This window comes from Planctobacterium sp. AWM4_229 (assembly GCF_056160305.1).
The window spans coordinates 403,701-634,386 of sequence record NZ_JBSWWX010000002.1 but is presented as its reverse complement, the minus strand read 5'-3'; the positions used below and the strand labels follow the sequence as shown (position 1 = coordinate 634,386).

At 46.1% G+C, this 230,686-nt stretch carries 191 protein-coding genes, 1 tRNA gene and 1 pseudogene (2 of these 193 only partly in view); 100 read left to right on the top strand and 93 right to left on the bottom strand.

The window, feature by feature from the left end:
- Positions 1-781, bottom strand: partial view of a phosphoribulokinase gene (locus ACXAGP_RS05775; RefSeq protein ID WP_475260120.1) — the 5' portion only. It extends 122 nt beyond the left edge of the window; 781 of the gene's 903 nt are visible here — the first part of the coding sequence; the start codon lies at positions 779-781; its stop codon lies beyond the left edge, outside the window.
- Between the two features lie 145 nt (positions 782-926).
- On the opposite strand from ACXAGP_RS05775, the gene ACXAGP_RS05770 reads away from it, so the two are divergent.
- A complete protein-coding gene (locus tag ACXAGP_RS05770; protein ID WP_475260118.1) occupies positions 927-1,520 on the top strand; it encodes a 3'-5' exonuclease in 594 nt (197 codons plus the stop codon).
- A gap of 14 nt (positions 1,521-1,534) precedes the next feature.
- On the top strand, positions 1,535-1,972 hold the full coding sequence (locus ACXAGP_RS05765; RefSeq protein ID WP_475260117.1) for a nucleoside deaminase: 438 nt from the start codon (positions 1,535-1,537) through the stop codon (positions 1,970-1,972).
- Positions 1,973-2,710: 738 nt separating this feature from the next.
- On the opposite strand, the gene purD is transcribed toward ACXAGP_RS05765, so the two are convergent.
- On the bottom strand, positions 2,711-3,994 hold the full coding sequence (gene purD, locus ACXAGP_RS05760; RefSeq protein ID WP_475260115.1) for a phosphoribosylamine--glycine ligase: 1,284 nt from the start codon (positions 3,992-3,994) through the stop codon (positions 2,711-2,713).
- A 225-nt stretch (positions 3,995-4,219) separates the two neighbouring features.
- Here purD and ACXAGP_RS05755 point away from each other — a divergent pair, with 225 nt between their 5' ends.
- The 6 genes from ACXAGP_RS05755 (at position 4,220) to ACXAGP_RS05730 (ending at position 11,042) form a co-directional block, all read left to right on the top strand.
- The gene (locus tag ACXAGP_RS05755; protein WP_475260114.1) at positions 4,220-4,711 is read left to right on the top strand and encodes an MOSC domain-containing protein; all 492 of its coding nucleotides are present in this window, start codon (positions 4,220-4,222) and stop codon (positions 4,709-4,711) included.
- Between the two features lie 244 nt (positions 4,712-4,955).
- Entirely contained in the window at positions 4,956-5,870 is a 915-nt protein-coding gene (gene hemC / locus ACXAGP_RS05750; RefSeq protein ID WP_475260113.1) for a hydroxymethylbilane synthase, read from the top strand.
- A gap of 6 nt (positions 5,871-5,876) precedes the next feature.
- On the top strand, positions 5,877-6,596 hold the full coding sequence (locus ACXAGP_RS05745; RefSeq protein ID WP_475260112.1) for a uroporphyrinogen-III synthase: 720 nt from the start codon (positions 5,877-5,879) through the stop codon (positions 6,594-6,596).
- Positions 6,593-7,774, top strand: a complete 1,182-nt coding sequence (locus ACXAGP_RS05740; RefSeq protein ID WP_475260110.1) for a uroporphyrinogen-III C-methyltransferase — start codon at positions 6,593-6,595, stop codon at positions 7,772-7,774. The genes ACXAGP_RS05745 and ACXAGP_RS05740 overlap by 4 nt, the downstream gene beginning before the upstream one ends.
- A complete protein-coding gene (locus tag ACXAGP_RS05735; RefSeq protein ID WP_475260108.1) occupies positions 7,771-8,937 on the top strand; it encodes a heme biosynthesis HemY N-terminal domain-containing protein in 1,167 nt (388 codons plus the stop codon). The genes ACXAGP_RS05740 and ACXAGP_RS05735 overlap by 4 nt, the downstream gene beginning before the upstream one ends.
- A gap of 125 nt (positions 8,938-9,062) precedes the next feature.
- Positions 9,063-11,042: a class I adenylate cyclase gene (locus ACXAGP_RS05730; protein ID WP_475260107.1), complete on the top strand. Its 1,980-nt coding sequence runs from the start codon at positions 9,063-9,065 to the stop codon at positions 11,040-11,042.
- Between the two features lie 29 nt (positions 11,043-11,071).
- Here ACXAGP_RS05730 and ACXAGP_RS05725 read toward each other — a convergent pair whose 3' ends face one another.
- Entirely contained in the window at positions 11,072-11,419 is a 348-nt protein-coding gene (locus ACXAGP_RS05725) for a MaoP family protein (RefSeq protein ID WP_475260106.1), read from the bottom strand.
- 412 nt (positions 11,420-11,831) lie between these two features.
- Here ACXAGP_RS05725 and ACXAGP_RS05720 point away from each other — a divergent pair, with 412 nt between their 5' ends.
- Positions 11,832-13,247 (top strand): hypothetical protein, encoded by a 1,416-nt coding sequence (locus ACXAGP_RS05720; protein ID WP_475260105.1) that lies wholly within the window; start codon positions 11,832-11,834, stop codon positions 13,245-13,247.
- A gap of 45 nt (positions 13,248-13,292) precedes the next feature.
- On the opposite strand, the gene ACXAGP_RS05715 is transcribed toward ACXAGP_RS05720, so the two are convergent.
- A tRNA-Arg gene (locus ACXAGP_RS05715) sits at positions 13,293-13,369 on the bottom strand.
- A 390-nt stretch (positions 13,370-13,759) separates the two neighbouring features.
- On the opposite strand from ACXAGP_RS05715, the gene ACXAGP_RS05710 reads away from it, so the two are divergent.
- A complete protein-coding gene (locus ACXAGP_RS05710; protein ID WP_475260104.1) occupies positions 13,760-14,155 on the top strand; it encodes a c-type cytochrome in 396 nt (131 codons plus the stop codon).
- A 171-nt stretch (positions 14,156-14,326) separates the two neighbouring features.
- Positions 14,327-16,981 (top strand): bifunctional diguanylate cyclase/phosphodiesterase, encoded by a 2,655-nt coding sequence (locus tag ACXAGP_RS05705; protein ID WP_475260103.1) that lies wholly within the window; start codon positions 14,327-14,329, stop codon positions 16,979-16,981.
- Between the two features lie 16 nt (positions 16,982-16,997).
- On the opposite strand, the gene rep is transcribed toward ACXAGP_RS05705, so the two are convergent.
- Positions 16,998-19,007, bottom strand: coding sequence for a DNA helicase Rep (gene rep / locus ACXAGP_RS05700; RefSeq protein WP_475260101.1), 2,010 nt, complete (start codon positions 19,005-19,007; stop codon positions 16,998-17,000).
- Between the two features lie 154 nt (positions 19,008-19,161).
- Here rep and ubiK point away from each other — a divergent pair, with 154 nt between their 5' ends.
- A complete protein-coding gene (gene ubiK, locus ACXAGP_RS05695; protein WP_475260100.1) occupies positions 19,162-19,461 on the top strand; it encodes a ubiquinone biosynthesis accessory factor UbiK in 300 nt (99 codons plus the stop codon).
- Position 19,462: 1 nt separating this feature from the next.
- On the opposite strand, the gene ACXAGP_RS05690 is transcribed toward ubiK, so the two are convergent.
- Positions 19,463-20,464: a GlxA family transcriptional regulator gene (locus ACXAGP_RS05690; RefSeq protein ID WP_475260099.1), complete on the bottom strand. Its 1,002-nt coding sequence runs from the start codon at positions 20,462-20,464 to the stop codon at positions 19,463-19,465.
- 119 nt (positions 20,465-20,583) lie between these two features.
- Here ACXAGP_RS05690 and ACXAGP_RS05685 point away from each other — a divergent pair, with 119 nt between their 5' ends.
- Positions 20,584-20,772, top strand: a complete 189-nt coding sequence (locus ACXAGP_RS05685; RefSeq protein WP_475260098.1) for a hypothetical protein — start codon at positions 20,584-20,586, stop codon at positions 20,770-20,772.
- 77 nt (positions 20,773-20,849) lie between these two features.
- On the opposite strand, the gene ilvA is transcribed toward ACXAGP_RS05685, so the two are convergent.
- The 5 genes from ilvA to ilvG are packed head-to-tail and all read right to left on the bottom strand — an operon-like array spanning position 20,850 to position 27,179.
- A complete protein-coding gene (gene ilvA, locus ACXAGP_RS05680; RefSeq protein WP_475260096.1) occupies positions 20,850-22,412 on the bottom strand; it encodes a threonine ammonia-lyase, biosynthetic in 1,563 nt (520 codons plus the stop codon).
- A gap of 4 nt (positions 22,413-22,416) precedes the next feature.
- Positions 22,417-24,267, bottom strand: coding sequence for a dihydroxy-acid dehydratase (gene ilvD, locus ACXAGP_RS05675; RefSeq protein WP_475260095.1), 1,851 nt, complete (start codon positions 24,265-24,267; stop codon positions 22,417-22,419).
- Between the two features lie 38 nt (positions 24,268-24,305).
- Entirely contained in the window at positions 24,306-25,235 is a 930-nt protein-coding gene (locus ACXAGP_RS05670) for a branched-chain amino acid transaminase (protein ID WP_475260093.1), read from the bottom strand.
- A 14-nt stretch (positions 25,236-25,249) separates the two neighbouring features.
- The gene (ilvM, locus tag ACXAGP_RS05665) at positions 25,250-25,501 is read right to left on the bottom strand and encodes an acetolactate synthase 2 small subunit (protein ID WP_475260092.1); all 252 of its coding nucleotides are present in this window, start codon (positions 25,499-25,501) and stop codon (positions 25,250-25,252) included.
- Positions 25,485-27,179 carry an acetolactate synthase 2 catalytic subunit gene (gene ilvG, locus ACXAGP_RS05660; RefSeq protein WP_475260090.1) on the bottom strand — a complete coding sequence of 565 codons (1,695 nt, stop codon included), beginning with the start codon at positions 27,177-27,179 and terminating at the stop codon, positions 25,485-25,487. Before ilvG ends, ilvM begins: the two co-directional genes overlap by 17 nt.
- Before the next feature lie 334 nt (positions 27,180-27,513).
- On the opposite strand from ilvG, the gene ACXAGP_RS05655 reads away from it, so the two are divergent.
- Together ACXAGP_RS05655 and ACXAGP_RS05650 are read left to right on the top strand one after the other, a co-directional pair.
- Positions 27,514-28,155, top strand: a complete 642-nt coding sequence (locus ACXAGP_RS05655) for a trimeric intracellular cation channel family protein (protein WP_475260088.1) — start codon at positions 27,514-27,516, stop codon at positions 28,153-28,155.
- A gap of 94 nt (positions 28,156-28,249) precedes the next feature.
- Complete coding sequence (locus tag ACXAGP_RS05650) at positions 28,250-29,761, top strand: YifB family Mg chelatase-like AAA ATPase (protein ID WP_475260086.1); 1,512 nt, start codon at positions 28,250-28,252, stop codon at positions 29,759-29,761.
- A 9-nt stretch (positions 29,762-29,770) separates the two neighbouring features.
- On the opposite strand, the gene ilvY is transcribed toward ACXAGP_RS05650, so the two are convergent.
- A complete protein-coding gene (gene ilvY, locus ACXAGP_RS05645; protein ID WP_475260085.1) occupies positions 29,771-30,628 on the bottom strand; it encodes an HTH-type transcriptional activator IlvY in 858 nt (285 codons plus the stop codon).
- A 112-nt stretch (positions 30,629-30,740) separates the two neighbouring features.
- On the opposite strand from ilvY, the gene ilvC reads away from it, so the two are divergent.
- The 3 genes from ilvC (at position 30,741) to ACXAGP_RS05630 (ending at position 33,657) form a co-directional block, all read left to right on the top strand.
- Positions 30,741-32,225: a ketol-acid reductoisomerase gene (gene ilvC, locus ACXAGP_RS05640; RefSeq protein WP_475260084.1), complete on the top strand. Its 1,485-nt coding sequence runs from the start codon at positions 30,741-30,743 to the stop codon at positions 32,223-32,225.
- A gap of 123 nt (positions 32,226-32,348) precedes the next feature.
- Positions 32,349-32,690, top strand: coding sequence for an antibiotic biosynthesis monooxygenase family protein (locus ACXAGP_RS05635; protein WP_475260083.1), 342 nt, complete (start codon positions 32,349-32,351; stop codon positions 32,688-32,690).
- Positions 32,691-32,802: 112 nt separating this feature from the next.
- A complete protein-coding gene (locus ACXAGP_RS05630; RefSeq protein ID WP_475260082.1) occupies positions 32,803-33,657 on the top strand; it encodes a hypothetical protein in 855 nt (284 codons plus the stop codon).
- 49 nt (positions 33,658-33,706) lie between these two features.
- On the opposite strand, the gene ACXAGP_RS05625 is transcribed toward ACXAGP_RS05630, so the two are convergent.
- A complete protein-coding gene (locus tag ACXAGP_RS05625) occupies positions 33,707-34,189 on the bottom strand; it encodes a GNAT family N-acetyltransferase (RefSeq protein WP_475260080.1) in 483 nt (160 codons plus the stop codon).
- Positions 34,190-34,372: 183 nt separating this feature from the next.
- Between ACXAGP_RS05625 and rho the strand changes: the two genes are divergently transcribed.
- Positions 34,373-35,638: a transcription termination factor Rho gene (rho, locus tag ACXAGP_RS05620; protein ID WP_475260079.1), complete on the top strand. Its 1,266-nt coding sequence runs from the start codon at positions 34,373-34,375 to the stop codon at positions 35,636-35,638.
- A gap of 62 nt (positions 35,639-35,700) precedes the next feature.
- Here the strand turns inward: rho and rsd are convergent, their stop codons facing one another.
- Positions 35,701-36,165, bottom strand: coding sequence for a sigma D regulator (gene rsd, locus ACXAGP_RS05615; RefSeq protein WP_475260077.1), 465 nt, complete (start codon positions 36,163-36,165; stop codon positions 35,701-35,703).
- 183 nt (positions 36,166-36,348) lie between these two features.
- On the opposite strand from rsd, the gene nudC reads away from it, so the two are divergent.
- The 3 genes from nudC (at position 36,349) to ACXAGP_RS05600 (ending at position 39,554) form a co-directional block, all read left to right on the top strand.
- Positions 36,349-37,161 (top strand): NAD(+) diphosphatase, encoded by an 813-nt coding sequence (gene nudC / locus ACXAGP_RS05610; RefSeq protein WP_475260075.1) that lies wholly within the window; start codon positions 36,349-36,351, stop codon positions 37,159-37,161.
- A 257-nt stretch (positions 37,162-37,418) separates the two neighbouring features.
- Positions 37,419-38,501: a uroporphyrinogen decarboxylase gene (gene hemE, locus ACXAGP_RS05605; protein WP_475260073.1), complete on the top strand. Its 1,083-nt coding sequence runs from the start codon at positions 37,419-37,421 to the stop codon at positions 38,499-38,501.
- Positions 38,502-38,873: 372 nt separating this feature from the next.
- The gene (locus ACXAGP_RS05600; RefSeq protein WP_475260072.1) at positions 38,874-39,554 is read left to right on the top strand and encodes a response regulator transcription factor; all 681 of its coding nucleotides are present in this window, start codon (positions 38,874-38,876) and stop codon (positions 39,552-39,554) included.
- A gap of 8 nt (positions 39,555-39,562) precedes the next feature.
- On the opposite strand, the gene queG is transcribed toward ACXAGP_RS05600, so the two are convergent.
- The gene (gene queG / locus ACXAGP_RS05595) at positions 39,563-40,711 is read right to left on the bottom strand and encodes a tRNA epoxyqueuosine(34) reductase QueG (protein ID WP_475260070.1); all 1,149 of its coding nucleotides are present in this window, start codon (positions 40,709-40,711) and stop codon (positions 39,563-39,565) included.
- Between queG and ACXAGP_RS05590 the strand changes: the two genes are divergently transcribed.
- The 15 genes from ACXAGP_RS05590 (at position 40,711) to ACXAGP_RS05520 (ending at position 56,448) form a co-directional block, all read left to right on the top strand.
- Positions 40,711-42,246: an NAD(P)H-hydrate dehydratase gene (locus ACXAGP_RS05590; protein ID WP_475260068.1), complete on the top strand. Its 1,536-nt coding sequence runs from the start codon at positions 40,711-40,713 to the stop codon at positions 42,244-42,246. The genes queG and ACXAGP_RS05590 overlap by 1 nt on opposite strands.
- The gene (gene tsaE, locus ACXAGP_RS05585; protein WP_475260066.1) at positions 42,236-42,715 is read left to right on the top strand and encodes a tRNA (adenosine(37)-N6)-threonylcarbamoyltransferase complex ATPase subunit type 1 TsaE; all 480 of its coding nucleotides are present in this window, start codon (positions 42,236-42,238) and stop codon (positions 42,713-42,715) included. The genes ACXAGP_RS05590 and tsaE overlap by 11 nt, the downstream gene beginning before the upstream one ends.
- A gap of 9 nt (positions 42,716-42,724) precedes the next feature.
- Complete coding sequence (locus ACXAGP_RS05580) at positions 42,725-44,065, top strand: N-acetylmuramoyl-L-alanine amidase (protein WP_475260064.1); 1,341 nt, start codon at positions 42,725-42,727, stop codon at positions 44,063-44,065.
- A 19-nt stretch (positions 44,066-44,084) separates the two neighbouring features.
- Complete coding sequence (gene mutL / locus ACXAGP_RS05575; RefSeq protein ID WP_475260062.1) at positions 44,085-45,851, top strand: DNA mismatch repair endonuclease MutL; 1,767 nt, start codon at positions 44,085-44,087, stop codon at positions 45,849-45,851.
- Positions 45,844-46,782 (top strand): tRNA (adenosine(37)-N6)-dimethylallyltransferase MiaA, encoded by a 939-nt coding sequence (miaA, locus tag ACXAGP_RS05570; RefSeq protein WP_475260060.1) that lies wholly within the window; start codon positions 45,844-45,846, stop codon positions 46,780-46,782. Before mutL ends, miaA begins: the two co-directional genes overlap by 8 nt.
- A 142-nt stretch (positions 46,783-46,924) precedes the next feature.
- On the top strand, positions 46,925-47,179 hold the full coding sequence (gene hfq, locus ACXAGP_RS05565; protein WP_338290468.1) for an RNA chaperone Hfq: 255 nt from the start codon (positions 46,925-46,927) through the stop codon (positions 47,177-47,179).
- 23 nt (positions 47,180-47,202) lie between these two features.
- Positions 47,203-48,489 carry a ribosome rescue GTPase HflX gene (gene hflX / locus ACXAGP_RS05560; protein WP_475260058.1) on the top strand — a complete coding sequence of 429 codons (1,287 nt, stop codon included), beginning with the start codon at positions 47,203-47,205 and terminating at the stop codon, positions 48,487-48,489.
- An 85-nt stretch (positions 48,490-48,574) separates the two neighbouring features.
- On the top strand, positions 48,575-49,738 hold the full coding sequence (gene hflK, locus ACXAGP_RS05555; RefSeq protein ID WP_475260056.1) for an FtsH protease activity modulator HflK: 1,164 nt from the start codon (positions 48,575-48,577) through the stop codon (positions 49,736-49,738).
- Between the two features lie 3 nt (positions 49,739-49,741).
- Positions 49,742-50,617 (top strand): protease modulator HflC, encoded by an 876-nt coding sequence (gene hflC, locus ACXAGP_RS05550; protein ID WP_475260054.1) that lies wholly within the window; start codon positions 49,742-49,744, stop codon positions 50,615-50,617.
- 116 nt (positions 50,618-50,733) lie between these two features.
- Positions 50,734-51,900 carry an aminotransferase class V-fold PLP-dependent enzyme gene (locus ACXAGP_RS05545; protein WP_475260052.1) on the top strand — a complete coding sequence of 389 codons (1,167 nt, stop codon included), beginning with the start codon at positions 50,734-50,736 and terminating at the stop codon, positions 51,898-51,900.
- Entirely contained in the window at positions 51,893-52,078 is a 186-nt protein-coding gene (locus tag ACXAGP_RS05540; RefSeq protein ID WP_338290477.1) for a DUF2065 domain-containing protein, read from the top strand. Before ACXAGP_RS05545 ends, ACXAGP_RS05540 begins: the two co-directional genes overlap by 8 nt.
- A 111-nt stretch (positions 52,079-52,189) precedes the next feature.
- Positions 52,190-53,488 carry an adenylosuccinate synthase gene (locus ACXAGP_RS05535; RefSeq protein WP_475260050.1) on the top strand — a complete coding sequence of 433 codons (1,299 nt, stop codon included), beginning with the start codon at positions 52,190-52,192 and terminating at the stop codon, positions 53,486-53,488.
- Between the two features lie 58 nt (positions 53,489-53,546).
- Positions 53,547-54,932: an aldehyde dehydrogenase family protein gene (locus ACXAGP_RS05530; RefSeq protein ID WP_475260049.1), complete on the top strand. Its 1,386-nt coding sequence runs from the start codon at positions 53,547-53,549 to the stop codon at positions 54,930-54,932.
- A 3-nt stretch (positions 54,933-54,935) separates the two neighbouring features.
- Positions 54,936-55,355 (top strand): VOC family protein, encoded by a 420-nt coding sequence (locus ACXAGP_RS05525; RefSeq protein WP_475260048.1) that lies wholly within the window; start codon positions 54,936-54,938, stop codon positions 55,353-55,355.
- A 109-nt stretch (positions 55,356-55,464) separates the two neighbouring features.
- The gene (locus tag ACXAGP_RS05520; protein ID WP_475260047.1) at positions 55,465-56,448 is read left to right on the top strand and encodes a GGDEF domain-containing protein; all 984 of its coding nucleotides are present in this window, start codon (positions 55,465-55,467) and stop codon (positions 56,446-56,448) included.
- Between the two features lie 19 nt (positions 56,449-56,467).
- On the opposite strand, the gene fos is transcribed toward ACXAGP_RS05520, so the two are convergent.
- The 9 genes from fos to fadB form a co-directional block, all read right to left on the bottom strand.
- Positions 56,468-56,884 (bottom strand): fosfomycin resistance glutathione transferase, encoded by a 417-nt coding sequence (fos, locus tag ACXAGP_RS05515; RefSeq protein ID WP_475260045.1) that lies wholly within the window; start codon positions 56,882-56,884, stop codon positions 56,468-56,470.
- Between the two features lie 6 nt (positions 56,885-56,890).
- Complete coding sequence (locus tag ACXAGP_RS05510; protein ID WP_475260043.1) at positions 56,891-57,025, bottom strand: hypothetical protein; 135 nt, start codon at positions 57,023-57,025, stop codon at positions 56,891-56,893.
- Positions 57,026-57,076: 51 nt separating this feature from the next.
- Positions 57,077-57,232, bottom strand: a complete 156-nt coding sequence (locus ACXAGP_RS05505) for a hypothetical protein (protein WP_475260041.1) — start codon at positions 57,230-57,232, stop codon at positions 57,077-57,079.
- A gap of 38 nt (positions 57,233-57,270) precedes the next feature.
- Positions 57,271-57,426, bottom strand: coding sequence for a hypothetical protein (locus ACXAGP_RS05500; RefSeq protein ID WP_475260040.1), 156 nt, complete (start codon positions 57,424-57,426; stop codon positions 57,271-57,273).
- Between the two features lie 258 nt (positions 57,427-57,684).
- Entirely contained in the window at positions 57,685-58,911 is a 1,227-nt protein-coding gene (locus ACXAGP_RS05495; RefSeq protein WP_475260039.1) for a M50 family metallopeptidase, read from the bottom strand.
- A gap of 34 nt (positions 58,912-58,945) precedes the next feature.
- The gene (locus ACXAGP_RS05490; protein WP_475260038.1) at positions 58,946-59,092 is read right to left on the bottom strand and encodes a hypothetical protein; all 147 of its coding nucleotides are present in this window, start codon (positions 59,090-59,092) and stop codon (positions 58,946-58,948) included.
- 17 nt (positions 59,093-59,109) lie between these two features.
- On the bottom strand, positions 59,110-60,186 hold the full coding sequence (locus tag ACXAGP_RS05485; RefSeq protein ID WP_475260037.1) for an LpxL/LpxP family acyltransferase: 1,077 nt from the start codon (positions 60,184-60,186) through the stop codon (positions 59,110-59,112).
- Between the two features lie 258 nt (positions 60,187-60,444).
- Positions 60,445-61,608 (bottom strand): acetyl-CoA C-acyltransferase FadA, encoded by a 1,164-nt coding sequence (gene fadA, locus ACXAGP_RS05480; protein ID WP_338290488.1) that lies wholly within the window; start codon positions 61,606-61,608, stop codon positions 60,445-60,447.
- Positions 61,609-61,620: 12 nt separating this feature from the next.
- Positions 61,621-63,771, bottom strand: coding sequence for a fatty acid oxidation complex subunit alpha FadB (fadB, locus tag ACXAGP_RS05475; RefSeq protein ID WP_475260036.1), 2,151 nt, complete (start codon positions 63,769-63,771; stop codon positions 61,621-61,623).
- A 243-nt stretch (positions 63,772-64,014) separates the two neighbouring features.
- Between fadB and ACXAGP_RS05470 the strand changes: the two genes are divergently transcribed.
- Both ACXAGP_RS05470 and pepQ read left to right on the top strand, forming a co-directional pair.
- The gene (locus tag ACXAGP_RS05470; protein ID WP_475260035.1) at positions 64,015-65,946 is read left to right on the top strand and encodes a transglycosylase SLT domain-containing protein; all 1,932 of its coding nucleotides are present in this window, start codon (positions 64,015-64,017) and stop codon (positions 65,944-65,946) included.
- Positions 65,947-66,059: 113 nt separating this feature from the next.
- Complete coding sequence (pepQ, locus tag ACXAGP_RS05465; protein WP_475260034.1) at positions 66,060-67,379, top strand: Xaa-Pro dipeptidase; 1,320 nt, start codon at positions 66,060-66,062, stop codon at positions 67,377-67,379.
- A gap of 42 nt (positions 67,380-67,421) precedes the next feature.
- Here the strand turns inward: pepQ and metJ are convergent, their stop codons facing one another.
- Positions 67,422-67,739, bottom strand: coding sequence for a met regulon transcriptional regulator MetJ (gene metJ, locus ACXAGP_RS05460; protein WP_475260033.1), 318 nt, complete (start codon positions 67,737-67,739; stop codon positions 67,422-67,424).
- 150 nt (positions 67,740-67,889) lie between these two features.
- Between metJ and metF the strand changes: the two genes are divergently transcribed.
- Complete coding sequence (gene metF / locus ACXAGP_RS05455) at positions 67,890-68,771, top strand: methylenetetrahydrofolate reductase (protein WP_475260032.1); 882 nt, start codon at positions 67,890-67,892, stop codon at positions 68,769-68,771.
- Positions 68,772-69,081: 310 nt separating this feature from the next.
- A complete protein-coding gene (locus ACXAGP_RS05450) occupies positions 69,082-69,975 on the top strand; it encodes a virulence factor BrkB family protein (protein ID WP_475260031.1) in 894 nt (297 codons plus the stop codon).
- Positions 69,976-70,016: 41 nt separating this feature from the next.
- On the opposite strand, the gene ACXAGP_RS05445 is transcribed toward ACXAGP_RS05450, so the two are convergent.
- Together ACXAGP_RS05445 and ACXAGP_RS05440 are read right to left on the bottom strand one after the other, a co-directional pair.
- Entirely contained in the window at positions 70,017-70,655 is a 639-nt protein-coding gene (locus tag ACXAGP_RS05445; RefSeq protein ID WP_475260029.1) for a DUF2959 domain-containing protein, read from the bottom strand.
- Positions 70,655-70,888: a hypothetical protein gene (locus ACXAGP_RS05440; RefSeq protein ID WP_338290500.1), complete on the bottom strand. Its 234-nt coding sequence runs from the start codon at positions 70,886-70,888 to the stop codon at positions 70,655-70,657. The genes ACXAGP_RS05445 and ACXAGP_RS05440 overlap by 1 nt, the downstream gene beginning before the upstream one ends.
- A 114-nt stretch (positions 70,889-71,002) precedes the next feature.
- Here ACXAGP_RS05440 and dtd point away from each other — a divergent pair, with 114 nt between their 5' ends.
- The gene (gene dtd, locus ACXAGP_RS05435; RefSeq protein ID WP_475260028.1) at positions 71,003-71,440 is read left to right on the top strand and encodes a D-aminoacyl-tRNA deacylase; all 438 of its coding nucleotides are present in this window, start codon (positions 71,003-71,005) and stop codon (positions 71,438-71,440) included.
- Between the two features lie 9 nt (positions 71,441-71,449).
- Here dtd and ACXAGP_RS05430 read toward each other — a convergent pair whose 3' ends face one another.
- Entirely contained in the window at positions 71,450-72,283 is an 834-nt protein-coding gene (locus tag ACXAGP_RS05430) for a fused MFS/spermidine synthase (RefSeq protein WP_475260027.1), read from the bottom strand.
- Here ACXAGP_RS05430 and ACXAGP_RS05425 point away from each other — a divergent pair.
- Both ACXAGP_RS05425 and ACXAGP_RS05420 read left to right on the top strand, forming a co-directional pair.
- Entirely contained in the window at positions 72,267-73,166 is a 900-nt protein-coding gene (locus tag ACXAGP_RS05425) for a bifunctional GNAT family N-acetyltransferase/hotdog fold thioesterase (protein WP_475260025.1), read from the top strand. The genes ACXAGP_RS05430 and ACXAGP_RS05425 overlap by 17 nt on opposite strands.
- A 157-nt stretch (positions 73,167-73,323) precedes the next feature.
- Complete coding sequence (locus ACXAGP_RS05420; protein ID WP_475260023.1) at positions 73,324-75,300, top strand: class I adenylate cyclase; 1,977 nt, start codon at positions 73,324-73,326, stop codon at positions 75,298-75,300.
- A gap of 62 nt (positions 75,301-75,362) precedes the next feature.
- Here ACXAGP_RS05420 and rpoH read toward each other — a convergent pair whose 3' ends face one another.
- A complete protein-coding gene (gene rpoH, locus ACXAGP_RS05415) occupies positions 75,363-76,214 on the bottom strand; it encodes an RNA polymerase sigma factor RpoH (RefSeq protein ID WP_475260022.1) in 852 nt (283 codons plus the stop codon).
- A gap of 307 nt (positions 76,215-76,521) precedes the next feature.
- On the opposite strand from rpoH, the gene ACXAGP_RS05410 reads away from it, so the two are divergent.
- Positions 76,522-77,739: an EAL and HDOD domain-containing protein gene (locus tag ACXAGP_RS05410; protein ID WP_475260021.1), complete on the top strand. Its 1,218-nt coding sequence runs from the start codon at positions 76,522-76,524 to the stop codon at positions 77,737-77,739.
- Positions 77,740-77,748: 9 nt separating this feature from the next.
- On the opposite strand, the gene ftsX is transcribed toward ACXAGP_RS05410, so the two are convergent.
- The 3 genes and pseudogenes from ftsX to ftsY form a co-directional block, all read right to left on the bottom strand.
- The gene (gene ftsX / locus ACXAGP_RS05405) at positions 77,749-78,729 is read right to left on the bottom strand and encodes a permease-like cell division protein FtsX (RefSeq protein ID WP_475260020.1); all 981 of its coding nucleotides are present in this window, start codon (positions 78,727-78,729) and stop codon (positions 77,749-77,751) included.
- Positions 78,726-79,409, bottom strand: coding sequence for a cell division ATP-binding protein FtsE (ftsE, locus tag ACXAGP_RS05400; RefSeq protein ID WP_338290509.1), 684 nt, complete (start codon positions 79,407-79,409; stop codon positions 78,726-78,728). The genes ftsX and ftsE overlap by 4 nt, the downstream gene beginning before the upstream one ends.
- A gap of 17 nt (positions 79,410-79,426) precedes the next feature.
- A pseudogene (gene ftsY, locus ACXAGP_RS05395) lies at positions 79,427-80,536 on the bottom strand (signal recognition particle-docking protein FtsY); the annotation flags it as partial.
- Between the two features lie 214 nt (positions 80,537-80,750).
- On the opposite strand from ftsY, the gene rsmD reads away from it, so the two are divergent.
- Both rsmD and ACXAGP_RS05385 read left to right on the top strand, forming a co-directional pair.
- On the top strand, positions 80,751-81,344 hold the full coding sequence (gene rsmD / locus ACXAGP_RS05390) for a 16S rRNA (guanine(966)-N(2))-methyltransferase RsmD (protein ID WP_475260019.1): 594 nt from the start codon (positions 80,751-80,753) through the stop codon (positions 81,342-81,344).
- Between the two features lie 12 nt (positions 81,345-81,356).
- Positions 81,357-81,734: a diacylglycerol kinase gene (locus ACXAGP_RS05385; protein WP_475260018.1), complete on the top strand. Its 378-nt coding sequence runs from the start codon at positions 81,357-81,359 to the stop codon at positions 81,732-81,734.
- Positions 81,735-81,758: 24 nt separating this feature from the next.
- On the opposite strand, the gene ACXAGP_RS05380 is transcribed toward ACXAGP_RS05385, so the two are convergent.
- Complete coding sequence (locus tag ACXAGP_RS05380; RefSeq protein ID WP_475260017.1) at positions 81,759-82,334, bottom strand: YjaG family protein; 576 nt, start codon at positions 82,332-82,334, stop codon at positions 81,759-81,761.
- Between the two features lie 234 nt (positions 82,335-82,568).
- Between ACXAGP_RS05380 and ACXAGP_RS05375 the strand changes: the two genes are divergently transcribed.
- Entirely contained in the window at positions 82,569-82,751 is a 183-nt protein-coding gene (locus tag ACXAGP_RS05375; protein WP_475260016.1) for a MerR family transcriptional regulator, read from the top strand.
- 85 nt (positions 82,752-82,836) lie between these two features.
- Here the strand turns inward: ACXAGP_RS05375 and pepB are convergent, their stop codons facing one another.
- Positions 82,837-84,126 carry an aminopeptidase PepB gene (pepB, locus tag ACXAGP_RS05370; RefSeq protein WP_475260015.1) on the bottom strand — a complete coding sequence of 430 codons (1,290 nt, stop codon included), beginning with the start codon at positions 84,124-84,126 and terminating at the stop codon, positions 82,837-82,839.
- 89 nt (positions 84,127-84,215) lie between these two features.
- Between pepB and sfsA the strand changes: the two genes are divergently transcribed.
- The 7 genes from sfsA to panC all read left to right on the top strand — a co-directional run bounded on the left by sfsA (position 84,216) and on the right by panC (position 90,448).
- Positions 84,216-84,926, top strand: coding sequence for a DNA/RNA nuclease SfsA (gene sfsA / locus ACXAGP_RS05365; RefSeq protein WP_475260014.1), 711 nt, complete (start codon positions 84,216-84,218; stop codon positions 84,924-84,926).
- A 252-nt stretch (positions 84,927-85,178) separates the two neighbouring features.
- Positions 85,179-85,628: an RNA polymerase-binding protein DksA gene (gene dksA / locus ACXAGP_RS05360; RefSeq protein WP_338290518.1), complete on the top strand. Its 450-nt coding sequence runs from the start codon at positions 85,179-85,181 to the stop codon at positions 85,626-85,628.
- A gap of 82 nt (positions 85,629-85,710) precedes the next feature.
- Complete coding sequence (gluQRS, locus tag ACXAGP_RS05355) at positions 85,711-86,622, top strand: tRNA glutamyl-Q(34) synthetase GluQRS (RefSeq protein WP_475260250.1); 912 nt, start codon at positions 85,711-85,713, stop codon at positions 86,620-86,622.
- A gap of 225 nt (positions 86,623-86,847) precedes the next feature.
- Positions 86,848-88,140 (top strand): polynucleotide adenylyltransferase PcnB, encoded by a 1,293-nt coding sequence (pcnB, locus tag ACXAGP_RS05350; protein ID WP_475260249.1) that lies wholly within the window; start codon positions 86,848-86,850, stop codon positions 88,138-88,140.
- Positions 88,130-88,642: a 2-amino-4-hydroxy-6-hydroxymethyldihydropteridine diphosphokinase gene (gene folK, locus ACXAGP_RS05345; RefSeq protein WP_475260013.1), complete on the top strand. Its 513-nt coding sequence runs from the start codon at positions 88,130-88,132 to the stop codon at positions 88,640-88,642. Before pcnB ends, folK begins: the two co-directional genes overlap by 11 nt.
- 95 nt (positions 88,643-88,737) lie before the next feature.
- Positions 88,738-89,535, top strand: coding sequence for a 3-methyl-2-oxobutanoate hydroxymethyltransferase (panB, locus tag ACXAGP_RS05340; protein WP_475260012.1), 798 nt, complete (start codon positions 88,738-88,740; stop codon positions 89,533-89,535).
- Positions 89,536-89,596: 61 nt separating this feature from the next.
- Positions 89,597-90,448 (top strand): pantoate--beta-alanine ligase, encoded by an 852-nt coding sequence (gene panC, locus ACXAGP_RS05335; protein WP_475260011.1) that lies wholly within the window; start codon positions 89,597-89,599, stop codon positions 90,446-90,448.
- 56 nt (positions 90,449-90,504) lie between these two features.
- Here the strand turns inward: panC and panP are convergent, their stop codons facing one another.
- The gene (gene panP, locus ACXAGP_RS05330) at positions 90,505-92,118 is read right to left on the bottom strand and encodes a pyridoxal-dependent aspartate 1-decarboxylase PanP (protein ID WP_475260248.1); all 1,614 of its coding nucleotides are present in this window, start codon (positions 92,116-92,118) and stop codon (positions 90,505-90,507) included.
- A gap of 308 nt (positions 92,119-92,426) precedes the next feature.
- On the opposite strand from panP, the gene ACXAGP_RS05325 reads away from it, so the two are divergent.
- Positions 92,427-93,134, top strand: a complete 708-nt coding sequence (locus ACXAGP_RS05325) for an EAL domain-containing protein (protein WP_475260010.1) — start codon at positions 92,427-92,429, stop codon at positions 93,132-93,134.
- 158 nt (positions 93,135-93,292) lie between these two features.
- On the opposite strand, the gene ACXAGP_RS05320 is transcribed toward ACXAGP_RS05325, so the two are convergent.
- Positions 93,293-93,625 carry a hypothetical protein gene (locus tag ACXAGP_RS05320; RefSeq protein WP_475260009.1) on the bottom strand — a complete coding sequence of 111 codons (333 nt, stop codon included), beginning with the start codon at positions 93,623-93,625 and terminating at the stop codon, positions 93,293-93,295.
- 137 nt (positions 93,626-93,762) lie between these two features.
- On the opposite strand from ACXAGP_RS05320, the gene ACXAGP_RS05315 reads away from it, so the two are divergent.
- The 4 genes from ACXAGP_RS05315 (at position 93,763) to ACXAGP_RS05300 (ending at position 96,512) form a co-directional block, all read left to right on the top strand.
- Positions 93,763-94,746, top strand: coding sequence for a transposase (locus tag ACXAGP_RS05315; RefSeq protein ID WP_475260008.1), 984 nt, complete (start codon positions 93,763-93,765; stop codon positions 94,744-94,746).
- Between the two features lie 229 nt (positions 94,747-94,975).
- Positions 94,976-95,185: an integrase core domain-containing protein gene (locus ACXAGP_RS05310; RefSeq protein ID WP_475260007.1), complete on the top strand. Its 210-nt coding sequence runs from the start codon at positions 94,976-94,978 to the stop codon at positions 95,183-95,185.
- Between the two features lie 730 nt (positions 95,186-95,915).
- Entirely contained in the window at positions 95,916-96,251 is a 336-nt protein-coding gene (locus ACXAGP_RS05305) for a 5-carboxymethyl-2-hydroxymuconate Delta-isomerase (protein WP_475260005.1), read from the top strand.
- A gap of 39 nt (positions 96,252-96,290) precedes the next feature.
- Positions 96,291-96,512 (top strand): hypothetical protein, encoded by a 222-nt coding sequence (locus ACXAGP_RS05300; RefSeq protein WP_475260003.1) that lies wholly within the window; start codon positions 96,291-96,293, stop codon positions 96,510-96,512.
- Between the two features lie 24 nt (positions 96,513-96,536).
- On the opposite strand, the gene trmB is transcribed toward ACXAGP_RS05300, so the two are convergent.
- The 3 genes from trmB to ACXAGP_RS05285 are packed head-to-tail and all read right to left on the bottom strand — an operon-like array spanning position 96,537 to position 98,948.
- Positions 96,537-97,235 carry a tRNA (guanine(46)-N(7))-methyltransferase TrmB gene (gene trmB / locus ACXAGP_RS05295; RefSeq protein WP_475260002.1) on the bottom strand — a complete coding sequence of 233 codons (699 nt, stop codon included), beginning with the start codon at positions 97,233-97,235 and terminating at the stop codon, positions 96,537-96,539.
- Between the two features lies 1 nt (position 97,236).
- Positions 97,237-98,007 (bottom strand): ABC transporter permease, encoded by a 771-nt coding sequence (locus ACXAGP_RS05290; protein ID WP_475260001.1) that lies wholly within the window; start codon positions 98,005-98,007, stop codon positions 97,237-97,239.
- Positions 98,007-98,948 carry an ABC transporter ATP-binding protein gene (locus ACXAGP_RS05285; protein ID WP_475260000.1) on the bottom strand — a complete coding sequence of 314 codons (942 nt, stop codon included), beginning with the start codon at positions 98,946-98,948 and terminating at the stop codon, positions 98,007-98,009. The genes ACXAGP_RS05290 and ACXAGP_RS05285 overlap by 1 nt, the downstream gene beginning before the upstream one ends.
- A gap of 202 nt (positions 98,949-99,150) precedes the next feature.
- Here ACXAGP_RS05285 and ACXAGP_RS05280 point away from each other — a divergent pair, with 202 nt between their 5' ends.
- The gene (locus ACXAGP_RS05280; protein WP_475259998.1) at positions 99,151-99,744 is read left to right on the top strand and encodes a carboxymuconolactone decarboxylase family protein; all 594 of its coding nucleotides are present in this window, start codon (positions 99,151-99,153) and stop codon (positions 99,742-99,744) included.
- Between the two features lie 40 nt (positions 99,745-99,784).
- On the opposite strand, the gene ACXAGP_RS05275 is transcribed toward ACXAGP_RS05280, so the two are convergent.
- Together ACXAGP_RS05275 and ACXAGP_RS05270 are read right to left on the bottom strand one after the other, a co-directional pair.
- Positions 99,785-101,911 (bottom strand): methyl-accepting chemotaxis protein, encoded by a 2,127-nt coding sequence (locus tag ACXAGP_RS05275; protein ID WP_475259997.1) that lies wholly within the window; start codon positions 101,909-101,911, stop codon positions 99,785-99,787.
- A 372-nt stretch (positions 101,912-102,283) separates the two neighbouring features.
- Entirely contained in the window at positions 102,284-102,688 is a 405-nt protein-coding gene (locus ACXAGP_RS05270) for a MerR family DNA-binding transcriptional regulator (protein ID WP_475259996.1), read from the bottom strand.
- A 115-nt stretch (positions 102,689-102,803) separates the two neighbouring features.
- On the opposite strand from ACXAGP_RS05270, the gene ACXAGP_RS05265 reads away from it, so the two are divergent.
- From ACXAGP_RS05265 to ACXAGP_RS05250, 4 genes are read left to right on the top strand one after another with little or no spacing between them, the layout of a single operon-like run.
- A complete protein-coding gene (locus ACXAGP_RS05265; protein WP_475259995.1) occupies positions 102,804-104,054 on the top strand; it encodes an NADH:flavin oxidoreductase/NADH oxidase family protein in 1,251 nt (416 codons plus the stop codon).
- Positions 104,055-104,104: 50 nt separating this feature from the next.
- Positions 104,105-104,710, top strand: coding sequence for an HAD family hydrolase (locus tag ACXAGP_RS05260; RefSeq protein WP_475259994.1), 606 nt, complete (start codon positions 104,105-104,107; stop codon positions 104,708-104,710).
- A 58-nt stretch (positions 104,711-104,768) separates the two neighbouring features.
- The gene (locus ACXAGP_RS05255; RefSeq protein ID WP_475259993.1) at positions 104,769-105,140 is read left to right on the top strand and encodes a BlaI/MecI/CopY family transcriptional regulator; all 372 of its coding nucleotides are present in this window, start codon (positions 104,769-104,771) and stop codon (positions 105,138-105,140) included.
- On the top strand, positions 105,133-106,368 hold the full coding sequence (locus ACXAGP_RS05250; protein ID WP_475259992.1) for a TonB family protein: 1,236 nt from the start codon (positions 105,133-105,135) through the stop codon (positions 106,366-106,368). Before ACXAGP_RS05255 ends, ACXAGP_RS05250 begins: the two co-directional genes overlap by 8 nt.
- A 12-nt stretch (positions 106,369-106,380) precedes the next feature.
- Here ACXAGP_RS05250 and ACXAGP_RS05245 read toward each other — a convergent pair whose 3' ends face one another.
- Positions 106,381-108,732, bottom strand: coding sequence for a DNA polymerase II (locus ACXAGP_RS05245; RefSeq protein ID WP_475259991.1), 2,352 nt, complete (start codon positions 108,730-108,732; stop codon positions 106,381-106,383).
- A 269-nt stretch (positions 108,733-109,001) separates the two neighbouring features.
- Between ACXAGP_RS05245 and ACXAGP_RS05240 the strand changes: the two genes are divergently transcribed.
- Positions 109,002-109,934: a hypothetical protein gene (locus tag ACXAGP_RS05240; protein WP_475259989.1), complete on the top strand. Its 933-nt coding sequence runs from the start codon at positions 109,002-109,004 to the stop codon at positions 109,932-109,934.
- On the opposite strand, the gene ACXAGP_RS05235 is transcribed toward ACXAGP_RS05240, so the two are convergent.
- On the bottom strand, positions 109,917-111,668 hold the full coding sequence (locus ACXAGP_RS05235; protein ID WP_475259988.1) for a S8 family serine peptidase: 1,752 nt from the start codon (positions 111,666-111,668) through the stop codon (positions 109,917-109,919). The two genes, ACXAGP_RS05240 and ACXAGP_RS05235, sit on opposite strands and share 18 nt — an antisense overlap.
- Before the next feature lie 184 nt (positions 111,669-111,852).
- Between ACXAGP_RS05235 and ACXAGP_RS05230 the strand changes: the two genes are divergently transcribed.
- From ACXAGP_RS05230 to ACXAGP_RS05215, 4 genes are all read left to right on the top strand, one after another.
- Positions 111,853-112,350, top strand: a complete 498-nt coding sequence (locus ACXAGP_RS05230) for an RNA polymerase sigma factor (protein ID WP_475259986.1) — start codon at positions 111,853-111,855, stop codon at positions 112,348-112,350.
- 9 nt (positions 112,351-112,359) lie between these two features.
- Complete coding sequence (locus ACXAGP_RS05225) at positions 112,360-113,040, top strand: anti-sigma factor family protein (RefSeq protein WP_475259985.1); 681 nt, start codon at positions 112,360-112,362, stop codon at positions 113,038-113,040.
- 188 nt (positions 113,041-113,228) lie between these two features.
- The gene (locus ACXAGP_RS05220) at positions 113,229-114,878 is read left to right on the top strand and encodes a response regulator (protein ID WP_475259983.1); all 1,650 of its coding nucleotides are present in this window, start codon (positions 113,229-113,231) and stop codon (positions 114,876-114,878) included.
- 41 nt (positions 114,879-114,919) lie between these two features.
- Positions 114,920-115,384, top strand: a complete 465-nt coding sequence (locus ACXAGP_RS05215; RefSeq protein ID WP_475259982.1) for a hypothetical protein — start codon at positions 114,920-114,922, stop codon at positions 115,382-115,384.
- 70 nt (positions 115,385-115,454) lie between these two features.
- On the opposite strand, the gene ACXAGP_RS05210 is transcribed toward ACXAGP_RS05215, so the two are convergent.
- Positions 115,455-115,874, bottom strand: a complete 420-nt coding sequence (locus ACXAGP_RS05210; RefSeq protein ID WP_475259981.1) for an SRPBCC family protein — start codon at positions 115,872-115,874, stop codon at positions 115,455-115,457.
- Positions 115,875-116,043: 169 nt separating this feature from the next.
- On the opposite strand from ACXAGP_RS05210, the gene ACXAGP_RS05205 reads away from it, so the two are divergent.
- The 3 genes from ACXAGP_RS05205 to ACXAGP_RS05195 all read left to right on the top strand — a co-directional run bounded on the left by ACXAGP_RS05205 (position 116,044) and on the right by ACXAGP_RS05195 (position 119,906).
- Complete coding sequence (locus ACXAGP_RS05205) at positions 116,044-116,988, top strand: 2-hydroxyacid dehydrogenase (protein ID WP_475259980.1); 945 nt, start codon at positions 116,044-116,046, stop codon at positions 116,986-116,988.
- Positions 116,989-117,011: 23 nt separating this feature from the next.
- Entirely contained in the window at positions 117,012-117,746 is a 735-nt protein-coding gene (locus ACXAGP_RS05200; RefSeq protein ID WP_475259979.1) for a type 1 glutamine amidotransferase, read from the top strand.
- Between the two features lie 198 nt (positions 117,747-117,944).
- A complete protein-coding gene (locus ACXAGP_RS05195) occupies positions 117,945-119,906 on the top strand; it encodes a TonB-dependent receptor plug domain-containing protein (protein WP_475259978.1) in 1,962 nt (653 codons plus the stop codon).
- 22 nt (positions 119,907-119,928) lie between these two features.
- On the opposite strand, the gene ACXAGP_RS05190 is transcribed toward ACXAGP_RS05195, so the two are convergent.
- Both ACXAGP_RS05190 and ACXAGP_RS05185 read right to left on the bottom strand, forming a co-directional pair.
- Complete coding sequence (locus tag ACXAGP_RS05190; protein ID WP_475259977.1) at positions 119,929-121,728, bottom strand: HD-GYP domain-containing protein; 1,800 nt, start codon at positions 121,726-121,728, stop codon at positions 119,929-119,931.
- 184 nt (positions 121,729-121,912) lie between these two features.
- Positions 121,913-122,680, bottom strand: coding sequence for a class I SAM-dependent methyltransferase (locus ACXAGP_RS05185; protein ID WP_475259976.1), 768 nt, complete (start codon positions 122,678-122,680; stop codon positions 121,913-121,915).
- Between the two features lie 178 nt (positions 122,681-122,858).
- Between ACXAGP_RS05185 and sbcD the strand changes: the two genes are divergently transcribed.
- The 3 genes from sbcD (at position 122,859) to ACXAGP_RS05170 (ending at position 128,875) form a co-directional block, all read left to right on the top strand.
- A complete protein-coding gene (sbcD, locus tag ACXAGP_RS05180; protein WP_475259975.1) occupies positions 122,859-124,124 on the top strand; it encodes an exonuclease subunit SbcD in 1,266 nt (421 codons plus the stop codon).
- On the top strand, positions 124,121-127,813 hold the full coding sequence (locus tag ACXAGP_RS05175; protein ID WP_475259974.1) for an AAA family ATPase: 3,693 nt from the start codon (positions 124,121-124,123) through the stop codon (positions 127,811-127,813). Before sbcD ends, ACXAGP_RS05175 begins: the two co-directional genes overlap by 4 nt.
- An 84-nt stretch (positions 127,814-127,897) precedes the next feature.
- Positions 127,898-128,875 carry a Kelch repeat-containing protein gene (locus ACXAGP_RS05170; protein ID WP_475259973.1) on the top strand — a complete coding sequence of 326 codons (978 nt, stop codon included), beginning with the start codon at positions 127,898-127,900 and terminating at the stop codon, positions 128,873-128,875.
- A gap of 68 nt (positions 128,876-128,943) precedes the next feature.
- Here the strand turns inward: ACXAGP_RS05170 and ACXAGP_RS05165 are convergent, their stop codons facing one another.
- From ACXAGP_RS05165 to modA, 11 genes are all read right to left on the bottom strand, one after another.
- The gene (locus ACXAGP_RS05165; protein ID WP_475259972.1) at positions 128,944-131,787 is read right to left on the bottom strand and encodes a metallophosphoesterase; all 2,844 of its coding nucleotides are present in this window, start codon (positions 131,785-131,787) and stop codon (positions 128,944-128,946) included.
- A gap of 186 nt (positions 131,788-131,973) precedes the next feature.
- The gene (locus ACXAGP_RS05160) at positions 131,974-134,967 is read right to left on the bottom strand and encodes a TonB-dependent receptor (protein WP_475259971.1); all 2,994 of its coding nucleotides are present in this window, start codon (positions 134,965-134,967) and stop codon (positions 131,974-131,976) included.
- Between the two features lie 149 nt (positions 134,968-135,116).
- A complete protein-coding gene (locus ACXAGP_RS05155; RefSeq protein ID WP_475259970.1) occupies positions 135,117-136,106 on the bottom strand; it encodes a FecR family protein in 990 nt (329 codons plus the stop codon).
- Positions 136,107-136,205: 99 nt separating this feature from the next.
- Complete coding sequence (locus ACXAGP_RS05150) at positions 136,206-136,700, bottom strand: RNA polymerase sigma factor (protein ID WP_475259969.1); 495 nt, start codon at positions 136,698-136,700, stop codon at positions 136,206-136,208.
- 49 nt (positions 136,701-136,749) lie between these two features.
- On the bottom strand, positions 136,750-138,792 hold the full coding sequence (locus ACXAGP_RS05145) for a TonB-dependent receptor (protein WP_475259968.1): 2,043 nt from the start codon (positions 138,790-138,792) through the stop codon (positions 136,750-136,752).
- A 289-nt stretch (positions 138,793-139,081) separates the two neighbouring features.
- Positions 139,082-140,491: an MATE family efflux transporter gene (locus ACXAGP_RS05140; protein ID WP_475259967.1), complete on the bottom strand. Its 1,410-nt coding sequence runs from the start codon at positions 140,489-140,491 to the stop codon at positions 139,082-139,084.
- A gap of 389 nt (positions 140,492-140,880) precedes the next feature.
- Positions 140,881-144,498 (bottom strand): M36 family metallopeptidase, encoded by a 3,618-nt coding sequence (locus tag ACXAGP_RS05135; protein ID WP_475259966.1) that lies wholly within the window; start codon positions 144,496-144,498, stop codon positions 140,881-140,883.
- 264 nt (positions 144,499-144,762) lie between these two features.
- Positions 144,763-145,512 carry a 4'-phosphopantetheinyl transferase family protein gene (locus tag ACXAGP_RS05130; RefSeq protein WP_475259965.1) on the bottom strand — a complete coding sequence of 250 codons (750 nt, stop codon included), beginning with the start codon at positions 145,510-145,512 and terminating at the stop codon, positions 144,763-144,765.
- Positions 145,476-146,576, bottom strand: a complete 1,101-nt coding sequence (gene modC, locus ACXAGP_RS05125) for a molybdenum ABC transporter ATP-binding protein (protein ID WP_475259964.1) — start codon at positions 146,574-146,576, stop codon at positions 145,476-145,478. Before modC ends, ACXAGP_RS05130 begins: the two co-directional genes overlap by 37 nt.
- Positions 146,569-147,261, bottom strand: coding sequence for a molybdate ABC transporter permease subunit (modB, locus tag ACXAGP_RS05120; RefSeq protein ID WP_475260247.1), 693 nt, complete (start codon positions 147,259-147,261; stop codon positions 146,569-146,571). The genes modC and modB overlap by 8 nt, the downstream gene beginning before the upstream one ends.
- The gene (modA, locus tag ACXAGP_RS05115; RefSeq protein ID WP_475259963.1) at positions 147,248-148,015 is read right to left on the bottom strand and encodes a molybdate ABC transporter substrate-binding protein; all 768 of its coding nucleotides are present in this window, start codon (positions 148,013-148,015) and stop codon (positions 147,248-147,250) included. The genes modB and modA overlap by 14 nt, the downstream gene beginning before the upstream one ends.
- Before the next feature lie 128 nt (positions 148,016-148,143).
- Here modA and ACXAGP_RS05110 point away from each other — a divergent pair, with 128 nt between their 5' ends.
- On the top strand, positions 148,144-149,034 hold the full coding sequence (locus tag ACXAGP_RS05110) for an aspartoacylase (RefSeq protein WP_475259962.1): 891 nt from the start codon (positions 148,144-148,146) through the stop codon (positions 149,032-149,034).
- A gap of 11 nt (positions 149,035-149,045) precedes the next feature.
- On the opposite strand, the gene ACXAGP_RS05105 is transcribed toward ACXAGP_RS05110, so the two are convergent.
- Positions 149,046-150,773, bottom strand: coding sequence for a cyanophycinase (locus ACXAGP_RS05105; RefSeq protein WP_475259961.1), 1,728 nt, complete (start codon positions 150,771-150,773; stop codon positions 149,046-149,048).
- Between the two features lie 331 nt (positions 150,774-151,104).
- On the opposite strand from ACXAGP_RS05105, the gene ACXAGP_RS05100 reads away from it, so the two are divergent.
- Both ACXAGP_RS05100 and ACXAGP_RS05095 read left to right on the top strand, forming a co-directional pair.
- Positions 151,105-153,345: a M3 family metallopeptidase gene (locus ACXAGP_RS05100; protein ID WP_475259960.1), complete on the top strand. Its 2,241-nt coding sequence runs from the start codon at positions 151,105-151,107 to the stop codon at positions 153,343-153,345.
- Between the two features lie 284 nt (positions 153,346-153,629).
- Positions 153,630-154,388, top strand: coding sequence for a HupE/UreJ family protein (locus tag ACXAGP_RS05095; RefSeq protein ID WP_475259959.1), 759 nt, complete (start codon positions 153,630-153,632; stop codon positions 154,386-154,388).
- 61 nt (positions 154,389-154,449) lie between these two features.
- Here ACXAGP_RS05095 and ACXAGP_RS05090 read toward each other — a convergent pair whose 3' ends face one another.
- Positions 154,450-155,130, bottom strand: coding sequence for a hypothetical protein (locus ACXAGP_RS05090; protein WP_475259958.1), 681 nt, complete (start codon positions 155,128-155,130; stop codon positions 154,450-154,452).
- A 24-nt stretch (positions 155,131-155,154) separates the two neighbouring features.
- Complete coding sequence (locus ACXAGP_RS05085; protein ID WP_475259957.1) at positions 155,155-155,334, bottom strand: hypothetical protein; 180 nt, start codon at positions 155,332-155,334, stop codon at positions 155,155-155,157.
- A gap of 121 nt (positions 155,335-155,455) precedes the next feature.
- Here ACXAGP_RS05085 and ACXAGP_RS05080 point away from each other — a divergent pair, with 121 nt between their 5' ends.
- The 4 genes from ACXAGP_RS05080 to ACXAGP_RS05065 all read left to right on the top strand — a co-directional run bounded on the left by ACXAGP_RS05080 (position 155,456) and on the right by ACXAGP_RS05065 (position 158,469).
- On the top strand, positions 155,456-156,352 hold the full coding sequence (locus ACXAGP_RS05080; protein ID WP_475259955.1) for a LysR family transcriptional regulator: 897 nt from the start codon (positions 155,456-155,458) through the stop codon (positions 156,350-156,352).
- A 99-nt stretch (positions 156,353-156,451) separates the two neighbouring features.
- Positions 156,452-156,985 carry an Mpo1 family 2-hydroxy fatty acid dioxygenase gene (locus tag ACXAGP_RS05075; RefSeq protein ID WP_475259953.1) on the top strand — a complete coding sequence of 178 codons (534 nt, stop codon included), beginning with the start codon at positions 156,452-156,454 and terminating at the stop codon, positions 156,983-156,985.
- 106 nt (positions 156,986-157,091) lie between these two features.
- Entirely contained in the window at positions 157,092-157,442 is a 351-nt protein-coding gene (locus tag ACXAGP_RS05070; RefSeq protein ID WP_475259952.1) for a carboxymuconolactone decarboxylase family protein, read from the top strand.
- Between the two features lie 13 nt (positions 157,443-157,455).
- Entirely contained in the window at positions 157,456-158,469 is a 1,014-nt protein-coding gene (locus ACXAGP_RS05065; protein ID WP_475259950.1) for an AraC family transcriptional regulator, read from the top strand.
- Here the strand turns inward: ACXAGP_RS05065 and ACXAGP_RS05060 are convergent.
- The 13 genes from ACXAGP_RS05060 to ACXAGP_RS05000 all read right to left on the bottom strand — a co-directional run bounded on the left by ACXAGP_RS05060 (position 158,399) and on the right by ACXAGP_RS05000 (position 177,333).
- A complete protein-coding gene (locus tag ACXAGP_RS05060) occupies positions 158,399-159,652 on the bottom strand; it encodes a sterol desaturase family protein (RefSeq protein WP_475259949.1) in 1,254 nt (417 codons plus the stop codon). The two genes, ACXAGP_RS05065 and ACXAGP_RS05060, sit on opposite strands and share 71 nt — an antisense overlap.
- Before the next feature lie 202 nt (positions 159,653-159,854).
- On the bottom strand, positions 159,855-161,243 hold the full coding sequence (locus ACXAGP_RS05055; protein ID WP_475259947.1) for a DUF1501 domain-containing protein: 1,389 nt from the start codon (positions 161,241-161,243) through the stop codon (positions 159,855-159,857).
- Positions 161,244-161,299: 56 nt separating this feature from the next.
- On the bottom strand, positions 161,300-163,771 hold the full coding sequence (locus ACXAGP_RS05050) for a DUF1800 domain-containing protein (protein ID WP_475259946.1): 2,472 nt from the start codon (positions 163,769-163,771) through the stop codon (positions 161,300-161,302).
- A 222-nt stretch (positions 163,772-163,993) separates the two neighbouring features.
- Positions 163,994-166,582 (bottom strand): TonB-dependent siderophore receptor, encoded by a 2,589-nt coding sequence (locus ACXAGP_RS05045; protein WP_475259944.1) that lies wholly within the window; start codon positions 166,580-166,582, stop codon positions 163,994-163,996.
- 5 nt (positions 166,583-166,587) lie between these two features.
- Positions 166,588-167,610, bottom strand: a complete 1,023-nt coding sequence (locus tag ACXAGP_RS05040; protein ID WP_475259942.1) for a FecR family protein — start codon at positions 167,608-167,610, stop codon at positions 166,588-166,590.
- Entirely contained in the window at positions 167,607-168,152 is a 546-nt protein-coding gene (locus ACXAGP_RS05035) for an RNA polymerase sigma factor (protein ID WP_475259941.1), read from the bottom strand. The genes ACXAGP_RS05040 and ACXAGP_RS05035 overlap by 4 nt, the downstream gene beginning before the upstream one ends.
- 145 nt (positions 168,153-168,297) lie before the next feature.
- A complete protein-coding gene (locus ACXAGP_RS05030; RefSeq protein ID WP_475259939.1) occupies positions 168,298-171,222 on the bottom strand; it encodes a bifunctional diguanylate cyclase/phosphodiesterase in 2,925 nt (974 codons plus the stop codon).
- A gap of 168 nt (positions 171,223-171,390) precedes the next feature.
- Entirely contained in the window at positions 171,391-171,654 is a 264-nt protein-coding gene (locus ACXAGP_RS05025) for an amphi-Trp domain-containing protein (protein WP_475259937.1), read from the bottom strand.
- A gap of 28 nt (positions 171,655-171,682) precedes the next feature.
- Positions 171,683-173,008, bottom strand: a complete 1,326-nt coding sequence (locus ACXAGP_RS05020) for a metallophosphoesterase (protein ID WP_475259936.1) — start codon at positions 173,006-173,008, stop codon at positions 171,683-171,685.
- A gap of 37 nt (positions 173,009-173,045) precedes the next feature.
- Positions 173,046-173,741: a histidine phosphatase family protein gene (locus tag ACXAGP_RS05015; RefSeq protein WP_475259935.1), complete on the bottom strand. Its 696-nt coding sequence runs from the start codon at positions 173,739-173,741 to the stop codon at positions 173,046-173,048.
- The gene (locus tag ACXAGP_RS05010) at positions 173,738-174,817 is read right to left on the bottom strand and encodes an HprK-related kinase B (protein ID WP_475259934.1); all 1,080 of its coding nucleotides are present in this window, start codon (positions 174,815-174,817) and stop codon (positions 173,738-173,740) included. Before ACXAGP_RS05010 ends, ACXAGP_RS05015 begins: the two co-directional genes overlap by 4 nt.
- Positions 174,810-175,703 carry a GAK system ATP-grasp enzyme gene (locus tag ACXAGP_RS05005; protein ID WP_475259933.1) on the bottom strand — a complete coding sequence of 298 codons (894 nt, stop codon included), beginning with the start codon at positions 175,701-175,703 and terminating at the stop codon, positions 174,810-174,812. Before ACXAGP_RS05005 ends, ACXAGP_RS05010 begins: the two co-directional genes overlap by 8 nt.
- A complete protein-coding gene (locus ACXAGP_RS05000; protein ID WP_475259932.1) occupies positions 175,696-177,333 on the bottom strand; it encodes a phosphotransferase in 1,638 nt (545 codons plus the stop codon). The genes ACXAGP_RS05005 and ACXAGP_RS05000 overlap by 8 nt, the downstream gene beginning before the upstream one ends.
- An 89-nt stretch (positions 177,334-177,422) precedes the next feature.
- On the opposite strand from ACXAGP_RS05000, the gene ACXAGP_RS04995 reads away from it, so the two are divergent.
- A complete protein-coding gene (locus ACXAGP_RS04995) occupies positions 177,423-178,643 on the top strand; it encodes a GAK system CofD-like protein (RefSeq protein WP_475259930.1) in 1,221 nt (406 codons plus the stop codon).
- Positions 178,644-178,684: 41 nt separating this feature from the next.
- Here ACXAGP_RS04995 and ACXAGP_RS04990 read toward each other — a convergent pair whose 3' ends face one another.
- The 9 genes from ACXAGP_RS04990 to ACXAGP_RS04950 all read right to left on the bottom strand — a co-directional run bounded on the left by ACXAGP_RS04990 (position 178,685) and on the right by ACXAGP_RS04950 (position 193,525).
- The gene (locus ACXAGP_RS04990) at positions 178,685-179,557 is read right to left on the bottom strand and encodes a class I SAM-dependent methyltransferase (protein WP_475259929.1); all 873 of its coding nucleotides are present in this window, start codon (positions 179,555-179,557) and stop codon (positions 178,685-178,687) included.
- 88 nt (positions 179,558-179,645) lie between these two features.
- On the bottom strand, positions 179,646-181,136 hold the full coding sequence (locus ACXAGP_RS04985) for a tryptophan halogenase family protein (RefSeq protein ID WP_475259928.1): 1,491 nt from the start codon (positions 181,134-181,136) through the stop codon (positions 179,646-179,648).
- A 2-nt stretch (positions 181,137-181,138) separates the two neighbouring features.
- Positions 181,139-182,689 carry a tryptophan halogenase family protein gene (locus ACXAGP_RS04980; RefSeq protein WP_475259926.1) on the bottom strand — a complete coding sequence of 517 codons (1,551 nt, stop codon included), beginning with the start codon at positions 182,687-182,689 and terminating at the stop codon, positions 181,139-181,141.
- A 92-nt stretch (positions 182,690-182,781) separates the two neighbouring features.
- Entirely contained in the window at positions 182,782-185,739 is a 2,958-nt protein-coding gene (locus ACXAGP_RS04975) for a TonB-dependent receptor (RefSeq protein ID WP_475260246.1), read from the bottom strand.
- Between the two features lie 245 nt (positions 185,740-185,984).
- A complete protein-coding gene (locus ACXAGP_RS04970; protein ID WP_475259925.1) occupies positions 185,985-186,770 on the bottom strand; it encodes a CBM9 family sugar-binding protein in 786 nt (261 codons plus the stop codon).
- Complete coding sequence (locus ACXAGP_RS04965; protein WP_475259924.1) at positions 186,757-187,266, bottom strand: gluconokinase; 510 nt, start codon at positions 187,264-187,266, stop codon at positions 186,757-186,759. The genes ACXAGP_RS04970 and ACXAGP_RS04965 overlap by 14 nt, the downstream gene beginning before the upstream one ends.
- A complete protein-coding gene (locus ACXAGP_RS04960; protein WP_475259922.1) occupies positions 187,263-189,650 on the bottom strand; it encodes a GH36-type glycosyl hydrolase domain-containing protein in 2,388 nt (795 codons plus the stop codon). The genes ACXAGP_RS04965 and ACXAGP_RS04960 overlap by 4 nt, the downstream gene beginning before the upstream one ends.
- A complete protein-coding gene (locus ACXAGP_RS04955) occupies positions 189,647-190,987 on the bottom strand; it encodes an MFS transporter (protein ID WP_475259921.1) in 1,341 nt (446 codons plus the stop codon). The genes ACXAGP_RS04960 and ACXAGP_RS04955 overlap by 4 nt, the downstream gene beginning before the upstream one ends.
- 24 nt (positions 190,988-191,011) lie before the next feature.
- Entirely contained in the window at positions 191,012-193,525 is a 2,514-nt protein-coding gene (locus tag ACXAGP_RS04950; protein ID WP_475259920.1) for a glycoside hydrolase family 3 protein, read from the bottom strand.
- Positions 193,526-193,744: 219 nt separating this feature from the next.
- Here ACXAGP_RS04950 and ACXAGP_RS04945 point away from each other — a divergent pair, with 219 nt between their 5' ends.
- The 6 genes from ACXAGP_RS04945 to ACXAGP_RS04920 all read left to right on the top strand — a co-directional run bounded on the left by ACXAGP_RS04945 (position 193,745) and on the right by ACXAGP_RS04920 (position 201,760).
- Positions 193,745-195,106: a GH1 family beta-glucosidase gene (locus ACXAGP_RS04945; RefSeq protein ID WP_475259918.1), complete on the top strand. Its 1,362-nt coding sequence runs from the start codon at positions 193,745-193,747 to the stop codon at positions 195,104-195,106.
- Positions 195,107-195,138: 32 nt separating this feature from the next.
- Positions 195,139-196,662, top strand: a complete 1,524-nt coding sequence (locus ACXAGP_RS04940; RefSeq protein ID WP_475259916.1) for an MFS transporter — start codon at positions 195,139-195,141, stop codon at positions 196,660-196,662.
- A 29-nt stretch (positions 196,663-196,691) separates the two neighbouring features.
- Entirely contained in the window at positions 196,692-197,684 is a 993-nt protein-coding gene (locus tag ACXAGP_RS04935; RefSeq protein ID WP_475259914.1) for a LacI family DNA-binding transcriptional regulator, read from the top strand.
- A 158-nt stretch (positions 197,685-197,842) separates the two neighbouring features.
- Positions 197,843-199,507: an alpha-amylase family glycosyl hydrolase gene (locus ACXAGP_RS04930; RefSeq protein WP_475259913.1), complete on the top strand. Its 1,665-nt coding sequence runs from the start codon at positions 197,843-197,845 to the stop codon at positions 199,505-199,507.
- A complete protein-coding gene (locus ACXAGP_RS04925; protein ID WP_475259912.1) occupies positions 199,508-200,269 on the top strand; it encodes a hypothetical protein in 762 nt (253 codons plus the stop codon). It begins immediately after the preceding gene.
- 69 nt (positions 200,270-200,338) lie between these two features.
- Positions 200,339-201,760: a winged helix-turn-helix domain-containing protein gene (locus ACXAGP_RS04920; RefSeq protein ID WP_475259910.1), complete on the top strand. Its 1,422-nt coding sequence runs from the start codon at positions 200,339-200,341 to the stop codon at positions 201,758-201,760.
- Here the strand turns inward: ACXAGP_RS04920 and ACXAGP_RS04915 are convergent.
- From ACXAGP_RS04915 to ACXAGP_RS04905, 3 genes are read right to left on the bottom strand one after another with little or no spacing between them, the layout of a single operon-like run.
- Positions 201,742-202,533: a DUF6671 family protein gene (locus ACXAGP_RS04915; protein ID WP_475259908.1), complete on the bottom strand. Its 792-nt coding sequence runs from the start codon at positions 202,531-202,533 to the stop codon at positions 201,742-201,744. The genes ACXAGP_RS04920 and ACXAGP_RS04915 overlap by 19 nt on opposite strands.
- Before the next feature lie 43 nt (positions 202,534-202,576).
- Positions 202,577-204,982, bottom strand: a complete 2,406-nt coding sequence (locus ACXAGP_RS04910; RefSeq protein WP_475259907.1) for a YbcC family protein — start codon at positions 204,980-204,982, stop codon at positions 202,577-202,579.
- A 14-nt stretch (positions 204,983-204,996) separates the two neighbouring features.
- Complete coding sequence (locus tag ACXAGP_RS04905; RefSeq protein ID WP_475259906.1) at positions 204,997-206,514, bottom strand: NADH-quinone oxidoreductase subunit L; 1,518 nt, start codon at positions 206,512-206,514, stop codon at positions 204,997-204,999.
- 102 nt (positions 206,515-206,616) lie between these two features.
- Here ACXAGP_RS04905 and ACXAGP_RS04900 point away from each other — a divergent pair, with 102 nt between their 5' ends.
- The gene (locus tag ACXAGP_RS04900; protein WP_475259905.1) at positions 206,617-207,495 is read left to right on the top strand and encodes a LysR family transcriptional regulator; all 879 of its coding nucleotides are present in this window, start codon (positions 206,617-206,619) and stop codon (positions 207,493-207,495) included.
- Between the two features lie 18 nt (positions 207,496-207,513).
- Here the strand turns inward: ACXAGP_RS04900 and ACXAGP_RS04895 are convergent, their stop codons facing one another.
- The 5 genes from ACXAGP_RS04895 to ACXAGP_RS04875 all read right to left on the bottom strand — a co-directional run bounded on the left by ACXAGP_RS04895 (position 207,514) and on the right by ACXAGP_RS04875 (position 212,028).
- Positions 207,514-207,963 (bottom strand): GNAT family N-acetyltransferase, encoded by a 450-nt coding sequence (locus ACXAGP_RS04895; RefSeq protein ID WP_475259903.1) that lies wholly within the window; start codon positions 207,961-207,963, stop codon positions 207,514-207,516.
- Between the two features lie 78 nt (positions 207,964-208,041).
- Complete coding sequence (locus tag ACXAGP_RS04890; protein WP_475259902.1) at positions 208,042-208,884, bottom strand: helix-turn-helix domain-containing protein; 843 nt, start codon at positions 208,882-208,884, stop codon at positions 208,042-208,044.
- Positions 208,885-208,952: 68 nt separating this feature from the next.
- Positions 208,953-210,431: a carotenoid oxygenase family protein gene (locus tag ACXAGP_RS04885; protein WP_475259901.1), complete on the bottom strand. Its 1,479-nt coding sequence runs from the start codon at positions 210,429-210,431 to the stop codon at positions 208,953-208,955.
- A gap of 8 nt (positions 210,432-210,439) precedes the next feature.
- Positions 210,440-210,859: a DUF2141 domain-containing protein gene (locus tag ACXAGP_RS04880; protein WP_475259900.1), complete on the bottom strand. Its 420-nt coding sequence runs from the start codon at positions 210,857-210,859 to the stop codon at positions 210,440-210,442.
- A 167-nt stretch (positions 210,860-211,026) separates the two neighbouring features.
- Positions 211,027-212,028 (bottom strand): GlxA family transcriptional regulator, encoded by a 1,002-nt coding sequence (locus ACXAGP_RS04875; protein ID WP_475259899.1) that lies wholly within the window; start codon positions 212,026-212,028, stop codon positions 211,027-211,029.
- Positions 212,029-212,185: 157 nt separating this feature from the next.
- Here ACXAGP_RS04875 and ACXAGP_RS04870 point away from each other — a divergent pair, with 157 nt between their 5' ends.
- From ACXAGP_RS04870 to ACXAGP_RS04855, 4 genes are all read left to right on the top strand, one after another.
- A complete protein-coding gene (locus tag ACXAGP_RS04870; protein ID WP_475259898.1) occupies positions 212,186-212,998 on the top strand; it encodes an enoyl-CoA hydratase/isomerase family protein in 813 nt (270 codons plus the stop codon).
- A gap of 24 nt (positions 212,999-213,022) precedes the next feature.
- Complete coding sequence (locus ACXAGP_RS04865; RefSeq protein ID WP_475259897.1) at positions 213,023-213,841, top strand: SDR family oxidoreductase; 819 nt, start codon at positions 213,023-213,025, stop codon at positions 213,839-213,841.
- 21 nt (positions 213,842-213,862) lie between these two features.
- The gene (locus ACXAGP_RS04860; RefSeq protein ID WP_475259895.1) at positions 213,863-214,174 is read left to right on the top strand and encodes a putative quinol monooxygenase; all 312 of its coding nucleotides are present in this window, start codon (positions 213,863-213,865) and stop codon (positions 214,172-214,174) included.
- A 208-nt stretch (positions 214,175-214,382) separates the two neighbouring features.
- Positions 214,383-214,820, top strand: a complete 438-nt coding sequence (locus ACXAGP_RS04855) for a hemerythrin domain-containing protein (RefSeq protein WP_475259894.1) — start codon at positions 214,383-214,385, stop codon at positions 214,818-214,820.
- Positions 214,821-214,910: 90 nt separating this feature from the next.
- On the opposite strand, the gene ACXAGP_RS04850 is transcribed toward ACXAGP_RS04855, so the two are convergent.
- Positions 214,911-215,342 carry a GNAT family N-acetyltransferase gene (locus tag ACXAGP_RS04850; protein ID WP_475259893.1) on the bottom strand — a complete coding sequence of 144 codons (432 nt, stop codon included), beginning with the start codon at positions 215,340-215,342 and terminating at the stop codon, positions 214,911-214,913.
- A 162-nt stretch (positions 215,343-215,504) separates the two neighbouring features.
- Here ACXAGP_RS04850 and ACXAGP_RS04845 point away from each other — a divergent pair, with 162 nt between their 5' ends.
- The 3 genes from ACXAGP_RS04845 (at position 215,505) to ACXAGP_RS04835 (ending at position 224,150) form a co-directional block, all read left to right on the top strand.
- Positions 215,505-216,005, top strand: coding sequence for an RNA methyltransferase (locus tag ACXAGP_RS04845; RefSeq protein WP_475259892.1), 501 nt, complete (start codon positions 215,505-215,507; stop codon positions 216,003-216,005).
- A gap of 161 nt (positions 216,006-216,166) precedes the next feature.
- Positions 216,167-223,549 (top strand): FG-GAP-like repeat-containing protein, encoded by a 7,383-nt coding sequence (locus ACXAGP_RS04840; RefSeq protein WP_475259891.1) that lies wholly within the window; start codon positions 216,167-216,169, stop codon positions 223,547-223,549.
- 94 nt (positions 223,550-223,643) lie between these two features.
- On the top strand, positions 223,644-224,150 hold the full coding sequence (locus tag ACXAGP_RS04835) for a hypothetical protein (RefSeq protein ID WP_475259890.1): 507 nt from the start codon (positions 223,644-223,646) through the stop codon (positions 224,148-224,150).
- A 60-nt stretch (positions 224,151-224,210) separates the two neighbouring features.
- On the opposite strand, the gene ACXAGP_RS04830 is transcribed toward ACXAGP_RS04835, so the two are convergent.
- Positions 224,211-224,630, bottom strand: coding sequence for a nuclear transport factor 2 family protein (locus ACXAGP_RS04830; RefSeq protein WP_475259889.1), 420 nt, complete (start codon positions 224,628-224,630; stop codon positions 224,211-224,213).
- A 175-nt stretch (positions 224,631-224,805) separates the two neighbouring features.
- On the opposite strand from ACXAGP_RS04830, the gene ACXAGP_RS04825 reads away from it, so the two are divergent.
- Positions 224,806-227,151 (top strand): amidohydrolase family protein, encoded by a 2,346-nt coding sequence (locus ACXAGP_RS04825; RefSeq protein ID WP_475259888.1) that lies wholly within the window; start codon positions 224,806-224,808, stop codon positions 227,149-227,151.
- 840 nt (positions 227,152-227,991) lie between these two features.
- Entirely contained in the window at positions 227,992-229,995 is a 2,004-nt protein-coding gene (locus ACXAGP_RS04820) for a vanadium-dependent haloperoxidase (protein WP_475259887.1), read from the top strand.
- A 106-nt stretch (positions 229,996-230,101) separates the two neighbouring features.
- On the opposite strand, the gene ACXAGP_RS04815 is transcribed toward ACXAGP_RS04820, so the two are convergent.
- Positions 230,102-230,686, bottom strand: partial view of a hypothetical protein gene (locus ACXAGP_RS04815; protein ID WP_475259886.1) — the 3' portion only. Its footprint extends 90 nt past the window's final position; only the last 585 of its 675 coding nucleotides appear in the window; its start codon lies off the right edge, out of view; its stop codon occupies positions 230,102-230,104.

Here is a 230,686-nt window from a genome sequence, read left to right as displayed (position 1 = left end):
GGGTATTTATTCGAGACATGAATGCTCCATCAATCATTTGTAACAAGAATGGAAAGTCTACATTCTTCATCTCTCTTCGGAATCGCACTACCACGAAGCTTTCATCAGAGGATGGAATGGTGCGGTGGCTGAAAGGGTTGGAGGTGTCTACGGTAGGTACTCGCTGAAAGTTAATATGGGTTTGGCTAAATTGTGGTGTAATAAACCGGAAGTAATCTTCCATGCTGCGCACAATACTTCCCATCACCGCCTCGCGACTATGACCCCGCTCAGAAGTGTCTCGTACTATCTTTTGTATCCACTCCAGATTGACAATTGGTACCATTCCCACCAGTAAATCCACATGTTTCGCCACATTGATTTCGTCTGTTACGACGCCTCCATGTAAACCTTCATAGAATAAACAGTCGGTATTCTCTGGTAGATCTTGCCAAGGGGTGAAGGTGCCAGGCATTTGATTAAATGGCACAGCATCATCGAAGGTGTGCAAATATTGCCGACTTTTGCCTTGGCCACTTTCACCGTATTGTTTAAAGGTTTCAGCCAGCATTTCGAAATCATTGGCTTTTGGCCCAAAATAGCTGATGTGTTTGCCTTGTTCCTGCGCTTTTCTGATCTCTACTTCCATTTCTGGACGAGTGAATCGGTGATAACTATCGCCGGATACCATCGCGGCGTTAATGCTCAGGTTGCGGAAGATGTGCCTTACGGCATTAGTGGTGGTGGTAGTGCCTGCACCGGAAGAACCCGTAATAGCAACAATAGGATGTTTGACTGACATAATAGTCTAGAGCGCACTCTAGTTAGTTATTGAGTCATTGTTATAGGCATTTGTGTAGTCCAGGTCAAGCGCTGGATAAATTTATTCATATCAATTTTGAGCACTTTTGCTATAACTTAAGAAACTTTTTCACCGCAAAATCGGCATGAGCAGTTTTGTAATTTTTGATACTGAATTTACTGCATGGCCCGGATCATGGGAAAACAACTGGTCACGGCAAGGAGAAGCTCGGGAAATTATTCAACTGGCTGCGCTGAAAATACAAGTAGAACAGGAACGGTTATCTGCTGTTGCATCTTTTAATGTACTTGTTAAGCCCACCATTAATCCAAACCTAAGTGAATACATACAAGAGTTAACCAGGATCAGGCAGCAAGTGGTTGATGATCACGGTGTCGATTACTCCTCCTGTGCTGAGCAGTTTCATGAGTTTATCGAGAACGGCTTATTACCGTGTTACTCGTGGGGACCTGATGTCAAAGTGCTAAAGGAGAACCACAAAATTAATGAGAGAAGATGGTCTTATCGAGAGGAATTATTTGTCGATTTGAAAACCTGTATCAATAACAAAAGACTACCCTTTACTCATTTAGTGAGTGGCGAACTAGCGGCAAAGGTTGATAGACCCCTTGTAGGTCACAAACACAATGCATTATACGATGTGAAAAGTATTTTAGTCTTTTTACAAACACTTATTGAGCAGAACAGGTTAAACTTAAGTGATTTGTATTTGGAATGATGAAGAGGTACACAATGGACAAATTTATGGATGCGGCGATACAAGAAGCTGAAAAGGGAGTGGCCAATGGCGGTATTCCGATAGGTTCAGTGATCGTGCACAATGGCGAAATTATAGGTCGTGGCCATAATCAGCGAGTGCAGAAAGGCAGCTGTACATTGCACGGCGAAATGGACGCGTTAGAAAACGCTGGCCGACAGCCTGCAAGTGTTTATCAAAATAGTGTTTTGTATACAACGCTATCGCCATGTTCTATGTGTTCCGGCGCAATTTTACTTTATGGCATTCCTAAAGTGGTCATTGGTGAAAACAAAACCTTCATGGGCGAAGAGGAACTATTAAAGAGTCGAGGCGTTGAAGTCGTTGTGGTTGACGATGCTCGTTGTAGTAAACTGATGGATGACTTTATTGCTGCCAAACCTGAGCTCTGGAACGAAGACATCGGTGTTTAAACCGTTTAATAACCTTAAAAAATCCCATTAACAGAAAGCTCCTGAAAAGGAGCTTTTTTGTTTTTTCGTGAAAATCCCCTAAGAATGATCGTAATGCCCTTATTTACAGTGTCTGAATTTGATAGTAAGCACTTGCTGGGAGGGTTGGGTGCTGTACCAGTGTTTCAAAAAATTTAGTAGATTATTTGTATTTTTGATGTTGTTTAACATTTTTTTTTAAAACTAATTTGTTGCTATAATTCATTAAATTGGTATCAAAATGACAGATATCGTTGCTAAGTTGTAAGGTTGTGTTTGCGGTATGGTGTTTTGTAAATGCAGAAGATGAACTTTTACCTCGTTGGCGCCTAAAATCATCGATTTCATTTGAAAGTAATGTTTTGTGTTTTTTAGTCTTCCATTTTCTGTATTTAGCAGAAGCGCTAAAAAATTGAATTTGATTGAAAAAACAACAATTTAACAGTCACTTAAAGGTGTGTAAGTATTCACATACAGTTTTGTCCTGAAGTCTCATTCAATTGACGTGGATAAAAATCAGGATAATTGTTAAAAAATGCTCTGGTTACGGAGAAAATGTTTAATATAAACATGGCTTTATGGTGTTTTTAGTGGGGATATAAAAAATCCAGGCTTTTGCCTGGATTTTTATTTGTTAGAGATTAACTTGCTTTGAAAAGAATTAAAAACTCATAATTTGGTCGTTAAAATTCAATAAATTAGTTGTAAAATGCTGTTCGGTTACGCTTCTCTTGCTATCGCACGCCATGCAATGTCTTTGCGATAGTAAATATCTTCCCAATTGATGCAATTAACAAGTTGATAGGCGGCTTTTTGAGCGTCTGTAACAGAATTGCCGAGTGCAGTTGCACACAAAACACGCCCTCCGTTAGTGAGTATGCACTCACCTGATGTTTTGGTGCCTGCGTGAAATATTTTTCCCGGCAATGTTTCAGCTTGTTCAAAACCCGTGATCTCAAGTCCTTTTTGATACGCCTCTGGATAGCCCCCGGCTGCCAATACAACACCTACAGCTGCTTGTTGAGTAAAGCTGATTTCTGTGTTGTGTAAGTTGGAATCAAGAGCAGCCGTCACTAACTCCACCAGATCTGATTCAAGACGCAGCATTATAGGTTGAGTCTCCGGGTCACCGAATCGACAATTAAACTCGATAACTTTCGGGGCCCCTTCTCTGGTGATCATCAAACCAGCATATAAGAAACCCGTGTAAGGCATGCCATCTTTGATCATGCCTTTCATCGTTGGATTAATCACCTCATCCATGATGCGTTTGTGAACTTCGTCGGTAACGACGGGAGCAGGTGAGTAAGCACCCATACCACCCGTGTTCAATCCGGTATCACTTTCACCTACGCGTTTGTGATCTTGGCTGGTGGCAAAAGGAAGTGCAGTAGTACCATCGGCCATGACGATGAAACTTGCTTCTTCACCTTCAAGGAACTCTTCAATTACAACTCGTGAGCCAGCATCACCGAATTTATTATCAGCCAGCATATCCTGTATGGCATTAACGGCATGTTCTTCAGTTTCCGCCACAATAACGCCTTTTCCGGCTGCAAGTCCGTCGGCTTTTACTACTATGGGGGCACCTTGCTCTTTGACATAAGCTATAGCAGGTTCAATTTCTTCAAAGACGGCATACGCCGCAGTTGGAATGGCATGACGAGCAAGGAAATCTTTACTGAAGGATTTTGAGCCTTCAAGTTGTGCTGCTGCTTTACGGGGGCCGAAAATCTTCAACCCCTGTTGCTCAAACAGGTCAGTGATACCTAACACTAAAGGGGCTTCAGGACCCACAATTGTCATATCAATCTGGTTTTCCTGAGCAAAAGCCAATAAGGCATGAATGTCTTCTGCTGCAATATCGACGTTTTGACATTTTGCTTCTTGCGCGGTGCCTGCATTGCCCGGGGCCACAAATACAGTTTCAACTTTCGAAGATTGCGCTACTTTATATGAGAGAGCGTGTTCTCTGCCGCCTGCACCCACAACCAGTATTTTCATGTTAGTAGTCCTGCTGTTCTATGATTAGAATGAATAACTTGTATCACATAATTTAAGAAGGGTATCTACACAGCAAACAGACTCGATGTCCGGCTTTTGTTTAGCGGGATTTTAGTAAGCAAAGTGTAAAATTTATTGATACTAATATCATCACCAGATACCCAGCTGAATTCACCTATGGCGAAGGCGGCGAAGTATAACAGATAGGTCAGAGTTAAGCGAAAAATGAAACAGACGATAGCGGAATTGCAGCAACAATTTCATTCTAATGGTCAGGTGGAATGGATTGGGATCAGACCTAAAAGAAAAGACCCTATGATGGCACTTGAGCAGGATCACCTGGAGCCGGGTAAAGGATTATGCCGCGACCGTTTTAAAGGTTCAGAAAAAAGCCGACGGCAAGTCAGTATTATTCAAGCTGAGCATATAAACGCTGTGGCTAATATGTTAGGCAAATCTCGGCTGGCCCCAGAGCTGTTTCGGCGTAATATTGTGGTTTCTGGAATCAACTTGTTGGCACTCAAGAACGCTCGTTTTTATTTGGGAACCGCGCTTTTGGAGATGTCTGGTCTGTGTCACCCCTGTTCTCGTATGGAGGAAACGCTGGGCAAAGGTGGCTATAACCTCATGCGTGGGCATGGTGGCATTTTAGCCCGAGTAATTTCCCCCGGAGAAGTGCATTTGGGAGATAGCTTGCGTTATGAAGAGTCTTTGTGATGATTTTCGGCTACCTTTCAAACAAGTGCAACACAGTAATGGAAGCGCTGTGAAGCTCCCGAAGGGCGGGGCCTAAAAGCATTTATGCAGCGTCAAATTGTATCGACGTGAGAACAACCATGCCATCTCCAATTTACCTTGCCTAAATCCTTTTATTCTCCCGCTGAAGTCGAGTATCTTGAGGTAGTTTGGTTATAAGAGTGATAAACTAATGGGGTGTTTGTAGTTTGTATCGGAATCGACATTGGAAAGAGTAATTAAGATCGCCACCCGAAAAAGCGCTTTAGCTCTGTGGCAAGCAGAAAACGTGAAAATGCTGCTGGAAACAGCGCACCCAGGCTTGCAGGTAGAATTGCTGCCTATGGTGACTAAAGGGGATCAAATATTAGATTCGCCGCTTTCTAAAGTGGGTGGCAAAGGCTTGTTCATTAAAGAGCTAGAAGTTGCCATGATGGAAGGCAGAGCCGATATTGCAGTGCATTCAATGAAAGACGTGCCAATGGCTTTTCCTGAAGGCTTTGATATCCACGCCATTTGTGAACGAGAAGATCCCAGCGATGCACTAGTGTCCCATAACTGTACAAGTCTGAATGCGTTACCGGAGGGGGCTGTGGTGGGCACTTCTAGCCTGAGAAGACAATGTCAGTTGCAACACTTCAGACCTGACCTTCGCATTAAAGATCTGCGTGGTAATGTGAATACGCGACTACAAAAGCTTGATGACGGCCTCTACGATGCCATCATTTTGGCGAGTGCTGGCTTGATTAGACTTGGTATGGCACCGCGAATTCAGCAATCTATTCCATTTGACCTGAGTTTACCCGCGGTGGGCCAAGGTGCTGTTGGTATTGAGTGCCGCAATGATGACAAAGAACTCATTGCTTTACTGGCACCGTTAAATCACGCTGCAACGGCTACCTTGGTTTGTGCCGAGCGCGCAATGAATACTCGTCTTGAAGGGGGATGTCAGGTACCGATTGCGGGACATGCACAATTTGTTGATGGAGAAATTCATTTAAAAGGCTTGGTGGGAAGTCCATCAGGTGAACAGATACTGTTTGCGGCTGCTTCTTGCACGGATCCAGAACAACTGGGCGTAGCCGTCGCAGAGCAATTGTTGTCTCAAGGGGCAGCTGAACTTTTGGCTGCACTGCATTAAGTTTGTATGTCTAACTGTGTTCTCGTAATAAAAGCTCAAGTTAATTCGGAGTTTGCTGAACAGTTTAACCGGGCGGGTTATTCGCTTATCGTTGCACCCGTAATGACAATCCGCCCTCTATCTTATCCCCCCGTGTATGTAAAACACTGTTTAGCTGATAGTGACATTATTATCTGCCTTAGTCAGAATGCGGTTAAGCAGTTGTATTATTATCAAGGGCAGCTTAACCATCAGGCTGAGGTCTGGGCGGTGGGTGAGCAAACCGCCAGAAAACTAACTCGTTATCTCGGTGAGGTTAATTCGCCGTCGATTGAGACCAGTGAAGGTTTGTGGCAGTGCCTGGAAGATAAAATCAACAGTGGAATGCGGGTTACTTTTATCAAAGGGCTTGGCGGCCGAGATAGTTTGATGAATAAGTTAACGGAGAAAGGTGCTCGCGTAACGCAATTAAATCTCTATCAAAGGCTGGAAAATATCAGCCAGCGAGCGCAAATACTAAAATCAATAGAGGTGAATCAGGCGAATACTGCTATCATCGGAAGTAAAGATTTATTGGAAATCGCAATAACATGGTGGCCTGAAAGCTTACCTCTAAAACGGATAATAGTGCCCAGTGAAAGAGTTGCTCTGCGTGCTCATCAGTTGGGACTGAACCGTGTAACCGTGGCCGATGGGGCCACTGCAGATCGTTATCTTGCGGTATTGCAGGACAGGAAAAGTGCATGACTGACGCAAAACAAAATAATGATACGTCTGAATCAGAGGACGATAATCCACAAGCCAATGCCACAGAGAAAGTTGAGGCTTCCGCTGCTATTGGAACTGAGCACAGCACCAGTTCTGTCGGAAGCAGTGTCCATCGCAAGTCTCAGCGAAAATTAAATCGCGCCCAGAAAATTGAACCCAACAAAACTAAACGTCGCACTAATCCCTTGATTGGTTTTTTAGTGGGGCTCAACACGGTTATTATGCTTGTTGCTATCGGTGCGGGATTTTGGGGATGGCAATATTGGCAAGGTTGGCAAGAGCAACAATTAGCCTGGCAAGCAGAGCAGCAGCAAGGGCTAAATCAGTCCTTAAATACGCAGTTAGATAACTTAGCGCGCAATCTACAAATTGAATTGAGTCAGAGGATCACCGCAGTCCAGGAGTCGGAGCAACAGCTAAGCAGTGAGTTTCGCCAATTACAAGATGAAGTGACGCAACAATTATCCGGTGCAGAGCAAGATCTGGATATGGCCGAGGTGGCTTACCTGGTGCGCATGGCGGCGCGCAAAGTGAATGTGGAAAAGCAGGTTAATAGTGCCATTCATCTGTTGCAAGAAGCCGATAAACAACTTGCGCAGCAAGAAGATTTAAACAACACCTCCCTCAGGGAACGTATTGCACTGGATATTCGCAATCTCAGGGAGTTTCGTCCGCAAGATAAGTTCGACAAGGCATTTTTGATTGGTGGTATGCTCAATACGGTGCCCGCTTTAAAATTTCCTGCGCCAGAGCAGTATTTTTCTTCGCAGCTCAATGAACCAACAAGTGATCCTGCTGATTGGTGGCAGAATCTGAAAACCCTTTGGCACAATCTTGTGGATGATTTTCTCACTGTTGAAAAGCTAGAAAACCCCATTACACCTTATCTCAATCAACAGCAGCAACTGTTGATTCGAAATGCGCTTAGTTATGATTTGCTCGCTATGAGACACGCCCTGTTGGAGGCTGACGAAACTCTATTCAAACAGCTGGTGGAACAGGCGAACGCCCGGACGGCGCAATTTGAGCAAAGTGATATCACCACACAGCTTATGCAGAAGGACCTTGAGCAATTAATGCAGATGACGTTCCCTAAAAATGTCGAATTGAAATTACTTTCTCTGGACTATCTTGTAAATAGTGGGGCTGGGCAATGACAAGGACCCTCACGCTTATCTTTGTATTGCTGTTGTTATTGGCTTTTGGTTTGATGTTTAGCCCTGTGCTGGCTGAAAACAAAGGTTATGTCTTGATCACGGTTGCTGGCTGGAAAGTGGAAATGACCCTGGTGTCGGCATTGATAATTGCCGGGCTGGTGGCATTTGGCTGGTGGTTGGTTTTTAAGGTCTTGCGCACCTTTACCGCGATGGGCAGTTGGTCCTGGCACTGGTTTGCTGATTTTGGCAAAAACAGACAGCAGCTCAACTTTGAAAAGGGTTTGATAGCTTTGCTTTCTATGGATTTTGATAATGCCGAGAAGCATCTGCAAAAAGTGAATCTGGACCATCAAAATGGCGTTGTACCACTGCTATTGTCTCATTGTGCTGCACAGCGCAACGATGAAGAAGCGCAAAAGCAAGCACTGCAACAAGCGCAAAAATTTGTGAAAACCAAAGAGGCCGCAAATTTGTTGTTGGCCAGATTCTTTCAAACCCATAATGATCCCAAAGCTGCCGTAGAGTTACTGCAAGATTCGGAGCATAAGATGGCACTGGAGTTGAAACTCAAAGCCATGGCCCGTGATGGTAGTTGGCAGCAAGTAAATGAACTATTAGACAGCAATAAGAAGAAACTGGATAAAGCGCAGTTTAATCAATGGAAGCGTGAAGCCAGTGTTGGACTGCTCAGTGAGAAAGCCAGCAAAGAGGGGGCGGAAGTCTTATTGCAATATTGGCAGTCTTTACCCGGCAAAACTAAAAAAGACGTATCTAATCAATATGCTTTTGTCCTTCAGTTGATTGATCAAAATTATCATCAAAAAGCCGAAGAGTTTTTGGTTCAATTTCAATCCCGTAACATGATCCCTGAGCTTTTACCGCTATTCCGCAAACTCAAATTGCGCCAGCCTCTGGCAAGCAAACAAAAACTCGAAGCTTGGTTAAAGCAAGATGAAAATGACGCTGAGTTACTTTCGACATTGGGGGAACTGTCCTACAATAGCGGAGATACTTTGTTAGCTGAGAAAGTATTGCAGAAAGCGATAAAACTGCGCAATAACCTACATGACGTGCAAATGTTAGCAAAGGTAAAAGAAGCGAAAAATGATAAGGACCAAGCGTTACAGCTCTACAAACAGGTAACGGAATCGCAAACCCATTAAGCGATGGATAATTATTAACACCTTAGTCTAATAGGCACAGCGGCAACCATTAAATAAAATGGCACGACTTATGTCGTGTTAACAAGCGAATGCGAGGGTCTTCAGATCTTCGTGATAAAGAGTGATTGAATCCCGGTCCCATGGTGAACGTACAACAAAATCTTAAAATAAGACTTAAGTCCGTGCTCAGGTACAACAAGTTACGTACTGAGCGGGCTATTGCCTTGTTACCTGAAAAAAAGCGTCCACTATTTCATGTTCTGCCGTTTTTATTGCATATCAATCATAAGGACTTCCCCGGATTTATTGATGATGAGCATATTCCGTTTGGTCTGATTAACTACAATTTTAAAGACCTGTTGAAGCAATCAATCATTGAGTTATTCCCCGACAACCAAACCCTCATCGAAGAGCAGATTAGGGACTTTTGGCCAAAGAAACGGGCGATAGACTCAGTACTATTGATGGGCAGTATAGGCTCCATCGGTCAGTCAACTAAATCCGATTTTGATTATTGGGTTTGCATTGACGGTAATCGCTTTAGTGCCCGCGAAAAAAAACTATTGCAACAAAAACTGATATTGGTAGAGCAATGGGCTGAAGAAGTGCACGATATGGAGGTGCACTTTTTTCTCTCAGAGATAGAAAAAGTTAAAAACAATGATTTTGGTGAAGCCAGTGGCGAGAGTGCCGGGTCGGCACAAGCGGTATTCCTGAAATCAGAATTTTATGCCACCAATATTATGATTGCAGGCAAAGTGCCCTTTTGGTGGTTAGTGCCAGAATCCACCACCGATGCACAGTACCAAAAGCTTTGGGAGATCATGCAAGCAGGTTCTGAGCCTGACCCCAAGTGGTTTATGGATCTGGGCAATGTTGAAAAACTGGTCAAAGCCGAGATCTTTGGTGCGGCAATATGGCAGATCAGCAAGGCCATGGATTCGCCTTTTAAATCCGTATTAAAAATGGCCAAACTTGAGGTATTTCTGGAGAACATCGGTACAGAACGGCCTTTGTGTAACATCCTCAAAAAGCGGGTTCATTTTTATGAGCGCTTTAATCAGGATCCTTGCTCAGTGGATCCCTATGCCATGATGTTTGATCAACTCCTTGAGCACTATACAAAGGTGGGCAATGAGGATGTTGTAGAGTTACTGAAAAAGTGCCTTTACATTAAAAGTGAGTGCCAACTATCAGGGGCGAATGCGATTCAGGAAAAAACCTTTAAAACAAATATTATTAAGGGTTATGTAGAGGCCTGGAACTGGAGCCCCGGCAAGTTACAGCACCTGGATAACATCAAAAATTGGGATTTCTCGGCGGTATCGTCTCTGGGTCAGCAAATACATAATTTCTTAATCGGTTGTTACAGGCGTCTTTCATCTAAAATTCAGCAGCAAGAACAGCTGGTTAAAATTGAAGATTCCACCGTTATCGGTCGAAAACTGGATTCTTTCTATACTAAAAAAGACGGCAAAATCGTTTACTTGAAACGTGCCTTTGACGAGGGATTGTTGCTTTCTGATATTACTATCAAGGCTGAATTAGATCTGAGTTCGCCGGGTAAGAAGCGTTGGTCTGTTTACCGAGGTGAAATACATCATTGGGATGACAAGGAAGTGGCTTCTTGCTTGCTCAAGGAGAGTAATGACCCAATGGATCTGGTATTGTGGTGCGTATTCAATCGCATTATTGATACTCGTACCAATATCCTAGTGACGCGTAATTGTGAGCCTATCAGGGAAGAATCCTTGATCAAGTTTGTTAAACAGCTCGAAGAAATGTTTCCACCTATTCGCATCTCGGATATTCCCCGCAATAAACTATTAGCGCCTTCGCGCATTACTCGCTGCTTAACGGTAATCAATTTTGAAAGTTGGCCTAATGTAGCGGATTTACAAACGGTGCGTACTGCCTATCAAACCAGTTGGGGAGAGTTATACAGTGTGGCAGGTTTTGAAGCGCTTGAAGATTTGCGACGGGATCTGTTTCACGCCCGCCGCAAACCAGAAATTTTTGTCAAGACTCATGACAGCCCCCACAAGAACCGCATCTTTGAGGAATTCAAAGAGCGCACTCAGATGGATTTTGAGAATCTGATATAAAAAAGCCGAGATATTATCTCGGCTTGTTTTTATACTTCCTCTGTCAGTTCTGTCGGCCCCGTATCTTTACTGTGCACTCGACTGCAACCGTGTAAGGTGTGGAAACGGCGAGTCGTGGTGAGTCTCAAGTATTTACGCCACAGACGCTCTGCAATCGTTGCAGGCTCTCGCATGGAAATACACATGTCTACAAAGGCCTCTTCCACCTGATTTTGCGGCTCCGCAATGCCCTGTTCAAGCTTTGACAGCCGTGCTCCCAATGTTGCCAGGAGTCGAGCCTCGTTAATGGAAAAGTCACCACTTTTGCCAAATCCATAAGGGAAATTGAGCTGGTCTCTGAAGGGTTCAGAGATCACAAAACCTTGTTCTAATTGCATGTTAGACCACCTTGAATCAAACCGACATTGGTTACTTCCAGAGTATGAATTCAGATGTTTTTTGAGTACAACAAATAGAATTTATCGTGACGATGAAAGGCGCTTATGGTTGTGGATTGCAGTGGCGTTTAATCAGCCAGGTATTATGTTGTACTAAGGCATCAATGGCTTAGTGCACCTCATCGTCCTTTAATAAACTGCAGGTACAGTTGTAGGGTGCCTAAAACATAAATGGAATTGAATGACCTGTCCGGGGGGGTAACCCTCAGATATTTCACGTAAAGTTGCACACCTGTGAAAAATGGGATTAACTGGTACATCAATGAGTTAGGGGAAGTTATTTGGACTGCCATTTGTCCTTTTCCACCACCGTGGTTTCAATCAGGCCGTATATTTTTGTAAGGAAAGTGTTTTGATTCGGATTCTTTTGTTAGTCAGTTTTTTTACCTGTATGGCGTCAGCCGTTGGTCAGACTCCTTCTGTGAAAGTGCTCGATTTTTATCCTGCCTGTGACTACAAGGTCATTGACACTGTCACGGTAAAGCAGCGCCTTGGTAGTAAGTTTGAATATCCAAAAATAAAAGAGTTGAACGAGGCTACAGAGGTTTTAATTGAAAAAGTTAAGGCGCAAGCTGTCGACGTCGGCGCAGATAGCATTGCAATTATCGATAAAACTATTTTTGATCACGAACAAGCAAATAAAGGTACTCTGCGGGGTTATGTGCAGCTTACTGCACAGCTATTCAACCATTGTGATGAGCAAAGTGATGTAAAACGGAAAAGAACGCCATACGATGCAAATGGGACTCGCCAAATGGCGCTTAAAACACAAACGCTATCAACAGAACTTAAGATTGAGACGGTTGTTAAATTTGGCGGTAGCAAAACTGCACGGCCAGCGCTTTCGCCGATGCAATTAACCACCGAAAATAGCTTTTACGATATGAATATTGGAGCCAGTTATGAAGACGTCATAACTAAATTAGGAACGCCGACTTCAGAGTTTCTTTTAGTGGGAGATAAGAAGGTAATCTCCTATGGTCGACGACTATGGTTGGTTTTTGAAGAGCAATCCCTCGTTTACGTTACCAACCAGAATCATTGGCTTTCCACTGAAATCGTCAATATGTTTGAATTTGATGAGCGAATAGCGGACCAGAATTGGTTGGTATATGACGAATTCAAAAAGGGTTTGGGATTGACTAGTGACGAATTGAACCGCCTTGGTGAAAAAACATCTTCTGACAGAGTTCTTCTCAGTTCTACTGCAGGAGATGAATCTGTCTACCTGTTGTTTGAAAGTCAGGAGCATAAAACAACTGACCTGCCAACTCATAAGATAACAGGTTTTGGTTTTGGAGCTGAAAATAAACGACCTTGGACTTATTCGATAAAACAGTCGCCGGATAATGCTGATATTTATCAAAATTTGGATGAGTTGATCAAAAAGAAAGCTGCCGCTTATGAACCTGTTCATCAACAAGACATTGAGGCGAGCCCGATTTTAGTCGCCCTGAATCAAAACCAGGAAAAACTCTTGGTGATAAATAATCAACTGGTATTAGAGTTTGATAACCAATCATTGTCCAATATCCACATGATTGAGAGTGTACTTAGTAAGGCGAGTAGAGATGAATCTGCTGGTTGGGAATTCGCCGGAATTCGTCAAGGCCAATCAAAAGAAGCCATTAGAAATCATTTTGGGGCCAAAGTCTTTGAAATGGGAAACACCTGGGAAGTCGCGCATGAAGGTTTTACCCAGGAAGTTTATTTTTATGAACTTGACGGTAAGAGTCGAGCACTTGCTAGTTTAGTTTCAATCTATTAATGCAAAAAATATAGCTATTGTCAGCGGGAGAAATGAACGGTCAATTGGCGCACCCGAGAGGATTCGAACCTCTGACCTCTGCCTCCGGAGGGCAGCGCTCTATCCAGCTGAGCTACGGGTGCATAAATTGTGCTTGTGAGTATGCTGTACGAGCATTTAATCACAGTTGTAGAGTGAAATACTGGGGATTTTGAGAATAGTTTGACGCATAAAAGTCATCATAAACACATCCCTGATGATCGTCACCCAGTCTCGACGTCCTGTCTCGCCGTTCATCACTCCTCGTCTTCTTCGAAGACCGTTCTTCACCCAGCTGAGCTACGGGCGCTGAACCGGGGCGTAATAATACGGATCTCCACTACTTCAGGCAACCGCTTTGTCGGTATTCCAACAAGAAAAGCGAATTAGCGAGGCATAATAACCAGATTCCGGTTGTCGCGGCGCGTTAACTGGCTATAATCGTTACAGTTTAATAAATATCGGTCTACGACAGTAACTGCGGAACAAGAGAAATGAAGAAACTGCTAACCCTGATTTTATCCACCTGTCTTTTTGTATCAGTGGCACACGGTGCTAAAAAGGATACTGATGAAGAGATTATTGAGCGCATCAAGCCGGTCGGCAGTGTTCATGTTGCAGGTGCTGCTGCTGAATCAGCGGCTGCTGCAGGGCCTCGCTCTGGTGCGGATATCTACAACGGTGCTTGTGTTGCCTGTCATGCCAGCGGCGTATTAGGTGCACCTAAAAAAGGTGATGCAGCTGCATGGCAAGCGCGTATTGATGAGAAAACTTTTGATACTGTATGGCAAAACGCCATCAATGGTATCGGTGGAATGCCGCCAATGGGAACCTGTGGCAATTGCTCCAACGATGACATCAAAGCTGCTATCGAATTTATGATGGAATAATTGTCGGGATGATTTTGATTGCTCCTTTCAAAAAGTAGCAACTAAGTATAAAACTTATTCCAAATATTCTAAGAAAAGACCACCTCAAAGGTGGTCTTTTTGTTAATGATACGTTATTTTTAGCAGCGACTTTCTGACAAATAATTATAAATACAATTTTAGCTGTGTGTGATGGAACAAGAAAATCAGGCTGGCGTACTGTCTGAGGATGAATTGCGGGAGTTAGTACCGCAGCTTCAAAAGGTGACTGAGAAGTACAAACGCGCCGAAGCCATTCAAAAAGCGTTATTCGATATTTCCGAGCTGTCTAGCTCGGTTAGCGAATTGTCGCGCCTGTATTCTGCCGTTCACGACATTATTGCCAGCTTTATGCATGCTCGAAATTTTTATGTCGCCTTTTATGACGATACTGAGAGCATGGTGGATTTTGTTTATTTCGTGGATGAGTTCGACGAGCTCACCATGAATGAAATGCCAGCCGAAAAACTCAAAGACGGCTTCACAGGTTATGTTTTACAAACCGGTAATCACCTGTTCCTCACCAAAGAAAACTACGACGATATAGTAAAAGAAATTGGTATCAGTAAACTGGGAACACGCCCGGTAGATTGGATTGGTGTGCCCCTTAAACGCGGTCAACGTATTATTGGTGTGATGGCGGTACAAAGCTACGATGATGCGGTGCGCTATACGGATGATGATCTGGATATTTTGTTGTTTGTGTCGCAACACATTGTCACCACAGTAGACAGAGTTAAAACTCGCGAATTAACCGAAAAAATCATTCGCCAGCGCACTAAGCAATTGCGAGATATAAACAACGAGCTGCAAGAAGAAATAAAAGAGCGGCAAAAGATTGAATCTTTGCAACAGGCACTGTTTGAAATATCCGAGTTATCCGCCACTATGGAAGGCGATATTCCCGATTTCTATGCCAATTTGCACGACATATTGGCGCGCCTGATTCACGCGCCTAACCTGTATATTGCTACGCTGGACAAAGAGCGCCAGATTTTGCGCTTCCCCTATTTTAGTGATCAAAAAAATAAAGCGGCGACACCCAGGCCATTAGGTATAGGTCTTACCGAATATGTATTGAATCACGGTCGGGCCGAACTTATCGATGCTGAGCGTGCCAAAACGTTAGCAGAAGCGGGGCACTTATGCTCTGAGGTTGCCGGTCGCATGCATGCCAGCAAAAACTCTTGGATAGGTGCACCACTGATCGTCGATGGTGAAGTTTCCGGTGTTATTGGTATTCAGGCTTACAATGACGATTACACCTACGGTTTTAAAGATCTGGAGTTATTGCGCTTTGTCTCTCACCACATAGCGGTGGCGCTGGAACGTAAAAAAGCAGCAGAAGCCATTCATGCCTATAACAACGAGCTAACGGTACGGGTTAAAGAGCGGACTCAAGAGCTGGATGAAACCAACGCCCACCTCAAAAAGCAAATTGAAGAGCGTAAACAAATTGAGTTGAAACTGATCCATGACGCACACCACGATGCGTTGACCGGTTTACCCAATCGCACTATGTTCATGAATCGCCTTGAACTGGCATTAGCCAATAAGCAGCGCTTTCCCGAAAACAAGTTTGCGTTATTGTTTATTGACTTAGACCGCTTCAAACTAATTAACGACACTCTTGGCCACCATGCTGGCGACAGCTTTTTGATTGAAGTGAGCCTGCGGGTTGATCAATGTATACGCGGTCACGATTTATTGGCCCGCTTAGGTGGAGATGAATTTGTGATCTTGCTGGACAACTTCGATGACGATGAAGACGTCGAAGAGGTGTCTCAGCGCATATTAGAAACCTTGAGCAAACCTTTTTGTCTTGATGGTTCTGAAATGTATTCTGGCGGCAGTATCGGTATTGCTTACATTGAAAGCTGGTATCAAAGTGCGGATGAAATTATCCGCGATGCTGACTCAGCCATGTACCAGGCCAAATCATTAGGCCGTGGCCGTTACGTTATGTTCGACCAAAGCATGCGGGAAAAACTGCTGGAAGAGTTAGAGCTGGAAAATGAATTCCGACGCACACTGAAGTTAAAAGCGTTTGACTGCCATTATCAGCCAGTTATCCATTTGGGCAGCAGTGAAACCATTTATCACGAATGTTATGTGCGCTGGGTGCATTCCACTATCGGTAGCGTAAAGAAGGACCAATTCCTGCGCATCATCGAGCACAGTGGCATGATTATGGAAATGGACCACTTTATGCTGGAGAAGGCCTGTCAAATTCTCAAGGGAGAAGAAGATGCGCCATTTGTTTCTCCCAAGGATAAAGTCGCTATTAATCTCTCCGTTAATCATTTGATGCAGGCATCATTGGTGAATCAACTCATCGAGACAGTCATGGCCAGTGGTATTTCACCGGAACGGTTAGTGATCGAAATCGACGAAAGTTTACTGAGTAGAAAGTCTCAACAAGTTTTGCAATCCATTAAAATGTTGAAAAATGCTGGGGTAACACTGGTGCTAGACAATTTTGGCAATGGCTTGGCTTCGCTCAACTATTTGTGTTCATATCCATTTGATTACGTGAAGTTTGATCGCAAGTTTGTGCGTTCACTACCTGCTTCCGAGCAAAACCTTAAGCTGATCCAATCAGTGCAGCAAATCTCACAACATTTTGGTTTTCAGTTGATTGCTGAAGGCATTGAAAATACCGCTCAATGTGAGGCCTTGGTGAGCATCGGTTGTGAGCTTGGGCAAGGTTCATTTTTAACTGAAAGCCAAAAGGAACTGGCCTCTTCAGGGGATTTATCCGAAAAAAAAATTGATGAAGACGAGAAAGTTATTCCTTTAACGGCATAACCGTAACATCCATTATCTAACGCAGCATATCTCTTAAATTCGCAATACCCACTTCGCCTTTTTTCTGCTTTTCTTCTTTACTGGCTGGTGGCTTTTTGTTTTCCCACACTACATCATCAACGGGCAGTTCAAACAGGAACCGGCTGGGCTCCGGGTTGCTGACTTCGCCGAACTGACGGCGCTCTTTGGCGAGTGAGAATATTAATTCTTGTTGCGCGCGGGTAATGCCAACGTACGCCAGTCGGCGTTCTTCCTCGACATTGTCTTCATCGATACTGCTTTGGTGAGGCAATAATCCTTCTTCCATCCCCACCATAAAGACATAAGGAAACTCCAGACCTTTAGAGGCGTGTAAGGTCATGAGTTGTACGGCGTCACTGGCGTCTTCCTCTTCACTCTTTTCCATCATGTCTCGTAAGATAAGTCGGTTGACGACTTCTACTAAGGTCATGGGGGGCTCGCTTTCATTGCCTTCCAACATACCTTGAACCCATCCGTACAGGGTGCTGATATTCGCTAGCGTCATTTCTGCGGCTTTAGGGGATGCGCTGGTTTCATAAACCCACTCTTCGTATTTGGCACCTTTGATCAGGTCTCGTAACGCAGCATTAGTGTCACCGCGTTCGGCGTTGTCTGCTAACTCCACTATCCAGCGGCCAAAGTTTTGTACTGCCATCAACGACTTGCCACTGAGAATGTGCTGCAGGTGCGGTGAGACAGTCGCTTCGAATAGAGATATATGTTCCTGATTAGCAAAGTTGCCCAGTTTTTCTAATGTGGCGCGGCCAATGCCTCTGGTGGGAGTGTTGATTACGCGTAACAAAGCGGTGTCGTCATCCTGGTTCACCAACAAGCGCAGGTAGGCCATGATGTCTTTGATTTCAGTACGTCCGAAAAATGACATACCACCGCTGATCTTGTAGGGAATGCGGTTGAGCATTAAAGACTTTTCGAAGGGGCGTGACTGGTGATTGCCGCGATACAAAATGGCGTAGTCTTTGTAACTGGTACGATTCATAAACTTGTGCGACATTAATTCTGCCACTACTCGTTCTACTTCGTGATCTTCGTTTTTACACTCAAGCACTTTCAGCTCTTCACCGTAACTGAGCTCTGAGAACAATCGTTTGTCAAAATCATGGGGATTGTTTTGAATGAGAATATTGGCGCAGTGCAGTATGCGTCCAGAAGAACGATAGTTCTGCTCTAGCATGATCACCCGTAAATTAGGGTAATGCTCTTTCAGTAACACCAGGTTTTGTGGCTTCGCACCACGCCAGGAGTAAATGGACTGATCGTCATCACCCACCACCGTGAATCGGGCGCGTTCTCCCACCAACAGTCGCACTAATTCGTATTGACTGGTATTGGTATCCTGATACTCATCCACCAACATGTAGCGAATTTTGTTTTGCCACTTTTGTCTCACTCGTTCGTTTTGCTGCAATAGCAAGGTAGGCAGCAATATCAAATCATCAAAATCCAGAGCGTTGTAGGCTTGTAAGTGTTGTTGATAACGCAAATAAACTTGCGCAAATTCTTTTTCACCACTGGAACTGACTTGTTTTAACAGTTGCTCTGGCGTGATGAGGTCGTTTTTCCAGTTAGAGATACAGCTTTGTAACAGTGACAGCTGCTCTTTGTCACCATCAATGGTGTCTTCCGTGAGATCTTTTAATAAAGCAATAGTGTCCTTATCATCAAACAAGGAAAAGCCCGGCTTGATATTCAGGGCTTTGGTTTCCGATTTGATAATACTCAAACCTAAGGTGTGAAAGGTGGATACTTTCAAGCCTCGCGCTTCGGTTTTCCCCAGCGTCTGGCCAACTCGCTCCTTCATTTCCCGTGCGGCTTTATTGGTAAAGGTTACGGCGGCTATATAACGTGCAGGCACATCACATTCCCTAACCAGATAGGCTATTTTGTTGGTGATTACACGTGTCTTACCACTGCCAGCGCCAGCCAATACCAGGCAGGGGCCAGAGATGTATTTTACAGCATCGTCTTGTTGTGGGTTGAGTTTCATAAGATTCGCTTTGTTAAAACACCGGGAAAATCAGGGCGGCTGATTTTACACGAGAAGATAAAAATAATCTGTGTAAAGCATCACAAAAAGTTGAGATGCGCTAGAATTGGCCCCACACTGAGGTTAAACCGCTATTATATCAGGATGCAATAACATGGTAATCGACCCCAAAAAGCTAGAAGAAATCGCCAATAAAGTGGTAGACAGTATCCCGCCGGGGGTCAAACAAATGGCTGAAGGTGTTGATGCCAAGGTAAAACAGGCCTTGCAATATCAGTTGAGCCGGCTGGACTTTGTTTCGCGCGAAGAATTTGATGTGCAAACCTCGGTATTGCAACGCACCAGAGAAAAGCTGATTGCGTTGGAAGCACGTCTTGATGAATTGGAGAAAGCCAACACTACGGACAGTGCAGAAAATAAAGGCGCTCAGACCATTGAGGCTAACGATAAGTAGCTTAAACTGCTCTTGGCAAGCTATAACCAAAGCGCTCCCGGTAGTTCTTTGGCGATAATTGGGTGTGGCTGGTAAATAGCTTGCGAAACGAAGCAACATCTTCATAACCTACCTTCAATACAATTTGCTCCACCGGCAAATTAGTGGACTCCAGGTAGTGCTTGGCTTTTTCTATCCGAATTTTCTGCAGGTAATTAAGTGGTGTTTCACCACAAGCATTTTTAAACCGGCGAATAAGGGTGCGTTTACTCACCGCAAACTGCTCACAGATAGCGTCCAGAGAAAAAGGTTCAGCGTAGTGAGCCATCATCCAGGCTTGCACTCGCTCAACTACGGCGTCGTGTTTGTTGATAATAAAGGCGGTATCAATGAAAGGTTGTTGTGACAAACGCTGTTTATCCAAGAGCAACAATTTTGACATTTGGGTGGCAAAGATATCATTTGTCATCTTTTCCAGCATGGCCATACAAACACTAAAATAAGAGGTTGTGGCACCACCAGTGATAAGGTTTTGGTGCTCAACCACTAATTCGTCCATTTTAAGATCCACTTCGGGAAAGTGTTCTGCGAACAGATTTTTCATCCACCATACCGTAGTGGCGGGTGCACCATTGAGAATTCCTGTTCTTGCTAAACCAAATGTGCCCGTGCAATAGCTTGCGATAACTTTGCCTTGCTGATGCTCTTGTTTAATTACTGCAGAGATACAGTCGCAACTATTGAGATAAGCTTCCATGTGGGCACGGTTGTGGGCAAAGATAGACACCAGAAAAACGGCATCACCAGGTTTATACTCACTGATATTTCGTGCCTGTATGCTGATCCCGGTATCACTTTTTATTTCATTGCCTTGCGTTGTGTATATCTGGCAGTGAAACAGCTTCTCTTCGCAATCGGGGTGCAGGTAGCGCCAGAAGATATTACAAAACTCCATAAAATCCACTATGCCCGTGAGGCTGGAGATAACGCAATTAGGTGTCGCGATAATATTGATGGTTTGCATAAATTCAGCTCTCTCAAGTATAAAGTGGCAATAAAGGCATCTATATTGTCATTATTGCCACTTATCTGACGGATTGCAACTGGATATTATATGTACAACTTCAAAGAGGAGAGCAAACCATGAAACGTTTATTAAAATTGCCTGTTATTATGCTGACGCTGGTTATTGGTTGGACACTGATGATCTGGATGCAATGGAACCTGAACCAGGAAGCTTCTGTTAATTTGGTTGCCATGCCGTTAATGATGTTGGTAATGGCATTTTTAGCCGCCCTTGCGGCTCAGGGCTCTGATGGTACAAACCATTGAGTTACATGATAACAATGAAAAGAAGTTAATCAGCTCAGTGGGTTCTGAGCTGATTATATAGCTTTCGGCAGTGGCTATTAAAACACGCCGTTGAGATCCGACAGGAAGAACTTATAGGCCGGATTTTCGCTTTGATCTTCAAAGTAATAACCCAGCTTTTCCAGGTGTTGATCAAAGGTTTTTCTTTGAGCTTCTGGTACGTCAAACCCCGCTAATACTAAACCTTCAGCCGCACCGTGATTGCGATAGTGAAACAGCGTGATATTCCATTGCTCACCCAAGGTGGTTAAAAAGTTAAGTAAAGCCCCCGGTTGCTCAGGAAACTCAAAAGAGTAAAGTCGCTCATTTAAAAGCGAAGGTGGCCTGCCTCCCACCATGTATCTGACATGTAATTTAGCAATCTCATTGTCAGACATATCAAACCACTTGTAGTCTTGCTGATCCAGCTTGTCGGTGATCTCTTTATATTCATCTTTACCGCGGCGCAGTTTGATGCCAACAAAGATATGTGCGGTTTTACCGGTAGAAAAGCGATAATTGAATTCCGTAATGGCCTGTTTTCCGAGAATATCGCAGAACTCTTTAAAGGCTCCTTTTCGCTCCGGAATTCTAACGGCAAACACGGCTTCTTTTTGCTCGCCCAGTTCACAGCGTTCTGAGACATAGCGCAAGGTGTGAAAGTTTATGTTCGCGCCACACAAAATCCCGGCTAACTTTTGATTCTTGACATCGTTTTCAAGAACATATTTTCTTATACCAGCAATCGACAGCGCACCAGCGGGCTCTGCGATAACCCGGGTATCTTCAAAGATTTCTTTGATAGCTGCGCAAATTTCATCGCTATTAACAGTGATCACTTCATCCACGAAACGCTCACACAAACGAAAGGTTTCTTGCCCCATGGTCTTTACCGCAACCCCGTCAGCAAATATCCCGACAGAGGGCAGTGTCACGGGTTTGCCAGCGTCAAGCGCTGCTTTAAAGCATGAAGAATCTTCAGCTTCAACTGCGACAATTTTAATGTTCGGTTTCAGCTGTTTGATGAATACTGCAATACCCGCCGCCAAACCACCACCACCAACAGCGATGAACAGAGTGTCCAGATGGGGATTTTGCTCTAGTAACTCCCGAGCGATAGTGCCTTGTCCGGCAATAACGTCTGGAGTATCAAAAGGTGGGATCATGGTATAGCCATACTCTGCAGCCAGCCGCTTCGCTTCATCGCTGGCAGCGTCAAAGCTGGTACCGTGCAAAATAATGTTGACCCAGTCGCCACCGAAGGAACGCACCGCCTCAACTTTGATATCTGGCGTGGTTTCCGGCATCACGATCGTGGCACGAATTTTTTTCTTGAATGCCGAATAGGCAACGCCCTGAGCGTGATTTCCGGCTGATGCGGCGATCACGCCTTTTTGCAGCGCCTCATCGCCTAACTGTGATATACAGTTGTAAGCGCCGCGCAGTTTAAAGGATTTAACCGGCTGCTGGTCTTCACGCTTTAACCAGACTTCATTGCCCATGGCCTGTGACAGGCGTTGCATATACTGTAAATCGGTATTCTTAGCTACGTCATAAACAGGAGACAGCAGTACTTTGCGCAAATACTCGCTGTCGGAAACCAAGTTGTTTTTATCTGTCATACGCCTAGCCTTTCAGCTTGGAGACATCGCGAACTGCGCCTTTGTCTGCACTGGTGGCCATGGCGGCAAATACTTTTAAGGCGTTTGAGACTGAGCGTTCTCTATTAACTGGTTGCCAGGGTTTTTCTGATGCTTCCATTTCGCTGCGACGTTTTGCCATCTCGGTTTCGCTGATATCGACATTAATGGTGCGATTAGGAATATCGATGATGATGGTATCGCCTTCCTGTACCAGGCCAATGCCGCCACCGCTGGCCGCTTCAGGTGAACAATGACCAATGGACAGACCTGACGTACCACCGGAAAAGCGACCGTCGGTGATCAAAGCACAAGCTTTGCCCAAGCCCTTGGACTTTAGGTATGACGTGGGATATAGCATTTCCTGCATACCCGGACCGCCTTTCGGGCCTTCATAACGGATGATGACGGTATCTCCGGCGACAACCTCATCATTTAATATGGCATCAACAGCAGCATCCTGGCTTTCATAGATTCGGGCACGACCGGTAAACTTCCAGATGGACTCATCAACCCCAGCCGTTTTTACGATACAACCATCTTCAGCAATATTGCCGAATAACACCGCTAATCCGCCTTCCTGGCTGTAGGCATGTTCGATACTTCGGATACAACCATTTTCCCTGTCGGTATCCGGCTCAGGGTAACGACAATCTTGACTGAATGCCTGCGTAGTACGGATGCCTGCCGGGCCGGCAGAATAGAAAGTAAGTGCTTGCTTGTTATCAGAATTAACGATATCCCAGTTAGCAATTACTTCGCCAACGGTGCTTCCTAAGACGTGATTACAATCGGAATGCAACAAGTTACCACGCTCCAGTTCAGCTAAAATTCCCAGCACGCCTCCGGCTCTGTGCACGTCTTCCATGTGATATTTGTTGGTGGCGGGTGCCACTTTGGATAAATGGGGAACCTTGCGTGACAGGCGATCAATATCATTCATGGTGAAGGGGATGTTGCCTTCAATCGCAGCAGCCAATAAATGCAAGATAGTATTGGTGGAGCCGCCCATGGCGATATCCAGGCTCATGGCGTTCTCAAAGGCATTGAAGTTGGCTATATTGCGCGGCAACATGTTTTCGTTGTCTTGTTCGTAATAGGCTTTGCACATGGCAACAATTTGATGCCCGGCCTGGATAAACAGTTTTTCCCGATCAGCGTGGGTGGCCAACAAAGAACCATTGCCGGGTAGTGACAAGCCCAATGCTTCTGTAAGACAGTTCATAGAATTAGCCGTGAACATACCCGAGCAAGAACCGCAGGTGGGGCAGGCCGAACGTTCGATTTGTGCGGTTTCTTCATCAGAAACTTTATCATCGGCGGCAGCCACCATGGCGTCTACCAAATCCAACTTGATGATTTGGTCCGAAAGCTTAGTTTTGCCGGCCTCCATAGGGCCACCGGAAACAAATATAGTCGGAATATTGAGGCGCATTGCGGCGTTTAACATTCCTGGCGTGATCTTGTCACAATTTGATATACAAACAATGGCATCGGCGCAATGGGCGTTGACCATGTACTCTACTGAGTCGGAGATCAGATCCCGCGAGGGCAAACTGTAAAGCATACCGTCATGGCCCATGGCAATACCATCATCTACCGCAATAGTATTGAATTCTTTAGCAACTCCCCCTGCGGCTTCGACTGCTCTGGCAACCAGTTGCCCCAAATCTTTGAGGTGCACATGGCCTGGAACAAATTGGGTGAACGAGTTGGCAATCGCAATAATGGGTTTACCAAAGTCATTGTCTTTCATTCCCGTGGCGCGCCAGAGGGCTCTGGCACCTGCCATATTTCTACCATGAGTGGTGGTTGCTGAACGCAGTCGTTTTGGCATTTTTACTACCTATATCAATAAATTAAAGTTAAGAATACTTATTCTACTGGTGTTAACCAGCCCCACTTATCTTCGGTTTTACCGTTAAACAAACCAAAGAATGCACTTTGTACTTTTTCCGTGATGGGGCCACGGCCACCGTTACCTACCGGAATGCCATCAACACTGCGCACCGGCGTAACTTCCGCTGCGGTACCGCACATTAATACTTCGTCTGCAAGGTATAGGGATTCGCGTGGAATATTTTCTTCGCGCACTTCATAGCCCATTTCACGTAATAGGGTCATAACGGTGTCGCGAGTGATACCAGGCAAGATAGCGGCAGTTTTTGGTGTGGTGGCTACAACACCATTGCGGATCACAAACAGGTTTTCACCTGCACCTTCACTCACGTAGCCATTTACATCTAAAGCGATACCTTCACCATAACCGTGACGGCGGGCTTCCATAGAAATCAGTTGTGAAGACATATAGTTACCACCGGCTTTCGCGCCAGTAGGCATGGTATTAGCGGCCAGACGGTTCCATGAAGATACGCCTGCATCAACACCGTTTTTCAGTGCTTCATCGCCCAGGTAAGCACCCCAAGGGAAAGCGGCAATAGCCAGGTCGGTTTCGGTGCCAAATGGTACTTGAAGACCCATGCCGATATCACCGTAGAAAGCGATAGGACGGATGTAAGCGGATTTCAGGTCGTTCTTTCTCAGAATGTCCAGTGTCGCCTGATTAATCTGTTCCTCGGTAAATGGGATAGTCATGCGGTAGACTTTGGCAGAATCAAATAAGCGACGTGTGTGCTCTTGCATGCGGAATACACAAGGACCTTTGTCCGGCGTATCATAAGCTCGCACACCTTCAAATACGGAAGAACCGTAGTGAATCGCGTGGGTAAGAACGTGAACAGTGGCTTTTTCCCAAGGGATGATTTCGCCATTGAACCAAATATGATCTGCAAGTTTTTTAGACATTGTTATTTCCTAGATTATGCCGTTGCCTGTAGTGGCAACTCATGTTGAATTGTTAATCGAGCCAGATCATACAACTTATTCAGTTGACTGGTTAGTATGTTAATGGATTGTTGGCCAGAAACTTTTAGCTGAACTGTCAACTTATCCTGTCCTTGCGGCTGCATTTGCAGCTCTTCCAGTTGAAATTGTCGATAACGCACCACCTGAAGGACACGCTCTAATGCAGCGGGCTGATTATTTAAATGCAGTTCAATTTGATATTGCATGGTGTTCCTCCATCATTTTGTGGTTAGCGGTGTTGGGTGGCACGATAGGCCACACATTTTCTTGTGAATTGAGCCGAACGTGCAACAGGCAAGGGGTCGGGTTGTTTAAAAACCAATCCAAAGATTTTTCTACTTCTGCAACTTTACTTAGCACTTGTGCCTGTAAGCCAAAGGCTTTGGCAACCAAGGAAAATTCTGGGTTATCAGATAAATCGGTTTCGCTGTAGCGTTCTTCATTGAACAGCTCTTGCCATTGCTTCACCATCCCTAGGCGCTGGTTGTCCATAATGAGTATTTTTACCGGGATTTGATAACGATTGAGGGTTGCCAGCTCCTGAATGTTCATCATAAAGGAACCATCACCGCATACGGCGACCACCTTGTGTTGTGGATTTTCCAGTTGCGCGCCGATTGCCGCCGGTAAGCCAAAGCCCATGGTACCCAGCCCGCCGCTAGTTAGATGACAAGCAGGGGAGGAGAACCGCATGTGTTGGGCTACCCACATTTGATGCTGGCCAACATCACAGCAAACAATATCCTTGTTGTTTAACTTATTACTCAGTTGGCGTAACAGCTTCGGTCCAGAAATATAGCTGTCTTGGGTACCAAATTCATAGCTTTTGGCGTGCTCCAGCATTTGCGAGCGACAGCGCTTTTGCCACTCGCCGATGTTTAAATCGCTATTCAGTTTCGCTACCACTTGTTTTAAGTCCGCTTGAATGGCGGCATCAGCCGTGCGGCGTTTTCCGATCTCTGCGGCATCGATATCAATGTGGATGAGTTTTGCATTGGGAGCAAATTCGTCTAATTTGCCTGTCGCTCTGTCGTCCAGTCTGGCCCCGGCAACAATTAACAGGTCGGCTTCTTGAACGGCGTAATTGGCAGGGGGCAAACCATGCATACCCAACATACCAAGATTTAAAAAGTAATCTTTATCGATGGTGCCCAAGCCCTTGAGGGTTGATACTACGGGTATACCAGAGCGCAGTGCAAATTCATTAAGCTCTTCTTCAGCCTTGGCCATCAACACACCACCGCCTACATATAACACTGGGTTCTTACTGCTTTTGAGTAGTTGATTGGCGACGGCAATTTCTTGAAAGTTATTGTTTTCTATAGTGTTAAAATGAGAACTTAAATTCTCATTTGGCCCGTCAGGGAAATGACAATGTTCGTCTGACAACTCAGCCGTTAAAACGTCTTTGGGAATATCCACTAATACAGGGCCAGGCCTGCCTTCACTTGTAAGTGCCCAAGCTTGCTGCAAAATATCCGGTAACTGAGTAATATTCTCAACGACAAAGCTGTGTTTAGTGATGCTCAGCGACAATCCCAATACATCCACTTCCTGAAAGGCATCACTGCCCATTGCGGTGGTAGGAACCTGACCGGTTAATACCAACAGTGGCACTGAATCCAGTTTGGCATCGGCAATGGCCGTTAACAGGTTGGTGGCGCCTGGACCTGAAGTGCCTAGACATACTGCCGTTTGATTGCTGCTACGGGCCTGACCAATAGCGGCGAATGCAGCACCCTGCTCATGCCGTGTTAGATAGTGCTCAATGCCAGATTCCAACATGGCATCATAAAGGGGCATGACTGCGCCACCGGGATAACCAAAGATCCGTTTGCAGTCTTGTTTTTCTAAAAACGCCAATGTGTATTGTGCACCATTCATAATGTTTTCTTTTTTCAGTGGCCTAAAACGAAAAAACCCCCGGACTTTCGTGCGGGGGTTTTGCTAAATTCGGTATTTTCAAAAACCTATAGCCGACCCCGCAGCGAGCTAATAATCACCACGACCACGACAATGAGGCTGTTAATAACAGTCTGCATTTTGCCTGGATTTAGGTTAAGAGTCGGGATCATTAGTCTTCTTTATTCGGGGATGCTTTGGCATCGGTTTTCGTCACTTTTTATACAACTACCACAGCTAAAGTTTTTATCGCAAGCTTTATTTTTAGATTTTTTACATTAGTCTGTGCACTAGCATTGTTAAAAGAGAGCGGAATGTGAGTACCTGGCTGTATTGGGTGGATCTTGCTGGGGTGGCAGTTTTTGCCATTTCTGGCACGTTAATGGCCTTTAGAAAAAGTATGGACGGCTTTGGGGTTGTGGTTCTGGCTGCCGTAACGGCGATAGGCGGTGGCACATTAAGGGATATGATCCTCAACGTGCCTGTTTATTGGCTTACCGATAAAAACTTTTTTATTGTGATCCTGGTGGCGGCATTGGGCACTATGGCTATGTTGCGCATCACTCACTGGTTTCCCATGCGTTATTTGTTGTTGGCAGACGCAATCGGTTTGGCGTTTTTTAACATGATGGGCTTACAAAAAGCCCTGGCTTATGGCACTACGCCTTTTGTGGCGGTCTTTTTGGGAGTTATGACAGGCGTGTTCGGGGGCCTGATCCGCGATGTGATCTGCCGTGAAATACCCCTGGTTCTGCGCGGCGAGCTGTATGCCATGACTTGTGTGGCTGGCGGCATCGTTTACATTTTGACCGAAACTTACCTGCATAACATGCACCTGGCGATGTTTCTCTGTGTCGCCACAACCCTGCTATTACGGGTCGCTGCTATTCACTGGCATTGGCATTTTTGGGTGTTTAAAGCCAGTGACCATCCCATGTTGCGCAATTCTGACGAGTAAACTTAAACAATCAAAAACTGTACTTTTTACAGCTTGTTTCAGTGGTTAGCTCACTTAAACTGGGTCATTGTTTCACCCGTAAAAGGAGTTACTTGTGGCATTGGCAATTGTAAAAACTCGTGCGGTGGTAGGCATTGAAGCCCCGTTAGTGACAGTGGAGGTGCATCTATCCAATGGTTTGCCAGGGTTTAATATCGTTGGATTACCTGAAGCTTCGGTGAGAGAAGCCAGAGACCGGGTGCGCAGTGCCTTGATCAACTCTCAATTTGAATTTCCTGCCAAAAAGATCACGGTTAATCTCGCTCCAGCCGATTTGCCTAAAGAGGGTGGCAGATTTGATTTGGCCATTGCCATTGGCATTGTTGCCGCTTCCGGGCTACAGCCGGAAATTCACTGTGATGATTATGAGTTTGTTGGAGAACTGGCGCTATCGGGAGAATTGCGGCCAGTGAGTGGCATCTTGCCGGTTTCGGTGGCGGCTCGCGATGCCCAGCGCAAGCTCATTATTCCGCAGGAAAATGGCAAAGAAGCCATGTTGGTTTCTGATGCGCAGGTGTATTCTGGTCGTAGTTTTTACGAGGTATACCAGCATTTAAGCGGGCAGGGCCCTTTATCGCAAATTGAGGCTTGTACAAATCAGCAGTATTCCGATGCACAGCTTGATATGTCTGAAGTAATAGGCCAGGAACAAGCTAAGCGAGCACTTACCATTGCTGCAGCAGGCCGACATAATATTGTGTTCTGCGGACCACCGGGAACCGGAAAAACCATGCTGGCTTCCAGGCTGGCGGGGTTATTGCCCGCCATGTCGGAGAGGGAGTCGTTGCAAACGGCCACGGTGAATTCCGTCGCCAACTTGCCGTTTAATCGGGATACCTGGCGGCAACGGCCTTTTCGGGCACCACATCACACCTCCTCGGCGGTGTCGTTGGTGGGGGGAGGTAGTAAACCTATGCCAGGTGAGATCAGCCTGGCCCATAATGGTGTATTGTTCCTGGATGAGTTAACGGAATTTCCCCGGAAAGTACTGGATGTACTGCGAGAACCTTTGGAAGCTGGTGAAATAACCATTTCCAGAGCGGCCCAAAAAGCGGTATTCCCGGCAAAATTTCAGCTGATTGCGGCGCTAAATCCCAGCCCGTCGGGAGATATTCATGATGGCAGGCACACTCCCGAGCAAATCATAAAATACCTTAACCGGGTATCGGGACCGTTTCTGGATCGCATTGATTTGCAGGTGGATGTGCCACGCATGTCCAGAGCTGAATTCAGTCGGGCAAGGACACATCAAAGCCAAACTACGGCTCAGCTGAAAGCCCAGGTAGAGCAGGCAAGGGCACGGCAACAAAATCGCGCGGGGAAGTTGAACGCCGAGCTATCCACTACTGAAGTGAAACAAACCTGTAGTTTACAGGAGGCGGATCAAAGCTTTTTAGATATGGCCATTGAAAAGCTGCAACTTTCCATCCGCACCTACCAACGTATTTTGAAAGTGGCGCGCACTATTGCCGACCTCTCTGAGTCAGAACAAATACAACGGCAACATCTGGCAGAGGCACTGGGTTATCGGGCTTTGGATCGCATTATTGCCAATTTATTACGTTAGAAAGCAGGCCTAAATTTGTTCAAAAAACGCCTTAATCACCGGCTCTGAGCGACGCTTTTCCAAACAACACAAGCCCAATCTATACGATTCTATATTATTGATTTCAATCATGTTTACTCTGTCTGCTATGGCAGAGTATTGCACTACTATTTCCGGCACAATCGCAATACCACAGCCCAGTGCTACCATACTCAAGATGGCCTCGTTACCTCCAACACTGGCATAGACTCTGGGCCGTATACCTTGCTCACTGAGCCAATGGTGCACTATGCGTTTTGAAGGGCCGGTATCAGGCAGAATCATCTGTTCTTCGCTCCAGACGATTTCGTTAACCTTGCGGGCCGAATGCTTTTTCGGCGTGATCATTACCAGTGATACCTGATCGAGGTGCTGGAAATACAAATCAACCGGGAAATTGGGTGTGTGGATGGCGATGGCTAAATCGGAGGTTTGTTCCATTACTCGCTGCACGGATTCGCCAGGGTTACCCGTGGCCAGCTTGATTTCAACTCTAGGGTGGCTGGAGCGAAAACCCTCCAGTAAAGGGGGCAAGTGACTAATACTGGCAGTTACCGTGCAAAACAAACTCAATTCACCTTGCAAGGCTTGCATTTGTTCGTTGATATCGCCCTGGAAAGCTTGCCATTGCTGGCTCATTTCCTCTGCAAATTGCAAAAAACGTTGTCCTGCAGGCGTCAGTCGAGCGGTTCGATTATCGCGCACTAATAAATTTGAACCCACCTCGTCTTCCAGTCTCTGAATAGTTCGCGAGAGTGTCGAGGGGCTGATATACATGGCTTCGGCGGTTTTCCCGAAGTGTAAGGATTGTGCCAGATGCTTGAAAATTTGCAGAGCGCGAAGGTCCATATTGAGAGTGTTGCAAAAAATGAAATGTGATGTTGCGAATATATCATTTTTCACAACGTGTAAAAAGTCGTATTGTTGCTCTCGGATTAATCGTCACAGATTATTAAGAGTTATGGGAAATTATTTTAATTCATTACCTTTGCGCAAACAGTTAGACCAGTTAGGTCGCTGTCGTTTCATGAGCCGTTCAGAATTTGCTGATGGTTGTGGATTTATGAAAGGTAAAAAAATCGTCATTGTAGGTTGTGGTGCTCAAGGTTTAAACCAAGGGCTAAACATGAGAGATTCTGGATTGGATGTGAGCTATGCGCTGCGCCAGTCCGCCATTGATGAAAAGCGTGCCTCGTTTGTACGCGCTTCTGAAAATGGTTTTACCGTTGGGACTTATCAAGACCTGATCCCGCATGCGGATTTGGTTTATAACCTGACGCCAGACAAACAACATGCCAGCGTGGTTGAAGCGGTAATGCCGCTGATGAAAGAAGGTGCTGCCCTGGGTTATTCCCACGGTTTTAACATCGTAGAGGAAGGCCAGCAGATTCGTCCTGATATCACGGTTGTCATGTGTGCACCTAAATGTCCGGGTACGGAAGTGCGCGAAGAATATAAGCGTGGCTTTGGTGTACCTACACTGATAGCAGTTCACCCGGAAAACGATCCCAAAGGTGAAGGCTGGGATATCGCTAAAGCGTTGGCTTCGGCTACAGGTGGTGATAGAGCGGGTGTGCTTGAGTCATCCTTTGTTGCGGAAGTGAAGTCTGACCTGATGGGTGAGCAAACTATTCTTTGTGGTATGCAACAAGCCGCAGCGATTCTTGGCTATGACAAGATGGTGGCTGAAGGTATTGACCCAGGATATGCAGGGGCGTTGGTACAATATGGTTTGGAAGCCATTACCGAAGCGTTAAAGATTGGCGGTGTGACTAACATGCTGGATCGCCTGTCCAATGCCGACAAGCTAAAAGCAATGGCATTGTCTGATGAGCTTAACACATTGCTGCGTCCATTATTTGAAAAGCACATGGACGACATCATGTGCGGCGAGTTTTCCAAAACCATGATGGAAGACTGGGCAAATGGCGATGCCAACTTGCTGAAGTGGCGCGAAGAAACCAATTCAACCGGCTTTGAACAGGCGCCTGAGTACGATGGCACCATCAATGAGCAAGAGTTTTTTGACAATGGCATCTTTATGGTGGCCATGATTAAAACCGGCGTTGAGTTAGCCTTCGATGTAATGGTAGAGGCGGGTATTTTGCCTGAGTCAGCTTACTATGAGTCTCTACACGAAACGCCATTGATTGCGAATACCATTGCCCGTAAACGTTTATACGAAATGAATGTGGTTATTTCGGATACTGCTGAGTATGGAAACTATCTGTTTGCGAATGTAGCTGTACCACTTCTGAGAGAGAAGTTGATGCCAGAAATTGGAACTGACCTGATAGGCAAAGGTTCTGGCGCATCTAACAGTGTTGATAACAAAGCGTTGGTTCAAGCTAACCACGCGTTGCGCAATCACCCTGTGGAAACCATTGGTACAGACTTACGCGGTTATATGACTGACATGAAAACCATTGTGGCAGCCAGTAACTAAGTTCCCAAACAGATTTGTCTCCCACGTTGACAATTTCTGTCGTTAGGTGCTTATTAAAAGCCCTTTTAGCCCGGTGATTTTCGCCGGGCTTTTTTTGTTGTAGGCTAGGCGCATTTCTCACAGATGCGATTTATTATGTTAGCCAATACACCACCCCCTCCTTATTACGCCGTTATCTTTTCCAACATTAAAAGTCCTGACACTGAAGGCTATTCAGAAATGGCCGACCGTATGGTGGAGCTGGCCGCTGAGCAGCCGGGATTTCTGGGTATTGAATCAGCATCATCTGAAATTGCTATCACGGTATCTTATTGGGAAAGTGAGCAAGCAATTGCTAACTGGAAACGCAACGCTGAGCATCAAACTGCAAGGAAGTTAGGAAAAGAAAAGTGGTATGCTGGATTTGAACTGCGAGTTGCCAAAGTAGAGCGTGCATACTCCTTTGGAACGACTGACACTAAATAGCGGCGATCTCCTACAAAACCTGTCCGCCTAAGGAGTTTGCTCAGCAAGTTTTTAATCGTAACCTTGATGCCCAATATAGTTTGCCCATTGGCACGGCATCAAGGACGCGATTATGCACATAACAAAGTTGACTTTATTTCTGGTGTTTTTTACTTGTTTGGCTAAAGCACAAGGTGAGAAGTCAGATTTGGTGGACGCCGTATTACATCAATCCAGTATTGAAATTTCTATCCTGAGTATGCCTTCTCAACTGGCCCAGCTTTCCGCTATGATGCCGCTCAATGGACAACATCAGCAGCAGCTAATGGAAGACCTGGTAGATGCCATCATGACCGACTTTAATGAAGTTGAGGTGCTGTCTTCCATAAAAGCGCATTTTATGATGAAGGGGGATAGCCAGAAATTGCAACAAACACTGCTGTGGCTGCAAAGTGGTTACGGCAAAGAGATAACCCAAATCGAAATCCTGGCGCAACAGCAAGATCCCGCGTTACTGCAACATTACGTAATGAACTTTTCTCAAGAGCAGATTAGTGCAGAAAGTCTGGCCACTTACAAAAAAATAGTGCGTGTTTCGCAGCTCAACGAAACCATGTTCAAAATGATGGAGTCATTTCTACCTGTCATGATGAAAGGTATGGCAGATATTGCCGAGGTTTCCGGTCATCCGCAGTCAAAGAGTTCAGATTATGTAGAGCAACAGATTGCCAGTCAGGTACAGATGATGCGAAATCAGTTTGGTCCCATGCTGGAAATGCAAATGGTTGCTACATTGAGTTATTTGTTTCGCGATGCGTCAGCACCGGCGCTGTTGGCTTACAATGACTTCTTAAGTTCGTCCGCTGGACAACATTATCTAAAGCTGAGCATGGAGTCGATGTTGCAATTTGGCCTGGATTGGCTGGAAAGCATTATGGCCAACCTGGTGCAGGTGATGGATTCACAAGCATTGGTCGTTCGCAATTAAGTACTTCCGATTGGCTGGCCAGAGCAATCCATTTTTACTAATAGCACCCTTATAGTTTAAGCTCCATAAACTGAGCGGTACCTGCCACTTCGTCTAATTGATAAAGTTTGAATCCAAAGTTTTCATAAGCAGCAATGGCCGCCGTATTATTGGATAGCACTTCCAATGTTACTTTACAGCAACCCAACTGCTCGGCTTTTTGTTTCGCCGCCTGCAGTAAAGCTTTACCAAAGCCCATACCACGATATTCAGGCAACACGGCTAAATCGTGAATATTCAACAGGGGCTTGCAGGCAAAGGTAGAAAAGCCTGTGAAACAGTTACACAAACCCACAGGTTTATTATCTGAGTAGAGAATAAAAGAATAAGCTCCAGCTGTTTTCGCCAGGGTTTCAGTCAGATTCTGCTGTACGTGGTTTGATAGCGGTTCGCCACCACCCATGGGATCCTTGGCGTAACTGTTTAGCAAGAATACCAGGTCTCGGCCTTGCTCTGGATTGTTGAAATCAACAGTGATTATTTTTTTGCTCATAGTAATTCGTAGTAATCGTTATTTTTTACTTGTTCAATTAAATGTTTGGTGCTAGTTTTATTGATGTTCACACCTGAACATCCTTGTTACTCACGTTATCTATCCGAGAATAAACGTAATAATTGACCCTTACAACAGCAACACGCCAGAGGCGTACTACATCAATTATAAAGATCCTTCCTTATGAACCTGACTGAACTTAAAAAGAAACCCATTAGTGAGCTAGTCTCTTTAGCCGAAGAGATGGGCATTGAGAATATGGCCCGAGCCCGCAAACAAGACATCATCTTTGCGATCCTTAAAACCCATGCCAAAAGTGGCGAGGATATCTTTGGCGACGGTGTTCTGGAAATTTTACAAGACGGTTTTGGCTTTCTCCGCTCTGCCGACTCTTCTTACCTTGCAGGGCCCGATGATATCTATGTATCCCCTAGCCAGATCCGCCGTTTTAACCTGCGTACAGGTGACACTATTTCTGGCAAGATCAGGCCACCAAAAGACAGCGAGCGCTATTTTGCTCTGTTGAAGATTAACCAGGTTAATTTTGATAAGCCAGAGAACTCTCGCAACAAGATTTTATTCGAAAACCTGACGCCATTGCACGCGTCTCAGCGTTTGCGCATGGAGCGCGGTAACGGTAGTACTGAAGATATCACAGCCCGCGTATTGGACCTGGCCTCGCCTATCGGTAATGGCCAACGTGGTTTGATTGTTGCTCCGCCCAAGGCTGGTAAAACCTTGTTGCTGCAAAATATCGCACAATCTATTGCCGCTAATCACCCCGACTGCCAGTTAATGGTATTGCTGATTGACGAACGTCCAGAAGAAGTGACAGAAATGCAGCGTTTGGTGCAAGGTGAAGTGGTAGCCTCTACCTTTGATGAGCCTGCCAGTCGTCACGTACAGGTAGCTGAAATGGTTATCGAGAAAGCTAAGCGTTTGGTTGAGCATAAAAAAGACGTGGTGATCTTGCTAGATTCCATCACGCGACTTGCACGTGCCTACAACACAGTTATCCCCAGTTCAGGTAAAGTACTTACTGGTGGTGTTGACGCCAATGCATTGCACAAGCCTAAGCGCTTCTTTGGTGCTGCGCGTAATGTTGAAGAGGGTGGTAGTTTAACTATCATCGCTACGGCGCTAATCGATACCGGCTCTAAAATGGATGAAGTTATCTACGAAGAGTTTAAAGGTACCGGTAATATGGAATTACACCTTAACCGTAAGATTGCGGAAAAACGCGTATTCCCGGCTATTGACTTTAATCGCTCAGGTACGCGTCGAGAGGAGTTATTAACTTCTCAAGACGAACTACAGAAAATGTGGATCCTGAGAAAGATCGTTCACGAAATGTCAGAAATCGATGCTATGGAATTCTTAATTGGCAAGTTGGCCATGACGAAAACCAACGATGAGTTCTTTGACGCCATGAAACGTCAAAAAAGCTAAATTGATTCGGTATTAAAAAGGGCGCTGATAAAGCGCCTTTTTTATAGGTATCCGATTTTTGTTTAATTCGCAGGTTGTTGAATCGACTCCAATAGCTTGTCTTCCAGTTCAAAACGCAATTCCAGGGTTTCGCCTAATTGCGTCAGGTTTTTTACAAAGCCAGACATATCTTGCTCTTCACCGGGTTCGGCATAGCTGTCATTGAAAGACAACGCCGTATCGGTAGTCGCTTTAATTTGTTCCGCAATTTCTTCAATCTGATTTTGGTCTTTGCCATTTTGGCTGCACTCGTCCAGAATTTTGTCGTACAACTCAAAATGACCCGTTGAAGCGTAATCCATCAGGGTTTCACAGAACTGTTCGATTTCCTGGTTGCTTGGTAACGCGTTATTACTGTTTTCGAAAGGGGGTAAACCCGCTAATTGGCAGTATTGCACCAATAGTGTTTTGCGCTCTTCTAACCAAGTATCGATCAACTTGTGAATGCCGCCCCATCTTTGTTCTGCTTGTTCAATTCGGGTTAACATGATTATCGCCTTATGCGTTATGATAAATGCAGCAAATCGGACCAACAGGCTGTCACTTGCTTTGCACCCACCAGGGTTGTCAGTTCAGTATAACAAAATCCTCTGTGTCCAAAAGGTTTGATTATTACCAAAGTCGTTGTCTGATCATTTTAAATGACGATTTAGATTAATAAGGAGTGAGATTTGATCCAGCAAAATCCCGAATTTGAACATGCAAATGATGCGTGGTGGATAGTGGTGAGTGGCGACAAAATTCTGCAGCACCGCGATTCGCCGGGTTTGTTCCGCGGTGGCTGGCAACAGATGACAGATTTCCATGCCTGGCGTGAAGACATTATTCAGGTGGGCGAAGTGGATTCCAGGCCTTGTTATGTATTAGATATGGATGCTCAGCATGTTGCCCAAGAAGCTTATGAAGGTATTAGTCTGCGCGCTATGCTCATGCAACTTCAGGCCGAATTGTTTTATGTGGTATCACGGGCCTGGCAGGTAGCGCTATTTTTGCGTACGCACCGCTTTTGTGGCCGCTGTGGTGATCGCATGGCGCGTGTGGAATGGGAGTTGGCAACCCAATGTCACACCTGCAAACATCGCTGCTATCCGCGAATCTCGCCTTGCATTATAGTTGCAATTCGCAAAGGTGCACAAATACTGCTGGCACAAGGCCGACACCACAAAAACAATATGTACTCGACCCTTGCTGGTTTTGTAGAAAGCGGTGAAACTCTGGAGCAAGCAGTGCATCGTGAGGTTTTTGAAGAAGTTGGGGTAAAAATTAAAAACCTGAGTTATTTCGCCAGCCAACCCTGGCCTTTTCCTCATTCTTTGATGTGTGGTTTTCTTGCTGAATACGACAGTGGCGAGATAACCGTCGACGATGACGAAATAATAGAAGCACAATTCTTTAACTTTGATGCTTTGCCTAACATCCCGCCCACATTCTCTATTGCAGGACAGTTAATTGAAGCAACTCGGGAGCTGGTAAGCGACAGATAATGCCGGGATCTGGAAATAAAAAAGCCCTTTCTGACGAAAGGGCTCTAATTTCTGTTAGCGTCTTGGTCCTGTTTATCAGGCTTCTTAATTGTTTGGAAGTCGTTAACTGATTCAAGTTATAGCAGATAATTAAAAAGAATGACAAGTTTTTTTGTACAAAAAATTTACAATTATTGAAAATTTCCCTCTCTGGCTCGGTTTTTGTGTAGAATAGCGCGGTTTTCATTTCTCGGTATTTTCCCACGGCGTAAGGTGTTATGACTCAACAAAGCAATCAAAAACCACTTAAGAATGATCGTTATCTCAAAGCATTACTTAGACAGCCTGTTGATGTCACTCCCGTTTGGATGATGCGTCAGGCGGGTCGTTATTTGCCTGAGTACAAAGCCACCAGAGCGCAAGCAGGCGATTTTATGGCGCTGTGTAAAAACACTGAGCTTGCTTGTGAAGTGACATTGCAGCCATTGCGACGCTATCCATTGGATGCCGCTATCTTGTTTTCTGACATTCTTACTATTCCTGACGCCATGGGATTGGGCTTGTACTTTGAAACTGGCGAAGGCCCTAAATTTGAGCGGCCACTCAGCTCTATGGCGGATGTCGAGAAGTTGGCCATTCCCGATCCTGAATTGGAATTAGGTTATGTGATGGATGCCGTAAGAGCCATTCGTCAGGCGTTGGCGGGAGAGGTACCTTTGATTGGTTTCTCCGGAAGCCCATGGACGTTAGCCACTTACATGGTTGAAGGCGGCAGCACTAAAACCTTTGGTAAAATTAAAAAAATGGCCTTTTCAGATCCAGCAGCGTTGCACTTGTTGTTAGATAAACTGGCCGACTCGGTGATTCTATATCTCAACGCTCAGGTAAAAGCGGGTGCCCAGTCTCTCATGGTATTTGATACCTGGGGCGGCGTACTTTCTCCATCGGCTTACAAAGAATTTTCTTTGCGTTACATGGAAAAAATCGTGGCTGGTTTAATTCGTGAAAACGAAGGACGCAAAGTGCCTGTAACCCTGTTTACCAAAAATGGTGGCCAGTGGTTAGAAGCGATCGCAGCTACGGGGTGTGATGCAGTTGGCCTGGATTGGACCACGGATATAGCCGATGCTAAGGCTCGCGTTGGAGACAAAGTGGCGATTCAAGGCAATATGGATCCTTGCATGTTACACGCCCCGGCAGAGCGCATCAGACACGAAGTTGCCACTATTCTGGCTGGCTTTGGCGAAGGGACTGGTCATGTGTTTAATCTGGGGCACGGTATTCACCCTGATATTGATCCGGAGAAAGCAGGAGTATTTATTAACTCAGTGCATGAACTGAGTGCGCAATACCACAAATAACTGAGGTGTCAGGCAGGAATGTCTGGCAAGAAAGCGCAAAAAATAAAAAGGGGCTACGGCCAGCCCCCGATCAAACGATGATCTATATTGTGGGTTTAGTCGCGCTGCAAATACAATTGGACTTGCGTCGCGTTAAATCCACATAGCCCAGCATAATCTACCTCGCAGTTAAGCTCTATTTCCTTATTGTTTCTGACATTTCACCAATTAATTCCAGTGATCGCTACAAGTTGGTGAAAAATAATCCTTACAATTCAATAGATAAAGAATCTTTGCTTGTTCATAGCAACCTATACTATGCTTTAGATTATTTCTAATTGGTTTCCATTAGTACCTTTTTTCCTGATGGGTATATGCAACGAGTGAGAGTTAATGTCCAGCATACTGTTAGTTGAGGACGACAAGGATATGAGCAGTCTGGTGGAAGAGTTTCTGACGGATAGCGGATTTAATGTCACCGCAGTCGAAACTGCCAAAGACTGTTTTACCCGGATCGCGAATGCTCATTTTGATATCGTTTTACTGGATCTGACTTTGCCTGATGAAGATGGCTTGGTGATCCTGCGCAAATTAGTCAAAAGAACGGTCACTCCCATCGTTATCATTTCAGGTCGTAAAACAGACGATGACAAAGTCGCAGGCTTGGAACTGGGGGCCAAAGATTATTTAGGTAAGCCTTTCTCATTAAAAGAGTTATTGATACGGGTTAAAAATGTACTTGGTTTGCCGCTTGCCAAAGATAAACAAGACTCGGAGTTTTTGTTTCACAATTTTGTTCTAAGCCAAAAAAGTCGGTCACTGTTTGATATCGCAGGCAACCGTATCGAGTTAACGCAGCACGAGTTCAAAGTACTATCCACCTTGGCCCAGCGTAAAGATGAGGTGGTTCCTCGGGAAGAAATCGTCGAATTGGTATCGGATTTAGATATCCCGGAGAATAATCGCGCTGTTGACATCAGCATCAGTCGATTGCGCAAAAAACTCAATGACAATCGCAAACCTTTCAAAATTATTCAGACCATACGCGGTGAGGGCTACTTGTTAAGTACTTGAGGGGCACATCAAGCGCTGTCGGGCATGCCTTTCTCAATGGTTCTGATCAGGCGCTGCGTCAAGCGTAAATTGGTTCTTTCTTTGGTTACTCTTTGCTTTTCTGCTTGTGCCTCAAGTGCCCATTCAATGTGGCGTTTTACCATATCTGAACAATGCTGAAGTTTGTGTTTTAGTGCATTGACTATATCGTCATGATAATCGGCGTTGCCCAATGCCACGCTGATATTGCGTTGCCAGGCTTCGAAGCCTATGCGACGAATGGCGGAGCCGGCCATCTTGTCTAAAAAGGTTGCTTCATCCCAGTCAAAGAGTTCCAGTAATGTCGCCTCAGAGAGTTTTTGCCGAACGGCAAAATCAGGTTCTGCTGTCAGTTTCGCATATCGATTCCAGGGACATATCAGTTGGCAATCATCACAGCCATAGATGCGGTTGCCGATGGCTGCGCGAAACTCAAGGGGAATGTCCCCCTTATTTTCGATAGTCAGGTAGCTGATACAGCGCCTGCCATCTACCACGTAAGGCGCAACAATAGCCTGCGTTGGACACACCGTGATACAGGCAACACAGCTGCCACATTTTTCCTTCACAGGTTGGTCGATGCTCAGGGGCAGGTTGATAAATAACTCCCCCAGGAAAAACAAGGATCCTGCTTTGCTGTTCAACGTAAGACTGTGTTTGCCCGTCCAGCCAACTCCAGCTTTTTCTGCTAGTGCGTGCTCCAGTACAGGCGCTGAATCTGAAAAAGGCCGCCATTGGGCTTCTGGATGTTGCTCGGAGATCTTTTCGCCCAGTTTTTTTAAACGACTGCGCAATACTTTGTGATAATCACGACCTGTGGCATAACGGCTAATATAAGCGCGGCGTTTATCTTTGAGGTTTTGAGCAAACTGAGCATTTTCCGGGAGGTAAGCCATGCATACGCTGATGACGCGCAGAGTGCCAGGAAGCAACTTTTCCGGAGCCAGCCGTTTGTCTTGATTTTCAGCTAACCATTGCATATCGCCATGAAAGCCATTGTCCAACCAAGATTGTAACGCTATTTTATGGTTATCCAGGTTAATATCGGTGATGCCCACGTGCTGAAACCCCAACTCGTGGCCCCATTGTTTGATATTGCTACTGAGTTCAAGCCATTTATTTTCCGGAGGGGCAGACATTGAAAACCTTTAAGAACCTGTTCCAGCGGGAGAGTTTAGCACACAATATTTACACAGCGGATCAAGTTCGCCTTGTTGAGCCCAGGGCTGCCGAATTGGCGGGTGTTTCCATGTATCAACTTATGGAGAATGCCGGACAGGCGGTTTTTTCTTTGCTATCTGCTACTTATCCTAAAGCGCAGCGCATTATTGTTCTGTCCGGACATGGCAATAATGGTGGCGATGCCTATGTTGTTGCGCGTCTTGCAATTGAAGCTGGTTTGGACTGTGCGCTTTGTGAATTGGGCAATCAGGATAAGTTATCAGCCGATGCCAGTCTTGCCCGCAGCAAGTGGCTCGCCGCACAAGGCGTGCAACTGGATATTGGTAAATTACAATTCAACGATTTTGATGTTTGCGTGGATGGTATGCTAGGTACGGGAATTTCAGGAACGGTAAGAGCCCCCTATGCAGATATCATTGCGCGCTTGAACGACCACGCTATTCCGGTGGTCAGTATTGATATTCCCTCTGGTATGCATGCCGATACCGGAGTTGCCAATGGTATTGCCGTAGAAGCCAATCACACCTGTACTTTTATCGGTACCAAAAGTGGCCTGAAAACCGGGCAGGGCAAACAACTTTGTGGGCAGCTGCATTTTAATGATTTAGGCGTTGGCACAGAGTTTCAGCGCTTGGCACAACAAATCGCTAAAGTTGTGGATTTCCGAAATATGCCGGCTTTTCCAGGACGCAAGATAAACAGTCATAAAGCCATGATGGGTAAGCTGCTATGTATTGGAGGCAACGAACAATATGGCGGTGCCATCAGATTAACTGCCGAGGCAGCATTGAGAACGGGAGCAGGACTGGTTAAGGTTTTTTGTCATGAAGCCTCAAGACAAACCGTGAACAATACGCGGCCTGAAATTATGGTTGAAACCCGGGCAGAACAGTTACAGCAGTCATTACAGTGGTGCGATGCTATCGCAATTGGTCCCGGCCTTGGGCAAGACAGTTGGTCAATTGCGGCGTTGGAAGCGGCACTTTCCCATTGTTTAAAGCAACACAAACACCTGGTGATTGACGCCGATGCCCTTAACCTGGTAGCTAAACAGCAACAGTTGGTCATTCCCCAGAACCTGGCCATTATTACACCTCATTCGGGTGAAGCCGCTCGCTTGTTAAGAGTTTCGGCCACAGACGTGGAGTGGGACCGATACAAAGCCGCTACTTTATTGACTCAAACCTTTAATGCTGTATCTGTACTGAAGGGACCGGGCACACTCATTACCTCACAAGGCAATACCTGGGTCTGTGAAAACGGCAATCCGGGTATGGCAACAGGTGGAATGGGAGACGTATTGACCGGCGTATTAGGCGCTTTATTGTCTCAAGGTATCAGCAACAGGCTTAGTGCGCTCTATGGCGTATGTTTGCATAGCTATGCTGCTGACAAAGCAGCACAGGAAAATGGTGAAATAGGCTTGTTGGCCAGCGATTTATTCCCATATATAAGAAAATTAGTAAATATTGAGAAAACAGATGCAAAGTGAATCTTCTACAGCCGCTGTTCGAAGCTCTTCGGAACAGGACACGGAAAAACTTGCTCAAGTTATCGCTGGCTTTTGTTCTTCCAGTGGTGACGCCTGGACTATTCACCTGCACGGTGATCTAGGGGCAGGAAAAACCTGTTTTAGCCGCGGTTTTATTCGGGGCTTGGGCCATACCGGCAGTGTTAAGAGTCCAACTTATACACTGGTAGAGCCCTACGAACTCGAGACAATGAAGGTGTTCCATTTTGATTTGTATCGTCTCTCTGATCCGGAAGAACTTGAGTTTATGGGGATCAGGGACTATCAGCAGGCCGATACTATCAACCTGATTGAATGGCCCGAAAAAGGGGAAGGGCTGCTGCCGTCGCCGGATTTAGAGATAGGTATTGAGTTTACTGACCAAGGGCGTAGTATAGAGTTACTAGGAAAGTCTCCCAAGGCAAGGGAACTGATACAACAATTAAAATAATATGTATCAATGAAGATATTGTTGCGCTATTGCCTGCTGGTTTTTTTGACCTATTCGGTATCCGAATGGGTTTTCCTGCCTGAAGCTCAAGCAAGCAACAATGCCATTAATAGTGTTCGAATCTGGCCTTCTCCATCCAATACCCGTGTGGTCCTGGATTTGAAAAAGCAACCGCAATACAGTTGGTTTACCTTAAGCAATCCCAATCGGCTAGTGATCGATCTAGCTGATACAGGGCGGGATTTAGACTTTTCAAAAATCGCAAACAATAGTGAATTAGTCTCTAAAATCCGCTACAGCACTCCGAAATCTAAAGATGCGGTGCGCATCGTTCTGGAACTGGAGCAAAAAGTAAAGCCGCAAATATTTTCTTTACAACCCACCGCCCCCTATGGGAATCGTCTGGTAATCGACTTGCCTGACAATCGTCCGGGCCAAACCAATATAATAGAACAGCCAGTAAATAGACGTCACCAGGATATTATTATTGCCATTGACGCTGGCCATGGTGGTGAAGATCCCGGTTCAATTGGTGCTGCGGGAACTTATGAAAAGAATGTAGTTTTGGGCATAGCTAAAAAGCTGGCAGCGCTGGTGAATGCAGAGTCAGGAATGACTGCCGTGCTTACCAGAACGGGAGATTATTATTTAACGCCCAATCGACGCCCGGAAATTGCCCGGGAGAAAAAAGCCGATTTGTTTGTATCCATTCACGCCGATGCCTTTACCCAGCCTCAACCGAATGGTGCATCGGTATGGGTATTATCCACGGGTCGTGCCAACAGTGAATTAGGTCGTTGGTTGGAGAACACTGAGCAGCATTCTGAGTTGTTAGGCGGTGCCGCAGAAGTCATCCAGGATACTAACAACGAACGATATTTGACTCAGGCACTATTGGATATGTCGATGGATCATTCCATTGCAACTAGCTATGACATAAGCCGTAATATTTTATCGGAGTTGAAAAGCATGATGAAGTTGCATAAAAAATCACCTCAGGCAGCCAGCTTTGCGGTACTGACTTCCCCCGACATTCCTTCCATATTGGTAGAAACTGGCTTTATTTCCAATCCCAGAGATGAGAAAAACCTCAATTGGAGTAAGCATCAGCACAACCTGGCTCGTTCAATATTTAGTGGCATTAAGGCCCATTTTCGCGCAACGCCGCCAGACGGTACCTTATGGGCAAAACGAAAGCCTAAATCACGCACCCACAAAGTTGAGCGCGGGGACTCCCTCAGTGAGTTAGCTTTGCGTTACAATGTCAGTGTTAATAACCTGAAAAGAGCCAATAATCTCAATAGTGATATAGTGAGAATTGGTCAGGTTTTAAATATTCCACAAAGCTAAACTACGAGTCGATAACCCCTTGTCAATTAAAGTATTGCCCGCCAGATTGGCCAATCAGATCGCCGCCGGCGAAGTGGTGGAACGTCCTGCCTCCGTTTTGAAAGAGTTACTGGAAAACAGTATTGACTCCGGGGCGACACAAATCCTGATTGAAGTTGAGAAAGGGGGCCACAAGAAGATAAAGGTGACCGATAACGGCTCCGGTGTGGTTAAGGATGAACTGGTGTTGGCCCTGAGTCGCCATGCCACCAGTAAGGTTTCTGAATTGGATGATCTGGAACACATTGCCACTTTGGGGTTTCGCGGCGAAGCCTTGGCTAGTATTAGTTCGGTGTCCAGGTTAACACTTACCTCCAGACCAGAAGGACAACCAGAAGCCTGGCAGGCTCGCTGTGAAGGTCGTGATATGCAGGTGATTGTCGAACCTGCTGCTCATCCTAAAGGCACCAGTGTGGAAGTACTGGACTTATTCTTTAATACGCCGGCGCGGCGCAAGTTTTTACGCACTGAAAAAACCGAATTTAATCATATTGAAGAGCTCTTTGTGCGTATTGCTTTGAGTCGTTTTGATATTGCTTTAAAACTCAAGCATAACGGCAAGCTTATTAAGTCATTGCCTGCGATGAACAGCCCTGAAGAGCACATCAAACGGATTCAGCAAATTTGTGGTGGCAACCTCTGTCAGGATTTATTGCAACTGAGCAGTCAATATCAACATTTTGAATTGCAGGGGTGGGTGTCTAAACCTGGGGCATTTCGCTCTATTAATGACACCCAATACGTGTTTGTTAACAACCGCATGATGCGGGACAAACTCATTTTGCATGCTATTCGACAGGCTTACGAAGGATTGTTGCCCCCAGATAAATATCCCTTTTTCGTGCTGTATATCACCTTGCCTCACGATGAAGTGGATGTGAATGTGCATCCTGCTAAGCATGAAGTGCGGTTTCATCAGGCTCGTCTGGTGCACGATTTTATCTACTCAGGTGTCTGTGATGCCCTCAATGCTGAGTTCGAGAATGATAACAATAGTGCTGGCTCGCCACCTCAACTAGATGAACCTCGGCACAATTACCAACAGGAAAGTGACTACATTAAGCCCCTACAACCGTTGCAGCAGCAGAGTTCAGGCTATGCAACCGGATATGCAAGATCATCAGGTGGGGAGAGTGCAGCAGTGCGCCGCAATGTTACCGAAGCGGCGAGTAATTATACCCAGTTGGTTAGCCATCATCACAGTGCTGAGAAACCGAGCCACGGGGCCATAGATACGGTCACCACCATGAGTGATTCTATATTGAGCCTACCAGGTAAAGGGTTTTTAATTAAACAAGCTTGCGAGTTTTATTACATGCCACAGCAGCAGCTGGTGGAGAGGTATTTAACGGCGCGTTACTTACCTGATACCCCTGTTTCACAACCGCTGTTATTACCGGTATCAGCAAAGCCTGCAAAGGACATGGATATTGCTTTATTTTGCGACAATGCGGCAAAACTTGGAATGGACGTTCAGTCTTTTGCAAATAAACTGATTTTAAAACAAGTGCCTATTGGTGCTCGTAAACAGCGCTGGCAGGATATTTTTGTTGCATTGCTGGAAAGTGAAGAAGTTTCAACAGAGGCGATAATCAACACAATGGCCCGGTTTTGGGAGCCAGAACCGGGTACTCTGACCACAACACTGTCAGAGATGCTCCTGGCGAGTGAAGATGAGCAAATTTTATTGGCATCGGGCGCAAAACCGGTGCCGCTGCAAGCATGGTTGGATAAGTTAGATGAATAGCGAGATATCGGCTCTACCCAAGGCCATTTTTCTTATGGGGCCTACGGCGTCTGGTAAAACGGATCTCGCTATTAGCCTGGTGCAGAGTGGTCTATGCGAGATTATCAGCGTGGATTCTGCGCTTATTTATCGGGATATGGATATCGGTACCGCCAAGCCTTCCGATGCAGAGCAGCTAGCTGCTCCGCATCGTCTGATAGATATTCTGGACCCTGCTGAGTCCTATTCGGTGGCCCAATTCAGAAAAGATGCATTGCGAGAAATGCAGGACATCACAGATAAGGGCAAGGTACCCTTGCTGGTGGGGGGCACCATGATGTATTACAAGGCATTGGTGGACGGAATTTCGCAGCTGCCGGAATCCGACGAACTTGTGCGCAAACAAATCAGCGAAGAAGTGGAAATCAAAGGATGGCAGGCTCTGCATGACGAGTTGCGCAGCATCGACCCTGTTTCAGCTGAACGAATTCATCCCAATGACCCCCAGCGCTTGATGCGTGCCATTGAAGTCTACCGCTTGTCCGGCAAAAGCATGACAGAATTGACGGCGAGCAAGTCCTCATCTATACCCTATAATATATTGCAATTGGCAATAGCACCGGATGATCGAAGTATTCTACATCAACGTATAGAAAAACGTTTCGATATTATGCTGGACACAGGCTTCGAACAGGAAGTTCAAAAGCTAATGCAAAGAGGTGATTTGCATTTGGACATGCCATCGATGCGCTGTGTTGGCTATCGTCAAATGTGGTTATATCTAGTAGGAAAGTATGATTTTGCCGAAATGCGATACCGTGGTATTGTCGCTACCAGGCAGTTGGCAAAGCGCCAGCTCACTTGGCTGCGGGGATGGCCGGAATTGCACTGGCTGGATACGTTTTCCAGTGACAATGTCAAGCGGGTTAAAGATTTATTCTTAAAGTTGTAACTTGAATATGCTGTTCTAAAGACCCAATTAGTATGAGTGTATACAGTAATGGTAAATCCTGTATACTGATATCAAGCTGCTTTAACGTGGCTTTACACTCAACCAGAACAACAAAAAAGATAAGAAGAACAAGAGGCTGAAAATGGCTAAGGGACAATCATTACAAGACCCGTTTTTAAACGCTTTGCGTAGAGAACGTGTTCCCGTGTCGATATATCTTGTAAATGGCATAAAGCTACAAGGGCAAATCGAATCCTTCGATCAATTCGTTATTTTGTTAAAAAATACGGTAAGCCAGATGGTTTACAAACACGCGATTTCCACAGTTGTACCTGCCCGGGCAATTCCAATGGTTGCCAATGACCATGGGGATGGAGATAATATTCAGTCTGAATAATTCTCAAGGTAAGGAAATGAAGCTTGTTTGACCGTTACGAAGCTGGCGAACAGGCTGTATTAGTACATATCTATTTCTCCGATGAACAGAGCAAAGAAGATCTGCAAGAGCTGCAGATGCTGGTTTCATCGGCAGGTGTCAATGCAGTTGATATAGTTACCGGGTCTCGTCAGAACCCGGCTCCCAAATATTTTGTTGGTAGTGGTAAGGCGGAAGAAATAGCCAATGCCGTGCGCGCCAACAATGCCGATGTGGTGATATTTAATCACAGTTTATCTCCATCGCAAGAGCGTAACCTCGAACAACTCTGTAAGTGTCGGGTATTGGATCGCACCAGCTTGATCCTGGATATTTTCGCTCAGAGGGCCAGAACTCATGAAGGTAAGCTCCAGGTAGAATTGGCGCAGTTAAAGCACATCTCCACGCGTTTGGTCAGAGGCTGGACCCACCTTGAACGTCAAAAAGGCGGGATTGGCTTACGTGGTCCAGGGGAAACTCAGTTGGAAACCGACCGCCGTTTATTGCGTGAACGCATCAAAAGTATATTGAAACGATTACAAAAAGTGCAGAAACAACGGGAGCAAGGTCGCCGTTCCAGAGACCGCGCCGAATTACCTACAGTTTCGCTTGTGGGTTATACCAACGCCGGTAAGTCTACGCTGTTTAATACCATTACGGCTTCCGAAGTGTATGCCGCTGATCAGTTGTTTGCTACCCTGGACCCGACACTGCGAAAGATTCAGTTACAAGATGTAGGTGCGGCAATACTCGCGGATACGGTAGGCTTTATCAGACACTTGCCACACGATTTAGTGGCGGCCTTTAAAGCCACGCTACAAGAAACACAGTCGGCGGATTTACTTTTACACGTCGTCGATTATTCCGATGAGCGTTTCAGGGAAAATACCGATCAAGTCAATGCGGTTTTGAACGAAATAGAAGCCAGTGACGTACCACAGCTATTGGTATGCAACAAAATTGACCGTCTGGAGGGAATGCAACCGAGAATTGATCGCGACGATGAAGGGCGCCCGATTCGGGTCTGGTTGTCAGCTCAGCAAGGAGTGGGCATTGATTTATTATTAAATGCCCTCACAGAGTGTTTATCGGAAAAGATGGTGCAACATCGGTTGCGCGTGCCGCCTGCTTTGTCGCGCATCAAAGGCGATTTATATTCATTGAACTGTATTGCGCAAGAAGCGTATGCAGACAATGGTGATTGGTTGGTAGACGTGCGAATGCCTGCCAAAGATTGGCATCGTCTGGTTAAGCACTTTGATGCAGATCTAAATAGCATCATCGAAGATTGAGTATTTTAGCTTAAGCACTGGTAGTTTTATTTGTCTTCCAGTAACTTAACTCGTTAATAATTTTAATTTAACTGTGGAGAACAGCATGGCCTGGAATGAGCCGGGTGGGAACGATAAAGATCCCTGGAAAAATCGTAATAACAACGATCAGGGCCCACCAGATTTAGATGATATCTTTAAAAATATCTTTAAAAAGTTCGGCGGTTCTAAAGGTGGTTCTGGTAACGGGCCTTCCTTTGGAAAAGGACTAAGTGGTTTAGGTGCCGGTGTGATCATCGGTGTACTGGTGGCCATTTGGGTCGTCAGCGGATTCTACACCGTTAAAGAAGCTGAACGTGGTGTTGTATTGCGCTTCGGCCAATTTCACTCTTTTGTTGAGCCGGGTCTGCAATGGCGTCCCACTTTTGTTGATCGGGTTTACCCGGTAGATGTGCAAACCATTCGAACACTACCCGCGTCTGGCTTCATTTTAACCGAAGACGAGAACGTAGTTAGTGTTGAAATGGAAGTGCAGTACCGCGTAGTAGAGCCTTACGAATACACCTTCGCCGTAACGCAACCTGATGAAAGTCTTCGTCAGGCATTGGATGCTGCGCTGCGCTATGTAGTCGGACATTCTGCAATGGATGATGTGCTAACCAGCGGTAGGGAAGTGGTGCGTCAACAGGTTCGAGAGGAACTTGAGAGTGTTATTGAGCCTTACAAAATGGGGATTGCCATCACGGATCTTAACTTCAAAGACGCTCGTCCTCCAGAAGAAGTCAAAGCCGCATTCGATGATGCTATCGCTGCCCAGGAAGATGAACAGCGCTTTATCCGCGAAGCTGAAGCCTACGCCAGAGAAATCGAGCCTCGTGCCCGTGGTCAGGTACGTCGTATGGAAGAAGAAGCACAAGCCTACAAAGAACGTGTGATTCTGGAATCACGAGGTGAAGTAGCGCGCTTTGAAGAACTGTTACCACAGTTTACTGCTGCTCCTGAGGTTACCAGACAGCGTCTTTATCTGGAAACTATGGAACAGGTATACAGCAATACCAGCAAAATCGTGGTGGATACCCAAGGCGGTGGCAACATGATGTATTTGCCGTTGGATAAAATTCTGGAAAGACAACAGAATTCCGCGAACGAGCCAGCAAGCCGCAACACTATTGAAGGGTTGAGGAACAATGCCACAAACCCGAGCAACAGTAATAATACCCCGGCAGCCAACGCTCGTGACAACAGATTTCGCTCTGGAAGAGGAAACTAAGCCATGAAGAATCTTATATTAATTGTCGCTGCTATTGTTGCTCTATTAGGCTACAACTCCTTATTTGTAGTAGAAGAGGGTACCCGCGGTATCGTTATTCAGTTTGGTAAAGTGCAGCGTGATGCCAACCAGGAAACTAAGGTATTCGAGCCGGGATTGCACCTGAAGGTTCCTTTCTTTGATCGAGTTAAAATTCTTGATGCTCGGGTACAAACCCTGGATGACGCGCCGGACCGCTTTGTGACTTCTGAGAAAAAGGACCTTATCGTCGATTCTTATGTGAAGTGGCGTATTAGTGACTTTGCGAAGTATTACCTGGCCACCCGCGGTGGAGTTAAAAGCCAGGCTGAAGCTTTGTTAAAGCAGAAAGTCAACAACGGTTTGCGCTCGGAATTCGGTACCCGTACTATCTCTGAAATTGTTTCAGGCGAGCGTTCTGAGTTGATGGATGAAGCGTTAAAACAATCATCACAGAGCTCAGATGAGTTGGGCATTGAGATTGTTGACGTGCGCGTCAAGCAAATCAACTTGCCGTTAGAAGTCAGTAACTCCATCTTTGACCGCATGCGTGCTGAGCGTACCGCAGTGGCGAAAGAACACCGCTCTGAAGGTCAAGAGCAGGCGGAAATCATTCGTGCAGACATCGATCGTCGAGTAACGGTTATGCTGGCTGATGCAGAACGTAACGCCCGTCAACTGCGCGGTGAAGGTGATGCAACAGCTGCCAAAATATACGCTGATGCATACAACAAGAGCCCTGAGTTTTACGCCTTCTTACGCAGTATGGATGCCTACAAAGCCAGCTTTAGCAGTAAGCAAGACGTACTGGTTGTTGAGCCTAACAATGACTTCTTCAGATACATGAAAAATCAGAACTAAGCGTCTGGATGTAAACTGAAAAACCCGCTTTTAAGCGGGTTTTTTGTTATTGGAACAGCAGTAATTTTTTTGTATTACTTGTATAGTTGGCAAATAAAAATTAGCCGGGATCCCTGATGTTAAAGCACCATTATCAACACTTCTTAAGCAACAATAAGAATGTGCAGCATTACGCTTGCCATAGCCATCACTACTGGCCGGATGTAACCCGTCAGGCGATGTTGGATTATTGGGATGATTCAGCGCGTTTAGTGGATGACAAATGGGGCTACTTCTTTGAAGAAAAAGTACCGGCTCTACAGACTCATATTGCTAATATTCTGGGCACCGGACAGCCAGAACAGGTGGTGTTTGCGCCCAATACCCACGAATTGTTGTTCAGAGTGATTTCTGGTCTGGATCTAAGTGCGGAGCTTACTATTGTGACAACCGATAGTGAGTTTCACAGCTTTAATCGCCAGATAAACCGCCTGGACGAGCTGAAAAATATTCATGTTATTAAAGTTCCGGTGCAACCGCTTCACAGTTTCGAATCTCGTTTTGCTGATGCGGTGCAATACAACGACCCCAATCTCGTATTTTGCAGTCAGGTATTTTTTAATTCCGGTTTTGCCGTACAAAGCATCGATAATATTATTGCCTCAGTAGAGAACCCCGACACGGTGATTATGATTGACGGCTATCATGCCTTTTGCGCCATGCCAGTAGATATTGCGGCTCATCGCAATCGCATATTCTACCTCGGAGGTGGCTACAAGTACGCCCAAGGTGGGGAAGGTGTGTGTTTCATGCACGTGCCCAAAGGTTTTTTGAATCGTCCTTTGTATACCGGTTGGTATGCTGAATTTGGCGAGCTACAAAAATTTAAATCCCGCAAAGTCGATTACGCCACCAATGGTTTTCATTTTGCGGGTTCTACTATGGATTACTCGGGTATTTATCGACAATTGGCGGTGTTCAATTTGTGGCAAACAGAAAACATCAGCATTGAGGCAATCCACGCACATGTACAAAAGCTTCAGCAGGTGTTTTTGTCACATCTTGAGTCGTTACAACAAACCGTTTTAACCAAAGCCAATTTACTTTTAGAAGCGCCTGAACAGCATGGTCACTTTCTGACCTTCGAGTTCGAAAAAACCGAGCAAGCCGCATCGTTACACCAGTTTTTAAAATCCCAGCATATTGAAACCGACTATCGCGGTACTCGCTTGCGCTTTGGTTTTGCTCCCTATCACGAGATTGCTGATATTAATTTGTCCTGTCTGGAAAATTTTCATGACTAGTCTTGCTGTGGCCTTTGCATTGTTGCTTATCCTGGAGGGTATTGGCCCCTTATTATTCCCCAACCGTTGGCGCAAATATTTGCAAAGCCTGGCGCAATTGCCGGGTAATCAATTGCAACAGATTGGCGGCGTTATGGTGATCGCTGGCGCGATTCTGTTGTGGTTTCTGCAAAGCTAACGCAGATCGCCTGGATTTGTGCTGAAAATCGGGATTTTCATGACAAAAAAGATGAATCAGGCCCCTCAACTTGATAGAATCCCCGCTTAACTTTCAACCAAAGCAATGTAAATGGCAAATAATGTAGTGGTCCTTGGCACTCAATGGGGTGACGAGGGTAAAGGTAAGGTTGTCGACCTGTTAACAGACAAAGCTTCGTATGTGGTGCGCTATCAAGGCGGTCACAATGCTGGACACACCCTGGTAATCGACGGTGAAAAGACCGTATTACACTTGATCCCTTCTGGTATTCTGCGCGACAACGTGAAATGCGTTATCGGTAATGGCGTAGTATTGAGCCCGGAAGCGTTGATGAAGGAAATTGCCATGCTCAAAGAGCGCGGTGTGCCGGTGGAAGAGCGTCTGGTGATCAGTGAAGCTTGTCCGCTTATTCTGCCTTATCACGTTGAGCTGGATAAAGCCCGCGAACAAGCCCGTGGTAATAAAGCCATTGGCACTACTGGTCGCGGAATCGGACCTGCCTATGAAGACAAAGTATCGCGCCGTGGTTTACGCGTAGGTGACTTGTTCTGTGTCGAGAGCTTTGCAGCAAAACTCAAAGAAGTGATGGAATATCACAATTTTGCCCTGCAGCATTATTACAAAGCTGAGCCGGTAAGTTACGATAAAGTATTACAAGAAGTGCTGGCCATTGCAGATATCTTGAAATCTATGGTTGTAGATGTCACTGACATGCTGGACAAAGCCCGTCTGGCAGGTGAAAAAATTATGTTCGAAGGGGCTCAAGGTACCTTGTTAGATATCGACCATGGTACTTATCCTTATGTAACTTCATCGAACACCACCGTTGGTGGCGTGGCGACAGGTGCCGGGTTCGGTCCGCTGAATCTTGATTATGTGTTGGGTATTGTAAAAGCTTATACAACACGTGTGGGTTCAGGTCCTTTCCCTACTGAATTAGATGACGCCGTTGGCGAACACCTTGGTGTTAAAGGCCACGAATTCGGTGCAACCACTGGTCGTAAACGTCGTACTGGTTGGTTTGACGCCGTGGCTATGAAGCGCGCCGTGCAAATTAATTCTATCTCTGGATTCTGTCTGACCAAATTGGACGTTCTGGATGGTTTGGAAGAGCTCAAAATTTGCGTCGGTTATAAAGATGCTGAAGGTAACGTCAAAGATGTACCGCCAATGGCCGCAGACGGCTACGATGCGGTAACACCTGTTTATGAGTCGATGCCGGGTTGGAGTGACAATACTTTTGGCGCTAAAACTATCGATGCCCTACCGCAAGCTGCGCGAGACTATATTAAGCGCATCGAAGAGGTAACTGGCGTACCGGTGCATATAGTGTCTACAGGACCTGATAGAAACGAAACTATCATCCTGACTCATCCTTATGATGCCTGATAAAAAGCCGCTTTAGAGCGGCTTTTTGCTGTTAACAAATTGATTTCAGGAGCTAACCATGGACGCGAAAAACGCAAATAGTATTCCCGATATAGTAACCCGCTTGCGCAACACTTATGCCACCGGGAAAACGCGATCCGCACAGTGGCGTATTCAGCAGCTTCAGCAAGTTAAAAAAATGACGCTGGATAATGAAGAAAAAATCAGAGCCGCGCTTGAGGCGGATCTCGGAAAGTGTCAACAAGAAGCCTGGACAGCTGAAATTTCTTATATCAGCACTGAAGTCGATCATACCATTAAGCATCTGAAAAAGTGGATGAAACCCCGTAAGGTGAAAACGCCTTTAGTCGCGCAACCGGGAAAAAGTTATTTGCAACCGGAACCATTGGGTGTGGCACTGATTATCGGTGCCTGGAATTACCCGTGGCAATTGGTGATTGCGCCTTATGTTGCAGCCCTGTCAGCGGGCAATTGTGCCATCTTAAAACCCTCCGAACTGGCGGAAAATACCTCGCGTTTGATGGCGGAACTGGTACCCAAATATCTGGATGGTGACGCCGTTGCCGTGGTTGAGGGCGGTGTAGAAGAGTCTACGGAGCTATTAAAACAGCGCTTTGATCATATCTTGTATACCGGTGGTGAGGCCGTTGGCAAGATTGTTATGCGCGCTGCGGCGGAGCATCTGACACCTGTCACATTAGAGTTAGGGGGCAAAAGCCCTTGCGTGGTAGACAAAAGTGCTAATTTGGATGTGACCGTATCCAGAATTGCTTGGTGTAAATGGATGAATGCCGGTCAAACCTGTGTCGCTCCTGACTATATTTTGGTAGATGAGAGCATTAAAGAGGCTTTTATAGAAAAGCTTCAGGCTAAAATTACCGATTTTTACGGCTCGCAACCTGCTGACAGCAAAGACTATGCACGTATTATTAACACTCGCCACTGGGCACGCATCATGGGCTTGTTGGAAGGGCAAAATGTGATTACGGGTGGAGAAGGTGATGAGCAAGGTCGTTACATTGCTCCAACTCTCGTGCTTGAACCCGATCCTGAGTCAGCTCTGATGCAACAGGAAATATTCGGCCCGGTCTTACCTATTTTGACCTACCGCAAAACTGAAGAGGCAGTTCATTTCATTAATCAGCGCTCTAAGCCACTGGCCATGTACGTGTTTAGCAAAGACAAATTGGTTACTCATGCGGTGCTGCATCAGACCAGTGCCGGTAATGTCTGTGTTAATGATGGCATGATGTTTATGACCAATCAGGATCTGCCTTTTGGCGGTGTCGGCACCAGCGGTATGGGAAGCTATTGTGGGCAAGCGGGTTTTGATACCTTTAGCCACTTAAAAGCGGTGATGGAGCGCAGCTTCGCCCTGGATGTGGACATTCGCTATCCCCCCTACACTGAGAAAAAGCTGAAAATGTTGAAAATGATGGTGTAGCCAATGCTGACACCATTTCACCTCGCTATCGCGGTGCATGACCTGGACATGGCTCGCACATTTTATGGTGACCTGTTGGGTTGTGAACAAGGTCGGAGCTCTGAATTCTGGATCGACTGGGACTTCTGGGGGCATCAACTGGTTACTCATCTGGATCAAAACCTGAAATTAAACGAAACCGTTAACCTTGTGGACGGCAAGGATATTGGGGTTCCGCACTTTGGGATTGTACTAGACTGGTCTGACTGGGAAGGATTAATCTCGCGTCTTCGGGAAAAACAGGTTAAGTTTATTCTAGAGCCTTATGTGAGGTTTGCGGGAAAACCCGGAGAACAAGGCACCTTTTTTATCAAGGATGGCTCTGGTAACCGCCTTGAATTTAAAGCTTTTAAGGATCGCGCGTTTCTTTTTGCAAAACAGTAAGGTTCGAAATGCTTAAATTATGAACACTGTTCAGTAAATTACCTGACTTCGGTTTTTTTAAAGTCGTATACCAGGTAATAGGGTAGAGCAGGTACAGGAATTCTGTGTAATGCGTTATCACGACTCTTATTTAGATGCTCAAACTATCGCTAGAGAAGCGTTGTCCTTTCTGGACAATCATGGACTGGCACACAACCCCTTGCATTACGCTATCGCCTATCAACATATTTCCGAAACCAATCCATCGCTTTCGGATGCCTTGTCAGAAATTGTTGCCAAACACAGCCCGGATCCTTACGAAATGGAGATATTATTTGACAAATATATTTCTGAAAATAAGCCAAAATCTGAAAAAAGCATCGAAAACCTCAATAAATGTATCGAAAATTTGGAGGATGTAAACGATGAAAGCGGTGCTGCTGTAGATGAATTGGAACTCTCAATTAAGAAAGGTACTGCCACTGATAGTGTATTAATTGCCGATATTATCAGCGCTGCGAAAACCGTCAGAGATGCGCAAGAAAAAGTTAACAAACAACTCTCTGAGACACGGCAACAGTCTGATATTTTAATGAAGGAGCTGGAAACAGCGCGTGCACTTGCGGTGACTGATAGTTTAACTAAATTAAAGAATCGCTCAGGCATGGACGAATACCTCGCAGCATTACCTGATAAAGCCTTCGAGCGATTTTGTGTTGCCATTGCAGATATTGACCACTTTAAGCAATTTAATGATGAGTTCGGCCACCTGGTGGGAGATTTAATCTTAAAACGATTAGGCAAATTATTTGTAGAAGAGTTACCCGTGCCCTGTCAGGCGTTTCGTTTTGGTGGAGAAGAGTTTGTCATCTTGATGCCAGAGTGCAATCTGGAGCAAGCTATTGAGGTTGCAGAGCGATTTCGTATTGTCGTTGCTCATTTGCGTTTTAAAAACGCCAGGACCAAGAAACGTTTACCGCCATTGACGATTTCATTGGGTGTCACCAGATGGATACCAGAAGATGATATTGAGCATGCTTTAATGCGTGCTGATCAAGCCTTGTACCAAGCCAAGGACAGTGGCCGCAATAAGGTTTGCAGCATAAAAGCCTGAGCCTGCTTACGCCATTTCTCTAGTTGCTATCAGCACCATTCAGCCATTTTAAACCTGCGTAGGGCTTTTGCTTCAGGCTTTCCAACCGCTGTATCAGACCCCCGCAATGAATTTCTAATTTGTGGCCATCGGGATCCAGGAAGTACACGGAATCTCCCTCGCTGGTATTCTCCTGCCATGTGCCAAATCCCGCCGCTACAATCTTCTCTTGCAGTATTGCAAAGTGCGTGGATTCCACAGAGAACGCAATGTGAGAGTAATCCTGTGAGGGCTTTGGTTGGCCTTTTGTGAGACACAACCAAACGCCTGGTCCAGAAAGATAGGCGCCGGTATTCCATTTAACCTCAGCAGTGAGTCCTAACAGTTTTGAATAGAAATCCAACGAAAGCTGCAGATCACTTACCGCAATGGTCAGGTGATTAATGCCTGATATCATCAAACATTAACCCAATGCATCGTTAAAACCATTGATAAAACCTGCCACAAAGCTACTTACATCACCAAATATAGCGACGGCAAATAAAAAGGCAATCAATGCCAGCAACGTGTTGCGATGTTTGTTTAATCTAGTTTCCATGTCTCTCTCCAGTGTAAAGGGCTGCGGAGGTATTTCCGCAGCCGAGCCAGGCTACTCGTTGATGAGTTTGTGCAGCCAGATACCCAGATCTGTTCCAGCGCCACCACCTAGCACATAGCCGATGCCATATCCGACGGAGTAACCCAAGCTACCCGTATCGCTACCGGCAGATACCTGCTCTAATTGTGTTTCAGTCAATTGTTCCATGTTCAAATCTCCTTTTGATAATGTTGATTAACAGCGACTTACTTGTGCATGCTATCGTAGAGGCCGGCCCCTAGACCTGCACCAAATTCAGTTAACGCGTTATAGGCGCCTATAAAGCCTAACGCCAGGCCAATTGCAACAGCCGCATCGCCACCGTTAACCATGTCTATTTCATTGATAGTTAGTTCCTTCATTTTCTTTCTCCATAATTAAAATAATGCCCTCACTATCGAGGACGCTAATAGCTTTACTCATTAGGGAGAAAATTTCACCTGTTGTGAAGTACAGTTTTTGTACTCTAATAATTGCAACAGGAATCGAATTGGAGCCGCCGATTAGCCAGGAATGGAAAAAGTGAGTGCAATGCATGAAAAGCTGTGCATTTCTCAAATCATTTGTGATGGAAGTTGGATTAACTTAGCACAAGAACCAGTATCCTTGACCCGGGTTATTTAGTTTGACTCTGACCCGGAAAGCCTTTTTATCTGAAACGAGCGCATTAAAAACAGATACCCATTACGACAAAATCTCAACGATAACATTCCAGAAAATACCAGTATCATGGAGCAAAAAAATACGCTGATCAGGTTGTAGCCTAGAGGATAGTTGCCAAAATCATTGTAGAGATTTGTCATCTCTGTATGCAGCGTTTCGATTGAGTAGGGAACTAGTGCTAAAAAGACATAGCTATAGAATGCAGGAAGAAATAACAGCAAGCCTAAGGTGTATAGGTTGAGATAATTAGAAGATCGAGATATGGCTTGAGGGGCTGTTGATGGATTAAATAATACTGTTTTCAGGTGCTCAGTAGCTTTACTTCTGAGATTTTTAATGTCTAACCAATCACTGACTATCCAATATCCATCAAGCCGGAAAAATGGATTTAGATTCAATATGTTATAGATACAAAGTGCGATTGCCGCGATCAGGCACGCTGGAGAATCATTGATGTGCCAAATGACTCCGAGCAGCAATATATATAATGACTGAAAATAGCCGCCGGCCAAATTTATTAAGAGTCTTTGACGGCGATTCAGGGCCCAAGACTCAGACAGATCTGCGAGCATAACAAAAAATATAACATACCAGCCAAAGCCAATCGTGACCTTCCTGCATCCAAATTTAAACGCACAAGCAGCGTGACCTAATTCATGGATAAACAATCCTAATAGGATCAAAGTGAATGCTGTTAGGGGGCGAGCATTTGCTTCGTTAATGGCTAATTCACCTAAGCCGAAATAATAGCTTAACAGCCATACCTGGAAGGCAATACTGAGCGTCGCAAAGATCATAACAAAAGGCTTTCGACAAAAAACGGTCAACAACCATGAAACGTGGTTTACCACGTTGGCATTTAATAGTTGCTGTCGAAATAGCAGAACACCATTGCTCTTGGTAGTGTCCTTGGTGGACTCTTCGCTCTCAAGAAGTAGTTTACTCTTAAGAAGTCGCTTTTCCAGAATTTCCAGTGCCTGTTGCTCGTCTAGCTTAAAGTACTGGCTTATGTGCTTAAGTAAGGTATCTCTGCTCTGTGATGAAGGCAAATTTTCCAGGAAATTGACTATCGCAGTATTGGCTTCAAAACTTCTGAAACCATTTTTGAAAGGTACAGTAATGGTGTACTTGTCCTTACCCGTACATTTAATATCAAGAGATTGATTTTTATATAACTCTTCCATAGCGTAAAAATGGCCCTTCGCAGGGCCAATTTAATTAATCACGCTCGCATTGGTCACCGATGCTGCCACAACCGCTACCGTCACCGCCATCACCGCCGCCGTCACCGCCGCCACCACATACGCCGAATTCAACTCTTTCTTCTAATTCTGTCAAAGTAAAAACGTTGTCTTGTTTTTGCATCTTATTTTCCTTTTTTGTTATTGATTTTCTATCTGAGGTTGCAGATAGAGTAGGTTTTCCTTGGTTAAGGAACTGATAAAGCGGTGACTTGCCGGGCTATTGTTTTTACGTAGCCTTTGAAGCAAATCAGGCCTGATTTGTTGTTGTGATGGCAGCAATATATCCGCCTTTAGAGCGTCATCAATAAGCAAGGCCCTTTGGGTCTGATAATTGACGATAAAGCTGTTATCGTTCTTGTGAAAGAGGCGTGCAATAGCGTGATTAAATGACAGGTGTTCGCGGTGCTGAACATCAATGAGCTCATCATTTTGTTTGCTGTGAACAACCCAACGATGTAAGCACTGTACATAAAACCACTTTTCCGGGTGCCGTTGTATGCGCTTCTGCAGTTCGCTATACAAGGTCTGCATCACGGTGTCACATTCAGTGGGGATCACTTCTCCCACAGACAAAAATGGCTGACCTTCTTCGTTAGCGTCTGCGAAAATGGGTAAGATTGGTAGTTTGTATTTTTGGGCTAATTTTTGTGTAGAGTTTTTCACCCTGATGGAAAAGCCGAAGAATTCTACTTTTTCTGCTGATCTCTCTACATTGACCCCATCTTGCCCCATATTCCCATCTATATAAATACACAGGTGTCGGTTGTTTTTCACTCCTCTAATCATTTGGGTTGCAGTTGCTTTGTTTTCCACCTGAAGTAATTCAAAGTTGTCTTTCAACTGCTGAGCATATTGTTGCTTGTATTTGTACAGCAACTGGAAAGGTTGTCCGGCAACGGGCAGCGTAATGGGCAAGCCGCAAAAGGCTAAGTCCAAAGGTAAGTGTATATGATAGTCCAGGTGAAACAGCGCGATTATGCACGGACCATTATGTTCAGAGATATCACCAATTAAGTCAGCAATCTCAGTGGTATTCGAAAAATATAAGTCGTAGCTAGACTTTTCATTATGCATCACTTTATTAACAAGTGAATGCTCCATCGTCTGCCGTAACGTTTGATTGGTTATGGCTAGATCCTTCGCCTCCTTTTCAGAAATATTTAGTATTTTCTGATAGTTAACTGAACTGAAAAAGATTTCTTCGTTATCAAGCACTGGTGCAATCCTTGCCTTGATGGGTGTTTTATTACTCTTTATTAGCAAGCTAACACGTTACTTTTTGTGTGTAAATAAATGGGCATTAATTTAATTAAAAAATGTAGTTAAGTATGCACAAGTCAATATTTGGTTTTTAAATATGTTTTCTTGAGGGAGATAAGACATTAACGCTATTAAGCGTTCAGATTATAAGAACTGATTAACAAAAAAGGGCAGCGAATGCTGCCCTTTGAGTTCGTTGTGCGTAAGAACAAGTTAGACGCGTTCAAAAATAGTCGCGATACCTTGGCCTAAACCGATACACATGGTGGCCAGACCAACGGATTTGTCGTTAGCTTCCATCAGGTTGATCAATGTCGTACTGATACGTGCGCCTGAACAGCCCAGTGGGTGCCCCAGAGCAATCGCGCCGCCATTGAGGTTAACCATTTCATCGTAGTTATCCATAAGGCCTAATGCTTTAACACAAGACAGTGCTTGGGCAGCAAAGGCTTCATTGAATTCTGCGATTTCGATATCTTTGATATCCATTCCGGCGCGCTTAAGCGCTTTTTGCGTGGCAGGAACCGGACCATAACCCATAATGGCTGCGTCACAACCGGCTACGCCCATTGAACGGATTTTTGCTCTTGGCTTTAAGCCCAGCGCTTTGGCTTTGTCGGCAGACATCACCAGCATGGCTGAGGCACCGTCTGAGATAGCTGAGGACGTACCTGCGGTAACCGTACCATTGGCTGGATCGAATACCGGACGCAAGCCACTTAAGGTTTCTACGGTGGTCTCAGGACGGATAACTTCATCATGCTTAACCTGAATCAAGGCACCATTAGCATCGTGACCTTCGGTGGCAACAATTTCGTTGTCCCAGCGACCTTCTAATGCTGCTGCGTGGGCTTTTTGATGGGAGCGTGCACCAAAGGCGTCTTGTTGCTCACGGCTGATACCGTTTTGCTTGCCCAACAATTCAGCAGTTAGACCCATGCTGCCAGAGGCTTTGGCTGTGTACTTAGCCAGGCCTGGATGGAAATCTACGTTGAAGGTCATGGGTACGTGACCCATGTGCTCAACGCCACCGATCAGGTACACATCGCCAGCGCCGGTCATAATACCGCGAGTAGCATCATGCAAAGCTTGCATAGATGAGCCACAAAGGCGGTTTACTGTTACCGCCGCCACATGGCGCGGAATGTCAGTTAACAATTGCGCATTTCTGGCAACGTTAAAACCTTGTTCTTTGGTTTGCTGTACACAGCCCCAGATGATGTCTTCGATGTCAGCAGGATCCAGTTCTGGATTTCTGGCTAACAGTGAGTTCATCAAATGAGCAGACAGGGTTTCAGCTCTCATGTTTCTGAAAACACCGCCTTTGGAACGCCCCATAGGGGTACGAATACAATCTACAATGACTACTTCTTTCATGATACTTCCCCCTTATCCGCAGTATTTCTGGTTGTTTTTGGCCATTTCTCTGGCACCGTCGGTCACCTGGTATACTTCGCCAAGGTGGGCAAACTTATCAGCCAGAGCAACAAAATTGGCAACGCCCATGGTGTCAATGTAACGGAAGATGCCGCCTCTGAATGGAGGGAAGCCCAGGCCGTACAATAACGCCATATCTGCTTCGGCTGCTGAATCTACAATACCTTCTTCCAGACAGCGAATCGCTTCATTAGCCATCGGTATCATCAGACGTGCAATGATCTCTTCAGCATCAAAATCTTTCTTATCGGCCACATGAGCAGACATTAACTCATAAGCTTCTTCGGCTGGCGTCTTTTGCGGTTTACCGCGTTTGTCCAAACCGTGATTGTAGAAGCCCTTCTGATTCTTCTGACCGTAGCGCTCTGCTTTATAAAGCAGGGTTACCGGATCATTATCCACTTTCTTCATGCGCTCAGGGAAGCCTTCAGCCATTACGTCCGCTGCGTGGTCTGCAGTATCAATACCCACTACATCCAGCAGGAAGGCCGGTCCCATTGGCCAGCCGAAGATTTTTTCCATTACTTTATCAACGGCAACAAAATCAGCACCGTCCAGTAGTAACTTGCTGAAGCCCGCGAAATAGGGGAATAAAACGCGATTAACCAGGAATCCAGGGCAGTCGTTTACGACGATAGGGGTTTTGCCCATTTTCAGAGTCATGGCTACTACGTTAGCGATGGTCTCTTCTGAGGTTTTTTCGCCGCGGATGATCTCCACTAAAGGCATTCTGTGCACTGGATTGAAGAAGTGCATACCACAGAAGCGCTCTGGTTTACTCAGGTTTTCAGCTAAGGCGTTGATGGAAATGGTGGACGTGTTCGAACAGATAATGGCGTCATCTGCCACGGTCTCTTCCGTTTCTTTTAGCACTATGCCCTTAACTTTTGGATTTTCCACCACCGCTTCAATAACGATATCGACATTTTCCAGTGCCTTGTAATCTAACGTGGGCACGATGTTATTGAGCGTGGCTGCCATTTTCTTGCTAGACACTTTGCCACGCTTCATGCCTTTATCAAGGATCTTGCTGGCTTCATCCAGACCCAATTGCAAAGCTGGCTCGGCAATGTCTTTCATGATGGTTTTGGTACCCTTAACCGCGGACTGGTATGCAATACCGCCGCCCATGATACCAGCGCCTAACACACCTGCTTGTTCAAATTTCTTGGTAGCGCTTTTCGCTTGTTTCTTGCCTTTGCCTTTTACCACCTGGTCTGCCAGGAAGATACCCACTTGCGCAGTTGCTGCCTCTGACTTGGCGAGTTTTACGAAACCGGCATTTTCTAGTTTCAAAGCGCCTTCACGGTCAAGGGTTGCGGCCTTTTCCAGTGTTTCTACTACCATGTGAGGCGCTGGATAATGTTTACCTGCTTGCGCGAACACCATGCCTTTTGCTGTAGCGAAACTCATCATCATTTCATTGCGATTCAGTTTCAGCGGAGCTTTTTTGGCGGCGCGACGCGCTTGCCAATCAATGTCACCCGCGGCAGCATCAGCAGCCATCTGGTTAGCAACGGCGACTAATTGCTCTGGCGCAGTCGCTGCATCGATTGCGCCTTCGTTAAGGGCTTTCTCTGCGTTGCGATCTTTACCTGTCGTCATCCATTCCATTGCGTTGTCGGCACCAATAACGCGCGGTAAACGCACGGTACCACCAAAACCAGGCATCAGGCCTAATTTCACTTCTGGCAGTCCGATAGCTGCAGTGGTATCGGCAACTCGTAGATCACAGGCTAATGTCATTTCACAACCACCGCCCAAAGCGAAGCCATTGATCGCGGCCACTGTCGGGAAAGGTAAATCTTCAAAACGGTCGAAAACTTGTGACGTATTGGCCACCCACTCGAGTAATTTCTCTTCGGGCTCAGCAAATAGTCCGGTGAACTCAGTAATATCCGCACCTACAATAAAGGTGGACTTAGCAGAACGAACTACTGCAGCCTTGATGTCACTATTTTTTTCAAGTGCAGCGCATAAATCATTGAGTTCTGATACAGTTTGTTGGTCGAATTTGTTGACGGAGCCTTGCGCATTGAAAACAATATCAGCGATACCGTTTTCATTCAGGCTGGCTTGTAGGCATTGGCCTTCAAATAACATTGGATTCTCCTGTGCTTTAACAGACCGAATTGCCAAATTGAAACAATTATTCACTGGTACGGCCTGATGTAGGGTGGCAACATTGTTGTTGAAGAAATGTTAAATTTCAACCCAAATTCAAACAATTGTTTGAATTTTTGATTTCATTTTGTTTCGTTTGGTATAAAAACCGCATTACAGAAGGGCTGGAAGCCTATCTCTGTATGCTTAAGATTAAATAGACTGGAGCAAAAAAGGTAGTCGATGCGGAAAATAAAATCTGCCATTTTCCTGGTTAAAATACTGCTAGTGTCTGCAATTCCATACACTGGCAGCGCTCTCGCCAGTGATTCAGAACAATTGCGTGAATGGTTTGAAAGAGCTGAGCAGATAGCTCACCGCCCTAATAGCAGCGAGTATCGCCTGTTAAAATCCCGGTTAAAAGATTACCCACTGTGGCCCTACGTAACTTACAAAACACTGTTGCGTTATCCCTATATTTCCAATGAATCAGCGATTACTGAATTTTTGCGAGACTATGCTGGTACCCCCATGGAGAAGCCTCTGCGCAAAAAATGGTTGACCCATCTTGCACGGCAAAAACGCGGAGATTTGTATCTAAAGCACTATCGCGATGTCGGCGATACTGGTTTGTTATGCCAGCGCATTGCCTTTGAAGTGGAAAATAAGGGGGTAACGAATTATCTGGATGAGATTCAAGCGCTGTGGCTGCATGGAAAATCCCAGCCTAATGAATGTGATCCCCTATTTAAATTGTGGCAAGAAGCGGGCAGGCGCACCTCGGATATCGTCTTGCAGCGCATTGAGTTGGCGGCTGATGGTGGCAGCACAACCTTAATACCCTATCTGAAGAGATTGTTACCCGAATCGCAGAAATATCTGGCTGATTTGTGGTTGTCGGTGCGACGTTCGCCAAGCACCATAACCCGCCAGTCGAAGTTTACTGGTGTCAGGCTCTCCATTGAAACGCGTATACTGACCTATGGCTTACGCCGCCTGATATGGCGCGATGAGGATAAAGCGCTCGATGCCTGGCGAGAATATTCCAGAAAGTTTTCGTTTTCTGCGGAACAAAAGCGCAGTATCACCCAGCGTTTCGCGATTGCTTTGGCTTCTAAAAATAACCCTCACGCAGAAACCTGGTTGGAGCGAGCCAGCGGTTTTATGGATGAAGACGTTTTGCGCTGGCATTTGACTCAAGTACTAAGAGAGCAAAACTGGCCTCATGCTTTAGAGATATTGCGGGATTTACCGGCTGACACAGAGGATGAATTAACCTACCAATATTGGGAAGCCAGAGCATTAGAGCTGTTGGGTAATGGCGAGGTGGCCAGTGAATTGTTTAATCAAATCGCACAAAACCGCCACTACTACGGTTTTATGGCCAGCGGTAAGTTGGGCCGTAAGGTTAATCTTCAGGATCGTCCTTTTACGCAAAATCAGCTACATTTAGCGCAACTAATGGCAATGCCAGCCATGCAGCGCATTGTTGAGTTTATCCAACTGGATCGGAAAACTTCTGCCCGACGAGAGTGGAATATGTTTTTCCCGGGATTGTCTGTAGAGCACAAACAATTGGCAGCAGCGCTGGCCAGCCAGTGGGATTGGCACGATCAAGCAATACATGCTTTTTCCAGTTCAGGTTACCTGGATGATGTTGCGAAACGCTTCCCTCTGGCCTACAAAAATGACTTGATTAGCAGTGCCCAGCGCCATGACATCGATCCCGCCTGGGCGTTTGCCATTGCTCGCAGAGAGAGTTCCTTTAAACCCGATGCCCGTTCTGGTGCCGGTGCTTATGGCTTGATGCAGGTATTACCCAGTACCGTGCAATATATGGAAAAGCGAAAAATTCGTGCCAGACAACTATTTGATGCGCAGTTTAACGTAGAGATGGGCACACAATATATGCACTACTTGATGCAGCGCATGGATGAAAATACCGTGCTAGCAACGGCATCTTATAATGCTGGTTGGCATCGGGTAAAAACCTGGATACCCGAAGGCGATGGCTTGGCTGCAGATATCTGGATTGAGACCATACCTTATCGCGAGACCCGAAACTATGTGAAGGCTGTGCTGGCTTACAAGCAGATTTACCATTTGTTATTGGGCAACGAGAAAAACTATTTTGAAGATTTCGCGAAAATGACCATTGGTGGTAAGGGAACCTGACAGCTAGTGGTCTCAGCAGTTAGCCTTGAGCATTTACACTCCCCAGGTAGCGCGATACCATCAGGCCAATTCGAACTTATTTCACCCATGCATTAGTCAATGGAGACGCCTTTATGTCAGAACTTAAAGCCCAATTTCAGCAACATATCCAGGTGATGCAAACTCGCACTCGAGAAGCATTACAACGGGAAGGGCTGGATGGCATAGTGATCCATTCCGGACAAGGCAAGATCAAGTTTCTGGATGACAATTACTACCCCTACGCGGTTAACCCTCTGTTTAAGGCCTGGCTGCCTGTTATCGAAAACCCCAATTGTTGGTTAGTCATCGATGGGGAATCAAAACCTAAGTTAATCTTTTATTTACCCGTGGATTTTTGGCATAAGGTGCCTGAAGCTCCCAATGATTTCTGGACGGATGAATTTGACATTCAGCTATTGGCAAAACCCAATGCAGTAGAAAAGCATTTGCCTTACGACAAGGCAAAATACGCCTATCTTGGTGAATATCTGGAAGTGGCCAGCGCGCTGGGTTTTGACAATGTGAATCCAGATCGCGTGCTGCACTATTTGCATTATCACCGCGCCTACAAAACGGATTACGAGAAATACTGTATGCGTCAGGCCAATAATATTGCTATCGCGGGGCATCGCGCTGCCGAGCAGGCTTTCAGGGCGGGCAAGAGTGAATTAGATATTCATCTGGCTTATCTTGCGGCAACTCGTCATACCGATGAGCAATTGCCCTATCCCAGCATAGTCGCACTGAACGAAAATGCCGCCATATTACATAACAGCGTGCGCGATGTTGATGCGCCAGCTGATAGTCGCTCTTTTTTAATTGATGCCGGGGCTAACTTTAATGGCTACGCCGCAGATATTACCCGCACTTATGCGCAACAACCGGGCGAGTTTGCTGATTTAATTCAGGCTATGGACAAAGTCAATTTGCAGTTGATTGATATGTTAAAACCCGGGGTGGATTACGCCGCGTTGCAATTTAAAGCCCATGAGTTGATTGCAGGTTTGCTGTCGGATTTTGGTGTTGTTAATTTGAGTGGCGAAGACATGCTGGAGCACAACATTGTGTCTACTTTCTTCCCTCATGGCATTGGGCACTTCCTGGGACTGCAGGTGCACGATGTGGGTGGCTTTATGGCCGATGATAGAGGCACCGCAAAAACCTCTCCTGAAGCCCACCCGTTTTTGCGTTGCACTCGCACTGTGGAAGCAGATCAGGTGTTTACTGTTGAGCCTGGCTTGTATTTTATTGATAGTCTTTTAGCAGATTTAAAAGGGACGTCGGCTTCTACCTATATTAACTGGGACAAGGTTGCAGAATTTAAGCCCTATGGTGGGATTCGAATTGAAGATAATGTCATTGTGCATGCAGATCGCAACGAGAACATGACCCGCGAAGGTGGCTTGTCTTAAACGCTATCGCATCAGGAGTCGCATCAGCGACTCCTGGTTTAACTATTCTTGCTCTTCCTCTATTTCAATTCCCTTTTCAGCCATGATTTTTCGGGCCTCTTCCGGAATTTTGTGAGTATTGTCTTTGGTTAAGTCATTGTCATTGGGCAACGGTTGCCCGGTGAAAGCATGCAAAAATGCTTCGCATAGCAATTCAGAATTGGTAGCGTGCTTTAAGTTATTCACTTGTCGACGTGTTCTCTCGTCAGTGAGCACCTGCAATACCTTGAGTGGTATTGATACCGTTATCTTTTTTACCTGCTCACTTTTTTTGCCGTGCTCAGCGTAGGGATCAATATAGTGACCATTCCATTCTGCCATGGTGGAAACCCTGTATTATAGTTTTAATCAGAAGCTTTAATTCTAATGACAATCTATAAGTTATCAATATTAGATGGCTAAACTGCTTGACGTCCAGACGTGGTTTCTTTAAATTTAGCCATCTAAACGTCTAAAAAGGTATGCTTTAACATGGTTTCTTACGCACAAGGCATTGATGCCCTTAATCAAACCCTGTCTGAAATTAAGAATATTCAGGTATCGTTTGAGTTTTTCCCGCCTAAAACTGAGGCCATGCAGCAGACTTTATGGAATTCGGTGGAACGTTTGGCGCCACTAAATCCTAAATTTATGTCCGTGACTTATGGTGCCAATAGTGGCGAACGAGATAGAACACACGAAGTGGTGAAGCGTATTCAAAATGAAAAGGGCATTAATGCCGCGCCTCACTTAACCTGTGTTGATGCCACCCGTGAAGAATTAGAGCAAATCGCTCGTGACTACTGGGAGTCGGGTATCCGGCGCATTGTGGCACTGCGCGGTGACCTACCCGAAGGCTCAACTGAACATCGCTCCTATGCGGTGGATTTGGTGAAAGTGTTAAAAGGCGTGGCAGACTTTGATATTTCCGTGGCCGCCTATCCTGAAACTCACCCGGAGGCCCCGAATTCCCAATTCGATCTGCTGAATCTAAAACGCAAAGCGGAAGCTGGTGCAAACCAGGCGATAACCCAGTTTTTCTTTGATGCAGAAGTGTTTTTGCGCTTTCGGGACAGAGCTGCAGCCGCTGGTATTGATATCGATATTGTACCGGGGATTTTGCCTGTTACTAACTACAAAACCTTGTTACGTTTTGCTGGATTCACCAATGTACACGTACCCAACTGGCTACATCACATGTTTGAAGGCCTGGACGATGACGACCAGACGACAAGAAATCTGCTTGGGGCCAGCATTGCCATGGACACAGTAAAAGTATTAGCCAAAGAAGGCGTTAAAGACTTTCACTTTTACACCCTTAATCGCAGTGAGCTAAGTTACGCCATTTGCCACATGCTGGGCGTGCGGGGATGATACCAATTCCAATAAATATTTACCCAGCTCAGTGGGAGATGAAAAGCATTTAGACAAGGCGGATGTTTGCAGGTCTAGTGGGCCTAAATCAAGAATATCCAACACAGTATAAATGCTTTTCAACCCCATCGAAGACGCGCCTCAGAAACATTATTTCTTTGTTGTGCGAAGTTCACAAGACCACCAGTATTCTTTCATTCGCACGCCTCGAACTAATGTCCCTGAGGCTGCGCTGAGTGAGCAAATGTTTATCGGAATTGGTATACTTAGGTTAAACTGTCTTAATAACACGAGTTTGTTTGAGACAGTTTTGCCGAACCTAAAAGAGTTATACCAGCGCTATCAACCGAGAGCCTTGCAGTTTACCCGTTCATTTCTGAGCCAATGCCGTGATGATCGGGTGGCGATTACGGCTGGGCATCTGGCTTATGTGACACTATTGTCACTGGTGCCTTTTATTATGGTGTTTTTTGCCATTCTTCAGGCGTTCCCCGCGTTTCAGACTATCCGCATCAAGTTGGAAGACTTTGTATTTAATAACTTCGTGCCCGCTGCAGGCGATACCATTCGGCAATACGTGATTGAGTTCGCCAGTAACGCCTCTGAAATGGGGGCCATCAGCATCGGCTTTTTGGTGATTGTGGCACTATTGCTTATCTCTAATGTAGATAAAACCCTCAATCATATCTGGCGCATTAATATTGAGCGTCGCAAGATATTTACTTTTGCAATATATTGGATGGTGCTTACTCTCGGACCATTGTTGGTGGGTAGCAGTCTTGCCATGACTTCTTATCTGATTTCGTTGACCGCCTATGCGGAAGAGTACACACCCGGATTATCCACCTTTTTACTGGGCATATTGCCTTACCTGATCTCTTTCGGTGGCTATTTTCTTCTTTATTCAGTAGTGCCCAATAAGGTGGTCAGGGCAAAGGATGCGGCGGTAGGGGCTATTTTTGCGGCGCTGCTGTTTGAGCTGTGTAAAAAGGTCTTCGCAATTTACGTTACCAGCTTCCCCTCGTATCAGGTGATTTATGGCGCTTTGGCTGCTGTGCCTATTTTGTTTGTCTGGGTTTATCTGTCCTGGATTATTGTACTTTTAGGGGCGGTATTTACCGTGCAAGTGGAGAAGTTTCGCATTTTGAACGTTCAACCCAAGTCGGTTGAGACAAGTGAAGAGGTAGATGAAAGAGCGGCCTGAATATCAGGCCGCTATTATTGAAGTCGATGTTATTGCCAACCTTAGTTAGCCTTAATGGTATCGATAAATTCAGAAGATTGCGCAATGGCACCGTTCATTTCTTTTATCAGTAGTTCAATGTCGCGTTTTATCTTGTCAAACTCGCCCTGTAACGCACCAATGGCGGAAGCATTGAGGTTGTGTTTGAGGTATAAAACGTTGTCATTGAGAGCGGTTAACACCGGCTGCATCTTGTCTGCCGAGCGATGCATCGCCTTGATCAGACTGCCATAGCGGCGTTGCGTATCTTTGAGTTTGCGCTCACTGTCGCGGCGCAGGCTTTCGTTACTATACTGACTCAGCTCTTCTTGCCATTCATCAAATAAGGCTTCAGCAACCGATTCCACCTTGTCAATGCGGCTGGTTAAGCGCTCAGCGCTATCTTTGCTGGCGTCGTACTGATCTTTTATTTTCTCATAGGCAGTTTGCAATTCACCGCCATCAAAATTGATCAATACCGTTAGCTCTTCCAAGGCCGAAGCAAACTGCTGTTGTGCTTCTTCCTGGGCCTCATTGACGGATTCCACGCGATCTACAAGGATATCGCGTTTTTCAACGCCCATAGATTCCCAGATAGAGTAGTAGGTGCTTTGACAAGCGCTAAGCAGCAGCAATAAAGCTGCTGTAATCAGGACTCTCATCAGTCGCTACTCTTAAACTTGGCGGCATCAATGATGGCCCACAAGTGGAAGATCGCACCAACCGGCCACATAAAGATGAAGATGACGGTAGCGGCCAGACCATAACTGACGGTGCATACCAGGAAAAACATCAGTGCCATCATAATACGGCCTTGAATAAGTTGCCCTAATCCCGGAATAAATATGTTGCACAATGCGGCGATAACGTTACCGCCAGAACCTTGACCTGCCATAAAGCTTTCCTTTTGTTTCTTTGTTAATTAGTGCGCTTATGGGGTTAAAATAGAACAAAGCTGATTAACTTACCAGCGGATATTTGTAAGTGAAACAACTATAAGGTAAGCAAATTGATTGCATTGTTACAAAGAGTAAGTTCAGCCTCAGTGCGTGTAGAGGAAAACATAGTCGGCGAAATAGAGCGGGGCTTGCTGGTGCTGTTAGGGGTGGAAAACCAGGATACGGTGGAAAAAACTGAGCGTATGGCCCAGCGGGTGAGCAACTATCGTATTTTTCCCGATGAGCAGGGCAAAATGAATTTAAACGTGCAGCAAGCGCGTGGTTCAATATTGGTGGTGTCTCAATTTACTTTGATGGCGGATACCCGAAAAGGCAACCGACCGGGTTTTTCCAATGCTGGCGATCCGGTATTGGGAGAGCGCTTGTATGACCATTTTTGCCAGCACCTGCAGACCCTTGGCGTTGAATGTGCTACCGGGCAATACGCCGCTGACATGCAAGTGTCTTTGGTAAACGAAGGGCCTACAACGTTTTGGCTACAGATTTAGCATCGTTTGTTAGCTTATGGCTACTACAGCATTAAGGTTCAGGCCATAGCGCTTTGCAAGGTGCTCCAGGTTGTCATCATATCGGATAGCAGGTAATGCACTGTGGGAAGCAAATACGATTTTATTTTGATAGCCCGGTACCGAGAAAACCCGAAAATTAAGTTTGAGGGCGCGCAAAATGTCGAATACCAGCTCAGATTGCAAATAGGAGCCGCTGATCAGATTAATGGCTAACAGCCCTTCAGGATTCAGCGCCCGTGCGCAATCCACGTAAAACTCTTCGGTGAAGATAAAATCGGGTGTGCCTTTTTTAGCAAATAAATCGATAAAGACTAGATCTTGTGATGACGCTTCTTTAATGGCGTAACGAGCATCCTGATGAAGTATTTGATAATCCTCATATCCCTGATTAAACCACTGTCTGAATAAAGCGATGATCTGACTGGAATATTCAACCGACAGCAGATTTGAATTTGGAAAATGATAACGGATAAAGCGTTGCAAACTACCACCACCTAAACCCAACTCTAGTATTTGTCTCGGGTTTGGTAGGTAATAAAAGCACAATAACAGGGCGCTTAAATGGGGCAAAACCGGTTGCCATGGCATACGCACATCCATCACCGATTGCACGGCATCGTCAATACTCAACCAACGAAATTCTGGATTTTCAGAAATTGATAGCGAAGTTGACCCAACTCGCTCAAAATGCAAAATACGTGAGTCGTATTGTAAATCGTTTAAATGAAACAGCGCACTGATTCCTGTAAAAGTGCAAAGCAACTGAACTGTAAGTTTAATGTAAATAACTAACAAGGTTAAATGAATGTATCGAATTAGCACGCCAGTGACACCCGAAGAAATGGAAGCCTATTTTTTGTTTCGCTGGCAAGTCTTGCGGGAGCCATTTAATTTTCCTCCGGGTTCTGAAAAAGACGAATACGAAGGGGTTGCTGAACACCGTATGTTGTTATCTCCAAACGGCGATATTGTGGCGGTGGGACGGGTGCACTTGAACGTGCAGGAAGAAGCGCAAATTAGACATATTGCGGTGTCGGCCAAGCATCGCAAAAAAGGCTTGGGTAGCTTGATATTAAGTGCCCTGGAAGAAGAGGCGAAAAAACAAGGGGCTTTGCGAGCCGTAACGAATAGCCTGGATACTTCCGTTGCCTTTTTTACCTCAGCTGGATATCACATCGAGGATACGCCTGAAGCACTGGGTAAGCAAAAACGACAGCACATGGTTAAGAAGTTGGATGTGCAGTCTACAGTTCGCTTGCACCCTAAATGGTGTGCTGAACTGCAATCCACCTGGCATGAGACTATTCCTATTTCAGAACAAATGGGCATTACCCTGCATCAATACACGGGTAAGACGTTGGAAGCACGGGCGTCGCTTAATAAGAACATTAATCTGCATGGCACTATGTTCGCTGGCAGTATCTTTTCCCTGGCAACCTTGACTGGCTGGGGCATGATATTTTTGCAGCTCAAAGAGCGGGGGTTACAGGGGGATATTGTGTTAGGGGATGGCAACGTGCACTATCACAAGCCTGTCACTGCCGAGCCGCGTGCCATTTGTAACATCGAAACCATGTCTGGTAAGTTCCATTACATCGAGCGCAAGAAAAAGTGTCGTTTGGAGCTGCAGGTGAATATCCAGGATGGCGACATAGCAGTGGCTGAGTTTTACGGCGTTTATTGGGTGTTGCCTGTTACCGAATAAGCTGCGCTATATGCAGCAATTGTGAACCTGTTTAGGTAATTGAGGTTCGCATCCTGAGAAATGTTAGCCTAATATTGTTCTTATTTACGTCAATTATTGATTTGCTTTGGAAAATCAGAACGTTGTCATCATCAGTGACATCAAATAAGCGGCTGATATGGGTACTAATCTGCAACAAAATTTGACCATCCGATTGCTGCGGGTGCTCAGATATAATAAAGCCAGAACCGAACGGGCGCTGGAATTGATGTCGCCTGAAAAGCGCGACGCCTTCCATATTATTCCATTTCTTTTACACGTTAATCATCAGAGTTTTCCGGGCTTCGTGGATGATCCTAAAACCCCGATAGGCCTGATTAATTATTCGCTGCGAGATGAACTCACTGAGGCATTGCACCGGGTTTTCCCCCAGCAGCAAGCGCTTATTGGTGATATGAAGCCCATCTGGCCCAAGCGACGTATGATGGAATCACTGGTGTTGATGGGCAGTATTGGCACTATCGCACAATCAGAACATTCTGATTTCGACTACTGGGTTTGTGTGGATGGTACTCGCTATAAACAGGCACATTTTCGCTTGTTACAAAAAAAGCTGCATCAGATTGAGCAATGGGCTGAGAAACAATTTGGCATGGAAGTGCACTTCTTCTTGTCGGATATCGAAAAGGTGCGTGCCAATGACTTTGGGGTCGCCGACGGTGAAAGTTCGGGCAGCGCTCAAGCTGTTTTCTTAAAAGCAGAATTTTATACCACCAATATTGTGGTTGCGGGTAAAGCGCCGTTTTGGTGGTTATTGCATGAGGGCGCAACTGATCAGCAATACCAGCAGTTGCAATCTTCTTTGAAAGCCGGCGTTTCTCCTGAACCCAAATGGTTTATGGATTTAGGCAATATCGAGCGCATGGATCCCGCTGAATTATTTGGCGCTGCCATCTGGCAAATCAGTAAGGCCATGGACTCGCCGTTTAAGTCAGTATTGAAAATGGCCAAGTTGGAAGTGTTTTTAGCCAATATCGACTCCCATCAACCCCTGTGCAGTTTATTGCGAACCGCAGTGCACAACGGTACTAAAGCGGAAGGGGGACAGGAGTTTATCGATCCCTATGGCATTATGTTTGATCACATTATTGAGCATTATCAAAAGGCGGGTGAGACAGACACGGTAGAGCTTTTACAGCTGTGTTTGTATCTCAAAAGCGATTGTGGCCTGAGCTTGCCAGCGGATGAATCTGCTTTTCACTTCAAGCGCAAAATCATCATGGCTTATGTGGAAAAGTGGGGTTGGTCGCGAGACAAGGTTAAAAAAATCGACCGAATTAAATATTGGGACTTCAAAGAGTTGTCCCAAATTGGTAAACGCATTCACGCTTTTTTGATTGGCTGTTATCGTCGTATTTCAGTACAAATTGCTGATCATAAACAAATGGTAAGTAAGGAAGATGTGACCGTTATCGGGCGCAAGATAGACTCCTTCTATTCCAAAAAAGAAAACAAAATCGATTATATGCGCAATGCGTTTGAAGAAGGTGCGTATTGCAAAATAGTTACCATAAAAGCCGAACCGCAAAGTAATAATCGCCGGCGTTGGTCTTTGTATCGGGGTAATCAAATCGACTGGAATGATTCTGCGTTGGGCAAGGTGCTGATGAAAAGCGCCTGGAATCCCATCGAAATTGTATTGTGGGCAGTATTTAACGGAGTGATGGATAGCGAGACTAAAATCATGCTCTCTTATCATGCGGAGCCCGTTACTGAAATAGACCTGCTGGATCTCACCAAAGTTTTTGAAAACCTTTTTCCACCGGTACGTATTTCAGACATTAAACGCAATGCCTTGCTTGTGCCTTTCAGGATCACCAACTGTCTGGCCGTGGTTAATTTTGAGAGCCGGCGTCATAAACCCGAAAGTGAAACATTGAAGCTGATTTATTACACCAGTTGGGGAGAATTGTATTGCGTCGATGGTTTTAAAGCGTTGGAAGCAATGCGCTTTGATTTATGCGATGTTGAGCCCGCACCTAACAAATACTTTTATGCCCCTGATGGTTCTTATCGGGATCGTTTGTTTGCCGATTTCAAAGAACGGGCTGATATGGATTTCTCCGCTGAGTTGGATGAAAAAGGAGATAGCTGATATCTCAGACACAAAAAAGCCGCTTTGCAGCGGCTTTTTTTAGAACTTCGAGTTAATGAAGACTAGCTCATGGCATTTTGTAGTTTCTTCATGGCATTTTTCTCAATCTGACGCACACGCTCGGCAGAAACATTGTATTTGTCTGCCAGGTCTTGCAATGTGGTTTTTTCATCAGATAACCAGCGAGTCTGCAAAATGTGTTGGCTACGCTCATCCAGCGTTTTAATCGCTGAATACAAACGCGCTGACGCGTTTTGGTCCCAATCGGCATTGATGACAGCAGATTCTACGTCTTCGCTTTTGTCTTCCAGGTATTGTACCGGGGCGAAACTACCACTTTCATCATCATCAGCAGAAAGGTCAAATGCCTGGTCCTGGCTGCTCATGCGTGCTTCCATCTGCAATACCTCTTTGGTACTCACACCAAGCTCGTTGGCAACGGTTTGCACTTCTTCGTGGGTAAACCAACCCAGACGTTTTTTGGCTTTGCGCAGATTAAAGAACAGTTTGCGCTGTGCTTTTGTGGTCGCCACTTTTACGATACGCCAGTTACGCAGCACAAATTCGTGAATTTCAGCTTTAATCCAGTGTACGGCAAATGACACAAGGCGCACGCCCATGGTGGGGTCGAAGCGTTTTACGGCTTTCATCAAACCGATGTTGCCTTCCTGGATCAGGTCGGCTTGAGGTAAGCCATAACCTGAGTAAGACTTAGCGATATGCACCACGAATCGCAGGTGCGACATGATCAGCTTTCGTGCTGATTCCAAGTCTTCATCTTCTCTTAAGCGAGTCGCTAACGCACGTTCCTCTTCAGCGGATAGCATGTTAATGCCACTCACATACTGAATGTACGAATCCAGACTTCCGCTTTGTGGAATGCTTAAAGCCATGGACTGTAATTTTGTGCTCATAATTACCTCTTCAATTTTTGCCGCTCGGATGCTAGCACAGCAAGGCGCTGATCGCCAGAGTTAACCAACTAGTTAACGTACGTATATAGTGAGAAATAGTTCAATTGCTGTTGTTTTAACCGAAACGGATAGATTTATATTTGTTGTTACCATGTCAGACCTGCTAAAGTTTATTTTTGTTTCGTGTCACGGGAATGAAAACTGCCTTTGAAATGTAACAGTTTTTTAAATCAGGACCGTATTCCCGACACAGAAACGATGGAGTCGACGTTGATTAGAGAGCGATTGCTAACTAAGAGGTAGATAGATGTTTGCGTATGTAGCTCGACAGGCCATATTAGACCGAGATAAAAACGTACTGGGTTATGAGCTGTTATTTCGCGATGGGAAACAGAACTGTTTCCCCAATGTTGCCCCTGACGAAGCCACTTCTAAAATCTTAGCTAGTAATCATTTAACCTTGGGATTAGATGAAATCACTGGCGGTAAGTTATCTTTCATTAATTTCTACGAAGATACCTTGTTATATCGTTTTCCCACTTCCCTTGATCCAATGGCTGTGGTTATCGAAATTGTTGAAACTGCCCCCATTAGCAAAGAATTATTAGCCGCTTGTAAACACATCAAACAGCTGGGCTATCGCCTGGCGTTAGACGATCACGACTTTGATCCAAAGTGGGATGTGTTCTTACCTTACATTGATATTATCAAAGTCGATATACGCGAAAGCGACTACGAAACTATCAAAAAGCACGTCCCTAAATTCCTCGATGCCAAGGTTAAGCTAATTGCAGAAAAAGTTGAAACCTACGAAGAATATGAGCTCTATAGAGATTTAGGTTGTCATTACTTTCAGGGTTACTTTTATGCCAGACCGGAAGTAATCAAACAGAAGAACATTCCTAACAACAAACTGTCTCTACTGGAACTCATCGGTGAAAGCGCCAAATCAGAAATGAATTTTGACCGCATCAACGACATTATTGAGCGAGATGTTGCCCTGTCATATATGTTATTGCGTTTTATTAACAATCCTACCATCAACAAACGCCATAAGATCTCCTCTTTGCGCCATGCGCTTAATTACATGGGAGAAGTGGAGCTTAAGAAATTTATTGCGTTATTAGCATTAGCAAACCTGGGAGATGCTAAGCCGATGGAATTGTTGCAAGTGTCGTTAGTCAGAGCAAAATTCTGTGAATTATTGGCAGCTCATCGCCATGATCCGGAAAATCCACCTAAGGGCTTTTTGGTGGGCTTGTTTTCTTTGATTGATGCCATGCTGGATCGCGAGATGACTAATCTTATGCAAAATCTACCGCTGTCCGACGATCTCAAAGCCGCCTTGTGTGGTGAGAGAAACAATTTATTGTTTTATCTGGAACTGGCAAAAACCTTTGAGTCTGCCAATTGGGGGCGCACCCGAAAATTGTCCCAATCATTAAAGGTGGAACAAAAGGTATTGCACGGCATTTATAATCAAGCGGTTGTGTGGAGTAATGCCATGCGCCAGAGTATCGGATAAGAGCTGATATTATTGCGGTTCAATTTGCCGAACGTAACGGGATACGGAAATGGCCGAGCCTGCCAGCCCCATAAATACGGAGATGCCCAGCATACTTATCAAGGTACTAAAGCCCATTCCCGCAAGGGCAAAATCCTGATTGTACAAAGACAAAATGTCTTCGATGTTAGATGACATCCACCATAGCAGCAGGGCAATAGTGATCCACGCCATGATCCCGCCCAAAAAACCGTACCAAAAACCCGTGTACAGAAATGGTCGCTGGATAAAGCTGTCGGTGGCTCCCACCAATTTCATGATCAAGATTTCACTGCGTTTATTAAAAATGTTTAAGCGGATGGTGTTACCCACAATCAGGATGACGGCAATGAATAACAGCACGGCGATCATAGATACCAACTCATTAGCGATGGCCAAAATGGCGTGCAACCGCTCCAACCACTCAATATCTAGCTTGCCGGATTCCACTTCGCGTTCTTGTAATAGCTTATCTAGTAAGGCCTTAGCGCTGCCGGGAGCACCGTGTTTGTCGGCAGGGTAAACCAGCAGCACATCAGGCAATGGATTGCTGTCCAGGTAATCTACAGCATCGCCAAACCCCGACAAATTGCGAAACTCTTCCAAGGCATCGTCGGCGGAAACAAAGGTTAAACTTTCGATTTCAGGCCAGGTTCGGACTCGCTTGATGAGTTGCTGAATGTCTGCATCGCTGGCTTGTTTTTTCAGAAATACGGAAATCTCTGCCGCCTGTTGTGTATCGGCGCTGATGTTATTGAGGTTTTTTACCAGCACATAGAGCGTGCCGGGCAGGGTAATACTCAAGCCAAGCACGGCAATGGTCATTACTGAGGCCAACGGCGTACGAATAATTTCACCAAAACTGGCAATGCATTGCCGAAAGTGACTGGTGAAAAACATTACCACCCTTTGGATAAAGGTGATCTGATGCTGTTGTGCTCCGCTTTGGCGGCTTTTAAATAACAAACTCATAGCTCAGCCCCGGATTCGGTTAGGCCGTCGTTAATCATTTGTCCGGATTTTAGGGTCAGGGTGCGATAATGCATGCGGGCAATCAAGCCTAGATCGTGAGTGGCGATAAACACCGAAGCCCCGGCTTTGTTGAAGGCTTCAAACAAGCGAATGATTTCCAGAGATAAGGCTGGATCCAGGTTACCAGTGGGTTCGTCCGCCAAAATAATAGGCGGGCGATTAACTACCGCACGAGCGATGCCAACACGTTGTTGTTCACCACCTGAAAGGGTTGCTGGTGGATTGTGCTGTTTGTGCAGTAGTCCAACGCGATCCAAAGCCGCATGTACCCGCGCATAAATTTGCTTGCGGGAGTATCCTTCAATCACCAAAGGCAGGGCAACATTGTCGAATACGGTTTTGTCCATCAACAGTTGATGGTTTTGGAAGATCATGCCGATATCACGTCGTACATAAGCGACGTCGCGGCGGGTGATGCGACTGAGATCATGGCCATTGATGTAGACCTTGCCAACGCTGGGGCGCTCCATGAGGCTGATGAGCTTTAGAAGGGTGCTTTTTCCGGCACCAGAGTGACCTGTCAGAAACACCATTTCGCCGGGGGCCACGTGGAAGTCCACCTTGCTCAAGGCAAGCTGACCACCCGGGTAGGTTTTACTGACTTCTTCAAATCTGATCATTCTGCTAGCGGATCTTATTATTTTTGTTGTTGGAATAATGCGTCAACAAAGGTATTGGCGTCAAATGTCTGTAAATCATCTATGCCTTCGCCGACGCCGATAAAACGCACCGGTGTCTGGAATTTATCCGCCAGCGCAAAGATAACGCCACCTTTGGCGGTGCCGTCTAATTTGGTGAGTGTGAGCCCTGTTATCCCCACTGCTTCACTGAACAGGTTCATCTGGCTAACAGCATTTTGGCCTGTACCGGCGTCAAGGGTTAACATCACTTCATGGGGGGCTTCAGGGTCCAGTTTTTTCATTACCCGAACTACTTTTTTAAGCTCTTCCATCAGGTTGTCTTTGTTTTGCAAGCGTCCGGCGGTATCCGCGATGAGGACGTCGGCATTACGCGCTTTGGCTGATTGCAATGCATCAAATAATACCGATGCACTGTCGGCACCGGTATGCTGGGCAATAACCGCAATGTCGTTGCGCTCACCCCATACCTGTAGTTGTTCTACGGCTGCAGCCCGAAAGGTATCTCCAGCGGCCAGCATTACAGATTTGCCTTGGCTTTTTAATTGTTTTGCTAGTTTGCCGATAGTGGTGGTTTTACCCACGCCATTAACACCAACCATTAAGATAACATAAGGTGATTTGCTACCGTCTATCTCAAGGGGGGCGCTCACCGAGGAGAGCATGTCACGCATGTGATTTTTCAGAACAGGATATAGCTCATCGGCATTTTTAAGCTGACTGCGGCTCGCTATATCGGTTAATTCGTCAATAATTTTTGTGGTGGTTTCCACTCCCAAGTCTGCTGTTAACAGCTGAGTTTCTAATTCCTCAAACAGATCATCATCAATGTTTTTACCGAGAAAAAGATTCGCCATGCCGGAACCGATGCTATCACCCGTTTTGGCCAGGCCCTTTTTAAGCCGAGTAAAGAAGTTTTCCTGAGGTTGCTCTTCCTCTATTTCCTCAGTATGACTGTTTGTTTCAGATATTGTTTCTTCTTGAGTCTCTGGCTGTACTTCTTGAACTGGTACAGGGGCTGATACAGCCTTGTTTTGTGTCTCTGGCTGTTGTTGTGGCTTTTCTGCCTGTTCTGTATTTTCTTGTGACGGGTCAGCCTGCTGGTTTTTATCTTTGTTAAACCAATCGAAAAATTTTGACATCGTTAATCTAATTCCTGATGTTTCAGATATTCTGAATCTATTGCGCTAAACATGAGTCAGTTACGGTTGTGCAGATCCTGATTAGGGATTTTGCTAAACTGGCGAAACGGGTCCGAAAAAGCCAATTTCAGACTATTTCTTATTCTAACGCGAGATGATATCACAGGGGAGCCAGCCTTCAATGCGCGCGAAAAAATCAGCCTCATCTAAATCCTCCGGGTTTATACGGATTATTTCCGGTAAATGGCGTGGTAGAAAGCTACCGGTGATCGATAGTGAGGGTTTACGGCCCACCACAGATCGAACCAAAGAAACCCTGTTTAATTGGTTGATGCAAGATGTGGTGGATGCTCAGTGCCTGGATGTGTTCGCAGGTTCTGGCTCACTTGGGCTGGAGGCATTATCCCGTTATGCCAAATCTGTCACCCTGATTGAAAAGCAAAAAGACATTGCAGCCGCTCTGAATAGGATCAAAGCCTTGTTACAAGCCAGCGATAGTGAGTTAACAGTAGTTAATCAAGATGCCGTGGCATGGTTAAAACAGTGCCGGGAATCCTATAACCTGGTGTTTATCGATCCGCCTTTTAAGAAGAATCTGTTACAACCCGTGATAGACACTTTACTTAGTCAAAATTTGTTGCAAGATGGCGCATTGCTTTACATCGAGCATGAAATTGAACTGGATTGGCCTTTGCCACCAAAGCTAGTGGAAATAAAACGTAAAAGTACTCGTCAGGTATGTTCACTACTGGTGCAATTTCAGGCCCAAAATTAAGAAACCAACAAAATGCACAACAAACCGAATGGTACCGGTATTTCCCGTCTTTTTAAGGCGACTAAGTGCTCAATGGATGGCATCACGCTAGCATGGCAGCACGAGTCAGCATTTCGTCAGGAATTGTCTCTGGCGCTGGTGATGTGTCCGCTGGCATTTTTTGTCAGTAACTCGGTAGAGCAACTACTGCTGCTGATTTTTCCGGTATTTCTACTGGTAATTGTGGAGCTGCTGAATAGTGCCATCGAGGCCACGGTGGACAGGATCAGTACTTCTTTACACCCTTTGTCTAAACAGGCAAAAGATATTGGCTCTGCTGCGGTGTTTTTTGTGCTGGTATTACTTACCCTGACATGGGGTATTATTCTGCTGAATAACTTTGTGCTTTAGATGGCGAAATTGGCCTTTTGCAGCCTAAGCTATCTCCAGACCGATATTGCTAATGCCTTCTGCTGTGGCCATGCTTTTTAGCTGTTTTACCAGCTCTTTGTCGCGTTTGATATTACCCTGTAGAAAGCTAATCAACTCTGACTGAAACTCGATCTCCCATGCCATCAACGGATGCTGTTTAATATCTTCCTGTTCGCCTTCCGATGCTTCGATGTAGGCCTCTACACAGCCTTGAGATACTTTACTTACTACTACGGCGCCCTGTGCATCTTCACCGGAAATCAAATTGAGAACCGAATCCAAAGAGACGGCGAAATCCAGGGCTGGATAGACACCATAATTGTCAAACTGACTGATATCAGGTGTGCCTTCGTCCAATTTAAGGCGTTGTGACTCGTAGTTGATTTTGGTTTTTGGCGTACCCACCCATTCCCACAAGGTGTTCAGAGTGTTGCGCATTAGTGCAGGGTCGTAAAATTCAGTGAGTTCACAAAACAGGTGATAGTTTGGATACATTCTTTCCAACAAGGTTAAGGCAAAGGCACTGGCTCGCCAGTCATTGAATTCGCGTACTTGCTGAAAAATTGTTAATTTGGCCAAAATGTATCTCTAAAATTTTTGCAGGCTAGTTTGCCTTGAATTAATTCCCCGCACAATCCCGAAACGGAACAAAAGTCCTTCTCGGGTTTACCTAATCGCGAAATCTGTGCTATCTATTAAATTTCATGTTAAATGAATTCTGAAATCTCAGGCCTTTATCGACATAGGTCTGAGTATATGTGTAACCTTTAAATTCCTGAAAAACAGCCAATAATAATCAGGAGGAGTAAATCAATGAGCTTAATGACAGTCGCAGAAGTCGCAGAATATCTGGGCATTCAAGATGTAAGAGTACAACGCCTGGAAAGAGAGCATTTGTTAAATGCGAAAGAGAAAGATGCGGCTGGCGCGCCATTGTTCGATCGCACCGACGTTGAAAAATACAAAGAATTAGCTGAGCGTTTAGGCGGCATTTAAGTTACCCAAAAGCAAATCTGATCGGTTTATCGTTAAAGGGCACCCAAAAGGTGCCCTGTTGATTTTTATCCCACTTAGAAACGAATTAGTCCAATAAACTGGCTAACATTCTAATACCTTGAGCAGTTGCTCCCGCAGGTTGTGTATCCGTTGCACTGCCGTTAAACGCAGCGGCCAAATCCACATGCAACCAACCTTTGCCCTCATCAGGTACAAAACGACTTAGAAATCCAGCGGCATTACTGGCACCACCGGCACCACCACCTTTTTGCGGACGGCTGTTGGCCGTATCGGCGTAAGGTGAAGGGCAATTGTGTTGGTGAAATGCTTCCAGTGGCAGAGGCCAGGCGGGCTCATTGACTTGCTCAGCGACATCCATGGTAAGTTCCCGCAGGGCTTTATCACGGCTGAAAATGGCATTGTAGTGATTACCCACGGCAACATGGGCAGCACCCGTTAATGTGGCGGCATCAATAATGCGTTTGGGCTGATATTCGCTGGCCTTTAACAAGCCATCTGCCAGCACCAGGCGGCCCTCAGCGTCAGTATTCACCACTTCTACCGTTAAGCCGTTTTTATAAGTAATAATGTCGCCAAGCTTGTAGGCATGGCCGCTGATCAGGTTTTCAGCACAACACAGAATTAAACGGGTGCGCTCAGTCAAACCATTCATGATGGCCAGACCCAAAGCTCCTGTCACCGTTGCGGCACCACCCATATCGCATTTCATTGCTAACATGCCTTCGCTGGGTTTAATGCTGTAACCACCACTGTCAAACGTAATACCTTTGCCCACGAGCACTGTATTAACAGGGGCATCGGGATTGCCGGTTGGATTGTAATCTAAATCTAATAATACTGGAGGACGGTCGCTGCCTCTGCCTACTTCGTATACCCCATTCCAGCCCGCTTCTTGCAATTCTTCACCAGTGATAGTGGTGAAGCTAACATGCTCTGGACAAAGCTCTGTTAACCAATTAGCTGCGCGCTTAGCCAGCGCTTCGGGTGAAACATTTTGTGGTGTGTCGTTAATCAATTCCACAGTAAACGCGTGGGCCGCCAAGGCATTTTTCAACTGCACATCCTGCTCTGCAACCTGGACACTATAAGTTTGTCGGGCATCATTGAAGGCCGTGCAAAAAGCAAAACTTTGTTCGGTATTCCAGTCGCCTTGCAAGCTGGCAGAACGGGTTAGAGAGGACAGCTTGCGCGCCGCTTGCTTGATTGCCCGGAGCTGTTCGCTGGCATCGTCCGGGAGGTGAATAGTGGCACCATCGGACCCGATGGAAAGGGGGCCATTGGCATTCCATGGTGCGGGTGCAGGTGAGTTACTGATAAAAATGGAGAGTGTTGTGTCGTTAGGGCGGTCAACCATTGAACATTCCTTAGAAAAATTTGGTGATACCAGAGAAGTTTGACACAATCAGCGCTTAGTTTAAATGTCCTCTCACACGTAGCTGGCCGATGCGATTTTCGAATAATTTAATTTGTGGCACCTTGGTAAAACGCTACAAGCGATTCCTTGCCGATGTGGCATTGGAAAATGGCTCCATAGTCACGGCCCACTGCCCCAATACCGGTGCTATGACAGGTTGTGCTGAACCGGGCTTTAAAGTTTGGCTCAGCAGCAATAACGATCCAAAACGCAAGCTTAAGTACACCTGGGAAATTGCGGTTGACCACGATCATAATCTCATCGGTATCAATACCCACAATGCTAACAAGCTGGTGTACGAAGCATTGTGTCAACGTCGCCTGGGGGAGTTTTCGGCGTTCCGGCAATATCGCCGGGAAGTCAAATTTGGCAACGAAAACAGCAAAGTAGATTTTCTGTTGTCTAACAGCGAGCACGCCCAAATGTATCTGGAAGTTAAATCTGTGACGCTGGCACAAAACGGATTGGGCATGTTTCCTGATACGGTGACGACTCGGGGGCAAAAACACCTGCGGGAGCTGACATCTATGGCGTTGCAAGGCAACAATGCAGGTATTTTATTTTGTGTACAACACACTGGCATCAAGCGTGTGGCCATCGCTAAAAAATTGGATCCGGAGTATTTTGAATTAATGCGCAGAGCAATAAAAGCCGGGGTTAAAGTATTCGCCTATGGCTGTGACATCACAGAAAAAGAGATATTGCTCAATCGTCAGTTACCCTTTACTTACGATGTATAACTCACAATTTTTTTACAAAAATAAAGATTTTGCTTGAAAAGTTTTAAATTATCGCCATATTTGCCGAGCGATAAAAATTGTGTCAATCTGCTTTGTTAGAGTAATAGTAATCGCTGACTTGTATTCCCGGCAACGGCCTGCTTTTGTGATTGTTGTGGGTAACGGACATCAAATATTGCTCTTGTTGTAGATTTTTGTATAAGATAGCGACCCTTTTTAGCAGGTCTCATAGTCGTTTAGGAGAATTGACCTATGCCGACAGGTAAAGATGGTAAAACGTTAGGGCTTTTGGCGCTGGCTGGCTTGGAGCCTTACCAAGAGAAAGACGGCGAAGAATATATGAACGACAGCCAACTGGAGCATTTCCGGTTGATTCTGTCTGCCTGGCGCGACCAGCTTCGCGAAGAAGTTGATCGTACCGTGCACCATATGCAGGACGAAGCTGCAAACTTTCCCGATCCGGTGGACCGTGCCGCTCAGGAAGAAGAGTTTAGCTTAGAGTTGCGCACCCGTGATCGTGAACGTAAGTTGATCAAAAAAATCGAAAAAACCCTCAAGCGTATTGAGGATGATGATTTCGGATTTTGTGATTCGTGTGGTATTGAGATTGGTGTTAAGCGTCTCGAAGCCAGACCAACTGCAGATATGTGTATTGATTGCAAAACCATGGCTGAAATCAAAGAGAAGCAATTATTAGGTTAGGAAAAAGCTGCATTTTGCAGCTTTTTTTATGCCCGGTAATCCACTGCAATCCAAACTGGCGGAATGACGCTACACGTTGACCATGGTAAACCGCACTCCCAAAGAAGCCGTATCCGGTTATCGAGGCCGGTTTGCACCTTCACCCAGTGGAAATTTGCATTTTGGCTCTCTGGTAACCGCGCTGGCCAGTTACTTGTTGGCCCGTCAAGCTCATGGGCAATGGCTGTTGCGTATTGATGATATAGATACGCCGCGTGTCCAGTCTGGTGCTGCCGATGCGATTTTAGCGACACTGGAAGCCCATGGTTTAAAGTGGGATGAAGCAGTCTATTATCAAAGCCAACAGAATGACCGCTATGAGCACTACTTAAAGCTGTTACAACAGCGGCAGCAGTGCTATTTTTGTGATTGCACTCGTCAGGCCATCAAGTCTCGTGCGTCTCAATACGATGGATTTTGTCGAAATCGACATTTATCTGGTGAGGAATGTGCTATTCGGCTGAGAAATCCGGGCCAATCCTTGGTGCTTCAGGATGTTTTACTCGGGGATATCCAGCCGCCTGAAGCTATCGTCAATGAAGATTTTGTATTGCGCCGTCGCGATGGGATCTGGGGTTATCATTTGGTAGCCGTGCTGGATGATTTAAATCAGGGAATAACACAGGTGGTGCGAGGTGCGGATCTGTTATTGCCCAGCGCTTGCCAGTTGGTATTGTATGAGCTGCTTGGTGAACACCCCCCGTCCTTTTTGCACGTACCACTGGCCGTCTCTGCGCCGGGTAAAAAACTCAGTAAGCAAAATCACAGTCCACAACTGAATAACAGTCGCGCTGCAGAGAATCTGCTGCAAGCATTGGATTATTTGGGCCTACAGGTGCCACCACTGTTACATGGAGCCTCTTGTTCCGAGTTGTTACAATGGGCGGTGGAACACTGGCAAGTTTACAATTTGGCTAAGGTATCAGAAAAAAAGGTGGCAGCGCACTGGTGTTGACGAAAAGTTATTCAAATTAGCGGCGGATTGGTTTAAAATCCGCGCCCGAAAAAGTGCGCGAAAAGCAGTTTTTTCGGCAATTTTTACCTACACTATCAATTATGGAATCATCGACAGTTCGGAGTCAGGCGTATCATTTCCAGGGTTTTTGACAAAGTAAGGAATGCGTTCACTGGAAAGGGTGAAACTGAAGCAGGCGAACAAGTGGCCTCTGAGGCTGTGCTGGTGCCGCGTGCAGAGCACAATGTTTCAAGAGAAGACATCAGTCCGAATGCCTTAAAAGTGCTTTACCGCTTGCACGGTGCTGGTCACCAGGCTTATCTGGTGGGAGGCTGTGTGCGTGATCTGCTGTTGGGTCAGCATCCCAAAGACTTCGATGTGGTAACCGACGCCACACCAGAACAAATTAAGGCCTTGTTCCGCAATTGTCGCTTGATTGGGCGGCGTTTTCGATTGGCGCATATTGTGTTTGGTCGCGAAGTCATTGAAGTGGCAACCTTCCGAGGTCATCATCAAATTGATGAATCCGGTAGTGCGCAAACCAGCAAGCAAAGCGAAGCAGGTCAGTTACTGCGTGATAACGTCTTTGGCACGATTGAAGAAGACGCAGAGCGCCGAGATTTCACCGTCAATGCCATGTATTACAACATTGCTGATTATAGCATTCGCGACTTTGCTAACGGACGAGGGGCGATTGCTAAACGCGAGCTGGAGTTGATTGGCGACCCAGAGACCCGCTATCGCGAAGATCCAGTGCGTATGTTGCGAGCCGTGCGTTTCGCGGCTAAGCTGGACTTCAACATTACGCAACGTGCAGCCCAGCCTATCCCGGAGTTGGCAGAACTATTAAACAATGTTGCGCCGGCTAGATTATTCGAAGAAGTCATTAAGTTGTTCATCAACGGCGCCGGGGTTAAAACCTTTGAGCTGATGCAGAAGTACCATTTGTTCGGTCAGTTATTCCCGCAAGTACAGCCTTTATTGGACAACACACAAGGCAAGGAATACCAGTTCTTACAAAAAGTATTAACCAATACCGACAATCGTATCAACTCGGGCTTACGCGTTACACCAGCCTTCTTTTATGCCGCTGTGATGTGGTATGCCGTAGAAGAACGTCAGCAGCAACATGTGAATGAGGGCGGTTTTAATCGCCACGATGCCTTTATTATGGCCATGAATGATGTGTTACACAGACAAATGCAGCGCATCATGATCCCCAAGCGCTTTACCACCGTGATCCGCGATATCTGGTTATTGCAACACCGCTTGCCAAAACGCTTCGGCAAACGCGCATGGGTAACCCTTGAACATGCCCGATTCCGCGCAGCCTACGATTTTATGGTGTTACGCGGTGAAGTGGAAGGTGGTGAGATAGCAGAAGTTGCTCAGTGGTGGACAGAATTCCAGGAAGCGGGCCCCGCGCAGCGCAAAAAAATGCTGGCAAATCTGCGCGGCAAAGACGGCAAACCCACCCGCAGAAAACGCCATTACCACAACAAGAACCGTGATAACTGAGTCGGTTTATATCGGGCTCGGCGCTAACCTCAATGATCCCGTAACACAGCTCAAAAGCGCCTTGAAATCACTGCAGACATTACCTGAAACGCAACTTGTCAGCCACTCCAGTTTATTCAGCAGTAAGCCACTCGGGCCGCAAGCGCAACCGGAATACGTTAATGCGGTCGCTGAACTGCGCACTGAACTTGCCCCTCTATCATTATTAGATGCCCTTCAGGCCATAGAGCAACAACAAGGGCGGGTGCGCAAAGAAGAGCGCTGGGGACCGCGCACGCTAGATCTGGATATCATTTTATTTGGTAGCCAACTTATCAACTCGGAGCGATTAACTGTCCCTCATTACCATTTTCACGCCAGAGAGTTCGTGCTGTATCCCATGTATCAAATTGCCCCGACGCTTTGTTTGCCGGATGGGACCCCGTTAGCTACCCTGATATCTCAGGTGCCGGATAATGGTTTAACCGAGTTGATCCCGGCTCGTGATCTGAGGATTGCTTGAAATCATGAAATTTCTTCGTATAGTGCAGCTTGAAACAGGCGTTTGAATTTAGCAATATTCAACGCCCCAGAACAATTGAAAAGGGCAGTATAGTAATGAAAAAAGTGACCACTTCAGTATTACTGAAAATGAAGCAGGAACGTCAAAAGATAACCGTACTCACTGCCTATGATGCCAGTTTTGCCAAACTTTTTGACGAGGCGGGTATTGATGTGATGCTTATCGGGGATTCCTTGGGGATGGTATTGCAGGGCGAGGATTCTACGCTTCCTGTGAGTGTTGATGATATCGCTTATCACACCCGTTCGGTACGTAACGGTACAACACGGACATTGGTGGTGGCAGATATGCCATTTATGTCCTATGCGACACCAGAACAAACCTACCAAAACGCAGCAAAATTGATGGCTGCCGGGGCCAATATGGTAAAACTGGAAGGCGGGGAATGGCTTCTGGAAACTATCGAAGGCTTGGTACAAAGGGGCATTCCTGTTTGCGGACACCTGGGGTTAACACCACAATCGGTGAATGTCATTGGCGGTTTTAAAGTACAAGGCCGGGACCAGGACAAAGCTCAAAAAATGATAAACGAGGCACAACAACTGGAGCGAGCTGGTATTCAGATGTTGGTGCTTGAGTGTGTACCCACTAACTTGGCTGCAGCTATAACTGAAGCGGTTTCCATTCCGGTTATCGGTATTGGTGCCGGTAACAAAACTGATGGCCAGGTGTTAGTAATGCACGATATGTTTGGTATCAGTGCCAACTATATGCCGAAGTTTTCTAAAAATTACCTGGCCCAAACCGGCGATATCCGAAAAGCAGTTAGCGCCTTTATTGATGAAGTTCACAGCGGCGCCTTTCCGGATGAGTCACACAGTTTTGCGGACTAACGCCTATGGCTCATCAATCTGACAATTTTTTCACAAGCGACTTTTTCACAAGGGCGGGCAAATGCTAAAAATAGCCGACATTGTAAAATTAAGAGAGCAGCGTCGTAGCTGGCAACTAGAAGGCAAGGTTATTGGCTTTGTACCCACCATGGGCAATTTGCACGATGGCCACTTGCAGCTAGTGCGAGAAGCAAAAAAAAGCTGCGATATCGTGGTGGTGTCTATTTTCGTTAACCCGATGCAATTTGGCCCCAATGAAGACCTGGATGCTTACCCCAGAACCATGGAAGAAGACTGCGCTAAGCTTGAAGCCTTGGGAGTCGATTGTTTATTTACGCCTGACGCCGAAGCGATTTACGCCAGAGGCCTGGAGCAGCAAACCTTTGTGGAAGTGCCGGGTATTTCTTACATGATCTGTGGTGCCAGTCGCCCAGGCCATTTTCGCGGCGTAGCCACCATCGTATGTAAATTGTTTAATATGGTGCAGCCTAACCACGCTTTTTTTGGTGAGAAGGATTTTCAGCAATTGCAGGTCATCAAAGCCATGGTGCAGGACCTTTCTATGAACCTCACCATTCACGGTGTAGCAACCGTCAGAGAAAGTGATGGCCTGGCCATGAGCAGTCGCAATGGTTATCTCAACGACAAAGAACGCAGTATAGCCCCGAAACTCTATTCAGCGCTCTTAACCTTATCGGAACAGATTATTTCCGGCAGACGTGATTTTCGCCAGTTGGTAAAAGAGCATACATTGTTTTTAAATAATGCTGGTTTTAAAACCGACTACATTGAAATCCGGTGCGCTGAGACCCTGATGCACCCCAGTCACGAAGACACTGAATTGGTGATCCTGGCGGCTGGCTTTTTAGGCAAGACGCGTCTTATCGATAATTTGCCAGTAAGTCTGGATTGAGATAGCAACTTAACTGTGCGCTGCAGAGGATCTGCAGCGCCTAAGTGATTTCTGCTTCAGGCGGCGGGTGAGATAAGTTTCTGAAAGGTTTGTGTCTTTTCTGAAATGGCCTTTTGCTCCGCTAGAATATCCAGCAAATCCTGTTTTGTGGTGAGTGGGTTGGCCAGAATCACGCGAAATACGGTAATGGTTAGTCCCGGGTATTTAGCCACTTCAAGACGAGTACGAGACACGAAGGACTTGCCTGACTCCCGTTGCTGCTTCTGTACTCTCACTGTTAATTCGTCAAGACGTTGATTGATTCTCTCTTTTTCTGCGCTGCTGGCTTGCTGCAGTTGCGCTTGCACGATGCGCGGACATGCGCGATAAGTGAGGATACATAATGTCGGGTCGGTAACCAGTTCAAAATCCGGATCATCGTTAATCAGTTGGGCAAACAACTGCGCTTTTTCGATGCTTTGATCTACCAGTAGTTCATAGCCACTTCTGCCAAAGATATGCAGTGCAGAATACACCAGCATCGCCATACCGTTACGGGAACCTTCCAGTGTAGTGGCACCTAAATCTTTTGAGCCAGCGCGTAAAATGTAGTTAGCATGGTGGCGAACGGCATTGGAGTCTTCTGGGTTCTTGAACAGCACCATGCCTGCTCCCATGGGCACGTACATTTGCTTGTGGGCATCAATGGTAACGGAATCAGCGCGCTCGATACCCGCAAGTAGTTTGGCGTGGGTATTGGAAAACAGCGTTGGGCCGCCCCAGGCAGCGTCTACATGGAAATGGCAACCCAATTGTTGTGCTACATCGGCGAGTTCATTAAGCGGATCGATGTGGCCGGTTTCCGTAGTCCCCGCAACGCCAACAATGGCGAGTACTTTATTGCCTTTTGCTTCAAACTCTCTGGCTGCTTGCAACGCTTTTTCCGGTGAAAGAGTTTGCCCCGGACAATCGATGGTAAGCAACTGCTCTCTTCCTAAGCCAAGTAAATCAACGGCTTTAGAAAGTGAATAATGACCTCGTTTAGAGCAGATAACAGCCAGCTTTTTGTAGCCGTAATGGCTCATTGCGGCCGCGACACCTTCTTTGGCCACCCCTTTAAAATCGCCGTCAGGTTTTAGCAAGTTATTGCGGGCCACCCATAGTGCAGTAATGTTGGCGATAGTGCCACCAGAGCAAAATGCCCCCAGGGAGCGACGGGCGCTGTGGAGGTGTGCCTGGTAGAAGTCATCGCTGTCGTCGTATATTAGCTTGTGCAGCATGCCCAGCACCTGACGCTCTAGCGGTGTAAAGGCTTTAGAGGTCTCGATTTTTACCGGGTTTTGATTTAATCCCACCAGTAATTTGGACAAGGGCAAATGGAAATAGGGCAGAGCCGAGGTCATGTGCCCAATAAACGTAGGAGAGTAGGTGTTAACCGAGTTGGCAACCAGTTTGTCTAACAAATGTTCGGCATGAGCAGAGACAAATTCCGGCTCTTCCGGGACACGAAAATCGGCAAAGTCTTGCTCAAGGTCTTCTAGCGAGCGGGCCTGTGTTACCACGTGTTGACTCAGAAAGTCCGACAGGTTTGCCGACAAATGCTGCTCGATTTCTGCCAGTTTAGAGTCACCTTGCTCGGGCACGGTAAATACCCGATATAAATGCTCCAGGCTTGCTTTCGCTTTTTTCAACACGATCTCTCACTCAAGGGTTGCGTACCGACTATCAAAAGAAAGGCACCAACTATCAACAACAGTATAGTCAATTTGCCAAAAACCCCGAAAATCGAAATAACCTGGAGTCAAAGACAGCTAACACGCTAGTTTACTTTTTTATGTCATTGGCTGCAATCTACCTTGATATTGCCGCGTAAGTTAGACAAGACGGCGTTTGCTGCTATATTCAGGAAAAGCAGACGTGGAAAACTGCGCACGTTATAAAAACGCCGTTATTTCAGTGTTCACATGGCTTCTCGTCGGCTGTTTTTAAGGTTCATACTATGCAAGTGCAAGAGATCAGTCAGGATTTTAATCTGGAGAATGTCGTACCATTTTTCCAGCCCATCATGGACTTAAATCAAGAAGGGGTTTGGGGTTACGAATGCTTAGCCCGGCTCATCTATCCCGGTGAACACATATTCATGCCCAGTGATTTTCTCTATCTGGTGGAAAAAAATGCCTGTCATGGTGAACTTACGCAAAAGATTTTTCACGAAAGTGCTCAGTATTTCCGCAACCGCCAGGTTAACTGGAGCATCAACATTACGGAACAGGACGTACTTGATCCACAAACGACGGTTTTTCTGGAGCGCAGCTTGCGGGACTATCCCAATGCTCACCGTATTACCCTGGAGATATGTACTCATACCTTGTTCTGCTACCCCGAGCAGTTCAAAACTTTTTTACTGTTAGGAAAAACCCTTGGTATTCAAATACTCATTGACCGCTTTAGCAACCCTGCAGAGCAGCTGCTCAAAGTACTCGATTACCCTATTGATGGGGTTAAAGTGGAAAGTGGTGCTATTCAAGCACTAGTGCAATCTCAGTCTGAAGTGATGCAAGAGGTTTTGCTCAAGGCTAAAGGCAACGATGCGCTATTGATTGCTGAACATGTAGAAGATGATTTTACCCTCAAAACGCTACGCAATATCGGTATCGAATACGGGCAGGGCTTTTATTTTAGTCAGCCAGCGCCTGTGGTTGGTTAACTATTTACTAAAACCTTGTTCTGTGTATCTATGTTCACTCATTAGTAGAGCCTAACGCTTTATTAATGGACACATAAATGCTTGGCTAAAGTGAGCGGTAAAGGAGCACAAGCCAAGCGTTTTGCATCCTGTGAAGTCATTTAAGTAACTTGATAGAGCTACTTTATATAATCTTGAATTTTTTTATGCACTGCCTTGGCGGAGAAACATCTAAAACCGAACTGTCCGTGCTTATGCTTTACGACAACAATGCCTGTAAACCAGCCAAATTTCCAATTGGTACTAACAATGTCAGCAAGCTTAACATTTATGTCAGGAACTACATCGGCGTCACCGTAATTGGCGATATTATTGACCAGTCTGTTCACATTATTTGGCGAAAAGCATAAATAGTCTTCACTAAGCGTTATTTTTCCAGCAACCCAGTTTTTAATACCGAAACGGTTCAACTTATCAGGATCATAGATAGCATTAGCTAATTTGGTAAACACTGACTCTCCTTGTAGCTCTAACAGTTAATTTAAAGAAACTTATTAAGACACCCATCATAACTGTACTTCAGTACAGTTTCTATTTTGTCTCATTTGTGCAAAATGGGATTTGAATTGAGTGCTCAGGAGGAGTCGTTATGCCAAAAGCCAGGAAGGCCCAAATTAGTCTAGAAGATACGCCCTATTACCATTGTGTTTCTCGCTGTGTGCGCAGAGCGTTTTTATGTGGAGAAGACAAGTTTACTGGCACAAGTTATGAGCACCGCCGGCAGTGGGTACAGGACCGCATTCACTTATTATCACAAGTATTTGCCATCGATGTGTGTGCCTACGCGGTGATGAGTAACCACACCCATCTGATATTGCACATACATAAAGAGCTATCTGAAAGCTGGAACACGGAAGAAGTGATTCGCCGCTGGCATCAGCTTCATAAAGGGACATTACTTAGCCAACAATACCTGAACCCACAGCAGCGGTTACAAATGGTTGAATCTCAGCTTATGGCCGTTGAGGAAACAGCGAATATCTGGCGACAACGATTAACGGATATCAGCTGGTTCATGCGTTGCCTCAATGAACACATCGCTAGGGAAGCAAATAAGGAAGATGAGTGTACTGGACGTTTCTGGGAAGGCCGATTCAAATCTCAAGCATTGTTGGATGAAGCGGCATTAACAGCCTGTATGGCTTATGTCGATTTGAACCCTATCAGAGCCAAGATGGCGAAAACACCCGAAGAGTCTGACCATACCAGTATTCAGTATCGCATTAATGCAGCCAAAGCAGGGAAATCGCCAAAATTCCTGATACCTTTTGCCGGGAGTATCAGGGAAGGTATGCCCCATGGTTTACCTTTTCACTTTACAGACTATCTGGAGCTGGTGGATTTTACAGGCAGAGCCATCCTGCCAGACAAACGAGGAGCAATTGAGAGTTCAACTCCGACTATTCTGGAAAGACTCAATCTGAAGGTAGAGCAATGGCAGGAACTGACTACTCAATTTGAAGAATGTTTTCATCATGCTGCAGGTGGAGAATCTTATCTTGAGGCATATCGGCAACGACACAAACTAAAGCGGCTGAGAGATAAGCGCGCCTCAATTCGATTGTTTGGTTGATTTAATTCCACGCTAGCCTACACATAACATAATCGCTGCAAGGTAAGGAAGCCGCATGGCTGAACTTTACACATTTAACCATCTTAAACTTTAATCTCATCTCACAGGCTCAAATTCAGACCCGAAAAACACATTTAGAGTGCATCTCGCTTTTTTAGTGGCGTGTCATGAAAAGAGACGTGTCGTAAAGAGCCGGCGGATTTTAAGATGGGTGTCCTTTATATTTAGCATGAGTAGACGGGGAAATCCATTAGATAATGCGACGATGGAATCCTGGTTTCATACGCTAAAAGCTGAAGTGATCCACAAGAAAAAATACAAACAACGATCCGATGTGATTTGGGATATAAAACGTTACATTGAGTTTTACAATACGGAAAGACTACACTCTAGTCTGGGTTACAAAAGCCCAACAAATTTTGAAAAACAGTGTCTATGAAAATGGTGCAAGATCAGAACGAGGAGCAGCCAATGGATTTTTGTTCGGGTTGATTGCATTGTTAGCGGCGTCACAAAATGTCCATTGAATGGACTAAGGGATACTGGTCATTGGGATTTGACGAACTTGAACATCCGCTGACAAATACAGTTATTTTGTCTCCAGTAGCTTTAGATGAAAGTAATAAAGATAACATAAGATCTTTGCCTGCATGACTTTCTGAAATGTAAAAACCTAGATTATTTCCACAATCGTCGGGGTTTTCATGCTCGCTTACAAAGAATGCAATGATGTTTCCTTTAGCCCCTATTTTAATTGAACTCAGTTCGCTTCCGCTTAACCTTCCAGCGGAAACAGTTGAGAATGAGACTAATAAAGACAATAAGATAATGTATTTCATAGGTATGAGACTATTTAGCAGCTAACATTTTTATAGACGACAAATGTCCAACAAAAACAGGACAATTGTCGTTTTTTCACATCCAACCACTTTATGCCTAATTAATATCCCTGTAAATACAACGGCTTAAAACTTCAGGAAATACCTGGTTTGCAGAAAAACGACAAATGTCGTCTATCAAGAGAAAAACAACATCAATAAGCAAACCCATTCTGAATCCACTATTTCTCATCTTATATTCCCTGTCTCATCCGAAATTCCTATAATACCTCTCACTCACAAATGACTTCCTTCGGGAAGGTCATATAAATCAATCTAAGGAAGGAAACTATGCCCCACTGTATTGTTGAATACTCTGCCGATCTCAAAGCGCAACCACTCATGACTGCGGTGTTTGATGGCACCTTGAAATCAGGATTGTTTAGTCATGATGGTGTTGATATTAAAGTGCGAGCGTTGCCCTTCGAGCATCATATAACCGGGGACACACAGGCTTCATTTATACATGTTGTTCTTAAGATTCTGGCGGGTCGAACCAGCGAACAAAAACAACGGCTGTCAGATTCGGTGTTACAGCAACTCCTCAGTAATAACTACTCAGATTGCTCTGTTACCGTTGAGGTATTAGATATCGATACACCCAGTTATGCCAAGGCGTTGGTTTAGTGCCGCAAGCATTCGGCAAAAAAAGAATGGAGTTAAGTCATGAATAAAAATCTGATGGATTGGGTACTGTTGCTCATCGCTATTTTTGCGATAATGGGCGCCGTATTCGTAGCAGGGGTAGTAGCAGGGCAGACCATTGCTACCGGTGACGTTGAGCTATCACCTCTACATTACGGTATTTTAGGCGGTGGGATCTGTGGGGTGTCTGTGTTAATACGCAGTGTGAAGAAGCTGCAAATCCGCTTTAATCAACAGCCTTAACAGGGCGTAAAAAGAGACGCATTGTTACAGTGAGCTTACTAACTGCCAGCTTTGCTGGCCGCTGTTCCAGTATTTGCGCTCAAACGGGGTAAACGGCGTTCCTTGCTCCACCTGGTTAATGGCGGCACTGCGACCACATAGTTCCAGTGCTTTGGCAAATTCCTGTACATAGATTTGCCAATTACTGCGCACGGTTAGGGTACCGCCAATAGCCAGAATATCCTGCAGAGATGCTGTGGCATGCCAGCGTTTTTGCACCTGTGCCGATTTAGGGTAGGGGTTGGGATACAATAGGTAGTGTCGAACTACCGACCAGTTCGCTGCCTTCACTAAACGCCAGAAGTCTATGACATCCGCTCTAACCACGCAGTAATTACTTACTTCGCTTTCGGAAGCTGTATTACCTTGTACAAACTTTTGATACTCTTCCTGCTTGCCGTGCTTCTCTACTCGCACTGCGGATTTATCAACACCAATTACCAAGGAATCGGGATACTGTTTAGCCAGTCGCCAGGTGCTTTCGCCAATACCGCAGCAGGAATCGAGAATAATGTCTTTTTCTGGAAACTGCTTTAGCCAGGCGGATACCCGCTCGAAGGCTTCTTGCGTATGTGCCTGGATTGGTTTTTGGTTAACACTGCTTTGATGGCGTAAAACAATCTCAGGCAGCTTATCGTGGATGTCCGTTTGATTAGTACTAATGGAGCGAGAGTTACCTTGCATATCAGGAACGGATCCCCGTACCGGTAGACAATAAACGCCAAGCAATGCCGGCGAATATCAGATTAAATACCACTAAAACAGAAAGCGAGGTCAGTACGGTAAAATCTGACTGGCCCAAAAAGCCAAAGCGGAAGCCACTGACCATGTATACAATCGGATTGACTTTACTCACCCATTGCCAGAATTCCGGTAACAAGGATAAGGAGTAAAACACACCACCTAAATAGGTTAAGGGGGTGAGCACAAACGTGGGAATAATACTGATGTCGTCAAAGGTCTTAGCGTAAACCGCGTTGATAAGCCCTGCTAAAGAGAATAGCGTAGAAGTAAGTACTAACGTAATGATAATAACTGGCAGGCTGTATAAGCTTATATCCACAAACAACAGCGAGATACAGGTAACAATAATCCCGGTGAGCACGGCCCGGCTCAATCCGCCGCCCACATAACCGGCGATAATCACCCAGGTGTGCACTGGCGAAACAATGAGCTCTTCAATATTACGTTGAAACTTGGAGCTGAAAAACGACGAGGAGACGTTGGCGTAAGAGTTAGTGATCACCGACATCATGATAAGGCCGGGCACAATAAACTCCATATAAGAAAAACCGCCCATTTCGCCAATGCGACTGCCAATCAGGCTACCAAAAATCACGAAGTACAAGGTCATGGTAATGGCGGGAGGTACTAAGGTTTGCACCCAAATACGGGTAAAACGCGTGATCTCTTTACGCCAGATGGTGCGCAGTGCTACCCAATTATAAGCATCCATTAGTTGGCCTCCTGTGTTTGTTCATTGGCTTTTCTGCCATTTTCCACCAATGTCACAAACAGCTCCTCTAATCGATTAGCTTTATTGCGCATACTCATGATTTCAATGCCCTTGTCGGTGAGTTGCTGAAACAAGCGGTTTAAGCTGTTTTCTTTGGGAATGTCCACTTCCAGGGTATGGATGTCGGGCATGCGATAGGTAAAGCCTTCCAGTTTCGGATCTGCGCTGCAGCCGGGTAAGTCCAAAATGAAGGTTTCCATGTTCAGTTTACCCAGAAGGCCTTTAATACTGGTGTTCTCCACAATAATACCCTTATCAATGATGGCAATATTGCGGCACAACATCTCTGCTTCTTCCAGGTAGTGGGTGGTGAGAATAATGGTAATACCTTGCTCGTTGATTTCTTTTAAGAAGCTCCACATGGAGCGCCGGATTTCGATGTCTACCCCAGCTGTCGGTTCGTCAAGAATCAACATTTTTGGTTCGTGCATCAGCGCCCTGGCAATCATCAGGCGTCGTTTCATACCGCCAGATAAAGTGCGGGCGGGTTGATTGCGTTTTTCCCACAAGTCCAATTGCTTGAGGTACTTCTCTGCTCGCTGTAGAGCGATATTTCGGGGAACACCATAAAAACCCGCCTGATTACAGACGATTTGCAGCAAGGTTTCGAACTGATTGAAGTTGAATTCCTGAGGTACCAAGCCGATGCAGGCTTTTGCTGCGGCCAGTTCGGTATCAATAGAATGGCCAAATACAGACACCTCGCCTTCGGATTTGTTCACCAAAGAGCTGATAACGCCAATCGTTGTCGATTTACCCGCACCATTGGGGCCAAGTAACGCAAAAAAGTCGCCGGAATCCACGGTTAAATCAATGCCTATTAAGGCTTGAGTGCCACCCTTATAGGTTTTTTTCAGGCCTTTTATTGCCAATGCGTGCATGTTGTTTCCCATCGTTCTGTGTGCCAAGGATATTGCGGTGATTTTAATTTATTCAACCCGTATAAAACTAATTCCCGGCGGCAGTATTGTGCCAGCGAGTCAGGAATTGCTTACAGGCTTGATAATGACGGTTTTGTTGCAATGGTTTTAATTGCCAACCTGTCTGATATCTTCATCATACAAACAACAATAAGGAAACACCATGGCACATCTCGAACCGCTTCCGGCGGAAACCACACCAGAACTGGCTGAACACTTTGATATCTTCGTTAATATTTTGGGTTTTGTCCCTAATTCTCTGTTAACCATGCAGCGCCGTCCTGAAATCGTCAAAGGGTTTGGTGTATTAACCAAAGCTGTCATGGCTGAGGATGGCGCGGTTGATTTGGGCTTCAAGCGCCTATTGGCTCACTTCGCCAGTCGAGCTGCAGGTTGCCAATACTGTGAAGCTCATAGTTTGATTGCGGCTGAAATCCACGGCATTGCGCATGAAAAAGTGGCTGCGGTTTGGGAATACCAAACCAGCCCGTTATACACAGATGCAGAGCGCGTGGCACTGGACTATGCATTAGCGGCAGGTAGTGTACCTAACGCTGTTGATGAGCCGCTAATGGCCCGCATGAAACAACATTGGTCAGAGGATGAAATCGTAGAGATCCTTGGCGCTATTTGCCTGTATGGCTTTTTGAATCGCTGGAATGACTCTATGGCAACGGATCTTGAAGCAGCTCCCAAAGCACTAGGCGACGAAGTGCTGCAAAAGGGCGGTTGGACTGGCGGCAAACACGTTAAATAACGTTCTGCCAAGGATGTGAGGCAATGCCTCACATCTCATCTCACACTTTGAATTTGTGCACGATGTCTATTAAAGAGTGACTGCTTTTCGCCAGGTCCTTAGAGCGATCAGCTAAATCAATAACCCGCTGCGCCACACCACTCACATCACTGCCGATATTGTTAATATCTTTCGACATATTGTGGGCTAACTGATTTTGCTCTTCCGCTGCGGCGGCGATAACAGAGGTCATACCGGTGATCTGCTCCATCGATTCCCGGATACCGTTAAGGTGGGTGCCGGTTTCTTCCACCAGGGTGGTGGCAGCATTAGTGATTTGATTACCGTGGGCCATGGCATCCACAGCCTGTGTGGAGCCGGTTTGAATGCTCTGGATAATATCCTGTGTTTCCTCAACTGCGCTTTGTGTGCTGCTGGCCAGGGTGCGTACTTCGTCCGCTACCACGGCAAAGCCTCGCCCTTGTTCGCCTGCTCGGGCGGCCTCAATGGCGGCATTCAGCGCTAACAGGTTGGTTTGGTTGGCGATATTCTGGATGGTGGTGAGGATATTGGTGATTTGTTCAATATCATCATTTAATTGCCCGATCACTGCTGTGGCTTTGTTTACCTCAGTATTCACATCACCCATGGTATTCACCAGATCATCCATAGCGGCGCTACTTTCCAGCACTTGCTGATTGGTGTTGTCGGTAACTTCCGCCACGTGTTGAATATTTTTGGTGACTTCAAGCGAGGCTTGAGACATTTGCTCCGCTTCTGAAACAATACGGTCTACCGAATCGCGGCTGGTGGCCAGGTCCTGACCACACACATTGGCTACTTGCTCGCTATCTTCACAACCAGCATTCACCGAGCTGGCGTTTTTATCGATAGTACGCACCATATTGGCCAGATTATCGATAAACTTATTTATCCAGGTGGCCAGTTCACTGGTTTCGTCCTGAGTATAAATGCGGATGTGTTTGGTTAAATCCCCCTCACCTTCGGCAATATCCTTCATCAGGTCGCGCATTTTAACGATGGGCTTAACAATCTGATTGGAAATAATGTTGATCACCACAAAGCCCACACCTGCGAGGATCACGGCGGCGATAATCAATTGAGATAGAGCGGCGTCACTGCGACTGGAGATTTCATCTCTCAGTCGATTTGAGGTGGCGAGCATCACTTCTTCAGGTACGCTTACCAGCAAATACCACTGTTTGTCGACACCACCGATTTCGGTACGGGTGATCACATTAACTTTACCGCTGGTGCTACTGGAATAAACGTTATTGCTGCTGGAAACGGCTGCGCTCAGCTCTCTGGCGAAGGAACCACCCAGCTCCGATACCGCTTTACCAGAGGCGCCGGGGTCTTCACTGTATCCGATAATGTTTCCGGTTTCGCTTAACAGCATCACTTCGCCTTTACCATCAAACAAGGCGTCGTCACTTTTAGTCATCAGGGCCTTTACAAAGTTGGCGTCAAAATCGACACCAACCACACCAATAAACTCACCGCGAGAAATAATGGGTACTGAAATGGTGGTTAGCAGGTAGTTAACGCCGCTTAGGTCAAACACATCCGGGTCAATCAGGCAGCGATCACGGCGGCTGCGGGGGCAACTAAAATAGCCATTTTTACTTTCATCTACAACTGAACTCACCCAATCCAGGCTGATGCTGCCACCTTCCCTATACCAATAAGGGGAAACACGACCATTGTCCAACATACCCATGGGTTTATTGCGTTCATTACTGTTAAGAAAATCAGCATCGTTGCCAAATACATCGGGATTCAGGGGGGACATAATGCCCATGTAGCTGGGGTGTGCTTCTAACAGGTTACGCAGTTTATTCAATACCAAAGCACGTGCTTGCGCAGCATCAAAGCCATTCTCTTGCCAGGTGCGATGCAATAAGCTCAGATCTGCGGCAAAGGTTTCTGCCACCAAGGCGGCGTTTTCTACATTTTTAGCTATTTGGGCTGCCTGTACCTGCGATTCTGCCTCAATCAGTGCCATACCGTCGCGACGCAGGGCTTCCCTTGCAACCTTTTCTACTTCGGTTTTCACACTAGAGCTGTTGTAAGTGGTGATACTGGCTAGCACCACCGTTAGCAGGATGATGATAAACATCACCGAGTAGGTAATTTTGTTTCTGATGCTTCGGGTAATAAAGTTCATCGTATGGTTGCTTTGCGTCCGGTATGGTTGTTTTTTATTACAATTAAGGTGCCCTTGTCCACTCTAAATTAGTACGCAATCCCTTGATTTATCAGGCCTGGAAAGATAACTATGCAATAATACGCATAGCTATTCATTGACTTAATTTTCCTGTTTATCATTAAGTTTATCTGCAAATCTCAGAATTTCTTGTGTTTTCCTGTAATTGTTTGAAATTTATTGGATTTTGGGCGACATAATTGACCTGCCGATATTTTAAAGTCGAAACGGTACAGATGGCTCCGCACCTGTGAGGGCGGCTAAAAAAGGAGGTGTTACATAACTACCCATTACCCGATTTATTACCAAAATTTGACCAAAAGTCATTTATTATTACAAATCCGCTTGTTGCAACAGTGTATTGATTTGCTCGGCGGACATACATTGCCCTTGTTGCCAGGTGGAATTGAGCTGCTGTTTTAGCTGCTCAATCTGAGCCTGTTGATGATTGAGTTTTGCAATCAATTGCGCAAGTTCCTCTTGTTTCATGGCCAGTCGTTCCAGCACCAGCTCGTGATCAAGATCCTCTTCCTGACTCAATAGTTTTGGCAGCTCTTCCAGACTAAAGCCCAGCTTTTGACCTAAGCGAATGCAATCGAGACGCGCTTTTACCTTATCGTCATATTGTCGGTAGCCACTGTTTGTACGGGGCACTTTAGGTAACAGGCCCTGCTTTTCATAAAATCGGATTGTGGAGGCGGCTACTCCTGTGGCTTGCGCTAATTCACCGATTTTCACAATATTACGTCTCCACTTGACCTTAAACTTAACTTTAAGGTTAGAGTGTTTAACCATTGAAATCAAATAGTGCTACGCGCGACATATTCTATTGTCGTTATTGGAGGAAAATCCCATGCAATCATCTGAAAAGCAGCAATTATTCAGTGAACTGACCCTGCCTTGTGGGTTGAAACTGAAAAACCGTATTGCCAAAGCGGCGATGGAAGAGAACATGGCTGTGTCCAGACAACTGCCGGGTGAAGAGTTGTTTCGTTTGTACCAGGCCTGGGCAAAAGGTGGAACTGGCATGATCATTACCGGCAATGTCATGGTGGATCATTTGGCGATGACGGGGCCGGGCGGCGTAGCGCTGGAAGTGGACACACCGCTGCAACCTTTTGAGCAGTGGGCGAAGCTGAGCAAACAAAACGGATGTAAAATTATCATGCAGATTAATCATCCAGGTCGGCAGGTATTTAAAAAAATGGGAGGCAAGGTACTTTCGCCCTCCGATGTAGCTTTGGATATGGGCGCTCATTCGGGGTTGTTTACACAGCCCAAAGCGATGTCTGAAGATGAAATTGAGGATGTGATTGAACGTTTTGTGACTACAGCAAAACGCGCCGAAGATGCGGGGTTTGATGGGGTGGAAGTGCACGCAGCTCATGGCTACCTGTTAGCTCAGTTTTTATCTCCGCTAACCAACAAGCGTCAGGATCAATGGGGTGGCAGTATCGATAACCGCTCCCGATTACTGCTGGAGATAATCAGACGTATTCGACAAGTTGTTTCACCGGAGTTCGCGCTGTCGGTTAAACTGAATTCCGCCGACTTCCAACGGGGTGGTTTTGATGTTGACGATGCCAAAAAGGTGGTTGAAAAATTGTCTGAAGAGGCTGTGGATTTTATAGAATTGTCTGGTGGTAGTTACGAAGCCCCAGCCATGCAAGGCCGAACAGCTGATGGGCGCACTCTAGAGAGAGAGGCCTACTTTTTGTCTTTCGCTGAAAAGATTGCGTCTGTGTGCAAAGTGCCGGTGATGACTACGGGGGGCATTCGCCGTTTGCCCGTGGCAGAAAAAGTGATCGCTAAGAATGTTGATTTAGTGGGTATTGCCAGTGCTTTGGCTTATAACCCTGATTTACCCAATCAGTGGCAACGAGATGCCCGTTTCGAAGGGGTTATTCCCCTGGTTAGCTGGAAAGATAAAACCCTCGCGGGGCTTGCTACTATGGCGATGGTAAAGCGTCAGTTACACAGAATTGGTGCTGGTAAAGCCAGCAAGCACAATATTTCTCCGTTGTTGTCTCTAATAGTTGATCAGTTACGGGCTGCTAAACTCACCAAGCGCTATCGCAAACAATATGTAAATGAAGTGAGCTAATCTTTGATTTGTGCGTACCATATAGCTCATTTCCAGAATGAGATCGAATAATGGTGCAGCAAGCTATCAAGGGCGTAATTTTTGATATGGACGGTACGCTGGTGACTTCTCAGCTTGATTTCAAATCCATGCGTGAAGCCATTGGTTGTCCAGCGGAGCAGGATATTCTTGATTTTATTGCGGCTTTGGCTTGCGACGAGGCGAGGCAGCAGGCTGAGCAAACCATTATTGATATTGAGGTTGCCGAAGCACAACATTGCCAGTTAATTGACGGGGTACCAGAGATGTTAAAAACGTTAGAGCAATGGCAAGTGCCCGTGGCCTTGGTCACGCGAAACTGTCGCGCCGCCACGGCCATTAAACTGGTCAAAGCGGGTTTGCAGTTCGATCCCGTACTCACTCGAGAATGTGCGCCCGCTAAACCGGATCCAAGTGCTTTATTGCAGGTAGCCAATAGTTGGCAGATCGCGCCTGAACATTTGCTTTACGTGGGGGATTATCTGCACGATATTCACGCGGCTGAAAATGCTTGTATGCGCAGTATGCTGGTGGCTTTGAAGGGGACCCCTGACTGGACACACAACGCCACCTGGCAATGTAAAGATTACACTCATTTTCTGGATATCCTTTCGCCCTTTGTGACAAAAAATCATTGACACTCTTGATTACAAGTGTAATTCTGAATCAATTGATTACATCTGTAATAGTGTTGCTGTGGATATATCTAAAACCGAACTGGAAATTATGCAGATACTTTGGAAATCGCATCCTTTATGTGCCCAAGATGTGATATCTGAACTCAACAAGCAAAAAACCTGGCATGAGAAAACTGCAAAAACCCTATTAAATCGACTGGTGAAAAAGCAGGCCATCTCTTTCACCAAAGAGGGTAAGCGCTATTTTTACAGCCCTCTAATCGCTGAAAAAGACTATCAGCAAAAAGAGAGCGCGAGCTTTATTAGTCGCCTCTTTAAAGGGCGGGTATCGCCGCTGGTGGCTGGATTCGCCAAACAGGAAACTCTATCTGAGCAAGATGTTGAAGAGTTAAAAGCCATTATTGCCGATTGGGAGAAAAATCGTGATTGATTGGCTGCTAATGCAGCTGCCGGGCTTTTCTCTGGTATTACTGCTGTTATTGGCTTGTTATCCCTTGGCAATTCGATTTTTGGGTGCGGGCTATTATTACGCTTTGTGGCTCTTTGTGCCGTTGCAGTTGTGGTTCACACATAGTCAGCCAGTTAGCGAGATATTTGCTGGTCTCGGCGTTACTCGTTTTACTGTTTATAGCCAACAATCCTTCTCCACCTTGCAAAATAGCACCAGCCCCTATGTCAGTGAATTACTAGCGATTTGGTTGTCGGGGTTGGTTAGTTTGTTGTTATTGGGCCTTTGGCAACATCGCAGTTTTATGCAAAAACTGAATTCGCAACCCGGTGAACTGCCAGCTGCATCGATTCATATCCCGGCTAGAGTAAAGGTGTTAAGCAGCGCAAACTTGAAAACACCAATGGTGTCGGGGCTACTGTTACCGAAGCTTATTTTGCCCGCTGATTTCGCGTCGCAGCCGGAAGAAATGCAAACACTGATGTTGCGTCATGAACTAGTGCACCTGACTCGGGGAGATTTGTTCTGGAACGCGCTTGCCGTCACCCTGCTCACCATCTTTTGGTTCAACCCGCTCTCCTGGATTGCCTATCGTTATTTTCGACAAAGTCAGGAGCTGGCATGCGATGCCAGGGTTTTGCATAAACAGGATCCCGATACCCGCCTGTTGTACGCCAAATCGTTTGTCAGCCTGGCGCAGCAACAGCAAACCTCCACCTTTAGTTCTCTGTATTTTGGCGGTAAGCAGAATATGAAAGATCGCATTCTCAACATGCGCTCCGGCAAGAAGAGTCTGTTAAAGCTGTTACCATTGGCAGTTATATTTACTTTTGCTCTACCGTTGTCACAGGCTATCAGTGGCCAGAGCAGTGAGAAAAAGGTGCATGAGTTTAAAGTACATCCAGTGATGCGCATTGAACCTGTCTATCCCAAAATTGCTGCAGTGCAGGGACTTGAGGGCAGTGTGGTTTTAAAGTTTAGTGTGAAAACAGATGGTTCAGTTACTAACGTTAAGGTTATTCGCTCTACCCCCGGAGCCGTGTTTGACGACAGCGCTACACAAGCTCTAGCGCAGTGGCGCTACCAGGCAGTGGATACGCAAGTGGATAATTTGCTGGTGCAATTGGATTACGTCTTAGGAGATAGCCGCAAAGACAGTTTGCTAACTGATCTGGAGCAGATAAACCTCTCGCCCGGCAAGTTGAAATGACGGGGTTTAAATTTAAAACAAGCCCATTTGTTTTGAGCTGATACTCTCAAAGTTTTGCCCTACAAAAGGCAAAATACCTTCGGCGATGGGTTTGAGCTGCTTCTCTACGTAATGATGGTAATCAATAGGGCTGCGCAAAAATTCCAGTGGCTCTGGACCGTTGATGGTTTGTACGTATTTTATCCAGCCCTTTTTGTGGTATTTCCGGGTTTTTCCTTGTGCCTGAAGGTGGTCGTCAGCGATGCGTGCTGCTTTAACATGCGGTGGTACGGTTTTTACATATTTATCAGCACCTTGCCGTAAACGTTTGCGGTACACCAATTTGTCATCAAATTGTCCTAGTTCAGTTTTGTTGACTATCTCATTGATATAGTCGCTGACATCTTCATCGGCGAACACCATCTGGTAAAGCTGTATCTGGAAGTCTTTGGCCAGCTGTGTCCAGTCGGAGCGCACTGTTTCCAATCCTTTGAATACTAACTCCTCTCCTTTAAGCGTTTTTTTAAGACCCGCGTAGCGCTTTTTACTACCTTGCTCTGAGCCGCGAATGGTGGGCATTAAAAACTGGCTAAAGTGGGTTTCGAACTCCAATTCAAGATAACATTCAAGGCCGTATTCTGTTTGCAGTTTCTCCTGCCAACGTTGGTTTATCATGTTGGCTAATTGTTCACCTGTGTCTCGCGCTTGCGCATCGTCAGCACAGTCTTGCAACCACACAAAGGTTGAATCGGTATCACCATAAATCACCGCGTGGCCTTGCGCTTCAATCCATTTGGCGGTGGTTTGCATAATGTCATGGCCACGCAGTGTTATGGAGCTGGCGAGCCGGGTATCGTAAAAGCGACAACCACCGGAGCCCAGTACGCCATAAAATGAATTCATCAATATTTTGATGGCTTGCGACCGGGCGCTGTCTTGCTGTTGTTTGGCGACATCACGCTGTTGCCAAAGTTGGGTGATAATGTCGGGTAAAAAATGTTTTTCTCGAGAAAACTTCGCTCCTTTAAAGCCCGGAATGGCGTCATCAGGTGACTGTAAACCCTCTATTAATCCCAGTGGATCAATTTTAAAGGTGCGAATGATGGAGGGGTACAGGCTTTTGAAATCCAGTACTAACACATGTCGGTAGAGTCCAGGGCGCGAGTTCATCACATAACCACCGGGACTTGCCAGACCGCCATCTTTGGGTAGATTTGGGGCAATATAACCAGCGCGGTGCAATTTGGGTAAGTAGAGATTGGTGAATGCGGCCACTGAACCGCCGGCTCTGTCCAGCTCCAGACCGGTAAGTTGGCTGCGCAGTACGAGAAACTGCATCAGTTTGGTTTTTTCAAAAATCTCCAATACTAAGAGGCAATCTTGTAAGTTGTATTCGGCGAGTTTGATTTTGTTGTGCTTAAAATCATGGTTGATGTGTGCCATGCGATTGCTGACATCTTCTACTTTTTTGCCTTTACCTAATAACTCTTGGGCGACAAACTCCAGACTGAAGCTATCAAACTGATAGGTTGCAGATTTGAGGGAATCTATACCGTCTAATACTACGCGTCCTGCCAGATTTAGAAAGCCAGCCTGGCTACCGGTTTTGGCATCGCGCCAGGACATGGCGGAACCATCCCGACCAATGGTGAGGGACAGATTATGTCGCTGCGCGCGCTTAAGTAACAATCTGAAATCAAAACTAATGACACTCCAACCGATAATGATATCCGGATCCCAGGCATTAAAGTGGGTAACAAAGCGTTGTAGTAGTTCGGCTTCATCCTTAATCCACACTAGCCATTGTGGAGTATCTTGCTGAGGTTCGCCTATCATTAACACCAGTTTTTTTTCAGCGCTTGCCATCCCTATAGAATAGAGTTCGCCTTTTTCACTGCATTCAATATCCAGTGACATAGGTGAAAATATTGGCGTGTAATCACTGGATTTTAATCGACAGTGATAGAGTCCTTGTGGTGTTGGCTCACCAGAAACCACCGTGGCACTGCCATAAATAAAGCGCTCCATTAAAAAGCGGTCACTTAGTCTGATGTCATCCTCGTAGCTGACAATTTTACGACTTTTGAGCCAGTCTTTTAACGCGAAATGGTCCGCTTGGGTATGACTATAGATAGCGCTACACAGCTCTTGATTGAATAGTTTAAGTGGCAGTTCCCGCACCTCGGAACCGGGGTATTGGCGCTGTAAATTGTGCTTTTCTGCTTGAAGGGAATCGCTGCTGACAAACAGTACAAACTTTTCTGCTGGAGAGCAGATTCTCACTGCACCATCAGCAGTACTGAGCCAATATTCAAGAAAGGTTTGATTCTGTTTTTCCCATTGTTTTCTGGAAAGAATAAAACCTTCGGTAATCGCTTCGGTCATAAGCAGCGAAAATTCACTATTTTGAGTGTCCGGGGAAGATTTATTGTAACATCAGGGGAAGATGGGGTGTTGGATTTTGCGCAGGGCTCTCGGGAATAAATACGCGTGGCTTAACGTTGCATAATTAGTCGCTGAATAGCCCGACTTGATCCGTGTCAGGCGATTCAGAACCCTTAGGTAAGTTTCCCAGGAGATTTCTCTGCCTGGTTATTGTGATAACGACTGACGATTGGAGTTTATTCCAATCCGATAAAGATTTGGTAGTTTAAATGTTCAATTTCCCTCGTTTCCCCGAAATTGTCAGGTGCGTCACGGCTTTACTGCTGGCCCTGTTATCAACAGTCGTAACCGCCACGGAGTCGCCTCATCAATGGCAAGGCAGCGTTAGTCTCGGGCTGGAAAATGATTCTACAGTAATTATTGATGAACTGGATACTGTGGTAGATGAGGATAGCGGCAGCAACACAGTACGCCTGGGAGTTGATTACCAATACAATCCAGACGATAAAAACGAATGGCAATTTTCGGGTGATTATATCGTAAAGAATTTCAGCGATAGTGATGACTTTGATTCTGTATTACAAATCTATTCAACCGCATACAGTCATGAATTTGAGCGGGTAACTTTAGGAGTTAGAATTCAAGCAATTGATTCTGAACTCAATCATACTCCCTTTTTGAAGCTCCATAAGTTCGCTCCTAATGTTTCATTTTTTATTGGAAAACAATGGTTTGTTAATTTTGCAGTGGCCGCTAATGAGAAACAGATCCTTACTAATTCAGAGCGTTCGGCAAAGGGAGTGGAAATAAGTGTAGATAGTTACCGCTTTATTCAGGGCATTAATCACTATTTGTTGTTCACATACAAAAGAGGCAATGAGAGTGCCGAGGATCCCTTGTTTAATCAGCTATTTAACCAGGTGCGTATTGGTTGGGTTAAAAAAATAAGGCTATTTGACCGAGTCAACAAACTACGCGTTAACTGGCGCTATTTGCAGCGCAATTACAATGACGCGATACACCCGGATATTGATACATTTCGCGTGGATAAGCGTCGACAGTGGGAACTTGAATGGGAGCTGGAATGGAACTCAAGTTTATTAGTCGGTGCCAATTATCGCCTCAACGAACAAGATTCCAGTCTTGATGTTGCCCGTTATGATCAACATATAAGCAGTGTATCGTTAGAGTATCGCTTTTGAAGAAGAAAGTGGCCTCGCATGAGCAAGTTTGCTTTGTTCGAAAGGTAGTAGCCCTTTTCCGTATAAGGGATCAAAACCCTTTTCGCCAAGGTCAAGGCAACTATCAAGTGCTAACTCCACCCATTTAATCCCCTCTTTCTGCGAAGGTAATTGGCTGGCAATCCAGGCGGTGACAAATGGAGCGGCCATTGAAGTGCCAGATTGTGGGATGGTGCCATCAGCCTGACTGGCTGCCAGAATATTCACCCCATAAGCAGCTACATCGATGTGATTTCCACGTACGGCTTTTTTATAGAGTTTGTTATTCAGGTCGACTGCCGTTACGGCCACCGCGCAACTATATCCCGCCGGATACATGGGTTTTGAGAAGGGACCTTCGTTACCTGCAGCGGCTACAATAATCACACCTTTTTGACATAGTTGCTCAATGCCTTTTTCCAGTAGGCGGTTCGGTGGACCCGCTAAACTCATATTGATGACTTTAATATCTTGCTGTACCAGCCAGTTTAATCCTCGTAACAGACTCAGAGCGGTAGTAATGGATTGGCTGCCTTTTGCTTCCACAAAAACCGACGCATTGTAAAGTTCAACCTGTTTGAGAATACCTTGATATTCCGGTCCCTTACCGGAAAGCACGGAAGCAACAGCTGTGCCATGGGTAAACACCGGGGATTGATTATCTTGAGTAAAGTGCTGTTGCGTAATCATTACGTCTTTTAACAAGCTGTGCTCAAGGTTGATCGCAGTATCTACCATGCCGATCCTGGCGCCATGCCCGGGCAAAGACAGTAATTGGCTTGGAGAAATACCATCTTTTAAGGTACCACTGGCCTCACTGGCGTTGGTGTATATATTGCTGTAGATGTGATTCAGATCCAGCACGGCATCATGCTTGTCTAGTTTTTTCATCACTAGTTGGTAATCGTTATGCAAGTCATATGATGCAGGCGCTTTGACACTGGCAACAATACTGCCGAAAGACTCAAGGTGTTCCTCGTTGCTAAATTCATAGCCCTCTTTTTCAAGTGCAGATTTGGCATCAGCATCGGCCATGATGACCCATTCGTTGGTCCAGACGCGCTGTTCATCAATACCTTTGAGCACTGTCGAGTCGTTCTCAATAGCGTGAAGCGTCTGCTCAAACTGCAAGTCGGAAAAGACGATATCTAAATCTTGTTCAGCGAGGCGGTCTTCTAGTTGCTCTTCCAGAGCATCTTCTGACTGCTCAACGCCTTCTTCCACTTCGTCGTTACTTTTTTCCTCTGTGTCTGTCTGGTCATTTGGGTCAAAACTGCCAAGTCCGTCGCCCAGAGATTCGTCTGTCTCAGTTTCAGGTTCGGGTTCTTCAGGGGTAGGACGGGTGGGAATGTCTGTATCGCGGTTGAGTTCAGCATTTCTGCCTACAACTCTGACTTCAAGCATTTTTTCTAACTGGCGCTCTGTTGATAATAGTGCATCTCTTTCAACTGAGGCGCTACTATTTCTCTGTGCTTGTTCTTCAGCCAGGCGTCCAGCCATGGAGGCCGCACGCAGTAATTGTCTGTCCAGCATTCGCTCGGTTACTAATTCAGCACGACGTTCGGCACTGCGCTCATTGGCCTGTGCATAGGAGAAGCTAAACAGGGTCACGCAAAATACGGCGAAAGCAAACAGACACTGATAAACCCGCAGTACCAGTAATGCTTGTTTGTGTTTAATGATATTTTGCACGGCCACACCTTTAAACAAATTCATGACTTACCTGTCATTTTACACTAACTTAATACTTTATGACGGTTGAGAATTGTGATTTATTTCACGATTACGCCATTATGGTGAACTATTTTGACATAAGGCGTTTGTTTCTTTATACCGCAAAGCTCAAAAATATTTTGGAATAAATTGTAATCGTGTCACGTTTTACTCACAGAAGGTCAGGATGAATTATTCGGCTGATGAACTTAAAAGGATTTTGGTAGAAGAGCTACCGAGGGTACGGCGTTTTGCTTACTCCTTAACCGGGAATAAGGCCGATGCCGATGATCTAGTGCAAAACCTTGTGCTCAAATTGCTGCAGAAAGGCTTGTCAAAAGAGGTTTCTGTAGTTCCTTGGATATTAAGGGTTTGCAAAAATATTTGGTTGGACGAAATTCGTTCCCGTGATGTCAGGGTTAAAGCCGTAATTGAAAATAAGATCCCTGGTATGGAACGTGATTCAACTGAGGGTGAACAGGAAAATAGATACACGCTTGAACAGGTACTGGCTGTACTTGATGAAATGAGCGATGAACAACGGATGATCATAAGTTTAGTGATCATTGAAGGATTTAGTTACGCCGAGGCGGCTGATGTGTTGGAAGTTCCCCAGGGAACGGTTATGAGTCGCCTTTCCAGAGCAAGGAAGAAAATGCTGGAGTTAATAGAGAGCAAGGTGTGAGCAAGTAAAATGAAGCAAGACGATTACGATTTATTATCACAATTCATTGATGGTGAATTGGATACAGTGCAAGTCACTGAAGTCAAACGCAGATTATTAGCAGAGCCCGAACTGAATGGGCTATATCAGCAGTTAAAGCAGCTTAATAACAGCGTAAAGACCGTGATGCCTGATTTTCTCAATGAACCATTGAGCGATGAACTCAAGCAATTACTGGAACCGACTAGCCCAGCACAGAATAGTGAGTCAGATGCTATGTGGCGCCGCTTTTTGCCTATGGCTGCGTCAATTGCATTGGTATTTGTCATGGGGTATGTGTTCATTAGCCAACCATTTCAGGGCAATGGTATGGCCATCAAAGGAAGTATGCTCAGCAAAGTTGCAGATGATGAAAATTGGCTATCTGAAAATGGCACCGAAGTGGTAGTTGTACAAAGTTATCAAAATGACGCACAGAATCTGTGCCGTGAGTATTACGCCAGAGAAAATAGCAAAGTAGAGCATGGGGTAAGTTGTTACGAGCAAGGGCAATGGCAAAAACAAGTCTTTGCCATAAAAGACAACGACAGTGAGCAATATTACGTGACAGCATCCAGTAGCTATGACGGCGTAGAGCAATTTATTGCCAATAAACAACTTTTACCGCTTACTGAAAACAAGGCTCATGAGTTGCTTGATAAACTAGAGTAGGAATTGCTTTTTCATTGGGAAATTTAATTCCACAAAATCAATTGAAACTTTGAGGTATACCGAAAATAGCTGTATTCCCGCCTTTTCGTATGCGTTTTTTGCTATATACTTGATTCTAAAAGTACAAATCATCGCAGGCTATATAAACGCATAGTTGCCAGTAGCGCATTTAGGTAAGGATAACGGAATTGATAGATATTCCAGCCCCTCGACGAGTCAGTGAGCTGACCGCTCTGATAATTGATGAAGATCCACTCGTACATGAACTCATCAAGAGTGCCATGTTGGAAATTGGTATCTCTAAGATTGCCACGGCACAAAATGCCTATTATGCCGTCAGGCGCTGTGAACAAACGCGCTTTGATATCGTTCTTATTTCCTTCAATGTGCAAAGTGACAAAGACGGCTTCCACTTGTTGGAAGAGTTAAAGTTTAAAGGTCATGTCACAAAAGCCACTACCGTTATATTTTTAAGCGCAGAGACTGCCCCAGAATTAGTGCATTGCGTAGTGGAAATGCAACCCAATGATTTTTGGGTTAAACCACTGGATAGAAGTCGAGTTGAAAACCGCCTGCGTCATATCTTTGAGGTGCGTAAACGCCTGCATCGCTTGTATTATTGTGTTGATACCGAAAACTACAGTTCGGCGATTTATCTCGCTGATGAGCTGCTTAAGCGCAATGAGTTAGCTCATTACTTTCCCAATATCAAACGGGTGAAAGGTGAGTGCTTGTTTAAGCTGTTCGAATATGAAGAAGCGCAGAAGTATTACGAGCAGTTGCAGCACGAATACAAATACGGTTGGGTGTCTATCGGTTTGCTGCGAGCTATGTTAGCTCAAGACAAACTGGAAGAGGCGGAACCCAAAATTAATGAGCTAAAAGAGCGCGAGGATACTCGCTTTTTGGTGTACGACGTACTGGCGCATTATTTTATTGAGCATGAAGATTACAAAAATGCTTATGAAGAGATAAAAACCGCTACGCAACTGGCACCCAGGAACATAGAGCGAAACCGCAAATCTTGTGATCTGGCGAGGCTTAACCATGATCGCATGGGGCAATATCTGTCGGCGCAAAATGTGGCTAAATATGCCAGAAACTCTATCCATGACAGCCCTGACTTACGCTTAAATGTGGTGCGAACCGGGATTGATTTAGCCACTACACTTACTGCTGGTGAGGCGCGAACTCTTTACGTCAAGATAGAGCGTATGATGCGAGAACTTGAGGCAGAATTTGGTAAACAATTAGAAGAACCTTTGGCGGTGGTCAAAGTCAGGCTTTTGTGTGTCAGGCAGGATAAGAAAGAAGCTGAGAAGCTATTGAAAGACAAGGTTTCACAGGAAGCCAATGGCTCCATTGATGAAAATCTGGAAAAAGTGAAAGCTTTTCACGAGTTGGGAATGCGCGAAGAAAGCCTGAAAATACTGGAAGAGGTGAAAAAGCAAATTGGTGCCGATTCCTGGTCAGGACGCGTTGTCAGTGAGTATATTGAACAGGAAAAAATCGAACGCAAGGAAATTCACTTTACGGCTAAAGAGTTAGGTGAAATGGCGAAAACCCACTTCAAGGAAAAGCGTTTTAAACCCGCTTATGCAAACTTAACCCAAGCTTTTAAGTTGTCGCCAAATAATCCTCAATTAGCAATGAGCTTATTGCGTTTGCTCACTGCCATGGTGGAACAAGAAAAAGAAACTTTGGATGAGCATCAACAATCGTTGGCCTGCGAGTGCGCTGCTATTCTGGCAGCGAGTGACATGGAAAACGACACCAAACAAAAATTAGAGATGTTTGCCAAGATATTAAAAATTGATTTGGCCAATTTGAGCCTTTAAACACAAAGGCTGTAATCAAAAATAAGTACATCGAGGATCAAATGACCCGCTTTGCTAAACTAACCACAGCAACAATGCTGACTATCTCCGCTTTTGGCGCTTATGCCGCAGGTGACGCTAAACACTATCCAGGAGTTTTTCTGGGAGCAACTCATGTTGACGGGGAAACCGATACCACCGTTGGTATTGAATATGAATACAAGTTGTCTTCCCAATTTGGGGTGGGCGGTGTATGGGAACGCACTAAAGACGGCCATCATGGTGATGGCGTGAATATTTGGGTTGGCTCCTTTTACTACCATCCCAGTGACAACTGGCGTTTTGGCGTTGGTTTCGGCGAAGAGCGTATTGGGGGATATAAAACAAAGTACAAAGATTTAATGCGTCTCAGCGCAGCCTATGAATACTCTCTCGACAAGTTCATTGTCGCACCGACATTGGCGATAGATTTTATCGATGGTGAGGAAGCTACGCTAGCGGGTGTTGCTATTCTTTATCCGTTCTAATCGATAAAGATGTAATGTGCACTGCCGGAGATAAGGCGGTGCACCTCAAAGCTCTTCCTGTTTCTACCAATTAGCGGCTTGCTAATACCAATCTGTCCAGGCAACCCAACCAAGCTTGGTGATGCAAGACCTTATCTTCTTCGTCGTCAAAGCCCGAGTGAGTAAGTTGAATATTGGTGGTTTGTTCATCTACGTCGTCAAACAACACTTCTACTTCACTCAAGTGTGGCTCGCCAACCCACTGCCATGAAAATTGCAGCCGGGTATTTGGCTGAATATCCATGTATTCACCCATCAGAATGTGGGATGCACCCGCGACATCGTACAAATGAAAGCGAAACTTCCCGCCTACGCGAAAATCTGACATGATTTGACCGATCACCAGATCGTTGAGATTAAACCAATTGATTAATTTTTTCGGTTCGTGCCAGGCGGAGAACAAATTGTCGACGTTGTCGTTAAACGTTCCTTCCAGGGCAAAGTGCATCATGTTGTATCGCTCTTTTTTAATTCGCGCAAATTATCAATGAGATGATGTCAATAAACAAGCAGGGTTTATGGACAATTGTGAAGCACTCTACAAGTTTTAACCATTAATTGCAGGCTTAGCTTAACTTCACCTCCATGAGTTTGAGGCGAAACAAGGAAAATCACGAAATATGTTGATAGCGTATGTTCCCAATAAAAACACCCGATCGGCACAGTCATGGCTAAAAGCGTTCAGTTCAGCAATGCCCGAACATCAGTTTAAAGTGTTGTCTGAGTTGAGTGATACCGAAAAGTCGCAAATAGAAATCGCCATCGTGGCTAATGCTGAAGGTGTCGACTTTACTCAACTGCCTCAACTCAAATGGGTGCAAAGCACGTGGGCTGGAGTGGAGAATTTACTGGATTGTGCATCATTGGCGGACGTGCCCATTGTCAGACTGCAAGACCCGACACTGGCAAACACCATGGCGGATAGCGTTTTATGTTGGGTGATGAATTGCCAGCGCCACAATCCGTTGTATACTCGGCAACAAAAAACAAGTCAATGGCAATCCAACCCGGTAAAGCCAAATCATGAACTAGAGGTGCTGTTGTTGGGGGCTGGCAATATGGGAATGGCGTCAGCCAGGCGACTCAAGGAACAAGGTTACAAACCCTCTGTTTGGGCGAGAACAATACGCGATAGCGAAACTGACGATCTGATTTATTACAGTGGTAAAGAAGGGCTACGCATTGCATTGCAGCGAGCTGACATTATTGTCTCGCTTTTACCCCACACCCCTGAAACGACGTATTTACTTGATGAAGAAACGCTTTCCTGGTGCAACCCCGATGCTTATTTGATTAACTTCGGGCGAGGTTCTGCCATAAAAACACCGGCGTTACTCGCTCATCTTGACCGCAGTGAATTGGCCCATGCGGTATTGGATGTTTTTGACACAGAGCCATTGCCGCAGGACCATCCCTTCTGGCATCATCCTAAAGTAACGGTGCTACCTCATGTCGCGGCACCTACAAACCCTGAATCCGCAACCTTGATAATTAAAAAGAATCTGTCGAATTATATTTCCCTCGGCCAAATACCAAAGGCCGTTGACGTTAATCGGGGTTATTAGCCTTGGCGAGGAGAACAAAGGCCATGAACACAAGACAACATTTAAAATTACTTTTAGTGCAGATAAGAGATAAGCCTCAAGTGCGCGAGGAGGAGTTTAATAGTTTTGTCGGTTTTGCAGGTATAAATGCTGGGCAACTTGAGGTGTTGAATGTGTTTGACAAGCCAAGGTTTTCTCCAGAGTTGGTTGAGCAATACGATGCGGTGTTTGTCGGCGGTGCTAGTGAAGCCAGCGTACTGGAGCCTGAGGCTTATCCTTTTGTACCCGACTGTGTGCGTTTGCTGCAATATTGTCGCAATATTGGAAAACCCGTATTTGCGTCCTGTTTTGGTTTTCAGTTAGCGGTGTTAGCAATGGGAGGCGAAATTGTTAGGGATGAACGCGATTTCGAAATCGGGGCATTGCCCATCGCTCTCACTGAGGCGGCCAAATCGGATGCGCTATTTTTCGACATACCTGATCCATTTTATGCCGTTAGTGTGCATCGTGAACGTGCCCCGGAACTGCCTGCAGAATGTGAGCTATTAGCTTTTACTGAAGCCTGTCCCCATGCTTTCAAAGTCAATGGCTTGCCCTTTTGGGCATTTCAGTTTCATCCGGAAGTGGATAGAGATATTCTGATTGAGCGTTTGTCCGTGTTTCGCACGCAATACACACAAGATGCAGAACATTTTAATCAGGTAATAGCGCAAGCTCGGGAAACGCCATGGTCCAATGCTCTGGTGGGTAAATTCATCGACTATTTGTGTTCCGGTTGAAAAGATTGGAAACAGAAGGCTGTTACCAACAAGCCCTAATATTCTGGTAAATTTCAAAAATTCATCCACACTGTAAGTAGAGAAATCAAATGCCATTGGATGTGCTCACAGCATGAAGGCTGTTTGATTAAAAACAAGAACCCAAACCAGGTGGGCGGAGAAGCGGAAAAAGGCGACACCCGTTCTGACAGGTAAGAAATGAACACGCAACTTGCTGGTATGATAATAGGGTCGGCACTGCTACTGAGTGTGTCGGCTTATGCTGAACCACAGCCTGATGAAGCTGAAGATCTGGCTTCGATGTCCTTCGAGCAACTTTTGGAGCTGGAAGTGAGTGTTGCTTCCACACAGTCTGAAAATATCGTCAAAACTCCCGCCGTCGTTTCTCGCATTGATGTGGGCCAGCTACAAAAAATGGGCATCCATAGCTTGGCCGAGATTATCGCCATGTTACCCGGTGCTGATGTGCAGCATACCGGAATTGGCACACAGTCAGTGATGTTACGTGGATTGTTTGAAGCCTTTAATCAGAAAGTATTATTTCAATTGGATGGCGTACCCTATTGGCAAGCTTCCCACAGTGACATTCCCATCGCAGGCATCCCTCTGGAGGCAATAAGTCACATTGAAGTCATCCGTGGTCCCGGTACCGTTTTTCACGGCTCTAACGCGTCAGCCGGCGTTATCAATGTGATCACTAAAAAATCTGCTGGTGGCAGTTTGCATACAGCAGTTACTACGGGAGGAGGTAAAGAGGCAGCGGTGAATCATGGCATGCCACTGCTGGGTGGAACATTAAACTTATCTGCCCATTGGCGTGAGAGCCAGGAATACGATGCTTTTATGGATTTCAGGCCCACCCCCGGCTTTTTCCCGCCAGACACACCAAACAGTGGCAGTATTGTTAAACAACCTGATGATAAATCCATTATGTTAGGCTGGGCGGATGATAGTCTTGAGCTGCAATATCACGAATTCCGTTCCAATGTTCAGGGCCTTGCCGCCGCAGCCACGATTTTGAATCACAGTGAGATGCAACAAGAAGGCCGCCTGTTTAAGGTAGATAAAAGCTGGCAAACGGATACGCAACAGTACCGATTGTATGCTGACTACAGCAACTTTTTCCTGCGCATTCCCACAGAACGCTTATTTAACGGCAGTGAGTTTGGCGTGCAAAACTTTGGTGATGGTGATGATAACAACCGGTTGCGGGTCGGTGGGCAGTACATCCATCAGACCAGTGAGCAAACAGAGTGGGTGTTAGGTGTCGAAGCGGAAGAGCGAGAAACGGGTGACTACCTGAACACCGATGCAAATGGGGTAACCCGTGTTACCACAATGGAGCAAAATGATGTCTCCGAGTGGGCTGTATATGGCCAATGGTTGCATGATTTTGATGATTTGCGGGTGTCTCTGGGGGTGCGCTATGTGGATAATCAAGCATCGGGTGCCAATGTCCTACCTCGGATTAGTGTGATCCATAGTTTTGACGCTTACAGTTCCGTTAAGGTGCTCTATTCTTCCGGTTTTAATTCCCCTAACTTTTTCCAGAAGCACATTAATATCCCGCCCGGGGTGATCGTGGGTAACCCGGATATCGAGCCGGAAACAGTAGATAGTCTGGATATAGCTTATACCTATACCAAAGATAACGAACTGTTTATCGCAAACCTGTATTGGACCCATGCCGATGAATTTATCCAGCGCTTGAGTAATGAGTTTGAGGTACGTTTTGAGAATACTGAACATTTTAATCGCTATGGTCTGGAGCTGGACTATCAATTTGTAACAGACAGCACACAGTGGTATTCCAATTTGAGCTATCAGCACAAGGGGAGCGACGTCTCTGAAAAAGATGTCGGTCGTCAATTCGTCCCAAGATGGTTAGCGAGATTGGGCATGGTGTGGGACTTCAAACCGCAACACAGTGTCGGCCTGAGTTTGCGCTATGCAAGCGAACGCGCTGCGGTGGATGAAACTTTGCTACTCAACATGCAATATCTATATGAGCGGGACTATTGGCAGGCTTATGTAACGCTGGAAAACCTGCTTTCGGATGATTATGCGGCCCCTGATTTACAAGATCTGAACCCGCTACGCACCATTACCGCAGGCGACGAAGATACGGCTCTGAGAGTAGGGGCCAGGGTGTTTTTCTGATAGTTCAATCTGCAGCTGCGCTTTATGCGACGTGAGTGGTTTCATCTTCCTCATTAATCTGCAGCGTATCTGATTCATAAGGCACTTTTATCTGTTCATCCTGGTAACGGTCTCTAATGTCAAAGAAGAGTTCAAGATTATCAAAAAATAGTTTCACCAGATTTGGGTCAAACATTTTGCCACTTTGCTCTCTTAAGTAACGAAAGATATCTTCATCCGACCAGGGTTCTTTGTAGCAGCGGCGACTACCCAAAGCATCAAATACGTCGGCTAGCATCGTAATGCGCCCGTAGATATGAATATCCTGGCCAGCAAGACCTTTGGGATAACCGGTGCCATCCCATTTTTCGTGATGCTGTCCGGCAACAATTGCGGCAGTTTTTAATATCGGACGCTCAGAATGACAAAGCATTTCGTAACCGATTTGGGCGTGGCGTTTCATCACTTCCATTTCCTTTTCAGTCAAAGCTCCGGGTTTGTTTAAGATCGCATCAGGAATAGCAACTTTACCAATGTCGTGCATGGGAGAGGCTTGCTTTAGCAACTCTGCCTCTGCTTCGGGCAAGCCGACTTTCAGTGCTAAGAGTTTTGAATACTCAGCTACCCGGCGTACATGATTTCCTGTCTCTTGAGAGCGCGTTTCGCCAATGGCGCCCATGGTAAAGACGACTTCCTTTTGAGTGCTTTCAATTTCTTCATTCAAAGATCGAATTTCAGTTATTCCATCCTCTACGCGTTTCTCCAGCGAGTTATTGACGGATGCCAATTGGTCCTTGGTATCATGCAGCTTGCGTTCTGCGGCATCACGAGCCTGAACCATTTCGTTGGCCAGGTTAGCCATATTTTTAAATTCGGAAAAACTAATAGAGTTGGGATCGAGTTGAGCCAATTGATCTTTGGAATGTTGGAAAAAGTGTAAAAATGCGCGCAAAGTGCGCTGGAACGTGGTGAAGCTACGAATTATCAAAAATACCAGAATGGCGGAAGTCAAAGCCATTATGATCAACCCATTACTACGGACTCGTTGTTCTTCCAGCCTTATTGCCGGGCTTAACCGAGAGTCAATCTGAAAAAGGCTATCTTCAACACTGTGAGTTTGGGTCCGAAATTTTCCTTGTAGACCATCTTCATGAGTCAGACCTATGGTCTGAAAGGATTGGTTTAAGGTAGTCAAGCCCGCCATATATTCATCGAGAAAAGCAAGAAGCTCAATTTTGGTTGCACTATTTGAGTTATCGATTTCAGAGCGTAGTTCGTCATAGACACGTTGAGCTTTTTGCACGTACTCGTTGCGTTTGCGCAACATAAAGTCTTTTTCGTGGCGGCGCAATTGCAGCAGGGCAACTTGCCATTGCGCTTTGCCAAGTGTGTCAAATTGTTCTTCCAATTGATGAGCCGCTCTGCGAAATTTCCCTTTTTCACCGCTGTCTTCGTCCAACCCTAGTTTTATTTGTAAGTCTGCTAATTGGAAAAACATTTGCTCATATTTGTTGAATCTGTTGGAGATATCAGTTGCCATAGCACCGGGTAAATGGTGATTTTCAAGGACGGGTAGCAAGGCTTCAAGATCATTGACAAACAATTTGGCGCGATCTCGAAATTTTTCCAGATAGATATCATGTTGACGCAACATAAAATCTTTTTCGTGGCGGCGTAGTTGCAAGAGGTCATTAGACAGACGCAACAGCAACTGATTGTGTTGGTTTAACTCAATCAGACGGGAGGTGTGGTACATCTGATTGGCAACGAGTAATAACATGCCAAACAAACAGATGCTTAAAATCAGTAGAAAGCGGTGCTTAACAGAATCGAATCGTCTCAATGCAAATACCTCTTCGCATTAAAGCCAACGTTTTGCAGAAGGCCGTCTTCAGACGTGAGCAATTACCACCAGGTAAAATCCAGTCTGTCAGTAACAGATGAATATTTGATGAAAGCGAAGTGAAAATTTTTAGAAAGTGCAAAAAAGCCGCAGTATTTGCGGCTTTTACAATTGTTAGTTGCGCTTAAGGCTTGCGAAACTTGAAGGTCCAACGGTCTGTATTACCTGTCACTGACTTGCGCCCTACCTCGTAGATGAGCTCGTCGTCTTTGCGATAGTGCAGATCGCTGTAGTCTACAAATTCAAAACCGGCTTGCTGAATTTCTTTGATGGCTAATACCGGATCAACGCGACGGCGGTTTTCTCTATTCGGCTCTTCCATGTGACGTGCAGTGTGGTCAACAACCGCATAGATGCCACCAGATTTTAACGCGTCGAACGCGGCTTTATTCATGGCGCGACGACCCTCTTCGGAAAAGTTGTGATAGTTGCGGAAGGTCATTACCATATCGACATCTGTTATACCTAAACCAGCATCAGACAGCTCCAATGAGTAAAACTTTGCACCTTCAGCGCGGTAAATATTGGCATCTTCAGCGATAATCTGCATATTTTCAAAGCCTGGTTTGTCGCTCAACCTTTCTTTGATGCGGCTGGTTCCGATAGCCCCATAATATTGTCCATTTTCCGCTAATACCGGGGCCAATAATTTAGTATACCAACCACCGCCTGGTACCAGTTCAACTACGGTCATATCTTCCTGGAAACCAAAAAACTCCAGGGTTTGCATGGGCAAACGATTATCGTCGCGAGCCACTTCTTTTTCGCTGCGGACATCAGCCAGCATGGCGTCTTCCAACTTTTGTTGGGTTTTACTGAGCTCTTCAGCATTGGCTGTAAGGCTGCTTAACGCCAGGGATACAGCGGCGATTTTTAATACGGTTTTGATCATAATATTCCTCAATTTATAGTTGTTTTCCTGTAGCAGACAACAAGATAGACCCATCATCGTGATTTGTCATTGCATTCAATACGCAGTTGCCACAAAAGGGATTAATTAGATACTTGGTTTAGGGTATATTCTGTCTCAGGCAAGACCGTCTGACTTTCAATCCATATTTTCGGTATTTATGTTCAAAATTATTCACACCTCTGATTGGCACTTGGGGCAATATTTCTATACGAGACACAGAAAACACGAGCACCAGCAGTTTCTACAATGGTTGCTGCAGCTTGTTGAGAAGGAAAGTGTCAATGCCATCATTGTGGCGGGGGATATTTTTGATACCAGTGCGCCGCCCAGTTATGCCCGAGAACTCTACAACGAATTTATTATCGGCATACAGAAGCTGGAATGTCAGCTAGTGTTTGTTGCCGGTAATCACGATTCTGTGGCGGTATTGAATGAATCAAAGAGATTGCTAAAACAATTACATACTCATGTCATTGCACAAGTATCTGAACAACCCGACGAGCAATTGATTGTGCTGCAAAACCAGCAGCAAAGCATGTTGGTATGTGCAATTCCTTTTGTGCGGCCTCGCGATGTGGTGTTAAGCGAGGCACAGCAAAGTGGTTTACAAAAGCGTCAACAACTGGGAGAGGCAATCAAGACCCATTACCAATCTTTGTATGCGCGTGCTTGTGAATTGCAGGATGAAGCAACCACTGCGATGCCCATTTTGATGACGGGTCACCTTTCGGCACTGGGGGTGAGTCAGTCTGATTCGGTACGGGATATTTACATCGGTTCCCTCGATGGCTTCCCCTCGTCCGATTTCCCACCTGCGGATTACATTGCCTTGGGCCACATTCACAAAGCACAAAAAGTTGCCGGCAAAGAGCACATCCGTTATTGCGGCTCCCCCATTCCTTTAAGTTTTGATGAGCTTTCACAGCCAAAGAGCGTTGAACTTGTGTGTTTTGAGCAACAGGCATTGCAGTCGGTAACTAGTATGACTATTCCGCGTTTTCAGGCAATGCAAAAGCTCAAGGGCAATCTTAAAGAGCTGGAACAACAGCTGGCGCAGTTGCCTCGTGATGAATCCATCTGGTTAAGTGTCGAAGTGACAGAGCAAGATTTTCTATCTGACCTGCAACAGCGCTTACAACTGATGACAGAGGGCACCAGATTGGAGATTTTGCAGGTGACTCGGGCCAAAGGCCAGCGTCGCCAGGTATTATCTACGCAGCACATTGAATCCTTAAGCGAACTGACTCCGATGGAAGTGTTTGAACGCAGACTGGCTCAGGAAGATTTCTCTGATGAAGAACAACAAGCGCGAATAACGCGTTTAAAAACACTGTTCAATGAAATTGAATCAAGCCTGGACGAGGGAGTTGAAACACCAGCAAAGGCTGCGAAGCTAGCAGCAGAGCAAGGAAAGCTATTGTGAAGATATTGAGTCTCGCGTTTCAAAATCTCAACTCATTGCAGGGCAGTTGGAAAATAGATTTCACTGAAGAGCAGTTTGATGCCAATGGTTTGTTCGCCATTACCGGCCCTACGGGAGCGGGCAAGACTACACTGTTAGACGCTATTTGTGTGGCGCTCTACCATCAAACCCCCAGGTTGGGTGCGCTGAGTCAATCCAGTAATGAAATTATGACCCGCGGACAAGCGCAATGTGGCTCTGAAGTTGCCTTTGAGGTTAAAGGGAAGGTGTACAGAGCTAGCTGGTTCATGCGTCGTGCCCGAGGAAAAGCGGATGGTAATCTGCAACCAGCAGATGTGGAACTTGCAGAGGTGGAAAGTGGCAAAATACTGGCGTCGCAGATAAAGCAAAAAGCCGAATTGGTAGAGCAAATAACCGGATTAGATTTCGCCAGATTTACCCGCTCTATGATGCTTTCGCAAGGACAGTTCGCGGCGTTTCTCAATGCTCGAGAAGAAGAACGGGCGGCGTTGCTGGAGGAACTCACCGGTACTGATGTTTATGGTCGAATTTCAGAAACAGTGGCACAAAAAAGGTCTGAAGCTAAAAGACATTTGGAGCAGTTGGAAGCGCGTTTGGCGGGAGCCTGGTTGTTAAGTGATGAACAACGAGAGGCTTTACAGAATGATATAAAACAGCAAAGCTTTGAGGCGGAAAAAAACAAAGCTGAACTTCAAAATACTGAAATGCATCTGTATTGGTGGCAGCAACTAGCAAAGCTGGAAGAGGAGCTATCCAAGGCGCAATCTCAGCTGACAAGCGCACAGCAAGCACGGCAGGCTGCAGAGCCTCAAATGGAACGTCTCAGACAGGGCGAGGCTGCAGAGAAGCTGCGCTACGATTGGCAGAATCAACAGCAAAATGCAGCCGCGCAACAACAATTGCAAGCGCGGATCACAGCACAGGAACAGGCTTACACTTCGGCTACCGAACAACAACAGCAAGCAGAGCAACAGTTTTCGACTTTGAAAGAGCAGCTTAAGCAGCAACAAGTAAAATTCGGCGAGCATGAGACTATGATCCGCCAGACCCTGATCCCGTTAGAGCGAGAGTTGCTCAGTACTGAAAATCAGAAATTCGACGCTCAGCAGCAGCTGGGGCAGCTGCAGCAAAGTAACAATGAGCTGCAAAGCCGATGGCAGCAGATTAAACAGTCCCTTAGCCAAACAGAAAATGAAATGCAGCGTTTGCAAGCCTGGTTGCGTGAGCATCAATGGCTGAAGGGGCTGGAGCACAAGCTATCTGGTTGGCAGGTGAGTGCAAGGCATATAGCTGAACTGCAACAGGGAATTCAGGAAAAGCAGCAGACTTTGCAAGAGAGTGAACAGCAGCATCAAAGATTACTTGAACAAGCTCAGTCAATGGACAAGGCTGAATCAGAAGCTAGTAAGAAGTGGATGGAGCAGCAACAGGAAGTAACGCAATTAGAGCAAGTGTCAGACGCGATTGTCAGTAATGAGAATCGAGAACAGTTTCAGCGGCAACAGGTTGAACTCAGTCAGCGTATTCCGGTATTGCTGAGGCTGCAGGAAATTCAGCGTCAGTGGTTGTTTTATCATGCAGAAATTAACACTCAAACTACTGCATTGACTGAAACAGAGCAAATTAAAGCGACGGCACAAGAGAAAATAGTGCAGTTGCGAAATGATTATGCCAGGCAGGAAAAGTTACTTAAAAGTTTGCAAAAGCAATTGGCCCTGACTGAGGAAATATCACGCTTCAGAGAAGTGCTGGACAAAGATTTTCCCTGTCCATTGTGTGGCTCCATGGAACATCCAGAATCTCTGCCTGAGCTTGTCGGAAGTGAAGTGACTGAGGAACTTAAGCAGGCAGAACAGGAGTTGGAACAGCTAAAGCAACAGGGTACAAAAGCCCGAGAGCAGCTTGAATCTCTCGTGGAAAAGTGCCGCTTATTGGACTCGGCCATTGAGCAAGCCAAAATACAGTCTGACCAGGCAGAATCTGGCTGGTTTGAGCAATTAGCAAAGTCTCAGATTGCCGACGCTCCGGTGATATCTGACAGGGAACAGCTTAGCCAGTTGTATAAAAAGTCAGAAACCGAATTGGCAGAGCTGCAACTGCTATTAGCCGAGGATGCGGCTCAGCAGGAAAAGCTGAAGACGGCACAGCAAAAGAGCAGCCAGTTGGAAGCCTTATGTAAAAGTGCGGCTAATGATGTGACTTTGCTGCAAGCTAACCTCGATGCCCATCAAAAGCAAAAGCAGCAATTGCAAAACGAGCTGCAAAAACACAATCAGTCTTACCAAGCCCAATCTCGTGCTCTTTTGGAAGAATTGCAACAGGTGGCATTCCCCGAGCCGGTACAGAGCCTTCCAGATGAGCGATGGTTTGCTTCGTTGCAGCAACAACTGTCGCAATGGCAGGCTAATTTTGATGCGATGCAGCCGTTAACTTCGACTTCAGACAAGCTGCAAACCGAGTTGGCGGCAATCATACCGCAGCTGGAAAGGAGCGAGCAGCAACTGAAGGGCGAAAAGACCAGGCTGCAGCTTATAGAGGATAACCTGCAGGCCATGCAGCAACAAAAGCAAACACTGGCTGGTGAGCAATCCAGTGAGCAATTACTCGATGAGGGGCGTCAACAATTAGCCACATTGACACAGAGCGTGGAAGCCAATAGAAGTTCACTGCAGCAGTTGCGCGACGAGATGTTAACCAGTCAAAATAAACTGCAAGGCTTGAAGCATCAATATCAGGAAATGCAGCAACAAGGTGTTGAACTGCGTGGAATTTTCTCTACCCGGCTGGAGGAAAGCCCGTTTGAGGATGAGGAAGCGTTTCAATCAGCGTTATTACAAGAGTTGGAGTTACAGCAGTTGCGGGAGCAAAATAAAACTCTGGAGCAACAAGCTCAGGAAGCGCAAACATTGCTGCAAAATACTCAGAACCGGCTTACTCAGCACAATGGCGATGCCCCTGAAAATGAGAGTGGGGAACCTTTTGATGGAAGTGAGGCGATAGCCAGGTACACCCACCAAAAGCAGCAATTGAATGAGCAATTACAAAAGTTAGCAGAAAGGCTGGGGGAGCTACGGGGGCAGTTGCAGCAGGATGAGGACAACCGTCAACAGCAAAGTGAACTGGCGCAGACTATTTCAGCTTTCAGAGACGAGTTCGATGATATCCAGTATTTGTATGATCTGATTGGTCATGCCAAAGGAGAGAAGTTTCGCAAATTCGCCCAAGGGCTAACCCTGGACAATTTGATTCATCTTGCTAACCGCAGATTGCAGCAATTGCACGGCCGTTACCTACTAAGCCGAGAAAACGTCGAGGGTTTGGGCATAAAGGTAACCGATACCTGGCAGGCAGACAATCAGCGAGACACCAAGACCTTGTCCGGCGGTGAGAGCTTTTTAGTAAGTCTGGCCTTAGCTTTGGGTTTATCTGATTTAGTGAGTCACAAAACCAGAATCGATTCACTGTTCCTGGATGAGGGGTTTGGCACCCTGGATGCCGAAACCCTGGACCTTGCACTGGATACCCTGGATAACCTTAATGCCTCAGGAAAAACCATCGGTATTATCAGCCATATTGAAACCCTGAAAGAGCGCATTCCGGTGCAGATTAAAGTGAACAAGAAAAACGGTCTGGGAGTGAGTGAGTTAGAAGCACAATATGGAGCTTAGATAATTCGCTACCGCTTCTCGTACTTTGGTTCAAACAATCACACAACTCAGGTCAAAATCCAACTCATTAAAAGGGAGTGCTTTATGAATCAGTCTCCTATTAACTCTTCCACCATAACGGTGAATCCAATCAGGTTTTTGTCGCTTTTTCTGGTTATTTTGCTGCTTGGCGGTTGTTCGTTCAATTCACATCAGGCCAAACAAACAGAGACCTTTACCTTAAGTAAGAGCCGTTATGGACACGCGTCGGTGTCGGACGGACGCTATGTTTATTTGTTTGGTGGCTCTGGAGAAAAAGGAATGCACCGGGATATTGAAATTATCGATAGCCAAACAGGGGAAGTGCAAATACTGGAAAGTGAATTGATACCGCGTCGCTATCACGCTGCTGTATGGGATGGTCAGGACAAAGTTTACCTGGTGGGCGGTGTGAGTTATCGCCGAAACCGGTTTGCTATTGTTCCGATTGTTGAAGTGTTTGATATCAAGACTCAGCAGGTTACTCGTGAGGCCAACCATCCATTTCCCACTCGCTTAAACACGGCGGCTTATCTGGATGGCAAGGTATATGTATTTGGCGGTTCTCGCAGTCAACGGGGGCAGGGTTTGCGGTCGGTCGCGCAAAGTTGGGTATACAATGTGCTGGAAGATGTGTGGCGCCCGGTTGCCGATATGCCCGTTGCCAAAGATAGCAAAGCCGTTGTGTATGATAACAAGATCTATCTTTTCGGTGGTTACGATTATAAACACTCACTTGCAGGTGTTGAGCAATTTGATCCCAAAACCGGCGTGTGGCAGTCCTTGCCTGAACAGTCGGTAGCGATTAGCGCGCACTCCGCTACTGTCGCTGGCGATGGTGTCTATCTGTTTGGTAACTATGATGACTTAGGTGCGACCTATCGTTATGACTTTGCATCACAGCAGCTCTCACCTATTGAATTGGGTTATATACCCAGACGCCACACCGCTATCGCCAGTACATCTCGGGGTGTCTATGTGACCGGGGGAACTATCCGAACAGAAAATGGCGCTGTAGCAGTGGCGCAAAGATTTAGCCTTTAAAGCTAACTATTGATAGGAACAAAAACGGCGCCTTGAGGCGCCGTTTGTTTTATAGCTTGAAGCAGGTTTTATTTCTCAATGACTGCGAACTTGCCATCAGTATGAACAAAGCCCCAGATACTGTTACTGTTTTTCACGTAGCCCCAGTAGCGCTGCTGGCAACCGGCAATACCTTTGCCGCCTTCAGGCTCTTGCTCAGAGATGCGATAGTGCACCGAGAAGTGGTCTGAATAACCTGTTTCTACATAGCACTCAGTTGGGAACGCAGGAACCCAAGTTTCCGATGACTCGTCATAGCGACCCACGGTTAAATCTGTGAGGTTTGTGCTGTCTGGTGCTTTAAAGCTGATGGCCATTGCATCGGCAAAGTCCAGGTCATTGGCATCATAGCGTTGCTCCCAGTTTGCACAATTGCTTGAACCGGTAGTATTGGTATTGCCTGTCAAAGACGCTTCGATATCTGTGCCTTTGTTGAACTTACCGTCAGGTGAAACGTGCGTTGGGTTTACAACTTCACAGCCACGGTTGTTGATATAGTGGGCTGAAGGCGAGGTACTTTCAGAAACTTCACCTAGATAATCATAATAGGTTCCATCTTGTGTCTGGTTACCACTTATCAGTAGCACATCACTGAGTGTCAGTGCGCTTTCGTCGGTAAACCAGCTTAGCGATAGCATTTCACTGAGTCGTTCAACACGACCCACTGATTGTGCGTAAGAGCTATCGTAGGTCAGGTTGTAACCGTCAATGATGGTGGCTTCTGAACCAATGTAACCTTGATCTTCTGGAGTACTGGTAAACGCGTAGTAACTCTCTTGTGGGTTGACCACTCGATTAGTGGCATCAATGGTGCGTGTTACTTCGTCTAGCACTTCCCACTGCACAGCTTCACAGTTCATGGTGGTTTCGGAACCCGCTACCATGTAGTCGCCAGAGAAGGTGCACCAGCTGTTGCTGTCATAGTCGTAGTGGGCGCCTAGGTTCATGTCGACCTCGGTTAAACTGTGATCAGCAAAGTAAGACTTGGTGGTTATCTGACGGCCATTGACTTCAACGACTACAAATGAAATCCCTTTGCCCAGCGAAGAAGTAACGTTGGCGTAGGTCAGACCTTCACTGTTTACCAAGTCGCCACCGGATACACCGTCATAGAAATTGTTGATGTATAGACCCGTTTCGTGTTCATCATGAATACCGAAAAGGTTTTCGTAGGCTTTCCATGAGGCGTTACCGCCAATCATTTGCACAAAACCAAGACCTTGGTCTTTCGTGCCAGCATCGCTATGAATTAAGCTACGAGCATATTGATGGTCGTGACCCGCGATATAGTTAACCTGATATTGGGTAAACAAGTTCAATACTTTTTCAGCAAGGCCCGGCTGTGCCGCGTCTTGCTGGAGTAAGTAACCCAGCTGACCAATATCATTACCTGTTAAACCCGGTTCATACACTTCTGCCAAGGCACTTTGTGCTTCCTCGAGGTTATTGGCCAATACAGCAAGTACTTCAGCAGACTCGCCATTGGCAACGCCGTTGTCATAGGCAGTTTGCGCAACGTCAACGGCATCAGACAGCTCACGCTGTTCTTTCAGGTAGTCATCGTACTGCTCTGCATCAAAAGTTTGTGGGCGCTTTTTAGTGGAGAGTGGCTCATGACCATAAGCCACAATATGGTCGACATTGGGACCTTCAGTGGTGATCACCTCTTCCAACCAGTCTGCCAAGGTTACCCAAGTGCCTTTGAAAGAAGAGTTTGTTAACTCTGAAAAGTAAAAATCCAGAGCAATAAACAGGGTGTTTTCATGCTTGAAATAATATACCAAGTCTTCTGCACCTTCGTAGCCTACGACAGTACCATTGTCCAGATGCTCTTGTACTAACGCACCCGCATAGGCTTGATACAAGCGATAGCCTTGGTCGTAATCGTCCTGACCAAAGCCTTCATAAGGGTTGATGTCGTTGTAAACGTTGTTGACAGACTGGCGTTCCCATTCTTGCTCGTTTGAGAACCATGCCGGCCAGTTGCGACCATTAACGATTTCATGGTTGCCACGCGCAGGAAAAATGGAAATGCCTGCTTCCTGAAGCGGCGCAGCGATGGTTTCCATCCATTGCACGTAGTCGCTCTCTGCGCGATATTCAGTGATGTCGCCCGTGGCTAATACCAGGTCGACATCTAACTCAATCATTTTGTCGGTAACCGCCTTGACCAGTGGCAAAGGAATGACTTTCCAGTCTGGGCCAAAGTCTTGACGATCTTCTGGAGCAACGACAATAGGATCGCCGTTTTCATCGGTTTCAATGAACGGATGAAAGGGGTCCTGAACATTAACAAGATAGCTGATACCGTCTTCGTCCCAGTCACCTGGCTTGACAGAATCGGCCTGACTTTCGGTACCGGCGTCGTAATAGCCATCTTTGTTATAGTCCACACCAATCCACTCAGAGACATCCAGTGTGTTGCCATCACGATCAACGTTAACATAGGTTTTCATGTTGTCGTCATCGCGCCCTTGAGTGTCGGGAAAGACGGCAAAGCGCCACACACGGTCTGATTCTTCGGTGAGTATGTTTGCACCGCTGGTGGCATTTTCGCCCAGTGCTGCTGGCTTTGCTGTCATGGCATCCAGCAGAGTCTGCATTTCGTCTAAGTCAGCTTGCAATGCCGCAATCTCTGCTTCACTTGCATTACTATCTGCCGTCATATCATCCAATGCGGTTTGCAAAATCAAGATTTGATTTTCCAGCTCTGTCACTTCAGCACTATTGTTGGTATTCATTTCGTCTAGTTGCGTCTGCAGGGCCTGGACTTGTGATTGTAGCTCCCTGACTTCTGCATCGTTATCGTCATCACTGCAGGCGCTGATCACACTCGCGGCGAGTAGCGTTATGGCAAATTGTTTGAGTTTCATGGTTTTACTCCAGCTTTTTTGGGTTTTGGGGCGCTAGCAGTTTCCCGGGCTAACCGCTGGCTTTGTCTGGAGTGACGGACCAAAAAGTGAAAAGGGGACAGAAAAAAATATATATTTTTTTAAACCGGATTTGTCATGTTTTTGACATATTAGTAGGTGATTGTATTGCGTTTTTTTTGTGTCGGATTAGTGGTTCGATACCGGACGCCAGGTAAAGCCAAGAAAAAAATTTCGACCGCTTAGGGTGGTGTTATAGGCTCTGTTTGATGCGTCACTGTATTGCTCTTCGCGCTCATTGCTGAGGTTTGTGGCATCGAAATCAATGGATAATTGCTCTGAAATTCGCCAGCTTGCGGAGAAATCAAGATAACGAGAGCCGTGAAACCCGGTCTCATCTTCGTCTTCAAGCGTGTCACTATCGACTCGCACGATAAACGGACTACGCCAGGTGCTCGACAAGCGCAAACTTAGGTCGTTTGTTTCCCAGAATAAGGTCCAATTACCGCTGTGACGAGACAGAAATGGCAGGTCTTTACGAAATAAGTACGCGCCGGTGCTGTCGTTGTAATAATTTTGTTTACCAACGCTATAGGTGTAATTGATGTGATACCCCAATTGACTCAGCAGGCCCGGTAACTGCGTTAATTTCTGCCGAATGGTGAGTTCCAGCCCTTGCACCTTGGTCTGTTCTGCATTTTGCGGTTGAATAAAGGTGAGTGTATCAAAGGCGGTTAATTCTGCGACTTGCTGCTCTGGCATACTGGCAATGATGAGCCCTGAATCAGCTAAATTGCCAGTATTTCTTTGGTACACGACATAGTCTTTTAGCTGTCGGTAGTACCATGCCAGTGACAGCATGCCTGTGTCGTTTTGATAAAATTCCAACGACAAATCAACATTCAGGCTTTGATAGGGGGACAGGTTGGGGTTAGGGCCAGATATGATGCCATTTTGCCAATCTATACTGGGTTGCCCGGCAATGTCTTGTATTAGCGGACTACTGAAATTCTCATTGATTCCGAATCGTAACAGCAGATTATCTTGCCATTCCCAAGTGGTATTGATATGACTTAGCCATTGCCGGTGGATATTGTCCTCAAATTGAGGTCCTGTTGCATATTGGGTGTCATAACTAATCCGTGTGTATCGACTGCCAATGTGCCAGTTCAGGGGCTTATTCAAGAGACTATTTTGTCCTTGCAACTGTGCAAACAAGCCATGTTGTTGCTCTTGAAAGACGCTGTCAGGTAGAGCTTCAGCGTTAAAAGGGGCGGGATCAATGCCGTACCAAGCGAGTGTCGCAGGTACATCAAAGACTAACCAGTTTTGTTTTTTGTGGCTTTGCAAATAGTGGGTTACAGGCAATGGGACTTGATTGTTTAAAGCTAATATTCCTGCCTCGGACAACTCGCCATCCGGCACACCTTCAGTAAATGCTTGCCAGTTCGCTAATAGCTGATCCCCGTTTCGGTGCAACAATTCGCTATTTTTAAGGCTTGCATAGCTGAATCCAAAAGTGAACAGCACTCCATTGGCCATCAGGCGCGTCAGATCAGCCTGAAACAACTGGTTTTGCGTGTTTGCACGGTATTCTTCCACATCAATTTCGTGCATTTTCCAATTCTCGCTTAGCAGCAAATTACTTGCGTATTGAGCATCGAGATAAAACGGATCGCTGCGGTAGTCCAGGCTTAGATCGGTAACCCCCTCGGCATAAACTTTGTCACTTTGAGGCATATCGAAATCACTATTAGCGGAGCCTATCCTACTATGTAATTGCCAGTGGGGAGATAACGTCCAATTGACATGCAGTGTATGCTGTAAAAAATCACTGCTGGTTTTTTGTTGCCGGCTCTCAGACGCCATGCGAGCATCACTGAATTCGGCGTATTGTAAATGTTGTTGCGTATCGGTTTGCAAAGATAACCAGCGAGTTTGTCCTTCGATGATAGGAGTAGATTGGGAGCCTCGCGGGTACAGGTGATATTCTTTTCTCGCACTAGCTAAATCCGCGTATATCATGTCATAGCGAAGCGCCAGGCTGTTTTTTTGATACTCTAAGCTGAGTCCCGTACCTGCGCGGGTCTGTTGTGATTGCCACACTGAATAACGATTTCCCCTTGGGATTTTGATGGCACCGGATAATAGTTGAGTTCTTTGTGTCTCGGGCAGGGCGCTCAGGTCTGCACCTTGTGGAATAATGTTACGCCAACGAAAGGTGTTAGCTCCTTGCTCTTCGGTAAATCGCACATCTTGGGCCAAGTACAACAAGGCTCCCCAGTGACCCCAATTGTTGGCGAGTAGTGCGCTAAAGCGTCCGCCTGACTTTTCTGATAGGTCGTTAAATCCCACTTGCGCACTGTAGGTTTGATGCAAGCCTTGATACGCCATGGGGGAGGTTGTTTGCAGTGCAACCGTGCCCGCAATACCGCCGGGTAATTGCTCTGCGGACCAGCCTTTGAGTATTTCTGCGCGATTGAACAAGCTGGACGAAAAAATGTTGAGATCAAATGAGCGGTCTCTTTGCTTTTGAGTGCGACTATCAATCGGTGAATCGTTATTGACCAAAACAGGCATGCCATTGAGGGTTAATAATGAAAAGTCAGGAAGTGCACCGCGCAGCGAGAGTTGTCGTCCTTCGCCAGCTTCTCTGGTGATATTGACGCCCGGTAATCGTTGTAAGGATTCAGCGACATTCAAGTCCGGGTATTGGGCGATATCGGCGGCAGCAATTGCGTCACTGATAACACTTTGATTGCGCTTTAACGTCTGTGCTCTTGCTAAGGAGCGACTAAAAGCCGTGACCGATACTTCTTCAATTGTGTCATTTGTTGCATCGTTATTAGCCTGTTTGTGCACAAGGTAGCCATTGTCAGTGATGGTGACACCTAGCTGGTGCGGGTGTAGCAGTTTTTTAATGCACTCTTCTAACGTGTAATAACCTTCAAATTGCTTGTTTTCAAGACCTGAAACTAAATGAGCGGGAGCAATAATGGCGAGATTAAACTTTTCGGCAAGCTGTAATACCGTGGCTTCTAAACGCTGTGCAGGGAAGGAGACAAACTGGCGCTCTGTCGAAGCAGATGCAAAGCTGGCGGCACTAACGACTAACAACAGCCATGCACAAAGGGCTCGAGACTTAATCAGAGCGGTAAAAATCGAAGCAAAACAACAGCGCATTTGGTAGCTAATGAAAATCCGATCCTGCCTAGTAAAAAGGCGCTAATGGTGTCACAGCAGGTTGAAACTTTTGTGACTAAAGACTTTTGTGACGAAAAAACTAATGTCAGCCGCAACCTCGGCTTTTAATGGATTGGTATTATAAATAATTATTGAGTGAGTAAGATGCGTTCTGATTGGTTAATAATTTTCCACCCTTGACTTTCTGCTACCAGGCGAGCGCTTGAGTCAATATCATTCAGTTTAAAGCGCCCAGTAATTCGAGTTTCGGGATTTAACTCACCAGCCAGTTCAATCTGTTGCTCACTCCAAGGTTGCAGTCTGGTGATAACTTCAGCAATACTCATATCCTCTGCTATTAGCCAACCTGAACGCCAATGTGGCAGTTGTTGGTCGGTAAAGCGACTTACTGGACTCAGTTTGCCGTGCGCCAAGGATATACTCATGCCAGCGGTAAGCACGATGCTTTGCTCAGCATTGACGGAGACCCTTCCCTCGTATACATCAATTCGGGTTTTATTTTCACTTTGGAATATATCAAATGCGGTGCCTAGAACAACAACCTGTGCATTGGGTAAGTCCACAGTGAATGGGCGTTGTTTATCACTACTGATATCGAAAAATACCTGTCCATGAGCCAGTTCAACTCTGCGACTTGTTGGCGCCATAGAGACAGCCAGTTTTGATGCGGCACTCATATAGAGTGCACTGCCATCCTTTAGTATCTGGGAGCGCGTCTCTGCCACTTGAGTACTGAAGGTTTGCGTTTGCTGACTATTGCTGGCAATAGCATTGCTGTTTTCATTGCCAGCTTGTTTCATTGGGTCATTGGGCCACGTAAAATAGAGTACGGCCAACACCGCAATGGATGCTGCTAACGCGCCCCAAGCTGAGCTAAGGCGGTTGCTCTTGGTTATTGAAGTGTTGTCAACGTGACGGCGATTAATTTGACTATCCTGTGCCACTTGTAAAGCCGCTGATAGCGCGTTAGATTGCCAAGTATCATTCAGTTTCTCGAACGCAGCCTGATGTTCTGGCGAGGCATTAAGCCAAGCCTCTAATTCCTGCTGCTCTTGTTCCGTCAAGTGTTCCAGCGAATCTACCCAATTCGCGGCCTGTTCAAGTATTGAATTGTTCAAAGACTTTTCCTGTATTAATAGTTACCACCAAATGGACAAATAGACAATGCGCTAACTTATTGACTGGATACTGAGTGAAAAGGGGACATCGCGCTATCATTATTTTTCCTTTGCGATATCCGATTCTGCTAAGTCTATCATTGCTCGGGTAATGTGTTTTTTTACCGCCTCAACACTCAGTCCCAATTGCTCGGCAATTTCTTCTCTGCTCAGCCCTTCAACTTTGCGTTTCAGTAGCACCTTTTTACGCAGTTCAGGCATTGCATTGATTTGCACCAGTAACTGATTAACCTGCTGACGCTGCGTTAAATGTTCTTCAAGACTGAGAACATTCTCCTGCGTATCCGTGTCGATATCAGAGTGGTTGTCTTTCGTTGTCTGTTCCTTCTTCCAATAATCGATAAGCACTGTCTTTGCTGTACTGTATAAATAAGCGATAGGATTTTGGAGTGCCGTTTTTTGTGAAGAGTGCAGGGTCTTTAGCATGGTATCCTGCACTAAATCGTCAATATCCTGGGGATTGCGCACCCGATTGGCAATGTAGCGTCTTACCTGTGGTAAGTTTCCTTCTAAATTGTGCTTACTGTCGCTCAATGCTCATTCTCGGTTTTTGATTAACTAAAAAAGTTGCGATTTATCCGCTTCAATCTAATGTTAACCTGATTGCCAAGTGGAGGGAACGCGGTTCACCAACAAAATAACGATAGTTGCCAAAGGCAAAATCAGCGCGCTCTGCATAGTCCTCATCCAACAGGTTGAGCAGCCTGAATGACAGAGAAAAATGCTCTGATAGCGGCATGGCAGCGCGCAGATTAAGCAGCTGATGGCCGTCGTATTCTGCCGTGTTGGCCGGGTCTAAGTAGTAACTGTCTAAAGCGTGCCATTCCAGCTCTACATGATAGTCATCTTGAGACCATTTTAAACTGCTATTGGCATTGAATCGCGGTGCGGTATCGATATCGTTACCGCGAATATCTGCGCCACTGGTAATGGCGGGATTGTTGTCGTAAGTGTGGCGGGCGTAATCCAGTGCAACGTTCCACTGCCAATTTAGTGCGAATTGCCAGTTGAATGAGAGCTCCATACCACGGTGATTGGTTTCACCTTCACTGACATTTTGCCGTTGTGTATCCTGGAATATATGATCGGACTTTTCCATGCTATACAAACTCACGTCATAAAAAATGGATTGCTCCTGAAGCTGCCATTGACCGCGCAGGCCAAGCTCCAGAGAGACCATGTTTTCGGAGTCCAGGTTGGCACTCACCTGGCCATTTTGCAATCTGAATAATTCCGTGGCCTGCGGCGCTCGATAGCCATGGCTCAATTGAGAATAAATAAATTGTGATGCGGATAGCGAATAATTCAGTCCTAGCTTTGCCGACCAATTGGAAAAAGTGCGCTCCTGATCTTCTGGCCGATAAAAGCGGCAATTGTTCACGTCAGCGGCACAGGCTGAGCCATCCGATAGCGAATTGTCATAATCGTATCGAGTGTGTTCGTAGCGCAAACCTGCTAACAGAGCCACTGTTTCATTGAGTTGGTATTGCAGATCAACATAAGGAGATAGCGAAGTGGCTCGCACTTCGTAGTTGTAGTGATCACCTGGCGGTATAGCTGCGTTAAAGGGTTCTTCCTGATATTCCTTCAACCATCCTTCAGTGGAATCAAAATCAACGCCGGTAGTAACGCGAATATCATTGAGTCGGTAAGCCATACTGCTCAACACCCCCAAGCTGCGCTGTCCGTTTTCTTCGGTGGCTTGCCAAGGTAGGAAGTGCTGTAAGAAGGTCATGTCATGATAGCGCAGGTAGGGTTTTATTAAAAATTGCGCGCGGCTGTATGCAAATTCAATTTGCGACCAAGCACGAAATGAACGGCTATCGCGATAGGCCTCAGGGTTTGGATTTACTTGCTTAAGCGTCGGATCTTTATATGCTTCAAAACCTTGAATAAAGCCAGCGGTTTCCTGATTAAGATTACTGTAACTAATGCGGTTTTTGATGCTGTAATCCAAATGATTATATTGGTGTAGTAGGTCGAGTTTTTGCTGCTCAAAACCGCTGTCGTTTTTATAGCCACCATCATGGGTATTGACGCCGTACACAGCGAATTTGTGTTCATTTTGACTGCTCTTTGCTACGAACCGTTGGCGGTTGTATTGATTTGGACCGCCCTCCAGGGTCACAGAGAGTTCGGGCAGTCGTTGCCAGTCGGGTGACAACAGGTTAATTACCCCATGTACTGCGTTACTGCCATAAACAACACCTGCAGGCCCCCGCAGTACCTCTACTCCACCAGATTGCAGGGTGTTGATATCAAATAATTGATTCGCATTACAAAAACCCGGTGCTCTGAGGCCAATGCCATCTTCAGCCATATAAAACGCACCACAGGCGCCAGCGCCTGTGAGTACCGGAGAGCGTAAAGAGGTCAAATGCTCCTGACCATTACCGCGGCTTATCCAGATGCCAGGGATACGATTCATCACCTCTGTGATATGCGTCGGAGTAATTGTGGCAATCTCTTGTTGGCTCACCCGAGCGAGATTGCTATTGAGCTCTGCAAGGGCAAGGTTGCTACGAGTACCGGTAACCACGATAGTATCCAGGTCATTATCAGAGGCAAAGCTGTTTGCACTAACAATGTCCAATATACAAATTAAGATAAGACGCTTGTGTAACATGTTGTTCTTTTTGTTTGGTTTAGCGAAAGCTGTTTTTACTGAGTGAACTATGAAAAGGAACAAAACAAAGTCAGAATCAAACTAAATTCTTCAATATGACGGCAACTTCGCCGAAAAGTGCGAAATCAGGTTTTTAATCATTGTCCACATAATTCATTTTTCACATTGTAAAGGGCTTTTTACTATTATAAAACACAGTTCATTTATTTTATTGAACGCCGTTCTTTTAATCTGATGCGAGACCCGCTGATTGATTTGTAAAACCTCAATCAGCCGGTAAGTGTTTTGTTTAAATGGCCGTTTGTTTCCAGCGACCGGTTCTAAAGAGCAAATAACCAATGATTGCAATCAGCGACTCAGCTGCGAGCACTGCCATATAAACACCTTGAGCTTGCCACTCAAAATAGACTGCCAGGCAGTATGCCAATGGTATTTGCATCAACCAATAACAGAAAAAGTTGATGCGGGTGGGGGTCATGGTATCGCCAGCACCGTTAAATGCTTGCACCAAAACCATTCCCAGCGCAAAGAAACCATAACCGTAAGCCACTATACGCAAGCAGTTGATACCACTTTGCAGTACGCCAGGATGATCATTGAAAAGCGCAATGATCTCAGCGGCAAATACAATAAACAGAACTGCCACAGTTAGCATAAACATCAGGTTATAACGCGCAATAACCCACACGGAACGTTCAGCTCTGTCAGGCTTGCCTGCTCCCAGGTTTTGACCTACGAGTGTGGCTACCGCATTACTCAAACCCCATGCCGGTAGAATACTGAACATCACCACCCGAATAGCAATAGTATAACCTGCAACGGCTTCGCTGCCGTATTGAGACACAATGCGTACTAAGGCGACCCAGCTTGCTGTGGCAATCAGGAATTGCAACATGCCTCCCATTGAAACCCGGATAAGTTGCTGAATGACGGGTAACTGAATGCGTAGCTGGGCCATTCTCACTTGTATTCTTCCAGTAACACCAAATAGATGCCAAAGCTGATACAGCACACCAATTCCACGCCCAATACTGGTTGCAATGGCTGCGCCTGTTACCCCCATCTCCGGTACCGGGCCCAAACCAAAAATAAAAATGGGATCTAGTATTATATTGATGCCGTTAGCAATCCAAAGGGAGCGCATGGCAATTGAGGCATCACCGGCACCACGAAAAATGGCGTTGATAATGAACAAATACAAGATGGTGATGGCACTACACAGCATAATAGTGGTGTAACTCTCACCCATCGCCAGTACGGCTTCATCAGCCCCCATCAGGCGTAAGATATCCGCTGCGTAAAAGCTGCCGATCAGAGCTATGACCAGTGCCACCGAAAAGCCCAACCAAAGGGCTTGCCCGGCAATAGTATTGGCTTGCTCGGGCTGTTTTTCACCAATACGCCTGGCCACGAGAGCCGTTACTCCCATACTCAGGCCGATAGCAATGGCATAAATAAGAGTTAGTACGGCTTCTGTAAGACCGACAACGGCCACTGCGGCATATCCCAATGCAGAGACAAAAAAGATATCTACAATGGCGAATATGGATTCCATTGCCATTTCCAACACCATGGGTACGGCGAGCAAAAATGCCGCGATACCAATCGAGCCTTGGGTAAAATCTTGCTGGTTATTACTGTTTAACGATAATTTGAATAGTTGCCATAACGATGGCTTATTTTTTTGAGAATTCTTCACGCTTTATCCACTAAGCAAAGCACTCGTATTTATTAAAACTGAGCGCAGGAAACTACAGAAAGCAATTGCTTTCCGCCCGAAGAGCCTTCAAAGGGCTGAAGTGGTTATGAGGTGGTACGTTTTGCTTGTCGAGAAGACGTGGCTCTTAAGAGCGCGTAATACCATTAACCGGATGTGATAACACAATATCAGCGCAAATGAAGTGGATTACATTGTTCATTGGCCTGCTCCGGCAATAGTTGATAAGAAGTGCAAGGATGAATGGCCCTGACCAGGTTGTCAACGAGTTTGTCTGGGAAGTTACAAATTGCAACAGTTAAGATGTGTGATTTACAGGCAATAAAAAAGGCGCTCAAGAGCGCCTTTTATTACATCAAACTAATCCAGGATTAGTCACAAGCGACAGAGTCACCAGCAACAACTTCTGAGAAGATTGAGGTTTCAATGTTGGTGAAGGTTACATCATCAATGAACCAGCCAAACGAGCTTACCGTCACATCAGAAGAGATGCGGAAGCGGAACTGTACGGTTTGACCGTTCAGTGCGTCACCGAAGCTGATGGTTTCCGTGTTACCCATGAAGGTAGCGAAGTCACCATTGATACCACTGTATACAGGACGGTTTTGCAGCGCCTGAGTGGAGTTTTCGAACAATGATGCGTAGTTATAACCAGTAGAGAAAGTACCACCGGCCGCAGTCACATCCATCCAGTCACCACCGTTGATGCTGATCTCAACAACTGCACCATCCCAAGCTTCTTCTAACCAGTAGAAGTGCCAGAAGTTGATGGAGAAGTCTTGACCATAAGCCACTTCTACCATGTCAGTCTCTACAGCTACGTCAGACTGGAATGAGTTGTTAAGTAACAACATGGTCTGGCTACCCAGATCCACACCAGGATTGAACGCCTGGAAGTAACCAGTGTTAACTGTGTCGAAGGTTTGCGTGCCAACGGCATCTGCACCGCCGTACATCACGTTCTCTTTAAAGTTATCCAGACTTGCCAGTGTTTCCATGTTGTCATTTGCAGTAGCACCGACAACTGGAAGTTTAGCGAAGTCGTAGTTAACCAACGCACCAGCGTAAATAGTTTCAGGCTCAACGATGTCATCGCCCTCTACGGCTTCAGGGAAGCTCACACCGAATACAACTTGATCACCAGTGCCAGCTGAATTCAGGGTAAAGGCAATATCACCACTGCTTGCTGATTCAAACAGCCCAACTTCGCCGAAGGTTACCATACCATCGTTAGCCAGTGTTACATCGTGACCACTCAGTACTTCAACCTGTGCCGTTACGCCAGAAAGTACTTCGCTACCGTTGTTCTTGATGCTGAACGACATGTTGGCACTTTCACCAGCATCGATAACACCGTCTGCAGTACAAACGTCAATGCCTTCTTGTGAAATGCTCACACTGCCAGCGCCGTATGAAGCAAGCTGTGTCGCGTAGGACTCAGTTACACCTGAGTTGTCATCGCTGAAGCGAGCAGGAGAAATAGCGCCGAAGCCCATACCACGATTGGCGAACGCTTCTACCGCGGCATTAAAGTCGTCAGCATCATTTGCCAACATGACCGACAACAAGGCGTCACGTGCTTCGGTGTAAGTTGGTGCAATTGGCGTCGCTTTGTAGCTGGCAACCAGATAGTTAGCCATGCGTGCTTCCGCTACGTCAAACTCGTACATGTTCAACAAACGAACATAAACGTCCCAAAGTACTGCGGCCCACATTTCACCCGCGCCGTGCGGAGATGCACCATTTGTTGGAGGCAATCCTGGGACTTCAGCACCGGCTGTAATGTGTTGGAAAGTCAGCGGGTTGATTTCCTGGTTAGGCGTGTAAGGTGCACGACGGATACCTGTGTAGAAGTCTTCTACGTAAGTACCTGTAGCAAATGGCATTTGCCATTCTTCGTTACCAGGGAGCTCTGCGTCAGACTCTTTGATGATAAACATCATAGAGTGGAAGTCACTCCAGCCTTCGCCCATTGAGCGGCCCTGGAAGTTAATCAAACCAGCAGCGTTACCCACCAAACGGTTTTGAATGTAGTGGCCCCATTCGTGAGCAATGATGCCGTTATCAAATGAAGAGTCTTTTAATGGGAACTTGCTGAACAGTTCAGCTGTTACCTGGCTGTTTTCCATACGAGTATAAATCGCTTGGCCTTCTTCGTAGTTCAAACCCACGTTTGGAATTGTTACTGAAGGATCATCACCACCCATTGGTGCAGGTGTGCCATCGTCAACATTGTTTACGACAATGGCGGCAATTGCGCCAGCTGCTTGAGCATTCAAGACTTTCTGAGTGAAGGCACAACTACCGCGGTCAATAATTGCGATACGACCTTCAAGAGCATAGCCATTGGTTGCAGGCTCACAACCGTCGTAGACAGAACCACTGTCAACATCATTGCCGTCGTTCAGGCGTCTCAAGTTAGCACTAATATCAGTGTATTGCTGAGGACCGAAGGAAGACAGCTGCGTGGAGTTAAGCACACCTAGTGTTCCGTGAGAAACGATGTCAACGCCCTGATCAACACCGTTAACGGCGTCTTTCGAGGTGTAAAGATACTGCTGCATACGCGGGCTACCACCATCAGCAGGTGTTGCCATGTTAGCGTTATTCAGACCCGAGTAGTCTTGCGCTTGTACTTCTAGTGGGTCACCGCCAACACCGCCACGGCCATAGTTGTCTAGCTGGGCATTACCTGCCGCTTCATCAAAGCCGTGATCGTACCACCAATCGTGCATGAAATTGTTCATAACGAACATGTTCACTACGGCAGACTGACGGTTTACAAAGCTGTTAGCGCGCTTTGTATCGTCGAACGGGTAGTCAAATGTCATAGGAGACGTAGTCGATACGATGATATCCCCTTCGTTGTAACCTTGCGGTGCCACAACGTCGGCATAGGCTAGTACGTTGTTTCCGTAAGTGTACATAGCATATTCAGGTAACCAAGGATCATCGGTGCTGATTTTGCTGTAGTTGTCTACGGTAACCAGTGGTTGGTCGACGTAAGCTGTAGGATCTACTTCACCGGCTGCCTGAGGGATAACCTTGCCGTGAGGACCTTGATATGGGAAGCCGTCTTCTTCAGCCCAGACACGGTAAGTAAACTCTGCATTGGCGTGAGAAACTAAGTTTTTGCTGAATAAAACTTTACCAGCGTTATTGATAACGAAGCTGAAGTCATGGCTGTCTAGTGGATTTTCCAGCTGTGCCAATTTAACTTCAACATAGTAAGAAGCGGTCAATTTACCGTTTAGATCGTAAAATACTTGCTTGGCGCGCGGCTGGCCAACGACTTCTAGGCCTTCTGTGGTTTCAGCGTCGAATAAGATGTAGTCACCTTTTTTCTCAGCAATTGTCAAATTAGCTTTAGTTTTGCCACCACTGATTTCGGAGATAGCTTTGGTTACAGCTGCTTCAGGTGTGCCGAAGCTAGCGAAAAGTTGCAAAACTTGTGGGGCGGAAACTTTTGCACCCAGGTAACCAGAACCTGCTACCAGGTTGTGCTCACGGTCCATAACGATGTTGTATTCTTTGTTGAATACCTCAACACCTTGCACTTCTTGACGATACTTAGCTACTAATGGGCCTTGGTTAGTATCGTGAACATAAGCCAAGCTGGCGCGGTTAAGCGCAGTTTCTTCAGAAGAGAAACCTGTCAGGCTGTTCAGGTAGTATGAAGCTGCATAAGCGTTTTTGTGCTCAGGAGCAATCAGGCTCAGGTCAGGTCTACTTTGATTCTCAGGAGCCCACAAAAAGGTCGCTTTACCCATTTGTGCATCAAAGTGGCTCTTAAGGCCAGAGGCAGTGGTGCGCTCAGCCAATGCTTTTTCACGCGCTGCAGTAGCAAGGCCAACGCCTTTAAGCTGGGTTGCACCAGCGTGATCATAATTTTTCAGAGAGTGTGGAGCATGGACACTGGCTGTAGCGGCAGTCGAGGAGAGTGCTGCAGATACCAGCAACGCCACGGTTGAGGGACGAAGCTTGTTCATTGTTATTCCTTCATGTTTGGATATGTTTTTGGGTTCGCATCGATGCAAGCTCGGGCCCCTAATTAGCATCAGAGCCTTATTTTTTTTCTGTCGTAAACGCTAAAACACCGATAAGCGGATAGCACTTTACCCCGCAGTTATATACAAATGCAATAGCTCACAATGGCAAATTTAAACGAATGTTCACAAAAATTTACGAAAGATTTTCCTTTATCGATTAAGTTGGCGCTATAGAAAAAACTGGTCTATTGTCTCTGTTGACCTTTATCCGCTGGCGCCCTTTGCTGTCAGGGTCAAGATATGTCCCTCGGTTTCTATGGTGTGTATTTTGAATAGGGCTTCGCCGGGCAATTCTTTTGCCAAACCCTCTCTCAGTTGCAACTTTAAAAAACTTTCCGATATGGCCACCACTTCACTGGTATTGAATCCAAGATATCTTCGAACAAAAGGGTAAATGGCTTTATACAAGGTTTCTTTAGCAGAAAAGACCTGCGTAAACGCTATGGGGTAGGGGAGTGGTGACGCTAATATAACTTGTTGCTCTTTGGCGGTGATTATCTTGCGACTAATTCGTTGGATGGTTGCATCTGTAAAAGTGGTTTCCAGGTCTAATCCAAGCATGTCAAATTGCCGTGATGCCGCAGCAGTGGCAAGATTAACCTTGTGAGAAATAGCACCTGCAATGTTTTCTGGCCATTGAGGGGAACGATCCGGATTACTTGGGACTATTTGGTTGTCCAACCCCAGTGCTTCCAGCGCTTTACCACAGGCTAGTCGACCAGCGATAAACTCAGCCTGCCTTTTAGGGGTTGCCGATGCCAGATGCGGGCTTAGGAAATTACTGTTGGCTTGAATAAATTCATCCTGCTGACTTGTATCATTGGGAATATCGCAGAAATAGAGCGTTAACTGATGGTTATCCAGAGCTACTTGCTGACTTCTGACAGGGGCTTTAATTTGCGTCATGGCTTCTTGCTTTACCTCAGTATCGCTGCCGATTTTATTTGCGCCCAAACAGACATGCCGGCTGTTAACTTTAAGCACTGCACAGATTTATTGGTGACTTGCGCCAGCAGTGACTGACCATCAACACTGAGTTGTATCACACTAAGTCCGGGCGTTGAACTCGGTTGTATTGTTTGTATTTCCACCGGTAAGCGATTCAAAATACTGGTTTGACTGTGTTTATCCAGGCTAATGCTGATATCGCTGGCGGCAATACACAAACGCACTTTACTGCCTGTAGGTAGGTTGCCTTGGGGCAACCACAGTGAATGTTGCGCAAGGGTAATTTGCGTTAAATGGTATTGTTCATCGTAATTTGTGACGCGCCCCTCTAAAAACGTCAGTGCAGCCTGTTCATCAACCCTATTCAAGCGATTGAACACTTCAGTTACTTCACCTTGTTGTTGCAATTCTCCAGACTCTAAAATAAGCACCTGTTGCGCCAGTCTGGCAACTTCAGTTTGTGAATGACTGACGTACAATACCGGGATCGCTAATATTGACTGCAATGCTTCGAGGTAACTCATCAACTCTCTCTTGCGAGCTCCATCCAGAGCGGCGAGTGGCTCATCCATGAGTAATATCGATGGATTACTGGCAATCGCTCTGACAATAGCAATGCGCTGCTGCTCGCCACCGGAGAGACTGGCCGGGTAGCTATTGAGCAGATGCTCGACACCCGACACCTCAATGATTTCAGTCACGCGTGACTGTGAAAGAGGCTCTATAGCGCGTTTGGCAGCAAATTCGATATTTTGCTTTGCCGTTAAATGGGGAAAGAGTAAAGGTTGCTGAAATACAAAGCCCACGTTTCTTTGTTGCGGTGTGAGAAAGATATTGTCGTTCTGGTAAGTACGCTGATTAACCACAATGCTACCTTTTGAATCCGGTTCAAGTCCGGCAATACAGCGTAATAAAGTGGTTTTCCCCGATCCTGAAGCGCCAAAAATCCCGCTAAAACCTGAGCCTGGCAACTGGGTTTTGAGGTGTAAATTAAAGCCATTGCGCTGCTCATGAGCTTTTTGCAGGCTAATATCTAGTTGGATTATTTCACTTTCCCGACGACTAGCCATATTTCAATCCATTGGCAGTGTGCTTTTTTTGGAAGCTATAAAGGGCGACTAATACGGCAAACGAAAATATTAGCATTAGCAGAGACAGCTGATGGGCACTGGCGTAATCGAGTGCTTCTACATGATCATAAATTTGCACCGATACCACTTTGGTTTCTCCGGGAATATTGCCGCCAATCATTAAGATCACGCCAAATTCTCCTACAGTATGGGCAAATCCTAAGATGGTAGCGCTAATAAAGCCCGGTCGCGCCAGGGGCAAAATAATGTGATAAAAGGTGTCGAGCGTGGAGGCTTTTAAGGTCGCCGCTGCTTCAAGATAGCTTTCGTTTATTGCATCAAAGGCGTTTTGGATAGGTTGAACCACAAAGGGTAACGAATAAAACAAAGAGCCTACCACCAAGCCCCAAAAGGTAAAGGGCAAGGTGCCCAAACCCAGTGCACTGGTGAGCTCACCGAATGGGCCTTCTGGTCCCATAAATAACAGTAAGTAAAAACCTAATACCGTTGGAGGTAAAACCAATGGCAATGCGACAACTGCGCCAACTACACCTTTTAAAGGGGATTTTGTGCGTGACAACCACCAGGCTAGCGGTGTCCCCAGTAGTAGCAGCAAAATAGTGACAATGCTGGCGAGTTTTAACGTCAACCAGATAGTCGTGATATCAGCCTCACTGAGCACCATCAATACTCCTGACAGATTGGTATCCATAAGATTGGATAATGCTGGCCACATCGGCTGATTGCAAGTAAGTGTAAAAGTCCATTGCAGCTTGATTATGTAGCCCGCGATTCAGCAAAAGACTGTCTTGCTGAATGGCAAGATGTAAGTGGTTGGGGATAGGCCAATGTGAACCTCGTTGATCATTGGCAAGCTGCATATACTGAGACTGGGCGATAAAACCCAGTTGGGCATTGCCACTTTTAATAAAAGCAAAGGTTTGGGCGATGTTTTCGCCGGTCACGATTTTCCCTGAAAGCAACGGTTCAAGCTGTTTACTCTTGATATATTGCTGTGCGGCTTGTCCATAAGGGGCAGTGCGAGGGTTGGCCATTGCCAATCTGGAAAAAGTCAGGTTTTTCCAGTCGGGTTCCGTAGCACTTAACAAAGTGGCATCAGCTGACCAGAGTATCAGTTGCCCCATACCGTAAGTAAATAGTTTGTCAGCTTTGGCGTATCCTTCAGCCACCAGGCGAGCAGGTTTGTCACTGTCTGCAGACAGGAAAATATCAAAAGGCGCCCCGTTTTTAATTTGTGCGAAAAACTTGCCAGATGCACCAAATGATAGTCGAACGTCTACATCCTGGCTTGCAGGCCATTGCGCCACAATATCTTTCATGGGCTGAATAAAATTAGAGGCAACAGCAATATGCACAACCGGTTTCGCGAAGAGGTTTGCAGAAACCATAGTGAGAAAAAACAACAGTGCCCATTTCATTACAGCATCGAAGCCTGTAGCAATAAAAAAGAGCATATTGTGGTGGAGCAAATAATTGATAGCAAGTATTGCGGCGCAAATCTAACATTCTGTATGCTGTGAGCCCGCTTTTTAAGTAGAGACAAAAGATGAGCAAAGTGAATAGTGTTGCCATAGTCGGAGGCACCCATGGTAATGAATATTCTGGTATTTATTTGTTGCGTCAGTGGCAAAAAAGTCCGGAATGCGTAAGCCGAGAGAGTTTCGCCAGTGCTATGGTATTTGCTAACCCTGAAGCCCATGAGCAAAACAAGCGCTACGTGGATTGTGATCTTAACCGACAATTTTTGCCCAATTTACTTGCAGATAGCGAGCTTAACAATATTGAGCAAAGTCGGGCTAAACAAATCAACGCTGAAATTGGACCCCGTGGCAATGCTCAAACGGACTTTATCATCGACCTTCACAATACGACGTCCAATATGGGCCCCTCGTTGATTTTGTTGCAATCGGATGCTTTCAACTTGCGTATGGCCGCATATCTAAAAATGAAAATGCCAGAAGCGATTATCGTTCTGGAAGACGAAGTGCCTCTGGAGCAGCAACCCTATTTGTGTGCTATTGCTCAACAGGGGGTCATTGTTGAAATTGGACCGCAACCGCAATCGGTATTGCGCCATGATGTTCTGGAGTGGATGCAAACGATGACCATGCATTTGTTGGATTATGTGCATCTGCACAATATTGAACAATTACCGGTTTTGCCCGACGAATTGCAAGTTTATAGCTATGTTGAAACCCTGAAATTACCCGAGGATGAACAGGGTAATCGCATGGGGATGGTGCACCGACATGTGCAAGACAGGGATTTTCATCCGGTTAAACCGGGAGAGCCCATCATTGCTTTGTTTGATGGCGGTGAACTAGTTTGGGAAGGGGATTATGAGGCTTATCCCCACTTTATCAATGAAGCGGCTTATTACGATAATAACCTGGCTATGTCGATGGCGAAGAAGCTCACCATCGACATTCCGAAATAAAGCCTAAGCTGTTAAAGCTCTGCCACCTTGGCATTGACCCGGGCATGGATATAGCCGCGCATATTGCCCATGGATTGTGTTTTAGAGATGGCACTTTGCTCATTGAACTGCAACGATAGCGTGAACAGCTTATCGTTATTTGTAAATACCGCCAGGCTGCGCTTGGCGGCCACCGCGATTTGTGACTCCACCAGGTCGCGGTATTCGGTCTTTTGAGTGAGATCTTTGTCTGAGGCGATTTCATCCAGTTCCGCTACAAATGGTACAAAATCCGCTTCGGGAAAGACCAACTTGCCATCCTTTAACTCAAAACGCTGCCCGGATACCAGATAGTGACTGGTATAGCGGATAGTTGCTGACTCGTTTAGACTCTTTTGAGTTTGTTCCACAATATACACGCCATTTTGCCCTACCACCTCAAACTTAGCGTTGTTTGCATCTATTGGAGTGGTCACCAGCGCAGTGGTTTCATCAACGCCAAATCCAAATCGGGCGTTGGAGCTCAATACCAGTTTGGCCAGGCGCAGCTGTCTGCCGCGTTCAGAAAAGTGGGTGTCCAACACACCGTAAGGGAAGAACTTCAGTCCACCTTCTGCATGGTAGGTTACCGGGCGAATATTGCTATGTGGGTCGACGCGCTCAATCCATGGGGCCTTCGCTTCTGCTCCCACTATCATGGCGCCATCACTGGTGCCCCCCGTGATCATGCCTGCCTCACCCGTACTGGGTTTACCGCTTTGCACTGCCGTGCCCGCCGAGGTGCCAGATATGACCAGCTCACCTTTATTAAACTTATTGCGCAATGCCGCAAGCCAAGGGCGATCTTCCCCTTGTGGGGTAACGAAAGACTGCCAGGTTAGGCTTTGATCGCCACCGTTGAAGAAAATACCGTTCGCGTTTTGTGCCAGCTGCGCCAGTTGCGCAGGTTTTTGGCAAAATTGTTGTTGATATTCGGCCAGGTAAGGGTAAACCGTCTCTCGGTTGTAAACGCCCACATAGTCTGCCCGGGCTGTTGCCAGATTTTGACAGTGTCCTTCGTCCAGCAATTTTGCCATGGTGGCTTCTATTGGCAGCCATTGCGCATCAACACCTAAGCTGGCAAAAATATCCAGATAATAATCAGCTGCGGCAAATACGTCGTAACCGGATGCAGTGGATACTAAAACAACCGGCTTTTGCCCTTTGGGAGTGACCTTTTTAACTGCTTCGATAAATGCTTGATAAATCTGTTGGCTACTTTGGTATTTGGTGCCGGCAACCGATGCCTGTTCCCGAATGAAGCTGCCATCAGCCGCTTTTGAAGGCGCTTCTAATACATCGTGAATCGGATAATAAAGTCGGTCTGACAAACCACTCAAAAGCTTTCTGGCGGTAATCGTTTCGCCAGACATGTTTATGCTCAGATCAGCTAATTTGTCCTGAAACTCCGACTTGGTAAAGGTTTTGGAATTGTGCAAAGCCAAGAAGTTTTGCAGGACATTGAGCACAGCGCCTTTCAGTTGTTTGTCTTGCTCTTGCCACGCTGAGAGTGATTTCAGTTGTGCAATGTTGTCTTTGCTGATGCGATAACTATTCTGGGTTTTTGCTGACTCAGGAAAACTGACATCGTCTTTACAGGCGCTGGTGCCATAAGAACCACAGGTTTTCCAGCTACCTCCCACCAAAAACAGCTGGCTTTGCGCCCCGACAAAAGTGGATATCATCAATAAAACAACGGCGCTGGTGATTCTGACAAACATTCTTACAACCTTTTGAAGCCCTGATTTTTCTTCAAGGATAGCCACTAAAATTGCCTCGGTCGACTGTTTTTTGAACCAATGGATGTACATAAATTTGAATAAATTCAGAAGCTTGAATAATTATCCAGAGAACCGGGACAGGTTTTAATTTTTCTGCGCTTTAGCTGCAAGGCTATGCAAAATTAAAAAAACAATTTTTTTTGTTCAGCTTGTTTTCAGAATGCCTGGAAAAAACCAAATGACCATGCTTGAATGTTTGTGACTAAAAAGCGCACGTGAGTGCCACTCAAAATAAGCATTACAATAAAAACACGACAAGAGAGACAAGGAAATGAATACCAAGGCTTCACACTTGCGCAAGTCTGCGATTGCGCTGGGGTTGACCATTGCCCTAAGCGCCTGCTCACAAAAGCCAGGCGAAGAACAATCAAATAGTGCAGCAACGTCTGCCGAAAGTACCACGCAAGCAACGACTCAGGAGGCGAAGCTGGACCAAAATAATCCGTTTTTTAAAACCTATCAAACCCCTTTTCAGATCCCGCCATTTAACGAAATTGAGAATGAACATTATATGCCAGCTTTTGAAAAAGGCATGGCAGAGAATCTGGCGGAGATTGATGCGATTGTTGCTAACCCCGAACCCGCAACGTTTGAAAATACCATCGAGGAACTGGAACGTTCTGGCAAATTGCTGACCAAGGTACAGCGGGTTTTTTATAATCTGGCTAGCTCAAATACCAATCCAGAACTGCAAAAATTACAACGTGAGTTGAGCCCCATCATTTCTGCTCATCTCGATAAAATTAGTTTGAACGAAGGCTTATTTGAGCGCATCGATGCTGTGTGGCAAGTGCGCGATACTCTGGAGTTAACGGCGGAAAAACGAAAATTCCTGGAAGACACCCACCGTGGCTTTGTACGTAGCGGAGCGTTGCTGGATGAGCAGCAAAAAGCGCAGCTCACGGAAATTAATGGCAAGCTTTCACAGTTAACCACGGAATACGGTCAAAACCTATTGGCGGAGACCAATGGCTTTGAACTGATCCTGGATAAATCGGATCTTGATGGTCTTTCCGCTGGTGTTATCCAGGCGGCATCAGAAACAGCCAAGCAAAAAATGGCAGCCGCTGAGACAGAAGAAGACAAAGCAAAATACAAAAACAAATACGTTTTCACTCCGCATCGCAGCAGTATGTACCCGTTCTTAACCGAATCCACGCGTCGCGACTTGCGAGAACAGTTGTACAACTCTTACATCTATCGCGGTGACAATGACAACGCCACCGACAATAAAGCGATTGCAGCAAAAATTGCTTCGTTGCGCGCCAAGCGGGCAAAAATCATGGGTTATGACACTCATGCTCATTTCGAACTGGAAGAGCGCATGGTGAATACCCCAGAAGGGGTTTACGATTTGCTGATGCAGTTATGGCGTCCGGCATTGGCCAGAGCCAAGCGTGAAGTTGCTGATATGCAGGCGATGATTGAGGCCGAAGGTCACGATTTTAAATTTGCCGCTTGGGATTGGTGGCAGTATGCCGAGAAAGTTCGCAAGGCTAAGTACGACCTCGATGAGGCCAGCCTTAAACCCTATTTAACCTTAGATAATGTCCTTAAAGGGGCATTTGATACTGCCAATAAGTTGTGGGGGCTGACTTTTACTGAGCTATACGATATTGAGGTTTATCACCCAGATGTGCGGGTTTGGGAAGTCAAAGATAAAGATGGTAGCCATTTGGGTATCTTTATGGGGGATTACTTCACCCGTTCCAATAAACGTGGCGGTGCCTGGATGAGCAGCTTCAAGGGACAATCCAATCTGGACTTGAGAGAACGTCCGGTAGTAGTCAATGTCTGTAATTTCTCGCCACCAGTAGGTGATACACCTTCACTGCTGAGCTTCGATAATGTTACCACTCTGTTCCACGAGTTTGGTCACGCATTACACGGATTAGTGACAAATACCACTTACAACAGTATGTCTGGTACCGCTGGACCGCGAGATTTTACTGAGTTTCCGGCGCAGATCATGGAGCACTGGGCCAGTGAACCTCAGGTGTTAAAAACTTATGCCACTCACTATGAAACTGGTGAGGTCATGCCTGATGAGCTGATCGATAAGCTGTTAAAGGCGGCTAAATTTAATCAAGGCTTTGCCAATACCGAATATCTGGCGGCATCCTTGTTGGATATGGATTGGCATACTTTGAAAGCTGATGACGAGCTACAAGACGCCGATGCGTTTGAAGAAACGTCTATGGAACGTATTGGTTTGATCGAAGAGATTGCACCGCGTTATCGTTCCACCTATTTCTCTCACATCTTTGCTGGTGGTTATGCTGCAGGTTACTACAGCTACGTGCATTCAGCCGTGTTGGACTCGGATGGTTTTGCAGCCTTTAAAGAAACTGGAGATATCTTCAACCAGGATCTGGCGCAAAAGTTCCGTACTCATGTACTGGAGAAAGGCTCCACGGAAGATGCCATGACCCTGTATAAGAAGTTCCGCGGACGTGAACCGGAGATTGATGCCTTGTTGAAGGTGCGAGGTCTGGACGGTTCGGCTGACTAATCCGCTCGTAAATTGCTAGCCCGGTTTATGCCGGGCTTTTTTGAATCTGGCACTCAATCAATTGGCCTCAGTAAGTGGTTATCATCAATGAGTGGGCTGTGCTCGAGATGTACTAAAATTTCAACAGTTGATGTTGTTTTACCTGAATACTTAGCTTACTGCGTGTAAAGGGAACCCCGAATAGTACTTCGAACTAAACATTGGTTGGGCTTTACCGGGCTCTTTTTATTGAGTCAATTCAAACCAACTTCTTTGGAAGATGGACAATTTATTAATGACAAACCATGAAACTCGTTGTTTTTTACTTTCTGCTTTTTATTGGCAGTAATCTGTTTTTAAGTGCTCCCGCCTCGGCCCATCCTCAGGATGAAGACATTATTTTAGATATCGAACAGGGACAATTAAACCTGGATGTGTCCACCTTGGATGAGGAGTATATCGCTGCGTTGAAGCGCCAGCGTATGCGCAAGTTGCAAGCCATGTCGTGGTCAGAAAAGTTTTGGTTGTATACGCAAGCCGGATTTGAGCACATTATCCCGAAGGGACTGGATCACATCCTGTTTGTGCTGGGACTGTATTTTTCCAGTTTGTTATTCATCAAGCTGCTTTGGCAGGTAACCGCTTTTACTTTGGCCCATTCAATTACCTTGGGATTGGCGGCGCAGGGATTTGTCACCGTACCTGGTGCCATCGTGGAGCCGCTTATTGCTTTGTCTATTGTGTGGATCGCGCTGGAGAACTGTCTGTTTAAACAAACCGCTCGCTGGCGGCCTGTTTTGGTATTTAGTTTTGGTCTGCTGCATGGTTTAGGCTTTGCCTCAGTATTGCAAGACTACGGTCTACCCAAGGGCGATCTGGTACCCTCACTTCTGGCCTTTAATTTGGGCGTGGAGTTTGGCCAGTTGGCAGTGTTGTTTGCCGCATTTTGTTTAACCTTTTGGTTCAGGCAAAAACCTTGGTATCGTGCTGCTTTGCAAATACCCGTTTCGATTATTATCGGACTTGTCGGCTTGTGGTGGTTTATCGAGCGTACTCTTTTATAAAATGATGGGGTGTAAGAGCGCCAGGCTCTTTTACCCCATCACCTCATCCGCAGCCATTAAATCAAACATAATAACCCGTCGCTGCACTGAACATCACTGCCAGACTGGTGATGAGTAACAGCTCAAAGCCTCTGTTAGCTTGTTCGTCAGGTTGGTTTCTAACCAGGGTAAATGCCAGAAATTGCAAACTGCCGATAAGTAAGAATGTAACACCCGTATGCCGCTCATCGAGCTGCAGGAATATAATAGCGGCATAGGTGGCAATAACAGCGTTTACAAACGACCAGATAGCCAGTGCTGCGGGATATTTTACCCGACAATAAAAGCGCAGTCCCAATTGTAAAAGGGTCGCCGAGGTACTGAATACCGCTAACCACTGAAATGGCGTGGTATTGGGATTGTTGTAAAAAATGCTCCACCAGAAAAGTACACTGGCTAAATACAAGCTGATTTCCCGTGTGTTTCTAAACGCTTTTTTTAAAGCAGTTTCCGATTCACTGAAATACAAAAAACTGGATACTGTAAACAACACCAAGCTAAATCCCCATAAGCTGTTCACCAGATAAGTTAACGATGTTAACACCGGGCGACCTTCTCTTAATATCAGTGTATAGGCGCTTAATGCCAGCAATAGCAGTACAAAGTATCCTGTGGAAAGTTGCTTGTCCATCGACATGGTTTCCTGCTGACTCGACCGCGGTGCAAGCGGCTGATAATCACAACAGTTGGCTTGATTGTTCATAAAGTTCTCCTCAGTGATGATTGCTTACAACAACCGGGCAAATAACCCTTCGTGTGCTGTTGTTTGACTTTTACTCAATTCCACAAGTTGTTTTTGCCATAGGCCATTTGCTATGGGGAAGGTTTGACTCACAACTGCGTCAGTAGCAGAGCCTGTCTGTTTTCGCTGTTGTCCTTTGGCAAGGTTTATTTGGTCTGTTTGCATTGTGATTACCTCGATAACTGTTACAGTTTCAATGTTAATAGACAAAATTCACTTTGATTAGTGGCTAAAAAGAAATCATTTGTTGCTATGTGGTAACAATGGTGTGAGTTGGAGATTGATTGTGTTAGTTGAGACAGAACAGTTGTTGTGTTTTGCCGCCGTTGCCAAAACCGGTGCCATTACCCGTGCGGCAGAAATGCTGAATTGTTCCAAAGCCCATGTGAGTCGCAAAGTCGCGGCGCTGGAAAAACGCCTGGCGACTCGCTTGCTGCATCGAACTACGCGCCACATTGACTTGACGGATGCTGGACAAACCCTGGCGCTGGAGACGGCTCGTTTATTGGAGTCAGTACAAAACCTGCGTAGCTTGTCTCGCAATTTAAACAAGGAGATCTCGGGCCGCTTTGTGATCACGGCTCCTGTGTCTTTTTCTACCTTTGTGCTGGCCCCTGAACTCAGCGCATTGCAGCAAGCGTTTCCGGCGGTGCAATTCGAATTGCGAACCACTAATACGGTGCTGGATTTGGTGGAATCTCAAGTGGATCTAGCGATTCGCACTGGGGACGTGGTCAACTCCAACATGGTGGCACGGCAGATAGGTAAAATGCGAGAGATATTTCTCGCTTCTGAGCAATTCTACCCTGTTCCAGAGGACATCACATTCGATGACATACGGCGACAGAAATTGTTGGTGAGTCCGGCTTATTTACGAGAGGGTAAATTGAAGTTTTGCTGTGGTGCACAAACCAGTGAGATGGAGGCCCAAGATGCCACTCTGATCAGAGACAATCCCATCACCGTTGAGATGTTATTTCAGCAAGATTACGTGGCCTGGTTACCCGACTATTGTCGTCATGTGAATCGACACCAAGGGCGTTTGGTGCAACTACTACCTGAATATTGCGGCATCGAATGGCCCGTTTATCTGGTCTTTCCTTTTCAGGTTCCACTGCCGCCAAAATTGCAACAGATCACGGAGTTTTTGCAACAACGATTGAGTCAAAGGTTGCTGCAATAAAACACCGTAGTAAGAAAACTATGCGATTGTCACGTCGGCGACATTTGTCCAAAAACTAAGCTGTTATGCTCACTCTGGTATAAATTTCAGGAACAAATCATGAAAACATTTATTGAGCATCTTGCAACCTATGCGGAATACCATCGAGATTCTCGCAATATTTTGACTCACCTTTTTGGGGTACCCGTTATCGTTTTTGCAGTGATTGTATTGCTATCTCGACCCGTGTTTGAAGTGGCGGGGGTTAACCTTAATCCAGCCATGTTGGGTTATGTGGCTGCTGTGTTATTTTATCTTCGTTTAAATTTGGTGTTCGCGGCAATCATGGCGTTTCTCATGGGCATGGGTATCTACGCTGCCATGAGCATCGCTGCTGCAAGCACAACTGTTTGGTTAGTGACTGGAGTGGGGTTATTTGTAGGTGGTTGGATCGTGCAATTTATCGGACACTATTACGAAGGTAAAAAGCCCGCCTTTGTAGACGATTTGGTTGGCTTGCTCATTGGGCCACTGTTTGTCCTGGCGGAAGTTTTGTTCTTTCTGGGCTTATTTCACGGATTAAAGCGTGAAATAGAAGCTCGTGTTGGCGCTGTTCGTACCGGTTCAATAGACACTAATACCACTTCAGCATGATTGTTAAATAACAACTCAAAGCCAGTGATATTGAGTCTGAAATCTACACTGGCTTTCTTTTTCATCCCAGCACAAAATAGTGTTTTATTTCCTAGGGTAAAACACTATGAAAAAGTCCTATCTAGATATTACCGATGATCTTAACGAATACCTGCCTCAAGTGCGCAAAGGTGTGCCTGATGTTATGCAGGGCTTTTCTGCCATGGCAAAAGCGGCCTTAGCTGATGGCGCATTGGATAAAAAAACTAAAGAGCTAATTGCACTGGCGATTGGTGTGGCGGTGCGATGTGACGGCTGTATTGGTTTTCATGCTAAAGCCTTGGTGAATTTGGGAGCTACGCGAGAGGAAATTGAAGAGGTATGTGGTATGTCAGTATACATGGGAGGCGGTCCTTCACTAATGTATGCCGCTGATGCGCTGAAAGCCTTCGACGAATTTACTGAAGCGCAAAAATAAGGCATTCGGCACTATGCTCTCAGCTTCGCTACCCTCCTATACCGTACGTTCTCTGGTGAACTACCTGAACGGCTGTGGTTTAGCGCGGGAAAAGCTGTGTTCGTTGATAAAGGTCAGCGAAGCACAGCTCAATGATCCCGAATACGCAATAGCTGCCGAACATTACGAAGCGTTATTGGCCTATGGGGCAAAAGAAGCCGGTATCGACAATATCGGATTTCAATTTGGCAAGGCGTTTGAGTTAAGTGTTTGGGGAATACTGGGTTTTATCGTGGCTGCGGCGCCGGATGTTAAACAGGCGTTGGCACTGCAAAAGCGCTATCAGTGTTTATTGGGCAATTCGGGGCTAGCATATCACGAGTCGGATCAACAAACGGTTACTATGCGCTGGTTGTCGGAGTGTTGTTCCAGTGCTCACAGTGTAGAGCAGGTGATCACTGCCTGGTTGGCGTTTGCTTTTCAGCACACTAATTCCAGTGAGGCACCGATAAGTGTGCATTTTGCCCATAGGGCGCCGGACTCTGTGGCGCAATACGAAGACTTTTTTCGTTGCCCGGTGATATTTGACGGTGAATTTAACGGGGTCAAACTCAAAGCCGACCTGCTGAACTTACCCTTGCGTACTTCGAATACTGAAGTGTTAAATGTGCTCTGTTGTCATGCGGAGCAGCGCCTTGCCCAAAAGCGCAACGATGCCTCTTTGGATATTATCCGTCAGTATATTATCGAGGTGTTGCCGGATCACGTACCTGATTTAGCTGAAATTGCGTTGCATTTGGGGATTAGCTCCCGGCAATTACAACGGCAATTTCAACGCTTCGATACCAGCTTAACCCAATATCTGGACAGCGTTCGCTTGAGTCTCGCGGTATCCTATTTAACGCAAACCGAGCACAAGCTCATCTATATTGCGCAAGCGCTGGGTTATTCTGAGCAAAGTGCTTTTCAACGTGCCTTCAAGCGTCGCTTTGGAGTGACTCCGGGGGAGTATCGTTTGGCTCCTGTGCCTTTGCGTTTAGTTGATTAAACCAGATTATCAAGCCCAGGCTAATCATTACAATCGTTGCTCCGAGCAGCAGATTGCTTTCCGATTGCAGGACAACAATAAGTGTCGCCGTTGCTAAAATGCGCAGCGGTTCGGTCCACTTGGTCCAGGGCTTGTTTTCCTGTAATCCACTGATTAACCAGCAGTGCACTATTCCGGTAATACTCATGGCCACATTCCACCACAGTGGTTGGTTGTTAATTTGCAATAAGAATACGAATACCCCAGCCACCAGTAAGGCAAATTGCGCCAATATATAAACTGCCATGGCATTGGATAGTGTGGTTTGATACTTACGCATGGTTTTGGTGGTGACATACTTTCCGGGAAAGTGCACTTTCATATCCTCTGCACGCCAACCCGGAGGCATAAGCAAAGTTTTAATTTTGTCTAAGGGACTTTTGGTGTGCCACGCGTCCCGCAGAATATTGCGATACACTTGCAAATTGGCCCAGATAGGGTTGTAGCTGTTGAGTTGCTGACTGACGCCATAAACAATGTCAACATCGGCTTTTTCCGCTTGAAAAGATCCGAATATTTTGTCCCAAATAATAAAAACTCCCGCGTAGTTTTTATCAATGTATTCGCGATTAAGCGCATGGTGCACTCTGTGGTGGCTGGGGGTAACGAATATGGCTTCGAACCAGTTTGGTAGCTTGTCGATATGACGGGTGTGCACCCAAAACTGATATACTAAGTTCAACGCTGCACAGGCAAGGAATACCTCAGGCGGGATACCTGCAAGCGCGAGAGGCAAAAACACCAGCCAGGCGAAAACGGCAGTGCTGCCTGTTTGTCTCAGTGCGGTCGTTAGGTTGTACTCTTCGCTGGAGTGGTGCACAACATGCGAGCCCCACATCAGGTGCATTCGATGACTTATACGATGCACCCAATAGTAACCCAAATCATAAAGTACAAATGCAACCAGCCACAAATTGATATCCGATTGCCACTGCCAGATGGCATGGTTTTGATATAGCCAGACATAAGCAGAAAAAGGCAGCAGTAATTTAAAAATGCCAGTTAAACGGCTCATTACCCCCAGGTTCAAGGAAGTGATGGCATCGTTGAACTGGTAATAATGCGTGCCTTTTTTCTGATCCACCCAAATTTCGATGGCGATCAGTAAAAAGAAAAATGGGATAGCAAAGAGTATAATTTCCACAATACTGGCCTTTAAAAAATTAGCTAACAACATTGTGTGAGATTTGAATCGCTAAGTATTGACCTGTTGTGCCAGCCATTGACAGCAGAGCGCGCCTATTCAGAACGAATTTCCAATCGCAAATTAGCATTGAACATTGAAAATGACCTGATTCAGTTTCGAACGGAGTAAGGGAGCGCTATTAGCGACTCCCTATAGAATGCTAAGCCATAAAACCCAGAGGTTTATCGGTACCGGATGGATTGTAAAAGCGGCTTATATTAGGCAGTACTTCAGCTAAAACGCTGGGTGTAACACCAAACCACAAAGCCAGTTCTGCAAAGTATTCGTCAAGTGACGTTGTGGGCATTAAAACACCACGTCCGGTATCTAGCGGATTATTCAGTGCCAGGCTGGGATAGGTGCCGTAAATGGTTCCACCGTTAACAGCTCCACCCATAATCAAGGCATTGCCTCCCCAGCCGTGATCTGAACCTCGACCATTGGAGGATAAGGTGCGGGCAAAATCAGAGGTGGTAAAGGTGGTGACTTGTTGTCCCAGCCCCATTTCATCAATGGCTGATTGAAATGAACTCAGGCCAGCATCAAGCATGGTGAGCAGCACTTGCAAAGAGCTGGTGAGTTCGTCGTGATGATCCCAGCCCCCCAACGTGACAAAAAAGGTCTGCCGTTGCATACCCAGCGTTTCTCTTGCGGCGATGGTTTTGGCCACCATTTGCATTTGCGATGAAAACTCATCTTGTGCAAATTGGGTGGTGAAACTATTTGTGGCCCCCAGGGCTGATGAGAATTCGGCATTTGCCGACAATGAGTTGCTGAACAAATTGCGGTAAGCGCGGCGAAAGACATTGTCGTAGCTGTTGGCAAAAATCTCATCAATGGCCTGGGTTCGCAGTGGATCAACCTCTGCTGATTGCTCGCCATAGCCCACCAGTTGGGCCGTGGGCATATCTGCATTGCCAACGCTGTAATAATCCGTTACCCGACCTGCCTGAAATTCGTTGGCACCGGACGTGGAGATACTCATTGATATGCGCTGGTTGCTGTTTTGACTGCCCAGAATATCTGCGATACGACCACCCCAGCCGGTGGCGCTGCGCGCGTCCGGAATAGCGGTTTGCCATTGGCTGATTTGATCCGAGTGAGAGTATAACCCCAGTGGCAGCTTCGCGGTGCCATTGCTCAGTGCTGTTGTGCTGGTGGGTTCCACCAAGGTGCCAACATTGCTCAAAAAGGCTAGCTTGCCTGAATTGTAGAGGTTCTGCAGGCCACTTAATGCTGGATGCAAGCCCAAGGTACGGCCATTGTTATCACTGTTATTTAGCGCTAACAGTTGGTTTTGCGGTAGGGCCAGGTCAGTGCGTGTGGTTTGGTATTGTTGATAGTAAGTGTTGTCAGTGGGTACCAACATATTAAAGGAGTCGGCTCCGCCGGCCAATAAGACACACACCATAGCCTTGTAATCATTGCTCTGTGCACTGGCTTTGGTAATGGCTCCCAATTGCGCCGCACCCACTAAGGTGGCAGCACTTATTCCTGCTCGGCCAGATTGGTGTAAGAATTGACGTCTGGATAGTTTGAACTTTTTCATGGTTATTAATCCTTAGCTATGCAGCACCACCGAAAATGATGGCACTGCTTCATTAATTAAATCGCGATGGCGAAATCCGGTGAAATGGCGATCAGGTATACCGCCATGGCAACGCGTTCTCGACTGTCTGACAGGGCATCCACCGCGGTTTTAACTGCTGCGCGGGTTTCAGCGGTTAAGGTGCCATAAGTCATCAAGGTATCCAGATGGTCCAGCAGGGCATCGCTATCATCGGCGAGTTGCAATTCAGCGCTAAAATCCAGTTTTTCAGTGGGTAGTTGACCGGACTGTGCTAATACCTGTCCTGTTTGCAATGAGTAATAAATCAGATTTTTAATTTCCATAATGGTGGAAGCATTAGTGATCTGAAATTCTGGTGCCACAAGACCGGCGTCTTTGATTTCACCATTGGGTGCGTAGCCAGGTTGGAAGAAATTAAATACGCTTGGCGCGGATAAAACGTACTGTCGGATCTGCGCTGTCATTTCATAGCCATCATCACTAAAGGTGTTGTCGCTACTGGTGGCATTGAAAGCTCGCATTAAATTCACCACCCGCACGAAAGGCTCTCTCAGTCGACCATCAGTGGCGCTGGTTTGTTGCTGAGTATTGCGTGCTTCGGGATCCAACAGAATCGCTCTTATTAAGGCTTTCATGTCTCCTCGAGCCGCTCCGGTCTCGCCATTGAAAGCGGCACTCACTCTGGCGATGTATTCCGGACCAGGATTGGATTTCACTAAGCGCTGAATCAGCTGTTTAGCGATAAAGGGGCCGACATTGGGATGATTGAATAGGTTGTCGATGGCCGCTTCGATATCCTGCATGCCCGTTTGGCCTGCAGGGACAACCTGACCATTTAACAGGGTTTTGCTGCCCGGTTCATGATGACTTTCATACATCTTCATGGGGGATAAGAAGGGGGCCGATTCAGACTCCAGTTCATAGATATCCATCACGCCGAAGCCACTCTCTCCGGGGATATTCCAGCTCAACCCCGTAAATATTTTGGCAAATTCCCGAATATCCTCTTGATCGTAGGTGGGAATGGGATTGCCTTGGGCATCCAGTTTTCGGCTGCCATCGGCATTAAGTTCAAACAAGCCTATGCTGAATAGTTGCATTACTTCCCGTGCATAGTTTTCGTCGGGGAAGGTGCCGCGCTGAGTATCCGTTTTAGCATTGTGAATATGGCTTAAATAGATACCCATGGCTGGACTCAGAGAAACTGCCCGCAACAGCTCCCGGAAGTTGCCAAAGCTGTTGTCCAACAGAGTGTCGTAATATCCTGCCATGGCGAAATTGTTGGTGCCTAATTCATCCACATTGGCTGAGATTACGAAGATTTCAGACAGAGCCAGGGCTACCCGTTGTCTGACCAAATCCGGTGAGGTCATCACTGATGTCCACCACCCATCAACCCAATAGCGCTCTGGATCGCCAAGTTGCTCATAAATGATCTCGAACTCTTCATCGGAAAGTCCTTCGTTCTCTTCATAAAACTGTTCCACGCGATTCATCAGAAACTCGGCAAAAGGTCGGGTATGACCCACAGGTTGGGTAAACTGCTCTTCCAACCATACCTCTGGTCCCATTGCTGCCACTTGTGTGATGGTGGCATAGTTCGCTCCCAAACTCGCTTGAGCTAAAAAGCGTGAAGCGTCTCTTGCTGCTTCGGTAGTCACGGTCATTACCGTGAGATCCGGGGCCGGATTGGGGTTGTTATAGCCCGATGGCTGCTCTACGACATTGTCTTCACACTCTTCTTCGTTTTCATCGCACTCAGGAAGTTCTTCACATTCTTCCTCGTTTTCATTGCACTCAGGAAGTTCTTCACATTCTTCCTCGTTTTCCGTGCACTCGGGAAGTTCTTCACATTCTTCCTGATTTTCGTCGCACTCAGGAAAGTTGTCGCACTCTTCTTCGTTCTCGTCGCACTCGGGAAACTCATCGCACTCTTCTTCGTTCTCGTTGCACTCGGGAAACTCATCGCACTCTTCTTCGTTCTCGTCGCACTCGGGAAACTCATCGCAGTCTTCTTCGTTCTCGTCGCACTCGGGAAACTCATCGCACTCTTCTTCGCTCCCATCGCACTCAGGAAAATCGTCGCACTCTTCTTCGTTTTCGTTGCACTCGGGAAACTCTTCGCACTCTTCTTCGTTCTCATCGCACTCCGGAACGTCGTCGCACTCTTCTTCGTTCTCGTCGCACTCAGGAAACTCTTCACATTCTTCCTCATCACATTCTGGCTCGAAGATTATCTCCTCACACAAATCAGGATGTTGAGTACAAATTTGCAGTAATATTCGGCATAGTTGGCGATCTTCACAAAGCGCCATAATGGCCTCGCAGAGCTCATCCCCATCGCACTCAAATTCATTGTTCTCTGCCGCTTCTGAGGAAATTCGGGAGAGATAAAAAGTCGCTTTTTGGCTTAATTCGGTAGCGGGTTTGTCGCCGGTTTTTTGCATATCCTCGGCCATTGAATTGGCGGCCATCAGGGTTAAAAACGTATAGAAAAAAGACAGCATTAAGCTTCGCCATCTCAATTTGCATAAGTGGATTATTGCTGGTTTGCGTTTCACGTTGTACCTCGTACTGCAATTGGTTGAGTGATTGTGATGCCTTGGCTTTGGTATTGTTCTTGAGCCAACTGCAACAACGATTAAGGTGCTACTGCAGCGCTTTTCAGCAGCCCTTTAATTTCTATGACGCAGAACGGGCTAATTTGAGGAGTGAAAAGTTGAACTTTTTTAGAAAAGCCAGGCGAGTCGCATTTCCATGGTGCGCTGCTGGCCCTGTGAGGTCCAGGCTGGGGAGGCATTAAACGCACCTTCGATGTAACGCTTATCGAAGGCATTTCTCAATAAAAGGGAGAGTTTTAAACGGTTTTGATAACTGGCAAACCAACCGAAATCCGCCGTGGTGTAGGCATCTAACCGCTCTTCGTTGCTAGAGTCAATAAAGCGTTCACCAACGTGAATCAGGCCGAATCCCAAGCGACTGTCGAGTGCTCGCCATTGGGGAAGGTTTTTTGTAACCCAGATGCGAAAGTTCCTTTCAGGCGTCATACGTGGCTGTTTGTTGAGTAACTCATCAGATTCAGCAGAGGTGATCTCTGCATCCAACAGACTCGCCGCCAGGGTTATATGCCAGGTGCGATTGAGGCTTCCGCTCAGATCACATTCCAGGCCACGGCTGCGCTGTGCATAAATGTCGGAAATGATATGGCGTTTTTCAATGTTGAACAGGGCACAACTACTTTGCAGGCGACCAGAAGCAAACTGTTTTTTAAAGCCAATTTCATACTGTCGCGATTGAGCAGGCTTGTTAAACGCGATAACTTCAGTATATAAGTCTTCAAATTCCTCCGATTCTTCTTCCTCGTCATCCAGCTCCTCTGGTATTTCTGGTAGGCCATCTATTGGGATCTCGGCCAGTGAAAACTGAGGTGTAAAGGATTCACTGTAGTTAACAAAAATACTGCTGTTTTGGGACAGTTGATAAACCCCGCCAAGGCGATGTGAAGATTCAAAAAAATCCTCCTCAGACTGATAACCCTCGCGATTCGCAGAAAAGCGTAAATAATCTAGCCGAGATCCAGCAAATAATGTGAAGTCTTGCCAGTTTATCGCCCATTGCGCAAATAGTCCGGTGTTAAGATCTTGCACATCATTACTGGCCGCTTCACTATTGAATAGGGCTTCAGCCTGTTCCACTGGCACGAAATTAGATCGAATGTCGTGGGTTTGCCATATCAGCGTTTCGGGTTCTGAATAGTTAATGTTTAGCCCATAGAGTTGTTCGAATTGTGTTCCTGTGGGCAATAGAGACTGGTGGAGTTGTCGGCTATTATATAGCGTTAATTCAGAGCTCAGAAAGCGTGTATCAAAGCGAAAATCATCTGACTCAAAACCAAAATTGGACTCTTCTAAGGTGACTAATTCCAATCCTTCTAATACTTCTTCAAGGAATTCATCATCATCCAACAAGGCTGAGGTGAGTTCATCATCTGAAAATAACTCACCGTCTATCTCTAGTTCGAAGTCTTCAATAACCGGATAATTCAGAGTGCTGTCTGCTGAATATTGATCGTATTGTAGATACAAATCTGCTGACCAGTCTCCCAGTAACCAATCGTTGATACTGAAATACAGGCTATGGCGCTGTTCTTTTAAGCCGGAGCGCAGATCGGTTTCTCGGGTGGGGACGAATTCAATATCGTCTTCTTCGTTGATAAACACTTCCACTGCGTTGTTGAAGCCATCAATCGGGCTGCCAAAGCGTTGCAGGGCGTCGCTGCTTTCGAAGCGATAATGCAAGTTCAGCTCACTGTCATTTGGTAAATGGTGTGCAAGGGCGAGCATGACACCTTCACCATCATCCTGGTCCAGTTCAGATTCGCTACCGTGCTGCTGTTTATAAGCGATGCCGCGAACTGAGGTGGCGTTGTCATCGCTCCAGGACAGATCCAGTTCAAGGCGCTGATAATCATCAGAAGCCCCCTGAAGTTGAATACTATTGCGGCTGTTTTGCGGGGATTTGAGCATCATATTGATAATACCGCCCGGTTCCATGCGCCCAAATAATACCGAACCCGGACCTTTGGCAATTTCGATATCCCGAATAAAGGCGATATCAACAGGTGAGATATAAGCATGTGCGCCCACACCGTTGATTTTTAGAGACGGGTAGGCAAACCCCCTTAGTCTGAGTTCTTCCACCACACCGGTACTGCGCTCCAGAAAATTAACTGAAGAAGCCAGTAAGCTACTTTCGGTGTAACTACGGGCGCCCACGTCTTGACTTAACGACTCAGTAACGGCGTTAACTATCTGTGGTGTGGTTAAAAAATCCCGCTGGGTTTTGGTACTGGAAACGGTCGCCTCCAGGTTGTAAGGTGAAATGATTTTAGCTACCACCTGGATGGCTTCGATTTCTACTTCTTGAGTTGTTTGTTCTGCTGCTTGCTGCACCTTCTTGACAGCTGGTTTAGCCTGGTATTTGCGGATCTTGAAGTCCTGAATGGGTGGCTGGGTTCGACTGATTTTTATCATTCGGCTATTACTTACGGTGGCACTCAGCCCGGTATTTTTTAATAAGGTACGCAATGCTTGTTTAATGTTCATTTCACCTCGGACGGCGTTGGCCTGAATATCATTGGTGAGTTGTGCGACGTATACCAGAGTAAGATTTTCTTGCACTGCCAGCTCCAGCAGAGCTTTGCTTAATGGTTGGGCGGGAATATTAAAATGACTAAGCCGGGCACTGTGAGCAGAAGCGAAGAGGCTGCCCAGTAACAGTACAAACGCGGGTAACAAATATCGGGATATGACAGGCAAATTAATTAACCTTTATCAATCAAAATCACATAGGGTGTAGCCGTATTGAAGCTCAGGTTTAGCTGCTCTGTAAGTGCTCGCAGTGCAGCAACGGGATCATCTAATTGTACAACTCCGGTGACCCGTAATTGCTCGATATTGCTATTGCGAATAATTATCTGTTTTTTAGTATAGCGCCTTAATTCCTTAACAACGTTGCCAAATAGTTCGTTTTCGAAGACGAGTTTTTTTTGTAACCAACCCTGTGTTTGTTGGATATCGATATTCTGGACGTTACTGAAGCGGTTGTATTGGGTTTCCAGTTTAACTTGCTGGCCTTCTTGCAATACAAGTTCTGCCGCGTCCGTTTGAGTGTTTTCAACTTTAACTTTGTGCTCAGTCACCAACACCGTCGGTGTGCTACCGCCATTCTTTTTAACGTTAAACTCTGTGCCTAATGCTGTGACTCGCATGACTCCGGCTTCCACCACGAATGGTCGTGTTTTATCGGTATAGACATCAACATAAATTTCACCGGACAGTAGTTCCACAAGGCGTTCATTCTCTGAGAAATGCAACACAATGGCAGAGTGGGTGTTGAGGGTAATAACTGAGCCATCAGGAAGTGTGTGTTGCCGCGTTTGCCCCGTTGCTGTGAAGTGATCCGCGGTGAACGTCCACCAGGCTTCTTGTCCCCAAAATAATGCCAGGAAACTCAGCACCCAGGTAGCAGCTAACGACATCACCAGGCGAGAAAACCCTTTGCCGGACTGATCCCTTGTGCCTTGCTCTTGCGCTGTTGCTCGTCCCCGTACCGTTTCCAGGGAGACGATCTCTCCTCCTTGTGTCTCAGTGGTGACAGACTTTTTTGCTTCGTGCATCAATTGCCAGGTTTGCTCAGCCTGCTGAAAGGCAATGCCATGGGCTTCACTTTCTCCTAGCCAGGCAATAAACAAGTCCTCTTGTTCGGCACTAAGCTCAGAAGATTCCAGTTTCACCAGCCAGTCACGGGCTTGTTGTTCAATATCTTGTTGCTGGAGCGAGTTCATTTTGGCGCTTGTTTTCGGCTTATATTGTACTTAGACGTACTTTGCTCTGGTTTGAGTAATGCATCTTCATATTTTTTGAGTTTTGACTGGCAAAAATTCAACGCTTTACGCAAGTGTTTTTCCACCATATTAACACTGATGTCCAGTTGGCTGGCCACCTGATTTTTATCAATATCGCCGAGTTTTTGCAGGTAGAAAACATCTTGAGTCTTCTCTGGCAGCTCCTGCAGCGCGTCTTTTATCACCTCAAGCTTTTGACGATGTTGCATGATTTGCTCAGGCCCTTGCTGCGAATCTGGCTGTGGCGCTTCTTCTTCCGGTACATAGCGATTTTGTTTGCGTTGCTCATCGATGATCAGGTTGTTGGCCATGCGAAATAGGTAGGCCTTAGGGTACTTAATAGTGGCGCTGTCGATTGTTTGCAGTTTGATATACAGGTCCTGCATGATATCGTCGGTACTGGCTGGCGAACCGATCCGCTTGGCAATAAAGCTGGCTAAGCTTTCTCTGTGCGCTTCAAATATTGTCTCAATGGAAGACATTATTTTGATATGGGTTCCTGGCTTCACAACACTTACTGTTCATTATGCAACGATTGTGGGTGATAACAGATGTATTTGCCATTTTAGGGCTTAATATTGTGTACCAGTTATCACGATATAGTGAGAAGACGTCTTAACTGCGGAATTATGCCAAACTATTTTTTACTAATAGTTTTTCGAACTCATTTAAAGGCACGGGTTTACTATACAAATAGCCCTGCGCTATGTCGCATTCCAGTTCCAGTAATAAGTCGTGCTGGGGAAGGGTTTCAACGCCCTCAGCAACAACTTTGAGGTTGAAGTTGCGGGCCATATCAATAATGGTTTCAGTGATCATTTTATCGGCGGGATCAACGTCAATATCTTTCACAAAACTGCGGTCAATTTTTAATTTGTCCACCGGAAAGTGCTTGAGATAGGCGATTGAGGAGTGACCAGTACCGAAGTCGTCCACCGCCAAAGAAATACCAAGGGATTTAAGTTGTTGCAGCAGCTCTCTGATATTGCCAGAGGTTTCCATTAAGCCATTTTCGGTTAATTCCAGCTCCAGTCCACTGGCTTTGATGCCACTGCTTTGTATGTTTTTAGCCACTTGATCGTAAAAATCATCGTAGCGGAAGTCTCGCGGAGAAATATTAATGGACAAGGTTAGCAGGTGGCCGGCCTCTTGCCATGTTTTCAGTTGCTGACAGCCTTGTTTAATTACCCACTTGGATATTTCGTGAATAATGCCGGTTTCTTCTGCAATACCAATAAACGCCCAAGGTGTGAGCAAGCCATCGTCTGGATGGTTCCAGCGGATCAATGCCTCAGCACCAATAATGCGTTTGCTGGTCATGTCTACCTGCGGTTGGTAAAACAGCTCCAATTCATCACGTTCAATAGCTTTAGAGAGTTGGTTACTCAGTCGGAAGCGTTGGTCGGCCTGCTGTGTTATGGATTCCGTGTAGAAGGCATAGGTATTGCGCCCATTCTGTTTCGCTTTATACATGGCTGAATCGGCATAGGTAAATAGTTTCTCTATGTCGCTACTATCGTCTGGATAGACGGCGATACCTATACTGGTGCCTACAGATGTTTCGTGGCAATCATTCAACAAATACGGTGTTTTTACTTCTTCGATTATGTTTTGCGCTATTGCATTGAGGTCTCGTAATTCCGTTATGCCTTCCAGTAAAATAACGAATTCATCTCCCCCTAAGCGCGCGATCGTATCTTCTTCTCGCAGCGATGCTCTCAGGCGTGTCGCTACCTGGCGCAAGAGCTCATCACCCACCATGTGACCCAAACTGTCATTTACCACTTTAAAATGATCCAAATCTAAAAATAAGACGGCCACTTTTTCGTCTGAGTTTCTCTTGGCGCGCTCAATGGCGTGTTCAATACGTGATTTTAACAGCAGGCGGTTCGGCAAGCCCGTCAAGGCATCGTAATGCGCCAGCTGTTCCATGCGCTCTTCAGACTGCTTCAATCGGGTGATGTCTGAAAACACGGCCACATAATGGGTGAGCTGATTGGCATCATTTTCCACCTTGCTGATGGAGAGGAGTTGTGGATATATGGTGCCATCTTTTTTGCGATTCCAGATTTCGCCTTTCCAATAACCCTGGCGCACAATATCCTTATACATATCCTCGTAAAACTGTGAGTCATGCCGGCCAGATTGCAAGATGGCGGGATTGTCACCAGCGACGTCTTCCTGATGATAGCCAGTGATTTCAGTAAAGGCTCGATTGACGGTAATAATGCGATTTTGAGCGTCTGTCACCAATACGCCTTCTTGGGAATGCTCAAATACTTTGGCATCCAGTTTGAGTTTTTGCTCGTTTTCAACTCGCGCAGTAATGTCGTGGATAATGGAAAAGAGCATTCGCTTTTCATCCGATATGATGGGGGTAGAATGCACTTCTACATAGCGAATTTCGCCATTGGCCAGACGATGTTGAAAGGTGAAATAGTTTTGATTTAACAGGCCCGCTTTTTCCATCTCCGCGGCAACTTCCTGCTCCGACATGGTATTAATTTCCTGAATCCGTTTACTCACCAGTTCGCTATGGCTGTATCCGTAAAAATCCAGGGCGGCGGCATTGGCGTCCACGATCTTACCGCTGTCCTTGTCTATTAGCAGCATAACCGCGTTGTGGTTATGGAAAATATTGCGAAATTTTTTCTCCGATTCTACCAGGTTATTGACTGAGCTAAGGTACAGCATTTCGCTTTTATAGCGATGCCTTAACACTAACAACCATAAGCCAAATAACAGGAGAGAAGTGAGCCATACAGGAAAATGGATATGCAGCTCATCCCAGCCTCTGGCTGGCGTGGCCAAAAGTTGCCAGTTGCCATATGGAAACTGAATCAATTGGGTAACAGGATCCTGGTGTGCTATTTCACTCTTACCGAAGAAGAACTCGCCAGCAGAGCCTTTGCTGTCTTTACCTCGAATAGCCAAATTTAAGGCACTTTGCTGAGCTACGCCGCTGGCATCCAGGATAGCTTGATAATCAAGCACCACAGATAACAGCCCCCAACTTTTTCCGTTTTGGGCGTTTTGGATAGGGGTTCGAGCAATCAAGCCAATATCTCCTTGCACCAGCTTGAGTGGACCAGCCATTATGGTTTTGTTCAGTTGCATGGCTTTATTGGCCGCCTCGATTTGTTCAGGTATTTCTCGGTAATCCAGTCCGATGATTTTTTCATTTTCTATCAGCGGGTACATGTGGGTGACAACGAGATTTTTTGCGGCACCGATGTTTCTAACCTGATTTTCACTGGCTAATAATGGGGCCGCGAAGCGAGAAAATTCTTCTTGTTGCAGGTCAGGGTTGATGGATATATAGGTGGCTAAGCCTCGAGTGAGATTGATGTTGCGGTTTATAGTGTATTCGAGACTGGCACGTAATTCGGTTAATTCGGAGGTTACTGCGGCCACTTGGTTTTGATGGTGACGTTCGTTGCTAATAGCTTCAAAGAGTATCAAGGCCAAAATCAATACGACGGCAGAGAGTACCGTTAACAGGGTAAACTTTACATTGATGTCTTGTTTTGAAAGTGGTGTTGTCGCGGGCATCTAATGACCATAGCAAAGTTACACTACCTTGCTAGTATTTCCTTGTTTGATATTGTTGGGAATCATTTTTCGCATAGTCTACATACTAGCAACGTATCGGTATTATCCCAAATCAAATTGCGGCGCGTTAAGTTTTACAACCAGTAAAATACTTCTGATTTCCAGTGACTATTTAACTTTCAGGATACGCTCAGAAAGGTTTTGATTTTGCTTATTCCAACTTACGCGGATGTCGAGCTTGTGCCGGGTTTCGTCTTCTTTAACGGTCACTTTGAGGTCCAGCAAGCCCTTTGGGGTGAGCTCCAGTTTTCCTTCTTCGTCACTAAATTCAAGTTTGCCTTTGCCCAAACCTTTGGAAATCGCTTCCAACAGTTTTTGTATGGATTTTCCATCTTGCAGAGATTCGTGTCTGAATTCGCTTTTGTGTTCCATAAGACTTCCTGTTTAGTGAATTTGTGGCTTAGGACTCAGACCAGAGGTTATGCCATTTCGGAGAAAGTACTTTGGCTACCGGATGGTCGGAACTGATACCGATAATCATTTGTTTGGGGTGTATTAATGTGGCACCAAAACCAATACCTGTTAGCCCTTCTTTACGACGAGAATTGCGATCCAGCGTAATATCTCCTTCTACATGTAACAAGCCTTTTTGCAATGAAATCTGCTGACCATCAGCATGGTTAACATGACCGTGCACAATACAGTGAATACCTTTGTGTTGCACTGCATCTACCCCTTTACTGGTGAAAACCGGGTCGGAATCGCGGTATTTGGTGCGAAATGGCGTGGCTAATGAGCTGAAATAGAAGGCAAACAAATCTTTCCTTAGGGTTTGCTTGAAACGCTTGTTCAATTCGCCGATACCGTGTTTTTTGATTTGCTCACTCACATCGTCATCCAGTCCGGCATGCACAAACAGAAAACTGCCTTTCTTATATGCCAACTGCATCTTAGAAAAGAACCAATTAAATTTCCCTTTTTTGCTGAAAAATAGCTTTTGACATTGCTGCGCAGCAGCATAAACCATGCGAATATCGAGGCCATGTTCGGCACAGTCTTGTTCAAAGTGGCTGGCTTTTTTCTGCAGGCGTTTAATTTCTTTGGCTATGGCCTTTTCGCTGAGGTGGGGGCGGGCAAAAACCGGAAACTCACTAAACCAGCTGTCTCGAGGAAACAAGAATTGTCTGCAGGTCTCACTATCAGGTGTTTTTGCTTGCCAATTGGAATTTGCCAGATAGCGGTCAAACACTTCTTTAAACAAGGGAATGACCTTTTTTCCCATGCGCACAAACATGTGCTCATGGCTAACGTGCTTGTTGCGGCTAATAGAAGATAACCCTGTTAGCAAACGTAAATCGTGATTGCCTGCTAACAGTTTTACACTAGCACCGGTGGCGATAAAAGCCTTTAAAGCCTCCAGGAGTTCGAGGTTACTTGGGCCTTTATCCAGACAATCGCCGCCTATGACAAAGGTGGCCTTTTTGCCCAATTGGGTGAGCTTCAATTTTCCTTTTCTGGTGCGTGTTACACCACCTGATGCTATTAGAGACGCTATAAAGGCTTCCGCATCAGCATGGGGATCGGAGATAAAAACAATGGTTTTGTCAGGCCAGCGCCAGTGGGATGTGGTAAGAGAGCGGGGCGATTGCTCTGGTATATCGGCAATTGGCTGTTCATCATTGGCCACTCGACGGAAGGTCTGCCATTGCTGACCTATGGTGGTATAGCCTGCCAAATCGATGGGGAATGTTTCGGTCGCTGTTGTTTGGGCATTGGCTAACATCATAGAGTGTCTCTTTTTTGGGAATAACCCTGAATTAGTTTTAGTCTTTGGCTTCACTCCCCACTGGACGTATTTTCCATTCGCCTGCAATGTGTCGCCACATTGTATTTTCCTTACTGATGATCACCGGGTGGGCATGATGCATACTCAACCGCTTAATATCGCAAAACTGCATGACATTTAAATGACATGCAGCATGACGAATGGCGGCACCGTGACCCACAAGCAACTGTACCCTTGGTTTATGAAATGGTTGCGCATATTGCTCGATATGCGCGGCTACGCGTTTTCCGGCATCCATCAGAGATTCGGCACCCATAAACGGCAGACAGTAGTGACTGTCAGACTTCCAGCCCATTGGCGCAGGCTCAAAGCGCGGATCCAACGTCAGCAGGTTTTCTATTTCCGATGTGCTGAGATTGGCGACGTTGCCCACGGAGCGCTCCACCAGTTCCGGGAACTGTAGGTGTATTGGCTCGGATATAAAAAAGTCCGCTAACTCTTCAATGTACAGTTGCGCTGTTTGCCAGGCGCGCAACAGCGGAGATGAGTGTACCTCGGCTGCCAATTGCCAGTTGTTCTTTACCAGTAGCTCGGCAAATAACCGGGCTTGTTGTCGTACCCCAGCTTCACCGTCTTGGGTGAGCGGAAATGGCTGTAATGCACTGGGGGTATTTGGCTTTTGCTGATAGGCGCCATGACGAATCAGTGCCACCAGAGTATGAGAGGTATTCATAACAAGCCTAGCTTCTCTTGCAGTAACAGGCTGAGTTGCTCAAAGTCTGCACCGCCAGTGACTTCCCAAACCTTGACCTTTCTCAGTGCATCCTGATATTGGTTGTCATCGGGTATCAGCGCTGATGCTAAAAACTTGCCATTGACGTCTTGATAAAAGGAGCCGGGCGACTTAGCTATCGCTTTTATCAGCGACGGCTTTTGGTCCAGTGATACCGAGTTAACCGAAACGGGGTCTTTGTTACCCGGTTGCCAATTCAGGAGTACTACATGATTTAGTGGTGCACTGTGTCCCAGTGCCTCTGAACCGTAAATCTGTTCTACCATCACATCGTACTTTTCTTCTAGTTGCCAAAGCTCAGCTTTCGACAAAGCGCGAAGCTCTTGTTGTCGTCCGGCACTGAGTATGTTGATGAGCTTGGGATTGTTGAGCAGGGTGCCGGGATTCACTCTGGGCTGTTTTGCTACGCCTTTTGCTGTTACACCCGCATCATCAGCAAATAAAAATAAGCGATCATTGGAAATGAATTGGCTCTTCGGTAAATCCAACAGCTTCAACATGGTAGTGGACTTTCCGCCTCCAGACATTGCCGCAATCGCAACGCCTTGTTTGGCGACCTGCAGGCAGGCGGCATGGCATATCAACCCGCCGTTTTGCTGCAGGGCATTGATGTGCTGATTGATGATGAAGTTCACTGTCTGACTGAGATAACTCTCGCACGGACCGATGGCCAGTGGCGCTGACAAGTGTTGAAACAGCAACATGCCGGTTTTAATTTTGTGCACCCAACGACCATCTTCAGCGTCGTAGTATTGTTCTTTTTGTCGGGTTTTGCCCGCTTCTCTGGGCCAATCTTGCCAATGGATATTATTATTCTGAGTGTCACCTTGATAAAGGTAGATAGTGCAATCAGCGGCTTTCTGTTGACTCTCGTAACCATTGAAGTACGTGGCTAAAGCCTTGAGTAATGGTTGGGAATTGCTTTGCAGGCGATAAACTGCATCGTCAAAAGACAACGAAAGCGTGTGGTTAAAATCTTTTGGGGTGAGAGCAAAAGTGTCAAATCCACTATGCATGATTATCCCTCTGTAACGTCTTTAAAATGTGCTGGCAATAGGCTTCTGCGGCATCAATCTGACAGCCGTCCAACGCGCCTTTGAAACCGCCAAAGGCAGAAACTTCAAAAATAATCGGGCCGTCGTCGGTAAGGGCAATATCCACGGTGGTAAAATCCAGTGCAAACGGTGCTTGTGCTTTTTGTCCCAATTCAATCAACGCTTCATCAGGCTGGTAAGCCTGATATTTTCCGCCACTATTAATGGTGGTATTCCAGGAGTCATTTTGTGCCACGCGGGCATAGGTACAAAGATATACTCCACCAACAAAAACCATGCCCAAATCCCAACCTTGTAAGCTGGCTTTTTTCTGAATATAGAGCATGGGATTGTTTTGCTTAAATGTCCGTAATTGCTGTGCTAAGTCTTCATCTCTCGCGTTTACCAATGTCATGCCACGAGCTTTAGTGGAGAACATGGGTTTAAGTACGGCTGCACCAAATCGCTGTACCGCTTGTTCCGCCTCTTCAATGTTCTCGGTGATGCAAGTTTCGGGTAAGGGTAACTGTTTACTGGCAAGAGTCACACTGCATCCCAACCTATTCACCAGCTGCAATATCGCCTGGCAGGAACTGAAAACCCTGACTCCTGCCATCTCTGCATAGCGCAACAGTTCGATGCGATCCCACATGTGTCGGTCGTAGTCCTGGGTGATTTTTTTTACAACTATGGCGTCTAACTGACACAAATTGATATCTCGATAACACAAAGCATTGCTGGCGCTATCCAGATAAACGTCTTGCATGGGGATGACCAGTCTGAAACCAGTTTTTGCTTCGATGCGGTCTGCCAGCACTTCGGTAGACCATTTACCGGGGATACCGACTACAGCAATGCGTTTATTCATAAAACAGCTCCTCGAGCGGTAAACGATAACGGCTGAGTTTATCAGATTTCAAATTAGTAATGTGATTGAGCATATACTGGGCTCTTAAAAACATGCGTCTCGAGAGGGTGGGATCCAGAATAAATCGGGTGGAAGTAATAAAAGAGCGAATCAAACCCAGCGTTAAGCGAATTTCGAAGCTGTCGTCTTGTTCTTTTTTGGCGAAACGCCTTACAGACATGAGGAATTGTTTAGCAATAGCCAGCATGGCACTGCGTTGTTGGGTTTCTAAAATTCGCAAGCGATAGATAGACACCATAAAAACTGCCACATCTTGCACATAGTCCATGTACCGGGAGCGATGTAAATCTATAAAATTGATACGTTTTTCCACCGGATCGAAGATGATATTGTCGAGGTTGAAGTCACCGTGGATGTACACCGAAAAAGGCGCTGATACCTGCTTTTCCAACTCTGCCGCTTTACTCATTAAGTGTGCCAGGGAGTGATTTTGCTCACCACATAAGTTTTGTTTTTGAATGTCAAATTCTGGATGTACCTGAAATACCGCGGGTAGTCGACTTTCCAATTGTGCCATGTGTTTGGCAAAGGCAGGCTGCTCTGAACGCGTCTCACGCCAGATGTTTTGCAGAGTTTTTAATAGACTTTTTAGTGCTGTTTGTGCCAGTCCAATCTGCTCGGTGAGGATACGCTCAAAGGTGACGCCAGGTAGATGCTCAATCAAGATAGAGGCAGTATCGCCGCGCTTGTGGTAGGACAGAATTTTCGGTGCGAGACCCGGATAAATGTCATGCCAACTGTTCACGCTTTGTTTTTCTTCTTTGACCTTACTCTTATCGCCTTCTTTGAATATTGCAAGCGTATTCGCGGTTCCTTCACTTTTGCGGGAAACAGCAGCAATAGCACTACCTGAGCGGGTTTCAGCAATGGTATTAAGTTCAAGATGTTCCGGTTCCGTGGCGACGTCGACAGCTATGTCTGAGAGGGATTGGTAACGACTCAGGTTCATGCGCTGGCCCAGATTGGCGGATAAGACAGACTCAGCGATACCACCCAGTAAATCAATCATCTGACGCAAGGCATAAATGGGGAATAGGGTGTCAGCAGCATCTCGCAGGCGCTGATGAGCACCCAGCTCTAATACGGTTTTATTGAGTAATTTGGTGAGCTTTTTACTTAGCTTTTTGCGTTCTTCGTCTATTTCCAGCGCCAGCTGTGAGTTGGCGTCAACCAATGCGGTTTCAACTTTTGCCAGTGATAAACCCATGCGCTGTATCAGTTTCGCGCACTCCGGGTGCGGCAGTTCGGTCAGCAAAGCGGGCGCTAATCTGGCGCTATCGGCAATGGCCTGGCGTCCCAGATGGCTAAAGTGAAATAATTCTGCCACCAGATGCTCGGCGGCTTGTAGACGAAACTCCAGCGGTGATTTGCGGTTGCGTTGCAATTGCCCTAATAAGCTACGGCGGGCTCGAGTACGTAGGTTTTCAGCATAGCCTGCGCGTGCCAAAATGCGGTTGGCTAATAATAAATCAGGCTTTTTAAAGAAGGCTTCAGTGTGCTCTAGCTGTTGCGCAATTTCTAACAACAAAAAGTGCAAGTGCTCTAGAGTACTTCTATTGAGTTTGCTCAAACGTTCTATACTGTCAATTTACTGTTAAGCTGATACGCTATAGTTATATAGGAATATGTCAGCTGTGTGAAATCAAGGAATAAGCACTGGTGCAAACACGTCAAGATGAAACAGATTATAATAACCTTGTTGTGACACGAGGCGTAACCATTCCGGATCGCATGCGCATTAGTCGTTATGAAAAAATTCCCGAGTTAGGTCCCCGCATTCTATTTTTCAGTGGCGGTAGTGCCCTCAATGGCGTGGCCCGTAAACTGAAAGATTACACCCACAATTCCATTCATTTGGTGACGCCATTTGACTCTGGCGGCAGCTCTGCTGTGATACGTGAATTTTTCGACATGCCGGCGGTGGGGGATTTGCGCAGTCGTATGATGGCACTTGCAGATGAATCTGTTTTAGGTAATCCCGAAATCTTGCGCCTGTTCAATTATCGCTTTGATAAAACCACCGATAATCAAATATTGCGGTCGCGCCTCGAGGCCATGGTGGCCGGTGAGGATGAGCTAACCAAAGATATTCTCAATCCCATGCGCAGTCTCATCTGCAATCACCTTGGCTACTTTCTTAAAGTGATGCCCGGCGCGTTTAACTTGCGCGGTGCCAGTATCGGCAATCTGATTCTGGTGGGCGGCTATGTTAATCAGCATCGCGAGCTTGATCCTATCATTTTCTTATTCTCTGAACTGGTTAAAGTACAAGGCATTGTCCGTAGTATCACCGAGGATAACTACCATTTGGCAGCAGAACTCGAGGATGGTACGCAAATCATTGGTCAGCACTTACTTACTGGTAAGGAACAGCCGCCTGTTACCAGTCCCATTAAAAAACTGCGCTTGAGCACGGATTTAGATTCTCTAAACCGGGTCACTACAACGCTTAAAAAACGCAATCGTAAACTGATTGCCAGTGCCGAATTGATTTGCTATCCGCCAGGTAGCTTCTATTCAAGCCTGGTGGCCAATTTATTACCTTATGGCGTGGCTGAATGTATTGCCAATAACGCCTGTCCCAAGGTGTACATTCCCAATCGAGGCAAGGATCCTGAACAAGTGGGAATGTCGATTAACGATCAAGTGGATACGCTGCTGGAAAGGTTGCAAGGACAATTTGAGCAACCGGTGGCAGTGCCCCGGCTATTAAACTTTATTCTCTACGACAGTCGAAAGTTACGGGGCAGGGGATGCCTGGATATCAAGCGATTTAGCGAGATGGGCATACAGATCATTGATACGCCGCTGATGAGTGAAGAGCGACCCGATTATTATGATGACCTTAGTTTAGTAAAGGCCATCATTTCTTTAACCTAAATTCTGGGAGTGAGGTTGCCTGTCATTCCCCTTGGTTTTTCTTAGCTTTTTTTCTTAAATAGCAAGGTCATGCGATTGGATTCACCAATGGCATCCGCCGCTTTTCTCTTGTCTGCATCATCACCAACACCGACATAAGAGGGTGGTAAGCGCCAGACAATATCATTAGCGGCAGGCTTGTCTTTGGGGTTTTTGTTGATGTCAGAACTGGCCAACAGTTCAAAACCTGCGGCTTCAAACGCTGCAATAACTTGCGAAGCCTTCAAATAGCCGCGACTACCGTCGGTATCCAGATCCGACTCGGCGACTTCATGCTGTACTACCCCAACAAGGCCATCAGGCTTGAGCATGTTATGAGTGACTTTTAATGCCTGAGTGAGCGTACTTGCCTGGCTTTCAAAGCGATTTAAGTTGTGCAAGGCGCGAATAAATAAAACGCGATCAACCGTGCCATCTAAAGCTTCAGGAATGGTTTCAAAGGTATAGCCCTCAACGGCAATACCACTGTCAGATAGCTCAGCTACTAAGCCGGGGAAGGCTTTGGTGGCGGCTTTCATTTCTGTAATACGCTCTTCACTGAAAAAGCCGAAGCGCGCCCACATACTATCAACGTAATTGATTCCATACAGTGCCCCGTCTTTACCCAGGTAATCGGCTAAAATCCCGGAATACCAACCCCCACCGGGCAGGGCTTCAGCAACAACCATTCCGGGTTTAACCTTGAAAAATTCCAGGGTTGCTTGTGGATTGCGGTACTGGTCACGGGCTTGCATTTCCGCAGGACGTGCCTCGATGATCGATTGCAATGCTTCATTGCCGTGGCCGTGAGCTAGCGTATTAGTGCTAAGAGTGGCAAGCAAAGAGCCGATGAGCAGAGACTTGCTCAGTGTCGCGAGTTGTAATTTGGTTATCATGGTTTATCTCAGTTGAATGGACTACAAAAACACTATTGAGTATTTGTCGGCCCTGCAACCAATTTTACAATCGCTTACGAAATTGTTATTAGCCCAGGTAGCGCTGGACAAACTCTCCATGGTGGAGCAATTGTTCGCATTGGCTTTTAACCTGCTGCTGTAAGCCTTGCATAAAGCGTTGGAACTCAGCTTCTCCCATTTCGTGACATATTGGGTGATATTGCGCAGGATACAAGCGCTGACCTAACATCACCTGGGTCCATGAATCCACCCGGAATATGTCGCCATCATCCAAAAATACCCGTCCGGTTTCCTTGAACAAGGCTATCTTGTGCTGCAGAGATGGTGGCAATTCCATAGTGGCACAATGACGCCAGAAAGCACTGTCCCGGCGTTCAGTAACCGCGTAGTGCATGGCGATAAAATCCAGAATACACTGCATTTCACTGTCGAACTTGTTGTTGTATTCGTTAATTGCAGATTCGGTAATGCCGTTGCTTGGGAATAAGCGCATCAGGCGCACCAGACCCGTCATGATCAGGTGAATGCTGGTGGATTCAAGCGGTTCTATGAATCCCGAAGCCAAACCCAATGCGACGCAGTTTTTGTGCCAGCCTTTGCGTCGTTTTCCCGGCGTAAAGCGGATTACGCGTGGCTCATTCAACGGTTCGCCGGGTAGGTTACTCATCAATAATGCTTTGGCTTTATCATCATCAATGTAACCTTGCGCATACACCAGACCGTTGCCTATGCGATTTTGTAGTGGGATTTGCCACTGCCAGCCTGCTTCATGCGCGATAGAGCGGGTATAAGGGCGGGGAGAAGCATTGCCACTGCATTGCACGGCGAGTGCGCTGTCACAGGGCAGATAGTGCGACCAGTTGTCATAACCTGTGTGTAAGGTTTGTTCGATAAGCAAACCTCTGAAGCCAGTACAATCAATAAACAGATCACCTTCTATCTGTTCTCCACTGTCCAGCGTTAAGGCGGTAATAAAGCCGCTATGTGGGCATTGCTGAACCTGGGTTATCTTCCCCTCTTTACGCTGTACCTGATGCTGCTGTGCCATGTCGCGTAAGAATTGTCCGTATCGCGTGGCGTCCAGATGGTACGCAAAATTAAGGGGTGCATTGTTGGTAAGTGCAAACTTATTGGCGAGGGCGGCTTCGTGCTCTAAACAAAAGGCACCAAAGGGCACATCCAATCCTTGGGATTTTGCCCTTAACCAAAAATGATGAAATTCTCCGGCCCAACATTCGCGCCCGGTAATGCCAAAAGAGTGAATATACTTATCGCCTTGTGCACCCCAATTCTCGAATTGTATACCTAGCTTAAAAGTGGCATTGGTAGCACGCATGAATTCGCGCTCATCTATACCTAGCAATTTATGCAAAGTACGTATTGGCGGGATGGTGGCTTCACCCACACCGACGGTACCAATTTCATCTGACTCTACTAACGTCACCTGAATACTTTTTCCCAGCAGTTTTGATAATGCTGCCGCCGCCATCCAACCAGCGGTTCCGCCGCCCGCAATCACCACTTTCGATACGGGTTTGTTGCCAGGTAAAGTCTTCATTGTTATTTCATCTCTCGGTAGTTTTGCTGCAGGAAGCTCAAAAGTTCACGGTTAGACGGTAAGCCTTGTTGATACTTCTGACGAGTGAGCTCAGTCTGACGTTGTAGTTCTGCGGCGCGTGTCTGGCTCAGGTAATAAGGCGTGTCTTTGGCGATATCACTTTCAAAGCCCATTCCGTATAAAATATATTGATAGCTGGTGGAAGGGAATACTTCCTCATTTTCGATAAAATCCAGCCGGGAGGGGGCTTGATAGCGCCACAATTGCAATAGGGTTTGCAATGACTCGGGAATGGATTCCGGCAGGCGGTGCTGGTGCCAAAAATCCGAGTCTTGACGTTCGCTCAGCACGTAATGCAGTTTGACAAAATCAATTACCCGCTGCCATCGATAAGCAAAGCGTTTGTTAAACCGCTTTGCTAGCAGTTCCATGTGCTCCCGGTTGCGTGGGAATTCCTCACATAACATATTTATACTGAGTTCTACCATGGCAATGGCAGAGGCTTCCAGCGGTTCGATGAACCCGGCGCACATCCCAATTGCGACACAGTTATTTTGCCAGAACTTTTCTCTATAGCCCGGATTAAAAGACAGTTTTCTGAAAGTAAGTGCTTGCAACGCACCTTCCGGAAGCTGGTTTTTTAAGTGTTGATACAGGGTGTCGTGAGCTTCTTCGTCACTACAATGTTCTTGGGCATACGCAAAACCGACACCACGACGATGGTATAGGCCAATATCCCAAACCCAGCCTTTGGCTTTGGCGGTGGCGTTGGTGGTGGATTGGATGGGTATATCGGGTGATGCATAAGGTACCTGTGAGGCGAGTGCAGAGTTAACCGGTAAAACCTCTGCGACACTATGCCATTTCACGCCGTAGTGTTTTTCAATCAAGCGCGCGGCCATGCCGCTGCAGTCAATAAATAAGTCGGCTTCCAGTGGTCCTGATTGTTGACCAATCAGGGCTTTGATGTCCCCGTTGGCACGAGTTTCAACAGCTTCAATATGATCGCGAATATGCATTACCCCTAGCTTTTTTGTGCAATGCTCGGTTAACAGTGCTGCCAGTTTGTCTGCATCGAAATGATAACCATAGTTGAGTACGTGGGCATAATCCGGGGTTGATTGTTGTTTCGGGGCAAGGCCGGCCTCACAAATCCCTGGTTGCACACAAAAACTGTCAGCGAAGTTAGCTGTTTTATTAGCTTGCCAGTGCTGAACAAGATTAAGTTCGGTGTAACCTGTAGGGTTGGTAAAGGGATGGTAATAAGCATCGTTCGGCTGGTTATTGCGCCACCCAATAAACTTTGAACCCTGTTTGTAAGAAGCCTGACAAGACACTAAGAATTGTTGCTCACTGATGCCGATTTGTCTCAGTGTATGGCGTAACGAGGGCCAGCTGCCTTCACCAACACCAATCTTAGACAGGGTAGGCGATTCTACCAGGGAAACCTTAATTTCAGGCTGGCGTTGTTGTAACTGCGCAGCGATACGGCCTGCTGTTAACCAGCCAGCACTGCCGCCACCTAAAATCAAAATATTGCTTATTTCATGCATGGTATAGAAGGGTCGTTTGCCATCAATCCATCATAGCGGGGAGTAATAAAGAAGCACAACCCTGTGCTTCTTATTCTCTTTTATTATGCTATTTAGAATTTATAGCGCATGCCAACAGCATAACGCGCCCCCAGTTCTTCCATGCGCCACAATTGGGCACTGGTTCGACCGTGAGTTCTGGAGTTCTCTTCCGTAATGTTAATCCCTTCAACAAATACCGTCAGATCTTCATTGAATTCATACGCAACGTTAAAGTCGATTTGCGAAAGCGCCTCCGTGAAACTCGGCTCATTAACATATTGAGACGTCGTATTCAGGAAGTCATCGCGCCAATTGTAGGCAATACGCGCTTGCCAGGCGTCTTTTTCGTACATCAGCACAACGTTAGCGGTATCACTGAGGCCCACCAGGGCAAACTGTGTTACCGACGGATCCGCTGTTATATCAAAGCCTACATCACCATTGACGGTTGTGTAGTTAGCCTGAATACCAAAGCCGGTATCTCCAAAGAAGTGCTGTACTGCCATCTCGAAACCGTAAATGTTGGCACTTTTGTTATTTACCGGTTTGCTGTTGATGAAGGTTAGCAGCGGATCATCGCCATTGGGCAGAATATCGAATTGCGCCTCAAACTGTTCATCGGTTAACGAGAAATAATCAATATTGTTTTCCATGGCAGCCACCATGTTGAACAGACTGGTATCACTTAACGGGATACCCAAGCGTTCCAGCTCAGCAATCGCCGCGATGGCCCTTGGACCTGCGGTGGCGTCTCGTAAGCCATACACGCTCTCTTCCACTTGATCATTACCAATAAAGTTACGCACCCGCTTGTCGTAGAAACCCAAAGAAACATAACTGGTATCATCAAAGTAATATTCTACTGTGATATCAATGTTGTCTGATTCGAGCGGTTTTAACGCCGGGTTACCAGAACTGGCTGTGGCAGTAGGCCCGTCCGACAGAATTGTTGGGAAGTTGGGGGTGGATACCGAGGAAGCCGCGCTCAAGTTGTTATAAGTGGGGCGTGCAATGGTTTTACTGTAAGAAACTCTGGCAATGACGTTGTCTACCACTTCAATATCAAAGTCGATTGATGGCAACAAATGATCATAATCAGAGGTGATAGAGACGTCTTGCATGTCGCTGCCAAAGCGTACATTAAAGTCGTTATTGCTTTCCCAAGCAACGGCATTAGGTAAGCTGATATTGGCAATCGAAGTGACTTCTGTATCTTCGTAGCGTAAACCCATCAACAGGTTATAAGGCATGTCGCCCAGTTCGCCAGAGATATCAAATTCAAAATAGACAGCGGTAATATCTTCTTCGATGGTGCGATTGGTGGCAAATGGATTGTTAGCGACAAAGTCGAATCCATACGCACCGGCTGCAAAGGCACCCAGTTCGGCAACACTGCCAGTGAAGCCCTCCGAGTAGATGCCAGATGCATCAAAGTCGTCAAATTCAGCAGACAAATTTAACGGAGTTAACGAGCCGGCAGGTAATTCACCTGGATTCTCGATACCCCAGTTCCCCATGGTATGACGGGTTAAGGACTGCAATGAGGTACTTTCCATGGCACGGGATTCAATACCAAAATTGATACTGCCTTCATCAAAGGCGTAAGTGCCGTCGATTTTTGCTTGAGTAACCTCGGTATCTTGCGAGCTGAAGTTCATATCCAAAATAGAGGTGCCCACATCGTCTTGATCAAGCATGCCATTCGGATTGAGGTTTCCACGAGACACATCGTCAAAATCCACCATCATGATGGGAAAGTCATTGGAGAAATCGACACCTTGACCGCGCACTACGTTGGCCCCCAAACCAAAGTTAGTCCAGGTACCATAAGGGGCATCGGGACGGCCTTCAGCACTGGAGTTGTGCACATCAAATACCAAGGAAAAATCGTCGTTTACCTGATATTCCAGGTTAAAACCAAGAGATTTGTTTTCGTTAACCTGGTTTAGTTCTTGAAGCGCCAAACCTAAGTCTCTGGGTGCCAAATCACGACGTTCCTGAGTGATGTGAATAGGCGTAGCCACCACTTCATCATCAAAGGTGAGTTCAGCAAAGTAGCGGTCATCCATCCAAATAGATTGCTCGGCTCGCGCTTCATACAAGTCTTGCTTAGAGTAAGTGTAATCCAGGGTTGCCGTCATTTTTTCTGATGGAGCAAACTGGAAGGTAAATTGGGCGTTAGTACGGTCTCGCTCACGATCTGCAACGAAATAACGCAGATCTGAAGGAATGGCGAATAGCTGACCGATTTCGGGTGCATTATTTAACACTACTGGATCCCCGGCAGCTGGATTTACATCAGGGTTGGGGGATTGTGGCACCGTACCGTCAAAAGGGTTAACTCGCCACTGGTTAACAAAGGCGCCCAAGGAACCGCTGTCTCGCTGCTGGAAAGAACCTGCGAATGTAAAACCAAAGGTTTTGTCATCGTTTACCCAATTAACAATGGAGGAGACTTCGGGTGTTACATCATCGCCCACGCGGTTAGTGGTATCGTGCACACCTTTAACACCGACGTTTGCTGTTAAGCCGGTTTCGTAGGCATCAAATGGCTTAGCAGTACGGATATTTATCGTGGCACCAATGCCACCAGTAGCGATACTGGCGCGACCGGTTTTGTGGACATCTACACCGCGAATGCCTTCAGAGGCCAGGTCCGAGAAATCAAAGGCCCTGGAATTAGGCACTCCACCGCCTGCAGGTAAAGCGGAGCCGGGCATGCTACGGCCGTTTAAGGTGACCATGTTGAAATCCGGACCAAAGCCCCGTGCAGTTACCTGGGTACCTTCACCGTTGTTGCGGCTGATGGAAATACCTGTAATGCGCTGTAGTGATTCAGCCAGGTTAGTATCCGGAAATTTACCAATATCTTCGGCGGAAATTGCATCAACGACGCCAGCAGATTCCCTTTTGATACCCATAGATTCCTGAATACTGCTTCGAAGACCGCTAACCTGAATCACTTCGACGTTGCTCAGCTCGTCTTCTTCTTGTGCCACTGCAGGCACTGCCACGCAACCAGCCAGTATCAGAGATACGCTGGTGGCTAATTTAGTTTTGTTAAGTTTTGCGTTTTTCACTGTGTTGCTCTCTTAAAGTTGTAATCGCATGTTCTCTCAATCTGAGAAAGGGCTTTCTCGCGGCGCCGATACGCATCCATGCTCTCGAGAAAGCGCTTTCTCAGATTAGTCTAGCCATATCTCTCAGTCAATAAAAAGTTAACAATTATTTAACAGTTGAAGGTTAACTATATGATTTTATTAAGATAAAAATGTTACCTTAATTGTTTTTGCAATGGGCCGGAGTGAGTCAGACGGTATTTCCCGAATACATCTGCCGTGATGTAGCCGAGATTCTTGTCTCCTTCCACCGGGACTATGGTTGTCGAACCCATAAAATGCTCCCGTGCACCGCCGGCATCGGCATCGCAATAGGCCAGCATAAAACCAATTTCTTGATCTTCCTTTAGTTTAATCGGCGGAAGAGGAGCTTCATCGCTGTAATTGTCTGGGTACAAATTCAAGGCCACTTCCCAGATTATATTGTGGGGAGGTTGTTGTGAGCGTTGCCATTGGCTTTGCAGGTGTGAATTTAGCATCACTACCGATTCAGGCCCGTCACCCTTATAAACGCCAATATCTGCTGCCTGATTATCCAGTGCAACATGATAGGCGAAAGCATTGTGGGAGTAGAGGTGATTGCCGCCTGAAGCGTCTGAATCGATAAATATTTCCAGACAGTCGTCGTCCCAATAACGCACTTTGGGATCGGCGTAATAGTCCATCAGCACATCATCAGTGATTTCTGCCAAAAGGTAGAGTTTGTGTTTATCCCACAATAGTTTGAATCGCCCGGAGAAATCTTCCTTACCAGGTATTTCCCCCAGGATATGCTTGTCCAAAGGCCACCAGGGCGCTTGTTGCCATACCGACTCCATGACACCATCAATTGTGGGAGCCAACCTGGTATGATTGATATCAATGGTATCTGCTGATGCAGGCGTACAAAAAAGGCAGCTAAGTGTGGAAGTAATGGCAATAAGTTGCTTAACAGCAGACATTGTGGCGCTCCAGGGTATCAATCACATGTTCAATGAGTATCGCGGATTCCCGGGCGCCGTCAAATGACAATACGTCGTTTTCATTGTCCGGATACTCAAATGTACTCAATTGACTTTTAAGCAGGCTGGTATTGGCGAAATGTTGGTGTCTGTTTTTTAGTCGGTTGACAAGGAGCTCAGGTGCAACTTCCAATAGCAGAAAACAAACCTCGTAAGACATTGCTCTGATGCGTTGCCGATGTTTTTTGCTCAATGCTGAACAAGCCAAAACAATGGTATTGCCAGGTTGTGATTTAATCGCTTGCTCTATCCTGTCAAACCAGGGGGCGCGCATTGCATCATTCAGTCCTATACCTGAAAGCATGAGCTTTTTGGCGGCCTCACTGTGATAGTCATCGGCATCTAAGAAAGACGCAGTTAAGCGTTGCGCAAGTTGTTGCCCAAGCGTACTTTTACCGCAGCCGCTCACCCCCATGACAACATAAAGTCGTTTCATGTTGATGCCTCAGATGGCAACAATACCAACAAATCATTTTTGTCTGACAAGTACTCTGTTTTCAGCAGGTTGCCAGATAGTCTTTGCTCATTGAATATAAGCTGCAGGTTTTTTACATCGCTGCGTCGCTGATATCGCACCCTTATCACATAACCTCGGAATCGCCTGGTTGCTTCAGCCTGCGGCCAATGAGCTGGCAGCTGGGGTTGCACCAAAAGACCTTGCATGCAGCCCTTCAATCCGAATAGCTGCTCCGTCAGTGAGCGCATCAACCAGGCAATGGTACCGGTATTAAACAAGCGGCTGGAAAGTCCGCCGTATTGGGGATGTAAATCATGGGCACCGCGATAATAATTAGGCACAAAATTAGGTAACTGTTGTTTTGCCATTGCCTGTTCAGTAGTAACCACTATCTGTTTTAGGGTATTAAACGCGGTATCTGACTGTTGAGCTTGATACAAGGCATATAAATAAAAAGCGGCGGCATGGTTATACAGCGAACCATTTTCCGCCACTCCGGGAAACTTCTGAGTTAGTCGACCAATATCTTCTACCATTGTGGTGTAAGCCGGGGCTAACATGGCGACTCCATGGGGGCTGTGTAAATGCTTAAACACGGCTTCTAGCATGCTTTTTTGCTGTTGTGCTGAGGCGCATTGACTCAAGATAGCCCAGCTTTGGGGATTCAAATATATCTTGCCTTCATTATCCTGCTCGGTGCCGAACAATCTGCCCGCATCGGTAATGCCACGGCCATACCACTTATGATGCCAAAAATAGGTGTTGATGTTTTTGTTGATTGTAAGTGCTTGCTTACTCCAAAAGTGTGATCTTTCGATATCGTTATTGTGCAAGAGTAATTCCGACCAGATCTGAAAGGCCCAACTGGTGGCCATGGATAACCAGCTGGATACCCCCTTGCCTTGGTGGCCCACCATATTCATTGGATCGCACCAGTCACCTTGTTGAATAAGGCTTAGATGTCGGTGATCCTGATGAGATTGCAACCATTGCATAGCCAATTCTAAATGCTCAGATACGGTAGCGGGTATATCGCTGTCTGAGAAAGGTAAGGCCTCTTGTAACAGGGCCAGATCGCCAGTCTCGCTGATATAGGCCTGCAAACAAATGGGTAACCAGACACAAGGATCGGCATGAGGTACTTCGTTGATGTACTTCAAGCTGGCATTATCGTGTAGCAATATGCCATCCGGCATTGCGCCATTTTTCTTTTGTTGCGCCAGCGCTTTGAGCAATGCCTTGCGGAAATAGTCAGGCTGCAGATAACACATGCCCATCGCGTCTTGCAGATAGTTTCGCGTTTGTGGATCTGTGGTCAGGCGATTTACGTCACCGTGATAATATACCTGTCTGGGTAGCCAATGGTTTATCGTGTTGTCCAGCTCTGCATCAGGTGTTTTTGCTGTAATGCAACTGCTGTGTTGTTGTAGATACTGTCGATAGTCAGTTGTTGCAGCAAGATAACCACTTTCATTGAGATAGGTGTCTTTCATACGCTGGATATCTTGCTGGTCTGTGGCGGCGCCAAAGATAAAGCGCAAATCTATGATTTCCTCAACGGCGAAACTTTTTTGGTGCTGTAACACCGCCACAGGTGTTTCGTACACGGCATCGTGGTTGGGCAAACAATCATGCTGCAGCGCATCGGGAGCGGTCCAGCCGCCATCCCCCAAAAATTGCGCCAGGTTTGCACAATAGCTTCTGACCGGTTCGCTGGCGCTTAAAAACGTAAGCTCTTTGAAGTCTTTTTGTTGCTGGTACTCTTCCAGCTTTTGATATGGAGATACTTTATTCGCAATGATGCCATTACTCCGGCTACAGTACGTTGCCTCCTGATTCATCCAGGATTGATAACCGATGCTAAAGCAAGGAAATATACTCAGATCTCGTTCATCTGTGCCATTGTTGGTTATTTTCAGTTGCCACATTTCCAACACATCTTCTTTGGGCAAGGTTACTTTGAGTTCAAATAACCAGTCGAGGTGGGAAATGCGCCAGCTAACATAAGCATCGGCCACTTCAAATTGAAATGCCTCCAGTGGCTTACACATTGGCTCAAAAGGTAACGAGAAAGTCAGCCCGGAACTCTCATCTTTGATATAGAAAAAACGCCCCGGGTGACCCTGATAATAGTAATGCTCTGGTTGTAGAAAGGTTTTTGCGGTCAGGGCTGGTCCAGCGGAATAGGTAGCGGGTTCTGGTTGCATAAAATGACTATTGGCAAAGCCACGACAAGTCACGTTTAACAGCATATTTTGGTTCCAGAGATAGCCACTGGCATTGGGAATGGTGGAGGGAGAATACAGTCGTATCTCGCCAGTTTCTTCGTCAAAACAATAGGGTAAATCAGAATGAATACTCATGACTGCTGCTCTCGTCTTTGAGTTAATTCAGCCTGAATCCGGTTAAGGCGTTGCTCGTCCAGAGAATAGAAGTGAATAATCACTACCGATATAAATGCAAACAAACCAGGTAGCAAGCTCATTAATAGTAGTATTCCGTGCTCCGAGGCATCACTCTGTACTTGATTTGGGGTGTAACCTAATGAGGCCAGCCCCCAGCCGATCATGGCCCCAGCCAAGGCGCCTCCTAGTTTTTGTGAAAATGCCGCAGCAGAAAATACCATCGCCGTTGCACGTCGGCCGTTTTTCCATTCACCAAAATCGGCAGTATCTGCATACATGGAGAAAACCAAAGGGGACTTGGGGCCAAGGCATAAACCAATCAGACCCTGCAAGGTGAAGATGAGTAGTAGATTGTCTTTGGGAAGAAAGTAAAACAGCACCGAAAAGAAAGTAACTGCTGACATCAACAACATTAGCAATCGGCGTTTATCCATTAACTTACACAGTAGTGGAGTAATGGCAGCCCCTACCGCTAGTGATAACATATAAACCATGCCAAACAGGCCGATGAGATCTTCTCGCCCTACGTAGTATTTAAGATAAAAAGTGCCTGAGCTGCCGCGCAAAGAAATGGTGAGCATGATGATCAAAGCTAGAGAAAATAGCACTAACCAAGGTTTGTTTTGCAGCAGGTCTCGCACGTCTGTCAAGGCGTTGTTGTTTTGCGTTGCAGGCACCTGAATTCGTTCACGTGTTGTAAAAAACGTTATGGCGAAAAGCCCGCAGGTGATCGCACCGTAAAGCAACATGGCCAGTTGCCAACCTCTAGCATCATCACCCTGGCCCAGCCACGCCACCAATTCCGGCGTACACCAGGCTACCAGCGTACCGCCACTAAAGGCACCAATGAAACGGAATGAGGTTAATTGGGTGCGCTGTTGCGTGTCAGAGGTCATGATCCCCATCAAAGCACCGTAGGGCACATTGATAAAGGTGTAGGCCAGCATCAGGAAAATATACGTAGCGTAAGCCCAAAGCAGTTTGCCGTCTTCACTTGCCTCAGGTACGGTAAAGGTAAGTACCCCTGCTGCTGCCAATGGGATGGCCCCCCACAGCAGATAAGGACGAAACTGGCCAAACCGAGTGCGAGTGCGGTCGGCAATTGCCCCCATGACCGGGTCGGAAAAGGCATCGATGAGCCGGGTAACCAATATCATGGTACCCACTGCTGCCGCAGGGATTCCAAAGACATCGGTGTAAAAAATCAATAAAAATAAATCCAGTACCCGCCAGTAGAAATTCGAGGCCACATCCCCCATGGCATAGCCGACTTTTTCCTTGAGGGATAGTTTCATTGAGTTGTTCATCGCTTTATCGACCTATTGCAGCTTTGCGCATGCTTGGGGGGAAACTGATGTTGTACCAATGAGCTGCACATCAGCGATTGAAATTGTTTGTGCAATATCACTATTGATCTCAAAAGGCACAACGCTGTTTTGAAATTCCATTCCCAACTCTTGTAAGCACTGCAATGGCACCTCAATGGTCTGCCACTTATTATGAGATGCTGCGAATTTGTGCAGGTCTAGTTTCGCTTCACAGCTTCTTTTATCTGGATTATCGCAACGTTGCATTAACCAGAGCGGGCTATCCGTTGATTCTTCGGTTTTCAGAGAAAAAGACAGAGCCGCATTGGCCAGTAACTCGGCGCGCAAGTCTTCTCTAAAGTGACTTTTGCTGGCGATATACAAGGCGCTATTGTTTTTACCGGAAAAAGTGACTTGAACCGCGTCTTCCTGAATATCTTTATCAATGGTGCGGTACTGCAATCCCTCAAGAGAATGGGTATTACTGTTGATCTGCAAGCGCTGCTCACCTTCTCGCAACCAGAGGATCCATGGTTTTTGGGTTTGACCATTGAAGATAGTGCGAGGTAACGAGGCTGTGGCTTGTTGTTGCAGTTTTTCAGGTAATACCTTGTCATCAAGTGGACCGGTTGCGCCATATTCCAAACCAAATCCATAAGGCAATAACGGACTGTAATCAGCATCAAAGCGGTTCATCATCTGAGTCGGGGAGTCTGGCCAGGAATAGCTGAGTTTTCCGCTGATGGGATAGCGGATTTGGTTGTTCTTATCACGCAGTATCACGTCCGCAATCCCTTGTCCTTCACTGCCTGGTAGCCAGGCAGCAACAAAAGCATCAGAGGCATTCAATTCAGCGTTCACCCACATGGGACGACCGCTAATAAATACCGAAACCACAGGGATTTTTTGCGCTTTCAATTTTTGTAGCAGGGCCAGGTCCTGTTTGTCCCCAGCCTGATAGTTCAAATCGCTGCGATCGCCATGACCCTCTGCGTAAGGTGACTCACCAAAAACTACGATAGCGACGTCGGGCTTTTGGCTGTAGCTGCCATCAAGACTCAGTTCAGTGCTACCGCCGCTTTGCTTTACATGTTGAGCAATGCCTTGGTAAATAGATGTCGCACCCGGAAAATCACTGTTTTTATTGCCAGTGCCTTGCCAGGTAATTGTCCAACCACCGGATTGTTTGCCAATGTTGTCTGCGCCATTTCCTGTGACAAGGATATGCTGTGTCGGATTTAACGGCAGCAACTGGTTTTTATTCTTTAACAAAACCAGGGATTCGCGTACCGCTCGTCGCGCAATTTCGCGGTGCTCTGGTGCCCCTATCAGTTCGACTTTGTTAGCGAATTGTCGCTCTGATGGCGCCGGACGTTCAAAAACACCTGCCAGCAGTTTGACCCGCAAAATTCGACGTACAGCGTCATCAATGCGGGACATCGGGATTTCGCCGTCGCGAGCTTGCTGCACGGTATTGGTGAATAACGCACGCCACGCTTGGGTCGGTGCCATAAACATATCCAGGCCGGCATTGATGGCTTGCGGGCAGCTCTCGTTGGTGCAACCTTTCACTTGTCCATGTCCGGACCAGTCACCTACAACAAAGCCACGAAAGCCCATGCGTTCCTTGAGCACATCAGTAAGTAAATACTTGCTTCCATGTATTTTTTTGCCATGCCAGCTGTTAAATGACGCCATTACCGTCGATGCGCCAGCTTGAATACCACTGACGTAACCCTGGGCGTGGAGTTTGACTAAATCCGCCTCGCTGTCGATATTGTCGCCTTGGTCATCACCACCAACGGTTCCGCCATCACCTAAAAAGTGTTTAATGGTACTGATCACCCTGTCAGGCTGCATAAAATCAGCATCTGAACCCTGCAAGCCCTTAACGATGGCAGCGGAGTAGGCTTTTACAATTTCAGGATCCTCTGAATAGCCTTCATAGGTGCGGCCCCAGCGATCATCGCGCACCGTGGCAACGGTGGGGGCAAAGATCCATTCAATACCCGTCGCCTGTACCTCCAAAGCAGTAGCTCGAGCAATATCCGATATGAGTTGGGGATTGTTTGCCGCACCCAAGCCGATATTATGGGGAAATAACGTGGCACCAATAACATTGTTGTGGCCATGCACGGCGTCTGTGCCCCACATTGTTGGTATTGCAGAGCCATCAAGACTGTCATCAACACTGGCGCGATACAGGTCGTCCGCCAGCTTTACCCAATCTGCTACTTTGGCTTGTTTGTTGCCATAGGGGAACGAACCGCCGCCATTGAGGTAAGAACCGAAACCATAGCGGCGCATATCTTCAACACTGATATCCCGGATTTCTGGTTGAATCATTTGGGCGACTTTTTGTTCCAAAGTCATCTCTTGCATAAGAACTGTGATCTGTGTCTCTACCTCGTCTGACTCAGGTAAGCCAGAGATATCTTTTGGCCAGAGCGAGACCTGAGCCGACAATTGAATGCTGCTTAGCAAGAAGAAAACACCCGTTACGTTACGCAATTTATTAGATTTCATGGTTTTTACTCGTTCCTGGAACACAAAGAAGCGCTGACCTTAATAATATTGTTTGTTCACTTTGACTGGAAAGCGCTTTCCAAATCTGCTAAAAATATTGAGAAAGCGCTTTCTCAAAATAAGAATTGCATGTTATAAACATAAATACAACATCCATTTAACAATAAATTTTCTGAATGTTGTTTCAAATTAAGCATTAATCTCGGAATTAAAATATTCATGACAGAACCTACAAAAGACCTGCGACTATCACCTCCTTCTCCTTTGATGAGCCGAGATTTTCTGTTCGGCGTCGCAACTTCATCATTTCAAATTGAAGGGGATAGTGAAGGGCGATTACCCTGTATTTGGGATACTTTTTGCGAGCAAGATGGGACCATTACCGATGGTAGCGATGGTCATGTCGCTTGCGAGCACATTAAACGTTGGGAAGAGGACGTGGCTATATTGCTGGACTTGGGTATCGATGCCTATCGTCTGTCTCTCTCCTGGCCGCGCATAATGAGCGCTTCTGGGGATTTAAATCAGCAAGGCATGGATTTTTATATTCGCCTTATCGATACTCTCAATGCTCACAATATTAAAGTGTTTGTTACCCTTTATCATTGGGACTTACCTCAGTATCTGGAGGACAAAGGCGGGTGGTTGAACCGAGATACTGCCTATGCTTTTGAGCAGTATGTTAGACAGGTGGCCAATTGCTTGCAGGATAAAGTTTATTCTTACGCCACCTTCAATGAGCCTTTTTGTTCTTCTTATCTGGGCTATGAGATTGGGGTTCATGCTCCGGGGAAAACCGGGCGACGTTCAGGCAGACAGTCAGCACACCATATTCTTTTGGCCCACGGCTTAGGCATGCAAGCGTTACAACAGATCTGCCCACAAGTGCAGCGCGGTATCGTACTTAACTTTACACCTTGTTATCCGGTAACAGATGCACCAGAGGATATCCAGGCCGCCAGGCTTGCCGATGAATATATTAATTTGTGGTATCTGCAGCCCTTATTAGAGGGTAAATATCCTGATGTTATACAGTGTCTGTCTGAGGAAGATAAACCTGAAGTCTTCCCCGAAGACATGCAAATCATCCAACAGCCGCTGGATTTTCTAGGCGTTAATTTCTACACCCGCTTAACCTATTCGGCACCCGAAACACCAGCCGACCTATATACTGAACATGCGCATCGAGAACCTAAAACCGCAATTGGTTGGGAGATTTACCCTCAGGCATTGGCGCAGCTATTCTCTGATTTGTCGTCACGTTTCACTTTGCCGCCTGTTTACATCACGGAAAATGGTGCAGCCATGGCGGATCAATTAATCGATGGTGAAGTTTTAGATCTGGACAGAATTGCTTACTATCAACAACACTTGAATGCGTTGGAAGACGCCATTTCATCTGGTGTCGATATTCGCGGTTACTTTGCATGGAGTCTCATGGATAACTTTGAATGGGCGGAGGGTTATACGCAACGGTTTGGCTTGATATATGTCGATTTTGAAACTCAGAAGCGTACGTTAAAAGCCAGTGCAAAAGCCTATCAAAACTTGCTACAAGCTAAAAAGGCGCTGCATGATTAATATTAGTTCGTGGTATTGGAGTCGTTAGGGCCATGTCGAAATTAAGTCTTGCTGAGAAAGTCAGTTATGGCGCCGGAGATGCTGCTGCGAATCTGGTGTGGCGCGGCGCTTTGGCTTATATGGCGGTGTTTTATACTGATACCTTTGGTCTTGCACCCGCAGCGGCAGCTATGCTGTTTTTGGTGGTGCGTTTATCAGACGGTATTACAGATATCATGATGGGCATGGTAGCTGATCGAACCCAAACCCGGATGGGCAAATTTCGTCCCTGGATACTTTGGTCTGCGCCGCTGCTGGGACTATTTATGGTACTGTGTTTTACCACGCCCCAGCTCAGTGACGGTGGTAAACTCGTCTACGCCTATGCTACCTATATTGGTTTGACGTTGGCTTATACCATGAGCAATGTTCCCTATTCTGCGCTAATGGGGGTAATGACCAGCGATCACAAGGAACGCACCAGCTTATCAGGGTATCGCTTCGCCGGTGCATTTATTGGCGGCATGTTTGTAATGGGCTTTTTACCCATGTTGGTCAATGCTCTGGGAGACGGTGATAGCGCGCAAGGCTATCAATATGCAATGTTCTTTTATGCCGCATTGTTAGTTGCACTGATGTTAGTCACGGTGGCGTTTACCAAGGAAAGGGTGCACAGCGAAGTGCAACTGTCTGGCTCGTTGAGAACTGAGCTTAAAGATTTGGCTAAGCAGTTACCTTGGCTGATTTTACCACTGTTGGCCATGACCTTGTTCTTCTATTATCGCAATCTGCCCAGCGCCGTCTTTTTTGTTATGGTGTTTGCTGTGCTGTGGTGGTTGATCAAACGATTGAAAGCATCTCCGCAAGAAAACGCTAGTCGCACACAACGGGACTTGTTGGATTTACTGGACAATAAACCCTGGCTCATTTTATTGGGCATGGGCTTTTTAACCATGATGTTTAATGGCGTTAAATACGCCGCAGTGGCCTATTACTTTAAGTATTATGTGGGCAACGAGTTACTGGCCGGGCAATACTTTATTGCGTTGCTGGTGGTTTCTGTGGCCGGGGCTTTGTTAACGCCAAAATTTTCGGCCCTGTGGGGACGTAAAATCCTGTTTATTGGGGTCTTACTATGCAGCAGCCTGTTAACGGGCATTATGTTCTGGCTGCCAGCCGAGCAGACTTGGCTGATATTTCTCGCAGGTTGTGCGGCAGAATTTTTCGCTGCCATGATGCCAACGCTGTTTTTCGCTATGTTGGGCGATGCTGCTGATTATTCTGAATGGCGAACCGGACGCAGAGCAACCGGCCTTGTATATTCTGCAGGTACTTTTGTACAGAAAACCGGTGGTGGCTTTGCTGGTGCTTTAGTGTTGCTGGTACTTGCCTGGTATGGTTACGATGGTTTGGATAAATCCACTGCACAAGCTGCGATACCGGCAATGTTATTACTCATGAGTTGGATCCCGGCGTTGTTTGGCGTTGCCGGGGCGGCGTTAATGTGGTTTTATCCACTAGATGAGCGAACTCAATCTCAAATCACTGACGAATTAGCACAAGCAAGGGCGGCGTAATTTACGAAAACCCTGTCACAGGAGGATAAGTGGCGACAATATACGAGGTAGCAGAACGAGCAGGCGTGTCGTTGTCGACGGTTTCAAGGGTATTGAATGGCAGGAAAACCGTTAATGCTCAGTTGCGGGAAAAAGTTGAAAAAGCGGTACAAGAGCTTAATTATCGGCCCAGCTCAGTAGCGCGTTCGCTAGCAAACAATCGCACCGACAGTATCGGTGTGCTGGTAGCTGAACTTCACACCCCCTTTTTCGGTGAGATGATGCAAGCCATCGAAATGACCCTGCGAGCGCAAGATAAACACGTCATTATCAGTGTGGGTCACAACGACCTGGAAAAGGAACTGGATGCCGTGGAATTTTTAATCAGCCGTAATTGTGATGCCTTGATTTTACACTCTGAAGCCATGTCCGATGAAGACCTGTTAAAACTGCAAAGCCGTCTCCCTATTTCAATTATTAACCGACACGTTCCTGAATTGCATGAGGCTTGTTTCTGTTTAGATAATGAAGCGGGTGGATATCGCGCAACGCAGCATCTTATTGCTAAAGGGCATCGCAACATCGCTTATATTTCCGGACCGGCCTGTAAGGCTGATGCCATGCAGCGTTTGGCTGGTCACAAGAGAGCTTTGCAAGAGGCAGGTATTGCCTTTTCTGATGCCTATCATTTTGAAGGTCGCTTTAAAGAAGAGGACGGTATTGAAGGATTGAAAACCTTATTGGCTCGAGACATCGAATTCACCGCATTAGTTTGTGCTAATGACTGGATGGCCTCCGGGGCCATGAGTTGTGCCCGAGATTTGGGATTAAGGCTACCGGAAGATTTATCTATAGTAGGATTCGATGACGTGGTGATTGCCCATCACGTATACCCAAAACTTACCTCCGTTTGTAACCCCATTTATCAAATGGGGGAGATGGCAGCAAAGTGTATTTTGAACAAGGTTTACAATCAAAAACATCAGCTACAACATCTGTACGATGCTGAGTTAGTCTTGCGCGATTCGGTAATGCCCGTCTGATTATCTTCTGACCGATATTCATTAATCCAAAAGTGTGAGTATTCACTCACACTAAAAATATTTTTTTATCTCGCTTTAAAAAAATTTAAGCAGGTTTCAGTGTGCTGTATTGAAGCGCTGTGCCAGATTGATAAAAGTTTAATCACTGGAACCTGAATATGAGCAACAAAATACAAGGTGTTGTGAGCCTGTTTACTATCACTGTACTGTTATGGACAGTATCAGCATTCCCGGTATTGGCCGGAACCCACGAATTTTGGCGTAACGCCACCGTATATTTTTTACTTACCGATAGATTCAATAATGCCGAACCAGGCAATGACCACAACTATCAGCGCAATGCAGCTCCAGCGCTTTTAAGAGGCTTTGAAGGTGGTGATATCAAGGGGGTAACCCAGCAGATTGAAGCAGGCTATTTTAATCGGCTCGGTGTTGATGCTATCTGGACAACGCCGGTGATTGAGCAAATACATGGCTACGATGAATCTGATAATCTCACCTACGCTTATCACGGCTACTGGCCAAAAGATTGGACGGCTATTGATGCCAATTTTGGTACTGAGCAAGAATTTGCAGAGATGGTAGCGGCTGCCCACAAAAATGGCATTCGCATTGTGATGGATGTCATCATTAATCACACCGGACCGGAAACAAAGCAAGATGCGCTGTGGCCGAGTGACTGGGTCAGGACCAGGCCCGTATGTAATTGGCGCAGCTATCAACAGAATGTCTCCTGTGCTTTGGCCACATCGTTAACTGATGTGCTAACCGAATCGGAAAAGGACACTCAATTACCTTCTATTTTGAGAGACAAATGGAAGAGAGAAGGGCGCCTGGAACAAGAATTGGCCGAACTGGAGGACTTCTTTTCTAGAACCGGCTATCCAAAAGCACCCAAATACTACATCGTAAAATGGTTAACAGATTGGGTGAGAGAATACGGTATTGATGGTTTTCGCGTAGATACAGCAAAACACGTTGAGCCAGAGATTTGGTCTATTCTGAAAAAAGAGAGTGAACTGGCGCTGGCCCAATGGCGTGAGCAAAACCCTGAGAGGCTCGCTGGGGATTTACCATTTTATATGGTTGCCGAAGTGTTTAACTGGGGCCTTGATGGATTTAAAAGTGCTAATCCACAAACCCATGCTTATGATTATGGCGACAAGCAAGTGCAGTTTTTTGATTATGGTTTTGATGCCATGATAAATATGGGTTTTGTTGCTCATATCAGCCAGGACAGCGAAACCCTGTTTTCTCAATATGATGCGCAATTGCATCATCCATCGTTTCGCAACAAGGGCATACTAAACTATATCGGCTCCCATGATGATCAGGACTCTTGGGATCGCAAGCGCAAACAAACATGGCAAAGCGCTTTCAAACTAATGATGGCACCAGGTGGAGTGCAGATCTACTACGGCGACGAGTTGGCGAGGCCTATGTTGGTGCCGAAGGCCTACGGTGATGCAGGGCTCAGAGCTAACATGAATTGGCAAGACCTGCCCCAACCTGAGACACAGGCGCTGTTAGCTCATTGGCAAAAGCTAGGTCAATTTCGTCAGCAGTTTGTAGCGGTGGGGGCCGGGAAACATCAAATGTTGGGCGATGCGCCTTATGTATTCAGTCGTGAGCTTGAAGGTTTTGATAGTGTGGTGGTGGCTGAAATGAGCGCCGGGGAAAAACAGATTGATGTTGCTAACGTCTTTGAAGAGGGTTCGACCTTAAAGGATTATTACTCCGGTGAGGTGGTGCAAGTTGTGTCGGGCAGGGTACGTTTTTCCTCCCCGTATCGCTGGGTATTATTGGCAACTGCGGATAGATAAATGAATCAGGATAAAGTGCAGCTTTTATTGAACAGATTGCAGCAGGTCGCTCATGTGCTCAAGCAGCACTCTCAAGGATTGGGGCTGCTGGGGCTGGGTTCAACCGGTGAACAAAGCCGCATGGATGAACACTCTGATCTGGACTTTTTTGCTATTGTTGCTGAGGGCCATAAGTATGCCTTTATTGATGATTTAAGTTGGTTAGCTGATATTGCGCCGGTGGCTTATGCCTTTAGAAATACCCAAGATGGCTACAAATTGCTCTACGAGGATGGCGTATTTTGTGAGTTTGCTGTGTTTGAAGCACGAGAGTTACCAAGCATACCTTACCAATCCGGGCAGTTTATCTGGCGAGACGATAGTTTACCTGAATCCCTGGCAACACCCTGTCTATCCACTCCTGAAATATCTCAGGATGTGCCATTTTTATTGGGGGAGCTACTGACTAATTTGTATGTGGGTCTATGTCGTTATCAACGAGGCGAAATGTGCTCTGCACAGCGCTTTGTGCAGGTGTATGCTATGGATCGCTTAATTGCTTTACTGGATTTAACCTTGGCCGACAGTGATTTACAAAATCGCGATCCGTTTTGTATCGACAGAAGGGCGGAACAGCGCCACATGCAAGTCGCCCAACACTTGAGCGGATTTTTATCTGATGTTGCAAGGTTGCCAGAAACGGTTGAGAACATGTTGGACTTTGTAAAACAACGATTCCCGGTGGACTCTGCCATGGAGGCGCACATCAGGGAATTGCTGTAGTACCACTCATGGGATCAATGTTATCCTGACTTAATTGTTTAAGTCAGGTTTTGCTCTTCCTCTGCCCCCATGATATTTAAGATCGCTCATTTTGAGCTCAATACTGATACACGTGAACTGATAGATGGTGAGCGCAAACAGTTGATTCGACCTAAGACCATGGCTTTGTTGCTCTATCTGATGGAGCGCCAAGGCACGCTGGTTACTAAAGGCCAGTTGTTAGAGGAAGTCTGGGACGATGTGACCGTCCACGAAGGGGTGATTTTTCAGTCTATCAGAGAAATCAGAACTTTGTTTGGCGATCTTCCTGTGGTGCAAAACCACCCCAGGAAGGGCTATCAATGGCTGATCCCGGTACAGAGACAGGAAAGCCAAGCGGCAGTAGCGGATAAGCTTGGCAAATCTGGCCCACTAACCAGCAAAAAAAGTGTTGTTGCTGCAGCCTGTATTGCTTTGATATTGGCAATTGCTATTGCCTGGCACTTTATGCCAATGAAAAACCAACCTTTGTTACAGCTGTCGGTGCAAAACCGCATCGACAGAAATGATCTGGACGCCTTGCAACAGGAAAAATTGGCAGCGTTTGCGGTGAATCTCCAGCAATCCCTTACAGACATGGAAGTCAGCGCGGCAAACCTTGAACCGCCAGCAACCGACTCCGTAAGCACTAATGCAAAAAATTGGGCTCTGGATATCAAGCTTTATGGCGATATTTACGATTTTAAACTGGTTTATTCCCTCAAAAATCATGAACTCACCATCAGCAACGCCATTTTAAGTTATTCCCTTGAAGATGCATTCACCACTTTACATGATCAGGTTACACATATAGTTCAAGGTCATATCAATAAGCAACAACAGCAATGGTCTGAGTTTGCAGAAGTGGTCACTGCTTTTGAGACAGACTGGGAAATGGCGCTACCTAAGTTAAAACAATTTGTTTCCCGGTTTCCCGATAACATTGAAGCGCAATTGATGTTATCTCGGTTGCTGTTATGGCAATCTCAACAAGAAACCGCATTGCATTACTGTGAGCAAGCACTTAGTAACCCGAAACTGACTTCTTCACAGCAGGCAAGATTCCAGCTATTGAAAGCTCAAGCCCTTTATCCTGGCTCAGCACCAAATGCGCTACAGGCGATAAATAAAGGACTGACGGTAGCAGTTGAAAAAGATGCGTGGCTGGTAAGGGCAGAGTTAGAAGAGTTGCAAGGCGACATATTGCGACAACAAGGTGATGTTGTTGTCGCGCTGCGTAGCTACCTCAAGGCGCAATCTATTTATGATGAAATCAACTTGCCAGTTAATGCCGCGGGATTGAAGCTAAAGCTGAGTGGTTTGCATCTGGATATGGGGCAAATGGTGATGGCGCAGCGCTTTTACCAACAGGCCCGTCTGGAAATCCAATCGCGTGAGATGTCGTTTCTTTATGGTCAGTTGGAGGAGTATGCGCAACGGATTGAACCGCAAGTTCAGGGATTACAAAACTGACATGTGCCCGGATCAGCCGGGTCATCGAACCGTTCAGCAATTTCCTCATATTGGCATCGTTCACACACTTTTATGGTGGCTTTGATTTGCTCCGTGGGCAAAGAGCAGCAACTGCATAAACGGCCCTTTTGTGCTTTTTTCACCACAAAATCCAGTGCCTGGCATTCCGGGCAATGGGACTGCAAGCGAGTGGCCAGGTCCTGCGCCGCTTTGGCAATCATGATTTGCCGTTCCGGACAGTGCATGGCCCGCAGATCCGGCTGTAATTCGATTGGAAAACTAAGCTCATTTGAGCTTGCCATGGCCATCAATTGTTCTGCGGATAACCCTTTGTGAATTTTTTCTGATGTATGCCTGAGCCAGGCTTGCTGAGGGAAGTCATTAAGCTGTGCTGCCAAATCGTCCGTAGCTTGTGCTGTCAGGTTATTGATCTTGCAGGGCCCATTGGCCATAGCATAAACGGCAACCCCTGGCTCATTGTCGTAAAAGCAGAGTATTTCTTCGTTCCAGTTCATAAAACCGGGCATGGGACCGCCGCCAAAGCTGCCTTCGCTGCCCAGCCCATAGCGGCTTCCGGTAAATTCACAGGCTTTTTTTGCTTTGAACAGGGCCGCTTCTTTGGGTGTTAACTTGCGTTTTACCTCGCCTGAAAAGGTGCCTAGACTATCTGTATCAAACTCTGAATTTTCCACCAGAGAAAAGCCGAGCGACTCCAGTTGGGGCGCGATAAGCGTCCCTTTCTGATGCTTGCTACACAGCACTATTTCGGGCATTAAAAATAACCTTCCAGCTGTTGTAAGTGGCTTAAGGTTTTCATTAATGACCTTGCTCCTGTGTGATCCAATCGCCTTTATACAATCGATGTATTTGTTTGGTTTCCTGCCAGCTAAATAAATACAACCAGTCGTTATCTATCAGCTGCTTGATGTGGGAGTGTTTGTTGACAATATCTGCAATGGCTTCTTGAGGTGCTGCGATATAGACGCTAAGACGCTGTGGCGTATGCATCCAGCGCTTGCCATCGTGTAGTGATTGCATCGATAGTCCGATGCGCAAATCACCACCGTTACCTTCAAATACGCCAATGTTGCCAGCCACTGCGTTGTGCAGCACCTTGTTACCGCAACCCCATTTCAGGTTGTCGGTTACCGAGGCGTTGTATTGCATGTTGATCCAGTTTGTTACCACCATAGGGGCAGTAATCAAAAGTTCTAATACCGAATAATCAGAATCGCTTCGCCAGTCATAATCATGTAAAAATACCTTGCCCTGTAAATTGAGGGATTTGGTACGATGTCTAGGGGCGATAATGAAACTGTGATTACCCGCAAGGCCCCATTCAGGTCGCACTTGCGACCAGTCGTAACTGCGTTTTTGATAGGCTTTTTGGCGCTTTTCCGGTGTCATTTTGGCCAGCTTTTCGTCCACTTCTGTGGCCCGCTCCATTTGCGCAATTTGTGTGGCACTGCGCAGCCATTGTTGCTGCTGTTCAGAAAGCTCATGGTCAAAGTAACTGAATTCGTCAGTGGTGGTGTTGTGTAATGCCGCCACAAAATGCGTTGTTTGTGGTATTAAAACGCCCAATTTCTTCAACTCGACGCGCACCGCTTCGTTATTCAGTAGTTGGGTGAGGATACGCACGTTCACCTCTCCAGATTGTCCGCCACAGGCACCGCAATCCAGACCCGCAGCATGCAGGTTGTTGGCCGTACAACTGGCATGACCGACCAACATCACCTGTTCTGCGTAGTTCTGAATGCCCAGTGCGCCGAGGATCCCTTTAGCTAATTCAGCACAATCTTGGATGGAGAGTGTTTCACCGTCGCGATTGAGTTGCCACTGGGGTTCGTGGCTTAAACTGCTTACCGGATTTTCCTGCCTACCGGGAAACCACATATTTTTCAGTAGTTTAAAGCCATACCACCAACCTGCTGATTCCACCAAAGAAAAAGAACCGGTTGGGCTATAACTCCAGCGCAACCAGTTGGCTTGATTTTTTATCGGGCGCAGGCGTGTGACATTACCGGTGCGTTCTGAAGCCTCTATTTGCGGGGCCAATAAACCGGGAAGCTGCGGTCGCTGTAACTTTGTGCCAGTAGGTGCATAGGCGACAGGCATACCAAAAAAGCCAGCAAAACCACGGGTTTCGATGTTGTTATCCTGTTGCTCCAGGGCTCGGCGGATGATCTCCGAACGCACATCAATACAAAATACCGCTTGTAACGTAGGCTTTGACTCTGGTGCATCGCTGGTGGCGCGCAACTGTTTTTGCAACTGTTGTTGCTGAGTCAACTCATGGGCGGTGTGCCAAACCCATAGTGCTTTTTGATGAAGCTCGTGTTGTTGGAACTTAACGTTAATGTTTTGTTGTTCCTGTTTCCACTTTTTTGCCACGGCAGTTTGCACACCAGAGCTAATATGTTTTAAGTGGCGCCAGATAATGAGTTCCCAGGCGAGCCTCACGGCCAGCAAAGGCATCATATCGTCGCTGATATTTTGCCAGCGTCGGTAGGCCACATAAGCCGCCCAACCATTAATATCCAATAACAGGGCATGCAGATAGTCTTCTTGAATTGACTCTTCCACCTCAAGCTCAGCCATGGCGATTTCAAATAGCGCCTCCGGTGATTCGGGTAAGGTGCGGATGGATTGCGCCAGTTTGGCTTCTCCCATCAAAACCCCAATACCATTGTCTTTAATGATGTTGTTGCGCCAACTTTTGTAAAAGCAGTGTTGGCTGCTATCACCTTCAATGCGCTCCAGGATAGTGTTGGATTGATAAAAGGCGGCGCAAAATTGGCTGATTTGCTGAATAATCTCGTCATGCCAGGATACCTGATGTGCTGTTCGGTATTGGTCCACCAGGCCAGACAGGTTTTGCCAGCTGTCGGGGGCGACATTTTCCGTCATCAGCTTTAATGCAGGTAGCCCCTTGTTATAGTCGTGAATTAAGGCGGCTTGCTGCAATGCGCTGTCACTGATTTTGCCCTGTTGATACGCCTCTAACCAGAAAGACTTGGGCATCAAAGATTGAATACCCGCCAATGCTGCCAGGCGCGTGGACACATCGGTAAATGAGTCTTGCTTGAGCTCCCAGTAGGGATTAACCGCAATGAGTTTGTCCAGTGGCCAGTTCGGCGCAATGCGAGCGCAGACTTCGGTTGCACTGTCGAGTATTGACCGTGAAGTTGCAAACTGCAGTTGAGATTGAGCAGTATTCATAAATCCTCCAACGATTACTTAGATTGTGCGTGTGGCAAATTTGGCTTGCTCACTGGCCAAAAGCGCAGAGTGATACGAGTAAACCATTCATCGAGATAAAGTCCGGCGAATAGCGCCGCAGACAGTCTTTGTACCCAGGCTTGGTGATTAGCAAAGCGCAGGTGCAAACCAATCACGAACATGTTGATAAATATCAGACAAGTGAACACATCCTCTGCACTGAGCAGTGTGATGCTTTGGCCATCAAAAAACTCACCGAAACTGGTTTTGAGTAGCACGTAACAGGCGGTCAAAGCCACGGCACTGATGACTGCCGTGGACTTTTGTGCGCTCGTAGCCATAAGTATGGTGATACCCATCCACAATAGTACCCAAGGCGCGATGGGGCCTTGCGCGTGAAACAGAGTGAATGCCCCGGCGATTACTGCCAGACTGAAAACACCGGCTGGTAACCAAAAGCGCACTGGGGCACGTAACTTGCCACTCAGTTCCTGTTGCAATTGCTCGTTGACGGCGTTTCCGGAATTCAGGAAGGCATAAGCTTTATATAGGGAATGCGCTACAAGGTGTAACAATGCCAGTGAATATAAACCCAAGGCGCACTCAATCAGCATCAATCCCATTTGTGCGGAAGTCGACCAGGCAAGGCGTACTTTGACACTGACCCGGGTCAGTAATATCAGGGCAGCCAGCAGGGTACTTATTCCTGCAATAACCAATAATGTCCAGCGGCCATAAGCAGAAAACTCAATCAGCGGGCTGAACAAAATCAATAGATAGCCACCTAAGTTGATGATACCGGCGTGCAGCAGAGCACTTACCGGGGTGGGGGCTTCGACGACTTTTATCAGCCAACCGTGCACGGGGAGTTGGGCACACTTTATTAGCGCCGCAAGAGCAATCAAGACGGCGGCAGTGTGCTCTAGATATGCGCTACCTGTGCCAATGCTCGTTAATAGCTCATCGATGAATAAAGTTTGATGAGCCATGTAGAGCAGTGCAAACGCACCCAATAAACACAACTCGGCCAGGCGTGCCAGGATAAACTTTTTATGTGCGGCAAGAATGGCTCGGGGGCGCTCGGGGTAGAGGGTTAATAGCTTGTGTAAGCATAAGCTGATAGCCACCCAGCTCATCCAGAAGATCACCAGATGGTTGCTCAGTAGTGTGACAGACACGGCTGTGAGGGTTAACATCATCCAGCGGAAAAACCGCGGGTAGCAGGCCTCGGCTGACAAATAATTGTGAGAGAAGCGCAGGATGATCATGGCGATGAACATCACCAAAGGTAAAATAATGCTATTAACGTTAGTAAACTTGAAAAGTGCGCTATGACTGACGCTAATCACATTGCCATTGAGCAATATTGAAGCGCTGCCGATGAGCAATAAGGCTAAACCCGAGATCCAGAGTGTTGCTTTATAAATTGCGCGTCTGCTGCCGGTTGTTGCCGCTCTGCCTCCCAACCAGCCCATCATTGCCCAAACTCCGGGCAGGAATAAAAACGAACCTGTTAGCCACCAACTTTGCATAACCACCTCTTGCGAATGCATTAAGTGGCGGCAGTTTGCCAAATCCAGAATATTAAATAAAATAGATATAAATTAATTGTATGTTCGTAAAAAAAGAACTGTATGGCTAAGCGACTGAATTATCATCACTTATATTACTTCTGGCAGGTAGCCAAGAACGGCAAATTAACGGATGTCGCCAGAGAATTACACGTTTCTCAATCTGCTTTATCGGCACAGATCAAGCAGCTGGAACAGCAAATGGATACGCAATTATTTTTACGGGATGGTCGCAGATTATCGCTCACTGAAACCGGAAAGCGAGTATTTTGCTATGCTCAGGATATCTTCGCCAAAGGTAAAGAGCTGGAGCTGCTACTTAGTCAGGGGATTGAATCCGACAATCATCTCTCTATTGGGGTGATGACTAACTTGTCTCGAAATTTTGTCGAGGCTTTTATCAAACCCTTGATGAGCAACAAGGAAGTTAGCTTCTCTTTGCACACCCGAGGTTTGGCTAATTTGATCAAAGGCTTAAATAAGCGCGATTTTGATATTGTGCTGACCAATTGCTCTATTGCTGAACAGCAGCCTGAACAAAATTTACAACAGCATTTGGTGGCTCAACAACCTGTGGCTATTATCGGGCACCCTGATATCAAGCCTGTCACTGATTTCCCAGTGGGCTACGAGGATGTGCATTGGCTGCTGCCCAACAAAGGTACCGCCATTCGTTCGGCGTTTGAGTTTTTCTGTGTGCGCAACAACTACAAACCCAAAATTATGGCAGAAGTTGATGACATGGCCATGTTGCGACTTTTGACCCGTGATACTGATGCTTGTGCGGTACTACCGCCGGTAGTGGTAAAGGATGAAATTCACAATCAGCTGCTATCGGTTTATCAGGAAATCCCCGAGGCGTATGAACCTTTTTATGCCACCACCATTGATCAGGCCATATTCCCCAAATTATTTGGGGAACTGATGAATTTTGAATTTTGATGGGTAAGTGAGGGAGATCTAAGCACCAAAAGTCATAACGATAACCTGCTCGCCACTGAGCTCATGCAGATTTTGACTTTGGTTTACGAAGCCATAAGCCTCATAAAAAGCTCTGCCTGTGGTGTTTTTTTCAAACACTTCCAGCATAACTGAACTCGTTAACTCAATCGCTTTGTTCATCAATCGGGTTCCAATGCCCTTGCGCTGATGTTGCGGGTGCACAAACATGGCTCCGACTTCCTGAGCGCCTGATTCATGGCCAAGAAGCGCCATAAAGCCAATAATTTGGTCATTTATTTCTGCTACCCAAGTGTCTGAAATCGGTAAAAATTGTTCGGGTATTGCCCTCCTGACAAAATCCACCACAGAGGCTTTAAGAAAGGGATGAGCCTGTTTGTTGGCGGCTTCCCATACCTGCATCAAGCTTGGTAGATCCTCTGAAGTAAATGGTCGAATCTGAATACTCATGTGTTTTCCGGGTTGTTGTCTTTTATGGTAAAGAGTCTGCCTGATTAGCCTTTTCGGGTATTGAATAAATCCGTCAAATTAGAGTTTGTTGTTATGAGATGAGGCGTGAAAATCACCATAAACATCAATTGTTAGATCTTTTTCCTGCCAGTAGGTACCCGGAGTGGCGCCGATGATGTGCTTTAATTCTCGTATTAAGTGGGGTTGATCAGAAAAACCAAATTGCGCCGAAATCTCTGCCCAGTCTGGTTGTATAGGGTCTTGCGCATAAAGATACTCTAGTAGTTTCTCCGCCCTGATGGCGCTTTGAAACTGTTTTAAAGTCATCAATGTTTGCTGCTGGAAATGCCTTTCCAAAGTGCGCTGTGAGGTCCCCAATTTTTGGTTTAAGTCAGAACAGGTATGGTCCGGAAGTAAATGGATAGCTTGTCGTACCAAGTCCTGGTGTTTGGGCTGCGAATCCTCATCAATAAACTGTATCAGCCAGTTGTCTAATTCCCGTACGGTATTTTCTATTGGGTAATTTGGCACTAACCAAGGTGGCATATCAGTGTCACCAATCCAGTGTTGGTTAGATGGGGCAATGGTATTCAAATCGTTTTGGGTGATGAGAGCACTAAAAATCTTGTGCCTACCCGGACGTATTTTTACTCCCAAAATAGTAAAGCCCGTTGAGTGATCCATGGTAAAGGTTTGGCTATGGGGCAAGATACAGTGGCAGCCGTTGGCGATTTGTATTGATTGGTTCGTTTTGTAGGTACACTGGTAATCAGCCGCTGCTAAAACCAGGTGAGCACTCACATCAGGATAGAGTTTTGGAAAAGGATTACTGTCGTCATCCTCTGTCTTGTGAATGAACCAATAGGCTTCGACATATTCTGCAATCAGGGGATTGAGGGGGGATTCTTTCCAGGTTATCAAATTAAATTGCCACAGATTTACTGTGGCAAAAATCTATCAGTAATCCCAGTTTTTGCATAGCCCCAGGCTCAACTCTTCTGCACAAAACTGCCATGAAATCCCAGTGGTAAATGGCGTTCCATAGTGGCTGTCACTATAGGACCCGCGCTGATGGCATTGCGCAAAAACAGGTTTAATCCGGTTTGCTGCGTTTGCATATTCAAGAAGGTTTGAATTACGTATTTGTCCTTCTGGTTTTTACCGGATATCAGTAACGGCTCTTCTGCTACAACATGTTGCGGGTAATCGAAGTGTTCTTCGTAGCCCGAATCTGGGTTGTATAAGGTCAGGGCATCGTTGCGCACACCGTTTTTTTGGCGCACTCCAACGCCGGTTAAAGATGAGCCGTGAGAATAGGCGTGTTCGTCAAAAGAAGGAAACTCCATGACGACTTCTGACGTGAATTGTTTAATCTTTTTGTTATTGAGGTTGGCAATAATGGTGCTGACTTTGGCTTGTTTATTCAAGCTGCGATGCTGGTCATTAATGCGCTGAGTTTTATTGCTCTGCATCAGGCTGGCATCTTGATACCAGCAGAGGTTAACAGCAATTTCATGCTTGCGTTGCCAGGCATTGCCGAAATGAAATACAAAACCTGCTGGCAATTCAAACCAATGCTGTTTCGTTAAATCGCTCTTCTCCAGAATCAATAAACGCGATGACTGTTCGGGACGCCATGCAAACTTGTCCACATAGGTTTGTCCCTGATTGTGGTCATATTGATAAGGCGGCAATAGGAAAATCAGGTGTTGTTCGGTTTGGGCGAAGTCATGAACGTATCCCGCCATTGGCAAGGTGACAGGTAGTACTTTTTCAATACCAGATTGCGGCGATAGCAAATAGATAAATAACATGCCATTTTTACCCGCATAAGGCGCAAATCCAAAATTCCACAGCAAGCCATTTTGCTCGGGCAGCGGATGTGCGGAAAACGGCATGTGGATCATATCTTCCCGCCAATCCATCCGGCCCAGGGTTTCTAAGGTATCGGGGTCCAGTCGGTAAGCGGAACCTCCTTCCCACAAGGCCAATAACTCGTCATTCCATGGCTGCACCGCGATATTGGCCTGATTGGTGGTGTCATTGTTTCTAACTGGCAGGGTATTGTCTAAATGGGTGCCCGCGTGTTGATACAAAAATTGTTGTGCGGCATCTTCCCGCAGAAAGCGTTCAGTGTGCACCATTTTCCCTTGGTGAATAATGCCATCTTGGTTAAGCACAAACTGTTGCACCATGCCATCGCCATCAAACCAATGTTCAGTTTGCATGCCGCCTCTTTCAGATAGCGCCGGTCCGTTGCGATACAAGACGCCTTGCAAATCATCAGGCAGCTTGCCTTCTAATGACATGGCCAAGGATTCGAACTGTGTCTGGCGAACAGATTGAAAACCCAAAGACCAGTCAATCTCAGCGTTGCTCAAAGCATTCGCTGATTTAGCCAACACTCCGGGCATCGCTGAGAGTGCACCCAGCGCGCCCAATGATTGTATAAAATGACGTCTGTCCATCTGACACCTCAACGCAGTTTGATGGTGATTTGAGTATCTTCGGCAACGCTAAATTTCGCTTCTTCAAAAGAAGCTGGTCCAAAGCGCCCGGCGTTATTGCTAAAACCATAACCTTCTTTGGGTAGTCCCATCATATTGCTGTCTAGCTCACCATTGCTGTTTTCATCATGGAACAGTTTGATGGCGTACTCGCCTGTGGGCAGGTCTTTAAAAGCGGTGCTGACGCTTTCTGCGCTCGCTGATATTTTACGGGATGCTAGTGGCGCGTTGGATTGGCTGTAATCTTCGGGGGAGTCGTACAACACCACTAAAATATCACCATTGAAGGATGCAATATCCGTAACGTCCAGGTGGAGGTTTGCAGCCATCAGGCTTCCTGAGTACAAGGTGGCAATGGCGACGTAACTGGCTAATTTTCTGGCAAACATAATCTTACCTCTGGTGTGTTAAGTTCATCACCATAATAGGTAAAATTGTATTTCGATGAATGTGCCTAAAGTCATGATTATCAAAGGTGACTTTTGGCTATGGGAAATTTAGTTATTGACCAGGAAACACTGCGTATTCGCCTCTTTTACCGAGCAAATGGAAATGATTAATTCGCTCTGAATTCTCCCGGTCTTTTACCTGTTAATTTTTTAAATAATTTACAAAAGGAACTGACATCAGAATACCCAACTCGAAAAGTAATCTGGTCAACACTCAAGTCGGTGGTGCGCAGTAAGTCACAGGCAATCTCGATGCGAACTTTTTGCAAGTATTGGCTCGGCGTTAATCCAGTACTCTGTTTAAAGCGCCGCGTAAGATTGCGAACACTAAGGCCTGCTTTATCTGCCACTTCCTCCATCAAAAAGTCTGATGAAAAGTGGCTTTCCAGCCAATTCTGAGCGTTGTGCACCAGGTTGTCATTATGTTCGCGATACCGAGTGAGCTTAAGTTCAAAGTTTGGATTTGAGCGCGGCACGTCCATTAAAAAATTTCTGGCGACCTTCTGTGCAACCTCAATTCCCCACAATTTTTCTACTAAAAAACTGGCCATTTCGATGGCAGAATTGACGCCTGAAGAGGTATAGATATTTCCTGCGGCTGTAATGGTTTTTTCCGGCATAAGAATGACGTTTCTATAGCGTTTCTTAAAGTCTTCCACAAAACGCCAATAAACGGTAGAGACCTTGTTATCCAGCAATCCTGCTTCCGCTAACAAATAACTGCCTGCGTGCAAACATCCAATTACCGCGCCCTGCTGATGTTGCGCCCGTAACCACTCTATCAGCTGTTGATTGTCACTAATAATTTGACGGACATCGCCCCAAAAACCCGAGATCAATATCAATTGGTATTGGTAAGAGGCATCAATACTGCAATCAGCTTGAATGGTGGCACCAGAAAAGGACTGCACGGCTTGTCCATCTCGGGTGACGATATAGACTTCAGACGGTATTGAAAGCGAAGATTTGGATGGTGTAGTGAGGCGATTGCGCACCACTATATTTGCGGCACTAAACAGATCTCTGGCTCCACCAATACTGAGTTCGGTACTGCCGTTAAACGCTACAAGTGCGACGCGTTTAATTCCTTCTGATAATTGTTCATTCATGTCTGTGTCAACGGTTTAAAGCCTTTTCGCTTGCCTTAACGGTAAGTGATTATCGCCAATCATTTGTCTTTTTAGACCAATTACAAGCCCAGAGCAATTCTCCATACTCGAATTCAGATTCAATGGTGAATCGGCAAGTTAATTAAGGGTGTCCATTATGTCAGAAGTCATTTATGAAAAACGCGGTAAGATTGCTTACATTACCTTAAATCGTCCTCATGCGATGAACGCGATTGATGAACCCATGCACGAGTTATTGTGGCATACCTGGCGGGATTTTGCTGCGGATGACAGTCTGCAATTGGCAATCTTAACTGGAGCCGGAGATGAAGCTTTTTGTGCGGGGGCTGATCTCAAGTCTCACGCCACTGATTGGGTGCAACGAGGCAAAAGTGCCATGTTTCCCAGAGATAAAATGAAAGACGGCCTAGGCGGCCTGACTCGAGGTTTGCATCGCATTTATAAACCGATCATAGCCGCGGTAAATGGTTGGGCGCTGGCCGGAGGCCTGGAGACGGCCATGGCCTGCGATATTCGAATTGCTTCGGACAATGCACAATTTGGTTCTTTCGAACCGCGACGTGGTTATCACCATGGTGACGGAGGCATAGTGCGAGTAGTGAATACCTGCGGAGTCGGTATTGCCCTGGAAATGAACCTCACTGCTGAGCCCATTGACGCGCAACGGGCGTTGCAAGTGAATATGGTGTCTAAAGTAGTGCCTCAATCGAAACTGATGGCCACCGCCGAAGAGGTAGCTGCAAAAATTTTGCGCAATGATCAATGGGCGGTGCGTTCTGCCAAAGAAACCATTTTTGAAGTGATTGGGCGACGCTTGGATGATCAATTAGCTTATGAGTCTTTCCTAGGTTACAGCGGTGCAGCGAATCCACCAGTTGCCGAGCTTCTGAAAAATTTTGCAGACAAAACCGACAAGGGAAGAGTAGGCAAAAACAAAACCGACCTTTAATTCAATCAACTAAGGAATAAAACAATGTCTAAAACTATTTTGATAACCGGTGCTGGCAGTGGTTTGGGTAAAGGGGCTGCCATTGGTTTAGCGAAACAGGGCCATAAGGTAATTGCGACAGTGGAAAGCTGGCCACAGGTAACGCAACTAAAACAGGCTGTAGCATCAGAGAATCTGTCTCTGGTGGTGGAGAAACTTGAATATTCCTGCACACAAGATCAGCAAACTATTTTACGTAAATACGCACATCAAGTGGATATTTTTGTGGCGAATGCCGCTACGGGTGAGACTGGACCCGCGGCAGAAATTCCATTGGAGCGATATCGCCATGTTTTTGAAATCAATCTCTTCAGAACATTAGAGTTGACACAAAAATTCGCTGAAATATTTGCGCGAAAAGGGCGTGGAAAACTGATTGCTGTATCCTCCACAGCAGGGCTTCAAACTTATCCCTTTTTAGCTCCCTATACAGCCTCAAAGCATGCACTTGAAGCCGTTTTTCAGCTTTTGCATACAGAGATGACGCCTCTTGGTGTGCAGGTGGCCACTATCAATCCCGGACCTTTTGCCACCGGATTTAATGAACGTATGTATGATACAGTCGATCAATGGTATGACCCCACTAAACACTTCACTAGCGAAGAGCCTATTAGGGAAATGCAAGGTATGTTTGCCGATCCGGACTTCCAATATTCTCCACAATTAATGATCGACAAAATGGTGGAACTTATTCCCGCTGAAAATAATAAGTTTCGCAATGTCTTTCCTGAAGAGTTTGCAGAACATGTCAAAGACTATCAAAGCAACATTTGGCAGCTTAATTCTGCATCAGAAAATGTTTAACCGCATAGGGGAGGCTCGAATATGAAAGAAGTGTTTATCGTTGGCGAAATCCAGTGCCTTGAGGGCAAGGAAGTTGAAGTCGAGGCTATTTTGACTGTTCTGAGAGATAATTCCAAGCAAGAACCGGGCTGTGTTTACTATCAATTTTTTGAGTCTGAGGAGCATCCTTGTGTTTTTGCGACTATAGAGCATTGGCAAAATGCAGAAGCAGAACAACAACATTGGAAAACGTTGCATATTCAAGAGGCGACAAGTCAACTTGCTCCTTTACTCACCAGGGAGATGAAATTGTCCCGCTATCAACGCGCTGGTGATGAATTGGGCTGCGTTTAATCAGAAAGGTGGCGAAGGCAAAACACCGTCGCCACCCCTTTCATGGTATCAACTTATCAATCTTACTAACTTAAGTGTGAAATTTTTACACGTCGCTTGCTCTTCAAAATTATTAAATTAAATAAAATTCATTATAAACAATAGGTTACTATTCTGGCATAAAGATGGCAGATAACATTGTGAACTCATACATGATTGGGAGATCACAATGCAAATTTTTGAAACCATTCGCAAAGATCACGAAAAACAACGTTTGTTAATGAAAATACTGGTGCAAACTTCAGGTAACTCTGATGCGCGTCGTGAACACTTTGAAGAATTAAAGGAAGAGCTCAAGGCCCATGCCGCAGCGGAAGAGCGCCACTTCTACAAAAAATTAATGGGTTCAGACCGAACATTAGAGCAATCTCGTCACGGTATTCACGAGCACCACGAGATTGATGAGCTGATTGAAACTTTGGAAGAGACAGACATGAGCTCTTCTGCCTGGTTGCACTACATGAAGCAATTGCAAGATAAAGTACTGCACCACCTGGAGGAAGAAGAGCAGCAGGTGTTTCAGCAGGCGGGCCATGTTTTATCCGAAACGCAAAAAGATGAACTGGCAGAGGATTTTGCAGAAGAGAAAGAAGAGTTGCTGCATTAGATGAGGGGTAACTGCCTTAGAAACGGAAACGCCCAAAGTTATTAGCTTTGGGCGTTTCTTCTCTCAAATTCGGTAACGACACACCGAGCTTTACAGAGCCATATGCAGAATTGGAAAGGGTTTACCCATATCATCCAGAGGCGAACGAGAGATAATTTTGAAACCCATGTGCTGGTAAAAGCCAACTGCCAGCGGGTTTTGTTCATTTACGTCAACCTTGGTTGCGCTTAGCTGCTCTATTGCATAGCGCAAAAGCACTTTGCCAATACCTTTGCCCCTTGCTGCGTTTAAGATGAAGAGCATTTCAATTTTCGCGTCATGGACTCCTGTAAAGCCCATGATAGCGCCGCTTTCATCCTTGACACATCTCAATGTGACAAAAGGGAACGCTTTTTCAATAATAATGGGTTTAAAAAACTCAATATCTTCTTCTGTTATGAAGTCATGAGTGGCCCGGACTGAATTTTCCCAAACATCAAGCATCTCTGCATGATTTTCAGGAAGCACATTTTCTACAATCATAGCGTTTTCTCTTAAGCTGAATGAATACTATGTGCAGCCGCGAGCGCTACTATAGTGAACTGAGCATTATTTGTCCAAGTTTCCTCGGTTTCTCGAGTTTCTGAGCTGGAAAAAGTTTGCTCTTGCTCATACAATTATTGGTTTTTATTATTTCGCAATAAAATGCCACAATCTCTTGTTACCCTTGGTCTGCAAAACCCAAAATCCGCCAGTAATGTCGCTTCTATCTTGAGAGCGGCGGGCTGTTATGGTGCCAGTTCAGTGTTTTACACCGGAAATCGCTATCGTTACGCCAAAGAATTCAATGCCGATACCCAAAACATGCATCAAAAGATCCCTACTGTAGGGGTGGATGATCTGTTAGCCATGGTCCCAAAGGGGGCAAGAAAAGTTGTAGTGGAGTTGGTGGAGGGGGCGGTTCCGCTGCCGGATTACCAGCACCCGGAGAATGCCTTTTACATCTTTGGCCCCGAAGATGCGTCAGTAAACCCCGAGCTGGTTTCAGCATGCGATGACGTTGTTTATATCCCCACACATGGCAGCATGAACCTTGCCGCGACCGTCAATGTAGTACTATACGATAGACTGGCAAAATCTGATTTTGAGCGCGGCGCTCATGTTGTTAGAAAAAGCAGAGACAATAATAATCGCTTGAAGATCTAATAAAGTAGTGGCGCACTTCATTGCTCGAAAAAATAATGATTTAAATCAGTTTACAACAAGTTTTACCAGGTAAATCAATGACTCAAAAGATGAGTATTGCAAAACACATTTGCCTGATTTATATTCGCCTCGTTTAATTAATGGATTTAGAGAAAGGACTCATGCTGGTCAAAAATACCTTCCCCTTTTGGGCGTTCTTAGTTGCATCGACATTTGGTTACACCAACGCATCAGACTTCGATTTCGATGGTGATGGACTAGCCGATATTGGCGTGAATCGGCCTTCAAATGGTGCCCATTACATCAAAAACTCTGGTGGTAACTTCAACTCAACTCGAGGTGATGGAATCCAGCGTTATGCGTTGGGACGCTCGTTGACAGATGTGCCAGTGAGCGGTGATTTTGATGGTGATGGCATTCGCGATGTAGGTGTCAGACGCCCAGCTACAGCAGAATGGATTATTCAGCTCAGTTCTACAGGAGAGCAGGTTACCCAAGTTTTTGGACGCCGTTCCAGCGACGTACCTGTGCCTGCTGATTATGATGGTGACGGCATAACTGATCTCGCGGTATATCGCACAGATAACCTTACATGGTATATAAAGAACTCTTCGGGTGTTGATAACCTGACTTATAACAATGATGGTATTTCTCGACAAGTCTTTGGAGAACGTCGTTCTGACTTTCCCGTACCCGCTGATTACGATGGAGATGGAAAAGCCGATTTAGCCATCAGACAGGCTGAAACATCAAATTGGATTATCCGTAACTCGTCAGGTAATGATCTCATTTCAGGAAACGAAGATGGCAATACCCGTTATAGCTTTGGTAAGCGTGCAGAAGATATACCAGTGCCTGCCGATTTTGATGGTGATGGCAGGGCAGATTTAGCGGTTAGAAGACCATCGAGTAAAGTCTGGTATATTTTAAACTCTTCTGGCACAGATCTCCTGACAGGCAATCCCGATGGTATAACCCGCCGCACCTTTGGTAAACGCAGTGAAGATATTCCCGTTGTGGCAGACTACGATGGTGATGGCCGAGCTGATATTGCGGTGCGCCGTCCCAGCTCTAAATTGTGGTATGTACTCAATTCTTCAGGGATTGACGCGCAGAGTGATAATGCCGATGGCATCAGCCGTTTGAAATTTGGTTTGCGTACCACTGATATCCCACTTGCCCAGCAATCCTATAAAATCTTTTACGAGTTTGATTTCGATGATGATGGTCTTAACAATGGTCAGGAGCTTTCAGCTGGAACCGACTTGTTAGCGACAGATTCTGATAATGACGGCATACCCGATGCGCAGGATGCTTTCCCCACTGATGCCAGTGAATATGAAGATTCCGATGGCGATGGTGTTGGTGATAATAGCGACTTATATCCAGATGATCCAAATGAAGCCTATGATTCCGATGGCGACGGTGTTGGTGATAATGCTGATGCTTATCCAGAAGATACCCTTTGTAACCTGTTGCAAGATGGTGATGGAGAAGATTGTTACTTAAGACTGTTAAACCAAGATCGCAACAACCTCATTACCTTTAAAAAGCCAGGTGAATTACTCATTTATTCTCCAGCCAGAGCACAGATCTTACCTATAGATATCGCCAGCAATAATTTTGGAGAACCCGTTAATCTGACTCAGGATAGCAATGCGATTGCTTTCCACTATTCCCAGAGCAATCAATTGTTGTACGTCGCCTGGCAGGACGGTGAAGTAGGTTATTTTGATGAAAATTATCAGTATACGACGTTCTTGAGCAACTTAAGCCTGTCCACGTACATGAAAACCATTGGCAACTTTTTGTTGTTAAGTGACAGCTATAATATTTTTGTTTATGACCCAAATGGTGTGATGACAAGTCAGGTGAGCTTGGGATGGCCAGTTATCGACTCCGTTTGGGAGGCTGATGAAAATAGCTTATATGTGCACATGGGGGAGAACTACTATGGCTATATGAGCAAATGGAATTTCGATTCTGATACGGGTTCTTTAAGCCTTAACAATTACGTCTATTTTAATTCGGAGCACCTCTATTCTGGTCCCATGTTTGTTTTGGAAAGTGAGCCCGATGTGTTCTTTATCGGTGACTCAGTTTTCGCCAAATCAGATCTCTCTTATTTAACTCAGTGGCATGATCTCTCTGTAATCGATATTGAATTAGTACCAGAAAACGATGAATTTATAACCTTGGCTTATCAAGGTGGAAAAAGTCGATTAGGGCGGTATGAATCTTCTTTTAGAGAACTGGATTTTCCGCTATTTGACGGCGCGCCATTAGATATTGCGCGAGATAACAGCAACATCACAGTTTTAACGCAAGAATTGCACAACCTGAGGTTAACCAGCCATCCATTGTTGGAGGACATAGATGGTGATGGTATTGATAACGATCTTGATGCTTTCCCAGCCGATATTGCCGCTTCCGTTGATTCAGATCAGGACGGCTATCCCGATAACTGGAATGTCGGTTTTGGGGAGTCTGACTCCAGTAACGGGCTTTCACTGGATGTTTTCCCAGAGGATGAGTTTTGTTGGTTAGAAAGTCATGACGATGGCGATGGCAATTGTAATTACGGCGCAATTCTCGGAGATTTTAATCCTGTCAAACTGGCCGTTGATGATGCTGGCACTATTTACATGCTGGGTGAGGAAAGTAACTTCATTCAACGCTGGTCTGCCGAGAGTCAAACTTATCTGGCTCCGCTGGAAGTAGGAGAAACGGGCCGCTTCTCCAATTCAATACCTATTACCATGATCTGGTCTTCGGAGCACCAACGTTTGTATTTAGGCTATTCCAATGGCGCTATTACTTTCGTCGATGGGGATGGCACAGAAACTGATTATTATCAGTTATCTTCCGCTGCAAGCAGTTTGGTTCCTGCGGGTAATTTCCTGGTTGCTCGCAGCGGCTACCACTACAGAGCTCCCGTTGTTTCAATTGATATTAATGGTGTTGAAGCAGGCAGTTTGTCCAGTAGCTATTCGTCGCTTACCAATGCCTGGAATGCTAATAACAACCGCTATTACCACTTTAGTGATGGTATTAGTCCCAATGATCTTTACTACAAGGAAGTCGACCAGAATACGGGCGAGTTCGGTGCCAGTGGTGAGTCTCCCTATCACGGGGATTACCGTATATTCGGGCCTATTCGAATCTCAGCAGATGGCAGCGAAGTGCTGCTGGGTAGCGGCGATATCTATGATGCGAGTGATTTAACCTGGCGGGGCAATGTCGGTGAGTTGGATGATGCCCTTTGGTTAGAGGGTAACGAATTACTAAAACTGAACCAATCAACGCAAAGCATCACTTTGCAGCGCAGAGACAGCAGCAATCGCACTGTAGAATCGCTTAATCTTGAGGGGCAGTTAGTTGGCGCTTTGTCTACCGGTGAACACAATGTCATCATTCACAAAGCAAGCGATGAATTACAATTTTCATTATATGTACCCAACGATGATACAGATGGTGACGGCGTTGAAAATACTGAAGATGCTTTCCCCACTGATGCTGCGGCATCGCTAGATTCCGATAATGATGGCTATCCCGATAGCTGGAATGAAGGTTATAGCGAAGAAGACTCAACTACCGGATTGACTCTGGACGTTTTCCCTGAAGATGCCGCTTGCTGGCTGGAAAGTCATGATGACGGCTCAGGAGGCTGTGATTACAGCGCTACCATGCCTGAGTTTGTACCAGATGAAATTTTGGCGGATGTGGATGGCACGGTTTACCTGTTCAGTGAAACAAACGGCAAAGTTTATACTTGGTCGGCTGATACACAGCAGTATCAAAACCCTTATGCCTTAGGAAATGACACTGGCTTTAGCACGGAAAATCCAGACAGTATTGCCTATTCCGAAGCGCATCAACGTTTGTATTTTGGCTATGAATCTGGCCGTATTACCTTCATTGACTTGACGGGGAGTCGTGCGGAGCAGGAATTCACTCAGTTGCCACAGGTGGTAGATAATCTAGCTATGGCGGGTAACTTTCTCATCGCCAGAAGTGGTGGTTATTATAATTCCATGTTACATGCGGTAGACGAAAACGGTATTCAGACTGACGAACTCAGTAGCCACTACTTCTCTGAAGTAACAGCCTGGAATGCCCAGAATCAGCGACTATATCACTTCAGAGATAGGACCAGTCCCAACGATTTATTATATAGAGAAGTGGACCAAACTACCGGATTGTTCGGTAGCTCAGACGATTCACCTTATCACGGTGACTACAGCATACGTGGTCCCATTCGAGTTTCGCTTGATGGCAGCAAGGTGCTTTTGGGTAGCGGTGATATATACGATGCTGATGATTTAACCTGGCAAGGTAATGTGGGTACGCTAAGCGATGCTCTTTGGTTGGATAATGATGAACTCATTAAACTAACACAATCCCAAAGCAGTCTTTCATTGGTGCGTAGCGATAGTAGCAATCGCACTATTGAAACTCAGAGCTTAACAGGTGAACTACAGGGTATTGTTAGAGCGGCTGAGCACAATGTGATAGTAACCCAGGTAAACGGCGAACTGACGTTTACCCTTTACGAGCCTAACAACGATACCGACGGTGATGGCGTAGAAAACACTGAGGATGCCTTCCCGACTGATGTTGCTGCGTCCATAGATATTGATAACGATGGTTATCCCGACAGCTGGAATGAAGGTTATAGCGAAGAAGACTCTACTACAGGCCTGACTTTGGATGTTTTCCCTGAAGATGCCGCTTGCTGGTTGGATAGTCATGATGATGGTTCTGGTGGCTGTGACTACAGCGCCACTATGCCTGAATTTGTGCCAGATGAGATTCTGGCGGATGTGAATGGTACAGTTTATCTGTTCAGTGAGACTAACAGTAAAGTTTATACCTGGTCGGCACAGACGCAGCAGTATCAAAACCCCTATTCGGTGGGTAGCAGTAACGGCCTAACCAATGAAGCGCCACATTTAATGGCGTATTCAGAAGCGCACAGCCGTTTGTATTTTGGTTACCGTTCTGGGCAAATCAGCTACATAGATTTAGAAGGCAACCGCACTGAACAGGCCTTCTATGTCTTACCCTTGGCAGTCGGAGGGTTAACGTCTGTTGGCAACTTTATGCTTGCGCAAGATGGAAGCGGTGCTTGGTCTACCCATTATATTTTCGATATCAATGGCAATTTAACAGATAGCCAAGATTGGAATGAGTATTCTACCGCGTACGCGTGGAATGAGACTAACGATAGAGTTTACTTTTTCAGAGATGGGACTAGTCCCAATGATCTGATGTATGAAATTATTGATCAGGCGAGTGGCACGATAACCGGAGATGGTGAAACACCCTATCACGGTGACTATATTATACGCGGTCCTATTCGAGTTTCCCTCGATGACAGCAAGGTGCTATTGGGCAGCGGAGATGTTTACGATGCCGACGACTTAACCTGGCAGGGTAATGTAGGTTCGCTGAGCGATGCCCTTTGGTTGGATAATGACGAACTTATTAGATTGAGCCAATCCAACAGCAGTCTAACATTGCAGCGCAGTGATAGTAGCAATCGCACTATTGAAACCCAGAGCTTAACGGGTGAACTACAGGGTATTGTTAGAGCGGCTGAGCACAATGTGATTGTGACCCTGGTAAACGGCGAACTGACGTTTACCCTTTACGAGCCTAACAACGATACCGACGGTGATGGCGTAGAAAACACTGAGGATGCCTTCCCGACTGATGTTGCTGCGTCCATAGATATTGATAACGATGGTTATCCCGACAGCTGGAATGAAGGTTATAGCGAAGAAGATTCTACTACAGGCCTGACTTTGGATGTTTTCCCTGAAGATGCCGCTTGCTGGTTGGATAGTCATGATGATGGTTCTGGTGGCTGTGACTACAGCGCTACTATGCCTGAGTTTGTGCCAGATGAAATTCTGGCAGATGCGGAGGGCATGGTTTACCTGTTCAGTGAGACCAACAGTAAAGTTTATACTTGGTCGACAGAGACGCAGCAGTATCAAAATCCCTATTCGGTAGGCATCAGTAATGGCTTCACTACTGAAGCACCGCATTTGATGGCGTATTCAGAGGCGCATCGACGCTTATACTTCGCCTATAGTTCGGGACAAATCACTTACATCGACCTGGAAGGGAGTCGTGCTGAGCAGCAATTGTATAGGTTACCTTCATCGGTGGGAGGACTCGCCTCAGTAGGGGAGTACGTTATGGCACAGGACAACAGTGGTGCTTGGAATAGCCACTATGTTATTGACGTAAACGGCAATTTAACCGACAGTCGCGAATGGAATTACTACTCTCCTTATTATGCATGGAATGAGCTGTATGATCGGGTTTACCACTACAGTGATCATTCTCCCAGAGATTTACATTACGAAGAAGTCTCTCAAACTACTGGCGAGATCACGGCCTATGGTGAATCTCCCTATCATTCTTCCAGTTATATGAGTGGCAAAATATCCGTAGTAAACGCGGGTACCCAGGTATTGTTAGGCAGTGGCGCGTTGCATGATGCAGAGTCGTTATCTAGAGATTTTATCTTTGATTACGCAATATCAGCAGCTGTGGACTACTCAGACATGTTGATTATTGCCCGAGAAGCTGATGAAAACTGGTTAGTTGAACTCATCTCTTACGATGATTTCAGTACGCTTGCCAGCTTTGAGCAAAGTAATAGCGTACTAAACATTTTCGTAGTGGATAGCGATTTGGTTTTTGTTCAGCAAGATGGTGCTGAGCTGACATTTTCCGTGATTGCGTTGGGGGATAATGACGGAGATGTGCTTCCTGCCTGGTGGGAGATGCAATATGGGTTGTCCGACGTTGATGCCGATGACGCTGAACTTGATCTGGATGCAGACGGCCTTACGAACCTGGAGGAGTATTTATTGGGTACCGCTCCAGATAATACCGACAGCGATGCTGATGGGTTGAATGATTATGAGGAGGTTCACACTTATGAAACCTCTCCTGTAAATGACGACACCGATATGGATGGTTTGAACGATGGTGACGAAATTAACGAACATGAAACGGACCCGCTAAATGCCGACAGCGACGGTGACGGTTTCAGTGATTCAGACGAAATTAATGTTTATGTAACCGATCCAAATGATGCAGATTCGGTGCCTGAAGCGATAGGGACGATGAGCGAATCCTTTGAGGGAAGCTTGAATACATTTTGGCAAAATACAGATGAGAGTAGTGCCGATTGGGTCCTCTCAACAGACTACGCTTCCGATGGCAGTCAAAGCTTAAAATCAGGAGAAATAACTCACAATCAATCCAGCTCAGTGCAAATTGAGGGGTTGTTTACGGATGGCACGTTGAGCTTTGATGCCAAAGTATCTGCTGAGAGTTGCTGCGATAAACTGAGTGTTTATGTTAATGGTGAGCGGCTATTACGTATTTCGAATTCTGATTGGCAGAATTACCAGCTTAGTTTGAGCAATGGTGAGAATGTTATAGAGTGGCGCTACTACAAAGACGGCAGTGTCGACACTTATGACGATGCAGCCTATATTGATAACATCCGCTTCGAATGATGAGCTCGCTCAAGTGTCGATGTCTTTTGAATCGACACTTTTGTTATGCCCTGTCTAAGATGATTAGCGGTGTGACCTAAAACGGCAGATTTTCATGTTCAATCTAATTTGGCACATCACTTACATGAGCACGCTGGTATTTGCCATGGGGTTTGCTTTGCATTTTTATGCTTATAAGCGAGGCTTGGGGGATGAGTTTGATGATGTTAAAACTAAAACCCTGAAAAAGGACGCACAAGGTAATAAACGTCCTTACAAAACTGGCAATGGTTTTCTGGATAAATGGCTGGAATTTGGCGGTGGCTATTACGGCATCATCGCTTTTATCCAGTTAGTCTTTATTGAAATAGGTCAGGTGCGGGACTTTATTGCCGACTGGCCTGGGCTGTCGGCCTTTATTGATAGCCTGGGTATTGGCATGTTGATCCGCATACTCATTGAACAAATCATGAATTTTGTGGCAGCAATTTGCTGGCCGGTTGACTATCTTGAGCAGTTTTCCCTTACCGAGATAGCGATATTCATTTGTATCACTTTTGTCTTCTATAAATTCTCACAGCGTGTCGCCAGAGCTAAGCTTACGCAAGTAGAAGTTCAATAATTCTCTTCTCACTAAGCCATGGAGCTGGCGGGTGAGTTGTGTCCTCATAGTCTTGCTGTATTACTCGCGTGGTACGAATTGCGCTACCTTGTCGCTAATGTGCCAGCTTTTACCATCAAAAATAAGGTTTAGATAATCCACATAACCTTTTTGATTTTCACTGCCCCAGGTAAATTCCACGGTGGCGTTGGCAGCATTACCGGTTTTGCGCACACTGGTGATTTCGATATCGGCATCCCATTCATTGCCACTGTTCACCAGCTTGGCAAAGCTGTCTCTGCTATATACTTTATATCCACCCTGTTCATCGTAATACTGGATGGATGCAGATTCAGCGAAGGCCATTTCTATATGTTTTCCTGAGCCGGTTTTAACCGCCGTGATATAAGATTCAATGGCGGCTTCAGGGGATTTGAAGCCATGAGCAGACACTGTCGTAGTAAAGACCATAAAGATAAACAGCAGGGATTTAGGCAGCATCAACAAGATTCCTCGAATAAAGAAGTTACCAGCAGATTAGCCCCTTTATTTGCGCTTAGCAATCATTAGCGATTTCGATTTCTCATCCCTGCTGGTGTAAGGCCTCGTAATAGCTTAATTGGCACCAACATTTATCCTGTCTATCGATTAAGTAGTTGATGAAAAGGGAATATTTATGAAAAAACCGATGACACTGTCTTTTCTTGCTGCATCAATGATGCTGCTGGGTTGCACAACCGCGGTTGATAATAACAATGAAATATTGGTGATACACGGCGGTGATATTGTCACTGTTGATGAGAAAAATAACGTATACCAGCAAAGCGAAAACGCTGCCGCTGTTATTGTCAATAACGGAGTGATTGAGGAGGTTGTCAAACAATCGCAGCTTCAATCTGAGCTCTCAAAATATAAAAGCAGCGAAATAAAATACTTGGATCTGAAAGGCCGGACACTCATGCCGGGGTTTATTGAGCCCCATGCACATCTCTATCAAACCGCTCAGACATCATCCGTGCCAAATGTTATGCCTTGTCTACCGGACAAATATCAAAGTCAATTGGAAGCACAATACGGCTGGCTCTATTATCCTGAAGAAGGGGACGCCTGTTACCTGTATGTGGATGAAGCGCTGGCAAGCCTGGCGAAAAATGCCAAAGCCGATTTCCCCTGGATTATCGGCAATGGTCTCGACCCGTCCAGAATGCTGTTATCTGAGCAAAATCGTTACGATTTTTCTGACGATGTGGCGCAAACAAGAGAACGATTTGCTGATGCTATTGATAAAAATCAGGCATTTTTAAACTTCCCGATAAAAACAATCGATGACGCACTTTCCACTTTATCAGAACCCAAGCCACTGTTTGTGTTGGATCAGTCGGGTCATTTGGGATACGCCAATATGTTAGCTTTCAAGGAAACCGGGCTGTGCGATGGCAAATATGACGAAGCTGAGTTTGCTGCCAAATATCGGGAATTGCATCCGGGAACCATGCCACCTGCCTGGAGTGATCTTGGCATTAAAGGTGACTCAGTGACCTTGATGTGTGAAGAAGCCACCCAACAACAGATGACTAATGCCAGCTTGCTGGTTCAGGCATTGTACTTTCCTGATGGCGAGTGGGATATCGTAGAGGATACCTCCAAGTCAGGCACCAATAACTGGCAGTACTCGGGACTACTAAAAGAAGAAACGGCCTATGGACCCTTCTTCGAAGCTATCGAGCGCAATGTCAAAACTGCACATTTGAACATGCAGGAAATGGTGGGGCATGGTGCACCGCCATTGCTCAAAAGCGAAAAGCCTGATTCAACTGAGGAACTCAACTCTGCGTTTCAAGCTACCATGAGTGGCATTTTGTTAACGGCATCAAAACAAGGTGTTACCACTTTCGTGGAAGGCGGGGCAACGCCGGATATGATAACCAGTTATAAGAGTTTAGTGGCAAACCAACAGGCGTTTACCCGAATTCGCGCTGTTTATAATTGGGCATCACTGCCGCAAAATGAGAATGCTGAATATAAGATCAATTTTGATGATGCTGCCTTTAACGGCATGCTGTCTGCAGAGGGCATTAAGCTTTGGGCAGATGGCTCAACCCAAGGGTGTAGTGCCAACCTTTCACAACCCTACGATAAAGATGGGCTTTGCCAAGCATTTGGTGACGGTCATACTAATTATGACAAAGAACAAATCGAAGAAAATCTGACTCCATTTGCCCAAAAAGGCTGGTACTTCAATATTCATGCAAACGGCGATGATGGTATTAAAGATGCGATAAGCGCCTTGTCGTCCATGCAGGAAAAAGTTGCGGGCACGCCATTGGATAATCCCAAAAAGGAATGCCTGGATGAAACTAACAAAGGAAAATACCAATGTTTGCCCTATACCATTATTCATTCCACGGTAAATAACCCAGGTAATAAAGCGACGGGAGAGACAGCGGAAATCCTGTCCCTCTATGAACAAGAGCGTTTGAAGCTACCGTTTTTGTCCCCAAGTCATTTGGTGGGCCATATCGCCTATTGGGGACGTTCAATGGAGAATGAGTTGGGCGAGTTTCGCGGTGGCACCATAGACCCAATGGGCTCAGAAGTGACGGCAGATATTCCGTTTTCAATGCACAGTGATCTGAGTATCAGTGCGTTATTCCCATTGTGGTTTATTGAGCAAGGTGTAACTCGTGATACCTGGTTTTACCCCCACTTGCAAGATTCTCAACGCTCAGCACTATATGAAGAGGAAAGGATTGCTATCCGCGATGCGATACGCGCCGTCACCATTGTACCGGCACAGCAGCACGGTATTGACCAACAGTTGGGTTCGATTGAACCGGGCAAACTCGCAGATCTCATTGTGGTTGATAAAAATCCGCTGGGCTATGCAGGCAATGAAGCCAATATCCACGCCATCAATGTGGAATGTGCCTTCATCGATGGCAAGCAAGTTGACTGGAGTCATTCACCCCAAAGTAAAACTTCCAGCGGCGCAGATTATCAATCTCAATGTCAACTGGACTGAGCATTCCATCCCGTAAGAAGAGGAGTTGCATAACTCCTCTTTTTCAGACCCAACCCATCTACTAAACCAAATAGTCATTATTCAGGAAAGGGTTTACCCGGACGGTGCTAAAACTTCAATCTCAGATGTTGTTTTACCGGGGCGCCGGCAGCACCTTAAGGAATGCTGCCTGCGGCACTCCTTAAGAATCCTTCGCAGCCCTTGACACGCAAAGCGTAACCGTCGTATTCAGCACAACAATGACCATCAATGACAGTATGTCCCTATACTGGCATGATGATACCAATAAATAACCCTCAGCATTCGCTCAGCGACATCCCAGCGCGCTTAGTTCGAGGCGCGTGATTGAAAAAATACTGGTGGTCTTTTGAATATCGCGCAACAAAGAAATAAGTCGCTGGGGTGTCGTCTTCGATGGATTTGAAATGCTTTTATCCTGCGTTAGATGTTTTTGATTTGGAGCCACCAAACCTGTAAACATCTGCCTTGTCTAAAAACATTTCAATTTCCACTGAGTAACATGCTGAGGGTTATTTATTGGTATGGGTATCTTCCCTGATACCTCTCATTATTGCGTCCACTGAATACTTAGCTTACTGCGTGTAAAGGGAAACCCGAATGGTACTTCGAACGGAAAATAGTGCAGACTTTTAGAGACTTCCCTTCAGTGAGTTAATACGAAGCCACCTTTCAAAGAAGGTGGATTAACTACTGTTTCCAGTAAAAAGTACAGTCAATAATTTCTGTTAGTCGGTCCTGCAGTCCACTTTGGCGTAATGGCGTTGTCTATCAGGATTTGAGTTTGTAGTCTGTCATGATGGGGTTGCATGGAATTAGATTATGAGAACAACGAAAAAAATGCTCAAAACACTCGGAATAGTGTTCGCGATAACACTCATCACTGTTGCATGTGGTGGAGGGTCTGACACTACAAATGAGCCGGTTGTGACTCCCACAGTACCCACGCCTGATCCGGTAGAACTCACGCCTGAAAGAGAAGGTAACTCTGTTGCCAGAATGTGGAATGAGCAATTATTGCATGCTATTCGCAATGACTTTGCCCGTCCCACTGTGCACGCTCGTAATTTGTTTCATATCTCGGCGGCCATGTACGATGCCTGGGCGCTATTTAACGATAATACCCCTTGGCTCTATGGCAACAGCGATGCTGACTTTACCTGTAATGCTCAATCTATTTCAATTCCTGAAGACATCTTGCCCCTTCAGGAAGAGGCCATCAGTTATGCCGCATTTAGTCTGATAAAACATCGCTTTCGCTTTTCACCGGGGGTGGGGTTTATTTACGCTGACATTGAACAGTTAATGGCTGAGCAGGGCTTTGATTCCTCTTTTGAGTCCACCGATGTCGGTGCCGGTTCCGCCGCGGCGCTAGGCAATGCGATTGCTGAGTGCTATATCGCTTTTGGTTTGCAGGATGGTGCCAATGAGGAAGGTTTTTACGAGAATCTACATTATCAACCGGTAAATCTACCATTGGTTTTAGACAGCGCAACCGTTGGCAACAGCAATATTGTGGATATGAACCGCTGGCAGCCACTGGTGATCGAAGGCTTTATCGATCAATCCGGCAATCGCACTGAAGATGCCCCCGATTTTTTAAGTCCGGAATGGGGAGACGTGGTGCCATTCGCATTAACAGATGCCAATAAACAAACCTATAATCGCGATGGCTTTGATTATCAGGTGTATCACGATCCGGGGTTGCCGCCGTTAATCGGAACTGATTCAGCAGCCCAATATCAATGGGGCTTTGCCTTGGTGTCGGTTTGGTCCGCTCATTTAACCCAAGCCGATGATGCGATGTGGGACATTTCTCCCAACAGTATTGGCAATATCGCCGAATTTCCTCAATCTTTCGCGGACTTTCCCGACTTTTATCAGCTCTTACCGGGTGGTGATGCCAGTCAGGGCTACGAGCTCAATCCTGTTACGGGTCAGCCTTATGAAGTGCAAATGGTGCCTCGTGGTGATTATGCGCGAGTATTGGCGGAGTTTTGGGCGGATGGTCCCGATTCGGAAACTCCACCCGGCCACTGGTTTGTGATCCTCAATACCATTAACGACCACCCACAATTAGAAAAACGCTGGCGCGGTGAGGGGGAGGTGGTAGGTAATCTGGAATGGGATATTAAAAGTTATTTCACTTTGGGCGGCACTATGCACGATGCCGCGATTTCTGCCTGGTCGGTAAAAGGCTGGTACGATTATATTCGCCCGGTTTCTGCCATTCGCGCCATGGCGGACTTAGGTCAAAGTAGCAATCCCACACTGTCTTCTTATCACGCTGAGGGTATTCCTCTGGTGCCGGGCTATATTGAATTGATTGAATCGGGTGACGCATTGGCAGGCGACGATAACGAACACGTAGGCAAAATTAAGTTATACGCCTGGAAGGGGCCGGATTACATTGAAGACCCGGCTACCAGTCAGGCGGGCGTCGATTGGATACGCGCTGAGAACTGGTGGCCTTATCAGCGCCCCACGTTTGTCACTCCACCCTTTGCCGGGTATGTCTCCGGCCATTCAACTTATTCGCGTGCTGCTGCTGAGGTACTGACGGCGATTACGGGCTCTGCCTATTTCCCGGGGGGCATGAGCGGCTTTGAAGTAGAGGCCAACGAATTTCTGGTATTTGAACAAGGACCAAGTGTGTCGCTGACCCTGCAATGGGCTACCTATCGCGATGCGGCTGATCAATGCAGCCTGTCTCGTATCTGGGGCGGTATTCACCCGCCAGCGGACGATATTCCCGGACGCCTGATGGGCGAGCAAATTGGCCAGCAAGGCTTTGCCTTCGCAGAGAGCTTTTTTAGCGATGAGTAGGGAATCCGATAATCGTTATCAAGCAAAAGATATAGAGCTATATCTGATGCCATACTGTCGTTATAGAGTTATAGGTGAAGGGTGTTAGAAAACCCGGTTTGGAAATTTATCTGGGTTTAGGGTTTTGAAAAATGTGTTTACCTCTTGCCGCTGAGGTGTCTGTTGTGGCTCGTACTCTGCCATTTTCCCGGCGGCCCATGTCCTGCCCCTGCACAAATGTGTTGGTTCCCCTTGGGGTTTGGTAGGTTAAAGCCCCAGGCCTTAATGCGCCTCCGCCATCGTTCATGTGCCAGTGCTGTTCAAAACTTCGCGAACCGCCAGGTGACTGGCCTCGTGTCGTCGCCATGGGATTTCCGTCCCTGGCCGTTCTCGACTGACCATCCCATTCAGGTGCCAGAGGGCCACCGTTGTTGCGTCTTACTTGTTCCATTAATTCCACTGCACTGTCAAGAGTTGCGGCTCTTTGAGTCGCGGTTGATTGAACTCCTAACAAATGATTTGCGGGAGTGCCGCGCGTTCTTCCTCTGGTTCTGGCAAGTTGAGGGGCTGGAGTCGCTGAGGTTGGCGTCATAGGTGCTGGTCCACCAGCTCTTGGGGCCATTGGCGCGGGGCCTGATGGACGCGGTGGCGTCATTCCCGGTGATGAGGATGTGGGGGGACGCGGAGCATTGCGTGTAGGTGCAGGCCTGCC

Bases quoted from the DNA above. Each gene is read 5' to 3' on its own strand.
- ACXAGP_RS05770 (WP_475260118.1), top strand. From the start codon at position 927: ATGAGCAGTTTTGTAATTTTTGATACTGAATTTACTGCATGGCCCGGA.
- ACXAGP_RS05765 (WP_475260117.1), top strand. From the start codon at position 1,535: ATGGACAAATTTATGGATGCGGCGATACAAGAAGCTGAAAAGGGAGTG.
- purD (WP_475260115.1), bottom strand. From the start codon at position 3,994: ATGAAAATACTGGTTGTGGGTGCAGGCGGCAGAGAACACGCTCTCTCA.
- ACXAGP_RS05755 (WP_475260114.1), top strand. From the start codon at position 4,220: ATGAAACAGACGATAGCGGAATTGCAGCAACAATTTCATTCTAATGGT.
- ACXAGP_RS05745 (WP_475260112.1), top strand. From the start codon at position 5,877: ATGTCTAACTGTGTTCTCGTAATAAAAGCTCAAGTTAATTCGGAGTTT.
- ACXAGP_RS05740 (WP_475260110.1), top strand. From the start codon at position 6,593: ATGACTGACGCAAAACAAAATAATGATACGTCTGAATCAGAGGACGAT.
- ACXAGP_RS05735 (WP_475260108.1), top strand. From the start codon at position 7,771: ATGACAAGGACCCTCACGCTTATCTTTGTATTGCTGTTGTTATTGGCT.
- ACXAGP_RS05725 (WP_475260106.1), bottom strand. From the start codon at position 11,419: ATGCAATTAGAACAAGGTTTTGTGATCTCTGAACCCTTCAGAGACCAG.
- ACXAGP_RS05710 (WP_475260104.1), top strand. From the start codon at position 13,760: ATGAAGAAACTGCTAACCCTGATTTTATCCACCTGTCTTTTTGTATCA.
- ACXAGP_RS05705 (WP_475260103.1), top strand. From the start codon at position 14,327: ATGGAACAAGAAAATCAGGCTGGCGTACTGTCTGAGGATGAATTGCGG.
- rep (WP_475260101.1), bottom strand. From the start codon at position 19,007: ATGAAACTCAACCCACAACAAGACGATGCTGTAAAATACATCTCTGGC.
- ubiK (WP_475260100.1), top strand. From the start codon at position 19,162: ATGGTAATCGACCCCAAAAAGCTAGAAGAAATCGCCAATAAAGTGGTA.
- ACXAGP_RS05690 (WP_475260099.1), bottom strand. From the start codon at position 20,464: ATGCAAACCATCAATATTATCGCGACACCTAATTGCGTTATCTCCAGC.
- ACXAGP_RS05685 (WP_475260098.1), top strand. From the start codon at position 20,584: ATGAAACGTTTATTAAAATTGCCTGTTATTATGCTGACGCTGGTTATT.
- ilvA (WP_475260096.1), bottom strand. From the start codon at position 22,412: ATGACAGATAAAAACAACTTGGTTTCCGACAGCGAGTATTTGCGCAAA.
- ilvD (WP_475260095.1), bottom strand. From the start codon at position 24,267: ATGCCAAAACGACTGCGTTCAGCAACCACCACTCATGGTAGAAATATG.
- ACXAGP_RS05670 (WP_475260093.1), bottom strand. From the start codon at position 25,235: ATGTCTAAAAAACTTGCAGATCATATTTGGTTCAATGGCGAAATCATC.
- ilvM (WP_475260092.1), bottom strand. From the start codon at position 25,501: ATGCAATATCAAATTGAACTGCATTTAAATAATCAGCCCGCTGCATTA.
- ilvG (WP_475260090.1), bottom strand. From the start codon at position 27,179: ATGAATGGTGCACAATACACATTGGCGTTTTTAGAAAAACAAGACTGC.
- ilvY (WP_475260085.1), bottom strand. From the start codon at position 30,628: ATGGACCTTCGCGCTCTGCAAATTTTCAAGCATCTGGCACAATCCTTA.
- ilvC (WP_475260084.1), top strand. From the start codon at position 30,741: ATGGGAAATTATTTTAATTCATTACCTTTGCGCAAACAGTTAGACCAG.
- ACXAGP_RS05635 (WP_475260083.1), top strand. From the start codon at position 32,349: ATGCGATTTATTATGTTAGCCAATACACCACCCCCTCCTTATTACGCC.
- ACXAGP_RS05630 (WP_475260082.1), top strand. From the start codon at position 32,803: ATGCACATAACAAAGTTGACTTTATTTCTGGTGTTTTTTACTTGTTTG.
- ACXAGP_RS05625 (WP_475260080.1), bottom strand. From the start codon at position 34,189: ATGAGCAAAAAAATAATCACTGTTGATTTCAACAATCCAGAGCAAGGC.
- rho (WP_475260079.1), top strand. From the start codon at position 34,373: ATGAACCTGACTGAACTTAAAAAGAAACCCATTAGTGAGCTAGTCTCT.
- rsd (WP_475260077.1), bottom strand. From the start codon at position 36,165: ATGTTAACCCGAATTGAACAAGCAGAACAAAGATGGGGCGGCATTCAC.
- hemE (WP_475260073.1), top strand. From the start codon at position 37,419: ATGACTCAACAAAGCAATCAAAAACCACTTAAGAATGATCGTTATCTC.
- ACXAGP_RS05600 (WP_475260072.1), top strand. From the start codon at position 38,874: ATGTCCAGCATACTGTTAGTTGAGGACGACAAGGATATGAGCAGTCTG.
- queG (WP_475260070.1), bottom strand. From the start codon at position 40,711: ATGTCTGCCCCTCCGGAAAATAAATGGCTTGAACTCAGTAGCAATATC.
- tsaE (WP_475260066.1), top strand. From the start codon at position 42,236: ATGCAAAGTGAATCTTCTACAGCCGCTGTTCGAAGCTCTTCGGAACAG.
- ACXAGP_RS05580 (WP_475260064.1), top strand. From the start codon at position 42,725: ATGAAGATATTGTTGCGCTATTGCCTGCTGGTTTTTTTGACCTATTCG.
- miaA (WP_475260060.1), top strand. From the start codon at position 45,844: ATGAATAGCGAGATATCGGCTCTACCCAAGGCCATTTTTCTTATGGGG.
- hfq (WP_338290468.1), top strand. From the start codon at position 46,925: ATGGCTAAGGGACAATCATTACAAGACCCGTTTTTAAACGCTTTGCGT.
- hflK (WP_475260056.1), top strand. From the start codon at position 48,575: ATGGCCTGGAATGAGCCGGGTGGGAACGATAAAGATCCCTGGAAAAAT.
- hflC (WP_475260054.1), top strand. From the start codon at position 49,742: ATGAAGAATCTTATATTAATTGTCGCTGCTATTGTTGCTCTATTAGGC.
- ACXAGP_RS05545 (WP_475260052.1), top strand. From the start codon at position 50,734: ATGTTAAAGCACCATTATCAACACTTCTTAAGCAACAATAAGAATGTG.
- ACXAGP_RS05540 (WP_338290477.1), top strand. From the start codon at position 51,893: ATGACTAGTCTTGCTGTGGCCTTTGCATTGTTGCTTATCCTGGAGGGT.
- ACXAGP_RS05535 (WP_475260050.1), top strand. From the start codon at position 52,190: ATGGCAAATAATGTAGTGGTCCTTGGCACTCAATGGGGTGACGAGGGT.
- ACXAGP_RS05530 (WP_475260049.1), top strand. From the start codon at position 53,547: ATGGACGCGAAAAACGCAAATAGTATTCCCGATATAGTAACCCGCTTG.
- ACXAGP_RS05525 (WP_475260048.1), top strand. From the start codon at position 54,936: ATGCTGACACCATTTCACCTCGCTATCGCGGTGCATGACCTGGACATG.
- ACXAGP_RS05520 (WP_475260047.1), top strand. From the start codon at position 55,465: ATGCGTTATCACGACTCTTATTTAGATGCTCAAACTATCGCTAGAGAA.
- fos (WP_475260045.1), bottom strand. From the start codon at position 56,884: ATGATATCAGGCATTAATCACCTGACCATTGCGGTAAGTGATCTGCAG.
- ACXAGP_RS05510 (WP_475260043.1), bottom strand. From the start codon at position 57,025: ATGGAAACTAGATTAAACAAACATCGCAACACGTTGCTGGCATTGATT.
- ACXAGP_RS05505 (WP_475260041.1), bottom strand. From the start codon at position 57,232: ATGGAACAATTGACTGAAACACAATTAGAGCAGGTATCTGCCGGTAGC.
- ACXAGP_RS05500 (WP_475260040.1), bottom strand. From the start codon at position 57,426: ATGAAGGAACTAACTATCAATGAAATAGACATGGTTAACGGTGGCGAT.
- ACXAGP_RS05495 (WP_475260039.1), bottom strand. From the start codon at position 58,911: ATGGAAGAGTTATATAAAAATCAATCTCTTGATATTAAATGTACGGGT.
- ACXAGP_RS05490 (WP_475260038.1), bottom strand. From the start codon at position 59,092: ATGCAAAAACAAGACAACGTTTTTACTTTGACAGAATTAGAAGAAAGA.
- fadA (WP_338290488.1), bottom strand. From the start codon at position 61,608: ATGAAAGAAGTAGTCATTGTAGATTGTATTCGTACCCCTATGGGGCGT.
- fadB (WP_475260036.1), bottom strand. From the start codon at position 63,771: ATGTTATTTGAAGGCCAATGCCTACAAGCCAGCCTGAATGAAAACGGT.
- ACXAGP_RS05470 (WP_475260035.1), top strand. From the start codon at position 64,015: ATGCGGAAAATAAAATCTGCCATTTTCCTGGTTAAAATACTGCTAGTG.
- pepQ (WP_475260034.1), top strand. From the start codon at position 66,060: ATGTCAGAACTTAAAGCCCAATTTCAGCAACATATCCAGGTGATGCAA.
- metJ (WP_475260033.1), bottom strand. From the start codon at position 67,739: ATGGCAGAATGGAATGGTCACTATATTGATCCCTACGCTGAGCACGGC.
- metF (WP_475260032.1), top strand. From the start codon at position 67,890: ATGGTTTCTTACGCACAAGGCATTGATGCCCTTAATCAAACCCTGTCT.
- ACXAGP_RS05445 (WP_475260029.1), bottom strand. From the start codon at position 70,655: ATGAGAGTCCTGATTACAGCAGCTTTATTGCTGCTGCTTAGCGCTTGT.
- ACXAGP_RS05440 (WP_338290500.1), bottom strand. From the start codon at position 70,888: ATGGCAGGTCAAGGTTCTGGCGGTAACGTTATCGCCGCATTGTGCAAC.
- ACXAGP_RS05425 (WP_475260025.1), top strand. From the start codon at position 72,267: ATGTATCGAATTAGCACGCCAGTGACACCCGAAGAAATGGAAGCCTAT.
- ACXAGP_RS05420 (WP_475260023.1), top strand. From the start codon at position 73,324: ATGGGTACTAATCTGCAACAAAATTTGACCATCCGATTGCTGCGGGTG.
- rpoH (WP_475260022.1), bottom strand. From the start codon at position 76,214: ATGAGCACAAAATTACAGTCCATGGCTTTAAGCATTCCACAAAGCGGA.
- ACXAGP_RS05410 (WP_475260021.1), top strand. From the start codon at position 76,522: ATGTTTGCGTATGTAGCTCGACAGGCCATATTAGACCGAGATAAAAAC.
- ftsX (WP_475260020.1), bottom strand. From the start codon at position 78,729: ATGAGTTTGTTATTTAAAAGCCGCCAAAGCGGAGCACAACAGCATCAG.
- ftsE (WP_338290509.1), bottom strand. From the start codon at position 79,409: ATGATCAGATTTGAAGAAGTCAGTAAAACCTACCCGGGTGGTCAGCTT.
- rsmD (WP_475260019.1), top strand. From the start codon at position 80,751: ATGCGCGCGAAAAAATCAGCCTCATCTAAATCCTCCGGGTTTATACGG.
- ACXAGP_RS05385 (WP_475260018.1), top strand. From the start codon at position 81,357: ATGCACAACAAACCGAATGGTACCGGTATTTCCCGTCTTTTTAAGGCG.
- ACXAGP_RS05375 (WP_475260016.1), top strand. From the start codon at position 82,569: ATGAGCTTAATGACAGTCGCAGAAGTCGCAGAATATCTGGGCATTCAA.
- pepB (WP_475260015.1), bottom strand. From the start codon at position 84,126: ATGGTTGACCGCCCTAACGACACAACACTCTCCATTTTTATCAGTAAC.
- sfsA (WP_475260014.1), top strand. From the start codon at position 84,216: ATGCGATTTTCGAATAATTTAATTTGTGGCACCTTGGTAAAACGCTAC.
- dksA (WP_338290518.1), top strand. From the start codon at position 85,179: ATGCCGACAGGTAAAGATGGTAAAACGTTAGGGCTTTTGGCGCTGGCT.
- gluQRS (WP_475260250.1), top strand. From the start codon at position 85,711: ATGGTAAACCGCACTCCCAAAGAAGCCGTATCCGGTTATCGAGGCCGG.
- panB (WP_475260012.1), top strand. From the start codon at position 88,738: ATGAAAAAAGTGACCACTTCAGTATTACTGAAAATGAAGCAGGAACGT.
- panC (WP_475260011.1), top strand. From the start codon at position 89,597: ATGCTAAAAATAGCCGACATTGTAAAATTAAGAGAGCAGCGTCGTAGC.
- ACXAGP_RS05325 (WP_475260010.1), top strand. From the start codon at position 92,427: ATGCAAGTGCAAGAGATCAGTCAGGATTTTAATCTGGAGAATGTCGTA.
- ACXAGP_RS05315 (WP_475260008.1), top strand. From the start codon at position 93,763: ATGCCAAAAGCCAGGAAGGCCCAAATTAGTCTAGAAGATACGCCCTAT.
- ACXAGP_RS05310 (WP_475260007.1), top strand. From the start codon at position 94,976: ATGAGTAGACGGGGAAATCCATTAGATAATGCGACGATGGAATCCTGG.
- ACXAGP_RS05305 (WP_475260005.1), top strand. From the start codon at position 95,916: ATGCCCCACTGTATTGTTGAATACTCTGCCGATCTCAAAGCGCAACCA.
- ACXAGP_RS05300 (WP_475260003.1), top strand. From the start codon at position 96,291: ATGAATAAAAATCTGATGGATTGGGTACTGTTGCTCATCGCTATTTTT.
- trmB (WP_475260002.1), bottom strand. From the start codon at position 97,235: ATGCAAGGTAACTCTCGCTCCATTAGTACTAATCAAACGGACATCCAC.
- ACXAGP_RS05290 (WP_475260001.1), bottom strand. From the start codon at position 98,007: ATGGATGCTTATAATTGGGTAGCACTGCGCACCATCTGGCGTAAAGAG.
- ACXAGP_RS05285 (WP_475260000.1), bottom strand. From the start codon at position 98,948: ATGCACGCATTGGCAATAAAAGGCCTGAAAAAAACCTATAAGGGTGGC.
- ACXAGP_RS05280 (WP_475259998.1), top strand. From the start codon at position 99,151: ATGGCACATCTCGAACCGCTTCCGGCGGAAACCACACCAGAACTGGCT.
- ACXAGP_RS05275 (WP_475259997.1), bottom strand. From the start codon at position 101,911: ATGAACTTTATTACCCGAAGCATCAGAAACAAAATTACCTACTCGGTG.
- ACXAGP_RS05265 (WP_475259995.1), top strand. From the start codon at position 102,804: ATGCAATCATCTGAAAAGCAGCAATTATTCAGTGAACTGACCCTGCCT.
- ACXAGP_RS05260 (WP_475259994.1), top strand. From the start codon at position 104,105: ATGGTGCAGCAAGCTATCAAGGGCGTAATTTTTGATATGGACGGTACG.
- ACXAGP_RS05245 (WP_475259991.1), bottom strand. From the start codon at position 108,732: ATGACCGAAGCGATTACCGAAGGTTTTATTCTTTCCAGAAAACAATGG.
- ACXAGP_RS05240 (WP_475259989.1), top strand. From the start codon at position 109,002: ATGTTCAATTTCCCTCGTTTCCCCGAAATTGTCAGGTGCGTCACGGCT.
- ACXAGP_RS05235 (WP_475259988.1), bottom strand. From the start codon at position 111,668: ATGAATTTGTTTAAAGGTGTGGCCGTGCAAAATATCATTAAACACAAA.
- ACXAGP_RS05230 (WP_475259986.1), top strand. From the start codon at position 111,853: ATGAATTATTCGGCTGATGAACTTAAAAGGATTTTGGTAGAAGAGCTA.
- ACXAGP_RS05225 (WP_475259985.1), top strand. From the start codon at position 112,360: ATGAAGCAAGACGATTACGATTTATTATCACAATTCATTGATGGTGAA.
- ACXAGP_RS05215 (WP_475259982.1), top strand. From the start codon at position 114,920: ATGACCCGCTTTGCTAAACTAACCACAGCAACAATGCTGACTATCTCC.
- ACXAGP_RS05210 (WP_475259981.1), bottom strand. From the start codon at position 115,874: ATGATGCACTTTGCCCTGGAAGGAACGTTTAACGACAACGTCGACAAT.
- ACXAGP_RS05205 (WP_475259980.1), top strand. From the start codon at position 116,044: ATGTTGATAGCGTATGTTCCCAATAAAAACACCCGATCGGCACAGTCA.
- ACXAGP_RS05200 (WP_475259979.1), top strand. From the start codon at position 117,012: ATGAACACAAGACAACATTTAAAATTACTTTTAGTGCAGATAAGAGAT.
- ACXAGP_RS05195 (WP_475259978.1), top strand. From the start codon at position 117,945: ATGAACACGCAACTTGCTGGTATGATAATAGGGTCGGCACTGCTACTG.
- ACXAGP_RS05185 (WP_475259976.1), bottom strand. From the start codon at position 122,680: ATGATCAAAACCGTATTAAAAATCGCCGCTGTATCCCTGGCGTTAAGC.
- sbcD (WP_475259975.1), top strand. From the start codon at position 122,859: ATGTTCAAAATTATTCACACCTCTGATTGGCACTTGGGGCAATATTTC.
- ACXAGP_RS05170 (WP_475259973.1), top strand. From the start codon at position 127,898: ATGAATCAGTCTCCTATTAACTCTTCCACCATAACGGTGAATCCAATC.
- ACXAGP_RS05165 (WP_475259972.1), bottom strand. From the start codon at position 131,787: ATGAAACTCAAACAATTTGCCATAACGCTACTCGCCGCGAGTGTGATC.
- ACXAGP_RS05160 (WP_475259971.1), bottom strand. From the start codon at position 134,967: ATGCGCTGTTGTTTTGCTTCGATTTTTACCGCTCTGATTAAGTCTCGA.
- ACXAGP_RS05145 (WP_475259968.1), bottom strand. From the start codon at position 138,792: ATGTTACACAAGCGTCTTATCTTAATTTGTATATTGGACATTGTTAGT.
- ACXAGP_RS05135 (WP_475259966.1), bottom strand. From the start codon at position 144,498: ATGAACAAGCTTCGTCCCTCAACCGTGGCGTTGCTGGTATCTGCAGCA.
- modC (WP_475259964.1), bottom strand. From the start codon at position 146,576: ATGGCTAGTCGTCGGGAAAGTGAAATAATCCAACTAGATATTAGCCTG.
- modB (WP_475260247.1), bottom strand. From the start codon at position 147,261: ATGGTGCTCAGTGAGGCTGATATCACGACTATCTGGTTGACGTTAAAA.
- modA (WP_475259963.1), bottom strand. From the start codon at position 148,015: ATGAAATGGGCACTGTTGTTTTTTCTCACTATGGTTTCTGCAAACCTC.
- ACXAGP_RS05110 (WP_475259962.1), top strand. From the start codon at position 148,144: ATGAGCAAAGTGAATAGTGTTGCCATAGTCGGAGGCACCCATGGTAAT.
- ACXAGP_RS05105 (WP_475259961.1), bottom strand. From the start codon at position 150,773: ATGTTTGTCAGAATCACCAGCGCCGTTGTTTTATTGATGATATCCACT.
- ACXAGP_RS05100 (WP_475259960.1), top strand. From the start codon at position 151,105: ATGAATACCAAGGCTTCACACTTGCGCAAGTCTGCGATTGCGCTGGGG.
- ACXAGP_RS05095 (WP_475259959.1), top strand. From the start codon at position 153,630: ATGAAACTCGTTGTTTTTTACTTTCTGCTTTTTATTGGCAGTAATCTG.
- ACXAGP_RS05090 (WP_475259958.1), bottom strand. From the start codon at position 155,130: ATGAACAATCAAGCCAACTGTTGTGATTATCAGCCGCTTGCACCGCGG.
- ACXAGP_RS05085 (WP_475259957.1), bottom strand. From the start codon at position 155,334: ATGCAAACAGACCAAATAAACCTTGCCAAAGGACAACAGCGAAAACAG.
- ACXAGP_RS05075 (WP_475259953.1), top strand. From the start codon at position 156,452: ATGAAAACATTTATTGAGCATCTTGCAACCTATGCGGAATACCATCGA.
- ACXAGP_RS05070 (WP_475259952.1), top strand. From the start codon at position 157,092: ATGAAAAAGTCCTATCTAGATATTACCGATGATCTTAACGAATACCTG.
- ACXAGP_RS05065 (WP_475259950.1), top strand. From the start codon at position 157,456: ATGCTCTCAGCTTCGCTACCCTCCTATACCGTACGTTCTCTGGTGAAC.
- ACXAGP_RS05055 (WP_475259947.1), bottom strand. From the start codon at position 161,243: ATGAAAAAGTTCAAACTATCCAGACGTCAATTCTTACACCAATCTGGC.
- ACXAGP_RS05050 (WP_475259946.1), bottom strand. From the start codon at position 163,771: ATGCTGTCTTTTTTCTATACGTTTTTAACCCTGATGGCCGCCAATTCA.
- ACXAGP_RS05040 (WP_475259942.1), bottom strand. From the start codon at position 167,610: ATGAACTCGCTCCAGCAACAAGATATTGAACAACAAGCCCGTGACTGG.
- ACXAGP_RS05035 (WP_475259941.1), bottom strand. From the start codon at position 168,152: ATGTCTTCCATTGAGACAATATTTGAAGCGCACAGAGAAAGCTTAGCC.
- ACXAGP_RS05030 (WP_475259939.1), bottom strand. From the start codon at position 171,222: ATGCCCGCGACAACACCACTTTCAAAACAAGACATCAATGTAAAGTTT.
- ACXAGP_RS05025 (WP_475259937.1), bottom strand. From the start codon at position 171,654: ATGGAACACAAAAGCGAATTCAGACACGAATCTCTGCAAGATGGAAAA.
- ACXAGP_RS05020 (WP_475259936.1), bottom strand. From the start codon at position 173,008: ATGATGTTAGCCAATGCCCAAACAACAGCGACCGAAACATTCCCCATC.
- ACXAGP_RS05015 (WP_475259935.1), bottom strand. From the start codon at position 173,741: ATGAATACCTCTCATACTCTGGTGGCACTGATTCGTCATGGCGCCTAT.
- ACXAGP_RS05010 (WP_475259934.1), bottom strand. From the start codon at position 174,817: ATGCATAGTGGATTTGACACTTTTGCTCTCACCCCAAAAGATTTTAAC.
- ACXAGP_RS05005 (WP_475259933.1), bottom strand. From the start codon at position 175,703: ATGAATAAACGCATTGCTGTAGTCGGTATCCCCGGTAAATGGTCTACC.
- ACXAGP_RS04990 (WP_475259929.1), bottom strand. From the start codon at position 179,557: ATGATAACCAAATTACAACTCGCGACACTGAGCAAGTCTCTGCTCATC.
- ACXAGP_RS04985 (WP_475259928.1), bottom strand. From the start codon at position 181,136: ATGAAGACTTTACCTGGCAACAAACCCGTATCGAAAGTGGTGATTGCG.
- ACXAGP_RS04980 (WP_475259926.1), bottom strand. From the start codon at position 182,689: ATGCATGAAATAAGCAATATTTTGATTTTAGGTGGCGGCAGTGCTGGC.
- ACXAGP_RS04970 (WP_475259925.1), bottom strand. From the start codon at position 186,770: ATGTCTGCTGTTAAGCAACTTATTGCCATTACTTCCACACTTAGCTGC.
- ACXAGP_RS04965 (WP_475259924.1), bottom strand. From the start codon at position 187,266: ATGAAACGACTTTATGTTGTCATGGGGGTGAGCGGCTGCGGTAAAAGT.
- ACXAGP_RS04960 (WP_475259922.1), bottom strand. From the start codon at position 189,650: ATGAGTATTCATTCTGATTTACCCTATTGTTTTGACGAAGAAACTGGC.
- ACXAGP_RS04955 (WP_475259921.1), bottom strand. From the start codon at position 190,987: ATGAAACTATCCCTCAAGGAAAAAGTCGGCTATGCCATGGGGGATGTG.
- ACXAGP_RS04950 (WP_475259920.1), bottom strand. From the start codon at position 193,525: ATGAAATCTAATAAATTGCGTAACGTAACGGGTGTTTTCTTCTTGCTA.
- ACXAGP_RS04945 (WP_475259918.1), top strand. From the start codon at position 193,745: ATGACAGAACCTACAAAAGACCTGCGACTATCACCTCCTTCTCCTTTG.
- ACXAGP_RS04940 (WP_475259916.1), top strand. From the start codon at position 195,139: ATGTCGAAATTAAGTCTTGCTGAGAAAGTCAGTTATGGCGCCGGAGAT.
- ACXAGP_RS04930 (WP_475259913.1), top strand. From the start codon at position 197,843: ATGAGCAACAAAATACAAGGTGTTGTGAGCCTGTTTACTATCACTGTA.
- ACXAGP_RS04925 (WP_475259912.1), top strand. From the start codon at position 199,508: ATGAATCAGGATAAAGTGCAGCTTTTATTGAACAGATTGCAGCAGGTC.
- ACXAGP_RS04920 (WP_475259910.1), top strand. From the start codon at position 200,339: ATGATATTTAAGATCGCTCATTTTGAGCTCAATACTGATACACGTGAA.
- ACXAGP_RS04915 (WP_475259908.1), bottom strand. From the start codon at position 202,533: ATGCCCGAAATAGTGCTGTGTAGCAAGCATCAGAAAGGGACGCTTATC.
- ACXAGP_RS04910 (WP_475259907.1), bottom strand. From the start codon at position 204,982: ATGAATACTGCTCAATCTCAACTGCAGTTTGCAACTTCACGGTCAATA.
- ACXAGP_RS04905 (WP_475259906.1), bottom strand. From the start codon at position 206,514: ATGCAAAGTTGGTGGCTAACAGGTTCGTTTTTATTCCTGCCCGGAGTT.
- ACXAGP_RS04900 (WP_475259905.1), top strand. From the start codon at position 206,617: ATGGCTAAGCGACTGAATTATCATCACTTATATTACTTCTGGCAGGTA.
- ACXAGP_RS04895 (WP_475259903.1), bottom strand. From the start codon at position 207,963: ATGAGTATTCAGATTCGACCATTTACTTCAGAGGATCTACCAAGCTTG.
- ACXAGP_RS04885 (WP_475259901.1), bottom strand. From the start codon at position 210,431: ATGGACAGACGTCATTTTATACAATCATTGGGCGCGCTGGGTGCACTC.
- ACXAGP_RS04880 (WP_475259900.1), bottom strand. From the start codon at position 210,859: ATGTTTGCCAGAAAATTAGCCAGTTACGTCGCCATTGCCACCTTGTAC.
- ACXAGP_RS04875 (WP_475259899.1), bottom strand. From the start codon at position 212,028: ATGAATGAACAATTATCAGAAGGAATTAAACGCGTCGCACTTGTAGCG.
- ACXAGP_RS04870 (WP_475259898.1), top strand. From the start codon at position 212,186: ATGTCAGAAGTCATTTATGAAAAACGCGGTAAGATTGCTTACATTACC.
- ACXAGP_RS04865 (WP_475259897.1), top strand. From the start codon at position 213,023: ATGTCTAAAACTATTTTGATAACCGGTGCTGGCAGTGGTTTGGGTAAA.
- ACXAGP_RS04860 (WP_475259895.1), top strand. From the start codon at position 213,863: ATGAAAGAAGTGTTTATCGTTGGCGAAATCCAGTGCCTTGAGGGCAAG.
- ACXAGP_RS04855 (WP_475259894.1), top strand. From the start codon at position 214,383: ATGCAAATTTTTGAAACCATTCGCAAAGATCACGAAAAACAACGTTTG.
- ACXAGP_RS04850 (WP_475259893.1), bottom strand. From the start codon at position 215,342: ATGATTGTAGAAAATGTGCTTCCTGAAAATCATGCAGAGATGCTTGAT.
- ACXAGP_RS04845 (WP_475259892.1), top strand. From the start codon at position 215,505: ATGCCACAATCTCTTGTTACCCTTGGTCTGCAAAACCCAAAATCCGCC.
- ACXAGP_RS04840 (WP_475259891.1), top strand. From the start codon at position 216,167: ATGCTGGTCAAAAATACCTTCCCCTTTTGGGCGTTCTTAGTTGCATCG.
- ACXAGP_RS04835 (WP_475259890.1), top strand. From the start codon at position 223,644: ATGTTCAATCTAATTTGGCACATCACTTACATGAGCACGCTGGTATTT.
- ACXAGP_RS04830 (WP_475259889.1), bottom strand. From the start codon at position 224,630: ATGCTGCCTAAATCCCTGCTGTTTATCTTTATGGTCTTTACTACGACA.
- ACXAGP_RS04825 (WP_475259888.1), top strand. From the start codon at position 224,806: ATGAAAAAACCGATGACACTGTCTTTTCTTGCTGCATCAATGATGCTG.
- ACXAGP_RS04820 (WP_475259887.1), top strand. From the start codon at position 227,992: ATGAGAACAACGAAAAAAATGCTCAAAACACTCGGAATAGTGTTCGCG.